The organism is Kluyvera sichuanensis, from assembly GCF_040930405.1.
Lineage (GTDB): Bacteria > Pseudomonadota > Gammaproteobacteria > Enterobacterales > Enterobacteriaceae > Kluyvera > Kluyvera sichuanensis.
On the sequence record NZ_CP162271.1, the window covers coordinates 3,538,190 to 3,768,875 of the forward strand.

Here is a 230,686-nt window from a genome sequence, read left to right on the forward strand (position 1 = left end):
TTGCCGCGAACCAGAGGCAGGTTTTCACCGCTCCAGCCTGCGATACCTTCTTTCAGTACGAAGACTTTTTCAAAGCCGGCTTTCAGCAGCGCGCTAGCAGATTCAGTCGCCTGCATACCGGAACCGTCGGTCACGATAACCGGCTTGTCTTTGTGTTTGTCCAGCTCGCCAACGTTGTTGGCTTTGATTTCAGCCGGCAGCAGGTTCACAGAACCGGCGATGTGGCCTTTACGGAAATCGTCACGCTGACGCAGATCAACAACCACCGCGTCTTCTTTGTTAATCAGACGGGTCGCTTCACCACGGTTGATGACCTTAACTTTAGACATCAGCCCTTTAAAGGTGGTGACCAGTACGGCCGCCAGCAGCGCGATCCACGCGATGCTCAGGACAGGGTGACGACCAACAAATTGCATAATCTCTTGCATGGGGGGTAACAGCTCCCGACGTGTAATGTTTAAAAACCAGGGATGGAGTATACCTGCGGCGGGGCGCAAAAACAGCCAGCGCGCGCGATGTAATGCGTTTTCTGCGGAGTGCTACGAAAAAAAGGGAAGAATTGTGCGTTTTTCAACGCGCATCTCCCCGCTTTCTTTGATCTCTCGTTGTTATTTTATCGATTCAGCTGTAGTAAAATTACGCAAATTTTCTGTCTTTAGAGCATGAGGTTGTCGCAATGTCGGTTACTAAAAAACCTATGGTACTGGTGATTCTGGATGGCTACGGCTACCGCGAAGAGCATCAGGATAACGCTATTTACAGCGCTAAAACTCCGGTTATGGACGCGCTGTGGGCAAAACGTCCGCATACCCTGATCCACGCTTCTGGCCTGGAAGTCGGTCTGCCAGACGGTCAGATGGGTAACTCTGAAGTCGGTCACGTGAACCTGGGCGCAGGCCGCATCGTGTATCAGGACCTGACCCGTCTTGACGTTGAAATCAAAGAGCGCACTTTCTTCGCTAACCCAGTGCTGTCAGGCGCGGTAGATAAAGCGGTTGCTGCGGGTAAAGCGGTACACATCATGGGCCTGCTGTCCGCCGGTGGCGTACACAGTCATGAAGACCACATCATGGCGATGGTCGAACTGGCCGCTGAACGTGGCGCAGAAAAAATCTACCTGCACGCCTTCCTCGACGGTCGCGACACCCCACCGCGCAGCGCAAACGGCTCCCTGCATAAGTTTGAAGAGAAATTTGCCGCGCTGGGCAAAGGCCGCGTGGCCTCCATCATCGGCCGTTACTATGCAATGGACCGTGACAACCGTTGGGATCGCGTTGAACAAGCTTACAACCTGCTGGTTGAAGCCAAAGGCGAATTCCAGGCTGACACCGCGGTTGCCGCGCTGGAAGCAGCCTACGCTCGCGATGAAAACGACGAATTCGTGAAAGCGACCGTTATCCGCGCAGCAGGCCAGGCCGATGCCGCAATGGAAGATGGCGATGCGCTGATCTTCATGAACTTCCGTGCTGACCGTGCGCGCGAAATCACCCGTGCATTCGTTAACGCCGATTTCGACGGCTTCACGCGCCACAAAGAAGTGAAGCTGGGCGACTTCATCATGCTGACCGAATACGCAGCAGATATCAAAGCGCCATGTGCTTACCCACCAGCCTCCCTGGAAAACACCTTCGGTGAGTGGATGGCGAAGCATGAGAAGACTCAGCTGCGTATCTCCGAAACTGAGAAATACGCTCACGTCACCTTCTTCTTCAACGGCGGCGTAGAAGACCCGTTCAAAGGCGAAGATCGCATCCTGATCAACTCCCCGAAAGTGGCGACCTACGACCTGCAGCCGGAAATGAGCTCCGCTGAACTGACCGAGAAGCTGGTTGCGGCTATCGAAAGCGGTAAGTACGACACCATCATCTGTAACTACCCGAACGGCGATATGGTTGGCCATACCGGCGTGATGGAAGCCGCGGTGAAAGCGGTTGAAGCGCTGGATCACTGCCTGGATGAAGTTACCCGCGCCGTCGAGAAAGTGGGTGGCCAACTGCTGGTTACCGCTGACCACGGCAACGCTGAGCAGATGCGTGACCCGGCTACCGGCCAGGCACACACCGCGCACACCAGCCTGCCGGTTCCGCTGATCTACGTGGGTGATAAATCCGTGAAAGCGGTGGAAGGCGGCAAGCTCTCCGATATCGCGCCAACCATGCTGACGCTGATGGGGATGGAAATCCCGCAACAGATGACTGGTAAGCCGCTGTTCATCGTGGAATAATCCTTCCCCATGAGGGGAAAGGCGATTTATTCCATTAAATGGGCCGAGGCGACGCTTCGGTCCACGTTCTACGCCAGCGCACTCAGCGCTGGCGTATTGCTGTGCGCCGCGCCCGCCCATGCGGACGACCGCTCACAGCTCCAGTCTATTCAGGCCGATATCGCCGCTAAAGAGCGCGCGGTTCGCCAACAGCAGCAACAGCGCTCTACGCTTCTCGCCCAACTGCAAGCGCAGGAACAGGCCATTGCCGCCGCCGCGCGTCAGCTGCGCGAAACGCAAAACTCGCTGGCTCAGCTCAACACGCAAATTGCCAATATGAATGCCTCCATCGCTAAGCTGGAAAAGCAGCGTGCTGCGCAGGAGCGTAATCTGGCCGCGCAGCTTGATGCGGCGTTCCGCCAGGGCGAGCACACGGGTATTCAGCTTATCCTCAGCGGTGAAGAGAGCCAGCGCGGGCAGCGCCTGCAGGCCTACTTTGGCTACCTGAACCAGGCGCGCCAGGAGACTATCGCCGAGCTTAAGCAGACGCGTGAAGAAGTCGCCGCGCAGAAAACCGAGCTGGAAGAGAAGCAGAGCGAACAGCAAACGCTGCTGTACGAGCAGAAGGCCCAGCAGGCCAAACTCGAAGCGGCGCGTAATGAGCGCCAGAAAACCCTGTCCGGGCTCGAATCCTCCATCCAGGCAGGTCAACAGCAGCTCGGTGAAATGCGCGCGAACGAATCCCGTCTGCGTAGCAGCATTGCCCGCGCGGAAGCCGCCGCCAAAGCCCGCGCCGAACGCGAAGCGCGCGAAGCCGAGGCCGTGCGCGACCGCCAGCAGGAAGCCACCCGTAAAGGCACCACCTATAAACCTTCCGAAAGCGAACGCTCGCTGATGGCCCGTACCGGCGGCCTGGGTGCGCCACGCGGTCAGGCCTACTGGCCGGTTCGTGGGACCACGCTGCATCGTTATGGCGAACAGCTGCAAGGTGAGCTACGTTGGAAGGGGATGGTTATCAGCGCATCGGAAGGCACCGAAGTGAAAGCCATCGCCGATGGGCGCGTCATTCTTGCCGACTGGCTCCAGGGCTACGGTCTTGTGGTCGTGGTCGAGCACGGTAAGGGTGATATGAGTCTGTACGGTTATAACCAAAGCGCGCTGGTCAGCGTAGGCACCCAGGTGCGCGCCGGTCAGCCTATCGCTCTGGTGGGCAACAGTGGTGGTCAAGGCAGACCGTCACTCTATTTCGAAATTCGCCGTCAGGGTCAGGCGGTCAATCCACTGCCGTGGTTGGGAAGATAAGTTTTGCTTCAATTTCGCAGGGTAGTTCTGCTCAGTGCGCTGGCATTAGCCGCACCGAGTTACGCTGGTAAATTATCAATCGTTATCGATGACTTTGGTTATCGTCCACAGACGGAAAATCAGGTACTGGCGATGCCATCCACCATTTCCGTCGCCGTGTTACCCAACGCTCCCCACGCGCGTGAAATGGCCACCAAAGCCCATAACAGCGGGCACGAGGTGCTGATTCACCTGCCGATGGCGCCGCTCAGCAAGCAGCCGCTGGAGAAAGACACGCTTCGCCCGGATATGAGCAGCGATGAGATCGAGCGTATTATTCGCGAAGCCGTAGATAAAGTACCGTACGCCGTCGGACTAAATAACCATATGGGCAGTGCGATGACCTCCAGCCTGTTCGGGATGCAGAAGGTGATGCAGGCGCTTAGCCGCTACAACCTCTATTTCCTTGATAGCATGACCATCGGCAACAGCCAGGCCATGCGCGCCGCCAACGGTACCGGCGTGAAGGTGATTAAGCGTCGGGTCTTCCTGGATGATACGCAGAACGAAGCGGATATCCGCGTACAGTTTAATCGGGCTATCGATTTAGCGCGCCGCAACGGTTCGGCTATCGCCATTGGCCACCCGCACCCGACCACCGTCCGCGTACTGCAGCAGATGGTCTACAACCTGCCAGCGGATATCACCCTGGTACGTCCGAGCAGCCTGCTCAACGAGCCGCAGGTGGATACGTCTAAGCCTAACAACAGCCTGCCGCCTCAAAGCCAACCCACCGCACCGCGCAATCCGTTCCGCGGCGTAACGCTCTGCAAGCCGAAGAAACCGCTGGAGCCTGTATACGCCAGCCGTTTCTTCAACGTATTGAGCGAGAGCATCACCCACAGCACGCTGGTGAAATATATGCAGCAGCAGTGGCAGGGGTGGCGGCAGAGCAGTTAGCCTTTCAGACCCAAGGTTAAATGGGCCAGACGACGAGGCGTGAGTGACTTATCGCGCCACTGACCAAAGCGGATGGCCCATAGCATCACCTGATATGCCAGCTTCACGCTGCAAATGTTGCTCACCATCCGTTTAAACATCCCCGAAACATCCACCTCGGCAATCATTCGCTCGCGAATTTTCTGGTCCGGCTCTTTGCGAATGCAGTGGCAGACACGCAGCGCTTCGTAGATAACCTGCTGTTTAAACTCCGGATATATTGGAATGCGCCCGGCATAATCGTGGTTCATCTTGTCGAGCAGGCGGGTAATTTTGATGTAATGACGCTGGTAGTCCAGGTTCTTCAGACCGGTACGCGGCAGACGACTGATGGAAGCGTCGTGGAGAAAATATTTGTACAGCGGCACTTCCGTGTAACGCGCGCGTTTGGCGTTAAACATGAATTCGGTCGTCCAGATTATATCCTGGTGGTGTAGACCCGGAATAAACGAGAGGCCTGCATCTCTGATGGTTTGGTGGCGGTAAACACCCATCCACACCACATGGCGCCAGCGACGGCTCGCGAGCCCTTTACGCAGCCAATCCGGCCCGGTCATAACCTCGGTCGAGCGAATGCGATCGGTAGGAATCGATGCCCAGGTTTTGCCCGTTTCGGCAATACACCAGTCAGCGTTGCACTGCGCCACGTCCAGATTGTCCTTGAGCGCCATATTCATCAGCGTTTCGTACATTTCCGGGTAGGCAATGTCATCACCGTCAACGTAGGCAATGTACTCACCCTTTGCGACTTTCATCCCGGTATTTCGCGCCGCAGAAACGCCACCATTACGCTGATGCAGCAGGTGAACGTACGGATAGCGATCCGCATAAGATTGGGCGAGTTCTGCCGAGTTATCCGTCGAACCATCGTTAACGATGATTATCTCGATATTCTTCCAGGTTTGCGCGATCAGCGAATCCATACAAGCGATAAACGGCTCGCCGGTATTGTACAGCGGCATTATGACGCTCAGGAGACCGGGGGTGTAGGTCATATAAAATCCTGCCAGACAGTGTAATTAACGGCAATATTTAACATATTAGACGGCAAAAAGTCAGAGAAAGTGTTGCACTCTATGCTGTGTCAGGGCAAAAAAAATCCCCGGGTATTCAACGCGAATCAATACCCGGGGACAACTTTCGTGAAAGCGATTAATCCCAGCTCAGAATCACTTTACCCGACTGGCCTGAACGCATAGCGTCGAAGCCTTTCTGGAAATCGTCAATGCCGAAACGGTGGGTAATGATCGGAGACAGGTCCAGACCAGACTGGAGCAACGCCGCCATTTTGTACCAGGTTTCAAACATTTCTCGACCGTAGATACCTTTAATAAACAGCCCTTTAAAGATAACCTTAGTCCAGTCGATAGACATATCTGACGGTGGAATACCCAGCATCGCGATACGCCCGCCGTGGTTCATGGTGTCGAGCATCGAACGGAACGCCGGTGGTGCCCCGGACATCTCCAGACCGACATCGAAGCCTTCTGTCATGCCCAGTTCAGCCATCACGTCGGTGAGGTTTTCTTTGGAGACGTTGACCGCACGGGTGACGCCCATTTTGCGCGCCAGATCCAGGCGGTATTCGTTAACGTCGGTGATCACCACGTTACGCGCGCCCACGTGCTTCGCCACTGCCGCCGCCATCACGCCAATTGGGCCCGCGCCAGAAACCAGCACATCTTCGCCCACCAGGTCGAATGAGAGCGCCGTGTGTACCGCGTTGCCGAACGGGTCGAAAATAGACGCCAGATCGTCAGAGATATTGTCCGGGATTTTGAAGGCGTTAAACGCCGGGATCACCAGATATTCTGCAAAACAGCCCGGGCGGTTCACGCCCACGCCAATGGTGTTGCGGCACAGGTGCGTACGACCGGCGCGGCAGTTACGGCAGTGACCGCAGGTGATATGGCCTTCACCAGAGACGCGGTCGCCGACCTTAAAGCCACGCACTTCCTGACCAATACCCACGACCTCACCAACATACTCGTGGCCCACCACCATCGGCACTGGAATTGTCTTCTGCGACCATTCATCCCAGTTGTAGATATGCACGTCGGTGCCACAAATGGCGGTTTTGCGAATCTTAATCAGCAGGTCGTTATGGCCGAGTTCCGGTTCAGGAACATCGGTCATCCAGATCCCTTCTTCCGCTTTCAGTTTGGATAACGCTTTCATCTCACACCCTTAGGCAATCACGCCCAGTTGTTTCCCGATGCGGGTAAAGGCTTCCACCGCACGTTCAATTTGTTCCGTCGTATGCGCCGCCGACATCTGGGTGCGAATACGCGCCTGGCCTTTCGGTACGACCGGGAAGAAGAAGCCGGTCACGTAGATCCCTTCTTTCTGCAGTTCGCGGGCAAAGTTCTGCGCAATCACGGCATCGCCCAGCATCACCGGGATAATCGCGTGATCGGCCCCTGCCAGCGTGAAACCTGCTGCGGACATTTTCTCGCGGAACAGACGCGCGTTTGCCCACAGGCGATCGCGCAGTTCAGCGCCAGACTCCACCATCTCCAGCACTTTGATAGAGGCGGCGACAATGGCTGGCGCCAGAGAGTTAGAGAACAGATACGGGCGGGAACGCTGACGCAACCACTCCACCACCTCTTTACGGGCAGCGGTATAGCCGCCGGACGCGCCGCCGAGCGCTTTACCCAGCGTACCGGTGATGATGTCTACACGGCCCATCACGTCGCAGTATTCGTGGGAGCCACGGCCGCCCTCGCCAACAAAACCGACGGCGTGGGAGTCATCGACCATCACCAGCGCATCGTATTTGTCTGCCAGATCGCACACCCCTTTCAGGTTGGCAATCACGCCGTCCATGGAGAATACGCCGTCGGTGGCAATCAGCACGTGCCGCGCACCGGCTTCACGGGCTTCTTTCAGACGTTCTTCCAGTTCCTGCATGTCGTTGTTGGCGTAGCGGAAACGTTTCGCTTTGCACAGACGCACGCCGTCGATGATAGAAGCATGGTTCAGCGCATCGGAGATAATGGCATCTTCAGCGCCCAGCAGCGTCTCAAACAGGCCACCATTAGCGTCGAAACAGGAGGAGTACAGAATCGCATCTTCCATACCGAGGAAGCTGGCCAGCTTCTGCTCGAGCACCTTGTGGCTGTCCTGGGTGCCGCAGATAAAACGAACGGAGGCCATACCAAAACCGTGGCTGTCCATACCCGCTTTCGCAGCATTGATCAGTTCAGGATGGTTCGCCAGGCCAAGGTAGTTGTTGGCGCAAAAGTTGATAACGTGGCTGCCGTCGCCCACGGTGATATCCGCCTGCTGGGCAGACGTAATAATGCGCTCTTCTTTAAACAACCCTTCCGCACGTGCGGTTGCCAGATCGTTCGTTAACTGCTTATAAAAATTCCCACGCATTGCAATTCTCCAGACTGGGCAAATTTCAGCACATATTACCCAATGCTATTGGTTTGTTCGAGATGACTCATCATGACTTGTCTAAAATGCAGCATAAATCACGCATACCCACAGAACCTTTAAGGAATGACAGGGCCGGCATCACCAACCGGCTTTACGTGGATGCGTCATCAATGACCTGAGACGTTGATGATGGTGCCAGGGTAAATCCCGCCATGGCAAAAGCCTCACTAACCTTAATGATATAGTTGTCTTCGTAGAATTCCTCAATCGCCTGTTGAATCTGCTCACCGGCAGGCAACGGTTTTCCATCAACGATTTCCTGCAGCAAGGCAACCAATTTTTCCGGCTTATCAGTAGGATATAAATTACCGTTTATCCCTTCGGTGATAATGTCCGCAGGCCCCGTTTCACAATTAGAACTAATGGCATAAACACCGTGAGCGCTGGCTTCAACCAGAACCATAACAAAACCTTCAAAATGAGAGGTTAGCAGCAGGCAGGTGATATTTTTCAGCGTGTTTTGAATATATTCCCACGGTGATTTCTGCCAACCATGCCAGTGAATATTTTCACTAATCCCCAGCGTTTCAGCTAACGCCTTTAAGGTATCAACATCCGGGCCGGTGCCGATAATATCTAAGGACCACGCCCCCTTAACCTCAGCCAGCCCGTTGAAAAGACCCCGTACGTTTTTCTGTCCGTCGGCAACAACCCTACCAACATACACAAACCGGGCAGGCTTCTCAGGGGTAGGGATGCAGATATCACATCGCGCAACGGGATTGTAAATCGTTGCTATAGTACTTTTATCTATTCCCATCTCAATGAGCTGCCGAGTTATCCCCGAGCTAATTGAAAGGTGATAGTCAGCTTTATTAATGTATTTTATTTTTTTCTTGTAGTTATTCTTATAGAAATCAAAAATTGAAAAATGGAACCAGGAAAATATTTTAACCTGCTTGTCCGTATACATTCTTGCAACGTGGCTGATGTAACATGAAAGTGTGTCCAGAGATATGATTACATCAGGCTTTTCCTGAAGGATGATTTTTCGCAAGCCATAAGCAAAACTCAATCTTCTTAGTTTTGTTATCTTTATGTTTGAAGAAAGACGGCAATAACGCTGCCCCACAAGCCAGTTATCGTTAACAGAATTGTTATTATTTTTCTTGAAGAAAACAAAAGAGACATCAATATCAGGATTTTGCATCCGCAGCAGCTTCACCAGATTAAGACATACCGTCTCCATACCGCCGAGACCACTGGTTTCATAACCTGTGATCATTATTTTCATCAGTTGCATATATGATTTTATTCCAAACGGCTATTGTCAGCCCCAACACAGTGCCCTTCCTTACTTATTCATTCGTTGGTGGCCCCGAAAAGGCCGGCACTGCGTCCCTGAACACTCATTGACGCCGTGAATCATACACTACTAGCCCTAAACCATTTCAACTAAGAATGAGTGAAACGATAGCCAGCACAAATGCCACTACACCACATGACGCGACGTACTGCTGAAGCCGACGCCATGTAGTGATATGATTAGAGACATTCGTGTCTGAGATTGTCTCTGACTCCATAATTCGAAGGTTACATTTATGATCATCGTTACCGGCGGCGCGGGCTTTATCGGCAGCAACATCGTTAAGTCACTAAATGAAAAAGGCATCACTGACATTCTGGTGGTGGATAACCTTAAAGATGGCACCAAGTTTGTGAACCTGGTCGACCTGGACATCGCCGACTACATGGATAAAGAAGACTTTCTGATCCAGGTGATGGCCGGTGAAGAGTTCGGTGAAATCGAAGCGGTCTTCCACGAAGGTGCCTGCTCCTCTACCACCGAGTGGGATGGTAAGTACGTGATGGATAACAACTATCAGTACTCCAAAGAGCTGCTGCACTACTGCCTGGAACGTGAAATTCCGTTCCTGTACGCTTCTTCTGCAGCCACCTACGGCGGCCGCACCAGCGACTTCATCGAATCCCGCGAGTTCGAAAAACCGTTGAACGTGTACGGCTACTCCAAATTCCTGTTCGACGAATACGTACGTCGCATCATGCCGGAAGTAGACTCGCCAATCGTCGGCTTCCGCTACTTCAACGTTTACGGCCCGCGTGAAGGTCACAAAGGCAGCATGGCAAGCGTCGCGTTCCACCTGAACACCCAGTTGAACAATGGCGAGAGCCCGAAACTGTTCGAAGGTAGTGACGGCTTCAAGCGTGACTTCGTCTACGTTGGCGACGTTGCGGCAGTAAACCTGTGGTTCTGGGAAAACGGTAAATCCGGCATCTTTAACCTCGGTACCGGTCGTGCAGAATCCTTCCAGGCCGTCGCAGATGCAACCCTGGCGTACCACAAGAAAGGCAGCATCGAATACATTCCGTTCCCGGACAAACTGAAAGGCCGCTACCAGGCGTTCACTCAGGCCGATCTGACCAACCTGCGCGCTGCAGGCTACGATAAGCCATTCAAGACCGTCGCCGAAGGCGTAGCGGAATATATGGCCTGGCTGAACCGCGACGCGTAAGAAGTAAGCATGAAAATACTGGTGGTCGGCCCGTCATGGGTGGGCGACATGATGATGTCGCAAAGTCTCTATCGCACGCTCAAGGCGCGCTATCCCCAGGCGATCATCGACGTGATGGCACCTGCGTGGTGCCGTCCGCTGTTATCGCGGATGCCGGAAGTCAATGACGCGATCGCCATGCCTTTAGGGCACGGCGCGCTGGAAATTGGCGAACGACGCAAGCTCGGTCATAGCCTGCGTGAAAAGCGCTACGATCGTGCGTACGTCCTGCCTAACTCGTTTAAATCGGCGCTGGTGCCGTTCTTTGCGGGTATCCCGCTGCGTACCGGCTGGCGCGGAGAAATGCGCTACGGCCTGTTAAACGACGCGCGGGTGCTGGATAAAGAAGCCTGGCCGCTGATGGTCGAGCGCTACGTCGCGCTGGCTTATGACAAAGGCGTGATGCGCTGCGCCAAAGATCTGCCGCAGCCGCTGCTGTGGCCGCAACTGCAGGTCAACGACGGTGAGAAATCCCTCGCCTGTAACGCGTTCTCACTGTCCAGCGAACGTCCGATGATTGGCTTTTGCCCTGGCGCTGAGTTTGGACCAGCCAAGCGCTGGCCACACTATCACTACGCGACGCTGGCAAAACAGCTCATTGATGAGGGTAACCAGATTGTCCTCTTCGGTTCGGCAAAAGATCACGAAGCCGGCAACGAGATCATCGCTTCACTGAGCGATGAACAAAAGGACTGGTGCCGCAATCTGGCCGGCGAAACCCAACTGGAGCAGGCGGTCATCCTGATTGCCGCCTGCAAGGCTATCGTCACCAATGACTCTGGCCTGATGCATGTTGCCGCCGCGCTTAACCGCCCGCTGGTCGCGCTCTACGGGCCAAGCAGTCCTGACTTTACGCCGCCGCTCTCTAATAAGGCGCGCGTGATTCGTCTTATCACCGGCTATCACAAGGTGCGTAAAGGTGATGCCGCTCAGGGTTATCATCAGAGCCTTATCGATATTACCCCGGCCCGCGTGCTGGAAGAGCTTAATGCACTGCTAGCAAGCGAGGAAGCCTGACGCATGCGGGTTCTGATTGTCAAAACATCCTCCATGGGCGACGTGCTGCACACGCTGCCCGCGTTAACCGATGCCATGCGCGCCCTTCCCGGCATTCGCTTTGATTGGGTGGTTGAAGAAGGCTTCGCGCAGATCCCGTCCTGGCACGAAGCCGTCGATCGCGTCATTCCAGTGGCGATTCGCCGCTGGCGTAAAGCGTGGTTCTCTGCGCCTATCAAAGCTGAGCGTAAAGCGTTTAAAGCAGCGGTTCAGGCCGTTACCTACGACGTGGTCATTGATGCTCAAGGCCTGGTAAAAAGCGCTGCGCTGGTCACTCGCCTCGCCCATGGCGTCAAAAATGGCATGGACTGGCGTACCGCGCGTGAACCGCTGGCAAGCTTGTTCTACAACCGCAAACACCACATCGCTAAAGCGCAACATGCGGTAGAACGGACGCGCGAACTGTTTGCCAAAAGCCTGGGATATGTCAAACCGGAAGCTCAGGGCGATTACGCCATTGCCCAGCATTTCCTGAATGAAGGCAATGCTGATGCTGGGCAGTATGCCGTCTTCCTGCACGCCACCACTCGTGATGACAAGCATTGGCCGGAAGCGAAGTGGCGGGAACTTATTGGGTTATTAGATCACGCAGGAATACGTATTAAGCTCCCCTGGGGGGCACCACATGAGGAGGCCCGCGCCAGACGACTAGCAGAGGGATTTGATTACGTTGACGTTTTACCGCGAATGAGTCTTGGAGATGTCGCCAGGATCTTAGCAGGCGCTAGGTTTGTTATATCCGTTGATACCGGATTAAGCCATTTGACCGCCGCACTGGATCGGCCGAATGTTACGCTATATGGCCCTACAGACCCGGGTTTGATTGGGGGTTACGGAAAGAATCAGGTCACATGTCGTGCCCCGGAAGGGAAGCTGGCTATGCTTGAACCCACTCAGGTTTATTCCCACATAGCATTGCTGTAATTTTTGGTACTCATCATCGCAGATATGTTAAACGTGCATTGATATCATCGCTTGCTGATTTAACCTATCTGCGGATTAATAAAACTATTTTACTGTAGCGTATTTCGCCCACGGTTAAGTGGGATTGCAGCCATTCACTTCCACCAACATAATCCGAGCAGAATTCGTCGGGAATGCCAGTATGAAGATGAAATCATAAGTCTAATAAACGATTTCTTCTTTTTCTTGCGATTTTTTATCTCTTGACGCTCTTTCTCTAACCAGCTCCCGGATAATTCCTCCGGATGATGGACAAAGTTTGCCATGTATATATCAGAAAAATAGCCCTGGCGCATCAGATATGCCCATTCATCTATGATGAAAAAGTTACTTTCAAAACGGGAGGTGAGTTTTTGAGCCATTTCAGCATTCATTAAATAACCACAGGCTCGCAAAACATACCCATGACCAAATATGACCTTACCGAAGGTCTGCCCACCAATTCGCTTAAGTTTAATTAGATTCAGGACAACTTTATTCTTATATCTTAAGCCATCCTGCCCGCCAAGTAGATATAACGCATCCTTATTGAGAACACGTTCATCGACAGTCGATATAAACTCCTTAAAGTCTTTATCGAGTATTGCGTCATCCTCAAGGATGCAGACCCAATCTTGCCCACTCTGCAAAAACTGCTTAAATGCCTTCATATGGCTTAATGAGCAACCAAGTTCGCCATCCGTCGGGTTATGATTTACTCTGTGCTGAAAGTCAGTTAGCGGTATCTTAGACTTTTCTTCGGCAGACAAAGTCTTGCCATAAAGAGCATCAACAAATGAATACTCAACATTTAATTCATTCATTATGTCTGATACGCGTTTCCGTCGGGTATCGTCAAAAGGAAGCGAAATGACCAGCACGTGCATGAGTTCAAACCCTCTAATATAAATTAAGCCAGCACCGTCACCATGAAAGATACATTGACAGTTACTGGCCAGCTGAATAAATTAAATTAACTATTCTATGTAGTTATATAAAATCTATTACTTCATATTTATAGTTTATTTTTTGATGTATGATTGATAATTTTATCAGTCTTTCTTGCATAGGTTGCAAAGAGGCCTGACTCATCACGGATAATTGTATTCATGTCTTTTTCGAAGTATATCTTCAAGAATCTGAAATAGTCTCTTTGCGTTAAACCAATGTTTAACGAGGAGAAGTACAAGCCAATCAGATCCTTATTTCGCCAACGGATAGGCACCGAATTCCTTATCTGAGCCCGGTGTAAATCAATAACCGAGAGTTTAAACGCATTGCCTTCAAAATTGGCCGGTTGATGCAATAAGAAGTGACAGAGATAGCAATCACGGTGATTAACACCTCCCTGATGCATTTTTCTGACCATAACGGCAAGACGTTCAATTAATGCCATTTTAATTTTTCGTGAAGGTGGATTCGCCAGCCAATCTGCGCAATAGTCTTCCAGGCTAACCGCCGGGCTCAGATCCTCAGTGATAATAAATGAGATACGATTAAGTGGATTTAGCCCTTGCTGCCCGAACCCCACACCGTGCATTGTGTCGACACCCAATTCCTGCAGACGGTGGATCGCATTCCATTCTCTATCAGCTCCTAATACAGGCAAGCGTAAAGAGAATAAGTTCTTGATCACTTCCTTCAGTTTAGTTCCCTGGTGCCATTTTAGAAAATAGCTTTTCCCTGCAATCTCAAACCTTATCGTTCTACGCGTTTCGAGTTGTCTAAATGTTTCTCCCTGTAACTTCTGCACTTCAGAAAAAACATTTTTCCCTTTCCACAAGGATAAAAATGGTTCTTTTAACTCAACCATGGGCACCGCCTATAATAATATCAGCTGCTTTCTCAGGTAGACTATAAAGGTCTTGAGTATCAGCAAAGTGTTGGGCATTTTCTTGCCATGCAACTCTTCGCCCTGAGTCAGTTAAAGAAAAACAAACAGCTTCATTCAATAATTTTTGTTCAAATGGTTCATCAATAACAATACCGCAATTAGCATCTTTAATATAATGGGCGTAACCACAAACGGCAGTTGTTATGACAGGCAAACCTGCGGCAATTGCTTCAACCAACACGATCCCTGCGGCTTCCTGGTATGCAGGATGAATCAATAGATCGGCTGCCGCCATTAACTCAGAGACATCATTACGGCCGGGGAAGAATTTGATATTGTCAGCAACGCCACATTCTGTTGCCAGCTTTATATAGCGCTCGGGCTTATCCTGACCAACAACAAACAGAATCGTTTGTTTGCGGACAAGTTCCGGCAAGGAAGCCAATGCCTTGATAGTTCTGTCGACACCCTTACGGGTAAAATCAGATCCGATTTGTATCATCAGATACTGGGAATCACTGATATCATTTTCTTTGCGGAAATTAGCTCTACAGTTTGGCGCCTGAGCGCTGTATTTTCTGTCCGGGTAAATTCCCGGAGGGAGAATATGGAAACGTGTTATCTCAGTATGATAATGTTTCTGAAAATCGGCAATTTGCTTATCCGTAAGCATCAACAGCTGTGTTGATGTCCCCGCAGTAAATGTTGCTTTCTCAAAGGCTGCATAATGCCGGTATCGTGGCGTCAGACGATAGAGAAAACCTTTTTCTTGCGCGACTTTTTCTGCGTAACAAACATCGGCAGCATAATACACATCTAACCCTGGCATTTTATTAAAGCCAACAACCCGTCCTGCTGGATTGCTCTGAAGATGTTTACTTACCCAGCGATGATACTCTGTATTTTTCCCGTTATTGGAGCATGATTTCACAGGAACAATTATTATCTCCAGACTATCTGGAATATCTCCTTGCCATGATTGCGTGTAAACCCGCACATGGTGTCCGCGCGCTGCAACCGTCGACGCAATGCGCAAAAAATCACGCTGCAACCCACCAAAAGGGAAATATTTATACAAACAGAAGGCAATATCCATTTTATATATCCGGATGCTTTATTAATCGATTTTAGGTAACCGTGACTGTATCGCTTTAATCACGTCTTCCGCAGGTATAGCAGATAAATATTTCTTACTTCGATCAAGGTTCTCACGTGCAGGCATGGGTTGGTAATCACCAGCCCAAAATTGCGTCACATCATCCGACCATGGCCGCCAGGCGATATGATCGGTCGCGCCGAATAGACAAATGATGGGAGTTTTAACCGCTGCAGAGATATGCATCGGGGCAGAGTCTACGCCAATGAAAAGTACAGCATGATTAATTAATGCAGCAAGCTCAGGGAATGTTGTTTTACCGGCGATTTCCGTTAAGGGCTTAGTTTCACACCCCCTGGCAATCTCGTCGACACAGGCAAGATCGCTTGCACCAGGCCCAGAAGTCAGTACGACCAGATACCCCAAACGATGTATCGCATCGATCACCTGGGAGAATCTCTCATTCTCCCACGATTTGAATTCTTGTCTCGCCGTTGGCTGTATAACAACATACTTTCTGGTATCAACCTGAGGGAGTTTTTTCCGAACGGATTGCCATACTGGCTCCCCATAAACCATTTTCAGTACCGGGACTGATTCCTTTAGGTTTAATGGCATCAGAACAGACAAATTACGTTCAACCCAATGTTCGCCACTTAGCGGAACGTGATGGGTAAAGCTATCACGCCAGAATTTCTTATTTCTATGAGAAAAATCATGAGTTAATTTTATTGGACAATCCAGGAAGCGACACAGTAAAGCGACTATCCACTGATCGGTAAGGTTAACCACTAAATCATAATGATTGCCGCGCAATACTCTGATCAGCATTAAGAAGTTTTTTGCTTTCTCAAAAGCAGAACTCTTCTTATTTTTTATCCCATACAATGCATGAATGTCAGGGTTTTCAGATAAAATTGGAATAGTATCTTCGTAGAGCAGAACATCAATATCTGCATCAGGATAATTTTTTTTAAGCGTACTGATGACCGGTGTGGTTAGTAACATATCACCGTGAAAGCGCATTTTTATTACCAGGATCTTTTTCACACTATACCCTTTCAGGTTATTGTTAATTTTAAATCACGCTACCGCCCCAGGCTCAACAGCTACCTGTGTACTGCAGATCACACCATCGCATTTTATCGGTTATATTATACCACTATTCACTTGACAATTCGATATCTATGAAAAGTTCTATGCGAAATAGAGAACAAATAAATGGCTTCAATATATAAAGCCATAGATTACATGATGAATATTGAGCCTATGTTCTTAAATATATTACATAGGCTCATTTGATATTAATTCGTTACTTTGACTGGCTCATTTTTGTCATACAGCATCACAATAGCTATACTATATAAAAAGAATACGTTTATGAACATTTGCTCAAATAAGCAATACACCAAAATGTAACCAACCAGAGAGCAAAGTAATGAAATACTGAAAATGTCTTTTTGGGTTCTAGCACGACCATATATATCTTTGAATGTATTGTAAAAGGCCGACACAAATAAAAGCAGCCCAATCACCCCTAAATTATAAAGAACTATTATAAAGAATGGCTCGTCTATATTATAGCCTTTATTTCGTTCAGAATATACGCCTGGATTTTTCGGTGCATTGTGGTCTTCTAAATATTGGTTATATGTTGCATTGCCATACCCAATACCAAAGACGACATTATTGATATTCTTCATTACCAGAGGAAAACGGTCAGTGATGAGTTCATCGCGACTGGAAGTAACGTTTTTCATCTGTAACGTTTGATCAACTTTCCGCTTTACCTGATCCACTGTATTGTAGGTACCGACCAGTAAAGCAGACATTATAATCAGCAGACTGCAGGTAGCTACCATAAATCTCTTAAGCGTTTTACTCACAAGGAATGAGATCATGAAAATCTCTACAACAATCGCTAAGATTCCACCCCGACTCCCGGTATATAACAAAAAGACAAATGCAAGCGCGGAAATGATATACAAGGCTACTTTAAGAAAAGTATTCTTTAATAAAACAGCCCCGGTCAACACAAAAGGAAATAGCATGACGACATAGAATGCGAAACCATAGCGAAGTTGTAGATACAATTCCTGCTGGTTATTTTTTATAATTCTTAAAATTGGTACCACTAAGACAATATAGGAAAGCGTTAGCATCGCCCCAATCACAAAAACCTGTCTCAGCGAGGCCTTATGTTTGCTGAATGCACCAAAAAACAACATCATCACCAACGGGTAACGCCAGTCTTTTATCAATATACCATAGGCATGGAGAAATTTATTTTCATAGGTGAAAAATGCAATACAGAAAACACACCATAACGTGAAGAGAAGCAATGTTTTTCTCTTCTGCATGAGGTCTAAAATATTTTCTTTAATTTCAACACCGCTGACTTTTATATAATAAAAAGATAAAAGCACAGCGATGACAGAGGTTATATTGAGCACCCCTTGATTATCAATTGTAAATAACCCAAAGATCATTAGCACCAAAACTATTTTGCTTAAAATCAAGACGTTATCATTTTGACCAAATCTTACTTGATTCATAAAATTGGAATCTCACCCATTAAAATTTCCTTGTTAATCAATAACAAGCGCTCAAACATACGGTTTATAAGACATATTTTATTATAAAAAAACGTAAAAATCCCCTATTAATTTTGTCTCTTCTTCTCACCGTGCGCCTTCGCTTTCCCCGTAAGAGAAACCAACATAACGCAATGATTAATATATGAAATTTATCATGTGACTATCTCTTTCCTTCCTTTGCAGATTGTTCTATCCTATGCCAACAGAAGAGCGACTTTATCTCACATAAACACCAGTGTGCTCTGAAAAATAAAAGGAATAAATGTGAAAGACAATATAATAAAATATATTAAGAATGCACATATTGAAAATGATGATACAACAAATCCATGTGTCAATATTACCTATGGTGCTGATAGACCTTTTCTCTATGGCACAGGTGTTTCGATTACATCTGTCCTTTTAAATAACCGCGATATTAATTTCCACTTTCATATTTTTACTAATTACCTTGATGAACATCAACTTCATCTTTTTTCCACCCTGACAAAACAATATAATACCCGCATCACATTTTATGTATTAGATGACAATGAACTAAAAAATCTGCCTACTGCATCTAAAGCATGGAACTACTCAATCTATTTTAGACTTATTGCGATCGATTACTTTGCAGATAAATTAACCAATATTATATATCTTGATTCTGATATTATATGTAAAGAGAGTCTTGCTCCCTTACTCAAAGAAGAATTCAATGACAATGTATTAATGGCTGTTCATGACAGGTTTGTCGATACCTCGGCTGTTGCCGGTATTAATCCGGGTCTATATTTCAACTCAGGATTCATGTACTTTAACCTTCCAGCATTAAAAGATATTAATTTGACTTTACAGGTCATTACAAAGGTCAATGAAAATCGTTTTTCACACCCCGATCAGGATGCACTGAATGTCCTCTTCAACGATCGCGTAAAAATTTTGGATCATAAGTTCAATTCATTCTTTAACATCGACACGTTAGCAAAAAAAGGTGGTGATGCCTTCAAAATCACACCACAAACAGTATTCATACACTATGTTGGCGTCACTAAACCCTGGCACGACTGGGCACAATTTTATGCTGAAGTAGAATACTTCAACGTCGCCAGAGAAAACTCACCGTGGAAAGATATTCCATTGTTAGCACCCACTACATATAAACAGCTATCGAGAAAAAGTACGCATTTAAAGCACAATGGTCACGTGCTCAGCGCCTTTATTTTTTATATAAAATATTTAGTGAGAAAGTACCAAGCGAAGAAAAGTCGCTAATAAACCGATGCTCTGCTTGCATAAATGGTGATATTTCCGCCATATTTGATAAGGCGATCGGTTTTTATGCCCATAACCATTCCTTTTTTAGCCTTTCGCTGCTGAGATGACAAAGTGGGGCAACACGACTCAGGCCCCCCTTCTCATGATCCGTACAGTTTCCTCAAAAAATCAGCAAAAATGATGGTAAAGCCATAGTTAAATACATAGAATCCCCAGCACATTCATAAGCCAGCTACTATATATGCTCGAATTGCTTTACACCGCCCTCCTCTACCTTATCCAGCCTCTCATCTGGGTACGGCTTTGGGTGCGCGGACGTAAGGCTCCAGCCTATCGCAAACGCTGGGGTGAACGTTATGGTTTCTATCGCCAGCCGCTTAAACCCGGCGGCATTATGCTGCACTCCGTTTCCGTTGGTGAAACCCTGGCAGCCATCCCACTGGTTCGCGCGCTGCGCCATCGTTATCCTGATTTGCCGATTACGGTGACCACCATGACCCCAACCGGGTCTGAACGCGTTCAGTCGGCCTTTGGCAAAGACGTTCAGCATGTCTATCTACCTTATGATTTACCGGATGCTCTGAACCGCTTCCTCGATAAGATTGACCCTAAGCTGGTGCTTATCATGGAAACCGAACTGTGGCCGAACCTGATTGCCGCACTGCATCGCCGTCATATTCCGCTGGTTATCGCCAACGCCCGCCTTTCCGAGCGTTCTGCCGCTGGTTACGCTAAGCTTGGGTCGTTCGTGCGCACGCTGCTGCAACGTATTACGCTAATTGCGGCGCAGAATGAAGAAGACGGTAAGCGCTTTGTCGCGCTCGGCGCCAAAAATAGTCAGGTGACTATCACTGGCAGCCTGAAGTTTGATATCTCGGTTACGCCTCAACTGGCGGCCAGAGCCATCACGCTGCGCCGCCAATGGGCCCCACATCGTCCGGTATGGATTGCTACCAGCACTCATGATGGCGAAGAGAGCATCATCATTGCCGCGCATAAAGCGCTGCTGCAGCACTACCCCGATCTTCTGTTAATTCTGGTGCCCCGCCATCCTGAGCGTTTCCCGGATGCCATCAACCTCACTCGTCAGGCAGGCCTGAGCTATACTACTCGCTCTTCCGGTGAAGTCCCTTCTGCCACCACCCAGGTAGTGATTGGTGACACGATGGGTGAACTGATGCTGCTGTACGGCATTGCCGATCTGGCGTTTGTCGGCGGTTCACTGGTTGAACGCGGCGGGCACAACCCGCTGGAAGCTGCTGCCCACGCCATTCCGGTGCTGATGGGGCCGCATACTTTCAACTTCAAAGATATCTGTGCTCGTCTGGAGCAGGCCAGCGGCCTTATCACGGTCACCGATGCCGCCAGCCTTGAGAAAGAAGTGGCTTCGCTGTTAGCCGATGAAGACTACCGTAGTTTCTATGGCCGTCATGCCGTTGAGGTTCTTTACCAGAATCAGGGCGCACTGCAGCGTCTGCTACAACTTCTGGAGCCTTACCTACCACCGAAAACGCATTGAGGATGGCTATGCAAAAACGGGCGATTTATCCAGGCACCTTCGATCCTATTACCAACGGTCACCTTGATATCGTGACTCGTGCAGCCTGCATGTTTGACCATGTCATCCTCGCTATTGCCGCCAGCCCCAGTAAAAAACCGATGTTCGAACTGAGCGAGCGCGTGACGCTGGCCCAGCAGGCAACGGCGCACCTTGATAACGTTGAGGTCATGGGTTTTAGCGACCTGATGGCTAACTTTGCGCGGACGCAGCAGGCCAATATTCTGATTCGCGGCCTGCGCGCCGTGGCTGACTTCGAGTATGAAATGCAGCTGGCGCATATGAATCGCCACCTGATGCCAGAGCTGGAAAGCGTCTTCCTGATGCCGTCCAAAGAGTGGTCGTTTATCTCATCTTCGCTGGTGAAAGAGGTGGCACGTCATAATGGCGATGTGACCCACTTCCTGCCGGTAAACGTGCATCAGGCGTTGATGGAGAAGCTGAAGTAGGCTTCGGTGTCGTTCCCGGCGGCGCTTCGCTTGGCCGGGCTACGTGTAGGTGTTATTTCTGGCACTGTTTGCAGTAAAACGTCGCCCGCTGCGCATGCTTGCTCGCCACAATCGGCGTCCCACATATCCGACACGCTTCCCCTTTACGTCCATATACCTGCAATTCCTGAGCAAAATAGCCCGGCTTACCGTCGCTTTGCAGGAAGTCTTTTAGCGTCGTCCCGCCTTGCTCAATCGATCGCGCCAGCACCGCTTTGATCGCGTCAACCAGCCGTTCACCCTCTTCTCTTGAGAGCGAGGACGCCAGCCGATCCGGGTGGATCCGCGCGGCGAATAGTGATTCGCTGGCGTAGATATTCCCCACACCCACGACCAGCTTGTTATCCATCAGCCAGGGTTTGATCGCCGTTTTCTTCTTCGCACACTTCGCCAGTAGATAATCGGCGTTAAATTCCGCGCTGAGCGGCTCTGGGCCAAGATGCGCGAGCACGCTGTGCCCTTCCAGCTCCGTGGTCCATAGCCAGGCGCCAAAGCGACGTGGGTCGGTATAGCGCAGCACTTTGCCGTTACTCATCACCAGGTCGACGTGGTCATGTTTTTCTGCGGGGAGTTCTTCAGACAGGATACGCAGGCTGCCAGACATCCCCAAATGAATGATTATCCAACCATCGGGCAGTTCAAGCAGAAGGTACTTTGCACGCCTCTGAACGCTCAGGACGGGCTTATCGCTCAGGCGGTAGATTTCATCAGAGACAGGCCAGCGCAGGCGACCGTTGCGAATCACAGCGTACTGGATGGTGGCACCGACCAGGTGAGGTTCAATACCCCGGCGGCTGGTTTCAACTTCAGGTAATTCAGGCATAGCGTCTCCGACTCAAATACAGATCTCTCTATTATGGGGACGCCCAGAAAACAAAAAACCCCGCCGAGGCGAGGTTTTTCGTGACATCGAAACTAAAATTATTTGATTTTAGCTTCTTTGTACAGAACGTGCTGACGGACAACTGGATCGAACTTTTTCAGTTCCAGTTTTTCCGGTTTAGTACGTTTGTTCTTCGTGGTGGTATAGAAGTGACCAGTACCAGCAGAAGAAACCAGCTTGATTTTCTCGCGAATACCTTTAGCCATGATTTATTTCCTCTTTAAGTACTTAGTACTTTTCGCCACGGGCACGCAGTTCGGACAGAACTGTATCGATGCCTTTCTTATCAATAACACGCATACCTTTAGCAGATACACGCAGGGTGACAAAACGCTTCTCGCTCTCAACCCAGAAACGGTGAGAGTGCAGGTTCGGCAGGAAACGGCGTTTAGTCGCGTTCAGTGCGTGGGAACGGTTGTTACCGGTCACCGGACGCTTGCCAGTAACTTGGCAGACTCGGGACATGTCTATTCTCCAAAAATCAAATTAGCTCGAGCTTCGTATGGGGTATCGGCGCCTCGTCAGGCTTTACAGCCCGGTCATCGCGTAGTTCTAAGTGAACTCTCGATTGCCAGGCCCAAATGCCAAACCCGAGATTCTCAAAGGTGGCGTAGTATACGCTGACACGAGGATATGCTCAAGTCCCGAACAGACAAAGATCCCGGTGGATCGCGTAATTATCCGCTAAATCCAGCCTCGTTCGGCAAAAGAAACATACTCACCGCGGCCAATAACCAAATGGTCTAGTACACGTACATCCATGAATTGGCAACACTTTACCACTCTTTCGGTGATAAGTCTGTCTGATTTACTCGGTTCGGCATTTCCTGATGGATGATTATGCGCGAGGATCACCGCCGCGGCATTCACTTTGATGGCTTCTCGTACAATTTCACGCGGGTGAACCTCCACATGATTCAACGTTCCGGAAAAAAGTCGACTATGTTTCAGTACCTTGTGCCGGTTATCGAGGAAGATGACCACAAAGATTTCCCTTTCTTCATCGGCCAACTGGCTTTGTAAAAATTCTCGCGCCAGCTCCGGGCTCAACAGGGAATCTTCTTCCAGCACCCGCACGCTGAAGTAGCGACGCGCCAGTTCAGCAATACCTTTGAGCTGAGCATATTTGGCAATTCCCATCCCATCAATCTGGGTCATCTCCTCCTCGCTGGCGGAGAGTAGCCGGTAGAGCGACCCAAAATGCCGAAGCAGGTCGTGAGAATAGCGCATCACGCTTTTTTCACGCGTCCCCGTGCGTAAAAACAGCGCCAGCAATTCGGTATCTGACAGCGTCTCAATGCCATACCGCTGCATCTTTTCCCGCGGCATCATCGCTTCTGCACTCTCCATAACGGCCTCCTTCCGATAGCTGCCGCCATGCTGTCACAACGCGTATCGCGCCGCACGACTGAGATATTGCGCTTGCGTAGCGCCTCGCAAAGTGTCGATGTCACAAGCGCACGACCCCGAAAGGATTGTGATAAAATACGCGGATTCTGGTGTACCCCTAACAGGAAAGAATCATGATGAGCCTGGCCGGTAAAAAAATTGTTCTTGGCGTCAGCGGCGGCATTGCTGCCTACAAAACGCCGGAACTCGTACGTCGCCTGCGCGACCGCGGCGCGGATGTGCGCGTTGCCATGACGGAAGCCGCAAAAGCTTTTATCACCCCGCTGAGTCTGCAAGCCGTTTCCGGCTATCCGGTCTCTGATAGCCTGCTTGATACCGCCGCTGAAGCCGCAATGGGGCACATCGAGCTGGGGAAATGGGCCGATCTTGTTATCCTCGCGCCCGCAACGGCAGACCTGATTGCCCGCGTGACCGCAGGGATGGCAAACGACCTGGTCTCGACTATCTGTCTCGCCACACCATCTCCCGTTGCCGTGGTGCCTGCCATGAACCAGCAGATGTACCGCGCTGCCGCCACTCAGCATAATCTTGAGGTATTAGCCTCGCGGAATATGCTCATCTGGGGCCCGGACAGCGGCAGTCAGGCCTGCGGTGATGTCGGCCCGGGGCGCATGCTTGACCCGCTAACCATCGTCGATATGGCGGCCGCCCACTTTTCGCCCGTCAAAGATTTGCAACATCTGAACATCATGATTACCGCTGGCCCCACTCGTGAGCCGCTGGATCCCGTACGCTACATCACCAACCATAGCTCCGGAAAAATGGGCTTTGCGATTGCCGAAGCGGCTGCACAGCGCGGCGCCAACGTTACGCTGGTCAGCGGCCCGGTATCGCTGCCAACGCCCGCCTTCGTGCAGCGCGTTGATGTGACGACCGCTGAGGAGATGAATGCGGCCGTTCAGGCTGGCGTCGCCGGGCAACATATTTTCATCGGCTGTGCCGCCGTCGCGGACTATCGCGCTGCCGTGATTGCCGACGAAAAAATTAAGAAGCAGGACACTCAGGGTGATGAATTTACAATAAAAATGGTAAAAAACCCTGATATCGTCGCCGGTGTTGCCGCACGAAAAACAGCGCGACCTTACGTCGTAGGATTTGCTGCCGAAACGAATAATGTGGAAGAATATGCGCGGCAAAAGCGTAGCCGCAAGAACCTTGATCTGATTTGTGCTAACGACGTTTCGCAATCAAATCAAGGCTTTAATAGCGACAACAATGCATTACATCTTTTCTGGCAGGACGGCGAGAAGCGCTTACCACTCGCCAGTAAGTCACTCCTGGGCCAACTATTATTGGACGAGATCGTTACCCGTTATGATGAAAAAAATCGACGTTAAGATTCTGGACTCGCGTATTGGTCAGCAGTTCCCGCTGCCGACCTATGCCACTGCTGGCTCAGCAGGCCTTGACCTGCGCGCCTGTCTTGATGACGCCGTAGAGCTGGCGCCGGGCGAGACCACTTTACTGCCAACCGGTCTGGCGATTCACATTGCCGACCCTTCTCTGGCCGCAGTGATGCTGCCGCGCTCTGGCCTGGGTCACAAGCACGGTATCGTGCTGGGCAACCTGGTTGGGCTGATTGACTCCGACTACCAGGGTCAGCTGATGGTTTCCATCTGGAACCGTGGGCAAACGACCTTCACCATTGAGCCGGGCGAACGCGTTGCGCAAATGGTGTTTGTTCCTGTCGTACAGGCCGAGTTTAATCTGGTCGAATCGTTTGAAGCCACCGATCGTGGCGAAGGTGGTTTTGGCCACTCCGGGCGTCAATAACACGCTCTAAGGCGCATCCGTCCAGCGCGGTGCGCCCGTTTTTACGTATCTCACGGTGTCATAATGCGAATACATCACTGCAAATTATGATTGCGGTCGCCGTGTGGATGCTCGCCTGACAATTGTTTTATTTTCAGGGGTATTTTAGAACATGGCAGAAAAGCAAACTGCGAAAAGGAATCGTCGCGAGGAAATACTTCAATCCCTGGCGTTGATGCTTGAATCCAGCGACGGTAGCCAACGTATCACCACGGCCAAACTGGCCGCCTCCGTTGGTGTTTCCGAAGCAGCGCTGTACCGGCATTTTCCTAGCAAGACCCGCATGTTCGATAGCCTCATCGAGTTTATCGAAGATAGCCTGATTACCCGTATCAACCTGATCCTCAAAGACGAGAAGGACACCACTGCGCGTTTACGCCTGATTGTGCTGCTTATTCTTGGTTTTGGCGAACGCAATCCAGGGCTGACCCGTATCCTGACCGGCCATGCGCTCATGTTTGAGCAGGATCGCCTACAGGGACGTATCAACCAGCTGTTTGAACGTATTGAAGCTCAGTTGCGCCAGGTGCTGCGCGAGCGGAAAATGCGGGAAGGTGAAGGCTACGAAACGGATGAAACGCTGCTGGCAAGTCAGCTGCTCGCCTTCTGTGAGGGCATGCTGTCGCGCTTTGTACGCAGCGAATTCAAATACCGACCAACGGACGATTTTGATGCCCGTTGGCCGCTGATCGTTGCGCAACTGCAGTAACACGTTCAAATAACCCGGCATCCGCCGGGCTATTTTTTTATACGCCGTATGCCTCGCGATAAGCGCGTACCGACGCCAGATGTTCAGCCATCTCTGGTTTTTCTTCCAGATAAGCAATCAAGTCTTTCAGCGTGATGATCGAGATAACCTCACAGCCATAGTCACGTTCAACTTCCTGGATCGCGGAAATTTCACCGCGTCCACGCTCCTGACGATCTAAAGAGATCAGCACGCCGGCAAGCTTCGCACCGTTGGCCTGGATAATCTCCATCGATTCACGGATCGCGGTACCCGCAGTGATCACATCGTCTACCAGCATCACGCGTCCGGTCAGCGCGCTCCCCACCAGATTGCCGCCTTCTCCGTGGTCTTTCGCTTCTTTGCGGTTAAAGCAGTACGGATAATCACGGTCGTGATGCTCCGCCAGCGCAACTGCCGTAGTTGTGGCAATCGGGATACCTTTGTAGGCAGGGCCAAACAACAGATCGAACTCAATACCGGAATCCACCAGCGCTTCGGCATAAAAACGGCCTAACAGTGCCAGATCGCGCCCGGTATTAAACAGCCCGGCGTTGAAGAAATAGGGGCTCTTGCGCCCGGATTTCAGCGTAAATTCGCCAAACTTAAGTACCTGCTTGTTAAGCGCAAACTCAATAAACTGGCGCTGATACGGTTTCATGGATTCGCTCCTCATCTCACTTTATTACGGACAAAAAAAAGGGCGACCACGTCGCCCTTAACATCAATTTTCTAACGCCGCTTTCTGCGTCGTGATAATAGATTCGATTCCCCCTCGGGCTAACGCCAGTAGGGTGAGTAATTCTTCGTGGCTGAACGGCTCGCCCTCGGCGGTCCCCTGAACTTCAATGATGCGTCCATCTTCGGTCATCACCACGTTCATATCGGTTTCTGCCGCTGAATCTTCAACGTATTCCAGGTCGCACAGCGCTTCGCCGTTCACGATACCTACGGAAACCGCCGCTACCATCCCTTTCATTGGGTTGGTTTTCAGCTTACCCGCGGCAACCAGTTTGCCCAGCGCATCAGCCAGCGCCACGCAGGCACCGGTAATGGACGCCGTTCGCGTGCCGCCATCGGCCTGGATAACGTCGCAGTCCAGCGTGATGGTGAATTCACCCAGCGCCTTCAGATCTACCGCCGCGCGCAGCGCACGAGCAATCAGACGCTGAATTTCCATGGTACGACCGCCCTGCTTGCCTTTAGCCGCTTCACGCGCATTACGCGTGTGGGTCGCACGTGGCAGCATGCCGTACTCAGCGGTGATCCAACCCTGGCCCTGACCTTTCAGGAAACGTGGTACGCCTTCATCGATAGAAGCAGTACACAGCACTTTGGTATCACCAAATTCGACCAGCACGGAGCCTTCAGCGTGTTTTGTATAATTACGGGTCAGGGTGACGGGACGCACCTGGTTAGCACTACGGCCTGCTGGACGCATGATAGATATCTCCGGCTTGAAACGAATGTGGCGCGCATTATACACAAAATCATTCAAGCTGTATCAAGGCGGCAAGGGCGCTCATCTCAGGAGCGTACTCAACAGAGACAGCCTGAAGGACAAAGCGTATACGGATTAACGGCGCTTATTTCTATCCTCATAAGCTACCGGAGGCTATAATCCCCCCATCTCTCCTTTAAAAACAGGAACGTCTATGATCCGCAGCATGACCGCCTATGCCCGCCGTGAAATCAAGGGCAGTTGGGGCAGCGCCGCTTGGGAACTGCGCTCTGTTAACCAGCGTTATCTCGAAACCTATTTCCGTCTGCCAGAGCAGTTCCGCAGTCTTGAACCCGTTGTCCGTGAACGTCTGCGTACCCGCTTAACGCGAGGTAAAGTTGAGTGCACCCTGCGTTTTGAGCCAGATGCCAGCGCGCAAGGCGAACTAATCCTCAATGAAAAACTGGCAAAACAACTGGTTAGCGCCGCAAACTGGGTAAAAATGCAGAGCGATGAAGGGGAAGTTAACCCTGTCGACATTCTGCGCTGGCCTGGCGTAATGGCCGCACAGGAGCAGGATCTGGACGCTATCGCCGCCGAGATCCTCAATGCGCTGGACGGTACGCTGGACGACTTCATCGTGGCTCGTGAAACCGAAGGTCAGGCGCTGAAAGCCCTGATTGAGCAGCGTCTGGAAGGCGTCAGCGGCGAAGTGACTAAAGTCCGCGCCCATATGCCGGAAATCCTGCAGTGGCAGCGCGACCGTCTGGTTGCCAAACTGGAAGACGCGGAAGTTCAGCTTGAAAATAACCGTCTGGAGCAGGAACTGGTGCTGATGGCCCAGCGTATCGACGTTGCCGAAGAGCTGGATCGCCTCGAAGCGCACGTGAAAGAGACCTATAACATCCTGAAGAAAAAAGAGGCGGTTGGCCGCCGTCTGGACTTCATGATGCAAGAGTTCAACCGCGAGTCGAACACCCTGGCGTCAAAGTCGATCAATGCGGACGTGACCAATTCAGCTATCGAATTGAAAGTGCTGATCGAACAAATGCGCGAGCAGATTCAAAACATCGAATAATTAGAATCAGTTACTTTAAATTGACGCCCGCCATTGTGCGGGCATTTTTAATTCAGGTAGTTTCTTTTTCCCCAAGTAAATTGCATTATTACTCACCCTTATATAAAGGGTGATTATGGAATGAGTCGATACACAGGACGTTTTTAACCAGATATTTTCCACCTTCATCTATATCCTTTCAGATGCCAGGGCTATCTGCTTATGCGTTCAGATATCGAACTAATTATATCTTAAGCATTGGTGGCTAGACTGGCCGCCTCCATCACAAATAAAGTTAAACCTATGCAATTCACGACTACTCAGAGTACACCAGCCTTTAGCTGGAAAGCCCTTGGCTGGGCCGTATTGTATTTTTGTTTCTTTTCAACGGCATTACAGCTTGTAATCTACGCCACAGGCTACAGTGGCTCTACCGGTTTAAGGGATTCCATCCTCTTTAGCTTATTATGGCTGGTGCCGGTATTCCTGTTCCCGAAGAAGACTCGCATCATTGGCGCCATTATTGGCGTTGTGCTCTGGGCGGCGTCGCTAGCTGCTATTAGCTATTACGTTATTTATGGTCAGGAGTTTTCGCAAAGCGTTTTATTTGTGATGTTTGAGACCAACACCAACGAAGCAGGTGAGTTCTTAAGCCAGTATTTTAGCCTTAAGATTGTCCTGATTGCGGTGGTCTACTCCATTGTTGCCGTGCTGCTCTGGACGCGCCTGCGTCCGGTGTATATCCCAAATCCCTGGCGCTGGCTCGTCTCCTTTGCCCTGCTCTATGGGCTGATTCTGAACCCGCTGGTGACCGGCGTGTTGATGAAAGGCAAGCCCGTTGCGGACGTGCTGGATGGCATATCGACCCGCCTTGCCCCTGCAGCTCCCTGGCAGTTTATTACTGGCTACTACCAGTATCACCATCAGTTAGACAGCCTGACCAGACTGCTCAATGATAACCACGCGCTGCCGCCGCTAGCCAACCTGAAAGACAGTTCAGGGAATGCTCCTCGTACGCTGGTGCTGGTCATTGGTGAATCCACACAGCGTGGGCGCATGAGCCTTTATGGCTACCCGCGCGAAACCACGCCTGAGCTGGATGCACTGCACAAGTCAGATCCTAACTTCACCGTTTTCAATGATGTAGTGACCTCGCGCCCTTACACCATTGAGATCCTGCAGCAGGCGCTAACCTTTGCCAACGAGCAGAACCCAGACCTGTATCTGACTAAACCATCGCTGATGAACCTGATGAAACAGGCGGGCTATAAAACCTTCTGGATCACCAACCAGCAGACGATGACCTCACGTAACACCATGCTGACCGTGTTCTCAAAACAGACCGACCAGCAGTTCTATATGAACCAGCAGCGCACTCAGAGCGCCCGTGAATACGATTCTAACGTTCTGGCACCGTTTAAACAGGTTCTGTCAGACCCGGCACCGAAGAAGTTTATTATCGTGCACCTGTTGGGTACGCATATTAACTACGATTACCGTTACCCGGAAAACTGGAATAAATTCTCGGGCAAAACCGACACGATGCCAGCTGGGTTAAGTAAGGATGAGCAAAGCACGTACAACAGCTACGATAATGCCAACCTTTACAACGACTACGTCGTTTCCACCCTGATTAAGGACTACAAAGCAACAGATCCGAATGGCTTCCTGCTGTACTTCTCTGACCACGGGGAAGAGGTTTATGACACGCCGCCGCACCAAACGCAGGGCCGCAATGAGCTTGCGCCAACGCGTCATATGTACACCATTCCATTCCTGCTGTGGACGTCAGAAAAATGGCATCAGGAACACCCTCGCGATTTCTCTCAGGATGTTAACCGTAAATACAGCAGCTCCGAGCTTATCCATACCTGGTCCGATCTGGCAGGATTAAGCTATGACGGTTTCGAGCCAACCCGCGCGTTGACCAGCCCGCAGTTTGTTGAAACCACACGCTGGATTGGCAACCCATACGATAAGAAGTCGTTGACCGATTACGACAAACTGCCGTACGGCGAGCAGAAAGGTAATCAGTAACGCTCCGTAAGCCGCTCCGTATGGAGCGGCTTTTAACGCTTTACCCCGCGCATCATTTTTTCACGCAATGACTTACATTTTCTAATCATAAAATCCATTAACCAATTCTATAAAACTCACCAACACAGCGTTCATACGTAATTTATGAATTAGTTTTTCTTATTCAAATGAGCTCACCTTAGAAAAACTCAATCGTGACATGGCGCACAAATCGCTACCCTCCTGTCATTCTTGTTGGGAGCGAACATGTTACTGCACATCCTTTACCTTATCGGCATCACCGCAGAGGCGATGACCGGAGCCCTGGCCGCCGGGCGCCGCCGCATGGATACCTTTGGGGTCATCATCATTGCCACCGCCACCGCACTGGGCGGGGGTTCCGTCCGTGACATGCTGCTTGGCCACTATCCCTTAGGCTGGGTGCAACACCCTGAATACATCATCACCGTCGCCATTGCCGCAGTACTGACCACCATTGTGGCTCCGGTCATGCCGCATTTGCGCCGCCTGTTTTTGGTTCTCGATGCCGTGGGTCTGATTGTCTTTTCAATCATTGGCGCGCAAATCGCGCTGGATATGGGAGAAGGACCCATTATCGCCGTCATCGCCGCCGTCATCACCGGCGTATTTGGCGGGGTACTACGCGATATGTTCTGTAAGCGCATTCCGCTCGTCTTCCAGAAAGAGCTTTATGCCGGTATCTCGTTTGCGGCCGCCGTGCTGTACGTGGCGCTTTCGCAGTACGTCAGCAATCATGACGTGGTGGTGATCTCCACGCTGCTCTTCGGCTTTACCGCAAGGATGCTGGCGCTCAGGCTCAAGCTTGGCCTTCCGGTATTCCACTACCGGCACGAAACGCACTAGTTAAACCCCGCAACCCCAAGCTTTCTCAGCTTTTCGACAAGCGAGCTCACCACGGGGTCATGAAGAAACGTTGCCAGGCTACGCGCTTTCTCCGGGCCGATGCCCGGCAACGTTTGCCAGCGTTGCTCATTGCGAGCAAGTAGCTGTCGCCAGGTACTATCGTCAAGCGCCTTTAAGGCCGCGTTCGGCAGCGGCACACCTATTGCTTTGATCCAGCGGCGAAAGGGCTGCCGACGCGTCATATCAAAACGGTGCCATACCTGCTGCGCTCGCTCTGCCGTCATGCCAGGTGTGGACTGAAGCTGAGTTAGCGTGAGCCCAAGCCAGGAGAAGATGTGCTCAAACGAATGCGCCGTCGCAAGCCGCTGCCACCCAACCTCTCCAACGCCTTCAATATCGAGCACCGCGGGCGATCCGAGCCAGGCAAGGCGCGCTAAGAACTGCTCCCGGCACGCAACCGTACGATAAAAACAGGTGAGTGAGTTAAAGTCAGCCGCAGGTGGCTCGGGTTTTGTTCGTTCGAGAGCACGCCAGACCACGCTTTCCAGTCGCGGAATGCCTTGCCCGGCAAGACTAATCAGCAGCTGATCGCCTGCGGTAATATCCAGGCTCTGCCAGCGCGCCACCGAACCTATATTGACCCGCTGTACCCGCTTATCGTCGAGCATGATGGGCTGCAATTCGGCCACCACTGCAATCTTTCCGGTACGGCCTATCGCAAAGTGAATACCGCTGACTTCTGCCACCTGCGACACCGGCTGATACTTCCAGGCGACAACCCAATCTCCCTGCGTTGGCAACCATCGGCTTCCTTCAGGTTCTTTTCCCATTCGAACCACCACACCATCCGTTGCAAAGGGTAGCGGCGCGTTAAACCATCGCGAGCGCCATTCTGCAACCTCCCGGGCACTCATTACTGAATGGCTATAGCGCGCGGCGAGTTCGAATCCGGACGCGGCAAGAAGGTTCAGCCGCTCACGCATTGAGGCCGGGCCATCGGGCCATGCCCAGATAAACAACGACAGCGCGGAAAGCGACTGGCTATTACTCTGACGCATCAGCATTCCCGCCACCTTTGAGCGCGCGTTCATTCCCCCCATTTTTTTCTGTACATGTCCTTCCGCACGTAAAAATATCTCGCCTTGCAGAACGCTGTTTGCCAGCGCTCCGCTGACATTTTTTGGGATAGCGGGAATGTGCCGGGCTTTTTCCGTCCAGTCTTCTCCACTTAGCCCATCCCCCCGGCTGATAGCTTGCTTTAGATGTCCATTCTGATAGACCAGGGTAACCGCAACGCCATCCACTTTCGGCTGCACCCACATCCCTTCCCGGCCCTTCATCCATTCATCCATCGACCTGGCATCCGCCAACTTACGCACGCCCGTATGTGCCACCGGATGCTTCACCGTCTTACCGAGCGGCGACAGGCTGGTTTGCGCCACGGTGGTCATGCCAAAGCAGCGCTGCCACTGGGTAAGACGCGCAGAGAGTTGGTCATATACGCCGTCGCTAACCTCACTCTCCCCCTGCTGCCAGTAAACTTTATTCCACCCACTAATCTGGGCTTCGAGCTGCGCTATCTCCTGCTCCGCTCTGGTGGGTGACCAGGCAGGACAGGCCGCCTCTACCTGCAACGTGAACAGCAAGCCCACGCCAATCATCCATGCTTTCATGTTCTTCCCCTCGCCAACGAATAGCCCCTTTGTAGCGCAGCGCTTTTCACCCTGCGATAAGGGATTCTGCATTTATCGAGCCGGATTCCGGGAAAACGTGTTTGTTGCAGCAACACAAGGAGAAATCAGGAAAACGGTACGCAAAATGAAAGAAACTGGCGCAAAAAGTGTGACAAAGGCTACGTCGCGTGGCAGCGCCGTGTATAATAGGCTCGTATGTAAGTTCTCTTTCGATAATCACATACAAAAGACACTCATGGCTCAAGGCACGCTCTATATTGTTTCCGCCCCTAGCGGCGCGGGTAAATCCAGCCTGATTCAGGCTTTATTGAAAACCCAACCGTTGTACGACTCCCAGGTATCTGTTTCACATACCACGCGCGCGCCGCGTCCGGGTGAAGTGCACGGCGAACACTATTTCTTTGTGAATCACGACGATTTCAGAACGATGATTGGCGAAGGGGCATTCCTGGAACACGCGGAAGTCTTTGGCAACTATTACGGCACCTCGCGTCAGGCAATTGAGCAGGTACTGGCGACTGGCGTTGATGTCTTCCTCGATATCGACTGGCAGGGCGCTCAGCAAATCCGTAAAAGCATGCCGGGTGCGCGCAGCATCTTTATTCTGCCGCCATCCAAAATTGAACTGGATCGCCGCCTGCGCGGCCGCGGACAGGACAGCGAAGAGGTGATCGCAAAACGTATGGCTCAGGCAGTTGCAGAAATGAGTCATTACGCGGAATATGATTACCTTATCGTCAATGATGATTTTGATACCGCGCTGGGTGATTTTAAAACCATCCTCCGGGCAGAACGTCTGCGTATGAGCCGCCAAAAGCAGCGACATGACGCTTTAATCAGCAAATTATTGGCAGACTGAACCCACTTTCAGTATCATGCCCAGTCCATCACTATCTGTGGAGCATTAAAGTATGGCACGCGTAACTGTTCAGGACGCTGTAGAGAAAATTGGTAACCGTTTTGACCTGGTACTGGTCGCCGCGCGTCGCGCTCGTCAGATGCAGGTAGGCGGAAAGGATCCGCTGGTTCCAGAAGAAAACGATAAAACCACCGTTATCGCACTGCGCGAAATCGAAGAAGGTCTGATCAACAACCAGATCCTCGACGTGCGCGAGCGCCAGGAACAGCAAGAGCAGGAAGCCGCTGAATTACAAGCTGTTACCGCTATTGCTGAAGGTCGTCGTTAATTACATAGCGGGTCGCCCTTGTATCTGTTTGAGAGCCTGAATCAGCTGATTCAAAATTACCTGCCGGAAGACCAGATTAAGCGTCTTCGGCAGGCCTATCTCGTTGCACGTGACGCTCACGAGGGGCAAACACGTTCAAGCGGTGAACCCTATATCACGCACCCGGTAGCGGTGGCCTGCATTCTGGCCGAGATGAAACTCGACTATGAAACGCTGATGGCTGCTCTGCTGCATGACGTGATTGAAGATACCCCTGCCACCTACCAGGACATGGAGCAACTCTTTGGTAAAAGCGTTGCTGAACTGGTAGAGGGGGTCTCTAAACTTGATAAGCTCAAGTTCCGCGATAAGAAAGAAGCGCAGGCTGAAAACTTTCGCAAAATGATTATGGCGATGGTGCAGGATATCCGCGTCATCCTCATCAAGCTTGCCGACCGCACCCACAACATGCGCACGCTGGGCTCATTACGCCCGGACAAACGTCGCCGCATCGCCCGTGAAACGCTCGAAATCTACAGCCCGCTGGCCCACCGTTTAGGTATCCACCACATCAAGACCGAGCTCGAAGAGCTGGGCTTTGAAGCGCTGTATCCAAACCGTTATCGCGTGATTAAAGAAGTGGTGAAAGCCGCGCGCGGTAACCGTAAAGAGATGATTCAGAAGATCCTTTCTGAAATCGAAGGGCGTTTGCAGGAAGCGGGAATTCCGTGTCGCGTTAGCGGTCGCGAGAAACATCTTTACTCTATCTACTGCAAAATGGTGCTGAAAGAGCAGCGTTTTCACTCGATCATGGACATCTACGCCTTCCGCGTTATCGTCCACGATCTGGATACCTGCTACCGCGTACTGGGCCAGATGCACAGCCTGTACAAACCGCGTCCGGGTCGCGTAAAAGATTACATCGCGATTCCAAAGGCCAACGGATATCAGTCCCTGCACACCTCAATGATTGGGCCACACGGTGTCCCGGTCGAAGTCCAGATCCGTACTGAAGACATGGATCAAATGGCAGAGATGGGTGTTGCCGCGCACTGGGCATACAAAGAGCACGGTGGCGAAAGCAGTACTACCGCACAAATCCGCGCCCAGCGCTGGATGCAAAGCCTGCTGGAACTGCAGCAGAGCGCCGGTAGCTCGTTTGAATTTATCGAGAGCGTTAAATCCGATCTCTTCCCGGATGAGATTTACGTTTTCACCCCGGAAGGCCGCATTGTCGAACTGCCCGCTGGCGCTACGCCGGTGGACTTCGCCTACGCCGTGCATACCGATATCGGTCATGCCTGCGTGGGCGCGCGCGTCGACCGCCAGCCTTACCCACTGTCGCAACCGCTCTCAAGCGGTCAGACGGTAGAGATTATTACCGCGCCGGGCGCACGCCCGAACGCCGCATGGCTCAATTTTGTCGTCAGCTCAAAAGCGCGCGCCAAAATCCGTCAGATGCTGAAAAACCTCAAGCGCGACGACTCCGTCAGCCTGGGCCGCCGTCTGCTGAACCACGCGCTGGGCGGCAGCCGCAAACTTGCGGAAATTCCTGCGGATCATGTTCAGCGCGAACTTGACCGTATGCGTCTTGCCACCCTTGACGACCTGCTGGCCGAAATCGGCCTGGGCAACGCCATGAGCGTGGTAGTGGCGAAAAACCTCCAGCAGGGTGAAGCAATCCCGTCTGCACCGGGTGCCTCCGGGCATACCCATCTGCCGATTAAAGGCGCCGACGGCGTGCTGATCACCTTCGCGAAATGCTGTCGACCGATCCCTGGCGACCCGATCATCGCCCACGTCAGCCCGGGTAAAGGGCTGGTTATTCACCATGAATCCTGCCGCAACATTCGCGGCTATCAGAAAGAACCTGAGAAATTCATGGCGGTTGAGTGGGACAAAGAGACGGCGCAGGAATTTATCACCGAGATTAAGGTCGATATGTTCAACCATCAGGGGGCACTGGCCAACCTGACGGCAGCCATCAATACCGCGGCGTCCAATATTCAAAGCCTGAATACGGAAGAAAAAGACGGCCGCGTTTATAGCGCCTTTATCCGCCTGACCGCTCGCGACCGTGTGCACCTGGCGAATATCATGCGCAAAATCCGCGTGATGCCGGACGTCATTAAAGTCACCCGTAACCGAAACTAGCGTTATGAATTCACAGCGTTATGCGCGTATTCGTGAGATGCTCGCCAGGCGTCAGCCTGACCTGACGGTCTGCATGGAAGAGGTCCACAAACCTCATAATGTCTCGGCGATCGTTCGCACCGCCGACGCGGTAGGCGTACACGAAGTTCATGCGGTCTGGCCCAGCACCCGAATGCGCCCTATGGCATCCGCGGCGGGCAGTAACAGCTGGGTTCAGGTAATAACCCATCCCACCATTGGCGATGCGGTCGGCCATTTAAAGGGCCAGGGCATGCAAATCCTGGCCACTAACCTGTCAGACACATCCGTCGATTTCCGTGAAATCGACTACACCCGCCCAACCTGTATTCTGATGGGGCAGGAAAAAACCGGCATCACCCAGGAAGCGTTAGCCCTCGCAGACCAGGACATCATCATCCCGATGATCGGCATGGTGCAGTCGCTCAACGTTTCCGTCGCCTCTGCGTTGATTCTCTACGAAGCCCAGCGTCAGCGTCAAAACGCCGGTATGTACCAACGCGAAAACAGCATGCTGCCGGTCGAAGAGCAACAGCGTCTGCTGTTTGAAGGCGGCTACCCGGTGCTGGCACACGTCGCCAAACGCAAAGGCCTTCCTTATCCCCACGTCAATGAGCAGGGCGAAATTGAAGCCGATGCCACGTGGTGGTCCACTATGCAGGCTACGGAGTAACCGCCATGCAAAGCCGTCTGCTGGATGCCGTTCCGCTCAACACATTGACCGGCGTAGGCGCCGCGCAGAGCAATCGGCTGGCGAAAATTGGTCTGCACACGGTGCAGGATTTACTCCTGCACCTGCCGTTACGCTACGAAGACCGCACCCAACTTTATCCTATCGGTGAACTGCTTCCCGGCATCTACGTGACCGTAGAAGGCGAAGTTCTGAACTGCAATATCACCTTCGGCGGCCGCCGGATGATGACCTGCCAGATTAGCGATGGCACTGGCATCCTGACCATGCGCTTTTTCAACTTCAACGCGGCGATGAAAAATAGCCTCGCCACCGGGCGACGCGTGTTGGCCTATGGTGAAGCAAAGCGCGGCAAGTACGGCGCGGAGATGATCCACCCGGAATACCGCGTGCAGGGCGACCTCAGTACGCCGGATTTGCAGGAGACCTTAACGCCGGTCTATCCCACTACCGAAGGCATCAAGCAGGCGACGCTGCGCAAACTCACCGACCAGGCGCTGGATCTACTCGACACCTGCGCCATCAGCGAGCTGCTGCCACCGGAACTGGCACAGGGGATGATGAGCCTGCCGGAAGCGCTGCGCACGCTGCATCGCCCACCGCCGACGCTACAGCTCGCCGATTTAGAGACCGGTAAACACCCCGCACAGCAGCGTTTAATTCTCGAAGAGCTGCTGGCGCATAACCTCAGCATGCTGGCGCTGCGTGCGGGCGCGCAGCGTTTTCACGCTCAGCCTCTCAGCGAGAACCGTGAGCTGAAAGATAAGTTTCTGGCCAATTTGCCGTTTAAGCCTACCGGCGCACAGGCGCGGGTGACGGCCGAAATCGAACATGATATGGCGTTGGATATACCGATGATGCGTCTGGTGCAGGGCGACGTTGGTTCCGGTAAAACGCTGGTTGCCGCGCTAGCAGCACTACGCGCTATCGCGCACGGTAAACAGGTGGCGCTAATGGCGCCGACCGAACTGCTCGCCGAACAGCACGCCAACAACTTCCGCAGCTGGTTTGAACCGCTCGGCATTGAAGTCGGCTGGTTAGCGGGTAAGCAAAAAGGCAAAGCCCGTCAGGCGCAGCAGGAGGCTATTGCCAGCGGTCAGGTGCAGATGATTGTCGGCACCCACGCCATCTTCCAGGAGCAGGTGCAGTTTAACGGGCTGGCGCTGGTTATCATCGACGAACAGCACCGTTTTGGCGTCCATCAACGCCTGGCGCTGTGGGAGAAAGGCCAGCAGCAGGGCTTCCACCCACATCAGTTGATCATGACCGCCACCCCGATTCCTCGCACCCTGGCGATGACCGCCTATGCCGATCTGGATACCTCGGTTATTGACGAACTGCCGCCGGGCCGCACCCCGGTGACCACGGTAGCGATACCTGATACCCGACGTCACGACATTATCGACCGCGTGCGCAACGCCTGCACCACCGAGGGCCGCCAGGCTTATTGGGTCTGTACGCTGATTGAAGAGTCTGACCTGCTGGAGGCTCAGGCGGCGGAAGCCACCTGCGAAGAGCTGAAGCTGGCGCTGCCGGAACTGAATATCGGCCTCGTCCACGGGCGCATGAAGCCCGCCGAGAAGCAGGCCGTTATGCAGGCGTTCAAACAGGGCGAGCTACATCTGCTGATTGCCACCACGGTCATTGAAGTGGGCGTCGACGTTCCAAACGCCAGCCTGATGATTATTGAAAACCCGGAGCGTCTGGGGCTGGCACAGCTGCACCAGCTAAGAGGCCGCGTGGGCCGTGGCGCGGTGGCATCGCACTGCGTGCTGCTCTACAAATCGCCGCTGTCGAAAACCGCACAAATGCGCCTGCAGGTGCTGCGCGACAGCAATGACGGCTTCGTGATTGCCCAGAAAGATCTCGAGATCCGTGGCCCCGGTGAACTGCTGGGTACCCGCCAGACCGGCAACGCCGAATTTAAAGTCGCCGACTTAATGCGCGATCAGGCAATGATCCCCGAAGTTCAGCGCCTGGCACGCCATATTCACGACCGTTACCCACAGCAGGCTAATGCCCTGATTGAACGCTGGATGCCGGAAACCGAACGTTATTCCAACGCGTAGCGATACCCGCAGCCCCGCAGGGGCTGTGCTAAACTTCGCACAATTTTACTTTCCTGGACGAGTTTGTAATGAGACGAGAACTGGCTATCGAATTTTCGCGCGTCACCGAAGCGGCGGCGCTGGCAGGCTACAAATGGCTGGGTCGTGGCGATAAGAACACCGCCGACGGCGCAGCAGTCAACGCCATGCGTATTATGCTCAACAAGGTCAACATTGACGGCACCATCGTCATTGGCGAAGGCGAAATCGATGAAGCGCCAATGCTCTACATTGGCGAGTCCGTTGGTACCGGGAATGGTGATGCGGTGGATATCGCCGTTGACCCCATCGAAGGCACCCGCATGACGGCGATGGGCCAGGCAAACGCACTGGCGGTGCTGGCGGTGGGCGATAAAGGCTGCTTCCTCAACGCGCCTGATATGTACATGGAAAAACTGATTGTCGGCCCAGGCGCAAAAGGCACTATCGATCTCAACAAACCGCTGGAAGAGAACCTGCGCAACGTCGCCCGCGCGCTGGATAAACCGCTCTCAGAACTTACCGTTACCATTCTTGCCAAGCCGCGCCACGACGACGTTATCGCTGAGTTGCAAAAACTGGGCGTACGCGTCTTTGCCATTCCTGATGGCGACGTCGCGGCGTCCATCCTGACCTGTATGCCGGATAGCGAAGTCGACGTCATGTACGGCATCGGCGGCGCACCGGAAGGCGTGGTCTCTGCCGCCGTCATTCGCGCACTGGATGGCGATATGCACGGCCGCCTGCTGGCGCGTCACCACGTCAAAGGCGACAGCGAAGAGAACCGCCGCATCGGTGAAAACGAGCTGGAGCGCTGTAAGGCGATGGGCATTGAAGCAGGCGTCGTACTGACGCTTGACGACATGGCGCGCAGCGACAACGTTATCTTCTCCGCCACCGGCATCACCAAAGGCGACCTGCTGGACGGCATTACTCGCAAAGGGAATATCGCCACCACCGAGACGCTGCTGATCCGCGGGAAATCACGGACTATTCGCCGCATTCAGTCGATTCACTACCTCGATCGCAAAGACACTGAAATTCAGCGTCACATTCTCTAAATCATTTGATCAATAGAGCTTTCCGGCCCTTTCGGGCTGGAAATCTGCTCTCGTCGCGGTGATGATAAAACTAACGATATTGAGGGGAGAAAAGCCATGGCTGACTGGGTTACAGGCAAAGTTGTTAACGTGCAAAACTGGACGGACGCACTGTTTAGCCTCACCGTCCACGCACCGGTTCAACCGTTCACCGCCGGGCAGTTTGCCAAGCTTGGGCTGGATATCGACGGCGAGCGTGTTCAGCGCGCCTACTCGTACGTTAACGCCCCGCACAACCCCGATCTCGAGTTCTATCTGGTGACCGTTCCTGACGGCAAACTAAGCCCCCGCTTAGCGGCGCTGAAGCCCGGCGATGAAGTGCTGGTCGTCAGCGAAGCGGCTGGCTTCTTTGTGCTCGACGAAATTCCCGACTGCGAAACCCTGTGGATGCTGGCAACCGGCACCGCCATTGGCCCGTACCTGTCGATTCTGGAAGAAGGCAAAGATCTGGATCGCTTTAAAAATATGGTGCTGGTGCACGCCGCGCGCTACGCCGCCGATTTAAGCTATCTGCCGCAAATGCGGGCGCTGGAAGCGCGTTACGCTGGTAAGCTGCGTATTCAGACGGTGGTCAGCCGGGAAACCGCACCGGGCATGCTAACAGGGCGCGTACCGGCGCTTATTGAAAGCGGCGCGCTGGAAGCGGCGGTCGGCCTGCCGATGAACGCCGAAACCAGCCACGTCATGTTATGCGGTAACCCGCAGATGGTGCGCGATACCCAACAGTTGCTGAAAGAGACCCGACAGATGACCAAACACCTGCGTCGTCGGCCGGGCCACATGACCGCTGAACACTACTGGTGATCGGCGCGGTACTTCACGTCCTGCGTCTCTTTGCCGTATTTATTTTCGCCCTGGGTGCCAACAAACGCGCCCAGGTCGATAAGCATCATCACAATGATCAGCGTCGGGATAAAGCGCCCTACGCCCCACTGCCACATGCCGGGCAGCATTGACCAGTTGCCTGCCAGCAGCATCCACGCCAGTATCATCAGCAGCGCCCAGATACCGGACTTGCCCCGGTCATGTAAGCGTTTAATCGTCACCGCCGCCGTTGGCCACAGCAGACAGACCAGCATAAATGCCGCCGTTTGCAGGTCAACCAGCCCGCCGCCCGCAAGGCTGAACAGCGCCACCATCGTCACCGCCCAGATGGCGATCCAGATCCAGAAGTCACGGCGGCCAATACGGCCTTTACCGGAAAATAACCATTGCTGTAGAGTCATGTACCCTTTCCTTTGTCGTTGTGCCGCGTAGTTTACCCTGAAGCGGCCACATTTTGACAAGCGAGGCGGTTCCCGTTTTAATCGTCATCTGAAAAGAGGAGGACGATAAGCATGAGAAAGTGGATAACGCTGTGTCTAATAGGGCTTGTGGCCCTGGGCGCCGGTCAGTCCGTGCTGTCGGCGCAATCGCCTGCGGCCGTTGCGCCGTATCTGCTGTCTGGCGCGCCGGTCTTTGACCTCTCCATCAGCCAGTTCCGGGAAAAATTCAATACCGACAATCCGACGCTGCCGCTCGATGAGTTCCGCGCCATCGCGTCCAGCCGCGATCAGCTCAATATTACCCGAGCCGCCAGCAAGATTAACGAAAACCTCTACGCCTCGACGGCGCTGGAGCGCGGTACGCTGAAAATTAAATCTATCCAGATAACCTGGCTGCCGATTCAGGGGCCAGAACAGAAGGCTGCGAAAAATAAAGCGCAGGAATATATGAGCGCCCTGATGCGCGCCGTGATCCCGACGCTCACCAAACCGCAAAGCCTGCAAAAGCTGCAAAAATTGTTGGCGCTGGGTAAAGGCAAACACTACTTCGCCAGCACCGAAGGCGCCGTGCGCTATGTTGTCGCAGATAACGGTGAAAAAGGGCTGACCTTCGCCGTTGAACCGATTAAGCTGGCGTTATCTGAGAATCTTGAAGGGGAGAATAAATGATAAAAAGCAAAGCCTTCATGACATTCAATCTCTATACTGTTTCACAGACCATGCTGCCCTGACGGGCGGCCATATTCCTTAATTCGCTGATAAGCGTGGAGAATCGAAATGCGACATCCTTTAGTGATGGGTAACTGGAAACTGAACGGCAGCCGCCACATGGTAAACGAGCTGATTGCTAATCTGCGTACCGAACTGGCTGGCGTTGCTGGTTGTGGCGTTGCTATCGCGCCACCAGAAATGTACATCGATCTGGCTAAACACGCCGCTGCGGGCAGCCACATCCACCTGGGCGCGCAGAACGTAGACCTGAACCTGTCCGGCGCATTCACCGGCGAAACTTCCGCTGAAATGCTGAAAGATGTTGGCGCAACCTACATCATCATCGGCCACTCCGAGCGTCGTACTTACCACAAAGAATCTGACGAGCTGATCGCTAAGAAATTCGCGATTCTGAAAGAACAGGGCCTGATCCCCGTTCTGTGCATCGGTGAAACCGAAGCAGAAAACGAAGCGGGCAAAACTGAAGAAGTTTGTGCACGTCAGATCGACGCCGTTCTGAAAACTCAGGGCGCAGCAGCCTTCGAAGGCGCGGTTATCGCTTACGAGCCAGTATGGGCGATCGGTACCGGCAAATCTGCAACCCCAGCGCAGGCTCAGGCTGTTCACAAATTCATCCGTGACCACATTGCTAAAGCTGACGCGAAAATCGCTGAACAGGTTATCATCCAGTACGGCGGTTCCGTAAACGCAGGCAACGCAGCAGAGCTGTTCACTCAGCCTGACATCGACGGCGCGCTGGTTGGCGGTGCATCCCTGAAAGCTGACGCTTTCGCGGTGATCGTTAAAGCGGCAGAAGCGGCGAAAAAAGCGTAAGGCATTTACGCGGAACGACCCCGTAGCCCGGCCAAGCGTAGCGCCGCCGGGAAGAACCGGCCATTTGGCCGGTTTTTTTATAATTTCCCCAGCACCTGATACCACGCATAATCCAGCGGCAACAGCAGCAAATAGCTCACCGCCGCCAGCGCCAGACACAGCAGCATCCCCGCCCGCGCAGGCACCTTCCCTAACGCCATCGCCACCACGATCGGCGAGGCCTGATACGGCAGCAGCGGCGTGGAGTAACCCAGCACCTGAATCATAATCACGCTGAGCAGCGGGAAACCGGTGGCATCGGAGAAGCTCTGAGCAAAAGTCGTATACAGCGCTGGCACACCGTTGGCGGTCATAATGAAGTTCAGCGCGCTGGTAATACCGGTTAGGGCCAGGAAGCTGGTAAACGGCGCGTCCTCACTGAGCGGCATAACATGCAGCAGCGCATTGCCCACCACCGCGCCAATCCCGGTTTGGGTCACGGTGATTGCCAGCCCCAGAATCCCCGCCACGTAAACGCAGGCGCGAATGTTCACCCCGCTGGCAAATTCATCACCGTTGATAAATCCCACGCGCGGCAGCAGCGTGATGACCGCAGCCACCAGCCCCGTCCAGGCAGGCCCAATGCCGTGCCAGCTCTCGCTTATCCATAGCGTTAAGACCACCGCTAATAGCCACGCCAGGCGCTTCTCATCCCCACTCATTGGCGGCAGCGGCTCCAGGTCGCGCGGCGGGTGCGGTTTTCCAGGAAACAGCCAGCAGATAAGTCCCACCAGCGCGGCCCCCTTGAGCCAGCCCAGCACCGGCGTGTGCAGCAGCAGATACGGCACGTAGTTGAGGTGGATACCGTAGGCACCTTCCGCCGCCCCGCTCATCACCAGATTGGGTACGTTGGCGGGCAAAATGGTCGCAGAAAGCTGGAAGGTACCAAAGCCCACGGCCAGCGCCAGCCCGTACCACGCGCGAGTGCCATCTTCGATCCCTGCACGCTTGGCCATTGCCGCCACAATCGGCATCAGCAGCGCAATACGCCCCATATTCGACGGCATCACAAACGCCAGCGCGTAGCTCAACAGCACCACGCTGCCGACCATCAGCAGCCAGGAGTCGGTGAGCCTTGAGGAGAGCGCCCGCGCGGCGCGATCCGCCAGCCCGGTTTTGCGAATGGCAATGCCGAGCACAAATCCGCTAAACACCAGCCAGAAGGCCGACGAGGCAAAGCCACCGAAGATAACGTCCGGCGGTGCGATTTTCGCGGTCATCGCCGCGGCGAAAAACAGCAGCGCAGTAATAAACTCCGGCAGCAGCGAGGTGGCCCACAGCAGGATAGTCACGCCAACGATGATAGAGGGAAGGAACAGAGGGTGGGACAACCAGAGCGACATACCTGTCTCCTGTCGTTTTTTTCAGCAAGCATACGACGACAGGGTAGACAGGTAAACGCCAGATTAGGTGGGGTTATTGCAGGATTGCGCAGCGATGATCCTGAATTTCCTCGGCAGAAGCGCGGTTCAGGGTCAGCAGATTACGCTCGGTCGCCAACAGCAACAGCGAGTCATCACTTTGCTTCACCAGCGCCAGCGCAAAGCGCCCCATATGATCGCGCGCTTCCGGGACCTCTTCCGCCAGCATCAGGAACGGACTGCGCTGCGCCAGCTCGTTTTCGGTGACGCGACGCGCCAGATATTCATGCCCCATCAGCCCGCCCGGCAGCGGTAGCCAGCGGCTGCTAATGGCGGCGATATCGCCGTCCAGTTGCTCGCGAACGTCTTTGCGCAGGCAGGAAATATGGATGTGGAAATGGTTTTGCGTCCGCCCGGTACGGGAGTTGATGGTCAAGGAGATCGCGCTATCCGGTACTTCCGAACCCCGTTTGTCGCTCATGATCATACGACGCTGCCACGCCTGCCAGAAGAAGTTTGGCGTTTGCGGGTTGAGCAGCAGTGGGCTTTCGGTGCCGTTAATCCGGTAGGTTGGCATCAGCAGATACTGCAGCGGGCCGTTGCGGTCTTTAAAGAGCACATAGCCGCCCTTCGGGTTCACATCGGCACAGGGTGCCGGGGTGCGATGATTGAGCTGATTAGGTACACACTGGTCTAGCACAATATGGCGCAGCGCGTCCGGGTTGCCGGAATGCAGCCAATACCAGCCGCCCGCCCCCGCAGCAATCACCAACACCAGCAGCGCTGCCAGCAGGTATTTTATCCGTGTCATTTTATCTCCCCAAATCAAACCAGAGGGGAAGAGTAACGTAGATTTATGACCAACAGAACATTTCTAACCAGGTAGCCCGGCCAAGCGAAGCGCCGCCGGGGATGCTCCGTGCAAAACCCGGCGTCGCATTCGCTCGGCCGGGCTACATGGGTTAACGCTTACTAATCTGGTCGAAAGTCCCGCCGTTAGAGAAGTGGTCTTTCTGCGCTTTGGTCCAGCCGCCGAACTCATCATCAATGGTGAAGAGCTTCAGTTTTGGGAACTCGCTTTCATACTTCTTCGCCACCGCCGGGTCACGTGGACGATAGTAGTTCTTCGCCGCGATCTCCTGGCCTTCCGGCGAGTAGAGGTACTTCAGGTAAGCTTCTGCCACCGCCGTCGTGCCTTTTTTCTCAGCGACTTTGTCGACCACGGAAACAGTCGGCTCGGCGAGGATAGATTCGCTTGGGGTAACGATTTCAAACTTGTCTTTGCCCAGTTCATTCGTCGCCAGCAGCGCTTCGTTTTCCCAGGCAATCAGCACGTCGCCGATGCCGCGTTCTACGAAGGTGTTAGTCGAACCGCGAGCGCCGGAGTCCAGCACTTCCACGTTCTTATACAGCGCCTTCACGAAGTCTTGCGCTTTGGCCTGATCGTTGTTGTTGTGATGCAGGGCGTAGCCCCAGGCTGCCAGGTAGTTCCAGCGAGCGCCGCCGGAGCTTTTTGGGTTCGGGGTGATAACGGAAACGCCCGGTTTAATCAGGTCGTTCCAGTCATGAATCTGTTTCGGGTTGCCTTTACGCACCAGGAACACGATGGTGGAGGTGTACGGCGCGGAGTTATCCGGCAGACGTTTGATCCAGTTTTTGTCGATGCGGCCACGTTCAGCAATGGCGTCAACGTCATAGGCCAGCGCCAGCGTTACCACATCGGCATCAATGCCGTTAATCACGGAAGTGGCCTGTTTGCCAGAACCGCCGTGCGACTGGCGAATCACCACGTTATCACCGGTCTCTTTTTTCCAGTGCGCGCTGAACGCCTTGTTATATTGTTCGTACAGTTCACGCGTCGGATCGTACGACACGTTGAGTAATTGGATGTCCTTAGCCAGTACGCTGGTAGTAGCCAGCAAAAGAGTTAACCCTACGCCCCACTTATTCATCGCCCGCTCTCTTATCTGTTGTGTTGTAATGAGGCTAGCCTGCCAGAAATCGAACCAATGATTAAAGAATAAAAAAAGATTGATTATGCAGTTTTGAAATATAAGCGGGTACACGAAATGCGCGTATGTTCGAAATCACTCAGCGGGGAAAATTCGCGGGGGTGAAGCATCCCCAGGCCGTTAAAAAACCGCCCGGGGAGGAGTGGAATTAGACTTCTTCCATGCGGCCGAGCAGCGCCTGCAGACGATCCTGCCAGCCGCTCTGCTGTTCTTTCAGCTGGTTGTTTTCACGCTCCAGCTCTTCACGGCTCTGGTGTGCAGACTGTACATCCTGCGCCAGGGTGTTGTTCTTTTCTTTCAGCTCTTCGATTTCCATCTGCAACAGCGTGATGGTATCAATCGCCTGCTGAACTTTCGCTTCCAGTTTCTCAAACACTTCTAATGACATCGTCATAACCTCTCCTGATCTTGCAAGGCGTTGATATCGTCCCGGAACCCCGGCGACGCCTTAACGTAAATAAGCGCACGGCTTGCAGTCGATTGTATGGAGCGCCGTCGCGACTGTCCAGCGCCAGAGCCTGTAGATTGCGGTTGTCCGCAATTTTCGGCCTGGTCCTGGAGCGTTAGCGCACTTTCCCATTAAATTGTTAAATGTTTAGCCACGAGAATGTTTCGCTCCTCACAGTTTTCGTTCCGATAATGTTCATTTATTGGCGCGAAAACGCTCATTTCTTGACGCGGCACACACATTTTGATTTCGATATTTCTCGTTTACGCTCGTTAACGATAAATTAACACTATGCCTACAAGGCAACATGAGTGTTATGACCGCTCATGAACACAATAATCATCAATTAGTCTTTAGGATTCCGATTATGAGCCAGACATCAACCTTAAAAGGCCAGTGCATTGCCGAGTTTCTTGGTACCGGGTTGTTGATTTTCTTCGGCGTGGGATGTGTCGCAGCGTTGAAAGTCGCCGGGGCGACCTTCGGCCAGTGGGAAATCAGTATCATCTGGGGTCTGGGCGTGGCGATGGCCATTTACCTGACTGCGGGGGTTTCCGGTGCGCATCTTAACCCAGCCGTGACCATTGCACTTTGGCTGTTCGCCTGCTTCGACGGGCGTAAAGTCGTGCCGTTCATCGTGGCTCAGTTTGCCGGTGCGTTCTGCGCCGCCGCGCTGGTCTACGGGCTTTATTACAACCTTTTCCTCGACTTCGAACACACGCACAATATGGTGCGCGGCAGCGTCGAAAGTCTTGAACTGGCCGGTATTTTCTCGACTTACCCGAACCCACATATCAATTTTGTGCAGGCTTTCGCGGTAGAAATGGTGATTACCGCTATCCTGATGGGCGTGATTCTGGCGCTTACCGACGACGGTAACGGCGTTCCACGTGGTCCGCTGGCACCGCTGCTGATTGGCCTGCTGATTGCGGTTATCGGTGCGTCCATGGGCCCACTGACCGGGTTTGCGATGAACCCTGCGCGTGACCTTGGGCCGAAAACGTTCGCCTGGCTGGCAGGCTGGGGCGACGTCGCCTTCACCGGCGGCAAAGATATTCCTTATTTCCTGGTGCCGCTGTGTGCGCCAATAGTAGGTGCTGCGCTGGGGGCGTTCAGCTATCGCAAGCTGATTGGCCGTCACCTGCCGTGCGACACCTGCGAGGTTGAAGAGCCGAAGGCGGCCTCCAGCCAGAACCAACAAAATGCTTCGCTGTAAACTGACTACGGAACGTTCATTATGACTGACAAAAAATATATCGTTGCGCTCGACCAGGGCACCACCAGCTCCCGCGCCGTCGTTATGGATCATGACGCCAACATCGTCAGCGTGTCACAGCGCGAATTCGAACAAATTTACCCTAAACCAGGCTGGGTTGAGCACGACCCAATGGAAATCTGGGCTACCCAAAGCTCTACCCTCGTCGAAGTGCTGGCAAAAGCCGACATCAGCTCCGACCAGATTGCCGCTATCGGTATCACCAACCAGCGTGAAACCACCGTGGTGTGGGAGCGCGAAACCGGTAAGCCAATTTACAACGCCATCGTCTGGCAGTGCCGCCGCACCGCGGATATCTGTGAGCAGCTCAAGCGCGACGGTATGGAAGAGTACGTACGTAAAGCCACCGGTCTGGTCGTTGACCCGTACTTCTCCGGCACCAAAGTGAAGTGGATCCTCGACCATGTTGAAGGCTCCCGCGAGCGTGCGAAACGCGGCGAACTGCTGTTTGGTACCGTTGATACCTGGCTTATCTGGAAAATGACCCAAGGGCGCGTACACGTCACCGACTACACCAACGCCTCGCGTACCATGCTGTTCAACATCAACACGCTGGAGTGGGATGACAAGATGCTGGACGCGCTGGATATCCCGCGCGCCATGCTGCCGGAAGTGCGCAAGTCTTCCGAAGTGTACGGTCAGACCAACATCGGCGGTAAAGGCGGCACGCGTATTCCTATCGCCGGGATTGCCGGTGACCAGCAGGCGGCGCTGTTCGGCCAGCTGTGCGTGAAAGAAGGGATGGCGAAAAACACCTACGGTACCGGCTGCTTTATGCTGATGAACACCGGTGAGAAAGCGGTGGCCTCCAGCCACGGCCTGCTGACCACCATCGCCTGCGGCCCACGCGGCGAAGTGAACTATGCGCTGGAAGGTGCGGTGTTTATGGCGGGCGCCTCCATTCAGTGGCTGCGCGACGAAATGAAGCTGATTAGCGACGCGTTCGACTCCGAATACTTCGCGACCAAAGTGAAGGACACCAACGGCGTGTACGTGGTGCCAGCCTTTACCGGCCTCGGCGCACCGTACTGGGATCCGTATGCGCGCGGTGCCATCTTCGGCCTGACTCGCGGCGTGAACTCGAACCATATTATTCGCGCCACGCTGGAATCCATCGCCTACCAGACCCGCGACGTGCTGGAAGCGATGCAGGCAGACTCCGGCATTCGTCTGCACGCCCTGCGCGTGGACGGCGGCGCGGTGGCCAACAACTTCCTGATGCAGTTCCAGTCCGACATTCTTGGCACCCGCGTGGAACGCCCGGAAGTGCGTGAAGTGACGGCGCTCGGCGCGGCCTACCTGGCTGGTCTGGCGGTCGGCTTCTGGCAGAACCTGGATGAGCTGCAGGAGAAAGCGGTGATTGAGCGCGAGTTCCGTCCGGGGATTGAAACCACCGAGCGTAACTTCCGCTACAGCGGCTGGCAGAAAGCAGTGAAACGCGCGTTAGCGTGGGAAGATCACGAAGGGTAAGCACCGTACGGTATGTCCCCTCTCCCTTTTTAAGGGAGAGGGGACCGAACGGCATTTTTATTTCAGCCAAACATCGGCAACATCAAATACAGCTTAATCACCAGCGCGTTGACGATATCAATAAAGAACGCCCCCACCATCGGCACCACCAGAAACGCCATATGTGACGGCCCGAAACGCTCGGTAATGGCCTGCATATTGGCAATCGCCGTCGGCGTGGCGCCAAGGCCAAAGCCACAGTGACCTGCCGCCAGCACCGCCGCGTCGTAGTTTTTTCCCATCAGACGGTAGGTGACGAAAATCGCATATAGCCCCATCGCCACGGTCTGCACCGCCAGAATCACAATCATCGGCAGCGCCAGATCCGCTAACTCCCACAGCTTGAGGCTCATCAGCGCCATTGCCAGGAACAGCGACAAGCTGACGTTACCCAGCACCGACACCGCCCGTTCGAACACGCGATAAAAGCCCATCAGCGCCAGGCCATTGCTGAGGATCACCCCAACAAACAGCACGCAGACGAACGTTGGCAACTCCAGCGCCGTACCGGCGAGCAGTTGCGCAATCACTTTACCCAGCGTCAAACAGATGGCGATAAGCGCGATGGTCTCAATCAGCACCAGCGAGGTAATGCTGCGCCCCACGTCCGGCTTTTCAAACGCCGTTGGCACTTCCAGATCGTCCGGCGTGCCGTTCGGTGACGACGAGTGTTTCACCAGATAGCGCGCCACCGGGCCACCAATCAGGCCGCCGAGCACCAGCCCAAAGGTGGCGCAGGCCATGGCTACTTCTGTTGCATTTTCAAAGCCATAACGTTCGATAAACAGCTTGCTCCACGCCGCCCCGGTACCGTGACCGCCGGAGAGCGTAATCGACCCCGCCAGCAACCCCATCAGCGGGTCGAGCCCTAAGAGCTTCGCCATCCCAATGCCTAGCGCGTTTTGCAGCAGCAGCAACCCTACCACCACAATCAGGAACGTCCCCACCACCTTGCCGCCCGCACGCAGGCTGGCGATATTGGCGTTAAGGCCGATTGTGGCGAAGAACGCCAGCATCAGCGGGTCCTTCAGGCTCATATCGAAGTCGATTTCCCAGCCCATGCTCTTTTTCAGCACCAGCAGCGCCAACGCCACCAGCAGGCCGCCCGCAACGGGCTCGGGGATAGTGTATTTCTTGAGGAAGGGAACGCTCTGAACCAGTTTTCGTCCTAGCAGCAACACCAGCGTTGCGGCAACGAGCGTCGATAAAGTATCGAGATGAAACATAATTACAGCTCCTGACTAAAACGTATGATTCATTCACACGCGACCAATTTCCCATGTCGTCCACGCCTCCTCATGAGGCGTTGGGCAAAAGTGTAAGCAAGAAAAAGGCGATCAGGGTAGAAAAACGTATTATTTGTCATCATTTTCGTTAACTTACCCCGCCAAATCCCTTTATTTTGCGCGGCTATTTTACGCAATAATTTGTCATCCGTGAAAGCAACCGATTGCTTTTACCAACCAGTCCGCTAAAATCGCCACTTTTCCACCACGGGATTACCTCTGAGATGTCTTCTAACACACTCGATCAAGCCAATGCGCAACCGATTGCGCATTCGCAGAACAGCGAATTAATCTATCGTCTGGAAGATCGCCCACCGCTGCCGCAGACCCTGTTCGCGGCGTTCCAGCACCTGCTGGCGATGTTTGTCGCGGTGATCACACCGGCGCTGCTCATCTGCCAGGCGCTTGGCCTGCCGGCGGAAGACACTCAGCACATTATCAGCATGTCGTTATTCGCCTCCGGCGTGGCATCCATCATCCAGATTAAAGCCTGGGGTCCGGTGGGTTCTGGCCTGCTGTCGATTCAGGGCACCAGCTTCAACTTCGTTGCGCCGTTGATCATGGGCGGCACGGCGCTGAAAACCGGTGGTGCAGACGTGCCAACGATGATGGCGGCGCTGTTCGGCACCCTGATGCTGGCAAGCTGCACCGAGATGGTTATCTCCCGCGTGCTGCACCTGGCGCGCCGCGTGATTACGCCGCTGGTTTCCGGCGTGGTGGTGATGATTATCGGCCTGTCGCTGATTCAGGTTGGCCTGACCTCCATCGGCGGCGGCTACGCGGCAATGGCTGACCACACCTTCGGCGCGCCGAAAAACCTGCTGCTGGCAGGGATCGTGCTGGCGATCATTATTCTGCTTAACCGCCAGCGTAACCCGTACCTGCGCATCGCCTCTCTGGTGATTGCCATGGCGGCAGGCTACCTGATGGCGTGGTTCCTCGGCATGCTGCCGGAAAACACCGCGCCAACGAACAGCAGCCTGATTACCATTCCAACCCCGCTGTACTACGGCCTGGGCATCGACTGGAGCCTGCTGCTGCCGCTGATGCTGGTGTTTATGATTACCTCGCTCGAGACCATCGGTGATATCACCGCCACCTCTGACGTGTCCGAACAGCCGGTTTCCGGCCCGGTCTATATGAAGCGCCTGAAAGGCGGCGTGCTGGCGAACGGCCTGAACTCTTGCGTATCAGCCATCTTCAACACCTTCCCGAACTCCTGCTTCGGGCAGAACAACGGTGTGATTCAGCTGACCGGCGTTGCCAGCCGTTACGTGGGCTTTGTGGTGGCGCTGATGCTGATCGTGCTTGGCCTGTTCCCGGCGGTAAGCGGCTTTGTGCAGCACATTCCTGAGCCCGTGCTCGGCGGCGCAACGCTGGTGATGTTCGGTACCATCGCCGCATCCGGCGTGCGCATCGTCTCCCGCGAACCGCTGAACCGCCGTGCGATTCTGATTATCGCGCTGTCGCTGGCCGTCGGCCTGGGCGTTTCCCAGCAGCCGCAAATCCTGCAGTTTGCGCCGGACTGGCTGAAAAACCTGCTCTCTTCCGGTATCGCTGCCGGGGGTATCACCGCGATTATCCTCAATCTGGTCTTCCCGCCGGAAAAAGCGTAATCCCTTTGCGGCAGTGGTTCCGCCACTGCCGCTGACATCGAATAATACGATTCCCAGCTTGAGCATTGCATATAAATCATGCATAACAGGTTTATGTGCCATTCACAGGATGGAAGATCATGAAATTTCTTGGAAAGCTCATTATCTGGCTGCTGATCGCCCTGTTCGTGGTGATATTGGCCTTCTATTTATTGCTGCAAACGCGCTGGGGCGCCCGCCACGTTAGCCAGTGGCTGAGCGATAACACCGCCTATCACATTACGTTTGACGCGATGGACCATCGCTTCTCTTCACCTTCACATATCCTGCTGAAAAACGTCACCTTTGGCCGCGACGGCAAACCTGCAACGCTGGTCGCCAAAGCGGTGGATATCGGCCTGAGTTCGCGCCAGATAACCGACCCGCTGCACGTCGACACCATTTTATTGCAGGATGGCACGCTGAATCTCTCCCCTTCCACCGCGCCGCTGCCGTTTGCCGCAGACCGCCTGCAACTGAGCAATATGGCGCTGAACAGCCCGGAAACCGGCTGGGAACTGAGCGCCCAGCGCGTCTCCGGCGGCGTGATGCCGTGGGCACCGGTGGCGGGCAACGTGCTCGGCACCAAAGCCCAGATTCAGATGAGCGCGGGTTCGCTGTCGCTTAACGGCGTACCGGCCACCAACGCATTGATTGAAGGATCGCTCAATAACGGCGAGGTCACCTTAACGACCGTTGGCGCGGATATGGCGCGCGGTTCGCTCACCGGCAATGCGCGGCGCAACAGCGACGGCAGCTGGGTGGTGGATAATCTGCGTCTTAACGATATTCGCATGCAAAGCGACAAGTCGCTGCTCGATTTTCTGGCCCCGCTGACTACCGTACCGTCGTTGCAGATTGGTCGGCTGGACATTACCGACGCGCACCTGCAGGGGCCGGACTGGGCGGTCACCGACCTCGACCTCAACTTGCGCAACCTGACCCTCAGCCAGGGCGGCTGGCAGAGCGACGATGGCAAAATCTCGATGAACGCCAGTGAGTTTATCTACGGCTCGCTGCATCTGCTCGACCCGATCCTCAACGCCGAGTTCTCACCGCAAGGTATTGCGCTGCGTCAGTTCACCTCACGCTGGGAAGGCGGCATGGTGCGCAGTTCCGGCAACTGGCTGCGTGCCGGGAATGCGCTGGTGCTGGACGATGCGGTCTTCGCCGGGCTGGAATATACGCTGCCGGAGAACTGGAAAACGCTGTGGATGGCGCAGTTGCCGCCGTGGCTGCAAAGCGTGACCCTGAAGAAATTTGGTGCCAGCCGTAACCTGGTGATTGATATCACCCCGGACTTCCCGTGGCAGGTCACCGCGCTGGACGGCTACGGGGCCAACCTGCAGCTGGCGAAAAATCGCCAGTGGGGCATCTGGGGCGGCAGCGCGACGCTGAACGGCGCGGCGGCAACCTTTAACCGCGTTGACGTACGTCGCCCATCCATGACGCTGAACGCTGATGCTTCGAACGTGAATATCACCGAACTGAGCGCCTTTACCGAAAAAGGCATTCTGGAAGCCACTGCCACCGTGGCCCAGCAGCCACAACGCCAGACCCGCGTAACGCTGAACGGCCGCGGCGTGCCGCTGAACGTGCTCCAGCAATGGGGCTGGCCCGCGCTGCCGATTTCCGGCGACGGGAATATTCAGCTGACGGCGAGCGGGAATGTACAGGCCGATGCGCCGCTGAAGCCGACGGTAAACGGGGAGCTGCATGCGGTAAATATGGATAAGCAGGAAGTCACCCAGCAGATGCAGGGTGGAATGATAAAGTAGCCCGGGCGAGGCGTTCACGCCGACCCCGGGATTGGCTCGGAGCCGCCCCGGCGGCGCTGCGCTTGGCCGGGCTACAAGAGAGATTGTGCGAGTGTTCCCCTCACCCCGGCCCTCTCCCCAAAGGGGCGAGGGAGAAAACCAACCATGCTAGCCGCACCATCGGTCCACGCTCCCCACAGGACGAGGATGAAAACCAAACATGCTAGCCGCACCATCGGTCCCCTCTCCCCGCGGAGAGAGGGTTAGGGTGAGGGGGCACCCTCAAGACTAAAGCGTAATCACCAGCTCATTACCCTGCGCCGTCACCACCACGCCGAGCTCGCTGCCCGCCTGAACGCCGCCCTGCACGCCAGCCACCTGCTGGATGTTGCGCAGACACAGCGTCCAGCCGCTCGCCTTGCCGTTGCCCGTCACGGTAATCACGTTACCCTGACGTTTCGCGGTCAGCGTGTAGATAACCGAACCGTCCTGCGCTGGCACTTCGCAGACCGCCTGGCGACCGTCTTCCAGGTGGAACAGCTGGAACGCGGTTCCTTCATGCCAGGCGTAGTTCGGCACCTGGTTATTGTTGCCCAGCGCCAGCAGGGTGTTGTCACGCACGTACACCGGCAGGCTCATAAAGTCATGCTGCTGTTTATGCCAGCGGCTGCCCTGCACCTCGTCGTTGTGCCACAGGTGCGTCCAGCGGCCTTCCGGCAGGTAGAACTGCACGTCGCCCGCTTCAGTGAACACTGGCGCAACCGCCAGAGAGTCGCCGAGCATGTACTGACGGTCGAGGTAGTCGCACGCCGGGTCGTCCGGGAATTCCAGCATCATGGCGCGCAGCATCGGCGTGCCCTGCTCGTTCGCCAGCGCCGCCTGACGATACAGATACGGCATCATGCGGCACTTCATTTCGGTGAAGTAGCGCACCACGTCGCAGGACTCTTCGTCGTACGCCCATGGCACACGGTAGGATTTGCTGCCGTGCAGGCGGCTGTGGCTGGAGAAGAGGCCAAAGGCGCACCAGCGCTTGTAGACATCCGCCGGGGCAGTATTTTCGAAGCCGCCGATATCGTGGCTCCAGAAGCCAAAGCCGGACAGGCCGATCGACAGGCCGCCGCGCAGGCTTTCCGCCATGGATTCGTAGTTGGCGTAGCAGTCGCCGCCCCAGTGCACCGGGAACTGTTGCGCGCCCACCGAGGCGGAACGGGCAAACAGCACCGCTTCTTTCTCGCCGAGGTTCTCTTTGAGGACGTTCCACACCAGCTCGTTGTAGATGTAGGCGTAGTGGTTGTGCATTTTCTGCGGGTCGGCGTCGTTGAACCAACGGACGTCGGTCGGGATGCGCTCGCCGAAGTCGGTTTTGAAGCAGTCGACGCCCATCTCCACCAGGCCTTTCAGCTTGTCTGCATACCACTGGCAGGCTTCCGGGTTGGTGAAGTCATAAATCGCCAGGCCCGGCTGCCATTTATCCCACTGCCAGACGGAGCCATCCGGGCGTTTGAGCAGGTAGCCCTTCTCTTTCAGCTCCTGGAAGATAGGGGATTTCTGGCCGATGTACGGGTTAATCCACACGCAGACCTTCAGCCCTTTGTCTTTCAGGCGCTGGATCATGCCTTTCGGGTCCGGGAAGGTCACCGGGTCCCATTCGAAGTCACACCACTGGAAGGCTTTCATCCAGAAGCAGTCGAAGTGGAAGACGTGCAGCGGCAGGTCGCGCTCCGCCATGCCGTCGATAAAGCTGTTGACCGTTGCTTCGTCGTAGTTGGTGGTGAACGAGGTGGTCAGCCACAGGCCGAAGGACCAGGCCGGTGGCAGCGCCGGGCGGCCGGTGAACTGGGTATAGCGGTTCAACACCTCTTTCGGGGTTGGGCCATCGATAACGAAGTATTCCAGATGCTCGCCTTCGACGCTGAACTGCACCTTGGAGACTTTCTCCGAGCCAATCTCGAAGGAGACGTTTTCCGGGTGATTCACCAGCACGCCGTAGCCGCGGTTGGTCAGGTAGAACGGAATATTTTTGTAGGACTGTTCGGTGCTGGTGCCGCCATCGCGGTTCCAGGTCTCAACGTTCTGACCGTTGCGCACCAGTGCGGTAAAGCGCTCGCCCAGGCCGTAAACGGTTTCACCTACGCCGAGGTCCAGACGCTCGAACATGTAGTTGCGATCGTCGTTGCTGTCCTGCACGTAGCCGTTGTTTTTCAGCTGGCTGCCGGTAATGCGCACGCCGTTGCGCAGGAAGTCCAGCGACCAGAATTCACCTTTGGTGACGCGTACACTCAGGTTGCCGCTTTTCAGCTCGGCAAACTCAGCGGTGTTCTGGATGTGTACCTTCACATCTTTCAGCACGTTCAGCGGGTAGTGCGGGCCTTTATCCAGCGCGCCCTGGAAGTGCTCAATGCGCACGCCAACCACCCCTTCCTGAGGAGAGAAAAAGCGAATGGTGAACATCGGCGTATCCAGCTGCCACGTACGTTCCCGCACATCGCGCGGCGCCACGTACACCACCATTTCATTGCCATGCTGTTCAACGTCAAACACCTGGACAGGATGAATTAAGTTGAGACCCGGTTGGGTCATCCAGTTTCCATCACTGATCTTCATAGTTCGTCCTCTTAATTCCCGAGAGATTGTTTCATAGATACGTTTTCAAAATCCTGCTGAGTGCGGTGCGCCCCGCTCGCCAGTTCGGCCATCATCTTGACCAGGAACGGTGTTTTCAGGGTGTAGAAGCGCTTCGCCACAACGGCGCTCAGCAGGTAGCAAATAGCCGGTACGATAGTGAACAGGGCAATAATGATGCTGATGGTGGTTGGGTTCTGCGCTTTGGCCGCAGCGTCATAACCGCCGCCGGCCAGCATCCAGCCAATCATCGCGCCGCCCAGCGCCAGGCCGAGCTTCAGCACGAACAGCGTGCCCGCGAAGCTAATGCCGGTGAGACGTTTACCGTTACGCCATTCGCCGTAGTCAACGGTGTCGGACATCATGACCCACTGAATCGGGGTCACGAGTTGGTGCAGAACGCCAATCACGAAGATAAAGGCAAACATGATGACGCTAGCGTTCATCGGTACAAAGAACATCGCCAGGCTCAGGACCGCCAGAATGGCGTTGGTCCACCAGAAGACGCTCACTTTGCATTTCCAGTCGGTCAACGGTTTGGCTAATGCCGAGCCAATCAGGTTGCCAACGCAATAGGTGGTGAGGAAGGCGGTAAACAGCGCCGGGGAGCCCATAATCCAGGTGACGTAATACATCATCGCGCCGCCGCGTACGCAGACCGCCATGATGTTGAGGATGGTGAGCAGGCCAACGATACGCCATTGGTCGTTGTGCCAGATGTCGCGCAGGTCTTCACGCATCGAGTTATTGGTTGGCGGCGCTTCCACGCGCTCTTTGGTGGTGAAGAAGCAGAAGGCCAGCATCAGGAACGCCGCTACGGAGAGCACCGCGATACCGCCCTGGAAGCCCAGCGCCTTATTGTCGCCACCGATCAGATTCACCAGCGGCATCATTAAGACGGTTGAGAGCATGCCGCCCGCCGTCGCCAGCACGAAGCGCCAGGACTGCAGCGAGATGCGCTGCGTCGGGTCATTGGTGATCACACCGCCCAGCGCGCAGTAAGGGATGTTGACCACGGTGTAGAACAGGGTCAGCAGCGTGTAGGTGATCGCCGCATAAATCAGTTTGCCGTTATGGCTGAAATCCGGGGTGCTGTAGGCCAGCACGCAGACCACGCCGAACGGCAGCGCGCCAAACAGCACCCATGGGCGGAACTTGCCCCAGCGGCTACGGGTACGGTCGGCCAGCAGCCCCATACACGGGTCGGAGATAGCATCCAGCGCGCGCGCCAGAAGGAACATGGTGCCAACAAAACCTGCGGGTATACCGAAGATATCGGTATAGAAGAACATCATGTACAACATGACGTTATCGAAAATGATATGGCTGGCGGCGTCGCCCATGCCGTAGCCGATCTTCTCTTTGACAGATAATACTTCACTCTTCATCTTTCAAACCCTTTTCGCACCGAAGCCACGTTGGTACCGGTTACATGTTTTTTAAACCATCCGCCGTATAAGGTGAATTGCGATATCTCGTTATCAAATTACGTTTCTTGATTTATGTGATCTGGGTTGGCGGGTAGAGTGTGTCGAAGTGTAACTTACGGATTTTGTAGGAATTTCTATCCATACCGTGCGGCAGATATAAAAAAGATGCCGAAAAATGTAAGTAAAGATGTGGTAACTGATTGAAAGTGGCTATAATGCGCCCCGCCTCCATGTAGCAATGCAGGCGCGGAAGATCGTCGTCTCCGGTGAGACGATTGGACATCTTTTCCAGTGGTAGCCGCCTGCGGCTCCCGGCAGGTTCGACTCCTGCGATCTCCGCCAAAATTCGCTCACTTTTCCGCCAAAGTATTTACACGTTTTATCTATACTCTCCCATAGCGCTATCGCTTTCCGTACTGATACTGTCCCGGCTCGTTTACGCCGTAACCCTGCGCGGCCAGCGGTTGATAAACGCGAGGCTAAATGGCCGTGAAATGGTCAAATATTCGGTGATGGCGCTGGTTTTTACGCCATTCATCGGGCAAGAAGTGCGGTAAATTGTGTACGGTGCTACAGGTTAAAAATGTAACCCTAAGAAAAGGCAGGGTTTTATCTGGAGAGTCCGAAAATGACCGGGCTACGGGGCGAAAAATGTGCCCTGGGGGGATGTGGTAAATGATTGAAAGTAGCTATAATGCGCCCCGCCTCCATGTAGCAATGTAGGCGCGGAAGATCGTCGTCTCCGGTGAGGCGGCTGGACTTCAAATCCAGTTGGGGCCGCCAGCGGTCCCGGGCAGGTTCGACTCCTGTGATCTTCCGCCAAAATTTATTTATTGATATCTATATAATTTTATTTTCCCTAAGTAACTTCATTTCAATATGTCATTGCTTTAATAGGATTAGAAATTATGGCATTTTCACAATTAACTATCAGACAAATTATTCAAAAAGTGAGTGAAGGTGAAATAAGAATCCCAGCCTTTCAGCGGGATTTTGTTTGGGAACCTGATCGTATACAGTTTCTAATGGATAGCATATATAAAGGTTACCCAATAGGTACGGTTTTATTTTGGAGAAGTAGGGAAAAACTTTCCTTTGACCGTGACCTGGGCCCATTTACTCTTCCAGAGCCAAAAAAAGAATACCCTATAGATTATGTTCTTGATGGACAACAAAGAATCACATCAATTTTCTCAACATTTCAAACTGAATTACCAAAAAATAAAAGCAAAGACTGGGTCCCTATTTACTTTGACTTAGACGCTGCAGAAAATGCTCAAGACTCACAATTCATTGCTACAGATGACGTTGATATTCCTGAAAACTACATACCGCTAAATATAATATTCAACGTTGTAGAATATGGTAAATACTCTAGAAAATTAACTAATGAAGAACATATTAGAAAACTAGATGAGCTACAAACAAAATTCAAAGAAGCTAGTATTCCTGTTGAAACAGTTGAAACAGAAGAACATTCAAAAATAGCTATTATCTTTGAAAGAATAAACCGCAATGGAGTTCCGCTAAATACTTACCAACTTCTTTCAGCTTGGACATGGAGTAGTGAGTTTGATCTCAGAGCTAAATTCGAGGAATTATCTACTAAACTCGATGATGCTGAATATGGAGATCTAGGCGATGAAGAAGATTTATTAATTAAATGTTGTGCCGCAGCATTAAAAGAAGATAGTTCATCTCATGCAATTGTCGAATTAAAAGGCGATGAGGTGAGAAATAATTTTCTTGCTTTCCAAAATGGTCTATTAGGGGCAATTGATTTCTTGAGACGTGACTGTGGGGCCGTATCATTAAAAGTATTACCCTACAAATCTATGCTTATCCCGTTAACTCGTTTCTTTATGACAGATAATCCTGCTGGATTTCATCCTGACGCGACGCAAAGGCATTTATTAAAAAAATGGTTTTGGCATACGTGTTTTTCTCGCAGATATTCAAATAGTGTCGATTCTGCTGTTGCAAATGATATATCTGCAATGGTTGAGTTGCGTAAGGATAAGTATGAGAAAATTGAACGTAAGAATTTCGAAGTATCTAATGAATTCTTTACTGATAATGCTTTTTCCGTAGCATCCGTAAATACTAAAACATTTATATTACTGCTTGCTAAAAAAAGACCTAAATCGTTTTTGTCTGGAGCAGACGTAGATCTTGATGATGTACTAACCTCATGCAATAAAACAGAATTCCATCATATATTTCCAGATAACTTCCTTAAGACAAAATGCGGAATTGATGAGAGAATAAAAAGATTTTGTCTTGCCAATTTTGCATTCCTCTCGCAAAAGGATAATCGCTCTATCAAAGACAAATCCCCAATCGACTACCAGCAACAAATTCATACACACTTAAAAGATAGTATACTTCAACATTCATTGATTCCTAAAAATGGATTAGAGTTGAACTATGCAGATTTTCTGAAATTACGAGTCGAGCTATTAAAAGAAGCTGCTAATAGCTTAATTTCTGGTAGTTTTGCAGCGTGATTAATTAGCGGCCACAACACAGCAATTTTGTGGCCCTATTTAATTATTTTGAGCTTTTCCCTACACGCCTCTTTCACCCACTTACTAAAATTCCCTTTCCCCGCAGCCTTCTCAATCTGCTCTAAAAGCTCATCCTCGAACCGGATGTTCTTCATCGTGCTCTTTGTGCGGTCAAAATTTGGCTTCTTTTTCTCTTGCATGGTAGGTACCAATTAGGTTAATTTATCATCATGTGGTACCTACCACACGGATAATGAAATCTGACAACGCCCAAGGTGCTCGAACACCAAAGGGCGTCTAACCTCACCAACTATCAAGGAGTTGATTATGGCTGACTCGCATTCTACCCCAGACTTACCCGCAGCAAAAACTGAGCGCACAATAATTGTGGGATATCGCCCGCAGGGTGCAAACAAAAACACGCCAAGTGTCACCCTTTCCGGGAAGTGGCTGCGCGAGGCCGGGTTCGAAACCGGACAACAGGTTAGCGTAAAAGTGATGGAAGGCTGCATCGTCCTGATGGCCTATGGCGAACAGGAGCAGAAGCTGCTGGCGGAATTGAAGGAGACACAATTGAAGCTGAAAGGGATTGAAGCGGTAGTGTCATCGGTGCATTAAGCATCGTGTTAATGTTCAACTATCCGGAAACGCCGGATAGTTGGCCGGCATGTAAAACGACCGACAAAATTCACGGCCGGGCACGGATACCATTATCGTGTTCGTGGCGGGCACCGCCCGATGGCCCTGCGCTTATCGGGCCTACGGGTGCGGTGCAATGGTAGGCCGGATAAGCATCGCGCCACCCGGCAAAAAAGCGACACCCGAGCCCTACTATTTTTAGGGAAAGATCCTAAAACGTAGCGCCGAAATTATGCCATCCATTTAATTAATGCTACATATCACTTTATAGAAATTAAAATAATCGCCTGTTTTTATCCCACACACCATGGTCATTATTTTATTTCAAATAATCACTTAGCCTATAAATATATCATATATTTTATATCTCTCGTTTATCCTCTAATAAGGTGACGGGCGATCTATTTTTAATAAAAAAGCCTTAAGGCAAATTGGCAGAATAATGCTATCTACTCTATGTTTATATAAGGAATTAATGTTTCATACGTCATTGTTTTACTAAGGAAAAAGAATACCTATGTAGAGGTCAATACTATGAACACGTCTTTTAAGTTCATGCATCTCGTTCCGATGTCCATATTTTTTATGCCATCGGCCTATGCCGTACTGGATACCCCTATCACCAGTACCTTTCAAGTTCAGATCACGATAACCAAAACGTGCACCATGACCTCAGGTTCGCCGGTTTCCTTTGGCTCTGTCATCGCTAACGTCGTCCCTGCAAAAGCCACCGCTAACCTGAGCGTAAACTGTTCTAAAGACACGCCCTTTACTATTGGTCTGCAGCCTTCTAATGGCAACAAGTCTGGTGCAGGCAGCATGTCCGGCACAGGCACCAACCCGGACAAAGTGGCTTACCAGCTCTACACCGACGCCAGCGGCTCAACGGTTTGGGGAAGCAATACGACCACGGGCCCTAACCTTTTAGCGGGCTCCGGGCAGGGGGCTCCTCAGGCCGTGCCCGTGTACGCCGGTATTACCAATACTAACGTTACGCCAGATAACTATTCCGACACCGTGACAGTGACCTTTACCTATTAATTCAAGGAAGGCCTATGCTCCGACACTCGTCAGCGCTTGCCTGCCTGACCGCGCTCGCGCTTTTTAGCGGCGAAAGCGCCGCCAGCGGTCTGCAGGTCTCGCCTATCAGCTTAACGCTGCAGCAAAACCAACGCGCCGAGGGCCTTTGGTTGAGCAACTCAGGTGACAGCCCGGTTAACGCCCAGGTCCGCGTTTTCCACTGGAGCCAGAGTGGTTACAGCGACCAGCTTTCATCTTCGCAAGGGCTGGTCATCAGCCCGCCGATGCTGAACATCCCACCCGGTGGGAAGCAGTTGATCCGCGTGATTCGCACCGGCCCACCGACGAAGGTGGAAGATGCCTATCGACTGTCGATTAACGAACTGCCGCCTTCGACAACGAATACAACGAAAAAAAACAGCCTGCAGTTTGTTATGCACTATTCCATTCCGGTGTTTATCCAGCCGCCGGGGGCAACAGAAACGTTCGCCAAACTGCAATGGCAAGTGGCGCACAGCGACGGCCGGGTCTGGCTACAAGTCAATAATCAGGGCGAAGGGCATGCCCAGCTTGCAGAAGTCACGTTAATTACGGCATCAGGCAGCCGAAAAAATATTACGCCTGGACTTTTGGGCTATGTACTGCCCGGTTCGACGATGCGCTGGCCTCTTCCTGCCAGCGCCGGTCAGGGAGAAAAGCTTGAAGTAACGGTTAATGGTCAAAAAACGGTACAAACGCTATAACGGGCTAAACCGTCTATTAATTATTTTATTAATCAACGTGTTATTCATAGCAAGGAGCACCTCTGCGGAAATGAAAAGCATGGATGGGGTCATTGCCGATAGCACACCGCTGGCCGGGACGGAGCTCTATCTCGACGTCACCCTGAATCAGAATCCTATTGGCCTGGCGCGATTTGGTTACGATCGCGACAAGCTTTATGCCAGCGCCGATAGCCTGCGTAAAATCGGCCTGCGGATACCCGCAGACATGCCCGATCCGGTCTGTCTGAACGACATCCCTCAGCTGCGCGTGCAGTATGATGCAAATCAGCAAACGCTGGCGCTAATGGCGCCGCTACAACAGCTGGATATGGCCACCACTCAGGTGAACCCGGACGACACGCCGAATCCCGATGCCGCCGCCTCACGCGGGCTGCTACTCAACTACGATCTCTATGCCTCTCAAGGACAAGAAGGGCAGAGCAACGCCAGCGCCTTTAGTGAACTTCGCGCCTTCAGTAACGTGGGCGTGCTGAGCTCCACGCAGATATCACGCTACACCGGCAATAGCGATAACGTTAGCCAGAACAATGGTATGGTCCGTCTGGACACCAGCTGGCGCACCTCGTTTCCCAGGCAGGCCATCGCACTCAACCTGGGGGATATGCTCACCAGCGCCGTCAACTGGTCGCGCCCCACGCGCATCGCCGGGATACAGATAGGCACCGACTACAGCCTTCAACCCTATACCCCTACTACGCCACTGCCCTCGTTTTTCGGTTCTGCCACGCTGCCTTCCAGCGTCGAGCTGTATATGAACGGCGTGAAGTACTACAACGGCGAAGTCCCGGCGGGTAATTTCGAACTGAATACGCTGCCCAATATCAACGGCGCAGGCGAGGCGCAGGTCACCATGACCGATGCGCTGGGTAAAACCACGGTGCAGAGCTTCTCGTTTTATAACGACCAGTCGCTGCTGCGTCAGGGGTTGTCAGAATGGTCAGCGGAAGCCGGCGTGGTGCGCAATAACTACGGTTATGAATCCTTTGATTACGCCAGTACGCCCGCCTTTAGCGGCACCTGGCGACACGGCATCAGCAACAGCCTCACCGCAGGCGGGCACGCCGAGGCAACCCAGAGTCTGATTAACGCCGGGTTCAGCAGCGACTGGATCCCCGGCAGCAACAGCGGAACCATTTCTACCGCGCTGGCAGCCAGCGCCGACGCGGGTAAAAACGGTTTCCTCTACAGCGTCGGCTATCGCTGGAACAACAGTCGCTTTAACTTCAGCACCACGACGATTGCCACGGCCGGGGACTACCATGACGTTGCCACCCGCTACGGAAGCCCACCGCCATCGCTTAATCAGAGCACCGTGGTCGGCTATAGCACCGAGTCCTTCGGTAGCTTCAGCGTAGGCTATTTACAGTACCGCTCTCCCGGCCAGCCCACCCAGCGCTACACCAACGCCAACTGGTACCAGTCGGTGTCCAACCGCGTGTACCTCACCGCCGGGCTAAATCAGAACGTTGATCGCAGCCGCGACCGCAGCATATTTCTGGTCGTCAACGTCTCGTTTGATAACAACATCAATACCAGCACCACCGTACAGCGTAGCAATAATGATCAGATGAGCTACTCGTTCAACGCCAGCAAAACCCAGCCGTCTGATGGCGGCCTGGGCTGGAACATGGTGCTCAACCAGCAGGACGCTCAGCAAAGCGGTCAGGGCGAGCTGGGCTATCTCGGGCGTTACGGCAAAGTTTACGGTGGCTACAGCAATATGTCGGGCAATCAGTCCGGCTACACCGGGGCCAACGGCGCGCTCGTGCTGATGGGCGGCGGCCTGTTTGCGTCGCAGACCATCAACAACGGCTTTGCGGTGGTCTCTACCGGCGGTATGCCTAACGTACCGGTGCTGCTGCAAAATAATCCGATTGGCACCAGCAACGACAGCGGCCTGCTGCTGGTCACGCCGCTCAACAGCTATCAGAAAAATGAGATCAGCATTAACCCGATGGATCTCCCGGCCAATATGCGGATCGATCCGGTGAACACCGTGGCGATCCCTGCCGATCGCTCAGGAACAATGGTCAACTTTACGGTAAAAACCGTACGTTCTGCGCTGATCGTGCTGAAAAATGCGCAGGGAGAGGTGATACCGGAAGGGTCATCCGCCACGCTGAACGGCGTGCAGAGTCAGAACGCCGTGGTCGGCTTTGACGGCATGGTCTATTTCGACACCCTGGACGCGCATAACACCCTCAACGTGGTCACCAGCGCGGGTCGCTGTACGGCACAGTTCGATTACCCAGAAAAAGCGCAAGATATCCCACAAATTGGGCCATTAACGTGCCAATAAGGAGCAGCAATCATGTGGTTAAGAGTGATGATTTTACTGGTAGGGCTGTGCTTTTTCCCGCTCAAAAGCTTTGCGGTGAGTTGTTCCGTTTCCACCACCCCCAATGTCACCTTCACCAGCGCCGTGTCCCCATTCGACAACACAAATGACACGCTTGCCAGTGTAAACGTTAACTACACCTGCACGGGGGCTGTGCTCTCGCTACTGGGCGCCACCATCTGTTTCAACTTTGGCCCATCGGCAAACGGGGCATATCTTCCCCGGCAGATGACCTCAGGCACGGCAAAACTTAGCTATCAACTCTATCAGGACAGCGGGCATACCATCGTATTAGGCAATGTGGACAGCAACGCAAGCTTTAGTCCCAAGAGGGTTGCCTGGCGTATGCTTACTACCAATGATTTAACCGGCTCCTTTACCGTCTATGCCGTCATACCTAAAGGGCAAAGTACGGCAGTCCCAGGAAACTATACGGACAACTTTCCTACCATGAACGCCTCGATTACCTCAATCATTAATCCGCTCAATCTGGGCTCAGCTTGTGGCAGCACTATCGTCGGTTACTTTGCTTTTGGCGTCACCGCTACCGTCAGCAAACAGTGCAGGATCTCCAACCCCACCCTCCTTTCTCTGGGTCCCGTTGACTCTACTCAAACCAATATTACCGGCAAGAGCAACTTCACCATGACTTGTACCAACGGTACGCTCTACACCATCGGGCTCGCGCCTTCAAACGGCAGCACCACGGGCAATGGCGTGATGAAAAGCACCGGAACCGGAACCACCAATACCGATCTCGTTCCCTATCAGTTGAAATCAGGGCCAGGCCTCTCCGGCGCAACATGGGGCAATAGCGCCCCCAATCTAGTAGCCAGTACCGGGAGCGGGGCGGATGTGGTCTGGACAGCCTATGCTGTGGTGCCCAGCGCTAACTACAAACCAGACACCTACGCCGATACCGTCACCATCAACGTGACCTACTAAAGAAAATCTTCCTCGTTCGCGTATACTGAAGCCATCATCCCCCAAGAGGAATCCGTATGCGCTCACTAAACCGCCTCAAATGGCTGCACGCCTTTGAAGCCACCGCTCGCCACGGCAGTTTTACCGGCGCGGCGCAGGAGCTGGGCGTGACGCCCGCCGCCGTGGGGCAACTGGTCAGGGCGCTGGAAGATTGGGTCGGGCACCCGCTGCTGCACCGCGCTCGCACCGGTAAAGAGCGGTTGACGCTAGTGAGTGAAGCGCAGGAAGCCTTGCAGGACATCACCCAAGGGCTGGATAAGCTCGAGTCCGGGCTGAACAAGCTGCGCGGCCGCCGGGCGCGTTCGGTGGTGGTAGTAACCGCCTCGCAGGTGCTGATGATGAACTGGCTGATGGAGCGCCTGAACCGCTTCTCTGAAGCGCATGATGCGATCGACCTACGCCTGAACGTTACTGAAAAGCTGATGGATGTCTCCCACGGCGAGGCCGACGTCGGCATCCGCTGTGGGCAGGGCGATTGGCCGGGTGTGGATAAAACCTGGCTGATGGATGAAGAAGCGGTACTGGTCTGTAGCCCGCGTCTGGTGCCGCCGGAGAAAACCGCCTGCGCGGACTGGCTCTCGCAGCAAAAGCTGATTCACGACGATACCCCTCACCCCGGCGCTAATTTTCCCGACTGGGACGAGGTGCTCAGCGCACTGAACGCGCCAGCGGCCAAAGAGAGTGGGCTGCATATCAACTCCACCTCGGCGGTGATCCTCGCGGCTTTAAGCGGGCGCGGTGTGGCGATTGTGCGCCATGCACTGGTGAAAGCATTGATCGGCAGCGGGCAGCTCACACAACTGCATCCGGATCAGCGCTGGCCGCTGACCTGGTCCTATTACATAGTGACCCCGCAGCATGCAGTAATGTGCCCGGAAGTGAAAATCTTCCACGACTGGTTGATTACCGACATTGCTGCCGAAAATGGTGCCGCGTAGAAAAACTATCCTACCCCACAAGAAGATCTGATTTGTGGCAGCGGCCATGACTTCTGATAATTCAGGCAACCCAACTGCCACTATGAATACAGGAGAACATCATGGCCTGGTTGCAAATCACCCTCGATATCAGCCCCGAAAACCGTCCCGCCGCTGCGGGCGTTTATCAGCAGTACAAAGCGCCATTCCTCAATACCATCGCCGGAGCAACGGCCAAAGAGCTGCTGATCCGCGAAGAAGACGTGCAGGTATTGCACGGTTTTAACACCCGCGAGCAGGCGCAGGCCTACCTCAGCAGCGACCTGTTCACTCAGGACGTGGTCGACGCGCTGAAGCCGTATCTGAACGGTGCGCCGGATGTGCGTATCTACGATGTAGCTTAAGGGAATTTCCCCTCACCCCGGCCCTCTCCCCAAAGGGGCGAGGGAGAAAACCGTCGGTCCCCTCTCCCCCGTGGGGAGAGGGTTAGGGTGAGGGGTCAGCACCCATCACTCCGCCGTCGGATAATCCAGATACCCTGCCTTCCCACCACCGAAGAACTGCTCCTTCACCGGCGCATTCAGCGGTAAATCATGCTCCAGACGATGCGGCAGATCCGGGTTAGCGATAAACGGACGACCAAAGCCAATCAGATCCGCCCAGCCTTTTGCCAGCGCCTCTTCGGCACGGGCTTTGGTGTATTTACCGGAGTAAATCAGCGTGCCGTGGAAGATAATCCGCAGCGCTTCTTTAAATGCGGCGGGCATCACCGGCGCATCGTCCCAGTCGGCTTCGGCGATATGAATATAGGCAATGCCCATCTCACTTAGCACGCTGGCTGCCGCCAGATAGGTCGCTTCCGGCGTATCATCGCGCGAGCCCATCAGCGTGGTCAGCGGCGCGAGACGAATGCCCACGCGCTCTTTGCCAATCGCTTCAGAGACTGCGGCCACCACCTCTTTCATAAAGCGCAGACGGTTTTGCAGCGAGCCGCCGTATTCGTCGTCGCGCAAGTTGGCCTGCGAATCAATAAACTGGTTAATCAGGTAGCCGTTCGCCCCGTGCAGTTCAATGCCGTCAAAACCAGCGGCAATGGCGTTACGCGCCGCCTGAGCATAGTCGTTGACGATAGCCGGGATCTCATCGGTACGCAGTGCGCGCGGCATATCATGCTGCACCATCGCGCCGACGCCGCTTTCCGGGCCACGGCCTTCCACATCGACAAACACCTTCACGCCTTCGGCCTGAATCGCAGAAGAGGAGACCGGCTGCGCGCCGTTCGGCTGCAGAACATTGTGGGAAACGCGGCCGACGTGCCACAGCTGGGCAAAGATTTTGCCGCCCGCCTGATGCACGGCGGTGGTCACTTTTTTCCAGCCTGCAATCTGTGCTTCAGAGTACATACCCGGCGTCCAGGCATAGCCCTGACCCTGCTGGCTGATTTGCGTGCCTTCGCTGATGATAAGCCCGGCGCTGGCGCGCTGCGCGTAGTAGTCGGCCATCATATCGGTCGCCACGTCACCGGCACCAGCGCGAGAGCGGGTCATCGGCGGCATCACGATACGGTTAGCCAGCGGTAGGTCGTTCAGATAATATTGATTGAATAACATGCTGTTTTCCTCCGCTTATTTGTACAGTTCAGCGCTCATGGTCACGGTGTTGCCCATGCGTGCGCTGGTGATTTTGTAGTCGGAGGCGTTCATCTCTTTCGCTTTCTGCGCGATAGCCGCTTCAGCGGAGTCCAGCGTAGAGGCGGTCGCCGTGACGCTTTGCGCAGAGGCGCTAAAGGCAGCAACACAGAGAAGGGAAGCAGCAAAAATCGTGGTAAGGGTTTTCATGGTCGTATCCTGTTCGGTAAGGGACGTTACGCTCGGTAACGTGATGCGAAGAAGGATACGACCGTGGACTGATTACATAAATGGTATAAATCGCAATAGACTATTATCAATATCGCAATAGTTGAAAGGCTACAGACCCGCCCACCACAGGCGCATTTTCATGCCCCAGTAGCTCGTCCAGCCGGTCGTGACGCTGACCGGCTGACCTTTGTCGATAACCACCAGCGTCGGCGTCACCTCGACCTGCCAGCGCTGGGCCAGCTCACCGCGCGCGTCGTTCACCACTGGCATGGTCAGCTGTTTTTTCTGCATCCACGTCGCCAGCCGCGCATCGTCGCCGGAACGCAGGGCAATGCTCACCACGTTGCCGCCCTGCTCCTTCAGTTTCTCAACCGACGGCGAGGTAAAGCGGCAGATGCTGCACCAGGTCGCCCAGACATAAACCAGCAGCGGGCGGGCCTCGCTCATCGCGGCGAAATCCAGCTGCTGGCCGTCTATTGTCTGCATGGTCGTGCCGGAGAAGGTGTCGGGCAACGTCGGGCTGCGGAAGCGGTCAACGCCCCACATCAGCACCGCCGCCAACAGTAATAGCACTATCATTTCGCGTAGCCAGCGGTATACGCGGCGACGCTGGAAAAATTTGCTCATCATGACCTCGTCATAGTACGAGGCGTATCTTAGCGAGCTGGCTCAAACGGTGCTGTAAAGAAGTGTCTTGCGCCTGCGTCTATGCCGGAAGCAAGGCGCGAAAACAGTGATCAAACGCGCGGAAAACGAAGCGGCAACCAGCGAAGATGGCTCCCCCGGTCTATTTGCCAACGATGGCGATAACGTCATTTGCTGCCCCAGCGCCGCTTTTTTTCAGGAGATTCAATGACCACTTACGCGTTTCCGAACCACTTCTTCTGGGGCGCTGCTGCCTCTGGCCCACAAACCGAAGGCGCCGAGGGCAAGCCCCATCGCTCCATCTGGGACAGCTGGCACGCCGCGCAGCCGGAACGCTTTTTCCAGGGAATAGGGCCCGAGACGGTCTGTAACACGCTGCATCGCTACAAAGAGGACGTGGCGCTGATGAAGCACATCGGCTTCAACTCATTCCGCACCTCAATTCAGTGGTCACGACTGATCGACGATCTGGAAACCGGTGAACCGAACGCCGACGCCGTCCGTTTCTACAACGACTATTTCGACGAAATGATCGCCAACGGCATCGAACCGATGGTCAACCTCTACCATTTTGATATGCCGGAAGCGCTGCAAAACCGCTACGGCGGCTTCGAGTCAAAGCACGTCACCGACCTGTTCGCCCGCTTTGCCGCCACCGCATTCCGCCTGTTTGGCCATAAAATCAAATACTGGATTACCTTCAACGAACCGATTGTGCCGGTTGAAGGCGGTTACCTGTACGATTTCCACTACCCGTGCAAAAAAGACGGCAAACTGGCCGCGCAGGTGGCGTTTAATATCATGCTGGCCCACGCCAAAGCGGTCGAGTGCTACCGCCAACAGCAGCTGCCGGGCGAGATTGGCGTGGTGTTAAACCTGACGCCGTCCTATACCCGCAACGACTCGCCGGAAGATAAAAAAGCAGCGTGGTATGCCGACCTGTTATTTAACCGCAGCTTCCTCGACCCGCTGGTGAAGCACCAGTTCCCGAAAGAGCTGTGCGAGCTGCTGGCGCTGCATAACTGCCTGCCGGAAACCACCAAGCAGGAAGTGTCGCTGATAACCGATTCAAGAATCGATTTTCTTGGCGTGAACTACTACGTGCCGCGTCGCGTGCAGGCGCGTGAGACCCCGTACACCCTCGATTATTTCTCACCAGAGTACTACTTCGAAAACTACGTCGACCCGAACGGTCGCTTTAACCCATACCGCGATAACAACGAAATTCATCCGCAGGCTATTTACGATATTGCCGCCAATATTCGCGACAATTACGGCAATATTAAGTGGTATCTCGCCGAAATTGGCATCGCCATGGATTTGCAATCCGAAGGCCCGGTACAGGCAGATGGGGTGATTGAAGATGGTTTCCGCATTGGCCTGATGGAAGAACATCTGGTGCAGCTACACCGCGCCATCGCCGACGGTGCGAACTGCTTCGGCGTGCATCAGTGGACGTTTATCGACAACTGGTCGTGGCTCAACTCGTTCAAGCGCCGCTACGGTTTTTATCGTCTCGATCTCGAGACCGGCGAGCGGCAGATTAAGCGCAACGGACTGTGGTTTAAGGCGTTAGCGGAGAGTAACCAGTTTAGCGTGGAGTAACCTTCCCCCGGCGTCGCGTTGCTCGGCCGGGCTACGCGACGTCGGGCCTACGCCGGGCCAATCCCCTGTTGGATCACCGCCAATACGTTATTGGTGATGATCTCCGGCGTCAGCATCGCCAGCCGCTCGTCGTTACGCATGCGGGAAAACGGCACCAGTACCAGGCTTAACAGCGTGGTAAACAGCAGCTCGGCGCTCAGGTGCGGGTTGATTTTCCCCTTGGCCTGCCAGCGTTTCACCATTGCCAGGGTAGCGTGATATTTATCGTCGCCAAAGCGGGCGTGCAGATGCTGACGCAGCACCGGCATTTCGCCAATCACCTCCTGCATCCACAGCGGCGCAAACCACTCGTGCTCGGCGGCAATCGTCGACAGGGTTTTCACCATCGCCGTCAGCGCGTTTACCGGCTCATCAGGATAGTCACCAAACACGCCGCTTATCTGCGCGCGCAGCGGCAGAAAACGCTCTTCAATCATCACATCGAGCAACTGCTCGCGCGAGTTGAAGTAGTAGTGCAGCATCGCTGGCGTCACCCCCGCTTCACGGGCGATGGCGTTCAACGATGTGCGTGCAATCCCCTGCTGGGAGAAGAGCCGCAGGGCGATGTCGATCAGCTGTTCACGCTTAGCCGCATCGGGCTTGCTGCCGCGCGGGCGACCAGGCTTACGCGGTTTGAGATGGTCTTTTTGTGCTGGCATAGAAACGGGATCTCTTGACCTCTGAATGATCTTCAATAAATATTAATTATGCATTTAATTAATTTCAAGTGAGAACATGATGGCATCCGAAACGACGACGAACGCCCAGCCGCCCCAACAGGCGGGTGTCACCTCAGTCCGTCTGCTGTTCAGCGCACTCCTGCTGGTGATGCTGCTCTCCGCGCTCGACCAGACAATAGTCTCCACCGCGCTGCCGACCATTGTCGGCGAGCTGGGCGGCCTCGACAAGCTTTCCTGGGTGGTGACGGCCTATATCCTCACCTCCACCATCGTGGTGCCGCTGTACGGTAAGTTCGGCGATCTGTTTGGCCGCAAGCGGGTGCTGCAAATCTCGATTCTGCTGTTCCTCGCCGGGTCGGCGCTGTGCGGGCTGGCGCAGAACATGACGCAGCTGGTGCTGATGCGCGCCCTTCAGGGGCTCGGCGGCGGCGGTTTGATGGTCATCAGCATGGCGGCGGTAGCCGACGTGATCCCGCCTGCCGAACGCGGGCGCTATCAGGGGCTGTTCGGCGGCGTGTTTGGCCTGGCGACGGTGATCGGCCCGCTGATCGGCGGCTTTATTGTGCAGCACGCCTCCTGGCGCTGGATTTTCTACATCAACCTGCCGCTGGGGCTGTTCGCGCTGTTTGTGATCGGCGCGGTATTCCACTCCAGCAACACACGCCGCCAGCACCAGATTGACTGGCTGGGGGCGATTTACCTGACCATGGCGCTGGTGTGCATCATCCTGTTCACCACCGAAGGCGGCACGGTGCGCGAGTGGAGCGACCCGCAGCTGTGGTGCATTCTGGCCTTTGGCCTGATTGGTATCGCCGGGTTTATCTACGAAGAGCGGCTGGCGTTTGAGCCGATTATTCCGCTCTCGCTGTTCCGCAACCGCAGCTTCCTGTTGTGCAGCCTGATTGGTTTTATCATCGGCATGTCGCTGTTCGGCTCGGTGACCTTCCTGCCGCTGTATCTACAGGTGGTGAAAAACGCCACACCGACGGAAGCCGGGCTGCAGTTGATTCCGCTGATGGGCGGGCTGTTGCTGACCTCGATTATCAGCGGGCGCGCCATTAGCCGTACCGGGAAATACCGGATTTACCCCATCGTCGGGACGCTGATGGGCTTTGTCGGGATGGTGCTGCTGACGCGCATTACCATTACCTCGCCAACCTGGCAGCTGTATCTGTTTACCGGCGTGCTGGGGATGGGGCTAGGGATGGTGATGCAGGTGCTGGTGCTGGCGGTGCAAAACACCGTGGCGGCGAACCTTTACGGCGTGGCGACCTCCGGGGTGACGCTGTTCCGCTCCATTGGCGGTTCCATCGGCGTGGCGCTGTTTGGCGCGGTGTTTACCTCAGTGCTGCAATCACGACTCACCAGCCTGTTACCGGAAGGGGCGGCGATGCCAAAAGGGATGAACCCGGTGGCGATTCACCAGCTTCCTGAGGCGATTCGCAGCGACTATCTCAGCGCCTTTGGTTCGGCGATTCACGCGGCGTTTATTATGGCGGCCTGCATTATGGTGGTGGCGTTCCTGCTGTCGTGGTGGTTGAAAGAAGCGCCGCTGAAAACCCGGCACGCGTAAGCCGTGCCGGATGGCGGCTACGCACCGTTTCGCACACCCACAGGTAGTCGATACTGAGCCAGTCGCCCTTGCGTTGACCAATCAGTAATTCGTCTTTATCTTCCTGCGTAATAATTTCTTTAATAACAAAAGGCATATTTTCTCCATTATTTTTATTGGCCGTCCTCAGTAATTTCACAAAAAATTCTTTCTTTCTCCATTATTTTCTGCACAAAGAAAAAAATAAAAAATCAGTATCAGAAAATGCTTTTCATCACGCTTTCGCTACGTATAATGAACACGAAATGAGAACGATCGTTCTCATCGTTTCAAAACGGTGGAGACTCGCAATGAGCAGCAAACTGGAGGCCCGGCAAAAAGCCCGGCAGGACGACATCATTACCGCCGCGCGGCGCTGTTTCCGCCAGAGCGGTTTTCATGCCGCCAGCATGTCCCAGATTGCCGCCGAGGCGAAGCTCAGCGTCGGGCAAATCTACCGTTATTTCAGCAACAAAGACGCCATTATCGAAGAGATGATCCGCCGGATTATCGACCATCGCATCGCCGAGATGGAGGGCAAAACCCAAACCCATCTGATGCCGCACATGCTGGCGTGGCGCGAAACGCTGAGCGAAGACGACGATGCGCTGATGCTGGAGATGTCCGCCGAAGCCACCCGCAATCCACAGGTCGCCGCCTGGCTGAAAGCCGCCGATGAACGCATGTTTAACAACGCCTGCGAGCACCTGCGTCAAACGTATCCTGAGCTGAGTGAAACGCGCATTCGCTGCTGCGTAGAAGTGATGGCCGTGATGGTTGAAGGCACCATTTATCGTCGTCAGGTTCCCCAACAGGTGGCCTCTGACGAGATGGAAAAAATCTATCAGGAAATTATTAATATGCTCGTATCCGCAAAATAATTAATTCCATTTAGATACCAGGGGATATTTTTATCCCCCTTTTGTCGTTTCCAGCCCACCGGAGACGCAGGCTTTTTCGCACCCAAAATCCTCCCCCCTATTCGGCGAGGAGGGTGTCGTTCACCCTGAGAAAAATATGAAATACATAACAACCACCATCGCTGCATTATTTCTCCTGAGCGGATGCGATAATGCCCCCACCGCCTCACCGGAGCGTCCCGCTCAGGAAGTCGGTATTGTCACATTAAAAAGCCAACCCGTTTCCGTGGTCAGCGACCTGACCGGGCGCACCACCGCCGCACTGAGCGCCGAGGTACGTCCACAGGTCTCCGGCATCATCCAGAAACGGCTTTTTAATGAAGGCGATAACGTCAAAGCGGGCCAACCGCTGTACCAGATTGACCCGGCCAGTTTCCGCGCCACCTATAACGAAGCCGCCGCCGCGCTGAAGCAGGCGCAGGCGCTGGTCGTCGCCGATTGCCAAAAGGCGCAGCGTTACGCGCTGTTAGTGAAAGATAACGGCGTTTCGCGTCAGGATGCCGACGATGCGCAGTCCACCTGTGCACAGGACAAAGCCAGCGTCGAGTCGAAAAAAGCCGCGTTAGACAGCGCGCGTATTAACCTCGACTGGACCACCGTCACCGCGCCCATCGCCGGGCGCATCGGCATCTCTTCCGTCACGCCGGGGGCGCTGGTCACCGCCGAGCAGACCACTACGCTTGCCACCATTCGCGGCCTCGACACCATCTACGTTGACCTCACCCGCTCCAGCGTCGACCTGCTGCGTCTGCGCAAGCAATCCCTGGCGACCAACAGCGATACCCTTAGCGTCACGCTAACCCTGGAAGACGGCAGCACCTACAGCGAAAAAGGCCGCCTGGCGCTCACCGAAGTGGCGGTGGACGAGTCCACCGGCTCGGTCACCCTGCGTGCCGTATTCCCCAACCCGCACCAGCAGTTGCTTCCCGGCATGTTCGTCCGCGCCCGCATTGATGAAGGGGTGATGAGCGAGGCGATTCTTGCCCCGCAGCAGGGCATTACCCGCGACGTGAAGGGCAACGCCACCGCGTTAGTGGTTGATGCCAATAACAAGGTTGAGCAGCGCACGCTGGAAACCGACGGCACCTACGGCGATAAATGGTTAGTACAAAGCGGCCTGAAAAACGGCGACCAGCTGATTGTGGAAGGCACCGATAAAGTGACGGTCGGGCAGACGGTCAAACCCGTCGCCGTGCAGCGTAACGGAGGCAAAGCCTGATGTTCTCTCGCTTCTTCGTGCGTCGCCCGGTCTTTGCCTGGGTTATCGCTATTCTGATCATGCTCGCCGGGATGCTGGCAATCCAGACGCTGCCGGTGGCGCAGTACCCGGACGTGGCGCCGCCAACCATCCAGATTTCCGCCTCCTACACCGGGGCCTCCGCCGACACGCTGGAAAACAGCGTCACCCAGGTGATTGAGCAGCAGCTTACCGGCCTCGATAACCTGCTCTACTTCTCCTCCACCAGCAGCTCCGACGGCACGGTGAGTATCAACGTGACCTTCGAGCAAGGTACCGACCCGGATACCGCGCAGGTTCAGGTGCAGAACAAAGTGCAGCAGGCGGAATCCCGTCTGCCGAGCGAGGTTCAGCAGGCGGGCGTCACGGTGGTGAAATCCCAGAGCAGCTTCCTGCTGATCATGGCGGTTTACGACACCACCGACAAAGCCACCAGCTCGGACATTGCCGACTGGTTGGTCAGCAACATGCAGGACCCGATGGCGCGTATTGAAGGCGTCGGCAGCCTGCAGGTGTTCGGCGCGGAATACGCCATGCGCATCTGGATGGACCCGGCAAAACTGGCCTCCTATTCGCTGATGCCGTCCGACGTGGAAACGGCAATTGAAGCGCAGAACGTGCAGGTTTCTGCCGGTAAAATCGGCGCGCTGCCGTCACCAGCTACCCAGCAGCTTACCGCCACCGTGCGCGCGCAGTCGCGCCTGCAAACGGTCGAGCAGTTCAAAGATATTATTGTTAAAAGCCAATCCAACGGTTCGGTGGTGCGCATTGGCGACGTGGCACGCGTCGAGATGGGCAGCGAAGACTACACCGCTACCGCCAAACTCAACGGCCACCCGGCCGCCGGGGTGGCGGTGATGCTGGCGCCGGGTGCCAACGCGCTCGATACCGCTACCCGCGTGAAGGACAAAATCGCCGAGTTCCAGCGCAATATGCCGCAGGGTTACGACGTTGCCTTCCCGAAAGACAGCACCGAATTCATCAAGATCTCCGTCGAAGACGTGGTGAAAACGCTGTTTGAGGCCATCGCTCTGGTGGTCTGCGTGATGTACCTGTTCCTGCAAAACATCCGCGCGACGCTGATCCCGGCGCTGGCGGTGCCGGTAGTGCTGCTCGGCACCTTCGGCGTGCTGGCGCTGTTTGGCTACTCCATCAACACCCTGACGCTGTTTGCGATGGTGCTGGCGATAGGCCTGTTGGTGGATGATGCCATCGTGGTGGTGGAAAACGTCGAGCGTATTATGCGCGACGAAGGGCTGCCCGCCCGCGAAGCCACCGAAAAATCGATGGGCGAGATCTCCGGCGCGCTGATTGCCATCGCGCTGGTACTGTCGGCGGTATTCCTGCCAATGGCCTTCTTCGGCGGCTCCACCGGGGTGATATACCGTCAGTTCTCGGTCACCATTATCTCCGCCATGATGCTGTCGGTGGTGGTCGCCTTGACCCTGACACCGGCGCTGTGCGGCTCTATTCTTCGCCACACGCCACCGCATAAAAAGGGCTTCTTCGGCAAATTTAACCGCTTCTACAGCGCCACCGAACACGGCTACAAACATCGCGTCATGAACGTCCTGCGCCGCTCCGGCACGGTGATGGTGGTGTATCTCGCCATCTGCGGCGGCATGGCGCTGGCGATGTGGAAACTGCCGGGCAGCTTCCTGCCGGTAGAAGATCAGGGCGATGTGATGGTGCAGTACACCCTGCCCGCAGGCGCCACGGCTTCCCGTACCGCCGAAGTGCGCCAGCAGGTGATCGACTGGTTCCTGACCAAAGAGAAAGCCAACACCAACGTCATTTTCACCGTCGATGGCTTCAGCTTTAGCGGCAGCGGGCAGAACGCCGGGATGGCCTTCGTGGCGCTGAAAAACTGGTCGCTGCGTCCGGGCGAAGAGAACAGCGCGCAGGCCATTGCGCTACGCGCCACCAAAGAGCTCAGCAGCATTCGCGACGCCACGCTGTTCGCCATGACCCCGCCTGCCGTTGACGGCCTGGGGCAGAGCAACGGTTTCACCTTTGAGCTGATGGCCAACGGCGCGACCGACCGCAATACGCTGCTAAAAATGCGTAATCAGCTGATTCAGGCCGCCAACCAGGACCCATCGCTGCACGCCGTACGCGCCAACGATTTGCCGCAGATGCCGCAGCTTCAGGTGGATATCGACAACAACAAAGCCGTCTCGCTGGGCCTGTCGCTGAGCGACGTGACCTCGACGCTTTCCAGCGCCTGGGGTGGCACCTACGTAAACGACTTTATCGACCGTGGGCGCGTGAAAAAGGTCTATATCCAGGGCGATAGCGACGCCCGCGGCGTGCCATCGGATCTCGGCAAATGGTTCGTGCGCGGCAGCGATGACAGCATGACCCCATTCTCCGCCTTCGCCACCACCCGCTGGGAGTACGGCCCGGAAAGTCTGGTGCGCTACAACGGCTCCGCAGCCTATGAAATTCAGGGCGAGAACGCCGACGGCTTTAGCTCCGGCGTGGCGATGGCGAAGATGGAAGCGCTGGCCAACAGCCTGCCCGCTGGTACTACCTGGGCATGGAGCGGCCTGTCGCTGCAGGAAAAACTGGCGAGCGGTCAGGCGATGAGCCTGTACGCCATCTCGATTCTGGTGGTGTTCCTCTGTCTGGCTGCACTCTATGAGAGCTGGTCGGTGCCGTTCTCGGTCATCATGGTTATCCCGTTGGGCCTGCTTGGCGCGGCGCTGGCGGCGTGGATGCGCGGGCTCAGCAACGACGTTTACTTCCAGGTGGCGCTGCTGACCACCATTGGGCTGTCGTCGAAAAACGCCATTCTGATCGTCGAATTCGCCGAGGCCTCCGTGGCCCAGGGCTACTCGCTGACCCGCGCGGCCATGCGGGCGGCACAAACCCGTCTGCGCCCAATCATCATGACCTCGCTGGCGTTTATCGCCGGGGTGATGCCGCTGGCGGTCGCCACCGGGGCAGGCGCTAACAGCCGTGTCGCCATCGGTACCGGGATTATCGGCGGTACGCTGACGGCTACCCTGCTGGCGATTTTCTTTGTTCCTCTGTTCTTTGTGCTGGTGAAACGTCTGTTTGCCGGCAAACGCGGTCGTCAGGAGTAAGCTATGTTTCGTTTGTCTTTGTTATTTATTGCGTTCCTGAGCGTCGGCTGCGTGTCGATGGACCCTAACTACCAGCGCCCGGACGCCCCCATCCCGGCAAGCCTGCCGGGCAACCACGGCGAAGCCACCGCGGTTGTCGGTAACTGGCAGCAGGTGGTGAACGATGTGCGTCTGCAAAAGCTGGTGAGCCAGGCACTCAGCAGCAACCGCGATGTGCAAAAAGCCATTGCCGATATTGACGCCGCTCGCGCGCAATACGGCGAAACCCGTGCGTCGCTGATGCCGACCGTCAACGCTGAACTCAGCAACACCCGCAGCCGCACGCTGGCGAGCGGGGTGAGCACCACCGCGCAGGCCGACGGCGCAGTCTCCAGCTTCGAGCTGGATCTGTTTGGCCGTAACCAGAGCCTGTCCCGCGCGGCGCGCGAAACCTGGCTTGCCAGCGAGTACACCGCGCAGAACACCCGACTGACGATGATTGCCGAACTGACCAGCGCGTGGGTAACGCTGGCAGCGGACAACAGCAATCTGGCGTTGGCGCAGCAAACCATGGCAAGCGCCGCGGATTCGCTGAAAATCGTCCAGCGCCAGCAGCAGGTTGGCACCGCAGCGGCCACCGACGTCAGCGAAGCAATGAGCGTCTATCAGCAGGCACGCGCCAGCGTCGCCAGCTATCAGACGCTGGTGATGCAGGATAAAAACGCCATTAACCTGCTGGCAGGCACCACCGTGCCGGACGCCCTGCTCCCCGGTACGCTGGAGAGCCTGGCCGCCAACACCATCTCGCTGGTCCCGGCGGGCGTCTCGTCGTCGGTGCTGCTAACGCGCCCGGATATTCAGGAAGCGGAGCACAATCTGAAGAGCGCCAACGCCAATATCGGCGCGGCGCGCGCCAACTTCTTCCCGACCATTTCACTCACCGCCAGCGCCGGGGTGGGCAGCGATGCGCTATCTTCACTGTTTAGCCACGGTATGAGCGTCTGGTCGTTTGCGCCGTCCATTTCACTACCGCTGTTTACCGGCGGCAGCAATCTGGCGCAACTGCGCTACGCCGAGGCGGAGAAGAAGGGGCTGATTGCCACCTACGAAAAGACGATTCAGAGCGCGTTTAAAGACGTGGCAGATGCGCTGGCGCGGCGCCAGACGCTGAGCGAGCAGTTGGACGCTCAGCGCCAGTACGTGGCGGCGGAACAGCAGACGCTGGACGTGGCGATGAAGCGCTATCAGGCGGGGGTTGGGGATTACCTGACCGCGCTGACCGCGCAGCGTACGTTATGGTCGGCGCAACAGACGCTGATTGCGTTGCAGGAGACGGATCTGGCAAACCGGATCACGCTGTGGCAGTCGCTGGGGGGCGGAGCGAGTTGATGTGCTGGTGCGGGGGTTTCCCCCTCACCCTAACCCTCTCCCCGAAGGGGCGAGGGGATCTTTTTCTCCCTCTCCCTTCCAGGGAGAGGGCCGGGGTGAGGGTGCAACGAGCACCATCCCCTCCATTGATTATGAAGAATAAAAAGGAGCTTTCATGCCGCGTATTTCCCTTTCCTGGGTCGTGGTGCTGGGCCTGCTTTGCGCCATCGGCCCACTGTGTACCGACTTTTACCTGCCGGCATTGCCGGAAATCACCGACCAGCTGAGCGCCACCGGCACCCAGACCCAACTGTCCCTCACCGCCGCACTCATCGGCCTCGGTCTCGGGCAGCTGTTTTTCGGCCCGCTCAGCGACCGCATCGGCCGCCGCAAGCCGCTGGCTATCTCCCTGCTGCTGTTTATCTTCTCATCAGCGATGTGCGCCATCACCCACGATATCCATATGCTAATCGTCTGGCGCTTCGTGCAGGGCTTTGCGGGCGCAGGCGGCTCCGTGCTGTCACGATCTATCGCCCGTGACCGTTACCAGGGCACGCAACTGACGCAGTTTTTCGCCCTGCTGATGACCGTCAACGGCATCGCCCCAGTACTTTCACCGGTGCTGGGCGGCTATATCATCACCGCCTTCGACTGGCGCATTCTGTTCTGGACGATGGCGGGGATCGGCGCGGTGCTGCTGGCTTTAAGCCTCGTCGTGCTGCACGAAACGCTACCAGCCAAAAGCGCCAGCACCGCGCAGCAGAGGGAAGGCACACCGGTGCTGAAAAACCGCCGCTTTATGCGCTACTGCCTGATTCAGGCCTTTATGATGGCCGGGCTGTTCTCTTACATCGGTTCGTCGTCGTTTGTCATCCAAAGCGAATACGGCATGAGCGCCATGCAGTTCAGCCTGCTGTTTGGCCTGAACGGTATCGGGCTGATTATCGCCGCGCTGATTTTCTCCCGCCTGGCCCGCCGCATCCCTGCAGAAACCCTGCTGCGCCGCGGCCTGCTGCTGGCGGTATTCTGCGCGCTGGTGACTCTGCTGCTCGCCTGGCAGCAGCACGCCGTGCTGGCGTTGGTCGGCTTGTTCTTCACCGTGTCGTTTATGAGCGGCATCAGCACCGTCTCCGGGGCCGAAGCCATGAATGCGGTGGATAGCGCGCAGTCGGGCACCGCCTCCGCGCTGATGGGTACGCTGATGTTCGTCTGCGGCGGCATCGCCGCACCGCTTGCGGGCCTTGGCGGCGAAACGATGCTTAAGATGAGTCTCGCCATGGCCATTTCCTACGGTCTGGCGCTGTTCTTCGGCCTGCTGAAGCCTCGCGTAGCGCAATAATCCCTTTCGCGGTAATAAAATATTCCAATACTATTACCGCGAATTTCCTGACCTCATCGAAATCACCGCGTATCCCCAACGTGCCAATCGTGATACCCTTCACATGATTGGAATAATTAATTCCTTATACTGACTGCCACTGAGAATGATGAGGTTTCCTGATGAGTATCGACCTGAGCAAACTGCTGACCGAACGCCGCAACACCAACAGCGCTAACATTGACACCCTCTCCACCGAAGCGATGTTGACGGTGATTAACAACGAAGATCAGCTGGTTGCCCATGCGATCACCCCCTACATTCCGCAAATTGCTCAACTTGTTGATAGCGTAGCCGACGCGTTCCGCCACGGCGGCCGCCTGATTTATATCGGCGCAGGCACCTCCGGGCGTTTAGGCATTCTCGACGCCAGCGAATGTCCGCCCACCTTCGGCACTCGTCCAGAGCAGGTCGTCGGCCTGATTGCCGGTGGCCATACCGCTATCCTGAAAGCCGTCGAAAACGTGGAAGATAACGCGGCGCGCGGCGCAGAAGATTTACAGGCGCTGGGCTTTAACGAACGCGATGTGCTGGTCGGCATTGCCGCCAGCGGCCGCACCCCGTACGTGCTCGGCGCAATGGAATATGCCCACCAGCAGAACGCACTGGTCGCCATCGTCAGCTGCAACCCGCACGGCGAAATGGCGCAGCGCGCTGACATCGCCATCACCCCGGTCGTTGGCCCGGAAGTGGTGACCGGGTCTACTCGTCTGAAGGCCGGGACCGCGCAAAAGCTGGTGCTGAATATGATTACCACCGGTGCGATGATCCGCAGCGGCAAGGTCTACAGCAACCTGATGGTGGATGTGGAAGCGACAAACGCCAAGCTTATCGAGCGTCAGATTTCCATCGTGATGGAGGCCACCGAATGCGACCGCGCCACCGCGCAGGCAGCGCTGGACGCCTGCGGCCGCCACTGTAAAACCGCCATCGTCATGGTGCTGGCAAACCTGAGCGCCGACGAGGCAAAACAGCTGCTGGCGGACAACAACGGCTTTATCCGTAAAGCGTTAAAAAACTAATTCGACTGACTGGGATACCGTGGAATGGCCAAAATAAATAAAGCGATGATAGCTCGCCTCCTCGACCTGGTTGGCGGCGCACCGAACGTCGTGCAGGCCGGGAACTGCATGACCCGCCTGCGCTTAACCCTGCGCAGCGACGTGCACGCCGACGTAGCGGCCATCCGCCAGGTGGAAGGCGTGCTGGGCGTGGTGGTCAGCGAGGAGCAGTTCCAGATAATCCTCGGCCCGGGCAAAGCGCAGACTGCCGCGGAGCTGATGAACGAACTGCTGGAAAATGAACCCGTTACCCACGGAGATCCTGCCAGCGGTGGGTCACTGGCCGATATCGCCAGCGCCAAAAAGCAGGAGCTGAAGGGTAAACAGACCGGCGGCGTGCAGAAGTTTCTGGCGAAGTTTGCCACCATTTTTACCCCGCTGATTCCGGGCTTTATCGCCGTCGGGCTGCTGCTGGGTTTTGCCACGCTCGCCGAGCAACTCTTTGTGCTGGAGAACGCGCACCCCAACGCCACGCTGGTTGGCATCATCAGCTACATGAAAATCTTCAGCAAAGGGATGTTTACCTTCCTGAGTATTTTGATTGGCTATAACGCGCAGAAAGCCTTTGGCGGCTCTGGCGTCAACGGTGCCATCATCGCCGCGCTGTTTATCCTCGGCTATGACCCGAAAGCCACCGTCGGCTTCTACTCCGGCATCACCGACTTCTTCGGCCACGGTATCGACCCGCGCGGTAATATTATCGGCGTGCTGATCGCCTCGATTATTGGCGCCTGGGTGGAAAAACAGGTGCGCCGCATCATGCCGGCTAACCTGGATATGATCCTCACCTCGGCGGTGACGCTGCTGATTATGGGCGCGGTCACCTTCGTGGTGATTATGCCTATCGGCGGCTACCTGTTTACCGGGATGTCCTGGCTGTTCCTGCACCTCAACGGTAACCCGTTCGGTTCTGCGGTGCTGGCCGGTCTGTTCCTGCTGGCGGTGATGTTCGGCGTGCATCAGGGCTTTGTGCCGGTCTATTTTGCGCTGATGGAAGCGCAGGGCTTTAACTCGCTGTTCACCATTCTGGCGATGGCCGGTGCAGGCCAGGTCGGCGCGGCACTGGCGCTCTACGTCCGTGCAAAGCAGGACTCATTGCTGCGTACGCAGATTAAAGGGGCGATCATTCCCGGCCTGCTCGGCGTAGGCGAGCCGCTGATTTACGGCGTTACGCTGCCGCGTATGAAGCCGTTTGTCACCGCCTGTCTCGGCGGTGCCTGCGGGGGCTTCTTTATCGGCCTGGTGGCTTGGTTGGGGCTTCCAGTCGGCCTCAACACCGTCTTTGGCCCGTCCGGCCTGGTGGCGCTGCCGCTGATGACTTCCCATAGCGGCATCTACGCCGGGATGGCGGTCTACGCCGCGGGCCTGCTCGTAGCCTACTTCTTCGGCTTCCTGCTCACCTGGCTGTTTGGCAGTAAAAACGTCGATCTCAGCTAACCCTTTTGCCCCCGGCGCACCGCTGGGGGCAAGCCTCTGCCCATGCTATGATGCCCGCCAGAATAAAATCATATGACAGGGTTGAGGAAAAATGGGTGCCACCAGAAAAGGGATGCTGAACGTCTTAGTTGCAGCGATATTGTGGGGAAGTTCAGGCGTTTGTGCGCAGTACATCATGGAACATAGCCAGATGCCGTCGCCGTTTCTGACGATGATTCGCCTGCTCTCCGGTGGCTTTATCCTGCTGACGTTCTCTTTCCTGCACGGCGATGGCATTTTCCGCATCCTGAAAGAGCGTAAAGACATTCTCAGCCTGCTGCTGTTCTCTCTTGTCGGCGCAATGACCGTTCAGCTCACCTTCCTGCTGGCGATTGAAAAATCCAACGCCGCCACCGCAACGATTCTCCAGTTCCTGTCGCCGACCATTATCGTCGCCTGGTTCGCCATCGTGCGCAAAGCGCGCCCAGGGCGCTTCGTCTTTGCCGCCATTGCGACCTCGCTTATCGGCACCTTCTTGCTGGTCACCCACGGCGACCCAACGTCGCTGTCGATTTCCGGCGCGGCGCTGTTCTGGGGGATCGCCTCGGCCTTCGCCGCCGCGTTCTACACCACCTATCCTTCCACGCTGATCGCCCGCTACGGCACGCTGCCGATCGTCGGCTGGAGCATGCTGCTCGGCGGCGCGATGCTGCTGCCGTTCTACGCGGGAGATGGCGCAAACGTGGTGATTACCGGCAACCTGCTGCTGGCTTTCTTCTACCTGGTGGTGATTGGCACCTCCCTCACCTTCAGCCTGTACCTTAAAGGCGCGCAGATGATCGGCGGCCCGAAAGCCAGCATCCTCAGCTGCGCCGAGCCGCTCAGCAGCGCGTTACTGTCGCTGCTGCTGTTAGGTATCAGTTTCACCCTGCCAGACTGGCTGGGCACGCTGCTGATCCTCTCCTCGGTGGTGCTGATTTCCCTGGACTCACGCCGCAGAACGAAAACGGCGTAGCAGTGTGCTGCCCGATAGCGCGAGCTATCGGGTCAGATTTTAGTGGCACAGCGATGCAATTTCGTCAGCCGAAAGCCCTGTTATCATTTCAACCAGAGCGCGATCTATTCCGTTTTCATGAAAGCGCACCGCATCTCCCGACCGCAGTAAATAATTAAACAGCGCTTCCATCTGGCTGTCATTAGCACACCCCGTAACCAGCAACAGGGCCAGCCCCAGAAGGTCGCGCTGGCGGATATGCGTCTATAGTTAACTAAGCGCATGAACATAAGGATATTCGCAATGAAAAAAGTCAGTATTGTTGTTTCGCTCGCCGCCTCCCTGCTGCTGCCCGCCGTGGCACTGGCCTCACCGCTGGAAGGGCTAAAGTTTGAGCAGCAAAAACAGCAGGTGGTGAAGGACGTGAAACAGAACTGCCCTGCCAGCAGTGGGCTGAGCGATACGCAGTTTGCCAACCGCGTGCTGGAGTCAAAAGACAACAAAACGGCGGTGCAGAGCGCCACGCGGGCATTGGATAAGAACGATCGTCCTGCCTATGAGAAGGCGATTAACAGCATTCAGTGCCCGACCCAATAGCATTAAGTCAGCGTCGGCCGGATAAGGCGAAGCCGCTATCCGGCAACGTGCCTCACCACGCCTGATGGCGCTACGCTTATCAGGCCTACCTCCCGCCCCTCTGACATGACTTGTCCAATTGATGCGCATTTCTCTCACCCCCAAACGACAATTTTCTGTGAGCCAGGACGAAATAATTAGTCTCATAAGCATGAGAAATTGATGGATGTCACACTTCTTGATTTTATGAATAGAAACCGGTTTCAGTTTCATATCAAATCACAATCGCAATAACTTTTTACATTTAGAGGATAGGCATCAATGCACAAAATTATGCTCTGCCGCTGATTTATTCAGCGCGCGAAAAAGATGTTTAAATGAACTCTCGTTATCACTCGTGGTTTCGCGAACCATTATTTATGGACGCTAAACACGGTGGTCATGCGCGTTATTTATATGCTGACCTCTGCGGCCATGTATTGACTATTGCTGTACCCCGAAAGTCGTTCATTAATGAAAAACAAAGTGCAGGCGTTAAAATCAACTGCGCCATAACCTGGAACCGTTAGTTAAGTCAGATAAATTTAACAGTAAGCATTGATATATTATTTCCGACCTCTTTTTATCATAACTTTAAATAGTTAGAGGATATTATTATGGTTAGGTTAGAGGACGCGGTAATGGAAATAATCATTAACGCGGGCCAGTCCAGATCGCTGTGCTTTGAGGCGCTACACGCCGCACGACAGGGTGAAATGGAGGAAGCCAGAAATCTCCTGCGGGAAGCCGATGGCTATGCCCGTCAGGCGCACCATATGCAAACCCGGCTTATTGAGCAGGATGCAGGTGACGCGCGTCAGCCCATGACCCTAATTATGGTACACGCGCAGGATCATTTGATGAATTCGTTACTTGCTCGTGAACTTTCGGAAGAAATCATTCATCTTTACCAACGTTAATATTAAATTTCATTTAACTTCGGAGACATTAATTACGCTAACGATTTAACGGTACCCTACGAGAAAATAAATAAAATCAGCTTGTTTTGGTGGCGATGATAGTTATCCACCCGAACGGGATGGTTATTGTCTGAAAATATAATTAATTAATTTGAGATAACCATGAAAACTGTAAAAAAACTTCCATTAGCTATGGCGGTTATTGCCGCCCTTTGCCCGCTTTCCTCTGCAATGGCACAAGAGTTTACTCAGGAACAAATTGACGCCATTGTGGCCAAGGCCGTCGATAAAGCGCTGGCAGACCGCCAGGCTAAGATGGATGCCGCCCAGGCCAAAAAAGTGGATCTGGAAACCAACCCGCAAAGCGCCGCACAAACGCCAGATATGGCCGTACCGTTCGGCCTGAAGTTCAGCGGCTATGCGCGCTACGGCGCACACTTCCAGGCTGGCGACCAGAAATACGTCGGCGTGGACGGTTCCTATAACGGTGCCTCGGCAATCGGCCGTCTGGGTAACGAAGGAAACGGCGGTGAATTCCAGTTAACCAAAGCCTTTAAGAGCAGCAAAGGCGCTATCTGGGATATCAACGTCATGTTCGACCACTGGAGTGACGAAGTTAACCTGAAAAAAGCCTACGTTGGCGTCACCAACGTGCTGGAATCTAACCCTAACGCCTATATCTGGGCGGGCCGCGACTTCCACCAGCGTCCACAACAGGGTATCAACGACTACTTCTGGATGAACCACGACGGCCAGGGTGCCGGGGTGAAAAACTTTGACGTTGGCGGCGTACAGTTCGACGTCGCTACCGTGTCGCAGGTGAAATCCTGTAGCCCGGAAGTGATGGCCGATGAGTCTAACCCATCGCGCATCACCTGTACCGGTAGCTCAGATACCGGTGACGACGGCCACTACGCGCTGACCACCAAAACCCACAACATCAAAGCGGGCCCGATTGACGTTGAGGTTTACGCTAACTACGGCTTCGACTCTAAAGCGGTGGATAACGACAAGCAGCTTGATGCCTGGCAAGGTGGCCTGCTGTTAAGCCACACCAACAGCGACGACAGCGGCGTGAACAAGGTTATCCTGCGCTACTCCGATAACTCGGATAACAGCGTATTCAACAAAACCGACGGGCTGACCGCGATTTACGCCAGCTTCGAAGGTAACTATAAGTTCACCCAGCAGGCGCAGGTGGAATACCTGTTGGCCTTCCACGACTACGACAACAGCAAAGACAACACCGACAACCGTAAAAACTACGGCGCGATCGTTCGTCCAATGTACTTCTGGAACGACGTGCACTCCACCTGGCTGGAAGCGGGTTACCAGCGCGTAGATTACGATCAGGGCGGTGATAACCACGGCTGGAAGCTGACCCTGTCGCAGAACATCGCGATTGGTATGGGCCCGGAATTCCGTCCAATGCTGCGCTTCTACGTGACCGGCGGTCAGGTGGATAACAAGCGTACGGCGAAGGTGAACGGAACGCAGGACGAGCAGCTGGATTCGCTGAACTTCGGCGGGATGTTTGAAGCCTGGTTCTAAGTTCGTGTGATAAACCCTCTCTCCCCTTTTACGGGGAGGGTTGGGGTGAGGGTTTGACTTTCGAGCCAACATACGCCCCTCACCCCCGCCTTCTCACTAAAGGGGGAGAGGGGATCTTCCTGTGCAATGTGCCCTCTTTTTCCCCTCACCCTAACCCTCTCCCCAAAGGGGCGAGGGGACCGTTGAGTGCGGTGCTTTATTTCACAGTACTTCAGCGGCACCGATGTGCTCCCTCTCCCTTTTTAAGGGAGAGGTTTTTTATTTCTGCCCTAACCGTTTCGCTATACGCTCCAGCTTCATCATCAGCAACAGCGTCATCGCCACCAGCACAATAGTCAGCGCTGCGCCGTCGGCAATATTGCCGCGATCGGTCAGGCTAAAGATGGCCACCGGCAGCGTCGTCCAGCCCGGCGGGTAGATCATCATCGTCGCCCCCAGTTCCCCCATCGATAGCGAAAGGCTCAACGCCAGCGCCGACACCATCCACGGTATCAGCAGCGGCAGCGTGACGTGACGCAGGCGATACCACGGCGAGGCGCCGAGGCTTGAAGCGACATTTTCAATATCGGCAGACACCCGCGCTAGCCCGGTGGAAACGTTGCTGAAGGTGAACGCGGAGATCAAGACAAAGTGCGCCACCAGCACAATCCACAGCGTGCCGTTCATCTGCAGCGGCCCCTGGCTGAAGGCCACCAGAATGCCAAGCCCGACGGAAACCGAAGGAATCGCACTCGGCAAATAGAACAACATGCTCAGCCCCTTTTGCACCTTGCCGCTGTACTGACGCAGCGCCAGCGCCGCCCAAACACCGCACAGCAGCGCAAACAGGCTGGCGCAAAAACCAATCATCAGGCTGGCAAGCAGCGCATCCCACGCCGCCCCGCGAAAGGCATTCACAAAGTGGTTCAATGTGAAGCCGCTGGGCAGGATGCCGTTCCACTGCTGGCTCAGGCTGGACATTAAAATTACCGCCAGCGGTAGGAAAAAGAAGACGCTGGCAAGCGCGGTAGCAACCACGCCCGCCGCAATGCGCCCTTTGCGCGACCAAATCAACATGGCTAGCCCCTTATGCCCGTTCGCGCGGCCGCCAGGCGGTAGAGCGAGAACAGCCCCAGCGACAGCACAATGTTAATCAACGCAATCATGCAGGCGACGCTATAGTCGGACTCCAGGATTGCTTTGCTGTAGACCATCATCGGCAGCGTATTGACCCCTTTCGCGCCGATAAACAGCACGATGCCGAATTCGTTGGTGGTCAGCAGCAGACACAGGCTGCCGCCCGCCATCAGCGCCGGTAGCGCCGCCGGGAAGATCACCTGCGCAATCACCCGCAGAGGATGCGCGCCGAGAATACTGGCGGCCTCAAGCTGGCTTTTATCAATCTGGCGCAGCGCCGCCATCAACGGGCGCATCACCAGCGGGGTGAAGACGGTGATCTCCGCCAGAATCACCCCCTGCATCGAATAGAGGAAATCCACCGGCGGTAGCTCGAAGGCGAACAGATGCATCAACGTGCCGTTGAGCAGCCCTGCCGAGCCATAAATAAAAGTGAAAGCCAGGGTTATCAGGAAAGTAGGCAGCGCGATAAAGGTATCCACCACCCGGCCAATCAGTTCGCTGCCGGGAAACGGAATAAACACCAGAATCAACGACAGCACGCTGCCCAGCAGCAGGCAGCCTGCGGTGGCGGTCAGCGCAATTTGCAGGGTATTCATCAGCGCGCTGACAAAGCGCCGGGATTCAATCACCTGCCAGAAGGTGTCCAGCCCGACGTTGCCGTTGGCGTCGCGCAGCGCCTGCTCGACGATCAGCGAAAGCGGCCAGAAGAACAGCGTAGTCAGCACCAGCAGCGGCAACAGCAGCCACAGCAGCGGGCGCAAGTTGGGCAGCGGTTTGGTCTGGGTCAGAGAGAGCGACATCGTTATACCTCAATCAAAACCGCATCATCGGGTTCGAACCACAGCGCCAGCTTGTCGCCGGGTTTCGGCAGCGGGTCAACGTGCGTCAGGACAATACGCACCGCTTCACCAGCCACATCGCACAGCAGATGGGTGAGATCCCCCTGCCAGTGCACCGATTGCAGCGTGGCGTTAAAGCGGTTGCTGGCGGCAGAGCGCGGCGCCAGGCTCAGATGCTGTGGGCGAATGCACAGCAGCTTGTTGTAACCGTGATGGCTGCCCTGGCTGAAGGCGCGAATCACCGTGCCGCCGCAGCTCACGTCCACCAATCCCGGGGCATCCGTGATGCCCAGCGCGGTGGCGGAAAGAATATTGGCGCGCCCTAAAAACTCGGCAGCAAAACGGTTCGGTGGATGACGGTACAGCGTACGGGTTTCGCCGTGGGCGATCATCGAGCCGTCCTTCATGATGCCGATTTTATCCGCCAGGGTAAGCGCTTCGGTCTGGTCGTGGGTAACGTAGAGAATGGTGAGTTCCGGCAGTTCGAGGTGCAGGCGGGCGATTTCTTCCACCATGTTGTGGCGAATCTGCGCGTCCAGCGCCGAGAGCGGTTCATCCAGCAGCAGCACCCGTGGGCGCACGGCAATGGCGCGGGCAATCGCCACGCGCTGTTGCTGGCCGCCGGACAGCTGGTGCGGATAACGGGTGGCATAGTCGCTCATGCCGACCGTTTTCAGCGCCTGGGTCACGCGTTCCTTAATCAGCGCCTTTGGCTGCTTTTGCGCGCGCAGGCCAAAGGCGACGTTATCTTCCACCTTCATATGCGGGAACAGCGCGTAGTTCTGCACCACCATCGCCAGCCCGCGCTGGTAAGGCGGCAGCTGAGTGACGTCCGTATCGCCGATAAGAATACGACCGCCCGCAGGCTGGACAAAGCCCGCCACCGCGCGCAGCACCGTGGTTTTTCCGGAACCGGAAGGGCCAATCAGCGCCAGCACTTCGCCGGGTTCAATCGTCAAAGAGAGCGGTTTAAGCACCACGTTGCCGTGGTACGCCACGCGCAGCGAGTCGAGGACAATCCCCGAGGTCCCCTGCATTGCAGGGGCAGGAACGGCGGTCGTTTTCATCAGCATCAGGCTTACTCGCTATCGGTCACTTTATGCCAGCGGGAGATGTCTGCTGACAGCGAGACGGCGACGTCATCCCAGTTTGGCTGCCAGCTCTGCACGCCCGCCATCGCGGCGGTTGCCGCTTTATAGTGATCGTCACTCGGGGTCACGTCGCTACGCACCGGCATCCCCCAGGAGAGCGCGCTGACGCTGGTTTGCGCCTCTTTGCTCAGCAGGAAGTTAATCAGTTTCTTGCCGTTTTCACTCTCCGGAGCACCCTGGACTAAGCCAATCACGTACGGGATAGCCAGCGCGCTACGCTCGCCTTTGTCGTTAGCAGGCCAGAAGATTTTCACGTTCGGGTTACGTTCCATCTGCGCGAGGTTCATCTGCAGGTCGCCGTTCGCCACATACAGTTCGCCTTTATTGACCAGCGCGGTCAGCTTGCCGGTAGAAGCGGATGGCCCGACGTTGTTGGCCTGCAGTTTGCCGAGATAATCAAACCCAGCGTCTTTGCTGCCGAAGCTGTGGAAGGCCTGCAGCATTACTGCCGTGCCGTCAGCGGCCTGGCCTGGGGTGGAGTACTGGAGTTTGTTTTTGAACTGGCCGTCGAGGAGGCTCTGCCAGGTGGCCGGGGCGGTTTTCAGCACTTTGCCGTTGTAGATAAAGCTCAGGTAGTTCTTCACCAGCGGCGAGTAGAGGTCGTTGGCATCCGGAATCGCACTGGCGGCGTCGGTTTTAAAGCTTGCCAGCAGTTTTTCAGAAGCGGCACGCTGAATGAACGGCGGTGCGGTCACCAGCACGTCGGCCTACGGGTTAGTGCGCTCTTTCGCCAGGCGCTCCACCACCACGCCGCCGCCGCCTTCAACGTAGCGTACGGTAATGCCGGTCGCTTTGGTGAACGCGTCGAACTGCGCCTGATACCAGCTATTGTCGCCATCGTGCAGCCCATCGATGGAGTAAACCGTGACCACCGATTCCGCCCATGACGGGGCGCTGGCAAGGGCAAAAACAGACAGCAGAGCAAGTCGGGAAAGTTTCATCGTAATAGCCTCATAGCGTGCGTTTTGTGTTTCTGGCCTATACCAGATTTGCTTTTTACGCTAAACGGCTTTTGTGACAATACGATGAAGGATTTATTGATGCGCGAATCTGCAGGATCGTTTGTAGGCCGGATAAGGCGCGCAGCTACGCCATCCGGCAAGCAGCGGTTAGTGGGTATCCACCTCAATACGCAGGCTATCGTGACGCCAGTATTCAATATCCAGATCGAGCACGCGCCCGTGCTGATCGTAGTTAAGACGGCGCAGCAGCAGCGCCGGGCGCCCTTCCATCACGCCCAACGCCTGCGCGGCCTGCGCTGGCATGGCGGTCGGGTAAAACGACAGATGCATACTGGTATAGACAAGGTTGTAGTGCGACTCGTACACCTCGGTCAGGCTGCCGTTGAGATCGTACTGCAACAGCTCAGGCACGCGGGCGGGCAGACAGTGGTTTTCGCTGTAGCAGACAGCGCGGCCGTCGGCGTAGCGCAGACGGGTCAGCAGGTAGATCTGGTCAAACGGCTGAAGCTGTAACGGCTCCATCGCCTCCACCGGCACGGTGGTCAACACGCCGCTCAGCAGCGCGGTTTTCGGCTCACGGCCCTGCTCGCGGCACAGCTTGTGGAAGTTGGTGTTCTGGGTCGGGTCGAGCCACAGGCGTTCCGGCGTGACAAACCAGCCGCGACGGTCGGCGCGCCAGATAAGCCCGCTGGCTTCCAGCTGCGCCAGGCTTTCGCGAATGGTGATACGCGTGGTGTTGAAGATCGCGCACAGTTCACGTTCAGACGGCAGCTTATCGCCGCTTTTCAGCGCGCCGCTCTGGATACGCGCCTGCAGCTGCGCCTTGATCAACAGGTACTGTGGGACATCGCCCGGAATCGCTTTCATAGTCACTCGCTGTCACTTTTCTCTGCCGCCATTATACAGACGCAGATGAATTTTTTGTTGCAGAGCCATTTTCCCTTTGACCCTTTGCCGAAAAGATCGTCATGATAAATGCAAATCTGGTATAGACCAAAGGTAAATAACATGACTTCGCGTAACTATCTGCTGCTGACCCCCGGCCCACTGACCACCTCACGCACCGTGAAAGAAGCGATGCTGTTCGATAGCTGCACCTGGGACGATGATTACAATATCGGCGTGGTGGAATCTATCCGCCAGCAGTTGACTGAACTGGCAACCGCCGCTGACGGCTACACCTCCGTGCTTCTGCAGGGCAGCGGCAGCTACGCCGTGGAAGCGGTGCTGGGCAGCGCGCTCGGCAAGCAGGATAAGGTGCTGATTGTCAGCAACGGCGCCTACGGTGCCCGTATGGTCGAGATGGCGGGGATGATGGATATCGCCCATCACGCCTATGACTGCGGCGAAGTGTCCCGCCCGGACGTGCAGGCGATCGAGCAGATCCTCAAAACTGACCCGGCGATCACCCATATCGCCATGGTACACAGCGAAACCACTACCGGGATGCTCAACCCAATTGACGAGGTCGGTGTGCTGGCCCGTCAGTATGGCAAAACCTACATCGTGGACGCGATGAGCAGCTTCGGCGGCATTCCGATGGATATTGCCGAGCTGAATATCGATTTCCTGATTAGCTCCGCCAACAAATGTATTCAGGGCGTGCCGGGCTTTGCCTTCGTGATTGCCCGCGCGGATAAACTTGCCGCGTGCAAAGGCCGCTCCCGCTCGCTGTCGCTGGATCTCTACGCCCAGTGGCGCTGCATGGAAGATAACCACGGCAAATGGCGTTTCACCTCGCCAACCCATACCGTGCTGGCGTTTGCTCAGGCGCTGAAAGAGCTGGCGGAAGAAGGCGGCGTGGCGGCGCGTTATCAGCGCTATCAGCAAAACCAGCGCAGCCTGGTTGCCGGTATGCGGGAACTGGGCTTTACCACCCTGCTGGACGACGCACTGCATTCACCGATCATCACCGCGTTCTATTCTCCAGAAGACCCGCAGTACCGCTTTAAAGCGTTTTATAGCCGCCTGAAAGATCAGGGTTTTGTTATCTATCCGGGCAAGGTATCACAGAGCGACTGTTTCCGTATCGGCAACATCGGTGAGGTGTATGACACCGATATCGCTGCCCTGCTGACCGCCGTTCGCCATGCGATGTACTGGACAAAATAAGGAGCCATCATGAACCGTATTAACGCCGTTATTCTCGATTGGGCGGGCACCACCGTCGATTTTGGCTCCTTTGCGCCGACGCAGATTTTTGTCGAGGCTTTCCGCCGGGCGTTTGGCGTGGAGATAACGCTTGCCGAAGCGCGCGTGCCGATGGGGCTGGGCAAGTGGCAGCATATTGAAGCGCTGGGCAAACTGCCGTCCGTCGATGCCCGCTGGCAGGCGAAGTTTGGCCGTGCGATGAATGCGGCAGATATCGATGAGATTTATGCCACCTTTATGCCGCTGCAAATTGCCAAAGTTGTCGATTTTTCCGCGCCGATAGCCGGGGTTATCGACACGATTGCAGCACTACGCAGCGCCGGAATTAAGATTGGCTCCTGCTCCGGCTACCCGCGTGCGGTAATGGAACGCCTGGTCCCTGCCGCCGCCGAGCACGGCTACGCGCCGGATTGCTGGGTCGCTACTGACGATCTTGCGGCGGGCGGGCGTCCTGGGCCGTGGATGGCACTGCAAAACGTGATTACGCTGGGTATCGATGCGGTGAACCGCTGCGTGAAGGTGGACGATGCCGCGCCGGGCATTACCGAGGGGCTAAATGCCGGGATGTGGACCGTAGGGCTTGCGGTGTCGGGCAATGAGTTCGGCGCGACGTGGGAGGAGTATCAGGCGATGCCCGTTGCAGAGATTGCCACCCGCCGCGAGCACGCCGCCAGCAAGCTGTATGCCGCCGGGGCGCATTACGTGGTGGATTCGCTGGCGGATTTACCGGGCGTGATTGCCGAGATTAATGCGCGTCTGGCGAAGGGCGAACGCCCGTAACAGGTAGCCCGGGCGAGGCATTTATGCCGACCCCGGGGCCATTCCCGGCGGCGCTTCGCTTGGCCGGGCTACACGATTATTCAACCGCGCGGTTATTTAATCCGTACCTTCGCCGTCACCAGTAGCGCGGTCAGCAGCATCAGCGCCCCGGAGAGCATCAGCGGTGACGTCAGCCCCAGACGGTCCAGCGCTAAACCGCCAATCGCCGCCCCACAGGTATTCGCCAGTTGGATAACCGCCACCTGAATCGACCCGGCTTTCTCCGCCTGATCGGCCAGCGAGCGGGTGATCCACGTTGACCAGCCCACCGGCACCAGCGCGAACGCCAGCCCCCAGATAATGGCAATACTTGCCGCTACGGTCTTTTCGCTTCCCCACAGCGTCAGCACCAGCGCGCTTATCGCCAGAATTAGCGGCGCACCGGCCAGCGCCAGTTTGACCGAACGCTTCAGAATAACCGCCGAGAATGAGGTGCCGATAAAGCTGGCAATACCGAAGCTCAACAGCACTAAGGTCAGGCCGTCGACGTCAAAGCCCGCCAGGTTCATATAGATTGGGCGAATATAGGTGAAGAAGGCAAACTGCCCGGCAAAGGACATAAAGATGGCAATCATCCCCGCCATCACGCCGGGACGCTGCAGCAGGCTAAACATATTCTGCTTGTGGTGCGCCGGTTCGCCCGGCAGCGACGGCAGCGCTTTCACCACCCAAAAGATGCACACCACGCCCATCACCGCTGCCGCGTTAAACACGTTGCGCCAGCCAATAATGCCGCCCAGGAAGCTGCCGAGCGGCGCGGCAATCACCAGCGCGATAGAGACCGCGCCAAAGATAACCGACAGCGCTTTCGGCACCGTACGCGCCGGTACCAGGCGCATCGTCAGCGAGGCCGACATCGCCCAGAAGCCGCCCAGTGCCAGCCCGAGACAGGCGCGTCCCATCAACAGCAGGGTAAACGAGTTGGCAAACGACACCAGCAGGCAGGAGAGCGTCAACAGAACGGAAAATAGAATCACCACGTAGCGACGGTCGAGGCTACCAATAATCTGTGTGACAAACAGGCTGGAGAACATGGCGACGAACGCCGTTACGGTGACCGACTGACCGGCTACGCCTTCAGAAATCCCCAGATCTTCCGCCATCGGCGTCAGCAGGCTGACGGGTAAAAATTCCACGGTAATCAGGCAGGCCACACAAAACGCCACGGCAAAAACCGCCGACCAGTTCGGCCGCAGAACGCCCTCTGTACGGGGCTTTGCTTCACTATGCTCACTCATTTTTTTGTTACCTGCGCGGTGTTTTTGCGGAAAGGATGCGCAGTGTAACATCTTAAGTGTGATGGATTTAACGTTTTGGCAACGATTAAAGATGGAACGCTATCTTCTTTCCCGTTGGCAGCGTGACATCAATGCTGATCTCTCCGCCGAGCGCTGCGACGTAACGCCTCAGCGTCGACAAGCGTGGATCGTTCTCTGCCTGCTCCATCTTCGCTACAGTAGGTTGTTTTACGCCCATTGCGGCAGCTAACTCCGCCTGAGACAGGTTGAGCTCTTCACGTAACATACTTAACGTGACGGTCTGGCGTAGCGCTTCGGCTTTCTCAGCGATTCGCGCCTGACTTTCCGGGCTCTGTTTATCCATTAGCGCTTTAAGGGTCGCCATCATCATTCCTTACTTGTTCAGGTGCTTACGGTACTCAGCATCAGCAAGCTTGAGCATTTCTTTCATCTACACTCCATTATAGCTTATTGGCTATATAAGCAAAATTTTCCCTTCCCAGCGACAACATCGTTGCATGACATTTTGCGAAGCGACTCGAGCATTGAGAAATATCGCTTTGTTCCCGCGTGCAAAAATAACGATTCACACATAGCATTGCACTAAGTGCTATACTTTTAATGACAGGACGTCAAACCGATGCGAATCTTCAAAACCAAGTGGTTCAACAGGGAAGCGAAATCCCACGCGATAAAAGACGATGAGTTAAGCGAAGCGATTCAAGCCGTGCTCCAGGGAAAAGCGGATAATCTCGGCGGCGGAGTTTATAAAAAACGTCTCAATCAGAACCGGGATCGTGCAATCGTTCTGGCGAAAGGCGGAGAACACTGGTTTTACACATTCCTGTACGCCAAGCAAGATATGGAAAATATCAGCTATCGAGAATTGGCGGGGTTTCGTGAGCTGGCAAAACACTACGCTTGCCTCACCGCTCCTCAAATCACCGCATTAATTAACAGCAAAGAACTGGTCGAGGTACTCCATGACAGCAAAAACTAAATTCAAAAGCCCTGCCTTCGAAGCCATTCATAGCGCGGCTTCTGGGTTATTTAGCGTGGATGCCATCCCTCAAGAAACCATGCGCAGCTTTGATGCGGCCTGCTTAAGCAGCGTCAAAGATCTGCAGCCGCTTGAAATCAAAGCATTGCGGGAAGAACTTAACGTCAGCCAACCCGTCTTTGCCCGTTACCTGAATACCAGCGTGTCCACCGTGCAAAAGTGGGAAACCGGCGCCAAGCGCCCAAGTGGGATGTCACTGAAGTTGCTGAGCGTTGTGCAAAAACACGGTTTGAAAGTATTGATGTAATGAGTGGGCCGGATAAGCGTAGCGCCATCCGGCACCCGCAAACTCACTCCCCGCGCGCCGATTTCACCAGCCCGGTAATCCACTCCTGATGGCCGTTAATCATTGGATTCGGCACGGTGCGCGCCAGCTCCTGCGCCGGGACGCCAATCTGCGATTCCTGAGTCAGAATGCGTACACGGTTACCGGGCAGGTCTTCGAACAGCCAGGCGTGGATCACGTCCAGACGGGTGGTGGCATCGCCTTCCGCCCAGCCGTGCCAGGCCACACGCGCGGCTTCGCCGTCGACCGGTGGGACGTATTCGGTGATTTGCGCTTCAATCGGGAAGCCGAAGGTAGAGAAGCGGAAGCGGGCGTTAGCGCTGAGCATCGGGCCGCTGCCATCGTGGAAATGAATATCCGCTACGTTGCTGTAGTAGGTTGGCCACAGCGTGGTGTCGTCAAGCTGTGCCCAAATCTGTTTGGCGGTCAGGCCGCTGACGATGATTTCGTTAGAGGCAAAGTTGTCGGTGGTGCCCGGCAGGTAGCCTTCCGGCCAGACGATAGCGCTTTGCTGCATTGACTGTTTCATGATGAACCTCGTGAGTAATGATGTTGACGAGGTCAATCATGCGCTCAGGAGTGATATAAATATAATCATCAATGTTGATAAGCAACATCACACAACGTGATATCAATGCAGCCAGTGCACACCGTTTTCATCATGGAACAGTGCGTTATAGCGGTACTGGAAAGCGTTCAGCTCACTGATTTCAGGTTCCAGCTCGCGCAGGAAGCTCAACGCCAGACGAATCTGGGCGTCGGTAATCGGCGCCGCCAGACGGGCTTTTTGCAGCCGTCGGTGCCAGCTCAGCATATTCACTTCACTGCCGTCGACAATGCACACCTGCCAGATCAGCAGCATCTGCGCCGCATTCTGCAAATGCGCTTCGTTCGGCCGCTCCAGATAATGTAAATACGCTTCGCCCTGCGCTTTCCCTAGCTGGTCGACCATCGACTCTACCGGCTCTGGCGTAATACCGAGCCGTTCACTAAGACGGCGAATCGCCCGTCGGGAACTTGAGGTCAGGATCCGAAATCCTACAACAAACACCACCACCAGAGTGGCCAGAATCAACCAGATCATGCACGCTCTCACCTTAGCTAAACCCCGACATGATAATGGGATTTTGCGCCCTGTCGATAATCGAACATGCCATAATGTGCGTTACCTCCCTGAAGGAAGCCGCCGATGAAACCGGATCTCAGAACCCTCGACCTCAACCTGCTGAAAACGCTGGATGCGCTGCTCGATGAACGCAGCGTGACGAGAGCGGCCGCGCGGCTGTCGCTGACCCAGCCCGCCGTCAGCGGAATGTTGACCCGGCTACGGGATAATTTTGGCGATCCGCTGTTTATCCGCGCCCCGCACGGCATGGTACCGACGCTGCGCGCCCAACAGCTGGCGCCGGTAGTCAAACAGATCCTGAACGATATCAACACCCTGCTACAGCCCGCGCAGTTCGACCCGCTCACCGCCGACTTCACCTTCACCCTCGCCGCCACCGACTATGCGCTCAAAGCCGTGGTGGTGCCGTTTATCGCCGCCCTGAAAGTGCGCGCGCCGATGATTCGCGTCCGGGTGATCCCCGTCGAACCAGAGCGGCTGACCGCGCAGTTTGAGCAGGGGAAAATCGACCTCGCGCTGCTGACCCCCAGCACCACGCCGGGCGATCTGCACAGCCGCACGCTGTATGAGGAGCGCTACGTCTGCATGCTGCGCGCCGACCACCCCGATGCCCAAGTGCCGCTGAGCCTCGACCGCTTCTGCGCGCTGGAGCATATTCTGGTCTCTTACGAGGGCGAAAGTTTCTGGGGCGTGACCGATGACGCGCTGGCAAAAGTGGGCCGCAAACGCCGGGTCGGGCTGTCGGTGAGCAGCTTCCTGGTGCTGCCGGAAGTGCTGGTCGTCAGCGACATGATTGCCGTGGTGCCGAGCCGCCTTGCCCGCGCACGCGCGTCAATCTGCGTGCAGGAGCCGCCGGTGGCGGTTCACGGTTTTACCAAAAGCATGGCCTGGCATGAGCGTAATCATCGCGACCCGGCGCAGCAGTGGCTGCGCGAACTGCTGCATGAGACCAGCCAGCAGGCATAAAAAAGCCCGGTGCAGAACCGGGCAAAGAAGTTACCAAACACACTTACGCCATTTTTAACTGCTGAATCTTTTTCTCACGGCGAATTTTACGTTCTTCAAACACGGCCACGATGGCCATCAGGCAGATACAGCCGATCGCGGCGGTATCCAGCGCGGCGAAGGTGCCAGCCCAGCCGGTGAGGCCAAAGACCGGCGTGCCGTCGGCAATCATCCCCAGACCCAGCTTGGCGAAGCTGTCGCCAATCAGGTAGGCGAAGGTGCCTTTGATACCATCGGCGGCGCCGATCGCTTTTTTCGGTACGAAGCCCACCGCGGCCACGCCAATCAACAGCTGCGGGCCAAAGACCAGGAAGCCGAGGGCAAACAGCGAGGCCAGATAGACGTACTGGTTGCTGGCATGCTGATAAACGCCCAGCGTCGCGATGATTAAGGCCAGCGCCACGCACGCCACCAGCGCACGACGGCCGTTGGCGAGGTCAGAGAGCCAGCCCCACAGCAGGGTGCCCACCAGCGCGCCGACTTCAAACAGGGTAAAGCCCTGAATCGCCACTTCTTTAGAGAGCTTCAGCTCCTGGAAGGCGTAGACCGTAGACCACTGGTCGATACCGATACGCACCACGTACAGGAAGATGTTGGAGAAGCACAGCAGCCAGATCACTTTGTTTTTCAGCACGTACTCCACAAAGATCTGCCACTTGGTCATGTCGTTATCTTCGGTCTCTTTGTCCTCTTCGCTGATCTCTTCGCCGAACAGCTCTTCCGCTTTGCCGAGACCGTAAGATTCCGGGGAGTCGCTACCAAAACGCAGGCCGATAAAGCCCACAATCAGCGCGATGATCGACGGGAAGATAAACATGCCGATGACGTGACCGTCGAACAGGACGTTAGCCCCAAACAGCGCTACGCCTGCCGCACCCGCACCACCGAGGTTGTGGGAGATATTCCACATGCCGAGGTAGGAACCGCGCTTGCGGCGAGGCGTCCACTTGGTGATGGTCGAATAGCTGCACGAGCCGCCGGTACTCTGGAAGAAGCCGCTCAGGCCGTAGAACGCGATCATCAGGAACAGGCTGGTTGAGCCCGGCCCCATGCTGGCGCTGAAGCCGAGCATACAGATGGCGGAGAGGATCAGCATCAGCGGCAGGAACTGCTTGGTGTTCTTGCCGTCGGCGTAGTAGGAGACCAGCGTTTTACCCACGCCGTAGGTGATCGAGAAGCCGAGGCCAATCATCCCGAGCTGGGTCATGCTCAGCCCGTAGGTGGAGATCATGTCGTTCTGGGCGATGTTAAAGTTCTTACGAATCAGATACATCGTCAGGTAGCCGATAAAGACCACCAGGTAGGACTGCATGAACGGTTTGAACCACATTTTGCGCCGCACGTCGAGCGGCAGATCCAGGGTCGGCTTGCGCACCTGGTTTAGAAAGGCCAGCATAGGACACTCCCGAGCTAATTTTTGGTACCTGCGAATGGCAGACATTGTAAAAATCAGCCGGGAAGCACGCCTGAGACAGCGTCCAGGTGAAACCGGGAAAATTTCTTAGTTTTAGGTCATTCGTCTTAGAAAGGTGAAGCGGGTCACGCTTCTCGCGGCGCCTGGGCGTTTAAGAACGGCAGCAGCAGCAGCGCGGAGATGCCCGCCGCGATGGCAATCACCACGAAGAACCCCGTCCAGTGCCACACTTCCATCACCTTCGCCAGCGGCCAGCCGGAGAGCGACGCGCCGAGGTAGGCAAACAGCCCGACAAAGCCGGTGGCCGCGCCCGCTGCCTCTTTGTGCGAGCACTCCGCCGCCGCCATGCCGATGAGCATCTGCGGGCCGAAGACGAAGAACCCGGTGGTGAAGAAGCACGCTGCCTGCATCACGTAGCTGGCGAACGGCATCAGCCACAGCGAGCCCACCGAGAGTAAAATTCCGGCGGCAAAAATCAGGTTCATCGGCCCACGGTTGCCGTTAAACAGTTTGTCCGAGCCCCAGCCCGCCACCAGCGCGCCGATAAACCCGCCCAGTTCAAACATGGTGACCGCCGTATTCGCCGTCACCAGATCGACGCCCAGCGTTTCGGACATATACAGATTGCCCCAGTCGTTGATCGCCGCGCGCACCACATACACCAGCACATAGCACAACGACAGCAGCCAGATGTAGGGGTTGAGCAGCACGTAGCGGGTGAAGATCTCTTTGCGCGTCAGCCCCGCCCCTTCCTGCTGCTGAGCAATCTCCAGCTCGTCGTGCCGCCAGTCGCCAATCGGCGGCAGGCCAATCGCCTGCGGTCTATCACGCAGCCGCCAGCAGAGAAACAGACCGACCACAATCGCCATGGTTCCCGCGATGGTCATCCCCGCACGCCAGCCGTAGTGCAGCGCCGCCGCCCCCATAACGATAGGGATCAGCGCGCCACCGACGTTATGCGCGGTATTCCAGATAGCCCACCAGCCGCCGCGCTCGTTGCGCGAGTACCAGGCGGTGAGCAAGCGGGCGCAGACCGGCGCGCCCCAGCCCTGGAAGAAGGCGTTCAGCGCCCACAGCAGAGCAAAGGCCCACAGCGAAGTGGAGAAACCGAACAGAATGTTGACCACTCCGGTGGCAATCAGCCCGATGCCCATAAAATAGCGGGCGTTGGAGCGGTCGCTGACGATACCGGAGATAAACTTCGATAGCCCGTAGGTGATGTAAAACAGCGTCGCCAGCAGGCCAATATCGCTACGGGTCAGTACGCCGGTGGTGAGAATCTCCGGCACCGCGGCGTTGAAGCTTTTGCGGGTGAAGTAAAACAGCGCGTAGCCAAGCCAGATGGTCAGCAGAATATGCCGCCGCCAGTAGCGATATTGCGCATCCACTTCCTGCTTATCGGTGATGCGCGGTGCGTTAGCCGGAGCCTTGAGAAATTGAAACATCGCCGTTCCTTACACGTAGCGCAGAGGCAAAGAGACGCTGACCCGCGTGCCGTGCATGCAGGAGATAGTGAGCGAGCCGCCGAGCGCCGTCACGCGTTCGCGCATGCCGGTGAGGCCAAAGCCCTGTTGATTCGAACCCGGCGGCAGGCCGCTGCCATCGTCTTCTATCACCAGCATCAGCCGCTCATCTTGCTGCCAGCCCTGTAGTGTGACTGCGCTAGCGTTGGCGTGCTTCACAATGTTGTTGAGCCCTTCCTGGCAGACGCGGAACAGCGTCACCCGCTGGCTTTCACTCAGCGTTGATTCATCAATTCGCCAGTCGAGGTGGCTGACGATACCGCGGCTTTCCAGCTCCATTTCGCGCATCAGCGAGCGGATGGCCTGTTCCAGCGTGAGGTCGTCGAGCTGACGTGGGCGCAGCCGCCCCAGCAGGCGGCGTACGGCATCGTAAACGCCCAGTGAAAGCTGTTCGATATGCGCCCCGCTCTGCTTCACGCCCGCGTTCTCCGGAGCCAGACGCTGCACAATGCCCGCCTGAGTACGAATGGCGGTGATGGTCTGGCCAATATCGTCATGCAGCTCACGCGCCACGTCGCGGCGCACGCTCTCTTCGGTTTCCAGCAGGCGTTCCGCCAGCCGGTGGTTGCGCGCCAGTTCGTTTTGCAGCGACTGGTTCAGCTCACGTAACCGTTGAATGCCCGCGCCGAGCAGCAGCCCGGTCAGGCTTTGCGCCAGCAGCGAGAGCAGTAAATCAACGGGGTGATCGTGCCAGGTCTGGCTGGCAATCAGGGCGATGGCGTTCATCAGGGTCGCAATCAATGCGCCCTGCCAGCCGTAGTGCCAGGCCAGCGCGATGATCGGTAACGCGAGGCAGAATGGGGTAAAGCGCGAGAGTTCTGCGGGTAAACCGAGCTGCAGCCACAGGCTGACGGTAAACAGCAGCAGATACCAGACCAAATGCCGCCCGCGCCAGTTCACCGGCTGCGACACCAGCGCCGGGCCGAGCGGCAGCCAGGTGGTGCTGGTAAGGTAGTGCCAGAATACGAGGCAGATAGGGGCCAGCGTCAGCCCGCCGGTTAAGGTCAGCAGTAAAGCGTTCAGCGCCGCTTCCCCTTGCCACAGCCAGGGCAAAGATTGCAGCAGTGCCGCCGCCGTCAGCGCCGCGCCCTGAAGCAGCAGCGTACGCCAGTCGCGCTGATGGCGATAGCGGGAGATCAGCGCCACCGGCAGCAGCGTCAACGCGCTTCCGGTCATCAATAATAACGCGTGATCCAGCGCCACTTCCTGCGCCAGCCAGTAAATCAGCAGCCACTCTGCGCCCACCAGCACCGGCCAGTAGCCGCGCGGGCATTGCAGCATTAGCCCCAGGCGCAGACCGAACGGGAACAGCAGCACCGCCAGCGCCGGGCGCTCCACAAGGTGCAGGCTGATGCTCCACAGGCAAAACCACGCGGCGGAGAAGATAAAGAAACAGGCGACAACGGTAATGCACCGCGAAAAGAGGGTATTCATCACCAGCCGTCAAACATGCGACGCGCCAGCTCGACGTCGTTGCTGACGCCCAGCTTTTCCATCAGGTTAGCGCGATGAACGTGCACCGTTTTCGGCGACAGCCCCAGCTCGGCGGCAATCTCTTTTACCGCCATTCCCTGCGCCAATTTTTCCGCCACCTGACGTTCGCGCTTGGTCAGCGGATCCTGACGGCCTGCCGCCAGCTTGACGGCGATATCCGGCGTTAAGTAGCAGCCACCGGTCGCCACGGTGTGCACCGCGGCAATCAGTTCGTCTGGGCTACAGCGTTTGGAGAGAAACCCGCGCGCGCCCGCGTTCAGCGCCTGTTCGACCAGCGCCGGGCTGTCGTGAACGGAGAGCATGATAATGGCCATGCCTTTTGGCAGCTGGCTGAGCAGCTCAAGGCCGGAGATATCCGGCATCGAGATATCGCAGATACAGACCTGCACGCCGCGCCCCGGTAGCCCCACCAGCGCCTCGCGCCCGGAACCAAACTCGCCGACCACCTGCAAATCAGGCTCAAGACCGAGCAATTGGGCAAAGCCGGAGCGGACGATAGTGTGGTCGTCGATAAGGGCAACGGTGATCATAGATTCCATCCTGGCGGGTAAAAAAAACGCGCCTACCTTAACGATAAGCGCGCGGCTGTTCAAGTCTTGAGCGGATTACTCGAAGAAGACGGTTATCTTGTTGAACATCGATGGGTCAGACTGGTTGCGGGTCACTTTCACCACGTCTTCCAGCTTGTCTATCTGGCTAATCATCTGCTCGAGTCGCTGATCGTCGTTGACCAATAGCCAGATGCGGCTCTTATCGCTGTCATGGATAGGTAGACAGAGAATGCCTTCCACGTTGAAGGCGCGGCGGGCAAAGAGCCCGCAGACGTGAGTCATTACGCCCGGATGGTTGCGCACGGTGAGTTCCAGAATAACGTTGTCATGAGTCTGTTGTTGCATGGCTTATTCCCCCACCATTTCGGTATTTGCCGCACCCGGCGGCACCATCGGATACACTTTTTCTTCGGCGTCGATGCGCACGTGAATCAGCGCTGGGCCCGGACGATTGATAATCGCCTGCAGCGCCGCCTGCGGGTCAGCTTCATTGTTCAAGTCGCAGGTTTCCAGACCGAAACCGGCGGCAATCTGCATGAAGTTAATCATGCCTGGGTAGGTGGCGGCAAATACACCCTGTTTGTAGAACAGGCTTTGCTGCTGATGCACCAGCCCCAGCGCTTCGTTGTTCATCAGGATGATTTTCACATCCAGCTGATTTTCCGCCACGGTGGCCATCTCCTGAATATTCATCATCAGGCTGCCGTCGCCGGAGAAGCACAGCACTTTTTTGTCCGGGTTCGCCAGCGCCGCACCGATAGCGGCAGGCAGGCCAAAGCCCATGGTACCGAGGCCGCCGGAGGTCAGCCACTGGCGAGGGCGGTTCAGCGGATAAGCCTGCGCCGTCCACATCTGGTGTTGGCCAACGTCGGTGGTGATAATCGCGCTGTCGTCCACGCAGGCGGCAACGGCGTTGATCAGGCCGTAATGGCTGAGCGGGTCGCCCGCTTCAGGAATGGCGCCCGGGAACTCTTGTTGCAGTTCGGCCACTTTACCGCGCCACGCATCGCGCGGCTGCGCGTCAATTTGCGGCAGCAGCTGGGCCAGCACGTCGTCCACATCCGCCTGAATCGCCACGTGAGCCTGTTTGATTTTACCCAGCTCGGCGCGGTCGATATCGACGTGGATAATCTTCGCGTTCGGGCAGAACTCCGCCACTTTACCGGTCGCCCGGTCATCAAAACGCGCACCTAAAACTACCAGTAAATCAGACTGTTGCAGAATGAAGTTGGTGCTGCGCGCGCCGTGCATACCCAGCATACCTAACGACAGCGGGTGCGCTTTTGGCAGCATGCCCAGCGCCATCAGGGTCATGGTAGTCGGCAGGTTGGCTTTTTCCGCCAGCTCGCGCACGCGCTCCGGGGCGTTAATAACGCCGCCGCCCAGATAGAGCACCGGGCGCTGCGCCGCATTGATCATCGCCGCCGCTTCGCTCACGCTCTCAGCGCTGAATTCTGGCGTTGCCGCGCGGTCGCCGGGTTCCGGCAGCTCACTGATGTCGATTTCCGCAGTCTGAACGTCCTTAGGAATGTCTATCCACACCGGGCCTGGGCGGCCAGACTGGGCAATCCGGAAAGCATCAGCAATAACCTGCGGTAATTCATTGATGTTACGGACTAAATAGTTGTGCTTAGTGATGGGGATAGAGATACCGTAGGTGTCGACTTCCTGGAACGCGTCGGTGCCGATTAACGAGGAGGCCACCTGGCCGGTGATACACACCAGCGGAATAGAGTCGAGGCGCGCATCGGCAATGGCGGTCACCAGGTTGGTCGCGCCCGGCCCGCTACAGGCCATGCACACCGCCGGTTTGCCGTGAGTACGCGCCATGCCCTGGGCGATAAAGCCCGCGCCCTGCTCGTGTCGCGCCAGAATATGGCGGATCTGCGTGCTCTGGCTTAAGGCGTCGTACAGCGGAAGCACCGTGCCGCCGGGGATGCCGGTCACCATGGTGATACCCTGACGTTCCAGTAAATGAACGATTAATTGCGCGCCGGTAAAACGCGTGGTCTGTGATGTTGTGCCCGAAATTGCCATGCTCCAGTCCTTTCAACTAGGCCGACTATCCGGAGGGGGCTAGAAACTAAAAACCCCGCCCGGTTTGCGCCGGCGGGGTTTGGAATCGTGTGTGTTCCTGACCCTACGGCGCATTGCCGACGACCACCACCACACGCACGACGACCACCGCGGCTGGTAGCGCGGTTTTTAGTAGGGTCGAAGTCAGCATTGATGGGGTCATTAAGGGTCTTCTCTCAATTCGTTTAGTGAATTTATACAAACACAGCTTTTTTCTGCTGACAATGGAAATATTTTCATCTGCGCAAAAATACAGCAAAGATCACATTATTGCGGTCAGGGAAATTATCCAGGCTGTCCCATCTTTCCCCTATTTCTGGCCTTGGTCACCGCCCGTCGGCTGTGTTAAATTTTGGTGAAATCTCCCTGAGCAACGCATTATCATGACGCTTTCTGTTTTCTGTATTTTGCTGTTTGCCGCACTTTTACACGCCAGTTGGAACGCCATCGTTAAGGCGGGAAACGACAAACTCTATTCGGCTATCGGCGTCACCGGCTCCGCCGCGCTCATCGCACTACTGCTTTTGCCCTTTGCCCCGGCCCCCTCGGCGGCCAGCGTGCCATTTATGGTCGCCTCCACCGTCTTGCAGGTGATTTACACCGTACTGGTGGCGAAGACCTATCAGATTTCCGATATGAGCCAGACCTACCCGCTGATGCGCGGTACCGCGCCGCTGCTGGTCGCCATCATCAGCGTGCTGTTTCTGGGCGATCATCTTTCAACGCTGGCCTGGGGTGGCATTGCGGTCATCTGTACGGCGATCCTGGCGATGGCATTTAACAGCCGTTCCAGCTCGCAGCGTGGCGTGGTGCTGGCGCTGATGAACGCCGTGGTGATTGCCGGTTACACCCTGATCGACGGTACCGGCGTGCGCCTGTCGGAAACGGCGCTGGGCTATACGCTGTGGTCGTTTTTCCTTAACGGCTCCAGCCTGCTGTGCTGGGCGATGATCGCCCGCCGCCGCGAAGCGTCGCGCTATCTGATTCAGCATTGGAAAAAAGGCGTGCTCGGCGGCATGGGGACGATGGGGTCCTACGGTCTGGCGCTATGGGCGATGACCCAGGCACCGCTGGCGGTAGTGGCCGCGCTGCGTGAAAGCTCGATTCTGTTCGGCGCGCTGATTGCCTGGCTGCTGCTCAAAGAGCGGGTAGCCGGACTGCGGCTGGTGGCCGCTGGCGGCATCGCTGCGGGTGCCATACTGCTGCGCCTCTCCTGACTAAACTGGCAACTATTGTTGCCGTTTACGTGTATAAATCCTGCCTGCATCACACATTTCATTTACATGGCATGTGATTAAATCGTCACCTCATTGTGGTAGATTCCTCTCGCTTTTAGCGCAATTCCTGGACATTTATTCTTATAAACTCAATTTTTATAAAGTTATCAGCGAAATGAAAAGAGATAGAAACGTCAATATCCTGGTGATGCTGGTGTTGCTCGTCGCCGTCGGTCAGATGGCGCAAACCATTTATATTCCTGCAATTGCGCAGATGGCGAACGACCTCAACGTCCGCGAAGGGGCGGTGCAGAGCGTCATGGCGGCCTATCTGCTGACCTATGGCGTTTCGCAGCTGTTCTACGGCCCGCTCTCAGACCGCGTAGGGCGCCGTCCGGTGATCCTGGTCGGGATGTCGATTTTTATGCTGGCGACGCTGGTTGCCATCACCACTCACAGCCTGACGGTGCTGATTGTTGCTAGCGCCATGCAGGGGATGGGCACCGGCGTGGGCGGCGTGATGGCGCGTACGCTACCGCGTGACCTGTATGAGGGCAGCCAGCTTCGTCATGCCAACAGTCTGTTAAACATGGGGATTCTGGTCAGCCCGCTGCTGGCGCCGCTGATTGGCGGCGTGCTGGAGACGCTGATCAACTGGCGCGCCTGCTACGGTTTCCTGCTGGTACTCTGCGCCGGCGTCACCTTCAGCATGGCACGCTGGATGCCGGAAACGCGCCCAACCGGCGCACCGAAAACCCGGCTTATCAGCAACTACAAAACGCTGTTCGGTAACAGCGGCTTTAACTGCTATCTGCTGATGCTGATTGGCGGCCTGGCGGGTATCGCGGTATTTGAAGCCAGCTCCGGCGTGCTGATGGGCGGCGTGCTGGGCTTAAGCAGCCTGATGGTCAGTATCCTGTTTATTCTGCCAATTCCGGCGGCGTTCTTTGGCGCCTGGTTTGCCGGGCGGCCGAAAAAACGCTTCCCGACGCTGATGTGGCAGTCGGTGGTGTGCTGTCTGGCAGCGGGCGTGATGATGTGGATCCCCGGCCTGTTCGGCGTCATGAATATCTGGACGCTGCTGGTGCCTGCGGCGCTGTTCTTCTTCGGCGCGGGGATGCTGTTCCCACTGGCGACCAGCGGTGCGATGGAGCCCTTCCCGTTTCTTGCCGGTACCGCCGGGGCGCTGGTTGGCGGCCTGCAGAACATTGGTTCAGGCGTACTTGCCTGGCTGTCGGCAATGATGCCGCAAACCGGACAGGGCAGCATCGGGCTACTGATGACGCTGATGGGGCTGCTGATTTTCCTCTGCTGGCTGCCGCTCGCGTCACGCTTTGCCCGCCATCAGCAAACGATGGTGTAACGCATCCGAGTAACGCCCGTTAAGAACCCTAACGGGCGTTAATAATTCAGAGTAATAATATTTTGGCAAAACACCAAAACTAATAAATAAAAATAATACAATCACCCCACCCATTGAATTCACGCAGTTAATTAAAATACACGCGAAATAAATTTGACGTATATTTATTTTCTATACCAAAAGACAAATCATACACAAACCATCATATCAGCCGTATTTCAATAGCATTCACCTATCAATTTTGTCATTAAAAAAATTAAAAACAGCTATACAATAACCACTCAGGTATTTAATCTTATTTCCGAATCAAAAATAACTAGACCGTTTTACAAAATGGTATCTATAAGCACGACGTATATTTTGCTTAATCTTTTTCTTAATACCACTACGTACAATGAGTTAAATACCCAACAAACGAATGATAAAACGTTTGAATAATAGGGTTTCTTTACGGCTTTATTGAAATAAGCATTCGTTTCTATGATGCCTAACTAAATAATATTACTCTGGTGATTTTTATGGAAAAACCAGAGGAGTATATGCAGGGAAGTAACTTGGTTACTTCAACAAAATGAAGAAACAATTTTATCTAAAAGGATTAGATATGAAAAAACTCACTCTGGTTAGCTGCGTTGCTGCGGCATTATTCTGCTCAAGCGCCATGGCCGCTGATGATGTTACTGCGTCCTCAACAGCGACCTGGGATGCGTCAGCAACTAAAGACACCACCAGCGCGCTGGTTGTTACCCCGCTGAAATCTCTGAGCTTCCAGTATGCTGAAGGTATCAAAGCGTTCAACTCACAGAATGGCGCTTTCGACATCACGATTAAAGGGCAGTCAGGGGCAACGGATTTCAAACTGACTTCTCAGATTGTCACCAATACCCTCTCCCGCGCCACTGACACCTCCACTCTGGCGGTTGGCGTTCAGTGGAATGGCCAGGCGCTGAGCAACGCGACGCCGGTGACCCTGGTTGACACCGCAAACAATGTCTCTTCAGGCCTGGATGCATTGTCCGTCAGTTCAGCCTATGCGGGTTCAGACCGTACCTCCACCCAGGGGACCTTTACCTTCACGATTGACTCTGCAACCAGCGATGGTTCCACCGATGCTCAGTTTGAAGATCTGGCAGACGGCTACTGGAGCGGTGATGTAAAAGTCCAGTTCAACGCTACGTGGGTAACGGCATAATCCCCCTGCTTACGATGAACCGGTAACGAAAGGCAAGGAGGTCGCATGGATGACCTCCTTATTTAAGTAAGGATACTTTAATGAAAACAAAACGTTTGTTTGCCTTCTTATTTCCACTACTCACATCGTTCCCTGCGGTGGCGATTGGCGTCGGTGATGTCACATCAATTATGTCGCCAGACGAAACGCATCTGGCAAAAGAAATATTTAATAACACCGATAGCGCGCGCTTTGTGAACGTGCGTATTGAACGTCTATCGTCGCCAATGGAGGGCGGAGTTATTATTCCAATGGAAAGCAAATCAGAACTGCTTTCAACGCCTGCAAATTTAATCCTGCCGGGGCAATCAAAAGAGTACTTCCGTTTTATCTACGATGGCCCGTCTGACGATAAAGAGCGCTACTACCGTCTTTCATGGTCCGATGAACCGATTGCAGAATATGAATCAACCAAAAAAAGCAAACTCGGTCAGGCCACAACCTCGGCAATTATAGGTACTATTCTGGTCGTAGCTCCACGTGAAGAGCATTTTGATTTTAAACGCGAGGGCGACACGGTCACCAATACCGGCAATGCCTCGTTCCGCGTCATCTCCTATGGCCCGTGCCGTGATAAATCACAGGATCAGGGAAAAGGTTGTCGTGAACGCTATTATTTGATGCCGAACGTCAGCGTAAAAATTAAGCATACCGATCTTAGTAGTAAAAGGACCCACGTAGGAATATGGCATGGTGAAAAGCTTATTACCGCAAACGCAGGGTAAATATAAGCCATGGGCCAATCAATATATCTAAGAGGGCTAATATTAATTGAGTTACTTTACTCTGTTAATAGCTATGCCGAATCTCTTCAAGTGAACAACTACGTTGTCCCAGCCGCATTTGCTAATGCATTGCAGCAGGGGATGACTGTCCCGGTATTTATTCGTTACGACGGAGATAATAGTTTGTCTCGTAGTCGACAGAAAATCGCCGACGCGGTGATTGTGGCGCAAAAAGGCAGCCTTCTCGTTAATCAAATTGAACTTAACGAGATGCCGAATAAAACGGAACTCTCACCACAGATAAAAGAATTACTCGGCAAGGTCCATTCAGCCCCGCTTAGCGAGAATAATAAAATCGTTCTCAATGAAAACGCATCGTTATCCCTGGATACACGATCGTTTTACCTTGAGTTGATGGTAAATAAGCAGGCGCTATCGGCGGCGATTATACCACGCACCAATACCTTAAGCGCTTCGACGGTAGAGCATCTGTCAAATATTCTGAATTATACGATGGGGACCTATTACAACAAATATGGGAACGGGGATAATACCAGTAACTATTTCACCCTTGATAATACCACGTCGATACGCGAGCACCACTTTAACCTGAATGGGACGGTTTACGGGCTTGGTACCGTCAACAGCGACAGTCAGCTGTACCGTGCCATGTATGAACGCGATTACCAGGGCCACCGCGTCGCCGTGGGGATGGTTGACACCTGGAATTTACAATCAATCGCCAGCATGAGCGCCCTTAACTCCAGCCGCATTTACGGCGCCAGCGTGGGTAACAAAAGTAGCACCCAGATTGAAAATACCTCGCTCACCCTGGTTCCGATTACCGTATTTCTGCCCGCTGCAGGGGAAGTTCACGTGCTTCGCAACGGAAAACTCCTGAGCATTCAAAACTTCTCGATGGGGAGTTATGAGATTGATACCTCCACGCTGCCGTTTGGCATCTATACCGTCGATTTGCAGATTGTCGTTAATGGTAAAGTGGTCAATAGCCGTACCGCCCAGATAAATAAGACCTTCTCCCGTAAATCCAGCGCAACCGGCAATCTCGCCTGGCAAATCTTTAGCGGCATGCTGGAATACAATCGAATGGACTACCGTAATCATCAAAATATTGATTATGGGAAGAAGAATACCTGGATCGCGGGTGTAGCCGCAGAAACGTCACTGCCGCTGCTATCCGGCGTTACGTTCAAATCCACCCTGTATGGCTTTGATAACAACGGCGTGGCCGAAGTTGAAGCCGACGTTGTTCTGAATAACAACCTCACGCTGAATCAACAGACGCTGGTGGCGACCGACCGCAGCAGACAAAGCACCACATCATTGAATTTATCAATCCCCGGCGGGTTCGGGAATATCTGGCTTGCGCGTCAGGCGAGCCATATTGGCGACAGACTGCCAATGCAAAGCAGCCATTATATCTCGTTAGGGGCATCGGCTAACCTGAGTCATTTTTCACCCTGGTTAGGCAACATTTCCGTCAGCCGGACGCATGACAAATACGAAGGAAATAAATACACCAACGTTGATTATAGCCAGACGCTGTTTACCAATCGCTGGGTAACCGTTGCGTTACGTGCAGGGGTTCAGCGCTATTACTACGACGACCGAAATAGTGTCAATGATAAATACATCAACCTTGATTTCTCATTGCCATTATCCTCCTGGTTGAGCGCGGGCGTGTCCAGCGAAAGCGGTAATTTACTCGCCAATGCCACGGTACGTAAAAGCTTCGACGACAGCGCGATTACCCAGGTTGGTGCGTCGATATCTAAACGGCTTAAATCCAGCGAAGGCGGTTATGACAGTTACCAATCAGATGATCTATCGGGTAACGGTTATGTCTCCTATGACACGAAATACAATGCCGGAACCCTGTCCGTTTCAAGCGCATCAGGCGGCAGCACCAACTATAACCTGAGCTCCCACGGCAGCATCGCGTGGACGAAAGATAGCTTTAATCTGGGCAAAGAAATTCAAAGCTCAGGCGTGGTGATTAATACCAACTTTAGCGAAAGCGGGAAAATGCTCGCCCAGATCAACGGCCGTAATTATCCGCTGACCGGGAAGAGTAACTTTATCGGCCTGGCGCCGTATGCGGAATATCAGGTGGAGTTAATGAACGATAAAGCCGCTGAAGATAGCGTTGATATCGTCAGCGGTCGCCGTAACAAACTTGTGCTTTATCCCGGTAACGTCGGCGTGCTGAATCCAGAGGTGAAGCAACTCGTCACCGTATTTGGCCGCATGCGTAAGCCAGATGGCACGGCGTATGCCAACACCGATGTGCACAACCATATTGGTAAAACGCGCACCGACAAACAGGGCGAATTCGCCATGGATGTCGATAAACGCTACCCCATTATTACGCTGATTGACGCCCGTGGCGGCGTTTGTGAAGCGGATTTGGATCTGCAAAAAGCGCGCGGTGCCGTCTGGGTGGGCGATATTCAATGCGCAACGCAAGCACTCACGGCTTCACGTACAGGAGAACAAGACGATGTCTACTAATTACTGGAAATATGCCGTGGCGATGGCGTTCGGCCTGGTGTTCACCTCTTCTGCACAGGCTGCCACAAAAGGAAACAGCGGTTCCGGGTCAAACTCCTTTTTATTTATCGAAAACAACGTCGATAACGAATATTTCGTCACGCCGAACGCGCTGGACCCACGTTTTAGCGGCGCGAATATGTGGACTCGTTATTCCACCGCTCAGGTGAGTCTGGGGTATATGGGTTACATAGGCTGGGTCTCACCCAATACATATACTGATATGTGGATTGAAAATTCGTCGATTTCCCGTCCTTTTCAGGGCCTTCGCTGTATGACCAGTGGGAATACCTGTCCATCTTCAGGGTATATCGCGGGTGAAATCATTGACGATAACGGTTTTTATCATACCAAGGCAGGCAACTCTATTTACAACGGTGACTATGGTTTGGGTTCACTTAGCCCGGAAGCCTACGAATATTTCCGTAAACTTTCGGTTGGCTCCAGCGAAACCTTTAAACTTAACTGGTGCCACACCACCACGAACTACGATTACAGCGATGGCACCCGCTGTAAGGACGTGACGACCGGCGCGGTCGCCTGGTACGAATATAATTTCACGCTGAATAAGATAGCCCACCTTACCCTCAACAGCACTAACTCTATAGCTGAAATATGGATTGCCAGCGACGGCACCCCAAGCATTGCGCCAGGGTCAAATCTCTGCCAAATCACCAAAGTGAATAACGTCGACGGCGTGACCTGTAAAATGGTCTCTTATACCTACCAGCAAAGCGCGGCAGTCACTAACTATCTGGATATGGCGATGGTGCTTGACACTAACATGTTAGGCTTCACGCCAACGGCTGACTCAGATATCCGTTTCAGCGGCGACGGTAGTACCTGGTATAATTACACTACGCAGAACACCAACTTTAATAAAATTATCACCACCGGCGGTGATTCCATCTATCTCTTTCTTACCACCAGCTTTTTTAAGCAAGCGCTGGCAAAAGGCAACGATCTGACAAATAGAGATTCGCTATTTACGTTTAATTTCGAAAACGACCTGGTCGGCGAATCAGGTTATTACCAGTTTACGCCGTCAAACCGCATTACCATTGTGCCTAAAGAATATGGGATCAGCATCGTCTCGGCAGATGGTAGCTCACACCCTACGCGTGAGGGAAAGATTGATAGCGATCAGCCAATTGAATTCGAATACACCATCACAACGTCGGCCTCACGCCAGGCGGACAGCATTAACGTGCAGGTAAAAGGTGATAGCGTACGTATCAGAGATGTCCCCTATTGCCTGTTTACCTCAGCGGATGAAAGCCTCAGCGTACCGATTCCCGCCTACTTGAGCTACACATCGTCGTCAGGCGCCACCGTAACCGCCCGTAATAGCTGTACAGAAAACCCCATTGATATCACCAACGCCAAATGGGTACAAACCGCCTGGAATGCGAATCTCGACGACAGCTACTTTTTTACCACCAACGTAAAACTGCTGTTTCCGATGAACGACTCACGGTCCCAGTTTACCGTTTCGGGGGAAGACTGGATGGGCACCGTCAGCGCGAGCGGGGAAATTGTGGCCACGGCAACCTGGATTGGCGTGAATTAACCGCGCTGACGATATGTTAAGGAGAGCAGCCATGGCTAAGCGTTTTCTCATTTTGGTACTGATGGCGATTATCTGTACCCAACCGGCCCATGCGGTATGGTTTGACTCACTGGTGAATGACATACCGTCTGATAAAGAATTCGTCTCACGGCCCATCTATAACGATACCAACAGAACGAATCTCTACACCGTTTCGGCCTTTAAAATCGATAAGCCAGGTAAAGACGGAGAGCACCGCGTAAACGCTAACGAGCTTGAGCTCCTCTGGGCACCGCTGAAATTTTCGATTAGCTCGCACGGCACGGAATACTTCAAACTTTACTATCGTGGGCCAAAAGACGATGTCGAGCGTTACTACCGGGTCATTTTCAAAGAATCGCCGGTTCGAATGTTTCCGAAAAACGATACCGGCCATCACCTGCAGGTCTTACCCGTAACGTCGATGAGTACCTTTTTGATCGTTCGCCCTCGCAACATGCGCCTGAAGTACAGCGTTGATGAAAATCAGGGGGTTATTGAAAACAGCGGCAATACTTTTTTCAGGGTCATCATCCAGAAAGGGTGCGACGGCGACGATGAACACTCCAGGCAATTCTATATGCTGCCCGGTGAAAAATTTAAGGACGGTTCGGTGAATGCGAAGAATCGAAAGTTTATTGTCGCTAACAAGAAATATATCCCGTTGGGAAACGCCTGCTTCAAACCATAATCACCGCGTGGCTAGCGCTCAGGCAACATGACTATCACGCCACATAACCCGCCGTTGTGGCGTCTCAGGTCAAAGCGTATTGCCGCGCATCACACTCCGCTCTCCTGCCACCACGATGGTTAAACGCCCCCGATATACTCCGGCTTATCTCGTATCCCTACGATAAACCGGAGAACACAATGCAACAGGCTGAAAAATCGGTCGGCCGCGGTGGTTTTACCCTACTCATCTGGGTACTGCTTCTGCTCCTCGGCTGCGTGCTGTTTTTCTTTTCGCTCGACCGGCAAATTGTTTCCATCCTCAAAACCACGCTGATGCAGGAATTGGGGCTGGATAACAGCGACTATTCGGTGCTGATCAGCGCCTTTATGATCCCCTACACCTTCATGTATTTCTTCGTCGGCGGCATCGTCGACCGCTTCGGCAGCCGCTACGTGCTGTGCGCCCTGATGGTATTGATGTCGATTGCCACGCTGATTACCGGCCTGTCGCACTCGATGACCGGGCTTATCGTCGGGCGCGTCATGCTGGGGCTGGCGGAGTCCGGGATTGTGCCGGCGCTGACGCTGGCGGTCTTTACCTGGTTTCGCGCCGAGCAGCGCGCCTTTGCCTTCCAGCTCACCAATATTATCCAGTCTCTGGGGCTGATCCTGGCACCGCCGTTTGTGGCCTGGGTGACCATTTCTACCGGCTGGCGCTGGGCATTCTTTATCCCGGCAGTAGCGGGCGTGGTGGTTGGGGTGATGTGGTATCTCTCCAGCCGTAAAACGCCGCCTGCCGCCGAGGACACGGTGCAGGTGAGCGCCGTCAGCGTGCCGCTGGTTGAACGCTACAAGATGGTGCTGACCTCAAAACCTATCTGGGCGCTGCTGATTGCTCGCCTGCTCACCGACCCGTTCTGGTTTTTCTATCAGTACTGGCAGGTCGGCTTTATGCAGGAAAAAATCGGCCTGACGCTGGCTGAAGTCGGCAAGCTGATGTGGCTGCCGCCGCTGGTTGCCGTCTTTGGCGTGCTGGCAGTCTGCTGGGCCTCAGACCGTCTGGTAGCGCGCGGCATGGACGCCACCCGCGCTCGCTTAACCATTATCTGGTCCGTCACCTGTCTGGCACCGCTGGTGTTCCTGCTGCCATCCATCAGCAACGCCTACGCGGCGGTGGCTATCATGACGGTGATTAACTTTATGTGCACCGCCTGGCTCAGCATGGCCACCATCATGATGGGCGGGCTGGCGCCGCGCGTGGCCATCGCTACCGCTATCGGCGTGATGAGCGCGCTGGGCGGCGTGACCTCCATTATCTTTAACGGCTTTGTCGGCACCATCATCGACCACTTCGGTTACTCGATGCCGATATACGCTGGCGCGACGCTGCATCCGATCGGTGCGCTGGTGCTGGCCGCCTTCTTCCTGCGTCGTAAAAAATCTTTTGTTGCCCGTCCGGAGACCGTCTGATGACCGATATCGTTGTTGCGCCCGTGGCCCACGCCTGCGCAGATTTCACCGTGCTTTACTGTCTGATTAATCACGACAACCACCAGTTCGCCGCCTGGTATGATGCAGAACACCGCATCACCGTGGGCCAGCGCGAGCTGCCCGACGGCCCGTGGCAGACGTTTCAGCCGCAGGGACTCTGGCTGCCGGAGCGCGAACGCTACTCGCATATCACCGAGTTTGATTCGCACAACTATCTGACGATGGCGGTAGATAGTGCCGGGTACCTGCATCTTTCCGGCAATATGCACGTTGATCCGCTCATTTACTTCCGCAGCCGCACGCCGCTCGACGTCACCACTCTGGAGTGCGTTCCCGCGATGACCGGCGAACGTGAAGCGCGAGCCACCTACCCGGTGTTCTTTAAGGACGTGCAGGGCCGCCTGCTGTTCCGCTATCGCGACGGCTGCAGCGGCAACGGCGATGACCTGTACAACATTTTCGATGCCGAGCGTCAGCAGTGGTCACGCCTGCTGGAGACGCCGCTGCTCAACGGCGAAGGGGCGCGCAACGGCTACGCCCGCCAGCCGCTGCTGGGGCCGGACGGCTACTGGCACATGGTGTGGATGTGGCGCGAAACGCCGCACTGCGAGACCAACAATAACCTCTCGTACGCGCGCAGCCGCGACCTTCAGCGCTGGGAAAAATCAGACGGCACGCCGCTCACGCTGCCCATTGCCCGCCATCAGGGCGAGATTGTCGACGACGCGGGCATCGGCGGCGGGCTGATTAATATGGTGCAGGAGGTGGGCTTTGATAATCAGGCGCGCCCGGTGCTGATTTACCATCGTTATGATGACCGAGGGCTGTCGCAGACCTGGCTGGCTCGCCCGGATGGCACCGGGATTTGGCAGAAAACGCAGATTAGCCAATGGGATTTTCGCTGGGACTTTAACGGCGGCGGGTCGATCCCCCCGGACGTGACGCTCAGCGCACCGCGCGCGATTGGCAACGGTCAACTCGAGGTGGAATGGACCTCAGTCTGGGCCGGAAGCGGGGTGTGGATTATTGATGACCGGAAACTAAGGGTGGTAGATTCTCGACCGCTGGTTTCGCCGCTTCCAGAGGCGCTGCGTCAGCCACGGCAGGGCATTGCGCCACTGGCACAAGTGCAGTTAATCCCCGCGCAAAACAGCGATTACCGCCCGCAAAACCGCTACTGGCTACGCTGGGAGGCGCTGCCGATTTTCCGCGATGTGCCGCACGGTGAGAAAACGGCGGCAACGCTGCTGGAAGTGGTCGATATCGGAGCATAACGCCGACGGCGCTACGCCTGGCCGGGCTACTTGTAGATGAGTAGCCCGGCCAAGCAACGTAACGCCGGGAAATCGGGCCACATATCGCTTGTCATTCCTCACCGGTTTTCTGTTCAATAGAACCAACAGAACAACACGAGACCGGCTAATGCAACCTGCAACGTTAATCGCACAATTCCCGCTGCTGGCGGATCTTATCGCGCTGAAAGAGACCACCTGGTTTAACCCTGCCACCACTTCGCTTGCCGAGGGGCTTCCCTATGTTGGGCTAACAGCGCAAGACGTTGCCGATGCACACGATCGCCTTGCCCGCTTTGCGCCTTATCTGGCGCAGGCTTTCCCGGAAACCGCCGCGCAGGGTGGCATTATCGAATCCGAGGTGGTGGCTATTCCGGCGATGCAGCGGCGGCTGACGCAGGAGTATCAACAGCCCATATTCGGCGAACTGCTGCTGAAAAAAGATAGCCATCTGCCTATTTCTGGCTCCATCAAAGCCCGTGGCGGTATTTATGAAGTGCTGGCCCATGCGGAAAAGCTGGCGCTTGCTGCCGGTCTTATCGCCATCACCGACGACTACAGTCGCCTGCTCACCCCGGAATGCCACCAGTTCTTCAGCCAGTACAGCATTGCCGTCGGTTCAACCGGAAACCTCGGGCTTTCGATCGGCATCATCAGCGCCCGTCTCGGTTTCAGGGTCACGGTGCATATGTCCGCCGATGCCCGCGCCTGGAAAAAAGCGAAGCTACGCCGCCACGGCGTCACCGTGGTGGAGTACGCGGAGGATTACGGCGTCGCGGTGGAACAGGGGCGTAAAGCCGCCGAGGCAGACGCGAACTGCTTTTTCATCGACGACGAAAACTCCCGCACCCTGTTTCTCGGCTATGCGGTGGCCGGTGAGCGTCTGAAGGAACAGTTTGCCATGCAAGGGCGCGTGGTGGACGCCAATCACCCGCTGTTTGTCTATCTTCCCTGCGGCGTGGGCGGCGGTCCCGGTGGCGTGGCGTTCGGGCTAAAGTTGGCCTTTGGCGATCACGTTCACTGCCTGTTTGCCGAACCGACCCACTCACCGTGCATGCTACTTGGCGTCTATACCGGGCTGCACGACGGCATTGCGGTGCAGGAACTGGGTATCGATAACGTCACCGCCGCCGACGGCCTGGCGGTCGGGCGCGCGTCTGGGTTTGTTGGCCGCGCAATGCAGCGCCTGCTCGACGGCGTGTACACCGTTGACGATCAGCGTTTGTACAATATGCTTGGCTGGCTGGTGCAGGAAGAAGCGATTAAGCTGGAACCCTCGGCGCTCGCCGGAATGGCGGGGCCGCAGCGGGTTTGTGCATCGGCGGACTACCGCAAGCTGCAAGGATTAAGCGAAGTACAGCTCAATCACGCCACCCACCTGGTATGGGCCACCGGCGGTGGCATGGTGCCGGATGAGGAGATGGCACAGTATCTGGCGAAAGGCTGCTAGCGGCATTGATTCGGTGATACACCAAACTGGCGACGAAAAGCACGAGAAAAGTAGCTAACGTCGCCAAATCCGCAACGAACTGCGATATCATTCACCGAATCACTGGTGAAGCGTAGCTGATAGTGGGACTGCAATAGCCGCACGCGCGCCAGATACTGCTGAGGAGACACGCCGGTGTAGTCGCTAAACCCGCGCTGTAGCGTGCGCCGGGAAAGGCCAAACTCGTGGCACAGCGCGTCAAGGTCGAGCGGTTGCTGCCACTGGCCGTTGAGGCGAATCAGCACCTGGCTGATGCGGTCTTCGCTGGAGTGAAAATCCTGGGTTTTGTAGCGCCACAGATTCAGGGTGTGCAACACTTCGAGAAAAATCATCTCTTTATGGCTTTCCGCCAGCAGCTTATCGCTGAACTCCGCTTCATTGTGGCTGGCGAGGCGCTCAAACACCCGCTGCATAATGCCCACATCCACCTGCCAGACGTTGCTCTCGCCCTCCTGTGGCAGGAGGTAATCGATCTGTTTGATAAAGTTAAAGTTATCGCGCCCCAGATACAGCAGGTTCACCTGCTGTAAATCTTTCATCTCTTCAAACAGATGGTAATCCTGGCGGTTCAGGTAGCAGAGCGTTCCGCTGCTCAGCAGCCAGGGCTTTTCATTAATGACGTGGATGCCGCTGCCGTGACCGACCAGGAACAGCTCGCAGTATTCGTGGGTATGTTCATGGCTGATATTTTTTTCCGGGTGCCAGAAGTGAAACACCACGCTTTCCAGCGGATGGTGAAAGTGGGTTTCCCGGGGCAGCACGAGCGGCATAGACACTCCAGATGCGTCATCACAGTGAAGAGATAGTGATACCAGAATACGCAGCGGAGACCTTGACCTGTTTGCCATCTGGCAGACCCGTCTGGCAAACAGAGAAAGCTTATTCAGCCTGACTTAACATCACCATCAATTCCATCGGCGAGCGTCGCTGTTTAAGGAGATCGCGCATCGCTTTCATGTGTGGTTCGCTGTAGGTGAAGAAGCGACGATAACCCTCGCAGAGCGCGTTCTTACCCTCAGAAAATGGAGGCTCAGGGCAGGTACCGTGACAGAAGCGCAACACAGAACACTCACCGCATGGGTTATCCGCATTGCTGGCTATCTGAGGGGAATAACCGCGCCAGATAGCGAGCGTGGATTCAAAAAGCTGAATCTGGATTGTGCTGATATCTTCCCGCACCCAGAGATCAAAAACGGCGCAGAGGAACGCGCCCCACTCTTCCGGCTGCACCGATCCCTCGCTGAGTTTGCCTGACGCATCCCTTTCTATCTGCGGAATTAATTGCACTGAAGTCGTTCCCGTTTGCCGAAGCTCGCGATACCAGTGCTGCGGCTGCAGGCAGTTTTGGCGGCTCACCATGCTACGCAGTGTCCCCTCTGACATCATCGTGCCATTGGGACTACAGCACGCGATGGCGGCTTCAATGTGACGTCCTGTCATGCAAAATCCTTTATGAAAATAACAAGCTGACGAATATGGGTAACAGCAAACAACAATGCGAGTGACAACACAGCGAGGGAGATCAAAAATTTATCACGTACCGCACGCGGTTGAGTAAAATCGCTCTGGGTGACGTCCATGACGTTCCGATTACGGGTGTACTGCCAGAGGATGATAGCGACGATAACCAGTACGCCAATTGACACCCAGAACAACCCACCGGCCTGATGCCAATTATGCTTTAGCGCCAGCGCCATCAGCGCGCCATAGCCAAGCAGTGTGCGAAACCAGGCAAGCGAAGTACGTTCCGGCTGCAGACCTGGGTCGGCCTCGCGGCGGGCCTTGCGGTTATCCACCATAGAACACCAGAATCATCACCACCGCCGCGACCAGCGCCAGAATCAGGCTAATAACCAGCAGACTACGGGTGTAGGGTAGATCCTCTTTCAGGCGCATCGCTTTTTCATTACGCAGCCAGCGCAGATAGCCATAAATCGCCAGCCCTCCCGCAAACAGGCACAGCATCAGCGCCAGCGTTTCACGAATCACCGGCGTGGCAAAATCCGGGGCCAGCTGATCGAGCCCAACGCCTGCCGCCAGGAAGCCCAGCGAGGTACGGATCCATGCCAGGAACGTACGTTCGTTGGCCAGAGAGAAGCGATAGTCTGGCGCTTCTCCCACGCGGGAAATTTTCATGACGGCTCCTTGTGCCAGCTAATGTGAGTAAGTTACCTCAATAGCTTACGTGCTCTCGCTGCTTTTTACATCAGTGTGCGCGGTCTCACATCCCAACACCTGAAAACAAAAATGCCCACAGAACAACGTTCTGTGGGCATGACGCGCTAAATCAGTACTTAGTTTAACGGTGGCCAGTAGTCTTTATTGGCCTCAATCAAATCATCCAGAATCGCTTTTGCCACGGAAGCGCTCGGTACCGTTTTCGACAACGTAATCGCCTGCCACAGTTTGTGGTATGAACGATGTTCCCAGGCATCGACGACCAGCTTTTCAACCGCAACCTGCTGGCTCATCATCCCTTTCTGGAAGTTTGGAATATCACCCACCGTCAGCGGTTCCGGGCCGTTATGGCCAACAAGGCATGGAATTTCAACCATCGCGTCGGCATCAAAATTATGGATGGCACCATTGTTCGGCACAATGAGCAGCATTCTCTCCTGAGTGTTAAAGGCAATGGCGGTAGCAAGGTCGACGATATAAGAAGCATGTTCGTCAATTTCCAGGTCGCCAGCCGAGGATTTACCCGCGGCAATAATCGCCCGGCATGCGCTGAACACATTCTTTTCACGATGATCCATCACTTCGTTGGCGCGTGTACGTTCCGGATTTGAGTGCGCTACAACATAGTCAGGGAACAGATAATATTTAAGATAAGTGTTCGGCATGGTGTCCGGATCCAGCGCCTGTACATCTTTCGCTTTGGCGAAAGTGTCGTTCCAACTGGCTTCCGTATGTGGGTCGTTTGATGGTGGCACATAACCATATTTCGCCACATATTCGCGTAATTTAGGCATCAAATCGTTCCCCTGAAGGTCTTCGATAGATGTCCACCAGCCAAAGTGGTTCAGCCCATAGTAGCGAACGCGCATCTGTTTACGATCTTTCAAACCGACAATCTGCGCCATCCGTCCTTCAATGCCGATGGGCATATCGCAGATATTGAGGATTTTGGCCTCCGGACGCAGGCGACGGGTCGCTTCCGCCACAATCGCTGCCGGATTGGAGTAGTTGAGCATCCAGGCATTTGGCGAGTATTTTTGCATGTAATCCACCAGCTCCAGCACGCCGCCAATGGAGCGCATGCCGTACGCAATGCCGCCAGGCCCACAGGTTTCCTGACCCAGTACACCGTGGCGCAGCGGGATCTTCTCATCCTTTTCGCGCATCGGGTATTTCCCTACGCGAATATGCGCCATTACGAAATCGACGTCGGTAAAAGCGGCCTGCGGATCGGTGGTGTAGCTAAATTCAATCTCCGGCGCCTGCTCTTTAAGAATCACCTTACAGGCTTCTGCAATCGTCTCCTGACGCGCACCGTCGTTGTCGTAAAATTTCAGCGCTCGCAGTGGAAAACGATCCTGATTTGCCAGCAGCATCAAGACGATACCTGGGGTAAAAGTACTGCCGCCGCCTGCGATAACAACTGAGAATTTTTTCATGATACTGCCTCCGTCATGGTGGTTTGTTCGGTCTGTAGAGAATCTTTCATCAGGGTTTCAAGCTGGTCACGGACCTGTGGTACATGTAGGCCAACGATGACCTGAATGCCATTTCCGCGGCGCACCACACCGTGCGCACCCAGCGCTTTGAATACGTCATCACTTTGCGTTTTAGCCATATCGGTTAGCGCAATACGTAATCGGGTCGCACAATTGTTGATGCTTTCAATATTGGCGGCTCCGCCCAGTGCCTGGAGGATGCCTGCCGCTTGGCCTAATTTCGTGTCACTCGCGCCAGCCACTGAGGTTTTGCCACGTGCGGCCTGGTAGTCTGCTTTGCTATAGAGTTTTATTTCACTGTCTTCACGGCCCGGCGTTTTCAGATTGAAGCGCAGAATTAAAGCCCGGAAGACGACGAAGTAGAGGGCGGTAAAGCACACGCCGATGCCTATCTGGGTAAACATCACCGACGCATGGTTATGGAACATCGGGATCCAGTTCTGCGGGATAAACTGGTCAAGAAGGCCACCGCCAAAGTTCCCCACCACGCCGCACATATACATCACCGTTGACATGGTGGCCGCCAGCACGGCATGAATGGCAAACAGCAGCGGAGAGATAAACAGGAAGGTGAACTCCAGCGGTTCAGTGATCCCCACCAGCATGGCAGTCAGCGTGGCAGGAATCAGCAGTCCCGCGACTTTTATGCGGTTTTCAGGCGCTGCGGTGTAGTAAAGCGCCAGCGCAATCCCAACAGAGCCAAACACTTTTGAGTTACCGTGCAGCGCGAAGCCGCCTTCCGGGAACAGCGCTTTGAGCGACTCGGTGCTTTGGCTGAATGCCTGGAGATGCTGAGCCCAATAAACCTGAATGCCACCTTCAACCGCCGCCGGGCCAAAAATGAAGGGGCCATAGACGAAGTGATGCAGACCGGTAGGAATAAGAATGCGCTCAAGGAAGGTATAAACCCAGACACCCAAGGCCCCGGCGCTGCGTAAAAATGCCTGCAGCGATTCAATACCCATTTGAACTTTCGGCCAGCCTAAAAGCGTTAACCACGCGCAGGGGATCATGGCGAGGAAAGCCACAATCACAACAAACGATGAGCCCTGGAAAATACCGAGGAACACCGGCAGTGGTTTATCAAAATAACGGTTGTGCAGCGCGGTCACGACGCCCGAAATGACAATCGCGCCGATGATGCTGGTATCCAGCGTCTTAATGCCGGCAATCATCGTCAGGCCACTTCCCGCGACGGGGTCAGCGGAGAAGTCGACGCCAAAAAAGTGGCCCCAGGTCATGCCCATGGCATTAATGAAGTAGTTCCAGGTCAGGAAACTCACCAGTACGGCCAGACAGGCTCGCCCTTGCGCCTGTTTAGCAAGGCCAATGGGTAAACCAACGGCAAAAATGAGCGGCATATTTCGGAATACCGTCCAGCCACCCTCTTCAATGATGTGAACAATCTGAGCAAATAAGCTATCAGGTGCGGTGAGTGCTTCACCCACAAACAGCGGATTACGCAACATAATGGCGATACCCACCACAATCCCCGCGAAGGGAAATAATAAAACCGGGGTAAACATGGCGCCGCCAAAGCGTTGTATTTGACTGAGCATTTAGCAATCCTCATTTAACAACTCGTAGGGTAAGTGGCCTTATTAAGGTTGATTTCCGGCCTGCTACGAGAATAGGAATTACCCCGTCAGACAACATGCGGTGAGCGTGCGATTCGTGATCGCTTTCATGGTTTTAATTCACGCTATGTTGTCTAATTTTTAAGATAAAAATAGACATGTCATATGGCCTAATTCTATGCCGTTATGAACAATCTGATTATTTGTCTGTAATTGATTACTTTTTAATAAGAAACAGCGGTTCAATAACCCTGCGGGGATGGGGAATAGAGGTCTATAAGTGATCTATAAATCTATTGCTGAAAGGCTGCGATTGCGGCTGAATTCATCCGATTTCAACATTGGTAGCCCAATTCCAGGCGAGAAAGCGTTAGCGCAGGAATTTGGCGTTGCGCGGATGACCATTCGAAAAGCGGTCGATCTGCTGGTCGAGTGGGGTCTGGTGGTTCGCCGCCAGGGCAGCGGTACTTATGTTGCTCATAAAGACATCCACCATGAAACCTCTAACCTGACCGGGTTGGCCGAGATATTGCGCAAGCAGGGTAAAGAGGTGATAAGCCACGTCCTGGTTTTCGAGGTGATGCCCGCCCCGCCCGCCATTGCCAGCCAGCTTCGCATTCAAATCAATGAGCGGATCTACTTTTCCCGAAGGGTACGCTACGTTGATGGGAAGCCCCTGATGCTTGAAGACAGCTATATGCCGGTTAAGCTTTTTCGTAACCTGTCGCTGGTGCATCTGGAGGGGTCAAAGTTTGATTACATCGAGAAAGAGTGCGGCATAACGATAAGCGGCAACTATGAAAGCCTGGCACCGGTGCTAGCTGATAAGCAGTTGGCCCAGTCAATGAACGTACCCGAACAAACACCGCTGCTGCGTATTACCTCCCTTTCCTACAGCGACAGCGGTGAGTTTCTTAATTATTCAGTGATGTTTCGTAACGCCAGCGAATACCAGGTGGATTACCACCTCAGGCGCATCCAAAACCCTAGCTCATCCCCCAGAACAGCACCGCCAGAAGCTGAGGTGTGATGATCCGCAGGAACATCACCAGCGGGTAGACGGTCGCGTAGGAGAGCGCCGCCGCGCCGCTGGTTGCATGCAGGTTATTGGCAAATGCCAGTGCCGGAGGGTCGGTCATTGAACCGGCCAGCATGCCGCACAGGGTCAGGTAGTTCATTTTCGCCAGCACGCGAGCCAGTATCCCCACGGTGAGCAGCGGAATACCGGTAATCAGGATGCCGTAGCCAATCCAGCTGAGCCCTTCACCGTGCACCAGCGTATCTACAAAGCCTCCGCCGGATTTAAGTCCCACCACAGAAAGGAACAGCACAATCCCCAGTTCGCGCAGCGCCAGGTTCGCGCTCGGCGGCATAAACCAGTAGAGCTTACCGATGCTGCCGATACGGCCAAGGATCAGCGCCATAATCAGCGGCCCGCCCGCCAGGCCAAGCTTTAACGCCACCGGGAAGCCAGGGATAAACAGCGGGATAGAGCCGAGCAACACGCCGAGGCCAATGCCGATAAACACCGGTAGCATCTGCACCTGCTGCAATTTTTGCTGGGCATTGCCGAGATCGGAGGCCACGGCATCAATGGCCGCCGGACGCCCCACGAGGTTGAGGATATCGCCAAACTGCAGGCTGGCATTGCTGCTGGCGACCAGTTCAACCCCCGCACGGTTTAAGCGCGAAATCACTACGTCATAGCGCTGTTTATAGTGCAGATCGCGGATTTTCTTGCCGAGTACCTTCTCGTTGGTGACCACCACCCTTTCTACTTTCAGGTCCGTACCACGGGTGGAAAGCGATGTTTCAACCTCTTTACCAATCACCAGCTGCGCGCTGCGCAGATCTGCTGGTTCACCGACCAGATGCAGCAGGTCACCGCTCTCAATAATGGTCGTTGGTGACGGCACCATCAATGTTTCACCCCGTTTAAGGCGCGAGCAGATAATTTTATCGCTGTTGATCACCGGCACATCCTGAATCGCCATATGGTTCAGGTTAGGGTTCTCAACGCGAATATTGATGGTCTGAAGATGAGAATGGCTGGAACCCGTCTGCTCATCGAAGCGCTGCGCCTCTTTGTCGACGTTAATGCGGAAGAACAGGCGTACCAGCCACATGGTAAGCAAAATGCCGCAGATACCAAACGGATAGGCCATCGCGTAGCTCATACCCATCTGGTCCACGACGCTAAACGGTTCACCAAGATCGCGCAATATTTGCTGCCCGGCACCCAGCGCGGGCGTATTTGTCACCGCGCCGGAAAAAATGCCCAGCACGACAGGGAGCGGAATCGCAAAGATTTTATGCAGCAGCGTGGTAACCAGGCCGCCAAGAACCACAATCAGAATGGCAAACAGATTCAGCCGCAGGCCCGAGACGCGCAGTGAGGCGAAGAACCCCGGCCCCACCTGAATTCCGATGGTATAGACGAATAGAATCAGGCCGAATTCCTGGATAAAGTGCAGCATCGGACTGCTTAGCGTGATGCCCGCCTGATCGACAAAATGGCCGACGATAATCCCACCGAACAGCACGCCGCCAATGCCAAAGCCGATCCCCCGGATTTTGACGTTGCCAATCCACAGCCCGACCACCGCCACCAGTGCCAGGACGCTTACCGTCAATGCTATATCACTCATCGTATTTTCCCTGTGAATAACATTATTAACATCAGGGATTATGTCTGAGTAGGAGGGAGCTTGTATGTAGTACGGCGCACATTAATCGACTGAGAAAGCATCACGAGTCAGGCGTGTCTTTGCCCTTCGCGGCAATTTCCAACTGTTGAATACTTTTATCAGGGGAAGGGAGTGATTCTGGCATCGTACCGCCAAGGTCCTTGATAGTCTGACGCACCTTTTGACCCACTTCGTAGTGCGTCTGATTGGCTCGTTGCTTTGTGCTGACTTCATCACGGCGCAGCTTTTCTTCGGTTTGCGTGGCGCGAAATAAATTGGCCGCAAGTTCGGTTGAGCCCATATGATCGAGGATTTTCTGGCTTTTCTTTAGCCCCTTTCGTTCGTGAATCGCCTTCTGATCGAGGCCGCCATACAGGCCTTTGTAGCCATGATTCTGGAAGACTGCAAAATCGAGAGCAGTCTCAACGCCCGACTGCTGGGCCGTCTCAACCAGATGTTTATTATGCTCTTTAAGCTCATTGCGTAGAAAAAGGCGTTTCTCATCTTCCCGTAGGGATTTAAAGGCTTTGTCGTCTTCCAGCTCCTGGCGGCGGGTTTGTAATGCAAAATAGGTCTGCCCTGCTGCAATCACGGGTTTAGAGGGATCGCCGTTTTGTACAACCAGATAGCAGGCGTAGCGGGATAACTTCACGTCACTCAGTTCTCGCTGGGCCCCGGAACCTATTTTGACCATTGCGAGGATCTCCTCGAAATGGTCCTGGGCCGACTGGCCGCTATTGGTGCACGCCTCCCTGGCTCGAGCCAGGACCGGCGTAAAGTGTCGATATTCAGAATATTCAAGTAGCTTAGATAACGCTCGGGAAGACCAGAATTCCATGCCGCTATCCCCGATTTGTTTTATTGCTTCAAAGGGTTGGTGATCGTTCATAACATGTCCTTTTGTTTTGACTGTGTGTGATCATTTTTTAAACTGAAACACCCGTTGCAGCAAGAGGGCAAAACATGCCCTTACTCGCAAAAAAAAGCCCCGATCTCTCGGGGCTAATTGGGCAATTCTGTTAACTATTCAGCGCTGGACGCTCGCTAATGGCGATACGCTGCGGCGCGATGGCTTCCGGCTCGTTGCGAGTAAGGTCGATATGCAGCAGGCCGTTGGTAAAGGTCGCACCGGCGACTTCCATATTTTCTGCCAGGGTGAAGCTCAGGCTAAAGGCCTGGGTAACCAGCCCCTGGTGCAGCCATTTGGTCTCTTTTTCCTGCGGCTCTGGCGTGCCTTTTACGGTCAGGCGCGTGCCCTCGAGTTGAATATCCAGATCTTCCTGACGGAACCCGGCTAGCGCGAGGGTAATGCGGTAGTGGTTATCGTCACTTTTTTCGATGTTGTACGGTGGGAAGGTCTGGCCTTCACTGGTGCTTTGCAGCGCGTTCGCCAGTTTGTCAAAACCGATCCATTGACGCAGCAGTGGGGATAAATCGTAGTTACGCATACTAGTGTTCTCCTTCTAAGAAGCGAGTAAGTACTTTCCGGCTCCCTGACGGCAAGCCGATTGATGGTTTAGCTAACGGGGCCGCACGGGCGGCCCGGCAGAATTAATTAATTTCGATGCGGCGCGGTTTGTCCGCGTCTGGAATAACACGTTCCAGTTCGATATACAGCAGGCCGTTCACCAGGTTTGCGCCACGCACGTGGATGTGCTCCGCAAGCTGGAATTTGCGCTCAAAGTTACGCTCGGCGATGCCTTGATAGAGATAGGTGCGTTCTTTTTGCTCCGCGGCATGCGCGCCTTTTACCACCAGCATGTTGTCCTGCGCGGTGATTTCCAGCTCGCTTTCCGCAAAACCGGCCACGGCAATCGCGATGCGATAGTGGTTTTCGTCAACCAGTTCAACGTTGTACGGAGGGTAGCCGCCGTTGCTTTGCGTTTGATTGTTTTCTAACAGGTTGAACAGACGATCAAAACCAATGGCAGAACGGTATAACGGGGATAGATCAAAGTTACGCATAGTTAAATAGCTCCTGAAAATCAGCGAGAAATTAATCACCTTCCATCATGGACAGGTTGTTGAAGCCTAAACACCCCGAAGGCGTGTTCCTCTTGGCTACACCTATAAAATGTGGCGAAAAGAACCATTTTCAAGTCCTCATGTCTTACTTTTTTTGCACTTTCCTCCAGAGCGCTTAGACTGGGGTATGGCACAAAAGGCCAAAGTGCGACAACCGCCACAGAGCGGCAAGCTGGTACTTCCTATTTTGGCAATGGGTGGATATAACCCGAAGAAGGGCTGTTTTATGCCCGTGACTAGAAGAACTCACTATGAAAAATGTTCTGATTAAAGCCACGCTGGTTGGGGGGATCTTCTTATCAGGAGGGTGTTCCAGCGTGATGTCGCATACCGGCGGCAAAGAGGGGACCTATCCTGGCACCCGAGCGAGCGCCACGATGCTGGGCGATGATGACAGCGGCTGGGTCGCCAAATCGCTGGTCGCTATAGATATGCCGTTTACGGCGGTCATGGATACGGTGCTGCTGCCGTGGGACTTCTTCCGTAAGGACAACTCCGTACGCTCTCGCGTGGAGAAGAGCGAACAGGAGACGCTGGCGACCAATTCGGTTATTCCGCCAGCCCCGATGCCCGCGCCTTGATTCAGCGGTGGGTTTCGGTCATCCATAGCTGGCGGAAGCCAGCCACCTCTTCCATCCAGGCAATATGCTGACCATCAGGCGAGAAAACTACCGCATCCGCCGACGGTGGATTTGCGTGATCTGCCGTTAAAAAGGTCACCACACCAGACGCGGCATCGCACATTGCAATACGCCCCTCCAGCACAAACCCCAGCCCGTTTCCTGACGGATGCCAGTTGAACGCCGATTGGATATCCGACGTATTGCGCGTCAACTGACGCGGTTCGCCGCCTTCTGGCGCAATAAGCCACAGCTGCACCACGCCGCTATCATCGCGCATCAGAAACGCAATCTGCGTCCCCTGCGGGTTACTCCGCACCCAGTGGCGCGGCACGTTCACCAGCCCAGGAAAAGCGCGTTGATGGGTAAAGGTCAGCCGTTGCTGACGAACGCCTGCAGGCGGCGCAGGCAGCGTAGTTGCCGTTCCGGATAGCGGCGCACTCCCCGCCCGTTTCCAACCTGCCTCGTCGCGCGGCAGCGCGACCAGAAACAGCTCCGGCACTTTCTCACCGGTAAGTGAAACGGTATCGCCGATAAAGGCCAGCGCGGAAGAGCCAACCCAGCCTTCTTCGTAGGCCCGGTTGATCTCATCGCTGCCGGGTTGCGGTTGCGCCGTCGTCTGGCTCACCAGCACGCACCAGTGGCTGCCGGCATATTCACGTGGATGCTGGCCGCTCGGCGTGACCGGGCCATAGGGTGCCGCCACGCCCACGTTGCGCTGATCCAGCGCCGGGTTGTATTCGTGCATCACGTGATCGTTGTAGGTAAAGCTGACGAACTGCCCGCATGGGCTGTAGACGTGAACGTGGCTGCCGCCGCGCAGCGCGCCGGGGGTATAGGGAGAGGTGATATCCATCGCATCCAGGTTTTGAGTTTTCCCCAGCGAGGTGACCACGCCGCGACGATGGTGAAAATCGTACTGCCACTGGGCGTCCGGGTTTTCCGGGCCGTGGATAAACACGTATCGTTCTTCAGACGGGTGCACCGTGACCACGCCGACGTGCGCGCCTTCATTCGCACGATAAACCACCTCAACATCACCGCTATGTACGTTCACGCGTTCAATGGTTTCACCGGTAAACGAGGCGCCAGACGGGCGGACATCGAAGACCAGCCACTGACTGTCCGGCGTCCAGGTTCGGGTATTAGTAAGCTGATGCTGGCGCGGCGCAAAGGTGATTTGTTTCATGACGGAGTCCCGGTAGAAAGATACCGCCTCTTTTTACCACGCGGGGGCGCGAACCCATAAGCCTTTAGCGGCGGAGTTGAGCATCCGCCTGCTGCGCGCTGGCCGCCAGAGCAGAAAAATCCTCCGCGGTGTAGTAACGCGCCGGTGGCGGAAGTTGCTTCATAGACGCGCCCGGCCATAGCTGCAGTTGCCCAAGGTCGGCAAGGTTGATGCCCTGCCAGCGATGCGGCAGCGTCAGGCGCTGCGGCACGCTCTGCTCGCCCGGTACACGCGTTGGCAGACGATTGTCGCCCATCTGGAAGTTACGATGCAGCACCAGGTATTTCTCCGGGACACGACGCTGGCTGTTCCACCAGCGGCCGTCAAGCATATCGAAATGGAAGCGGGTCATCGATGGGGGCTGAGCGCCCAGATGCATGAGCGCCTGGCTGAGCGCCGTGCCCATCGCCGCATTGTAGACGCCCTGGGAAACGGTCTGTCCGTCGAGGATCAGCGAGACGGCTAAGCGCGCGCCTAGCAGGTTTGAGTAGAGATCTTCCGGCGAAAAGGCGGAAACCCCCTCCGAAAAACCGGGAACGGATTCAAAACCGTACCATTGGGCAATTTCGTGCCACTCCGCAACCTGATACGCCAGATGCGCCGCAAGCCAGGCGGCGAGCGTGTAACGTTCAGCGGGATCGGTGGGGGGAGTAAACGCCGTAAAGGCCAGACGACGCTGTGCCAGCTCGCTCTCCAGATCGAGCGAAAACGCCTGCCCGAGCCGCGGCAGCAGCTGGCTAAAGATATAAACCGTCATATCCGCCGTATCGCGGACGTGGGCGGTATCAATGAAACCACCGCGAGCGGTGTAGAGGATGCCGTTATTCTCACCGCTCAAGCCGGTCAGATTCTCCAGACCAGCCAGCATCTTATCGTTGTACTGATGTTGCCCCAGATGGCTGGCATAGGCCACGTTATCCAGCTGGTAGAACGGTACCGGCATGCCCAGCAGCTCTGCGTGCAGGTTGTAGCCAAAGGCGCAGCACGGACGGAGCCCTTTTGGCAGCGGCTGCGGCGGCATGGCGGGCCAGGCGCTGCTGGCCTTTGAAGTAGCCTGAGTAGCTAAATCCAGCGCTACCGGCAGCGCGGCGTAGACCTGCGTCACGGCGCACAGCGCCAGCAGCGATATTGTTTTCACCCACGCCTTCAAAATGCTTCTCCTACCTGAAAGTAAAAACCGCTGCTGCCTTTGCCAATACCGTAATCCAGCCGGACGTTCACGCGCGGCTTGAACTCAAAACGATAGCCAACGCCCGCCGAGGGCAGCCAGCGTCCATCGTCCAGCGCGTGGAACGAGGGCCCCATGGTGCCCGCCCCCAGCCAACCGACGATGCCGTGCCGCCAGTCGAGCTTACGGCGGTACTCCAGTTGACCGCTGACGACGTTTTTATCCCGGTAGCGGCCTTCGTAGTAGCCGCGCATCCGCTGATTGCTGCCGAGCAGCGGCATCATTGTCCAGGGAACATCTCCCTGGGTAAACGCGCCATCCATCTCCCACGCCAGCACGTTGTTGTCGTCCAGCGAGTGATAGCGGCTGTAGTGAAGCTGGTATTCATCAAAGCGGGTATCGCTGCCGACATCTGGGGTAAAGCGGGTGTAGCGGAGATCGGCGTACTGCCCTTTGCGCGGATTAGGGACGAAATCGCGGTCGTCCCAGCTGAGATCAACGCTGCTACCGGAGCTCAACACCGACGCGCCCTGGGCGGTATCGTTGATTTTTGGCGGATCGTTATCGTCTATTTGCGTCGCATGCTGGGCATTCAGCGACCAGCCAATACCCAGATAAACGTTCGGTGCCAGCTGTCGGTACAGCGTCGGGCGCAGGTCGAGATCCTGGGCGGTATACTGCGCTTTCTTACTGTCTTTATCTCCCGCGCTGAAGCCCTGTCCCCAGTAGTAGGTCGGGGTGTCAGTCAGGGAGCCATCAAGGAAGAAACGCCAGCGATCGTCGGCGAAAAAAGCGTAATTCTGCATCGTAACGCCAAATGCACCGGTCGAACTGAAGTAGCCGCTTAGCGTCAGCGTTGAGTTCTGGCTGACCGTATCATGAGGGTCGGGGCGGTACATACCCACCACCGCCGTGCCCACGCCGAGCCCTAGTTCCGGGGTGTAAAATGGCCCCGGCATCACGCCCCAATCAATGCCTTTGCTGGCATCAAAGTTATCGCTAGCCCCCAGCGTTTTCAGCCAGCCGTCAACTTCGTCGCGAGTCGGCAGCGCCGCCTGCGCGACGCCGGTGAGCAAGCTAAGCAGAAGAAAGAGGGCGAGGCGGATCAAAAGCGGTACTCTCCGGCCACAAAGAAGCTATTGCGGTCAGCAAAGCCGATTTCGGTAGTGACGTTGAAGTTGCGGGTTAACTCATACTGCGCACCCACCAGCACGTTCCAGGGGGACTGCAGATGCTGTTTGACATCGAATCGGCCATTGCCTTTATCAGCTTTATCAACCATCCATTGAAGCGCTGGAGAAGGCATCGTCAGATCGCTCAGATTCCCTTTAAACTCCTGCTGCACGTCCTGATACATGGTGCCCACCCACAGGTTTAACTTACCGGAAGGCAGATGCAGGGTATCGATGCCCGGCGTGTTAAAACGGTAGCCAATACGCGGAGAAATAGTGAACGCGTCGATGCTGCCATCCAGAATATCGAACTGCGTCTGGGTGTAGTTGGCGTCGAAGGCGGTAAACCAGTTGCCGACGCCGCCAACCAGCGTGGTGCCGATGCCGTAGGTGGTGCCTTTAAAGTCGAGCTGGAAGGCCAGGTTCTGCAGTTGGTTTTTATACTTTGGCAGCAGTGGAATGGAGTGCCCATTTGGCCCAAGCACATCAACACCAATCTGCGAAACGGAATGCCCGTCGGTATACCCCACCAGGCCATATACGTTCATAAACGGCAGCAGCCAGGCATCCAGCTTTACCGTTTCGGTTTTGCTTCTTTCGCGGGTATTGCCCACGTTGATTTTAAAGGCGTTATCTAGCGACTGGCCCTTCAGAGACAGTCCATTAAAATTGATACTATCTACATCAATATTCTGCCGGATATTCATGTAGTTAATATTCACGCCGAACGGTAATGGCAGCGCATAACCACGCTTACGCGCTTCGTCGCCTAAGAAGGGCAAAACGGAGTGGCTTTCTTCTGGCGCAGCGGCCACAGGTTTCGCAGGCAAAGGGGTGACCTGACTATCATCCTGATAGCCATAAAGCGGTGTCAGCGTCGAGTCAGAATCCGTCGCAGCCCAGGTCTGAAAAACCGTACAGGATGACATCATCAGCACCAGACGGATGCGTTTGTTGATCATAAAAGAAACGTATTTACAGGCAGATCTGCCCGGAGATAAAAGAGGGGGGAGAGTAAAGAAATTACGGACTAATTTGGGGGACTTCCGTGCGGTTTCACACCTGATAATACAATAACAAGTTTGCAAACAATCTTAAGGTTAGTGCCCGGACGATGCCGGGCAACGGGAAAATCAGGACAGGACGTACTTTTCAATCGCCCAGGCAACGCCGTCTTCCAGGTTTGATTTAGTGACGAAGTTCGCCGCTTCTTTCACCGCCGGAATCGCGTTATCCATCGCCACGCCAACGCCCGCGTATTCAATCATCGCGATGTCGTTTTCCTGGTCACCGATGGCCATCACCTCTTCCGCCTTGATGCCCAGCACATCGGCCAGCGACTTCACGCCGGTACCTTTGTTCACGCGCTTATCGAGGATCTCGAGGAAGTACGGCGAGCTTTTCAGCACGGTGTATTTCTCTTTGACTTCCGGCGGGATACGGGCAATCGCTTTATCCAGAATGGCCGGCTCATCGATCATCATCACCTTGAGGAATTCGGTTGCCGGGTCCATTTTTTCGGCTTCGCAGAAGACCAGCGGGATGGTGGCGATAAAGGATTCGTGCACGGTGTAGTAGCTGATATCACGGTTCGCGGTGTACAGCGTATTGCGGTCCAGCGCGTGGAAGTGGGAACCCACTTTGCGCGACAGTTCTTCCAGGAAGCGGTAGTCATCGTAGTTCAGCGCGGTCTGCGCCACGGTGCTGCCGTCGCCGGCTTTCTGCACCAGCGCGCCGTTATAGGTAATGCAGTAATCTCCCGGCTCATTCATCCCCAGCTCTTTCAGGTAGCTGTGCACACCGGCGTACGGACGCCCGGTGGTCAGGACCACGTTAACCCCTTTTGCACGTGCTGCAGCCAGCGCATTTTTTACCGCAGGAGAAATAGTGTGGTCCGGTAACAGCAATGTTCCGTCCATGTCGATTGCAATAAGTTTAATAGCCATGAGATCCCCAGGTTAGATGAGTCTGTTCTCATGCTAACTCGGTTTAGCTCAAAAAACAGTAGCCAACCGCGCTTAAAACGGGGATACAACGCAAGAAGCGTGCTCCCCTTTTGCCGCATCGTTAACCGAAGAGCTTGCCGCCTTTCAGCAGATCCATGCCCGCTGACAGCAAATCGTTATGCGCCTGCGGGTCCACTTCGCCTTTTGGCGACAGCGCATCGACGATTTTCGGCAGATATTCCGCCAGCATCGTTGAGGCAGAACTGGCATCGGTGCCCAGCTTTTCCCCCAGATCCGACACGGCGGGCGCGCCAAGCGCCGAGACGACCTGGTCACTGCTAATCGATTGATTACTCTGTTGATTGCTTATCCAGGATGAAACAATGTCACCAAGCCCGCCGCTTTGCAGCTTCTCCAGCAGCGCCTGAATCCCGCCCTGCTCGTTTACCCAGCTCAGGATAGCCTGATATTTACCCGCATCGCCGCTGAGCAGCGAGCCTACGACATCATCAAAAAGCCCCATATTTCCACCTCAGAATGACGGTTAAGAGAAGACGTAGAGAAGTATAGTTCGTGGGGGACAGGCATAAAAAAACGCCTGAAAAAATTCAGGCGTTTTTGGCGTTGGTTTTCCGGCATTGGCCGGTCGACCACACGGATTAGATATCGATGTTCGCCGCTTTCAGGGCGTTTTCTTCGATAAAGGCACGACGCGGCTCAACGGCATCACCCATCAGGGTGGTGAACAGCTGGTCAGCGGCAATCGCATCTTTCACGGTTACGCGCAGCATGCGGCGGCTGTCTGGATCCATGGTGGTTTCCCACAGCTGATCCGGGTTCATTTCGCCCAGACCTTTATAACGCTGGATAGCCAGACCACGACGGGACTCTTTCACCAGCCAATCCAGCGCCTGCTCGAAGCTGGAAACCGGCTGACGGCGTTCGCCACGTTCGATGAACGCATCTTCTTCCACCAGGCCACGCAGTTTCTCGCCCAGCGTGAAGATACGACGGTATTCGCCACCGTTAACGAACTCGCTGTCCAGCACGTAGTCGGTATCTACGCCGTGGGTACGGACGCGAATAATCGGCTCGAAGTGCTGCTGTTCAACGTTGTGCTGAATATCAAACTTCCACTGGCTGCCGTGCTGTTCTTTTTCGTTCAGCTCGGTCACCAGCGCGTTCACCCAACGCGTCACTTTCTGTTCGTCGGACAGGTCAGCTTCCACCAGCGTTGGCTGATAGATAAGCTCTTTCAGCAGCGCTTTAGGGAAGCGACGTTCCATACGGTTGATCATTTTCTGGGCCGCGTTGAACTCGGCAACCAGTTTTTCCAGCGGCTCACCCGCTAACGCTGGTGCGCTGGCGTTGGTGTGCAGGGTTGCGCCATCAAGCGCGATGGAGATCTGGTACTGGTCCATCGCTTCATCATCTTTGATGTACTGTTCCTGCTTGCCTTTTTTCACTTTGTACAGCGGCGGCTGTGCAATGTAGACGTGGCCACGTTCAACGATTTCCGGCATCTGACGATAGAAGAAGGTCAACAGCAGCGTACGAATGTGCGAGCCGTCGACGTCCGCATCGGTCATGATAATGATGCTGTGATAACGCAGTTTGTCCGGGTTGTACTCGTCGCGACCGATGCCGCAGCCCAGCGCGGTAATCAGCGTGGCGACTTCCTGAGAGGAGAGCATCTTGTCGAAGCGCGCTTTCTCCACGTTGAGGATTTTACCCTTCAGCGGCAGAATCGCCTGGTTCTTACGGTTACGCCCCTGCTTCGCAGAGCCGCCCGCTGAGTCCCCTTCCACGAGGTACAGTTCAGACAGCGCCGGGTCGCGTTCCTGACAGTCTGCCAGTTTGCCCGGCAGGCCAGCGAGGTCCAGCGCGCCTTTACGGCGGGTCATTTCACGGGCTTTACGCGCCGCTTCACGCGCACGTGCCGCGTCGATAATTTTGCCGACCACGATTTTCGCGTCCGACGGATTTTCCAGCAGGTATTCGCTCAGCAGTTCGTTCATCTGCTGTTCTACCGCCGTTTTCACCTCGGAGGAGACCAGTTTATCTTTGGTCTGAGAGGAGAATTTCGGATCCGGTACCTTCACAGAAACCACCGCAATCAGGCCTTCACGGGCATCATCACCGGTGGCGCTGACTTTCGCTTTTTTGCTGTAGCCTTCTTTGTCCATGTAGGCGTTCAGGGTACGAGTCATCGCCGCACGGAAGCCTGCAAGGTGAGTACCGCCATCACGCTGTGGAATGTTGTTGGTGAAGCAGTAGATGTTTTCCTGGAAGCCATCGTTCCACTGCAGCGCAACTTCGACGCCGATACCGTCTTTTTCGGTGGAGAAATAGAAGATATTCGGGTGGATTGGCGTTTTGTTCTTGTTGAGGTACTCAACGAACGCCTTGATGCCGCCTTCGTAGTGGAAATGGTCTTCTTTACCGTCACGCTTATCGCGCAGACGAATAGAGACGCCGGAGTTCAGGAACGACAGCTCGCGCAGGCGTTTTGCCAGGATCTCGTATTCGAACTCGGTGACGTTGGTGAAGGTTTCGTAGCTCGGCCAGAAACGCACCATAGTACCGGTTTTTTCGGTATCGCCGGTCACGGCCAGCGGTGCCTGCGGCACGCCGTGCGCGTAAATCTGACGGTGAATTTTGTTATCGCGCTGGATAACCAGTTCCAGCTTCTGGGACAGGGCGTTAACTACGGAAACACCCACGCCGTGCAGACCGCCGGAGACTTTATAGGAGTTATCGTCGAACTTACCGCCTGCGTGCAGAACGGTCATGATGACTTCCGCAGCAGAAACGCCCTCTTCCGGGTGAATACCGGTTGGGATACCACGGCCGTCATCCTGTACGGAAACGGAGTTATCGCTGTGAATAGTCACAACGATATCTTTGCAGTAACCAGCGAGCGCTTCGTCGATAGCGTTATCCACAACCTCAAATACCATGTGGTGCAGACCGGTGCCGTCATCCGTGTCGCCGATATACATACCCGGGCGCTTACGCACCGCATCCAGCCCTTTCAGGACTTTGATACTGGAGGAGTCATAAGAATTCGACATCAACGTTTCTCGCTCATTTAAACTTGGGTTAATCCGTTATTTTACCCTTTTCCACGTTAAACATCTTCGAATTTTCGTCCGACATGTCCAGAACGTGTTCAGCGCTGATCGCGCTGACGAAAACCTGAGACTGTGTAGCTTTTAAACGGCTGGCCAGCAGGCCACGCCGCGCGTCATCAAGTTCCGAGGCAAAATCATCTATCAGGTACAGGCAGCGTCTCCCGCTTTCGCGAGTTAAAAACTCGCCCTGTGCCAGGCGTAGCGCGCACATCAGCAGCTTAAGCTGCCCGCGCGATAAGGTGTCTTCCACCGGCGCGCCGTCGGCGCGAATGCGGAAGTCCGCCTTGTGTGGGCCGTGTGCCGTGTAGGTCAGCATACGGTCGCGTTCGAAGTTTCTCTCCAGCACTTCGGCATAGTCAGTTTCTTTTTCCCAGCCGCGCTGGAAGGAGAAGGTCAGAGAGAACTCCGGGAGAAATTGTTTGCAGGTATCCGCCATATCTTCGGCGATACCGGCGCTGTATTCCGCGCGCCAGCGGCTGATTTGCTCGGCCAGTGGGATAAGTTCCATATCCCACGGACGAAGCTGCGCGTAGCGGCTCACCTGGCGCAGCGCGGCGTTGCGCTGCTTGAGCAACCGCTTCAGGTTGCTCCAGGCGTTGAAGAATCCGGCTTCGTTGTGGAAGCATCCCCAATCAAGGAACGCTCGTCTATATTTGGGGCCGCCGTTGAGTAAAGTAAACCCCTCAGGCGTAATCAGCTGCATCGGCATCAGCAGCGCCAGTTCGGCCACTTTATGGCCGTCGGTACCGTCGATGCGCACCTTGCTGTCGCCCTGCTTGTCTTTGGTCAGACCGATAGAGGTTTCACGCTCCGCGCCCTGTAGGCGACCGTGCAGGACAAATGATTCCTGCTCGTGGCGGATAACGCGGCCAATCTGCAAACTGCGAAACGCCCGGCCATGGCCGAGCGTATAGATGGCTTCCAGCACGCTGGTTTTGCCGCTGCCGTTAGCGCCAACCAGGAAGTTAAAGCCAGGAGATAACGCGAGATCCGCGTTTTCGATATTGCGAAAATCGCGGATCAACAGGCGGGAGAGCGACATTACAGTCTCATTGGCATAACAACATAGGCAGCCGACTGTGATGCGGCATCTTCAATCTGTACGCTCGATACGGAATCGGTCAGCAGAATGCGCACGTTCTCGCACTTCAGCGCATTCAGAACGTCCAGCACGTAGCTGACGTTAAAGCCGATTTCCAGCTCGGTGCCCGGGTAGGAAACATCCAGAATTTCTTCTGCTTCTTCCTGCTCTGGGTTGTTAGCGGTAATTTTCAGCTGGTTTTCGCTGACAAACAGGCGCACGCCGCGGAATTTCTCGTTAGAGAGAATCGCCGCGCGGGCAAAGGCCTGCTTGAGAATATCGCAGCCGGCTTCCAGATGTTTGTCCGGATTCTTCGGCAATACGCGGCGATAATCCGGGAAACGGCCATCAACCAGCTTGGAAGTGAAGATAAAGTCACCGACGTGCGCGCGGATGTTGTTGCTGCCGATCTGCACGCGCAGCGGCGTATCGCCACCGTCGAGCATACGCATCAGCTCAATCACCCCTTTACGCGGCACGATCACCGAATGGCTCGGCAGCGATTGCCCGATAGGCATGGAGCAGACCGCCAGACGGTGGCCGTCGGTGGCTACGGTACGCAGTTCTTCACCTTCGGTTTCGAACAACATGCCGTTTAAGTAATAACGAACGTCCTGATGCGCCATCGAGAACTGAGTGGCTTCAATCAGGCGCTTCATGGTCGCCTGCGGCAAGGTGAACTCAACCTCGCTTTGCCAGTCGTCCAGGTTCGGGAAGTCGGCAGCAGGCAGCGTAGAGAGCGAGAAGCGGCTACGGCCAGAACGCACCAGCATACGGTCGCCTTCCAGCTGTACAGCAATCTCAGCACCTTCCGGCAGGCCACGGCAAATATCAAAGAATTTACGCGCCGGAACGGTAGTCGCGCCCGGTTCATGTGCCTGCAGCAGCGCCACGCGCGCTACCATTTCCATTTCCAAATCGGTACCGGTCAGCGACAGCGTGCCGTCCGCGACCTGCAGCAGCAGGTTACCCAGAATCGGCAATGTCGGACGCCCGCCTAACGGGCCACTCACCTGTTGTAACGGTTTTAATAAATGTTCACGTTCTACGGTAAATTTCATAGGATCACGACGACAATGTTCTGATTAAATTGGAAAAGTCTTCTTTGATATCGTGGCTTTCTTCACGCAGCTGTTCAATCTTACGGCAGGCGTGCAGCACGGTGGTATGGTCACGGCCACCAAACGCATCGCCAATCTCCGGCAGACTGTGGTTGGTGAGTTCTTTCGCCAACGCCATCGCCATCTGGCGCGGACGCGCTACCGAACGAGAACGTCGTTTGGAGAGCAGATCCGCGACTTTAATTTTGTAGTACTCCGCCACCGTCTTCTGAATATTGTCGATGGTGACCAGCTTTTCCTGCAGCGCTAACAGGTCGCGCAGCGCTTCGCGCACGAAATCGATGGTGATCGCCCGGCCGGTAAAATTGGCGTTGGCGATAACGCGGTTCAGCGCCCCTTCAAGCTCACGCACGTTAGAGCGTAGACGCTTGGCAATGAAGAACGCCACCTCGCCAGGCAGACGAATATCGTTTTCGTCGGCTTTTTTCATCAGGATAGCGACGCGGGTCTCAAGCTCAGGTGGCTCAATGGCCACCGTCAGGCCCCAGCCAAAGCGGGACTTCAGACGATCTTCTACACCGTTGATCTCTTTCGGATAGCGATCCGACGTGAGGATGATCTGCTGATTACCTTCCAGCAGGGCGTTAAAGGTGTGGAAGAACTCTTCCTGAGAGCGCTCTTTGTTGGCGAAGAATTGAATATCATCGATCAGCAGGGCATCCACTGAACGATAGTAGCGTTTAAACTCTTCGATCGCGTTGTTTTGCAGGGCTTTTACCATGTCCTGGACAAAGCGCTCGGAGTGCATATACACCACTTTCGCGTTCGGTTTGCGGGCGATAATGCCGTTGCCCACCGCGTGCAGCAGGTGCGTTTTACCGAGACCGGTGCCGCCGTAGAGGAACAGAGGGTTATAGGCGCCGCCAGGGTTGTCTGCCACCTGACGCGCCGCCGCGCGGGCCAGCTGGTTCGACTTACCTTCAACGAAGTTATCAAAGGTGTGCTTAACGTTGACGTTAGAGCGATAGGAAGGCTCGGCAGGCGCCGGGACGTTATCCCATCCTGCACGCGGTGCCGGGGCAACGCGCGGGGTATGAACCTGGGCCATCTGGGCCGGGGCGCTGACGTTCGCCGTCTCTCTTAAGGTCTGGGTGACGGGCTTAGTGCCAACCTCAAAGCGCAGCTGCGGGGCATCAGAACCGCAGAAATCATTCAGCAGGCCGTTGATGTTATTGAGGTATTTATCTCTAACCCAATCAAGTACGAAACGATTTGGCGCATACAGTGCCAGCGTGTTATCGCTTAGTTCCGCCTGCAATGGGCGGATCCACATGCTGAATTCTGTGGCTGGTAACTCATCCTGCAATCGGGCAAGACATTGCTGCCAAAGCGAAAGTGACACGGCGGACTCCACTCGAAAAAAGTCGATACACATCATCCTCCAGGCAAACCTGCAGGCTACCTCTGACGATCCTGCCGCCAGTGAAACTGAATACTGTCGGGGACTCATTCAGTTGCTGCATAGATGCAGCCCGAACAATGCTGTGTATAAGATTAAAAATTCGTGATTTTTGGCACACGTCGAAAAGACCCGATGCAAGCGGGTGACGTGCGAACCGCTATCTGCGGTTTTCAACGGCGCCCTTCAGACGCGGTGCTGAAATGACGCGGTTACTTTCCCCTTTTACGATCCACCGATCGCGATCGGGCCGAGGATCATAGCGTAAACTGCGCCAGAGATCTTCTGTTTCTCACAGATTCTTCCCGATTTATCCACAGGTGGATCCGGCAAGCGCTAAGTGTAAACGATCCCGATAAAGAGAAGGCACGATTTCCTTCGCATATTGGAAAAATTAATGACTAGCGACAAATTTCTGCTTAAATGATCTAACAAAGATCCAGGATGATCCTTGCGCTTTAATGGGCAGGCCGTATAATCCCCCACCCGGCATGTTCTGCGCGAATTTTGGTGAAGGACGCTGCTCATTTACCGGGCGAAAAACTGCGGTGATACGTGGTTTTTTACGCGGTAAATAAGGAAAGAGAATTGACTCCGGAGTGTACAATTATTACAATCCGGCCTCTTTAATCACCCATGGCTTCGGTGTCCATCGTTCGATTTTCGTTCGGATATCCAATAAAGCCATTGAATTTATTCAAGTTTAGGTAGAAATCGCCATGAAACGCACTTTTCAACCGTCTGTACTGAAGCGCAACCGTTCTCACGGCTTCCGTGCTCGTATGGCTACTAAAAATGGTCGTCAGGTTCTGGCACGTCGTCGTGCTAAAGGCCGTTCTCGTCTGACCGTTTCTAAGTAATAAAGCTAACCCCTCGAGTGGTTAAGCTAGCATTTCCCAGGGAGTTACGTTTGTTAACTCCCACTCATTTCACATTCGTCTTCCAGCAGCCACAACGGGCTGGCACGCCGCAAATCACCATTCTCGGCCGCCTGAATTCGCTGGGGCATCCCCGTATCGGTCTCACCGTCGCCAAGAAAAACGTCAAACGCGCACATGAACGCAATCGGATTAAACGTCTGACGCGTGAAAGTTTCCGTTTGCGTCAGCATGAACTCCCGCCAATGGATTTCGTGGTGGTGGCAAAGAGAGGGGTTGCCGACCTCGATAACCGTGCTCTCTCGGAAGCGTTGGAAAAATTATGGCGCCGCCATTGTCGCCTGGCTCGCGGGTCCTGATAGGCCTTATCCGGGTCTATCAGCGCCTGATTAGTCCGCTACTCGGGCCGCATTGTCGTTTCACGCCAACCTGTTCTCAATACGGAATTGAGGCATTGCGCAGGTTTGGAGTGATAAAAGGCAGTTGGTTGACAGTGAAACGCGTATTAAAATGCCACCCTTTACACCCTGGTGGTGACGACCCCGTCCCGCCTGGACCATTTGATACCAGAGAACACTAACGATGGATTCGCAACGCAATCTCCTTATCATCGCTTTGTTGTTCGTGTCTTTCATGATCTGGCAAGCCTGGGAGCAGGATAACAATCCTCAAGCCCAGCAGCAGACCACGCAGACTACGACCACAGCAGCGGGTAGCGCCGCAGACCAGGGCGTACCGGCCAGTGGCCAAGGGAAACTGATTACGGTTAAAACTGATGTGCTTGAGCTGACTATCAACACTCGCGGTGGTGATATTGAGCAAGCGCTGCTTCCGGCTTACCCGAAAGCGCTGAAATCTGACGAACCGTTCCAGTTACTGGAAACCACCCCACAGTTTGTCTATCAGGCACAGAGCGGCTTAACCGGTCGTGATGGCCCGGATAACCCGGCTAACGGCCCGCGTCCGCTGTATAACGTCGATAAAGATGCGTTTGTGATGGCCGATGGCCAGAACGAAATCGTCATTCCGCTGACCTATACCGATAAAGCAGGCAACGTCTTCACCAAAACCTTCACCCTGAAACGCGGTGATTATGCGGTGAACGTCAGCTATGACGTGAAGAACGCCAGCGAGAAACCGCTGGAAGTCTCTACCTTCGGTCAGCTGAAGCAGACGGCAGCACTGCCAACCAGTCGCGATACACAGTCTGGTGGCCTGTCTACAATGCACACCTTCCGTGGCGCAGCGTACTCAACGTCTGATTCGAAATACGAAAAATATAAATTCGATACCATCGTTGATAACGAGAACCTGAACACCAACACCAAAAACGGTTGGGTTGCCATGCTGCAGCAGTACTTCACTACTGCATGGGTTCCACAGAACAACGGTACCAATAACTTCTACACCGCTAACCTCGGTAACGGCGTAGTGGCTATCGGCTACAAATCTCAGCCGGTTCTGGTACAGCCAGGTCAGGCAGATAAACTGCAGAGCACCCTGTGGGTCGGCCCAGCAATTCAGGATAAAATGGCTGCCGTTGCGCCGCACCTGGACCTGACCGTTGACTACGGCTGGCTGTGGTTCATCTCTCAGCCGCTGTTCAAACTGCTGAAGTGGATCCATAGCTTCCTGGGTAACTGGGGCTTCTCCATCATCGTTATCACCTTTATCGTTCGTGGCATCATGTACCCGCTGACCAAAGCGCAGTACACCTCCATGGCGAAGATGCGTATGCTGCAGCCTAAGATTCAGGCAATGCGTGAGCGTCTGGGCGACGACAAACAGCGTCAAAGCCAGGAAATGATGGCCCTGTATAAAGCGGAAAAAGTTAACCCACTGGGTGGCTGCTTCCCGCTGATTATCCAGATGCCAATCTTCCTTGCGCTGTACTACATGCTGAGCGCCTCGGTTGAACTGCGTCATGCGCCGTTTATCCTGTGGATCCACGACCTGTCTGCACAAGACCCGTACTACATCCTGCCGATCATCATGGGCGCGACGATGTTCTTCATTCAGAAGATGTCTCCGACGACCGTGACCGACCCGATGCAGCAGAAGATCATGACCTTTATGCCGGTCATCTTCACGGTGTTCTTCCTGTGGTTCCCATCTGGTCTGGTGGTGTACTACATCGTCAGCAACCTGGTCACCATCATTCAGCAGCAGCTGATTTACCGTGGTCTGGAAAAACGTGGCCTGCATAGCCGCGAGAAGAAAAAATCCTGATTCGGTTGAGCACGAGCTAAAATGGAAGGCGGTCGAATGACCGCCTTTTTTTATTGCGACACAGTAGAGACAAACCATGAGCCAAAACGACACTATCGTCGCCCAGGCCACCCCACCGGGACGCGGTGGTGTGGGCATTCTGCGCATCTCCGGCCTGAAGGCGAGAGATGTCGCGCAGGCGGTGCTGGGCAAACTGCCTAAACCGCGCTACGCCGATTACCTGCCGTTCAAAGACAGCGACGGCAGCGCGCTGGATCAGGGCATTGCGCTATGGTTCCCAGGCCCAAACTCGTTCACCGGTGAAGACGTGCTGGAGCTTCAGGGCCACGGTGGCCCGGTGATCCTCGACCTGCTGCTAAAACGTATTCTGACGCTGCCGGGCGTGCGCATTGCCAACCCCGGTGAGTTTTCCGAACGCGCATTTTTAAATGATAAGCTCGACCTGGCTCAGGCAGAAGCCATTGCCGACCTGATCGATGCCAGCTCTGAACAGGCAGCACGCTCCGCGCTGAACTCGCTTCAGGGTGCCTTCTCGGCACGCGTTAACCACCTTGTGGAAGCCCTCACTCACCTGCGCATCTACGTTGAAGCGGCGATCGACTTCCCGGACGAGGAGATCGATTTCCTCTCCGACGGTAAAATCGAAGCGCAGTTGAATGCGGTGATGGGCGATCTCGACGCCGTGCGCGCCGAAGCGCGTCAGGGCAGCCTGCTGCGCGAAGGGATGAAGGTGGTGATTGCTGGCCGCCCGAACGCCGGGAAATCGAGCCTGTTGAACGCCCTGGCGGGCCGTGAAGCGGCTATCGTCACCGACATCGCAGGTACCACCCGCGACGTGCTGCGCGAACATATCCACATTGACGGCATGCCGCTGCATATTATCGATACCGCCGGTCTGCGCGATGCCAACGATGAAGTTGAGCGTATCGGCATCGAGCGTGCCTGGCAGGAAATTGAGCAGGCCGACCGCGTGCTGTTTATGGTCGACGGCACCACCACCGACGCCACCGACCCTGCTGACATCTGGCCGGACTTTATCGCCCGTCTGCCGGCAAACCTGCCGATCACCGTCGTGCGTAACAAGGCCGATATCACCGGCGAAACGCTGGGGCTCAGTGAAGTAAATGGCCACTCACTTGTGCGTCTCTCCGCGCGTACCGGCGAAGGCGTCGACGTGCTGCGTAACCATCTCAAACAGAGCATGGGCTTCGAAAACAACATGGAAGGCGGCTTCCTGGCACGTCGTCGCCACCTGCAGGCGCTTTCCGATGCCGCCGAGCACCTGGAGCAGGGTAAAGCCCAGCTGCTTGGCGCCTGGGCCGGAGAGTTGCTGGCAGAAGAGCTGCGCCTGGCGCAGCAGAGCCTGAGTGAGATCACCGGGGAATTTACCTCCGACGATCTGCTCGGTAGGATTTTCTCCAGCTTCTGTATTGGTAAGTAAGCCATCAAACCCGAATTAACCTGCTGTTAATTCGGGTTTTCTTTTTCACCACCCGCTTGATGTTGCAAGAGGGGAAGGTGTAAAGCGCAAGATAATTATGTAGATAATAGTTTGTAAAAACCTAAATAAGCCTTACTTAATGAAAAAAAACAGAAATGCAAATGCTGTCATGATTCCTGTACCCCATTTCCACTCCCTGGATTTTTCAAAATAAAAAAAAGCGCCTTGAGCTATAACGATAAGTGATAGTATTAACCCACTAAAAACCCTCCCATTATCACTACTATTATTGAGTGAACCTTGAGGAAGTGCCGATTCCATATCGTATACAACATCATATTTATCCACCATAGATAAATAAATCAGCACAATACAAATAAGATAAAAAACAACAAACACTATTCTAATTAAATTATTCATGCAATAATAACCCTTTACCAGATAAGCTTGTTAAAATATTGCCAGTTTTTGACAATAAAATCGCCATAGCGCATATCTTTCTTTATACTTTCCAGACTTGGGTTTGTGCCCCGATTATATCTAGTGCCAATAACTTTAATATCATTAATATTTAGTCTGGATGGTAACTTGTCATAATCGGCAAGCTGGCGTAAATGCATAGCTGCGAGGGTAATATTATAGGTGTCTTTTTCAAGGCACTGCGACAGTGAACGAAGTTCTGATGTGCTCATCTTATCGGCATTAAGCCCCATCGTTTTAGCAGCCGTACGCAATTGCATACTGACAAACCCAAACGACGTTTTAGCTGGCGAAGAGGTTACTGTGAAATTACGATCGATATAGACCGGTCCACTCCAATCTATGGAACGAACCTCAAAAGCAAAGCGATCTACAATATTTGGATCGCCGCCCACCTCAATCCAACAGACACCAGCAAGAAGTTCTGGTGGGAGTTGATAGCGGAGGGCAACAGCCCTGATAAGCGAGCTATGTTTTTTGACCCAAGAGTCTTTAAAACCTCTGGCGTAGGATCTGCCACCGCCGAATCTGTCAGGAATAACTTTCCAGCGGAATACATCCAGAAAAGTCCATGAAGGTGATTTAGTCATCACCTTGCATTGTCCAAAGTTACGCATATCCATATAAAAAACCTCCGTTGTTTTTACTTCAACACCCCATAAAACCGATAATTAACTTTAAAAATTCGACTTTGATAATATTATAGCAACGCTAAAATTTTCTCACCAACATACATTCTCATATCTAATATAAAACCTGCAGTTATATTTTATACAATATAAAACATCCACATATAATCGCAAAATAACATGTGGAAATAAAACTAAATAGGTAGGTAAATAACATTTTTTACGTGTGTCTGGATTATATTTCGGCTGACAAACATATATTCTGGGGCTTACCTGTCGCTGAAACGGGCAAGAGCCTGGAAGTAAATTTCCTCACAGGAAATTACTGTTGTCCAAATGGCAACTCGTGTCATCGCACGCGCCCCAGTATGCTGAGCGCCACATTCCTCGTGAGGTCGCCATGACACGCTTTCTCGTCTGCTGTTTTGCCCTGGTTTTACTCTATCCCGCCGGTATTGATATGTACCTGGTGGGATTACCGCGTATCGCCGCTGATTTACAGGCCAGCGAAGCGCAGTTGCACATTGCGTTTTCGGTCTATCTGGCCGGGATGGCAACCGCGATGCTGTTCGCCGGGAAGGTGGCGGACCAATCTGGCCGCAAGCCGGTAGCGATTGTCGGGGCGCTGATCTACATCGCCGCTTCCGCGATCTGTTCGCTGGCGGAGAGCGGCACGCCCTTCCTGGTGGGGCGTTTTATTCAGGGGATCGGGGCTGGCTGTTGCTACGTCGTGGCGTTCGCTATCCTGCGCGATACGCTCGACGATCGCTTGCGGGCCAAGGTGCTGTCGCTGCTTAATGGCATCACCTGCATCGTGCCGGTACTCGCACCGGTGCTGGGGCACCTGATTATGCTCAAATACCCGTGGCAGAGTCTGTTCTACACGATGATTGGCATGGGGGTGGTGGTCTGCCTGCTGTCGGTGTTTGTGCTGCGAGAATCGCGCCCGGCGACGCTACCTGCTTCGGCAGGCCATACGCCGGGAGCCGAGTCGTTGATAAATCGCTTTTTCCTCAGCCGTCTGGCGATCACCACGCTGAGCGTGTCGGTGATCCTCACCTTTGTGAACACCTCGCCGGTGCTGCTGATGGAGGTCATGGGCTTTGACCGTGGCGAATATGCCACGACCATGGCGATGACCGCAGGCGTCAGCATGGCGGTGTCATTCTCAACGCCGTTCGCTCTGAGCCTATTTAAACCCCGCACTCTCATGCTGGCATCGCAGGTGCTTTTTCTGGCGGCGGGGATTGTGCTCACGCTTGCCGGTACGCACGCCGTTACGCTCTTCGGGCTGACCTTAATTTGCGCAGGGTTCTCGGTAGGCTTTGGCGTCGCCATGAGTCAGGCGCTGGGGCCATTCTCGCTGCGGGCAGGGGTTGCCAGTTCGGCGCTGGGTATTGCTCAGGTCTGCGGTTCGTCGCTGTGGATATGGCTGTCGGCCATTCTGGGTCTTGATGCGCTGAATATGCTGATCGGGATTCTGATTGGCTGTAGCATAGTGTGCATACTGCTGATTATCTCAGTGGCTCCTAACCGGTCTGCGCCAACACATGAAGAAGCCCCTCTCCAGTCTCGATCTTAATTTACTGCTATGCCTGCAGCTTCTGATGCAGGAGCGCAGCGTTACCAAAACCGCCAAACGGATGAACGTCACGCCGTCGGCGGTCAGTAAGTCGCTGTCGAAGCTGCGAGCCTGGTTTGACGATCCGCTGTTTGTGAACACCCCGCTTGGGCTGACGCCGACACCGCTGATGGTCAGCATGGAGCAAAGCCTGGCCGAGTGGATGCAGATGGGCAATCAGCTGCTGGATAAACCGCATCACGAAACGCCACGCGGGCTGAAGTTCGACCTGGTCGCCGAAACACCGCTGGTGATGATCATGTTCAACCAACTCTCCAGCCAGATTTATCAGCGCTACCCGCAGGCGACCATCAAAGTGCGTAACTGGGACTATGATTCGCTGGACGCGATTATTCGCGGTGAAGTCGACATCGGCTTCACCGGGCGTGAAAGTCATCCCCGCTCACGCGAGCTGCTGAGCCTGCTGCCGCTGTCGATAGACTACGAGGTGCTGTTTACCGATCTGCCCTGGGTCTGGCTGCGTGAGGACCATCCAGCGCTTCAGGAAGAGTGGAATCTGGAAACATTCCTGCGCTACCCGCACATCAGCATCTGCTGGGAGCAGAGCGATACCTGGGCGCTGGACGACGTATTGCAGGAGATGGGACGCGAGCGTCATATCGCGCTCAGCCTGCCGGGCTTTGAACAATCGCTGTTTATGGCCGCCCAACCGGATCACCAGATGATCGCCACCGCGCCGCGCTACTGCCAGCATTATAACCAACTGCACAACCTACCTTTAGTGCCTCGCCCGCTCCCGTTTGATACCGTGCAGCGGGAAAAACTGCAGGTGCCGTTTACCCTACTCTGGCATAAACGAAATAGTCACAACCCGAAAATTATTTGGCTCCGTGATACCCTCAAAGCCTTATATCTCGCTGTTTCCTGACTCATTATTCGTAAAAATAATACGTTTCAGTTAGGGCGAAGTGTAAAAGTCGCGTAATACCCCTTTTCAATCGCACTTTTAGGCAGTAAAACCTGATCATAACAGGCGTAAATGTTACTCTCGTCATATCCACAGTCCATTAATCACGGAGCGAAAAATGGCGACGCACTTTGCAAGAGGGATCCTTAAGGACGGACATCTACTATCGGTCAGGCTCTCATCCACCAGCCATAATATTGCGCGCCAGCTGCCGGCCCATCGCCGGACCCGCTACCTGGCTTCCCGCGCGTTGCTGGCGGAATTGCTGTTTATGCTGTATGGCATTAGCGAACTGCCTGAAATCGAGACTCAGGAAGAAGGTAAACCGTACTTTAAGGACAGCCATCTGCCTGATTTTTCTATCGCTTATGCTGGTAATATCGTCGGCGTAGCCCTCACCACTGAAGGCCAGTGCGGCCTCGATATGGAACTGCTGCGCACGCTGCGCAATACCCCGCAGGCCACGATGGTGGAAAGCTACCGCTTTACCAGCAATGAGAATCTGTGGATCAACAACCAGAACGATCCACATGAAGCGCGCGCACAGCTCATCACGCTGCGTCAGAGCGTCCTCAAGCTGTCAGGTGACGTTCACCACGACTCCCCTCAGACGCTCCAGCTACTGCCCGGCTCAGGCCGCCTGCGTTCGGCATTAACCGACCAGCTTGAAGTCATCTGCGATGCCGAAGACGTGCTGGTCTGGTCGCTGGCCGCTTCACCGTCTATCGACAAACTCAAGGTTTGGGAGTTTGATGGTAAGCACGGCTGGCGTAGCCTGCCTGATGCCCAGACCCGGGCCAACGAACCTTCGGCACGCCTGATGAGATTCACCAGCCTACCGGCGGAGAAAGCGCTTATACTCAATTGATTCGGCTGGATTTCAGCCGCCATGATGGAAAAGGAGTAGTCATGTCTGAAACATTGAACGTTGTGACGTTACTGGGAAGCCTGCGCAAAGGCTCATTCAACGGTATGGTGGCGCGCACCCTGCCTAAAATCGCCCCGGCGGGCATGACCGTTTCCGCACTGCCGTCAATTGGCGATATCCCACTGTACGACGCGGACCTCCAGCAGGAAGACGGTTTCCCGCAAAGCGTGGAAGCGCTGGCAGAACAGATTCGCCAGGCCGACGGCGTGGTTATCGTCACGCCAGAGTACAACTATTCCGTGCCGGGTGGCCTGAAGAACGCCATCGACTGGCTCTCTCGTCTGCCGGATCAGCCGCTTTCAGGTAAACCGGTTCTGATTCAGACCAGCTCAATGGGCGCTATCGGCGGCGCGCGCTGCCAGTATCATCTGCGCCAGATTCTGGTGTTCCTGGATGCAATGGTCATGAACAAGCCGGAGTTTATGGGCGGCGTGATTCAGAATAAGGTCGACCCACAGCTGGGTGAAGTGATTGAACAAGGGACGTTGGATCATTTGACCGGTCAGTTGACCGCATTTGGCGAGTACATTCAGCGCGTTAAAGCATAAGTGCGGGCTGATGCCCTCACCCTGGCCCTCTCCCACAGGGAGAGGGTACAAACACTAAAGCCCTTTTCGATGAAAAGGGCTTACTGTTTATTTTGCGTCAATAAACACAATCTTCAGAATAAACAGCAGTGCGACAACAATCACGCACGGGCTGAGGTCGCGGAAACGACCGGTACCGATTTTCATCACGCAGTAAGAGATGAAGCCCAGCGCAATACCTTCGGTGATTGAGAAACTGAACGGCATCATCACCGCGGTAATAAACGCAGGAACCGCTTCGGTCAGGTCATCCCACTTCACGCGAGACAGGCTGGATGTCATCAGGACACCCACGTAAATCAGCGCGCCTGCAGCCGCATAGCCCGGCACCATACCCGCCAGCGGCGACAGGAAGATAACCAGCAGGAACAGCAGACCAACCACTACCGCCGTCAGACCGGTACGACCGCCCACGGACACGCCGGAAGAAGATTCGATATACGCGGTGACAGAAGAGGTGCCGATAAAAGAGCCAGCAACCGAGGAGACGCTATCGACAAACAGCGCCTGCTTCATGCGCGGGAACTTGCCTTTCGCGTCGGCCAGACCGGCTTTGTCAGTCACGCCAATCAATGTACCGGAGGAGTCAAACAGGTTTACCAGCATAAAGGAGAAGATAACGCCCGCCAGACCCAGGTTGAAGGAGCCCGCCAGGTCAACATGACCGACCACGGTGGTAATGCTCGGCGGCGCAGAAACGATGCCGCTGTAGTGCACATCACCCAGCATCCAGCCCAGCAGCGTAGTTACCACGATAGAAACCAGCACCGCTGCGTGAATATTGCGGGAAGCCAGAATCGCAATGATAAAGAAGCCCAGCACGCCCAGCAGTACGCTGTGAGAAGTCAGGTTACCGATAGAGACCAGCGTGTCCTGGTTCGCCACAATAACGCCGGCGTTTTTCAGGCCCATCATACCGATGAACAGACCGATACCGCTGGTGATACCTACGCGCAGGCTCACCGGGATATTGGCAATCATCCAGTAACGCACACGGAAAATCGTCAACAGCAGCAGACCGATTGCGCCCCAGAAGATAGCGCCCATACCGACCTGCCACGGCAGGCCCATCGCCTGCACCACCACGAACGCGAAGAACGCATTCAGGCCCATTGCCGGTGCCAGTGCGACCGGCAGGTTGGCAAAGATGCCCATCAGAATACTGCCCAGCGCCGCGATCAGGCAGGTAGTAACAAACACAGCGCTGGTGTCCATGCCAGCTACGCCAAGAATTTGCGGGTTAACGAAAACGATGTAGACCATCGTCAGGAAGGTCGTGAAACCGGCGATCACTTCGGTACGTGCCGTCGTGCCGTGCTCGCGCAGTTTAAACACGCGCTCCAGAATCCCCTGACCGGAAGCCGGGGTGGTGTGTTGTTGACTCATTATTAATTTCCGCAGACATGGAAGGAAAATTCGTCGCTATCCTATACCAAAATGCGACAATAGGCGCGGTTGCGAGATACTTTTTTTCATTGATTTTGCTTATACGGCAACGATTGCGTCTCTCAATTCGGCATTACGTAAACGTTAAACTTGTTAAAAAGGAAATGACATGTCCGGAGTTGAAGCGGTTTTTTTCGACTGTGACGGTACGCTGGTAGACAGCGAAGTGATCTGTTCACGGGCCTACGTCCATATGTTTAAAACATTTGGCATCACGCTCGATCTGGAAGAGATTTTTAAACGTTTCAAGGGCGTAAAGCTCTACGAGATTATTGACATCATCAACGATGAGCACGGCACTCAGTTGGAAAAAGCTGAGTTAGAACCGGTTTACCGCGCCGAGGTCGCACGCCTGTTCGACACCGAACTGGAGGTGATTGCCGGGGCGAATGCGTTGCTCGACGCGGTTAGCGTACCGATGTGCGTCGTGTCGAACGGCCCGGTCAGCAAAATGCAGCATTCACTCGGCAAGCTGCACATGCTGCACCATTTCCCGGATAAGCTGTTCAGCGGCTACGATATCCAACGCTGGAAGCCAGACCCGGCGCTGATGCACCATGCGGCGAAGGCAATGAACGTGGACGTGGAGAAGTGCATTCTGGTGGATGACTCTTCCGCTGGCGCGCAGTCGGGGATTGATGCGGGCATGGAGGTGTTCTACTTCTGCGCCGACCCGCATAACAAACCGATCGTTCACCCGAAGGTGACGACGTTTACCGATCTGGCGGAACTGCCTGCGCTGTGGAAAGCGCGCGGGTGGGACATTACGCGATAGCGGTAGGTGTGCGGTTTAGGCCGGATGGCGGCGCCTCACGCCTTATCCGGCCTCTTCACAAGATCAGGCAAGCGCCGACGCCGCGGCTTTATCCGCAATCACCGTTAATGATGGATGAAGCTGCAGCACCGAAGCCGGAATCGCTTCGCTTACCGGGCCTTCCAGTACCTGTTTAAGCGCCTGCGCTTTTCCCTCACCGTTGACGATCAGGATCAGGTTTCTCGCCGCCATAATGCTTTTGGGCCCCATGGTCACGTAGCTGTCCGGTGCCAGCGAATAATCGCCCCCCAGCTCACCATGCACCACCAGATCGACCATTTTGCCAACAATCGGGACTTCAGTCGTCAGATCGTGGAAATGCGTCGTACCGGGAAGGTTGCCGCAAAAATGACCGTCAGCCCCCAGCCCCATCAGGACCAGATCCAGACCGCCGTCGCGGGCAATTTTACCGTCATGATCCCGGTAGTTATCGAGCGTCAGTTGCTGGATATTGTCTTCGTTAATACCTGCCGGGGTAAAAAATAGCTTCCGCAGGTTGGTGATGGTCACGCCATCCCCCGGTTTTCCACGAAACGGAATTTCATCAAAATTATAAAAATAGCAGTGTGAATACCACGGTTTGCCTTGTACCGCCTCGGTGACGTACTGATACATCTGCTTTGGCGTATTGCCTGCGGTGATAGCCAAATTCATCCGCCGCGATTGCGACATGTAGCCCAGCAGGTGTTGGGCGGCAACCCGACTCATCTCGGCATAGTCTTCCGTAATGATTAACGTCATCTCTCTTACTCCTTGAGGTGTGATACCCGGCGCTAGCGTTCTGGCTCCGGGCGCGACAATTACTGCTTAAAGATCTTCTGTACAAATTCGGCGTAGGCCGGCCGCCAGACATCCATTTCATGATTGAGGCCGGGATACTCATGATAGTCAAAGTTGATTTTTTGTGTCTCAAGCTCCGCCTTCAACCCGGCAATGTCTTTACCGGTCACTTTGTCTTTATCGCCAACAACCACCGTGAAGTTTCGCAGTTGCTGATTGATAGACTGCGGGTCCTTCAACCGCGCGCTAACCCCTTCATCGGGCACCGTCGTGGTCGTAACGCCGCTAAATGTCGCCAGCCAGCCGAAGCTATCCAGATGATTCATTCCGGAGACCAGCGCCTGGTAGCCACCCTGCGAGAGTCCAGCCAGTGCGCGACCATCAGCATCTTTTCGCACATTAAAACGTGTGCTAATCAGCGGAATAATATCGTGCATCAGTTCGTTATCCGCCGCTTTCGCGTTGAGGGGATAAAACGCTTTACGCCGATCCTGCGGAACAAAATCTTCAGGAACAATGCCTTTTGCGTCGGTTTCGGTATCAGGCACGACCACCAGCATCGGTACTATTTTTCCGTCCGCTAACAGGTTATCCATCATCTGAGGGATACGTCCCTGGTCGATTGCCGACCGTCCGGTATCGCCAAAGCCATGGTAAAAATAGAGTACAGGCAGAGGCTTACCCTGACCGTTATAGCCAGGCGGCGTCCAGACATACAGCTGACGCTCAGATTTCAGCGCGTTGGAGCGGTAGGTGACGGCAATCAGATCGCCATGAGGGACGGACTTCACGTCCAGAATGCTGCCGGGAACCAGAATCATGCTGCTGTTCACCTGACGCTGTGGCTTAGGCATCGCGGTGCCGGTATCGATACTGCGTATACCATCTACGTCGAAAAAGTATTCATAGAGGTTGGATTTCATAACCGGCCCGCGCCAACTCCAGACCCCGGCGCTATCTTTCGTCATTGGGTGAATCGTTTCCGGCGAGGGAACCCCAACCACGACTGAGACGCTTTTCGCAGTAGGTGCGAATAAACGCCAGGTGACGCTATTATCTTCGTTAACTTGCGTAACATACTGTTTTACAGGGATAGAGGCATCCGGACTTACAGGCAGGCCCGTCGCAAAACCAGGGGCGCCCAGAATCATGCCGGCAACAATAATTGATAAATAAGTTTTTTTAAATTTCATCACAATATTCCTTTCATTATTCTCGCCTTACCACCAGATTTCTGCCTGAGCGCCGACAGCAAACTGATCCGGTTTGTCATCTTCAAAGGTAAAACCGTCCAGGTCAGTATCCTCCGCTTTAATATAAGTGGCGTAAAAACGAATTTCCGGGCGAGAGGTCAACATACTGGTGTTCACTTTAAAAGTATGGAACAGCGTTGTTTTGTAACCCGACTCGTCATATTTTTTACCCTTCACATCTTTGTTCTGCTGCGTGAAATAACCCAACTCAACCCCAGTTTGGTTATACTGGTCCCAAATATAGGCGGGGCGAATAACGGCACGGATAGAATCAAAGTCTGTGTGCGCCCCTGTTTCATAGCTATAAACATCGCTACCAAAGGAATAGACCAGCGCATTGGCGATAATGAAACGATCGCCAATATAAGTTTCCCCCTGAGACGTTAAGCGTACCGCCGTACCGTTGGTATGATCGCCATAATATTTACCGTTAAAGGTGGTATATGGGCTGGATCCCGCGTAGCGCGAAAAACTGCTGGCAATGGAGTTATTCGCCATCAGCATGGAGAATTCGTTAAAGCCACCGTTGTCGAATTTCTGCGTCAGCGTGGTGCCAAACATCCAGGTATCTTTCCACTTATAGAAATCGTTGTTGTCCTCATTATATTTTTCCGATGAGCTCTGGTTAGCCGCCACGTACCGTCCGGATAGCATCAGAGTGGCTTTATCCCACAGCGGCAGATCCTTATAACGAATATCCAGGGTATTGGTGTTGATCTGCTGTTTATTTTCCAACGCGCGGTCGTAGTCGTCGACATCCTCGCGCACCAGCGCGATATCGAATTTCCCCGGCCCAACCTGCCAGTTTTCAAGACCTACGCCCGCCGCCGCGTCGGTGCGCTGTGTTTTCCAGTCGAGCATCTGTATTTCAATCTTCGGCGCGCCATGTTTACCGACCCAGAAATCCGCCTCCGGCGCGAACGGCAAGAAGCCCTGAGTGGTGACGTACAGATCGGAGAACTGCATGTAGTTTTCACCCCCGGCGTTATCGCCAAACCAGCCGGTGGAATACTGCTGGCCGACGTTGCCGTCCATCATCACAATCGCATCCACGCGTTTATTGCCTTCGTGATACACGCGCTGCTTCAACTGCAGATCGAACCAGCCGCTGTATTCGTTGCCCAAACGGCCTAGTGAGCCAATTGCCCAGGATTTCGGCGAACCGTGGGAGGCGGAACCCCAGCCAGAACGGTAGTAGCCGTTGTAGCTAAAACCAATTTCATCCTTCACGAAACGGCTAAAGTCTTTCATCGTCATCGAGGAATACACCGCCTCACTACCGTCACCGTTCGGCGCGACACTTTTTACCAGCACCGCGTCAGGTTTAGCCGTGGTTTTCACTGCCGGGGCCGTTACGGCTGGCGCGGCAGCGATGGAAATAGTGCGTTGGCGTTCTTCTTCCTGATATTTTTTTAGCTCCTTTTGCGTTTCTTTTAACGCCAACTCAAGTTGCTCAAGGCGCTGCTCGACGGTTAATGACTGGGCATAAGCCTGAAATGAAAATGACAATGGCACTATCAATAAAATGGCAGAAGTAATCAGGTCCTTTTTAAACATAACGTCCCTTTATATAATTAATAATTGAACTAGAATTAACGGCCCGTAAAATTTAGATAATAGGTATCTACTGAAGCGAATTACCCCTCAGTGACGGTACATTATTTAGCTACTGGATAACGGAGAGCAGCGACTCCTGAATATTCACATTTCCCATATTGAGTGGCAGCACATCGGTATAATCATTGCTATTACTGATTAGTATTGGCGTAGTTAAATCAAACCCGGCAGCGGCAATCGCCTCGACATCAAACGTCAGCAAAAGATCGCCAGTTTCAACGTCATCACCCATTTGCACATGCGCGGTAAAATATTGTCCATGGAGTTTTACCGTATCGATACCCACGTGAATCAGCACCTCAACCCCATCGCAGGACTCAATACCAATGGCGTGCAGCGTTGCAAACAGCGAGGCCACCCGTCCTTTCACCGGTGAACGCACCTCGCCAAGCGTCGGGATAATCGCCACACCATTACCCAGCAGTCCGCTGGCGAAGGTAGCGTCGGTGACCTCTGATAACGAAACCACCTGCCCGGCCAGCGGCGCAGCGATGGTTTGCGGGTTGGCCTGGCGGGTGACAGGATGCGCTGGCACGATCGCCACGGCGACCGGAATATTTTTCCGGCTCAGCGCCAGGCTAAAGAGTACGGTGCCCACAAATGCGCCGACGATAGCGATAACCGCGCCAATCACGCTCGCCCAGACGGTAAAATCGACGCCTCCCGGCGGGACGGTTTGCATAAAGGTAAAAATACTGGGAATACCGAAGGAGTAGACTTTAGTCTGTGCGAAGCCAATCACCCCAGCGCCGATGGCGCCGCTGACACAGGCGATAATAAACGGGTATTTTCGCGGCAAATTGACGCCATACACCGCGGGCTCGGTGATGCCAAACAGTCCGGTCAGCGCCGCAGATCCCGCCACCACTTTTTTCTGCCCATCGCGTTCACACAAAAAGATAGCCAGCGCCGCCCCCACCTGCGCCATGATCGCAGGCATCATCAGCGGCAGCATGGAGTCGTAACCCAGTACGGTAAAATTGTTGATGCACAGCGGCACCAGTCCCCAGTGCAGGCCAAACATCACAAAGATCTGCCACAGCCCGCCCATGACCGCACCGGCAAACCACGGCGCGGCATGGTAGAGGTAGAGATAACCTGTCGCAATCAGTCCGCTCACCCAGGTTGACAGTGGGCCAACCACCAGGAATGTCACCGGGATAATCACCACCATGCACAGCAGCGGGGTGAAGAAGTTCTTAATTGCCGAAGGGAGCCAGGCATTCAGCTTTTTCTCCATCAGACTGCAGAGCCAGGCAGAGAAAATAATCGGGATCACCGATGAGGTATAGTTGATAAAGGTGATGGGCAGACCAAGAAAGTGCAGCGCCGTCGCATCCGGCATCTGCGCACTTTCGAAGGCGCGTAAAATCAGCGGGTGTACCAGCGCGCCGCCGATAACCATCGTCAGGAACGGGTTGCCGCCAAAGCGCTTGCCAGCGGTATAGCCGAGGATTATTGGGAAAAAGTAAAATAGCGAATCGCTGGCGCTAAACAACAGCAGATAAGTGCCGCTTTGATCGGTTGTCCATTGGCAAACCAGCGCTACGGCCAGTAGCCCTTTCAGGATACCCGTTGCTGCCAGCAGGCCGATAAGCGGCGTAAAGATCCCTGAAATAATATAGACAAAACGACTCAGCAGGCTGTCTTTGGCATCGTCTTCCGACGCCGCTGACGCATCGGTATTCAAACCAATCAGCGCGCTCACCGCGTCAAAAACATCTGCGACATGGTTACCAATAACGACCTGAAATTGCCCTCCGCTCTCCACCACCATAATAATGCCCGGGGTATTTTTCAGCACCTCGGCCTGCGCCTTATCGTGGTTCTTTAGCTTAAAGCGCAGGCGCGTGGCGCAATGCATCAGGCTGATGATATTGTCCCGTCCACCAACTCCAGCCACAATTTTTTGGGCTAATTCCGTCATGTGTGATCCTCAACCGCGAAGCGGCAATCAAAAAAAACCTGAAGAAAATCACCCCCGCGATGGAGATAATCTTCTTCAGGTTTTGCCCGCCGAGGCGGTAACAATGCTGAAGTCAAACCAGCAATATTCAATTAATGGTTTTTACGAACCCGCTCAATATTGATCGCCAGAAACATAATCTCTTCCGACGAGGTTTCCCGCTGGTGCTGCTGGCGGATAAAAGCAGCAATTCGTTCCGCACACTCCCAGGCGTCAAAATAGTTCTGCTTAACCGCCTGCTGTAATTCCGGGTTTTCATCGCCAACGGAGGCATGCTCAATAATGCGGTAGGCAAAGAATTTCAAATGTGTCACCAACCGCTGATAGCTCAAACTCTCTTCCTGATAGTTAATGGCAAACTGAAACTTAATCAGCTGCAGCATTTCCCGCATCAATTGGGTGATCTCTTTAACATCTTCCATGCAACCTCGCATCTGCGCACTCACCAGGTGCATGGCGATAAATCCCACTTCATCCTTCGCAAGTTGTACGCCCAGACGTTGGCGAATCACCACCAGCGCTTCTTCGCCCAGTTGAAACTCCTTGGGGTACAGGCGCTGGATATCCCACAAAAGCGCATTGGGCAACACGATACCCTGACGGACACGCTCCAGCGCAAACTGGCAGTGGTCGGTAAGCGAAATGTAGATACTATCGTGCAAGTGGCCCAACCGCTCGCGGGAGCGGGAAATGATAATGTCGCAGGTGGTCATCACCTCCAGTGGAATACGACTCAGCAACTCGCTTAAGTGCCGGGTTAATTCATGGCTGCTTAAGGCATACTCTTTTTCAATACCGTGAGTATTAATGTACTCACCAACGCGCTTTTGAAAACCAATGCCTCGGCCCATGACTACTTTTTCACAGCGATCTTCGTTGGTCACCACCAATACATTATTATTTAAAACTCTGGTGATCTGCATAATCATCTGTATGACCTTTTTTTAAAGACAAAAAAACCCGACATTATCAGCGTAAGCTGACGCAATCAGGTTTTGCCTGCGAATGCAGTAACAATCCAGTCATTAAAACGATGTGAACTTCGATTCTTATATATATTAATTGAGGTTGATTTTTGTATTTCAGAGAATTAAATGCAATGGCAGGTATAAGAAATTGTGACTAACATCCCTGATATTATATTTTTATCATTTTAGGATTTTATAAATATAACCGTTGGGAATATATATTTGCAGATTGATTAATATTGCCCTCTCCCCGGGGAGAAGAGAGGGCGAAGGGTTTACTCTTTCGGGTCTTTCCCCGCCAGCAGCTTATCCAGCTCATCGCCGCCCACGTGACGGAAGTCTTGCCCCTTCACGAAGTAGAAGATGTATTCGCAGATATTCTGGCAGCGGTCACCGATACGCTCGATAGAGCGCGCACAGAACAGCGCGGTCAGCACGCTTGGAATGGTGCGCGAGTCTTCCATCATATAGGTCATCAGCTGGCGCACGATGCCTTCATATTCCTGGTCAACCTTCTTATCTTCACGATAGATACGTACCGCTTCGTCGAGATCCATACGCGCGAACGCGTCCAGCACGTCATGCAGCATCTGCACGGTGTGGCGGCCCAGCGACTCCAGGCTGACCAGCAGCGGCTGGTGCTGCTGGGAGAATTTCTCCAGCGCGGTGCGGCAGATTTTATCCGCCACGTCACCAATACGTTCCAGCTCGGCGATGGTTTTAATAATCGCCATCACCAGACGCAGATCGCTCGCGGTTGGCTGGCGCTTGGCGATGATGCGCACGCAGGCTTCATCAATCGCCACTTCCATCATATTGACGTGCTTATCGCCGTCGATGACGCGCTTTGCCAGTTCACTATCCTGGTTGTGCATGGCGGTAATCGCATCAGACAACTGCTGCTCTACCATGCCGCCCATGGTCATCACCTGGGTGCGGATGCTTTCCAGTTCTGCGTTGAACTGGCCGGAAATATGTTTATTAAGGTTTAAATTATCCATCATTTCTCCAAATGCCCAAAAGATTTCGAGCGAGAACAAGGCGGCAACTGCGCGAATCCCCGGGAGCGTAGTCTACTACGTGACCGGGGTGAGCAAAGGCAGCCAACGCGGTTATCGCTTGAAAGCTGAAGGGCATCAACCGTAGCGGCCAGTAATGTAATCTTCAGTTTGTTTCTTCGCAGGCTTGGTGAACAGATCGTCCGTGTTACTGAACTCAATCAACTCGCCCAGGTACATAAATGCCGTGTGGTCGGAGCAACGTGCAGCCTGCTGCATGTTGTGAGTCACGATCACCACGGTGTAGTCCTCTTTCAGCTCGGTAATCAGCTCTTCGATACGCCCGGTGGAGATCGGGTCAAGGGCTGAGCACGGCTCATCCAGCAGCAGAACTTCTGGGCGAATCGCGATACCACGCGCGATGCACAGACGCTGCTGCTGACCACCGGAGAGAGAGTACCCGCTCTGGTGCAGTTTATCCTTGGTTTCGTTCCATAATGCGGCCTTGGTCAAAGCCCACTGCACGCGTTCGTCCATATCGGTGCGGGAGAGCTTTTCAAACAGGCGCACGCCGAAGGCGATGTTGTCGTAAATCGACATCGGGAACGGCGTTGGCTTCTGGAACACCATACCCACTTTGGCACGCAGCAGGGCGATATCCTGGGTATTGGTGAGAATATTATCGCCATCCAGCAGAATTTCGCCTTCTGCGCGCTGCTCCGGGTACAGTTCAAACATCTTGTTGAAGGTACGCAGCAGCGTCGATTTACCGCAGCCTGACGGGCCGATAAACGCCGTTACCTGGTTTTTGGCGATATCCAGGTTGATGTTCTTCAGGGCATGGAATTTGCCGTAGTAGAAGTTCAGGTCACGTACTGAAATTTTACCCGGAGTTGTGTTCACCATACTCATCTCAATCTCTTCCTCATCCAGCGCCGCCGTCGTTGGCCGCGCCGTAAAAAATTAACCGTGTTTCTTCTTCGCGAAAATAACGCGCGCCAGAATGTTCAGCAGCAGTACGCACAGAGTGATAATCAGCACCCCGGCCCAGGCCAGTTGCTGCCACTCAGCAAACGGGCTCATCGCAAATTTAAAGATGGTCACCGGCAGGTTGGCGATGGGCTGCATCATGTCGGTGCTCCAGAACTGGTTGGAGAGCGCGGTAAACAGCAGCGGAGCCGTTTCACCGGCGATACGCGCAATAGCCAGCAGGATACCGGTCATAATCCCGGAGATAGACGCTTTCAGCGTAATAGCAGAGATCATCTTCCACTTCGGCGTGCCCAGCGCGTAGGCCGCTTCACGCAGGCTATCCGGCACCAGTTTCAGCATGTTCTCGGTGGTACGAATAACGATAGGTACCTGCAGCAGCGCCAGCGCAATCACGCCCGCCCAGCCGGAGAAGTGCTGCATCTGCGCCACCACGATGGTGTAGACGAACAGACCGACCACGATGGAGGGTGCGGAGAGCAGAATATCGTTAATGAAGCGAATCACTTCAGCAAGCCAGGATTTACGCCCGTACTCCGCCAGATAGATACCCGCCATAATGCCCAGTGGGGTACCGATAACGGTCGACCACAGGATCAGCAGGCCGCTGCCCGCCAGGGCGTTAGCCAGGCCACCGCCCGCCGTGTTTGGCGGCGGCGTCATTTCGGTAAACAGCGCCAGCGACATACCGTCGATGCCGCGGGTCACGGTGGACATCAGGATCCACACCAGCCAGAACAGGCCGAAGATCATGGTGGCCATCGACAGCGTCAGCGCAATGCGGTTCTTCATGCGGCGACGCGCCTGCATCTTGCGGCGAGACTCCGCCAGCGCGGCGGTGCTTTGCATTTCCAGCGTCGTCATTAGCGTGCCCCCTCGTTTTTCGCCAGGCGCATAATCATGAACTTCGATGCCGCCAGCACGATAAAGGTAATCGCAAACAGGATCAGACCCAGTTCCATCAACGCGGAGACGTGCAGGCCAGATTCCGCTTCGGCGAATTCGTTCGCCAGTGCGGAGGTAATGCTGTTGCCCGGCATATACAGCGATGCGCTGTCGAGCTGGTAGGTGTTACCAATGATAAAGGTCACCGCCATCGTTTCACCCAGCGCACGGCCCAGGCCGAGCATCACGCCGCCTATGACCCCGTTTTTGGTGAACGGCAGAACGATACACCAGATAACTTCCCAGGTGGTGCAGCCGATACCGTAGGCCGACTCTTTCATCATCACCGGGGTTTGTTCGAACACATCGCGCATAACGGCGGAGATATACGGGATGATCATGATGGCGAGGATAACCCCAGCCGCCAGGATACCGATACCAAACGCCGGGCCGGAGAACAGTGCACCGACAAACGGGATGTTAGAAAGGATATTGCCGACGGGCTCCTGGAAGTAGGTCGCGAACAGCGGAGCAAAGATAAATAGCCCCCACATGCCGTAAACGATGCTGGGAATGGCCGCCAGCAGTTCAATCGCGATACCTAACGGGCGTTTCAGCCAGTTGGGTGCCAGTTCAGTCAGGAAGAGTGCGATACCGAAGCTCACCGGAACGGCGATCAGCAGCGCGATAAAGGAGGTCACGAGCGTACCGTAAATCGGTACCAGCGCACCGTAGATGTCGTTAGGCGCATCCCACTCTTTGGTCCACAAGAAGGCGAAGCCGAACTTCTCCATACTTGGCCAAGAAGAGATAATCAGAGAGACGATAATCCCGCCCAACATCAATAGCACAATCAGCGCAGCCAGTCTTACCAGCGCGCTGAATATCATGTCACCCTTTTTACCCGGTGGGTTAAAAGCAGGCTTAGTTGCAGCCATAAATCACTCTTTCCAGTTTAAAATCCGCCACGACGCTTACACGTTGCCCGGCGTTTCCGCCGGGCTACCGTAATCAGTACAGCGCTTTACCGCTGCTGTCTTTCACGTTGGTCTTCCATGCAGCACGAACCTGCTCAACCACGCTCTGAGGCAGAGTGGCGTAATCAAGCTCGTTCGCCTGTTTGCCGCCGTTTTTATACGCCCAGTCAAAGAACTTCAGCACTTCAGCACCTTGCTCAGGTTTCTGCTGCTGTTTATGAACCAGGATGAAGGTGGTGGAGGTAATCGGCCACGCGTTGTCACCTTTCTGGTTAGTCAGGTCCTGCGCGAAGGATTTGCTCCAGTCAACGCCCTTAGCGGCGTTAGCAAAGTTGTCTTCAGTCGGGCTAACCGGCTTGCCATCGGCAGAAACCAGTTTGGTGTAAGCCAGGTTGTTCTGCTTAGCGTAAGCATATTCAACGTAACCGATGGAGCCTGGCAGACGCTGTACGAATGCCGCGATACCGTCGTTACCTTTACCGCCCAGACCGGTCGGCCAGTTTACGGTAGAGCCCGCGCCAATTTTGGATTTCCACTCTTCGTTCACTTTAGACAGGTAGCTGGTGAACACGAAGGAGGTACCGGAACCATCAGCACGACGCACAACGGCGATGTTCTGAGAAGGCAGCTTAACGCCTGGGTTCAGCTTGGTGATGGCAGCGTCATCCCACTTCTTGATTTTACCCAGGTAGATGTCGCCCAGGGTTTTACCGTCAAGCACCAGCTCGCCGGATTTCAGGCCAGGGATGTTAACAGCCAGAACCACACCGCCGATAACGGTCGGGAACTGGAACAGGCCTTCCTGAGCCAGTTTGTCGTCAGACAGCGGAGCATCAGATGCGCCGAAATCAACGGTGTTAGCGGTAATTTGTTTTACGCCACCGGAGGAGCCGATACCCTGATAGTTTACTTTGCTACCGGTCTCTTTCTGATAGGTATCTGCCCATTTGGCATACACTGGCGCCGGGAAGGTTGCACCAGCACCCGTCAGGCTTGCTGCTGCAAAAGCAGAGAAAGCGCTCATCGATAAGGTCGCGGCGACAACAGTTGCGACAGTGGTACGCATAACTTTCATAATGTCTCCTGCAAGAATCCGTAAATGATTGTTTAGTGGCTACGAGGAGCAAAATAGGACAATCAGGTGACAGTTATATGTAAGGTTTGTGACGGTTTAATGACAATGGAAATAAAACAGCTGGCCCAATGAGACATCAGACCAGCTTGCGGAAAAGGTGGGATAATAACTATGCCGTTTGAGCAACCACAGACGGTCTCAGTAGAGCATACATCAGGCCGCAGGCAATAGTGCCCAGGGCAATAGAGAGCAGATATTGCATCACATGTTCAACCGCATGTGGGATCGCCAGGACAAAGAGGCCGCCGTGCGGCGCCATCAATGTGCAACCGAAATACATGGATAGTCCCCCGGCGATTGCGCCACCGACCATCGTGGAAGGGATCACACGCATAGGATCACGCGCAGCGAAGGGAATCGCCCCTTCAGAGATAAAGCACAGCCCCAGGATAAAGGATGCGTTACCCGCTTCATGCTCAGAGGTATTGAATTTCGCTCTGGCCGCCCAGGTCGCGACGCCCATCCCTAATGCCGGTACCATCCCTGCCGCCATAATGGCCGCCATCGGCATATACGAATGAGAAGCCAGCAAACCGACACCGAAGGTATACGCAGCTTTATTCACCGGCCCGCCAAGGTCAAAACCTTGCATTGCACCCAGCAACATTCCCAGCAAGATAGCATTCGTAGAGGTCATATTCCCCAGGAACGTCGTCAGCCCTTCCATCACCGCAGACACCGGGCCACCCACCACGTAAATCATGATTAGGCCGGTAATCAGCGTAGACAGTAACGGCAGAACCAGTACCGGCTTAAGCGCTTCCATTGACGCTGGCAGCTTAATATTCTGCGCCAGAAATCGTGCGCTGTAACCTGCCAGGAAACCGGCCACGATCCCACCCAGGAAACCGGCACCGCACAGACTGGCCAGCATCCCACCGATAAGCCCCGGGGCCAGACCCGGACGATCGGCAATTGAGAAGGCAATAAATCCAGCCAGTACTGGCACCATCAGGGCAAAGGCCGCCTTACCACCAATTTGAAATAGCGCAGCCGCCAGCGTGCCCGGCTCGTTGAAGGCCTGGATACCGAAGACAAAAGAGAGTGCGATACACAACCCTCCCGCAACCACCAAGGGAAGCATATGGGATACGCCGGTCATTAAGTGCTTATAAACGCCGGGTAGCTCTGTTTTACCAGATGAAGAAGAACGCCCGGCACTCCCCAGATAGACCTCGGCGCTATTGAAAGCATTCTCCATTTCCTGCGCACTCTTTTTTAGCGCCGCGCCGGTACTGGTGCGATAGAGTTTTTTGCCAACAAAGCCTGACAGATCCAGCTCAATATCTGCCGCGATAATCACCACGTCCGCTTGCGCTATCTCTTCCGCGGTCAGTGTATTTTTCGCCCCGACGGAACCGCGGGTTTCAACCTTAATCCAATCGCCACGCTTGCGGGCTTCAATTTCCAGCGCTTCGGCAGCCATAAAGGTATGGGCGACGCCCGTTGGGCAGGCCGTCACAGCAACAATTTTTTTAGTCATAGTAGGGTACCCTGTTCTTTTAATTTAAAGAAAATGCAGGAAAAAATGTTACAGACGTGACCAAGCCGCTGCTTTCTGGAACAGCGCGTCATCCGGGCGAATCCCGGTATAAAGGACAAATTGCTCCACGGCCTGAATAGCAAACACTTCGGAACCGGTAATCACAGTTTTACCGCGTTCACGGGCGTAGCGGATTAGCGGCGTGACGGGCGGTAGCGCCACCACATCAAAGATAACGCTCGCCTTATCAACTTCCTGTTCGGAATAAGAGAGTTTGTCGGCATCATTACCGCCAGTCATTCCGATAGGCGTGGCGTTAATTAACAAATCGGCTTCAATACCGTCGGTATCCGGGCGCCATTCATAGCCATAGAGTTCGGCCAGTTGTTTACCTGACGCTTCATCAATCGCGACAATATAGCCACGCGTAAACCCCGCGTCTTTCAGCGCGCAGGCTACCGCCTTTGCCATACCACCGCTGCCACGCAAAGCAAACACCAAGTCGGGAGAGACCTTGTAATTCGCCAGCAAGCGAGCTATTGCAATGTAATCCGTGTTGTACGCCTTCAGATGGCCATTGGTATTCACAATGGTATTAACTGAGTGAATGGCCTGAGCAGAAGCATCCAGTTCATCCACCAGCGGAATGCAGGCTTCCTTAAATGGCATAGAGATCGCGCACCCGCGGATCCCCAGACCGCGCACGCCGCTAATGGCCTGCGTAAGATCGGTCGGCGAAAAGGCTTTGTAGAGATAATTGAGATCCAGCGCTTCGTACAGATAGTTGTGAAAGCGTGTACCGAAATTACTCGGGCGTGCCGCCAGGGACATGCAGACCTGAGTATCTTTATTAATGCGCTTTGTCATGATGAATCCTCATAGAAGTTGCGATAGAGAAAATCATCGGCTAAAAAGGGGATATTAAAAATTGCTCATTCCCGTTCGGGAAATTTCACCTTTTATGGCAACCCAGCACACTGAACAAAAATACTTAAAGCTACTCCAGCACTATGGCGACAAGCCCGTTAGCGTGACGCTACAGGAGCTGGCGGATGTGTTGTTCTGCACCCGGCGGCATATGCGTAATCTGTTGCTTCAGATGCAGGAGGCAAAGTGGCTCATCTGGCAATCACAGGCCGGACGTGGGCATCGCGCCCAGCTTCACCTGCGCTATAAACCAGAACAGCTGTTAAGCGAAAAGGCGGAGCAGTTGCTGGAGTCTGGCCATGTTGATCAGGCCATTCAACTGCTGGGTAAAAATAAACACCAGGTGGCGCAACTGCTACGTTCAAAGCTGGGTTATAGCGTGCGGGCTGACTATCAGCGGCTGTGCATCCCCTATTACCGGACAATGCCCTCCCTGTGCCCCGGCACGCCGCTGCGCCGCTCCGAGCAGCATCTGGTCAGGCAGATTTTTAGCGGCCTGACGCGCATAAATGAGGAAAAAGGTGAAGTCGAAGCCGATCTCGCCCACCACTGGCGGCAGATTGATCCACTGCGCTGGCGTTTTTATCTGCGCCCCGCCGTCCTCTGGCATGATGGCCAGGAGCTGACAATCGACGATGTTACCGCTTCACTGGCCCGCAGCGCCAGGCTGCCCTTATTCTCGCACTTGCAGACAATTCAGGTCACTGGGCCGCTGAGCCTTGAAATTACGCTGGCGCATCCTGATAACCGACTGCCGCTGCTGCTCAGTCATATTGATGCCATGATCCTACCGGCTGACCATACACAACGCGCCGATTTCCCGGCACACCCGGTAGGAACCGGCCCTTATGAGGTGGTTGAAAACAATGGTTTTCATCTACAAATTAAGGCTTTTGACCACTACTTTGGTTTGCGCGGGCTGTTGGATGAAGTGGAGGTTTTTATCTGGCCGAATTTAACGCAGACAAACAACCTGGCGGAGTCGCTGTCGGATAACGACACGGCAGCATGGCTCAGCTCCAGCCTGAGCGATAAGGATTATGTTTCCGGACGGCTTAGCCAGGTAGCGGGCAAACCTTCTGGCAACCCGCGCGAGATGTTTCTTGAGCGTGGCGGTTATTTTATATTATGCGATAGCGGCTCCTCACATTGGCATTCCGCCGAACATCGCCGCTGGCTGCGGGAAACGCTGAGCCCCTACACCTTACTCCAGTATCTGAGCGAGGCAATTAGACCCTTCTGGGTACCGGGAGGTAGCCTGTTGCCCTCCTGGTTTCATACTATTGAGGCGGGCCAGAGCACTTCCCCTTTTAGGCCGCCATCGCCCTGCGCGAAACTACGTCTGGCCTATCACGATCAGCACCCTGAATTTCCGATGCTCCTGGGTATCATGCAAGAGATCATGCGCCAACAGGGCATTTTACTTGAGGGTGTAGAGTTGAATTACGATGACTGGGCGAACGGTAAAGCCAATGTGGATCTCTGGCTGGGGACGGTCAATTTCCCCATTCCCGAAGAATGGAACGTCGGCACATGGTTGCTGGGTTCCCCTCTGCTGCGCCACGCCATCAGCGGCGGTGATGACACGCTGCTGGCCCGCTGGGAGACCCAGTGGCATGCCGAAACGCTCAGCGCAGAACAACTGGTCAGGGAAACCACCTGCTCAGGTTGGCTACAACCGCTATTTCACCACTGGATGCAGCTCAAAGGCCCCGACCGGGCCAGGGGGATTCATCTGAACAATCTGGGGTGGTTTGATTTCCGTTCCACCTGGATTGAACCAGGGCCTTAAAGAAGAGAATGTGACCGGGTGCCCGTAGTGCTGACAGGCGTAGCACCTCTTAGTCGCTCTTCAGCCACCATAGAGAAAGAACAGCGCCTGTCACAGCGCACAAAAAAAGGCCGTCTATTGACGGCCTTCTGCCTGGTACTACATTTGACTTACTCTACGGTAACCGACTTCGCCAGGTTACGCGGCTGGTCCACATCGGTGCCTTTGATCAGCGCCACGTGGTAAGCCAGCAGTTGCAGCGGCACGGTGTAGAAAATAGGTGCAATCACCTCTTCCACGTGCGGCATCTCGATGATGTGCATATTGTCGCTGTTGCTGAACGCCGCATCTTTGTCAGCAAACACGTACAGCTCACCGCCGCGCGCGCGCACCTCTTCGATGTTGGATTTCAGTTTTTCCAGCAGTTCGTTATTCGGTGCGACGACGATAACCGGCATGTCCGCGTCGATAAGCGCCAGCGGGCCGTGTTTCAGCTCGCCTGCGGCATACGCTTCCGCGTGAATGTAGGAGATCTCTTTGAGCTTCAGCGCACCTTCAAGGGCAATCGGGTACTGATCGCCACGGCCCAGGAACAGCGCGTGATGCTTGTCGGAGAAATCTTCTGCAAGCGCTTCAATACGTTTGTCCTGAGACAGCATCTGCTCGATGCGGCTTGGCAGCGCCTGCAGCGCATGAACAATCTCATGCTCCACGGACGCATCCGCCCCTTTCAGGCGCGCCATCTTCGCCACCAGCATCAGCAGAACCGTCAGCTGGGTGGTGAATGCTTTGGTGGATGCCACGCCAATTTCAGCCCCGGCGTTGGTCATAATCGCCAGATCGGACTCACGCACCAGCGATGAACCCGCGACGTTACAAACCGCCAGCGAGCCCAGGTAACCCAGCTCTTTGGTCAAACGCAGGCCAGCCAGCGTATCGGCGGTTTCGCCAGACTGCGACAGGGTAATCACCAGGCTGTTCGGGCGAACGGCCGATTTGCGATAGCGGAATTCCGAGGCAATTTCGACGTCACACGGCATGCCGGCCAGTGATTCAAACCAGTAGCGCGCGACCATCCCGGAGTTATAGGAGGTGCCGCAGGCGATAATCTGGATATGCTCAACGCGAGAAAGCAGCACATCGGCCTGTGGGCCCAGCTCGCTGAGATCCACTTCGCCGTGGCTGATACGCCCGGTTAAGGTGTTTTTGATGGCGTTCGGCTGTTCGTAGATCTCTTTCTGCATATAGTGGCGATAGATACCTTTATCGCCGGCATCATATTGCAGGTTAGATTCGATCTCCTGACGCTTCACGCTGGCACCGGACTTATCGAATACCGCAACCGAACGGCGCGTTACTTCGGCAATATCGCCCTCTTCGAGGAAGATAAAGCGACGGGTCACCGGCAACAGCGCCAGTTGGTCAGAAGCGATAAAGTTCTCACCCATGCCGAGGCCGATAACCAGCGGGCTACCGGAACGCGCGGCCAGCAGCGTGCTTGGGTCACGGGAATCCATGATCACCGTGCCGTAAGCACCACGCAGCTGCGGAATAGCGCGCAGCACGGCTTCACGCAGAGTACCGCCCTGTTCCATCTCCCAGTGCACCAGGTGAGCAATCACCTCGGTGTCGGTCGCTGAAACAAAAACATAGCCACGCGCCTGCAGCATTTCGCGCAGCGGTTCATGGTTTTCGATGATGCCGTTATGCACCACCGCAATGTGGTCAGAAACATGCGGATGCGCGTTGCCTTCCGACGGTTCGCCGTGGGTTGCCCAGCGGGTGTGAGCAATACCGGTACCGCCCACCAGCGGATGTTCTTCCGCGGCTTGTGACAGCATCTGGACTTTCCCCAGACGTCGCAGACGGGTCATATGACCTTCAGCGTCTACTACGGCCAGACCAGCAGAGTCATAGCCACGGTATTCCAGGCGACGGAGACCTTCGAGAAGGATTTCAGCTACATCACGTTGCGCGACTGCGCCAACAATTCCACACATAGTTTTATATTCCGATTTTGGCATTATGCCATGCGTTGTCGGTCAACCTGTTGCCCGTATTCCGGGCGCCCCGAGCCTTGTAGAGAGTGGGGTTATTTTTATAGGTACTGCTTTTTGGGCGGGAGATTATGTTATCTCCTCACCCATGTAGGCCTGTATCAGGTCTACAGAAATTACTTTTTCTTCACCGGACGCTGCCAGCCTTGCTTGTGTACCTGCGGTACGCGGCTCAGCACCAGTTCGTTATCAGCAACGTCGCGGGTCACGGTGGTACCGGCCGCGATGGTCACACCTTTGCCAATCGTTACCGGCGCCACCAGCTGGCTGTCGGAACCGACAAAGACGTCGTCGCCAATAATCGTTTTAAACTTGTTGGCGCCATCGTAGTTGCAGGTAATGGTACCCGCGCCAATGTTAACGTTGTCGCCAATTTCCGCATCGCCGAGGTAGGTCAGATGACCGGCTTTTGAGCCTTTACCCAGACGCGCTTTTTTCATTTCGACGAAGTTACCCACGTGCGCGCCTTCCAGCAGCTCAGCGCCAGGACGCAGACGGGCGAACGGGCCGATGGTGCAGGCCGCTTCCAGATGGGCATCTTCCACCACGCTGTACGGGCTGATTTCGCAGTCGTCACCGATAGTGGCGTTTTTAATCACGCAGCCCGCGCCGATTTTAACGCGATGGCCCAGTACCACGTTGCCTTCAAGGATAACGTTAGTATCAATTTCAACATCGCGCCCATGAGACAAGGTGCCGCGCAGGTCAAAACGCGCCGGGTCACGCAGCATTACGCCTGCCAGCAGCAGTTTTTCTGCCTGCTCGGACTGGTAAATGCGCTCAAGGCGGGAAAGCTGCAGGCGGTTATTCACGCCGTCAGTTTCACTGATACGCGCCGGGTGAACCGCGGCAATCTCACGGCCTTCGCGGTATGCCATGGCGATGATATCGGTGATATAGAACTCACCCTGCGCATTGTTATTGTCGAGCTTCGCCAGCCAGCGCTTCAGGTCCGCGCCGTTAGCAATCAGGATACCGGTATTGATTTCCTGAATCTTACGCTGTGCTTCGGTGGCATCTTTGTGCTCAACGATGCCGGTCACTTTGCCGTTCTCACGGGTAATACGGCCATAACCGCTTGGATCGTCCAGCACCACCGTCAGCAGGCCAATTCCGCCCTGCGGCTTGGCTTCACGCAGGCGCTGCAGCGTTTCAACGGAGATCAGCGGCACGTCGCCGTAGAGCATCAGAATATCTTCGTCATCCGCGAAGAACGGCGCAGCCTGCTGCATCGCATGACCGGTGCCCAGCTGTTCAGCCTGCAGCACCCAGTTCAGGTTGTCATCGGATAAGGCTTGCTTCAGTAAATCACCGCCGTGACCGTACACCAGGTGGACCTGGTTCGCGCCAACATGATTCGCGGCATCAATGACATGCTGCACCATCGGCTTGCCGGCCAGGGTATGCAACACTTTTGGAAGATCGGAATACATACGCGTGCCTTTGCCAGCGGCAAGGATCACAACGCTCATGGTACGGTTAGACATAGGTATCCTGTCTGTAGATTAAGTATGAAGTAAAGCGGGTTAACGTTGAAAATTCTACATATTTTTCGCCATGAAATGGCCTGCTGATAAAACGCTCAACATTACCTTTCGCCCTGTTTTTCTTCCCTTATTTTCGTCCATATCAAACGCATTTGTCTCGTAAGAAATCAGCCCAATCGCGGGTTAGCGCGCTATCTCTCTGCTTATATTGTTTTTTTGACACCTGAATAAAGGCCACATCATATTTAAAACACTGTTTTATTTACTCGATATTGTGACGAGCGAAAAAGAAACAGCGTTTTGATTTGTTGATAATTACGGCGCTCAACCATTCAGGAAGATGATATGAAAAAGAAAATACCTCTGGCTCTGACTCTTTGTAGCGCAGCACTCTCCCTCTCGGCACAGGCCCAGGCCCAGGCGCCCCAGCAATGGAAGGCGATCGCTTTTGGGCAATCCACTGACGTTAACTTCTCCTCTAACGTGTTGCCGGAGAAGGTTGGCGTTAACAACGTGACGATTGATGGTAAGACGCTGACCCCGCAGCAAATTGCCTCACTCAGTAAACCTATCACCATTGAAAGCCGCGGCGGTAAGATTGCCAACTCGCACGACGGCCTGACTTTTTTCTACACCACGCTGCCGAGCGATGAGAATTTTGTTCTCTCTGCTACGGTTACCGTCGATCAGTTTGGCCCGGAAAATGGCGCCAAACCGGCCGCTCAGGAAGGGGCTGGACTGCTGGTACGCGATATTATCGGCACGCCTCGTCAGGAGCCGTTGAAAGAGGGCTATGAAGAGTTTCCTGCGGCTTCAAATATGGTGATGAACGCCATCATGACCCAGGATAAAAAAGACGATTATCGCGTTAAGCTACAGGCTATCTCACGCAACGGCATCACCCAACCTTGGGGTAATGCGGGCTCTGAGATTAAAAAGGTGAGCTATAAGGAAGGCGTTGACCTGCGAGAGTCGCCGGCTTTCCGCCTTAAGCTCGAGCGAACGAATGAAGGCTTTATCACCGCCTGGGCGCCGGTCGGCAGCGAAGAGTGGGTCATCCAGCAGGTGCCGAATGCCGATCTGATTTCGGTGCAGGATAAAAAGCAGTACTACGTGGGCTTCTTTGCTTCCCGTAATGCGAAAATCACCGTCAGCGACGCCTCTCTGACGACGTCGGCTGCGCAGACCGTGGCCTCGAAGCCGTTTGTGGCAAAATCCTGGCCGGTGGTGATGCAGGTGGCATCAGGCAGCCAGAGTGCAGGCCAGAACTATACCTTACAGGCGCGGGCCAACTACGATGGTCAGTTCTCGGTGCGCCAGAACGAAGTGGTGATCGGGGAGAATAAACCGGTGAAAGCCGGTGAGATGTTTACCCTGCCAACGAAGCTCGCCGAGAGCAACAACTTCCAGATTACCTTTACCCCCACCAGCGGTCGCGATCGTTCGCCGGTTGAACAGCAGCTTTCCGTTAGCCAGCACAAAGCCACGGTAAGCAGTACGCTGTACGCCGCCGCCGACGGTAAAGCCGATGCCAAAGGCACGGCAGAAGCGCCAATGGATCTGGCCACCGCCATCGCGCTTGTACCACCTGGCGGTAAAGTGGTACTGGCGGCAGGTGACTACGCGAAGACCGATATCCCACTCTCCGCAAGCGGCCTTGAAAAGGGTCGTAAAACGCTGGAAGCGGCGGGTAAAGCGGTTATCCGCGGGATGCTGCTGGACGGCCACTACTGGACGGTTCGCGGCGTGGATATTACCGACAAAAGCCTGCGTATTCAGGGAAGCCACAACCTTATCGAGAACGTCACCGCCTATCACAATGACGACACCGGCATTCAGATCTCTTCCGTCGATAAGATCGGTCGCCCATTGTGGGCAAGCCATAACCGTGTGGTGAACTCTGAATCTTACAGCAATGAAGATCCGGGTAAGATCAACGCTGACGGTTTTGCGGTGAAGATGCGCGTGGGTGAAGGTAACCGCCTGGAAGGGTGCTACTCCCATGACAACATCGACGACGGTTTCGATCTGTTCAACAAGATTGAGGATGGTGCGAACGGCGTGGTGGTGATTGAGAACTCCATTGCCCGCAACAATACCAGCAACGGCTTTAAACTCGGCGGTGAAGGCCAGCCTGTGGCCCACGAAATTCGCAACAGTATCGCCATGGGCAACCATCTCGATGGTTTCACCGACAACTTCAACCCGGGCAAGCTGGTGGTGGTGAACAACGTTGCCGTTGATAACCAGCGCTTTAACTTTATCTTCCGCCCAAGCCCATACGGTGACGCCGCTACTCAAGGCGTGTTCAGCGACAATATTTCGCTGCGCAGTCAGCCGGGGAAATATGACGATGCAGTGGTCGGGAACGTTGATGCCACCAACTACTTCATCGAGAAGGGAAAAAGCGTTAATACCGAAGGAAAGGAACTGCGCGCAGAAGATTTCCAGTCGCTGTCGTTACCGCAGCCGCTGACCCGTAATGCGGACGGGAGCTTTAATACCGGGAATTTCCTGACTAAGGATTAAGAAACTGCTTCCCCGGCGGCGCTTCTGTACGACCGGATACATAGGTAACACTTCAGACCGGGAACATAGGTAACACTTTCCTAGTCTATCCGGATAATACTACGGCTTTTCCGGTCATAGTAAGCAAGCGTTATTCCGTTAAAGATGATGGCCTCAACGCCATCATCTTTTTCTTCCAGCATGATGTATTCCCCCAGCAGCGCTTCGCTCAGGAACACCTCCTTACCGATGTGTATCACCCCCTTCGACATCACTCTGTACAGCCGCGCTCCTTCAGGCCATTCATACTCAGGTACTTTACCGTCCCAGCTGCGCGATGATGGCCGCCATACCTCACCCGGCGTGGTTCCTCCCAGCGCTTCATGTGGACGCTCCTGGTTGAACTCTTCTCTGTAATGACTGAACCAGGCCTGTTGCTCTTCCAGCGTTCTGAAGATATTCCCGTGTTTCAGTGCGCTTTTCAGCGAACGGTGCATCCGCTCATGGCGACCATTTTCCTCCGGATGCCCCTTTCTGATTCGCTCGGGCCTGATGCCCAGTTTGATAAGCCAGACCGACAGACGGCTGAGACCCGCCACCCCAACGCCAGCAAAGGGCTGCCCGTTGTCGGTTCGCAGCACATCCGGCAGACCGTACTCAAGGAAGGAGTCGGTGAGGCACTGTCGGGCAAAGGCGGTGTTCTCGTGATGATTACCCCGGCAGCTCAGAAGGTAGCGGCTGTGGTTATCCGTCAGCGTAAACGGGTGGCAGTACTCCCGGCTCAGCAGTCTGAACTTCCCTTTAAAATCAGCGCTCCAGACCTGATTAATATCCTGGATAGTGGTCAGCGGCTGACGATTCCCGGGCGTTCTGTGTCTACGCTTTCTGTCCGGAACCATCCCCTGACGCTTGAGGATATCGCCGATAGTGCTGGCAGCCGGGACCGGGAAGTCGGCCTGATGATTAAGGAGCCACATCCGCAGTTTTTTAGGTCCCCAGTCAGGATGTTTTTGCCGTAATGCCATCAGATGGGCAGCAATATCTGGCGGGACGGTGCGGGAATGTGAGAGTGGCGCCCGTGAGCGGTCGAAAAGCGTCGCAGGCTCTGAAGGGTCGAAACGCCCGAGCCATTTATAGCCCGTTTTACGACTGATGCCGAAGAGACGGCAGAGTGCGGAGAAAGACATCGTGCCAGCGTGGCTGGCACGGATAAAATCAAGACGTTGCATAGGTCGGGTCTCAGTCCAGGGCATAGCGAGTCTCCTCTTCTATGCCTGTTATAACTGTTACCCATGTATCCGGTCTAAAGTGTTACCTATGTTCCCGGTTTGTACCTTCGCCTGGCCGGGCTACATGCTTGGGTAGCCCGGACGAGGTGCAACAGCACCGACTCCGGGAAATGCTCCGGCCTACAAAATACAAAGGTCGCCGTGAGGCGACCTTCTTCGTTTTTGGTTCTGTTTACACCGCGTGTGTTGTGGTTTTCGTTAGCGGTACAGCGCTTAACAGAACGGCATCTGACCTACAGGTGAGGCGGCCAGTGCGGTCATCAACCTTACAGGTTGAAAGTACCGAAAGAGATGTTCATAGCGCTGAAAAGGGCGATGATTTTATTGATCAGTTTCATGATTTTTATCCTGCGATAGTAGTGATATTTTCTGTGACTCATGTCACAAAAAGAAGTCTACTCCTCGGACATTTATCGATCAACAGTTTTGTGACTCAAATCACAAAATATTTAAAATACCTTTTCAGTTTCATTTAAATTAAAACAAACCAAAAAAAAGCCAGCCTGGAAACCAGACTGGCTTTTTGACTTTCAAGCCGGTGTTACATCGCTTTTTTGGTCAACTCGATAACGCGCAGTTTAGCGATCGCTTTGGCCAGTTCCGCAGACGCCTGAGCGTAATCCACGTCACCATGAGAGCTCTTAATGTGCTCTTCAGCCTTACGTTTCGCTTCCAGAGCTCGCGCTTCGTCGAGGTCCTGGCCGCGAATAGCGGTATCAGCCAGAACGGTCACGCTACCAGGCTGCACTTCAAGAATGCCGCCGGACAGATAGATAAACTCTTCATGACCGAACTGTTTAACGATGCGAATCATACCAGGCTTAATGGCGGTGAGCAGCGGTGCGTGACCCGGGAAAATACCCAGTTCACCTTCGCTACCCGTTACCTGGATTTTCTCGACCAGACCAGAGAACATTTGTTGCTCTGCGCTGACGACGTCCAGGTGGTAAGTCATTGCCATATCACCCTCCGATTAAGGCGTTAAAGTTTTTTGGCTTTTTCCACTGCTTCGTCAATGGAACCGACCATGTAGAACGCCTGCTCCGGCAGGTGATCGTATTCGCCGTCCATGATGCCTTTAAAGCCACGGATGGTGTCTTTCAGCGAAACGTATTTACCTGGAGAACCGGTGAATACTTCTGCTACGAAGAATGGCTGGGACAGGAAGCGCTGAATTTTACGTGCGCGTGCTACCACCAGTTTGTCTTCTTCAGACAGCTCATCCATACCCAGGATGGCGATGATGTCTTTCAGTTCCTGATAACGCTGCAGGATGGACTGAACGCCACGAGCGGTGTCGTAGTGTTCCTGACCAACAACCAGCGGATCCAGCTGACGGCTGGTGGAGTCCAGCGGGTCAACCGCAGGGTAGATACCCAGGGAAGCGATCTGACGGCTCAGTACTACGGTTGCATCTAAGTGAGCAAAGGTAGTTGCTGGGGATGGGTCAGTTAAGTCATCCGCAGGTACGTATACCGCCTGTACGGAGGTGATAGAACCGGTCTTGGTGGAGGTGATACGTTCCTGCAGAACGCCCATCTCTTCCGCCAGAGTCGGCTGGTAACCTACCGCTGAAGGCATACGACCCAGCAGTGCAGATACTTCTGTACCGGCCAGGGTGTAACGATAGATGTTATCGACGAACAGCAGTACGTCACGACCTTCGTCACGGAATTTCTCAGCCATGGTCAGACCGGTCAGAGCAACGCGCAGACGGTTTCCCGGTGGCTCGTTCATCTGGCCATATACCAGGGATACTTTATCGATAACGTTGGAGTCGGTCATTTCGTGGTAGAAGTCGTTACCCTCACGAGTACGTTCACCTACGCCCGCAAACACGGAGTAACCGGAGTGCTCGATCGCGATGTTACGGATCAGCTCCATCATGTTTACGGTTTTACCAACACCCGCACCACCGAACAGACCGACTTTACCGCCCTTCGCGAACGGACACATCAGGTCGATAACTTTGATACCGGTTTCCAGCAGTTCCTGAGAGCTAGACAGCTCTTCGTAGGAAGGTGCAGCGCGGTGGATAGCCCAACGCTCTTCTTCACCGATGTCGCCTTTCATGTCTACTGGCTGACCCAGTACGTTCATGATACGACCCAGCGTAGCTTTACCTACCGGAACTTCGATTGGGTGCTCGAGGTCTTTAACATCCAGACCGCGACGCAGACCGTCGGAAGAACCCATAGCGATGGTACGTACGATACCGCCGCCGAGCTGCTGCTGAACTTCCAGCACCAGAACTTCATTACCATTCTGCACCTCAAGAGCTTCGTACACGCGCGGTACGGCATCCTGAGGGAATTCGACGTCAACTACGGCGCCGATTACCTGGACAATTTTTCCAGTAGCCATCTTGAATCCTCTACGAATTAACCTGGTTATACCGCGGATGCACCACCGACGATCTCGGTGAGTTCCTGAGTAATGCTGGCCTGTCGAGCTTTGTTGTATACCAACTGCAGCTCTTTAATCAGGCTGCCGCCATTGTCGGTCGCGGCTTTCATCGCCACCATACGTGCGGCCTGCTCGCTGGCCAGGTTTTCTACCACGCCCTGATAGACCTGAGATTCGACATAGCGGCGCAGGAGGGTATCCAGCAGCGCTTTCGGATCGGGTTCGTACAGGTAATCCCAGGTTTTACGTTTCAGATCATCATCTTCTGAAGCCGGTAACGGCAGCAGTTGGACGATCGTCGGCACCTGAGACATGGTGTTAATAAATTTGTTGCTGACAATATAAAGCTTGTCCAGACGACCTTCGTCGTAGGCTTGCAACATCACTTTTACCGGACCGATAAGTTCGGACAGGGCAGGTTTATCGCCCATACCGGTTACCTGAGCGACAATGTTGCCACCTACGGAATTAAAGAAGGACACACCTTTAGAGCCGATCATTGCGAGGTCGCACTGAACGCCTTTTTCGGTCCATGCCTTCATATCCGCCAGCAGTTTCTTGAACAGGTTAATGTTCAAGCCACCGCACAGACCACGGTCGGTAGACACCACCAGGTAGCCCACGCGCTTAACGTCGCGTTCTTCCAGGTACGGGTGCTTATATTCCAAATTACCGTTCGCAAGGTGACCAATCACTTTGCGCATGGTATCTGCATAAGGACGGCTGGCCGCCATGCGATCCTGCGATTTACGCATTTTGGAAGCGGCGACCATCTCCATCGCTTTAGTGATCTTTTGCGTGTTCTGGACGCTTGCGATCTTACTACGTATCTCTTTTGCGCCGGCCATGAGCTTCTCCTCAATGCCTACGGCCTGCCCTAAGACAGGCCGTCAGACTTTACCAGGATTGGGTTGCTTTGAAGGAATCGAGGATGCCTTTCAGCTTGCCTTCGATTTCGTCGTTATAGCCACCGGACTGGTTGATCTCTTGCATCAACGGAGCGTGATCACGGTCAACGTAAGCCAGCAGAGCGGCTTCGAAGCTACCGATTTTCGCCAGCTCTACATCCGCCAGATAACCACGTTCTGCCGCGAACAGAACCAGAGACTGCTGCGCGACTGACATCGGCGCATACTGTTTCTGTTTCAGCAGTTCAGTCACTTTCTGACCATGGTCCAGCTGCTTACGGGTTGCATCGTCAAGGTCAGATGCGAACTGGGAGAACGCTGCCAGTTCACGATACTGTGCCAGAGCGGTACGGATACCACCGGACAGTTTCTTCATGATCTTGGTCTGAGCTGCACCACCAACACGGGATACGGAGATACCCGGGTTAACCGCAGGACGAATACCGGCGTTGAACAGGTTGGTTTCCAGGAAGATCTGACCATCGGTAATGGAAATTACGTTGGTCGGAACGAATGCGGAAACGTCACCAGCCTGCGTTTCGATAATCGGCAGAGCGGTCAGAGAACCCGTTTTCCCTTTCACTTCACCTTTGGTGAAGGTCTCAACGTATTCAGCGTTAACACGCGCAGCACGCTCCAGCAGACGGGAGTGCAGATAGAATACGTCGCCTGGGAATGCTTCACGTCCTGGTGGACGACGGAGCAGCAGGGAGATCTGACGGTAAGCGACAGCCTGTTTAGACAGGTCATCATAAATGATCAGCGCATCTTCGCCGCGGTCGCGGAAGTATTCGCCCATTGCGCAACCGGCATATGGTGCCAGGTACTGCAGTGCAGCGGATTCAGACGCGGTTGCTACAACAACGATGGTGTTAGCCAGCGCGCCGTGTTCTTCCAGTTTACGTACCACGTTAGAAATGGTGGACGCTTTCTGGCCGATAGCAACGTATACGCACTTGATGCCGGAATCACGTTGGTTGATGATGGCGTCGATTGCCAGCGCGGTTTTACCGGTCTGACGGTCGCCGATGATCAGTTCACGCTGACCACGACCGATTGGGATCATGGCATCAACGGATTTATAACCAGTCTGAACTGGCTGATCAACGGACTGACGTTCGATTACGCCTGGTGCGATAGCTTCAACGGCGGAGAAGCCGTCGTTGTCCAGCGCGCCTTTACCATCGATTGGTGCACCCAGGGTGTTAACCACACGGCCCAGCAGGCCACGGCCAACCGGAACTTCCAGGATACGACCAGTACACTTGACTGTCATGCCTTCGGCAAGGTCAGCGTACGGACCCATTACTACAGCACCTACGGAGTCGCGCTCCAGGTTCAGTGCGATAGCGTAACGGTTACCCGGCAGGGAGATCATTTCACCCTGCATACAATCGGCCAGGCCGTGGATGCGGATAACACCGTCACTTACAGAAACAATTGTACCTTCGTTGTGAGCTTCACTCACAACACTGAACTGAGCAATGCGCTGCTTGATCAGTTCGCTGATTTCGGTGGAATTCAGTTGCATGCTCCAGTCCCCTTAAGACTGCAAGACGTCTGCAAGGCGCTCAAGACGGCCGCGTACGCTGCCATCAATGACCATATCACCCGCACGGATGATAACGCCCGCCATTACAGACTTATCGATTTTGCAATTCAGCTTAACTTTGCGTGACAGACGCTTTTCCATCGCGGCGCTGATTTTCGCAAGCTGTTCTTCATTGAGCGCATTAGCGGAGATGACTTCTACCTCAGAGGTAGCTTCACTCGCGGCGCGCAGATGAATGAACTGCTCGAGAACATCCGGGAGCACTTTAAGACGACCATTTTCAGCCATCACCTTAATCAGGTTCTGGCCATTTTCGTCCAGTTGCTCACCGCATACTGCGATAAACGACTTAGAGAGCGTTTCCGGTGCCAGCGCACCAGACAGAAGCTCTGCCATTTGTTCGTTCTTCGTCACTTCGGCGGCAAACGCCAGCATGTCCTGCCAACGATCTACGCTTTTGTGTTCGACGGCAAAGTCAAAAGCTGCTTTGGCGTAGGGGCGAGCTACCGTAACAAATTCAGACATCAGCCCCTCCCTCCTTACAGTTCAGCGACAAGTTTGTCCACGATGTCGCTGTTAGCAGCTTCATCCACGGAACGTTCGATGATCTTCTCGGCGCCAGCAACAGCCAGGATAGCGACTTGCTTACGCAGCTCTTCGCGGGCACGTTTACGCTCAGCATCAATTTCTGCCTGAGCCTGTGCCACGATTTTGTTACGTTCCTGCTCTGCTTCAGTTTTGGCTTCGTCCAGGATCTGAGAGCGACGTTTGTTCGCCTGCTCGATGATTACCTGGGCTTCCGCTTTCGCTTTTTTCAGCTGGTCGGTCGCATTGGCCTGTGCAAGGTCCAGATCCTTTTTAGCTCGTTCTGCAGAAGAAAGGCCGTCAGCAATTTCTTTTTGACGCTTTTCGATGGCTGCCATTAAAGGCGGCCATACGTACTTCATGCAGAACAGAACGAAGAGGACAAACGCGATGGCCTGGCCGAGGATTGTTGCGTTAAGATTCACAGCACAATGCCTCTTTATCTAGTTAACGTTCTGATATTGCTCTTACTTAATTCAAAGCAACGCTTACTACGCGACAGCGAACATCACGTACAGACCCAGACCTACAGCGATCATTGGGATAGCATCCACCAGACCCATAACGATAAAGAACTGAGTACGCAGCAGAGGAATCAGATCCGGTTGACGCGCTGCGCCTTCCAGGAATTTGCCCCCGAGGATGCCGATACCGATCGCAGCACCGATTGCCGCCAGACCCATCATCACAGCGGCAGCCATGTACAGCAGATCCATATTCAGGTTTTCCATGACAGTCTCCAGTTTGTTTCAGTTAAAACGTAGTAGTGTTGGTAAATTAATGCTCTTCAGACGCCATCGACAGATAGACAATCGTCAGAACCATGAAGATGAAGGCTTGCAGCGTAATGATCAGGATGTGGAAAATGGCCCACGGCACATTCAGAATCCACTGTGACCACCACGGCAACAGACCAGCAATCAGAATGAAAATCAGCTCACCGGCATACATGTTGCCGAACAGTCGCAGACCCAGAGATACCGGTTTGGACAGCAGGCTTACCCCTTCAAGGATTAAGTTGACAGGAATAAATGCCCAGTGATTGAACGGCTGCAGTGTCAGCTCTTTCGTGAAGCCACCGATGCCTTTCATTTTGATGCTGTAGAACAGAATCAGGATAAACACGCCCAGTGCCATAGACAGGGTAATGTTTACGTCCGCAGACGGAACCACGCGCAGCGCCGGCAGGCCCAGTATGTGCTCAGCAACATACGGCAGCAGGTCGATAGGCAGTAAGTCCATCAGGTTCATCAGGAAGACCCAGACGAAGATCGTCAGGGCTAGCGGTGCGATAACCTTGCTTTTGCCATGGTACATGTCTTTGACACTGCCATGAACAAAGCCGATTACCAGCTCAATCGCGGTCTGAAATTTACCTGGTACGCCGCTGGTTGCTTTTTTGGCAACGCTACGGAACGTAAGCAGGAACAACAGACCCAGCACCACCGAGAAGAACATGGAGTCAATATTGAGCGTCCAGAAGGTGGCTGGGGGGTTATGCGGATCTACCAGCGAGAAAGTACGCAGGTCCAGCTGAAGGTTATTCAGATGGTGTCCTATGTATTCCTGCGGCGTCATATTTTCAGAAGCCATGATGCCTTTTACCCTTTGTTGTTAATTACAGCGGGCGCCAGTATCTGAACCACTAGCACCAAAATCCATGTCACGATCAGCGGCAAGAACACCGCCTTTAAAACCGCCAGCGCCACGACCAGTAACACCAGCATCGCAAGCACTTTGAACGCTTCCCCGAAGGCGAACGTCCAGGCCACTCGGCCTTTAGCGGGTGTATGTACCTGGTGACGCCAGGCAAAAATCATAAACAACATATTAGGCAGTAACACTGCCAGGCCTCCGCACGCGGCGGAGATGCCCCAGAAGGGGTCTTTTAGGCTGAACAGCAATCCACTTGCTATCACTGCCAGAAGCTGAATGAACAGAAGCTTTCGTGCAACGTTTCGACTCACGAGCGACATAGACATCACGTTTGTACTCCTGCTCCCTTTGAGGTATGCCGCGTGTCGTATAAAACGTTCTTTAATGCTCTGAGTCAAGCATCAAAAAGCGGTCAAATTATACGGTGACACCCCGTGATTTCAAACAATAAGTAGCCAAAACGTGAATAAATATTTAATTATTTTTCATTCGCGCTGTTTTTCTACTTTTCGCCAAAGTGTGAACGATCGTACAAAACTGCAAATACACCGAAAATAGTGATTACAAAGCGTGCACGAGATCACATATTAAACATTTTCGAGCGAACAGCATAAATCATTGTAGCAAAACGGAAGTTCTCATCATTCTGATATCTAAGACTTAATCCGCCCACTCTTTTAAAAACACCGCGATACAGAACAAAAACCATTCATTGACATTTATAATAATTTATTAACATGACAAAATGACGAATGGGCTGACTTTTAGCAGACTGATATTTTCCATGTTGACTATTTTAAGTCTTAACAAAAAAAGCCGCGTTACTATGAAGATAAACTTAAGTTAATCACTGGTTAAATATAGCAGGTCGCTGACGCTAATTGTCGTGCATTTGTTAACACCAGAGCCCCCGCTTTTTCTCTACTTTTTTTGATAAAAATTAAATTTTATTTGCTTTAATAATAACCAAATGACGCTCCCCTTCCAGCTGAGGAACGTTCAACGGCACCACGCTCTCGACGCTAAACGGCGCAGGAAGCTGAGCGATTTCCTCTTCCGGAAGCTGTCCCTTCAATGCGTAAAAGCGCCCAGCGTCACCTGGAAGGTGATGGCACCAGGTCACCATGTCAGTCAGCGAAGCAAATGCACGGCTAATCACGCCGTCAAACGGCGGTTCAGCCGGAAAGTCTTCAACGCGGCTCTGCACCGGCGTGATGTTAGTCAGCGCTAACTCGTGCTGTACCTGGCGCAGGAAGCGGACACGTTTGCCCAGGCTATCCAGTAGCGTGAAGTGAGCATCTGGACGCACGATGGACAGCGGAATACCCGGCAGGCCAGGACCGGTACCGACGTCGATAAAGCGTTCACCTTTGAGCGACGGCGCTACCACGATGCTGTCGAGAATATGGCGGACCAGCATCTCGTTAGGATCGCGAACCGAAGTCAGGTTGTAGGCTTTGTTCCACTTGTGCAGCATATCCACGTATGCCACAAGCTGGTTTTTCTGGTGATCGGAGAGGGAAATTCCTGCTTCATTCAGCAGTCGGGAGAGTTTGTTGAGCACGGAGAATACCTGTTAGCGATAATCTGCCGGAAGACGGCTTAGCCCTATCCGGCCTAGGTTATAGGCCCGGCAAGCGTAGCGCTACCGGGCATGTTCGGTGCATTAAGCGCTGCGGCGCAGCAGCCCCTGTTTTTTCAGCCATACCAGCAGAATAGAGATTGCCGCTGGCGTGATCCCGGAGATACGGGACGCCTGGCCTATCGAAACCGGTTTGTGATCGTTGAGTTTAGCGATCACTTCGTTGGACAGGCCGTTAACCTGGCGGTAGTCCAGCGTTGCAGGCAGCAGGGTGTTTTCGTTGCGCTGCTGTTTCTCGATTTCATCCTGCTGACGGGCGATATAGCCTTCGTATTTAACCTGAATTTCTACCTGCTCTGCTGCCTGTTCATCTTCCAGCATAGGAACAAATGGCGTCAACGCGGTCAGCTGTTCGTAGGTCATTTCCGGGCGACGCAGCAGATCTTCACCGCTGGCTTCGCGCGTGAGTGGCGCACTCAGGTGAGCATTCACTTCGGCCGCAGACTCCGATGATGGTGTAATCCAGGTAGACTTCAGACGCTGGCGTTCGCGTTCGATGTTCTCCAGCTTCTCGTTGAAGCGCGCCCAACGAACGTCGTTCACCATTCCCAGTTCACGACCGATTTCGGTCAGACGCAGGTCGGCGTTGTCTTCACGCAGCATCAGGCGGTATTCCGCGCGAGAGGTGAACATGCGGTACGGTTCTTTGGTACCGAGCGTGCAAAGGTCGTCCACCAGCACCCCGAGGTAAGCCTGATCGCGACGTGGCGCCCAGCCCTCTTTGTCGGCAGACAAACGGGCTGCGTTAAGCCCGGCCAGCATGCCCTGGGCGGCAGCTTCTTCATAGCCGGTAGTGCCGTTGATTTGGCCTGCAAAGAACAGACCGTGGATAAATTTGCTTTCCAGCGTGAGTTTCAGGTCGCGTGGATCGAAGAAATCGTACTCAATGGCGTAGCCAGGACGAACGATTCGCGCGTTTTCCATCCCCTGCATGGAACGGACAATTTGCATCTGCACATCAAACGGCAGGCTGGTGGAGATACCGTTTGGATAAATTTCGTTGGAGGTGAGTCCTTCCGGCTCCAGGAATACCTGATGCTGGTTACGATCGGCAAAGCGCATCACTTTATCTTCGATCGATGGGCAATAGCGCGGGCCGATCCCTTCGATCACGCCAGCGTACATTGGGCTGCGATCGAGGTTATTGCGGATCACCTCATGCGTTTTTTCGTTGGTATGCGTGACGTAGCACGGCATCTGGCGAGGATGCTGAGCGGCGTTCCCCAGGAAGGAGAAGACCGGCAGCGGATTATCGCTGTTTTGCTGGCCCAGGACGCTAAAGTCGATGGTACGCGCATCGATACGCGGTGGCGTACCGGTCTTGAGGCGACTGACGCGCAGCGGCAGTTCGCGCAGACGGCGAGACAGCGGGATAGACGGCGGATCGCCTGCGCGGCCACCGCTGTAGTTATCCAGGCCAATGTGAATCTTGCCGTCGAGGAAGGTACCCACGGTCAGTACCACGGCTTTGGCGCGGAATTTGAGACCCATCTGGGTTACGGCACCAACGACGCGATCGTTTTCAACAATCAGATCTTCAACCGCCTGCTGGAAGATCATCAGGTTCGGCTGGTTCTCCAGCGCAGTGCGTACCGCCTGACGATAGAGCACGCGATCCGCCTGTGCACGGGTGGCGCGAACGGCCGGGCCTTTGCTGGCGTTTAGTATCCTAAACTGAATGCCTGCCTGGTCGATCGCCGTTGCCATCAGGCCGCCAAGGGCATCCACTTCTTTTACCAGGTGTCCTTTCCCAATGCCGCCAATCGCCGGGTTGCAGCTCATCTGCCCCAACGTGTCGATATTGTGTGTCAAAAGCAGAGTCTGTTGACCCATACGCGCTGCGGCCATCGCGGCCTCAGTGCCTGCATGACCCCCGCCAATGATGATGACGTCAAAAGGATCCTGATAAAACATGGTGGTTTGCCTCGCGTAAAGCGGTGTGAAAATGGATTGAAGCCCGGGCCGTGGATTCTACTCAACTTTAGTCGATGGAGAAAGGGTTCGGATCTTGGGTATTAAAAAGAAGATCTTTTTATTTAGAGATCTGTTCTATTGTGATCTCTTATTAGGATCGCCAACCTTTGTGGATAAGTCCGATCCGTATTTTAAGATCAACCGTTTAAGAAGGATCGTTAGCTGTGAATGATCGGTGATCCTGTTCAGTATAAGCTGGGATCAAAACGCAGGGTTATGCACAGGTCAAAAACCAGACAAGAGTTATTCTTTGGATAACTACCGGTTGATCCAAGCTTTTAACCAGAGTTATCCACACAATAAATTCCGATCTTTACAAATCTCTGAGCAAAAGATGCCACGATCCCAACCAGATTTCGGCCGGATCTTCAGGAATCTCATGTTCGAGCACGTTGATCTTCAGCGTTTCACCAATCTGTTTGGCCCCGCAGGCCTTCAGTTCGGCATCCAGCTTGTCGATCGCGCCGCAAAACGTGTCATATTCGCGGCTACCAATCCCGATTGCGCCGAAGCGAACCTGGGAGAGATCCGGTTTTTGCTCACGTAACGCTTCATATAAAGGCAGCAGGTTGTCAGGAATGTCTCCTGCACCGTGCGTGGAGCTGATAACCAGCCATATCCCTTCCATCGGCACATCATCCAGCATCGGCCCGTGCAGCATTTCGCTGGTAAAACCGGCATCTTCCAGTTTTTCAGCCAAATGCTCTGCTACATATTCCGCACTGCCGAGAGTACTGCCGCTGATAAGAGTGATATCTGCCATGATCGCCCACCTATATATAGAGGAGGGCATTGTACGCTGTGTGTGAGCTGGGATCTACCTGTGGAAAAATGTGGGATTAAAAAAGCCGATCATGGCTTGATGGTACGCATGATCGGGTTCTGCAGGACGATCAGGGTTTCGGTGGACTGAATTTCATCAATTGTTTGGATCTTGTTGATAAGTACCTGCTGCAGGGCATCGATGGATTTGCACATCACCTTAATAAAGATGCTGTAGTGCCCGGTGGTGTAGTACGCCTCGGTGACCTCGTCCAGGCTTTCCAGCCTTGCCAGCGCCGAAGGATAGTCCTTGGCGCTCTTCAGGATGATGCCGATAAAGCAGCCTACGTCATAACCCAGCTGCTTAGGGCTCACGTCGACGTGCGCGCCGGTAATGATGCCCGCCTGCTTCATCTTCTCTACGCGAACGTGAATCGTGCCCGGGCTCACGGCGAACTGTTTGGCCAGTTCGGCATAGGCGGTACGGGCATTGGCCATTAACGCCTCAAGAATGCCGCGATCCAGATTGTCGATTTGATAATTTTCCATAGCTTTTTCTTATGAAGATTGATGATTCACTCTATTTTAGCCTGTTATTTTATTGAATCAAAAGTGAGTAAGGCTTTTTATTGTTTGATTATTGAATTGGTGTCCTGTTTTGTTGCTTAATCAATACCAACAGGACGCAGGAGTAAAAATAATGAAAACCGCATACATCGCAAAACAACGCCAGATTAGTTTCGTTAAATCCTATTTTTCCCGTCAGCTGGAAGAGAAGCTAGGGCTCGTAGAAGTCCAGGCGCCGATCTTAAGCCGCGTGGGAGATGGGACACAGGACAACCTGTCTGGTTGCGAGAAGGCGGTTCAGGTGAAAGTGAAAACACTGCCAGATGCCCAGTTCGAAGTGGTTCACTCCCTTGCGAAGTGGAAACGTCAAACCCTGGGACAACACGACTTCAGCGCGGGCGAAGGGCTGTACACGCACATGAAGGCCCTTCGCCCCGATGAAGACCGACTCACCGCGATTCACTCCGTTTACGTTGACCAGTGGGACTGGGAGCGCGTAATGGGTGATGAAGAGCGCCATATCGGCACGCTGGAAAGCACCGTTAAGGCAATCTGGGCGGGCATTAAAGAAACCGAAGCAGCCGTGAGCAAAGAATTTGGTCTGACACCGTTCCTGCCAGAACAGATCCACTTCGTTCATAGCGAAACGCTGCTGAGCCGCTACCCTGGCCTTGATGCGAAAGGGCGTGAGCGTGCGATTGCCAAAGACCTGGGCGCGGTCTTCCTGATCGGGATCGGCGGTAAACTGTCTGACGGCCAGCGTCACGATGTCCGTGCGCCGGACTATGACGACTGGAGTACCCAGAGCGCTTCCGGCCTCTCTGGCCTGAACGGTGATATTCTGGTGTGGAACCCGGTGCTGGAAGACGCCTTCGAGCTTTCCTCTATGGGGATCCGCGTTGACGCTAAAGCACTGAAGCACCAGTTGGCGTTAACCGGCGATGAAGATCGCCTGCAGCTTGAATGGCACCAGGCGCTGCTGCGCGGTGAAATGCCGCAGACGATTGGCGGTGGGATTGGTCAGTCTCGTTTGACGATGCTGCTGCTGCAACTCTCCCATATCGGGCAGGTGCAGTGCGGCGTATGGCCAGCGCAGGTTCGTGAGAGCGTCTCCGCCCTGCTGTAATGCTTACATCAACGCTGCCAGCGTCTTAGCAGGCGGCTTCTCAACCCGGTATCAAAGCGCCAGATATGATCGAAGATGCGCATGATCCCGGGTTTTCCATGTGCAGACATCGCCACCGCATGAAATCGATGCTGATATTTATGCTGCAAATCCCCTACCTTCTTCACCACCTCATCCGGCAGTCGCTGGGCGATAAAATCGGAAATGACCACCGCGTCGGCATCCTGCCACTGCGGGTTTTGCAACTGCTCGATCACCGCGCGCAGACAGCTTGCCATATCGGTACCGCCGCGAAAACGCTGGCTTAAAAAGCGTATTGCCTGCTCCAGCCCTTGGAGATCGGTAAGCTCATAGCGCACCACTTCCGTGGAGAACAGCATAATGTAGCAGCGACGGTTATCCGCCAGCGCTACGCGCATCAGCGCAAGGCAGAAGGCTTTGGCGCACTGCTCGTTGAAGCCGCCCATCGAGCCGGAAGTATCCACGCAGACCACAAACGGGCCGCGCGGCTGTTCATCTTCATCCTGACGAACCACCGGGCGCTCGGTGACCTTCTCGCGCCAGGCATCGCCGTGCAGGCGGTAGGTCAGCAGCTGTTTCTCCACCAGCCGGCGGTAGAATTCATACTCCAGCTCGGTCATCCCCAGCGTTGCCAGCTCCGGCGGCAGAAGACGCAGGATATCGTCGCTTTGCTGAATGCCATCGACCTGCTCTGGCACGGTGGAGGGTTCGCGCACCATGGTGCGGAAGGTCTCCATCGGCGCATCTTTCTTCGGTACGGATTTCGCTTCTCGGGAGCGCCCGAGTTGTTCAGCCAGGCGCATCAGCTCCGGCTGCTGGCTGAGAAACTCGCCGTATTTGACGATCAGCTGATAGTCACCGCGCTTGAGCTGCCCGGCGCTCATATCCCACAGCCGCCCACCGGCACTGTCGTTCTCCACCAGCACCGGCTCCAGCTGGCCGCTTAAGGTCATACGCTCCTGCACTTCGCTCAAAAGCTGTTCGCGCTCTTCTTCCAGCATCTGCTGGTTAAGCGACGTTACCTGAACGACCAGGCTCAGCCGCCAGCGCTGCAGGAACAGGGTGTGTAGCGCGGGGGTGAAGGTCGCATTGTTGGCGACAAGCTGCTGCGCCTGTGTTGCAAACGGCGAATGTAGCCGCGTTAGTAGCGCCAGAATCTGCGGCAGTTGAACGATAAACTGCGCGGTGGAAAGCAGCTGACTCTGCTGGTAGCAAATGACCTCTTCTTCCAGCTCCGGCGGAACCGGCGCCCCTTTCAGGCGGCCCTTAAAGGTGTCTCGCCAGCGGGGGAGATCGTCGGTAATCGCAGTTTTTAAACGAGGAAACTTTTCAAAAAAGATAGCCAACTGCGGCGAGGCCAGCAGGGCGATGATCATCTCTTCGATCATCCCCTCTTCGCTGACCGCCAGCATGACGTTGAGCGTATCGATAGTCAGCATTAAAGCTGCGCCTGCTTAATTTGCGCAGCCACATCCTGCAGGCTGGCTTCAATTCGGCCGAGCCACTCTTCATTAATAAAGAGGCATTTTTGCTGTTCGCTAAAGCGGTTGTGCTGCTGGTGCCACTCTTCATCCAGCGCGAGCAGCTGCTGGCGGATTTCCGCCGGCATATTCTCCGTCGTCCCCGTTCCGGGTAATGACAGGCGCGTTCCCTGAAGACTGACATCCCGCACTACCAGGTGCTGGCTGGCGTCGACTTCCATATTCAGCGCCAGCGCAAAGCCGATGCCGTTGAGCTTGCCGCGGATTTCGCCGCTCTTCTCCAGCCAGTTTGCCAGTGCCTGACGGTCAAAAGCGATGTGAATAACGTCGATATCGTGCAGTTTGAGCGGTTTTTGCAGCAGCAGCGTCACCGTTGGCGACTGCACCTCTGATGGCAGCTCATAGTGGGGCTTGCGGCTGAACATGCCGCCGAGTCGGGTGACCTTCAGCGCCGTTTTGTCGCTTTGCTGCTGCTGAATTTGCAGACGCTGCTGGGTAATAGCGCCCAGCTTATTGAGCATCGCCTGCTGCTGCCACGCATGCCCGGTCATCAAAATATCTATTTGTTGTTGAAGCAGATTTCGACTTTCTGCGTCATGCCATAGGCACTCTTTTAAGAGGATCAGATCGATAGGCGCGATCGTGTCGCGGCCGCTGAAAAAGGCGCAGGCCTGAAGCAGACGGATCGCTTTTTTCCAGCGACGGTCAGAGACGTAAGGCGCATTCGGCAGATTATCGAGCTGCTGACGCAGGGTGAAGATCAATTCAAACACCGCATCCGGCAGCTTCACGTTACCGATATCCTTCTGCCACTGGAAGTACTCTTCATCGGTGACCTGAAGGTTGGCCGGAATCGGGTTGTCGTTCTCGTCCTGCTGGCTAATCAGCATCGAGCGGAAATTGCCTTTGTCCTGTACTTTGTCGAGCCACAGGCGAATCAGCATACGGTCATACAGCGCTTCGAGGCTGCTTTCCGCTTCCGGCAGTTCGTTGGAGGCCGTCACCAGCAGGCGCATCGGGATTTTTTCGACGCTGGCGCCGTTACGGAAGTGACGCTCGTTAATGGCGGTCAGCAAGGTGTTCAGAATCGCCGGGCCGGCTTTCCAGATCTCATCAAGGAAGACGATTTCCGCTTCTGGCAAGTAGCCAGCGGTCAGACGCTCATAGCGCCCTTCATCTTTTAAGGCCTGAATAGAGAGCGGGCCGAATACCTCTTCGGGCGTAGAGAAACGTGTCATCAGGTATTCAAAGGCGCGGGCGTGCTGGAAGGCAAACTTCAGGCGGCGGGCGATCAGGCTTTTGGCGATGCCGGGAGGGCCGAGTAAAAACACGCTCTCACCGCTGAGGGCCGCCAACAGACAGAGCCGCATGGCGTGGCTACGCTCAAAAAGGCCCTTCTCCAGCGCGCTGCTCAGGCGCGAAATTCTTTCTGCTAATAAATGTGGTTGCGCCATAATTAAGTTGCGTCCTTTCACCGTTTATTCTGCTAACTGGCTGAGTATAGACGTATAACTCTTTAGGTGAATAGCCTGAATAGTACCTCGCTATTTATTGAGGCAGGTTAAGATGACGCAATTAAGGGGTACGATTTTGATGTTAATCGTGCATACTGTGCGCTTTTGGTGGGCCAAGGGACTAGGCACACATTTGTTTCGTAAACGAAAGACTAGTCTATGAGCACTGATAAGAAACAATCTTTATCAGCGATTACACTCGCTGCAATTGGCGTGGTATACGGCGATATCGGTACCAGCCCTCTTTATACGCTTCGTGAATGTTTGTCTGGGCAGTTTGGTTTTGGCGTTGAACGTGACGCGGTTTTTGGCTTCCTGTCATTAATTTTCTGGCTGCTGATTTTTACAGTATCACTTAAATACATTACCTTCGTGATGCGGGCGGATAACGCCGGTGAAGGCGGGATCCTTACGCTGATGTCACTTGCTGGGCGTAATACCTCCGCAAAGATGACATCAATACTGGTGATCCTTGGGCTTATTGGGGGAAGCTTCTTCTATGGTGAAGTGGTCATTACCCCGGCTATCTCGGTGATGTCGGCGATCGAAGGTCTGGAGATCATCGCGCCTACGCTTGATACCTGGATTGTCCCCATTTCAATCATCGTCCTGACGCTGCTTTTTGCTATCCAGAAGCACGGTACCAGCATGGTCGGCAAACTGTTCGCGCCGATTATGCTTATCTGGTTCCTGCTGCTGGCGGTACTGGGCGCGCGGAGTATTATTGCTAACCCGGAAGTCCTGCATGCCCTGAACCCTTACTGGGCGGTGAACTTCTTCCTGCAATATAAAACCGTCTCTTTCGTTGCATTGGGCGCGGTGGTGCTGTCGATTACCGGCGTGGAAGCGCTGTATGCCGATATGGGGCACTTCGGGAAATTACCGATTCGTCTGGCCTGGTTCTCGGTGGTTCTGCCATCACTGGTGCTGAACTACTTTGGTCAGGGCGCACTGTTGTTAAAGCACCCGGAAGCTATTAAGAACCCGTTCTTCCTGTTGGCCCCTGATTGGGCGCTGATTCCGATGCTGGTGATTGCGGCATTGGCGACGGTTATCGCCTCTCAGGCGGTTATCTCCGGGGTCTTCTCGTTGACTCGCCAGGCGGTGCGCCTGGGGTATCTGTCACCGATGCGCATTATTCATACCTCGGAAATGGAGTCCGGCCAGATCTATATCCCGTTTATCAACTGGCTGCTTTATATCTCGGTGGTGGTGGTTATCGTCAGCTTTGAGCACTCCTCAAACCTGGCGGCGGCGTACGGTATTGCCGTGACCGGGACCATGGTGCTGACGACGATTCTGTTCACTACGGTGGCACGCAAGAACTGGCGCTGGAACAAGTTCTTTGTGGCGCTGCTGTTCGTGGCGTTTATGTGCATCGACATTCCGCTGTTCTCGGCGAACCTCGATAAAATCGTCTCCGGCGGTTGGCTGCCGCTGACGCTGGCGCTGATTATGTTCACCATCATGACTACCTGGAAAAGCGAGCGTTTCCGCCTGCTGCGTCGTATGCATGAACACGGTAATTCCCTGGAAGCGATGATTGCTTCACTGGAGAAATCGCCGCCGGTACGTGTACCGGGCACCGCGGTGTATATGTCTCGTGCGCTGAACGTGATTCCGTTTGCCATGCTGCATAACCTCAAGCACAACAAGGTGCTGCACGAGCGGGTTATCCTGCTGACGCTGCGTACCGAAGATGCGCCGTACGTACATAACGTTCGCCGCGTGCAGATTGAGCAGCTCTCGCCTACCTTCTGGCGCGTCGTGGCCAGCTACGGCTGGCGTGAAACGCCAAACGTGGAAGAGGTGTTCCACCGCTGCGGTCTGGAAGGCTTAAGCTGCCGAATGATGGAAACGTCGTTCTTTATGTCGCATGAGTCGCTGATTGTCGGCAAGCGTCCGTGGTACCTGCGCCTGCGCGGCAAGCTTTACCTGCTGCTGCAGCGCAACGCGCTTCGCGCGCCGGATCAGTTCGAGATCCCGCCAAACCGCGTTATCGAACTGGGTACCCAGGTCGAAATCTAATGTTATCAACGCCCTCCCTCATTTTGACGGAGGGCGTTTTTTTATCCCCTCTCCTTTGTTCGCGAAACGTTTCGATGGCGATCACATTTCTATAACCTGATGGTGGTTTTCTGTTCGCTCTTCAGACTAAACTGATGCTAGCGAAACGTTTCGCTAGTGGAGCAAGAAAACAAAATGAAGAAAGGCACGGTACTCAACTCTGAAATCTCGTCGGTTATCTCCCGTTTGGGGCATACCGATACGCTGGTGGTGTGCGATGCGGGTTTACCTATTCCCCGCAGCACGGCGCGCATTGATATGGCGCTGACCCAGGGCGTTCCCACCTTTATGCAGGTGCTGGGCGTGGTGACGCAGGAGATGCAGGTCGAGGCCGCCATTCTCGCCGCGGAAATTCAGCAACATAATCCGCAGCTCCACGAAGCGTTGCTCAAACATATTGAGCAGCTGCAGCAACACCAGGGAAACACCATTGATGTTCGTTACGTCTCACATGAACAGTTCAAACAACAAACCGCAGACAGTCAGGCGGTGATTCGCAGCGGGGAGTGTTCCCCGTATGCGAATATCATTCTCTGTGCTGGCGTCACCTTCTGAGGCCATCATGGACGCACTCTTACAACTGAAAGGGATCGATAAATCGTTCCCGGGCGTAAAGGCACTCTCCGGCGCCGCGCTTAACGTCTACTCTGGTCGCGTGATGGCGCTGGTGGGTGAAAACGGCGCGGGCAAATCCACCATGATGAAAGTGCTGACCGGGATCTACACCCGCGATGCCGGTTCATTATTATGGCTGGGTAAAGAGACCACCTTTAATGGTCCTAAATCTTCCCAGGAAGCCGGTATCGGCATCATCCACCAGGAGCTGAACCTGATCCCGCAACTGACGATTGCCGAGAACATTTTCCTCGGCCGTGAGTTCGTGAATCGCTTTGGCAAAATCGACTGGAAAAAGATGTACGCCGAGGCCGATATCCTGCTGGCAAAACTCAATCTGCGCTTTAAGAGCGACCGCCTGGTGGGCGACCTCTCTATCGGCGATCAGCAGATGGTGGAAATTGCCAAGGTGCTGAGCTTTGAGTCGAAGGTCATCGTAATGGATGAACCGACTGATGCACTGACCGATACCGAAACCGAGTCCCTGTTCCGCGTTATCCGCGAGCTGAAATCGCAGGGGCGCGGCATTGTTTATATCTCCCACCGTATGAAAGAGATTTTCGAGATCTGCGACGACGTCACCGTCTTCCGCGACGGGCAGTTTATTGCCGAGCGTGAAGTGGCGAGCCTCGATGAAGACCGCCTGATTGAAATGATGGTCGGACGTAAGCTCGAAGATCAGTACCCGCATCTCGATAAAGCGCCGGGTGAAATCCGCCTGAAGGTGGACGCACTGTGTGGGCCAGGCGTGGAAAACGTCTCCTTCACGTTGCGTAAAGGCGAAATCCTGGGCGTTGCCGGGTTGATGGGCGCAGGTCGTACCGAACTAATGAAGGTGCTATACGGCGCGCTGCCGCGCACCAGCGGCTATGTAACCCTCGACGGGCATGAAGTGGTGACCCGTTCACCGCAGGATGGCCTGGCAAACGGCATCGTGTATATCTCCGAAGACCGTAAGCGCGATGGCCTGGTGCTGGGCATGTCGGTGAAAGAGAACATGTCGCTGACCGCGCTGCGTTATTTCAGCCGTGCCGGCGGTGGCCTGAAGCATAAAGACGAACAGCAGGCGGTTGGCGACTTTATCCGTCTGTTTAACGTCAAAACCCCTTCCATGGAACAGGCTATCGGCCTGCTCTCCGGTGGTAACCAGCAGAAAGTGGCGATTGCCCGCGGCCTGATGACCCGCCCGAAGGTGCTGATCCTCGATGAACCGACGCGCGGCGTCGACGTCGGGGCGAAGAAAGAGATTTACCAGCTTATCAACCAGTTCAAGGCCGACGGCCTGAGCATCATTCTGGTCTCTTCCGAGATGCCAGAAGTCCTGGGGATGAGCGATCGCATTATTGTGATGCATGAAGGGCATCTCGGCGGTGAGTTTTCACGCGAGCAGGCCACCCAGGAAGTATTAATGGCTGCCGCAGTGGGCAAGCTTAACCGCGTGAACCAGGAGTAAAAAAGATGACAACCCAGTCTGTGGCGGGTCGCCGCTATTTCACTAAAGCATGGCTGCTGGAGCAAAAATCGCTGATAGCCCTGCTGGTGCTGATAGCGATTGTATCGACCATGAGCCCGAACTTTTTTACCGTCAATAACCTGTTCAACATCCTGCAGCAAACCTCCGTGAATGCGATCATGGCGGTCGGGATGACGCTGGTCATTTTAACGTCGGGGATCGACCTGTCCGTCGGTTCTCTGCTGGCGTTGACCGGCGCGGTCGCCGCGTCGATTGTGGGCATCGAAGTTAATGCGCTGGTGGCGGTTGCTGCCGCACTCGCATTAGGTGCCGCAATCGGGGCCGTTACCGGTGTAATCGTCGCCAAAGGACGCGTTCAGGCGTTTATCGCCACGCTGGTGATGATGCTGTTGCTGCGCGGTGTGACCATGGTGTACACCAACGGCAGTCCGGTGAATACCGGGTTTACCGATAACGCCGATGTCTTCGGCTGGTTCGGGATTGGTCGTCCGCTGGGCATCCCTACTCCGGTATGGATCATGGGGATTGTCTTCCTGGCCGCGTGGTACATGCTGCACCATACCCGTCTGGGTCGTTATATCTATGCGCTGGGCGGTAACGAAGCGGCAACGCGTCTTTCCGGTATCAGCGTTAATAAAGTCAAAATTATCGTCTACTCTCTGTGCGGGCTGCTGTCGGCGCTGGCGGGGATTATCGAAGTGGCGCGTCTCTCCTCTGCGCAACCGACGGCGGGTACCGGCTATGAGCTGGATGCTATCGCGGCGGTAGTGCTGGGCGGAACCAGCCTGGCAGGCGGTAAAGGTCGTATCGTCGGCACGCTTATCGGTGCGCTGATTCTTGGGTTCTTGAACAACGGTTTGAACTTGTTAGGCGTTTCTTCTTATTACCAGATGATCGTTAAAGCAGTCGTCATTTTGCTGGCGGTGCTGGTGGACAACAAAAAGCAGTAATTCACGACACTACAGGACATCTTAGATATGAACATGAAAAAACTGGCTACCCTGGTTTCTGCGGTTGCGCTGAGCGCCACCGTGAGTGCGAACGCGATGGCGAAAGACACCATTGCGCTGGTTATCTCTACCCTGAATAACCCGTTCTTCGTCTCCCTGAAGGATGGCGCGCAGAAAGAAGCCGATAAACTGGGTTACAACCTGGTGGTTCTGGACTCACAGAATAACCCGGCGAAAGAGCTGGCTAACGTTCAGGATTTAACGGTTCGTGGCACCAAAATTCTGCTGATCAACCCAACTGACTCCGATGCTGTCGGTAACGCCATCAAGATGGCTAACCAGGCGAAAATTCCGGTTATCACCCTGGACCGCGTCGCCTCTAAAGGCGAGGTCGTGAGCCACATTGCTTCCGATAACGTGCTGGGCGGTAAAATCGCGGGTGATTACATCGCGAAGAAAGCCGGTGAAGGTGCGAAGGTTATCGAACTGCAGGGGATTGCCGGGACTTCCGCAGCGCGCGAGCGTGGCGAAGGCTTCCAGCAGGCCGTTGCCGCTCACAAATTTAACGTTCTGGCGAGCCAGCCTGCCGATTTTGACCGTACTAAAGGTCTGAACGTGATGCAGAACCTGCTGACTGCGCATCCGGACGTGAAAGCCGTCTTCGCACAGAACGACGAAATGGCGCTGGGCGCCCTGCGTGCGCTGCAAACTGCCGGTAAATCCGATGTGATGGTGGTTGGGTTTGACGGTACGCCAGATGGCGAGAAAGCGGTAAAAGATGGCAAACTGGCGGCGACTATCGCGCAGTTACCTGACCAGATCGGTGCGACCGGCGTGGAAACTGCTGACAAAGTGCTGAAAGGCGAAAAGGTCCAGGCTAAATATCCTGTTGACCTGAAGCTGGTAATTAAGCAGTAATAACGCGAGTGCGATTCAGGCTCTTACAGCCTGAGGGACAACATCAAAAATAAAAGCAGGGCACGCGCCACCGGTAAGTCAGCCGGTGGCGCATCTTACCGGACACTCTGAAAATGAAAACCGCAGGCAAACTTGTCGTCCTTGGCAGCATCAATGCCGATCACATTCTCAATCTTGAATCTTTCCCGACGCCTGGCGAAACCGTCACCGGTAGCCATTATCAGGTCGCTTTCGGCGGCAAAGGCGCAAACCAGGCGGTTGCCGCCGGGCGCAGCGGTGCGGATATTGCGTTTATTGCCTGCACGGGCGACGACGATATTGGTGAGCGCATCCGTAAACAGTTACAGGTTGACCGCATTGACGTTGCGCCGGTAAGCGCCGTGGCGGGCGAGTCGACCGGCGTGGCACTCATTTTTGTGAACGGTGAAGGCGAAAACGTTATTGGTATTCATGCCGGAGCCAACGCCGCATTATCAACTTCATTAGTCGACGCTCAGCGTGAACGCATTGCTCAGGCCGATGCGCTGCTGATGCAGCTTGAATCCCCGCTGGACAGCGTACTGTTGGCCGCGCAGATTGCCCACCAGAACCAGACTACCGTGGTATTAAACCCGGCCCCGGCGCGCGAACTGCCGGATGAACTCCTGTCGCTGGTGGATATCATTACCCCGAACGAAACCGAAGCTGAGAAGCTGACCGGAGTGCGAGTAGAAAACGATGAAGACGCCGCGAAAGCCGCGCAGGTCCTGCATGCCAAAGGTATCGATACGGTGATCATCACCCTCGGTAGCCGTGGCGTATGGGCCAGCGTGAAGGGCGAAGGACGTCGCGTGCCGGGCTTTAAAGTCCAGGCCATCGATACCATTGCTGCAGGCGACACCTTTAACGGTGCACTGATGACCGCGCTGCTGGAAAACACGCCGCTGGCGGAGGCGCTGCGCTTTGCTCATGCAGCTGCGGCGATCGCCGTAACGCGTAAAGGCGCTCAGCCATCGGTTCCATGGCGTGAAGAGATCGACGAATTCTTACGTCAACAGGGGTAATGCTTGGCCACGATGAAGGATGTTGCTCGCCTGGCGGGCGTTTCCACCTCAACCGTATCGCACGTCATCAATAAAGACCGTTTCGTCAGCGAAGCGATTACCGAGAAAGTTGATGCGGCCATCAAAACGCTGAACTACGCGCCGTCGGCGCTGGCGCGTAGCCTCAAGCTGAATCAGACCCATACGATTGGCATGCTGATCACCGCCAGTACCAACCCGTTCTACTCTGAACTGGTACGCGGCGTCGAGCGCAGCTGCTTTGAGCGTGGCTACAGCCTGGTGCTGTGCAACACCGAAGGCGATGAACAGCGAATGAACCGCAATCTTGAGACGCTGATGCAAAAACGCGTCGATGGGCTGCTGCTGCTGTGCACCGAAACGCACCAGCCGTCGCTGGAGATCATGCAGCGCTACCCTTCTATTCCTTCCGTGATGATGGACTGGGCACCGTTTGACGGCGACAGCGACCTGATTCAGGATAATTCGCTGTTTGGCGGCGATATGGCGACCCGTTACCTGATTGAACGCGGCCATACGCGTATTGCCTGTATTGCTGGCCCGCTGGATAAAACCCCGGCGCGTTTGCGTCTGGAGGGATACCGGGAAGCGATGCATAACGCGAAGCTGCCCATCCTGGACGGTTATGAGATTACCAGCGACTTCGAATTCGGCGGTGGTCTGGAGGCGATGCAGCAGTTGCTGAAGCATCCCGAGCGTCCGGATGCGGTCTTTGTCGGCAATGATGCCATGGCGGTCGGCGCCTATCAGGCGCTGTATCAGGCGGGTTTGCGTATTCCGCAGGACATGGCGGTGATTGGCTATGATGACATCGAGCTGGCGCGCTATATGACACCGCCGCTGACCACCATTCACCAACCGAAAGATGAACTTGGCGAGTTGGCGATTGATGTGCTGATTCATCGTATCGCCCAGCCCGGGCAGAAACAGCAGCGTATGCAGCTGACGCCCGAGCTGGTGGTTCGCGGCTCGGTGTGAGCCTAGTGCTTTTCTTTGATTAGGTTGCGGCCATCTTTCGGCCGCAGCAGCAGGAACATCAGCGCGGATATCGCCGTAATCACACCCATGGTAATAAAGGTATAGTGGAACTGATCGATGGTTGAGCCCACGATACTCTGGTAGGAACGTAGCACCGCGGCACTGATGGCGACCCCCAGACTAATCGACAACTGTTGGGTCACCGCCAGCAGGCTATTGCCGCCGCTGGCGTTATCGTCCGTCAGGTCGGCAAGCGTAATGGTGTTCATCGAGGTGAACTGCGTCGACATCGCCATCCCTAGCACCAGCAGCGGCAGAATCAGCATCCATATCGGCATCGACGGCGATTGCAGTGAGAACTGCGCGATCATCAGGCCAATGAACAGCGTGACTCCCACCAGTGTTTTCCGATAGCCCAAACGGCGCAGTACGGCAGTGACGGTCGATTTCGCAATAATCGAACCGATAGCCGTCGGCGCCATCATGCAGCCCGCGATCAGTGCCGGATAACCGAAGCCCACCTGGAGCATCAAGGGCATCAGGAACGGTACGCAGCCGGTGCCCAGGCGTGTTGCCAGGTTTCCGGCGATACCGACGGAAAAGGTACGGGTCTTGAACAGCGACAGTGAAATCAGCGGCGTAGGGTGCTTACGCGCGTGGCGGATATAGGCGAGCAGCAGAAGGATGCTGAGCAGGACTATCATTAATGCCACCCAGCCCGACACGATCTGCTCCCCGAGCAACTCCATACCGATGGAGAACAGTACCAGGCTCAGCCCGAAGAGCAGGAAACCGGAGAAGTCGAAACGTCGCCGCGGCGTGGTGAAGTTCGGCATATATTTCCGGGCGTACAGCATCCCGACAACGCCAATCGGTATGTTAATGAGGAAAATCCAGTGCCAGGTTGCCCAGGTAACGAATACGCCGCCGAGCACCGGGCCAAGAATCGGCCCAATCAGGCCCGGCATGGTGACAAAGTTAAGAACCGGCAGCAGCTCGCTACGCGGATAGGCGCGCAGTAACGCCAGGCGCGCGACGGGCATCATCATGGCGCCGCCAATCCCTTGAATCACCCGGAAGATAACCAGCTCGGTTAATGAAGAAGAGAGCGCGCAGGCCAGAGAGCCCAGAGTGAACAGGCTCACCGCTAACATAAAGACGCGGCGGGTACCAAAACGGTCTGCCAGCCAACCGCTCACCGGGATCAGCATCGCGACGGTCAGCGTATAGCTGATAATCGCCGACTGCATGGCCAGCGGCGAACGGTTCAGGCTGTGGGCAATGGCCGGAAGGGCGGTATTCAGGATGGTGGCGTCTAGCGCCTGCATAAAGAAGGCCATTGCCGCTATCCACGGTAGGCCAGCCATACTCCGCGCTTTCTTTTCTGTCATGCGATGTCCTCTAGACGGCTTCCCGGATATGTGGCGCGTTTAATAACGCCTGACATGCCAGAAACGCCTGCTGACCGTCGCCATCCTGGATAGCATCAACAATGGCCTGGTGACTATCCAGCTCGATCACTTCATCTTCAGTAATAGAGGTGAAATAGATGTGGTACACCGAATGGAAGAGCTTGGCGAAGGAGGTCAGGAACGGGTTCGCGCTCATTTCATAGATGTGCTCGTGCCAGGAGGTGTCGATATCAATCCAGCGAGTACGGTCGAACGCTTTCTCTAGCGTCGCCATCTCTTCCATTAATGTGTTGAGATGTGCCTTCTGTTCAGCCGTGCCTAACGTCGCGGCCAGCATGCAGGCCTGAGGCTCGAGGCTGCGGCGCAGCACCAGGAAGTGTTTCATCACCGACTGGAAGTTATCTGCGGTCAGCCACCAGGAGATAAGCTCGGTGTCGAGGAAGTTCCAGTGTGCCTGGGGCATGACGCGCGTACCAATACGCGGGCGCGGGAGCAGCATGCCTTTTGCTGAAAGGGTTTTTACCGCTTCACGAACGGCGGTTCGGCTGACGCCGAAAATCTCGCCCAGCTCCATCTCGCCGGGGAGGATGCTTTCCGGCGGGTATTCGCCGGTTAATATCTTCTGGGCTATTTTCTCAGCCAGGACCCAGGAGATGTTCTTTTGAGCTGCCAGTTGCTGTGCGCTTAGAGACATAAATGCCATTCCTATTATTTATCTTTCTTTAGTATGCCATTTGATGTGCTGAATCGGTGTTAAAAACAGCAGTTCGGGCCTTTAACGGTGCATTGCTGCACGATTTGTTGAAAAAGAGAGCGAGCGATAAATTATTTTAAATTTATGCTTGCGGGATCTCAATTACTCCCTATAATGCGGCCCCACTGAGACGGAACAACGGCAAACAAGCCGCCGGGTCAGCGAGGTTCTCCTGAGAATCTCGACAGAGAAAAGCGAAATTAAACGCTTGACTCTGAAAGAGGAAAGCGTAATATACGCCACCTCGCAACAGTGAGCGAAAGCCGTGTTGCACTGCTCTTTAACAATTTATCAGACAATCTGTGTGGGCACTCGAAGATACGGATTCTTAACGTCGCAAGACGATAAATGAATACCAAGTCTCTGAGTGAACACGTAATTCATTACGAAGTTTAATTCACGAGCATCAAACTTAAATTGAAGAGTTTGATCATGGCTCAGATTGAACGCTGGCGGCAGGCCTAACACATGCAAGTCGAACGGTAGCACAGAGAGCTTGCTCTTGGGTGACGAGTGGCGGACGGGTGAGTAATGTCTGGGAAACTGCCCGATGGAGGGGGATAACTACTGGAAACGGTAGCTAATACCGCATAACGTCGCAAGACCAAAGTGGGGGACCTTCGGGCCTCACACCATCGGATGTGCCCAGATGGGATTAGCTAGTTGGTGAGGTAATGGCTCACCAAGGCGACGATCCCTAGCTGGTCTGAGAGGATGACCAGCCACACTGGAACTGAGACACGGTCCAGACTCCTACGGGAGGCAGCAGTGGGGAATATTGCACAATGGGCGCAAGCCTGATGCAGCCATGCCGCGTGTATGAAGAAGGCCTTCGGGTTGTAAAGTACTTTCAGCGAGGAGGAAGGCATTAAGGTTAATAACCTTAGTGATTGACGTTACTCGCAGAAGAAGCACCGGCTAACTCCGTGCCAGCAGCCGCGGTAATACGGAGGGTGCAAGCGTTAATCGGAATTACTGGGCGTAAAGCGCACGCAGGCGGTCTGTCAAGTCGGATGTGAAATCCCCGGGCTCAACCTGGGAACTGCATTCGAAACTGGCAGGCTAGAGTCTTGTAGAGGGGGGTAGAATTCCAGGTGTAGCGGTGAAATGCGTAGAGATCTGGAGGAATACCGGTGGCGAAGGCGGCCCCCTGGACAAAGACTGACGCTCAGGTGCGAAAGCGTGGGGAGCAAACAGGATTAGATACCCTGGTAGTCCACGCCGTAAACGATGTCTATTTGAAGGTTGTTCCCTTGAGGAGTGGCTTTCGGAGCTAACGCGTTAAATAGACCGCCTGGGGAGTACGGCCGCAAGGTTAAAACTCAAATGAATTGACGGGGGCCCGCACAAGCGGTGGAGCATGTGGTTTAATTCGATGCAACGCGAAGAACCTTACCTACTCTTGACATCCAGAGAACTTAGCAGAGATGCTTTGGTGCCTTCGGGAACTCTGAGACAGGTGCTGCATGGCTGTCGTCAGCTCGTGTTGTGAAATGTTGGGTTAAGTCCCGCAACGAGCGCAACCCTTATCCTTTGTTGCCAGCGGTTCGGCCGGGAACTCAAAGGAGACTGCCAGTGATAAACTGGAGGAAGGTGGGGATGACGTCAAGTCATCATGGCCCTTACGAGTAGGGCTACACACGTGCTACAATGGCATATACAAAGAGAAGCGACCTCGCGAGAGCAAGCGGACCTCATAAAGTATGTCGTAGTCCGGATTGGAGTCTGCAACTCGACTCCATGAAGTCGGAATCGCTAGTAATCGTAGATCAGAATGCTACGGTGAATACGTTCCCGGGCCTTGTACACACCGCCCGTCACACCATGGGAGTGGGTTGCAAAAGAAGTAGGTAGCTTAACCTTCGGGAGGGCGCTTACCACTTTGTGATTCATGACTGGGGTGAAGTCGTAACAAGGTAACCGTAGGGGAACCTGCGGTTGGATCACCTCCTTACCTTAAAGAAACGTTCTTTGAAGTGCTCACACAAATTGTCTGGTAAATGATGAACTTCTGAATGTACTTTCGAGTTCATTAAGAAGTTTTGCTCTTTAAAAATCTGGATCAAGCTGAAAATTGAAACAGCACACTGAACTCTGTTCTCCGTAATAAGAACAGGCTGAGGTGTGTTTGAGTCTCTCAAATTTTTGCAGCGCGATGATGAATCGAAAGAAACATCTTCGGGTTGTGAGGTTAAGCGACTAAGCGTACACGGTGGATGCCCTGGCAGTCAGAGGCGATGAAGGACGTGCTAATCTGCGATAAGCGTCGGTAAGGTGATATGAACCGTTATAACCGACGATTTCCGAATGGGGAAACCCAGTGTGATTCGTCACACTATCATTACGTGAATACATAGCGTAATGAAGCGAACCGGGGGAACTGAAACATCTAAGTACCCCGAGGAAAAGAAATCAACCGAGATTCCCCCAGTAGCGGCGAGCGAACGGGGAGCAGCCCAGAGCCTGAATCAGCATGTGTGATAGTGGAACGGTATGGAAAGGCCGGCGATACAGGGTGATAGCCCCGTACACAAAATTGCATGTGTTGTGAGCTCGATGAGTAGGGCGGGACACGTGGTATCCTGTCTGAATATGGGGGGACCATCCTCCAAGGCTAAATACTCCTGACTGACCGATAGTGAACCAGTACCGTGAGGGAAAGGCGAAAAGAACCCCGGCGAGGGGAGTGAAAAAGAACCTGAAACCGTGTACGTACAAGCAGTGGGAGCATCCTTCGGGGTGTGACTGCGTACCTTTTGTATAATGGGTCAGCGACTTATATTCTGTAGCAAGGTTAACCGTATAGGGGAGCCGCAGGGAAACCGAGTCTTAACTGGGCGTTAAGTTGCAGGGTATAGACCCGAAACCCGGTGATCTAGCCATGGGCAGGTTGAAGGTTGGGTAACACTAACTGGAGGACCGAACCGACTAATGTTGAAAAATTAGCGGATGACTTGTGGCTGGGGGTGAAAGGCCAATCAAACCGGGAGATAGCTGGTTCTCCCCGAAAGCTATTTAGGTAGCGCCTCGTGAATTCATCTTCGGGGGTAGAGCACTGTTTCGGCTAGGGGGTCATCCCGACTTACCAACCCGATGCAAACTACGAATACCGAAGAATGTTATCACGGGAGACACACGGCGGGTGCTAACGTCCGTCGTGAAGAGGGAAACAACCCAGACCGCCAGCTAAGGTCCCAAAGTCACAGTTAAGTGGGAAACGATGTGGGAAGGCTCAGACAGCCAGGATGTTGGCTTAGAAGCAGCCATCATTTAAAGAAAGCGTAATAGCTCACTGGTCGAGTCGGCCTGCGCGGAAGATGTAACGGGGCTAAACTGTGCACCGAAGCTGCGGCAGCGACACTATGTGTTGTTGGGTAGGGGAGCGTTCTGTAAGCCTGCGAAGGTGTCTCGTGAGGGATGCTGGAGGTATCAGAAGTGCGAATGCTGACATAAGTAACGATAATGCGGGTGAAAAACCCGCACGCCGGAAGACCAAGGGTTCCTGTCCAACGTTAATCGGGGCAGGGTGAGTCGACCCCTAAGGCGAGGCCGAAAGGCGTAGTCGATGGGAAACAGGTTAATATTCCTGTACTTGGTGTTACTGCGAAGGGGGGACGGAGAAGGCTATGTTAGCCGGGCGACGGTTGTCCCGGTTTAAGCATGTAGGCGGAGCGTTTAGGTAAATCCGGACGCTTATTAACGCTGAGGTGTGATGACGAGGCACTACGGTGCTGAAGTAACAAATGCCCTGCTTCCAGGAAAAGCCTCTAAGCATCAGGTAACATCAAATCGTACCCCAAACCGACACAGGTGGTCAGGTAGAGAATACCAAGGCGCTTGAGAGAACTCGGGTGAAGGAACTAGGCAAAATGGTGCCGTAACTTCGGGAGAAGGCACGCTGATATGTAGGTGAAGTGATTTACTCATGGAGCTGAAATCAGTCGAAGATACCAGCTGGCTGCAACTGTTTATTAAAAACACAGCACTGTGCAAACACGAAAGTGGACGTATACGGTGTGACGCCTGCCCGGTGCCGGAAGGTTAATTGATGGGGTTAGCGGCAACGCGAAGCTCTTGATCGAAGCCCCGGTAAACGGCGGCCGTAACTATAACGGTCCTAAGGTAGCGAAATTCCTTGTCGGGTAAGTTCCGACCTGCACGAATGGCGTAATGATGGCCAGGCTGTCTCCACCCGAGACTCAGTGAAATTGAACTCGCTGTGAAGATGCAGTGTACCCGCGGCAAGACGGAAAGACCCCGTGAACCTTTACTATAGCTTGACACTGAACACTGGTCCTTGATGTGTAGGATAGGTGGGAGGCTTTGAAGCGCGGACGCCAGTTCGTGTGGAGCCAACCTTGAAATACCACCCTTTAATGGCTGGTGTTCTAACGTAGACCCGTAATCCGGGTTGCGGACAGTGTCTGGTGGGTAGTTTGACTGGGGCGGTCTCCTCCTAAAGAGTAACGGAGGAGCACGAAGGTTAGCTAATCCTGGTCGGACATCAGGAGGTTAGTGCAAAGGCATAAGCTAGCTTGACTGCGAGAGTGACGGCTCGAGCAGGTGCGAAAGCAGGTCTTAGTGATCCGGTGGTTCTGTATGGAAGGGCCATCGCTCAACGGATAAAAGGTACTCCGGGGATAACAGGCTGATACCGCCCAAGAGTTCATATCGACGGCGGTGTTTGGCACCTCGATGTCGGCTCATCACATCCTGGGGCTGAAGTAGGTCCCAAGGGTATGGCTGTTCGCCATTTAAAGTGGTACGCGAGCTGGGTTTAGAACGTCGTGAGACAGTTCGGTCCCTATCTGCCGTGGGCGCTGGAGAATTGAGGGGGGCTGCTCCTAGTACGAGAGGACCGGAGTGGACGCATCACTGGTGTTCGGGTTGTCATGCCAATGGCATTGCCCGGTAGCTAAATGCGGAAAAGATAAGTGCTGAAAGCATCTAAGCACGAAACTTGCCCCAAGATGAGTTCTCCCTGACTCTTTGAGAGTCCTGAAGGAACGTTGAAGACGACGACGTTGATAGGCTGGGTGTGTAAGCGTAGCGATACGTTGAGCTAACCAGTACTAATGAACCGTGAGGCTTAACCTTACAACGCCGAAGATGTTTTGGCGAAAGAGACATCGATATTCAGCTTGATTACAGATTACATCAGAACGCGAAAAGCGGTCTGATAAACAGAATTTGCCTGGCGGCTGTAGCGCGGTGGTCCCACCTGACCCCATGCCGAACTCAGAAGTGAAACGCCGTAGCGCCGATGGTAGTGTGGGGTCTCCCCATGCGAGAGTAGGGAACTGCCAGGCATCAATTAAGTGAAGAAGCTCATCCTGACGGATGGGCTTTTTTGCGTCTGCGGAAAATAAAAGTGTGGTGAATATCCCGGGGTCACTGCGTTCGCCCGGGCTACAACTACTCTTCTGTTTCTAACCATGCCACAATAAACGCCACTATCTCCGGCAAATTATTCAAATCCAGCACCGGCACATCGACATTCAGCGTAATATCGCTGGCCACTGCAATCGTATGTTCATCGATAATCAACTCGTTCACCGGGTGCCCGGCATCCTGACGAAATAGCAGGATCTTAGCGACGGCTTCATGCTTAAACCCTTCAACCAGCACCAGATCCAACTTTGAAGCATCCATCCTACTGACCAGAAACGCTAGATCTAACTCCTCTTCTTCCGGCGTTTCCGTCATCAGCGCCCAGCGTTGCCGGCTGGCAACCAGCGTCTGTGCCGCCCCCGCCTTGCGAAGTTCGTAGCTATCCTTTCCTGGCTTATCTACATCCATATTGTGATGCGTATGTTTGATAAGCCCTGGACGAATACCTTTTGCACAAAGTTCGGGGATGAGTTTTTTCAGCAGCGTCGTTTTTCCCGTACCGCTCCAGGCGGCAATCGCTAACAATGGGATCATATTCTTTCCTGATTGAGCGTGAGATCTTCCGGGGTGTTCATGTTGCGAAATGCTTCTTTCGTGTCGCTAAAATCGACGGAATGGCCGCCAACCTGACGCATAAACACCATTACGCGACGTTCACCACTGGCAAGGTAATCGATAATCTTTGGGGCCAGACTGCGGTGAGCAAGGGTGACCGCAGGGTGGTCGCGATCGCCATCATGGACCCACACCACTGGAGCATTTTGGCGCTGTTCTACCAGGCGTTCGACAAGATTGTCGGGGATAAACGGCGTATCGCAGGGGCAAAACAGAAACCACTCGCCGGATGTCTGCTGCATAACTGATAACAGTCCGGCAAGCGGCCCAGGGAATCCCGAGAGCGTATCGGCAATTACCGGAAAGCCGCTCTGTCGGTAGATATCCAGATTACGATTCGCGCTAATGACGACCTCGTGTACCTGCGGAAGAAGGCAGTCCGCTACGTGCTGCCACAGCGGTTTACCGTTAAGCAGCATTAATCCTTTGTCCTGCCCACCCATTCTTGAGGCTTTGCCGCCTGCTAACACTACACCGGTTATCTGGCACTCTGCTTTCACCGCTATCGCCTCTTTTATTGTGGGGTTTACCCTGCTAACGTGTCTCTATCAAGCGTAAGGAGCACGACCATGAAATGTAAACGTCTGAATGAAGTTATTGAACTCCTCCAGCCAGCCTGGCAGAAAGAGCCGGAGCTGAATTTACTGCAATTTTTGCAGAAACTGGCGAAGGAGTCAGGCTATGACGGCGAATTGGCCGATTTAACGGATGATATTCTGATCTACCATCTGAAAATGCGCGACTCCGCCAAAGACGCGGTTATTCCTGGCATTCAGAAAGATTATGAAGAAGACTTCAAAACCGCGCTGCTGCGCGCTCGCGGCGTAATAAAAGAGTAAAAGGTTGTAAGCAGAGCCACTCAAGGCAGCGCGAAATGATATCCTGAATCATTCGTATCGTTATCGGATGTCAGGATGAACGACAAGGCTTTCACTTTCCAGACTCTCCACCCGGATACCATCATCGATGCCCTATTCGATCAGGGTATCCGGGTTGATTCTGGACTCACCCCTCTTAACAGCTACGAGAATCGGGTCTATCAGTTTCAGGATGAAGATCGTCGCCGCATGGTGGTGAAATTCTATCGTCCGGAACGCTGGTCGGCTGCGCAGATTCTTGAAGAGCACCAGTTTGCACTGGAGCTAGTCGAGGATGAGGTTCCGGTTGCTGCACCTATCCTTTTTAATGGCCAGACACTGCTCACGCATGAGGGGTTCTATTTTGCCGTCTTCCCGAGCATGGGTGGCCGCCAATTTGAATCAGATAACCTGGATCAGATGGAGTGGGTTGGGCGCTATCTGGGGCGCATGCACCAGACTGGCCGCAAATCGCGCTTTGCTGCGCGTCCTTCTATCGGCGTAAAAGAGTATCTGATTGAGCCGCGTGCCCTTTTTGAGCATTCGGCGCTGATTCCCGCCGGTTTAAAAGACCGTTTCCTGAAAGTGACCGATGACCTGATTGATGCGGTCATGGGGCTATGGCATGGGCGTTTCGATGCTTTACGCTTACACGGCGACTGTCATGCAGGGAATATCCTCTGGCGTGATGGCCCGCTATTTGTCGATCTTGACGATGCGCGCAATGGCCCCGCGGTTCAGGATCTCTGGATGTTGCTTAACGGCTCTCCTGCTGAGAGACGTATGCAGCTTGAAACTATCGTTGAGGCTTACGAAGAATTCAGCAGCTTTAATTCAGACGAATTGGCGCTGATTGAGCCTTTACGTGCAATGCGGTTGGTTTATTATCTTGCCTGGATTATCAGGCGTTGGGATGACCCTGCATTTCCGAAAAATTTTCCCTGGTTAACCGGGGAAGATTTCTGGCATCAGCAGATCGCGACTTTTATTGAGCAGGTGAAGGTTCTGCAAGAACCCCCTCTTCAGTTAACGCCAATGTATTAATTCGACACAGTCAGGAGAGAGTGAGTTATGAAAAAGGTTTGGCTTGCGCTGGCAGGTATGATTCTGGCATTCAGCGCATCCGCTGCTCAGATTACCGACGGCAAACAATACGTTACGATCGATAAGCCGGTTGCAGGTGAGCCGCAGGTGCTGGAGTTCTTCTCCTTCTACTGCCCGCATTGCTATCAGTTTGAGGAAGTTCTGCACGTTTCCGACAACGTGAAGAAAAAGCTGCCGGAAGGCACCAAAATGACCAAGTACCACGTTGAGTTCCTGGGCCCGTTGGGCAAAGACCTGACTCAGGCGTGGGCGGTAGCGATGGCGCTGGGCGTAGAAGATCAGATCACTGCACCGATGTTTGAAGCGGTACAGAAAACCCAGACCGTGCAGACCGTTGCGGATATCCGCAAAGTCTTCACCGACGCTGGCGTGAAGGGCGAAGATTATGATGCCGCCTGGAACAGCTTCGTGGTGAAATCTCTGGTCGCGCAGCAGGAAAAAGCGGCAGCCGATCTGCAGCTGCAGGGCGTTCCTGCGATGTTTGTTAACGGTAAATACCAGCTGAACCCGCAGGGCATGGACACCAGCAACATGGACGTCTTTGTCGCTCAGTATGCTGATACCGTAAAACAGCTTGTTGAGAAGAAATAATAAAGAAAACGCCGGTCAATGACCGGCGTTTTTGTATTCTGTTTTGATGTCTGTAATCTGATGGTCTTTCTCTTCCCACAGCGCATTCAGCCATAGCTGGAAGCGTCGCTTAAAGTTCTTATCCCCCACGTAATCACCGTGCATCTCCGGGTCAATGGGACGCAGATTCACGCGGACAACAATGCGCGTCAGCTTACCGCTGAGCATATCGTAGAACGGCGTCTTATCGTTTTCCGGGTAGCAGAGCGTCACGTCAAGCAGCTTATCAAACTGGGCACCTAACACGTTCAGCGCCATGGCAATACCGGCGGCTTTTGGCGGCAGCAAGTTTTGATAAGGCGAACGGGTTTGCAGGCGCTTTTCAGGCGTAAAGCGCGAGCCTTCGACAAAGTTGACGATGGTAGTGGGATGCACGCGGAATTTCTCGCACGAGCGGCGCGTCGTTTCCACATCTTTACCGCGACGTTCCGGGTGACGAATCAAATAGCTGCGGGAATAGCGACGCATAAATGGCATATCCAGCGCCCAGCATGCCAGCCCCATGAACGGAACCCAGGCCAGCTGCTGCTTCAGGAAATACTTATTCATCGGGATATGCTTGCGGAAAATCACGCACAGCACCACGATGTCTGCCCAGCTGTGGTGGTTACAAATGAGCAGATACCAGTTCTTCTTATTGAGTGTTTCTAGCCCTTCGATATCCCACTTGAGCCAGGGATTGAGATGCAGCAGCGCCGCCAGCCCTTCACACCAGCAGTACATCATAAAGTTGCAGAATACCGAGACGGAGCGCCAGATTGCCGGTACCGGCAAAATCAGTTTAATCATGCCGGCGAGAATAATCGGTATGGAGCACAATATGGTCAATAATATGGTGAGTGCGATACTGATGGGCAGCGTTATCGCAGCGAGTAATCTCGACATAGTTTGTTTATTCAGATAGTTAGTTATTTAACGTGCCCATACAAAAAGGCACAAGGCGCTGATTTTACCAGAAAACGTGTTAAATGACGGTTCTTACCTGAAGAGAAAAATTGTCGCTATGTCTATCCACACTGTGTGAATTACCACCAGGTCGCTGTCATTAGCTACGATCTATATATAACACATTGAAATTATTTAATTATTTTGTTGTTAACCATCGATTACATATCATTTGTTATTAGTAAAATAAAACTATTCACAAACTTATCCACAATTTGTTTTGCGTGCGATCGCGAGGATCTGCAAATCTTTTCTCGTTATTTTGGCGAAAAACTCATGTTTTCATGCCGTCTGTGGCATCCTTTACCCATAATCTGATAAACAGGCACGGAAATTATGGTTCAGATCCCTGAAAACCCTCTCATCCTCGTTGATGGATCTTCTTATCTCTATCGGGCATATCACGCATTCCCACCGCTGACGAACCGTGCGGGAGAGCCGACGGGCGCGATGTACGGCGTGCTGAACATGCTGCGCAGCCTGATCCTCCAGTATCAGCCAACCCATGCTGCCGTGGTGTTTGATGCGAAGGGAAAAACCTTCCGTGACGAATTGTTTGAAGACTACAAGTCACATCGCCCGCCCATGCCGGACGATCTGCGTGCGCAGATAGAACCGCTGCATATCATGGTGAAAGCGATGGGCCTGCCGCTGTTAGCCGTCTCCGGCGTGGAAGCGGATGACGTGATCGGTACGCTGGCGCGTGAAGCGGAAAAAGCGGGCCGCCCGGTGCTTATCAGCACCGGGGATAAAGATATGGCGCAGCTTGTCACCCCGGGCATTACGCTTATCAATACCATGACCAATACCATTCTCGGCCCGGACGAAGTGGTGACCAAATACGGCGTGCCGCCGGAGCTGATTATTGACTTCCTCGCGCTGATGGGCGACTCCTCGGATAACATTCCGGGCGTGCCGGGCGTGGGTGAAAAGACCGCGCAGGCGCTGCTGCAAGGGCTAGGTGGCCTCGATACGCTCTACGGTGAACCGGAAAAAATCGCCGGGCTGACCTTCCGTGGCGCCAAGACCATGGCGGCGAAGCTTGAGCAGAACAAAGATCTGGCCTACCTCTCCTATAAGCTGGCGACCATTAAAACGGACGTAGAGCTGGAGCTGGGCTGCGAGCAGCTCATTGTTGCGGAGCCTGCGGCCGATGAGCTGCTAACGCTGTTCAAGAAATACGAATTTAAACGCTGGATAACTGACGTTGAGTCCGGCACCTGGATGCAGGCTAAAGGGACGAAACCTGCCGCTAAACCGGCCAGCAAAGCCGCTGACGTAGACGTTGAGGCTGAAGTCGAAGAGACCGCAGCCACGCTGTCGTCCGAAAACTATGTCACCATCCTCGATGAAGCTACGCTGGTCAGCTGGATTGAGAAGCTGAAGAAAGCGCCTCTGTTTGCTTTCGATACTGAAACCGACAGCCTTGATAACATCTCTGCCAATATGGTGGGCCTGTCGTTTGCGACCGAGCCGGGTATTGCTGCCTATGTTCCTGTCGCTCATGACTATCTCGATGCCCCTGACCAGATCTCCCGCGAGCGCGCTTTAGAACTCCTCAAGCCGCTGCTTGAGGATGAAACGCTGCTGAAGGTGGGTCAGAACCTGAAATATGACCGCGGTATTCTTGCCAACTACGGTATTGAACTGCGCGGTATCGCCTATGACACCATGCTGGAGTCCTACACGCTGGATAGCGTTGCCGGTCGCCATGATATGGACAGCCTCTCCGACCGCTGGTTAAAACACAAAACCATCACGTTCGAAGAGATTGCCGGTAAAGGTAAAAATCAGCTGACCTTCAACCAGATTGCGCTGGAAGAAGCCGGTCGCTATGCGGCGGAAGATGCCGACGTGACGCTCCAGCTGCACCTGAAGATGTGGCCGAAGCTGCAGAAGCATGAAGGGCCGCTGCGCATCTTTAACGAGATTGAAATGCCGCTGGTGCCGGTGCTGTCACGTGTTGAACGCAATGGCGTGAAGATTGATCCTGCCGTGCTGCACGCGCATTCGCAGGAGATTGCCAAGCGCCTGATCGAGCTGGAGCAGAAAGCCTACGAGATTGCCGGGGAAGAATTTAACCTCTCCTCGCCGAAGCAGCTGCAGACCATCCTGTTTGAAAAACAGGGCATCAAGCCGCTGAAGAAAACGCCGGGCGGTGCGCCGTCTACGTCGGAAGAGGTGCTGGAAGAGCTGGCGCTCGACTACCCGCTGCCGAAGGTGATTCTGGAGTACCGTGGTCTGGCGAAGCTGAAATCGACCTACACCGATAAGCTGCCGTTGATGATCAACCCGAAAACCGGCCGCGTTCATACCTCCTATCACCAGGCGGTAACCGCAACCGGGCGACTCTCTTCGACCGATCCGAACTTGCAGAACATTCCAGTGCGTAACGAGGAAGGGCGTCGTATTCGTCAGGCGTTTATTGCGCCGGAAGATTACCTCATCGTCTCTGCCGACTACTCGCAAATTGAGCTGCGCATTATGGCGCACCTGTCCCGCGACGAAGGCCTGCTGAACGCGTTTGCCGAAGGTAAGGATATCCACCGTGCCACCGCAGCTGAGGTATTCGGTCTGCCGCTGGAGAGCGTGAGTAGTGAACAGCGTCGCAGCGCTAAGGCGATTAACTTCGGCCTGATTTACGGTATGAGCGCCTTTGGCCTGGCTCGCCAGCTTAATATTCCGCGCAAAGAAGCCCAGAAATATATGGATCTCTACTTCGAGCGTTACCCTGGCGTGCTGGACTATATGGAACGCACCCGTCAGCAGGCTAAAGAGCAGGGCTATGTTGCCACGCTCGACGGTCGTCGCCTCTATCTGCCGGACATCAAATCCAGCAACGGCGCTCGCCGTGCGGGTGCTGAGCGTGCGGCGATTAACGCCCCGATGCAGGGAACCGCTGCCGATATCATCAAACGCGCAATGATTGCGGTGGATGAGTGGTTAGAAAGCGAGAAGCCACGCGTTCGCATGATCATGCAGGTACACGATGAACTGGTCTTTGAGGTGCATAAAGATGACCTCGAGGCGGTATCGAAGAAAGTGCATGAGTTAATGGAAAACAGCACGACGCTGGATGTGCCGTTGTTGGTGGAAGTGGGCAGTGGTGAAAACTGGGATCAAGCTCATTAAGTATCCGATGAATAACGCTCTTTTTTGTAAGTAAGCAACATAACTTATCTAGTTTTGTGATGAACATTAGAATTCGTTATGTAACAAATGAAAAAAAACTACAAAAAATGCTTTCTGAACGGGGTAAAAAAGAGTAGAGTTAATCTCGTAGGGTACAGAGGTAAGATGTTCTATCTTTCAGACCTTTTACTTCACGTAATCGGATTTGGCTGAATATTTTAGCCGCCCCAGTCAGTAATGACTGGGGCGTTTTTTATTGGGCGAAAGAAAAGTTTTCGGCGCGATAAAATTGAAAGGTATTGCGTTAAATCAGTGGGATAGAGCGAGCCCGGAACAGGGCGCAGTGCGCCACTATCCGGGATAAAAGCAGGGGGATTACTCTTCTGCCGCCTCAACTTCTTCCTGCGGCGGAATATCGTTAAACCAGCTATCCAGCTTCTGACGCAGCTTATCGACACCCTGCTTTTTCAGCGAAGAAAAAGCTTCAACCTGCACGTCGCCGTTAAAGGCCAACGCAGCTTCACGAACCTGGTTCAGCTGCGCCTTACGCGCGCCGCTCGCCAGCTTGTCCGCTTTCGTCAGCAGTACCAGTACCGGGATTTCGCTGGCGACGGCCCACTCGATCATCTGCTGGTCGAGGTCCTTCAGCGGATGGCGAATATCCATCAGCACCACTAATCCTTTCAAACACAGACGTTTCTCCAGGTATTCACCCAGCGCACGCTGCCATTTGATCTTCATCTCTTCCGGAACCTGCGCATAGCCATAACCCGGCAGGTCGACCAGGCGTTTGCCATCGGCGACTTCAAACAGGTTAATCAGCTGAGTACGGCCCGGCGTTTTTGAAGTACGCGCCAGACTTTTCTGGTTGGTGAGCGTATTCAGGGCGCTGGATTTCCCCGCGTTGGAGCGGCCAGCAAAGGCCACTTCGATTCCGGTATCGGAAGGTAAGTGGCGGATGTCAGGCGCACTGGTCACAAAATGCGTCTGTTGATAGTTCCAGTTAGTCAAAACGGTCTTCTCCGTTAAATCAGGCAATGCGGGCGATTATACCCGATCGGCAAAAAAAGACTGGTTTTCCTCTTCGCGCATTGACTGTAAGACGATGCCCTTTCGTTTGTAAGACATTTGCCATTGTCTCTATGCGAAATTTAGGAAAAAACGGGGGCGACATAATATTCAAATCATTTGAAATCATATAGTTAATATTGGGCAATATTCTGATTTGTCCATTTTTCACCGTTTCGTTGCTTGTTAGTTTAGCCCAACGCTGTAAAGTAGCACCCATCGGCAAGGGCGCCGGAAGGAATATAGACTCAGGATGAGCGGTCAGGAGCGCCAGGAGGCGAAGACCGAAGGAATCAGCCAGGAAGGCGAACGTCTGGAGACGTTAAACACGGATAGGGACCATAACAGGGACTGTTATAGAGCTAACGGATAGACAGGGCGCGTTGAAAGCCAACATGGAATGTAGAACCCGTAAAGGGTTGTGAGTCAGGAAAAAAGGCGACAGATTACTCTGTCGCCTTTTTTCTTTGTTTGCTTTCTGCTAGATTCCGGCTCAATTCTATACTGAATAAAACGGCTTAAAGACAGACATCATGAAAAAACCAACCTCTGCACCGCGCGGTAAAACTCCAGGTAAACAGCGCCGTAAAACGCGTGAAGAACTGAACCTGGAAGCTCGCGAACGTAAAAACGATAAAAAACACCGTGGTAACGCGGCGGGAAGCCGTGCGACTGGCTCTGACGGTGCATCCGGCTCCAATAAACAAAAGCAGCAAAAAGATCCTCGTATTGGCAGTAAAAAACCCATCGCGCTGGGCGTTACTGACGCACCGGTCGTGAAACAGCCCAAACCGAAGAGCGAGAAACCTATGCTTTCACCGCAGGCCGAGCTGGATATGCTGGAGAGAGATGAGCGCCTGGACGCGCTGCTGGAACGACTGGAAAATGACGAAACCCTGACTGCTGAAGAGCAGAAATGGGTAGACGCTAAACTGGATCGCATCGATGAACTGATGCAGCAACTCGGCCTCTCTTACGATGATGACGAAGAAGAAGAGGAAGAAGAGGGCAAGGAAGACATGATGCGTCTGCTGAGAGGCGGAAACTAACGTTTGCACCCGATTGGCTTGCCAGTCCTGCTTATAACCCTTTTGGTTGTATGTTATCTGGTGTGGTTATTCGTTAAACTACGACGGTTGTCGCGGCGTCAAAAGTGGCTGCGCAACCGGCTGTTGCTTCGTAACGGAGCAGCACCGGCACGCCGTCGTCGTTCGCGATACCATCGGAAGGAGTGAGCATGTCTGAGCAGTTAATCGACTGGGATCTGGCCCTGATCCAGAAATATAACTATTCCGGGCCGCGCTATACCTCGTATCCCACCGCACTGGAATTCTCTGACGCCTTTGGCGAACCTGAGTTTCATAACGCCGTTGCGCGTTACCCCGAACGTCCGCTGTCGCTGTACGTGCATATTCCGTTCTGCCACAAGCTCTGCTATTTCTGCGGCTGCAATAAAATTGTTACCCGCCAGCAGCATAAAGCTGACCAGTATCTCGACGTGCTGGAGCAGGAAATCCGCCAGCGCGCGCCGCTGTTTACCGGCCGTCACGTCAGCCAACTTCACTGGGGCGGCGGTACGCCAACCTATCTGAACAAGGCGCAAATCAGCCGCTTGATGACGCTGCTGCGCGAGCATTTTCACTTTGATGCCGACGCGGAAATTTCCATTGAAGTCGACCCGCGCGAAATTGAGCTGGACGTTATCGACCACCTGCGCGCCGAGGGCTTTAACCGCCTGAGCATGGGCGTACAGGACTTCAACAAAGAAGTGCAGCGGCTGGTGAATCGCGAGCAGGACGAAGACTTTATCTTTGCGCTGCTCAACCACGCGCGCGAAATTGGTTTCACCTCGACCAATATCGACCTTATCTACGGCCTGCCGAAGCAAACGCCAGAGAGCTTTGCCTTTACCCTGCAGCGCGTTGCCGAGCTGAACCCTGACCGTCTGAGCGTGTTTAACTACGCGCACTTGCCGACGTTGTTTGCCGCTCAGCGCAAGATTAAAGACGCGGACCTGCCGTCGGCGCAGCAGAAGCTGGATATCTTGCAGGAAACCATCGGCTCGCTGACTCAGGCAGGCTACCAGTTTATCGGTATGGATCACTTTGCCCGCCCGGATAACGAACTGGCCGTAGCCCAGCGCGAAGGTGTGCTGCATCGCAACTTCCAGGGCTACACCACCCAGGGCGATACCGACCTGCTGGGTATGGGCGTATCCGCGATCAGCATGATTGGTGACTGCTACGCGCAGAACCAAAAAGAGCTGAAGCTCTATTACCAGCAGGTTGCCGAGCAGGGTAATGCGCTGTGGCGCGGCATTGCGTTGACTCGTGATGACTGTATCCGTCGCGATGTTATCAAAGCGCTTATCTGTAACTTCAGCCTCGATTTCGCGGCAATAGAGCAACAGTGGGTGCTGAAGTTTAGCGACTATTTTGCCGAAGACCTGAAGCTGCTGGCACCGTTGGCGCAGGATGGGCTGGTGGATGTGAATGAGAAGGGGATTAAGGTGACGGCGAAAGGTCGTCTGTTAATTCGTAATATCTGCATGTGCTTTGATGCCTATCTGCGACAGAAGGCGCGGATGCAGCAGTTCTCGCGGGTGATTTAGCGATGATATTGCCCGGCGGCGCTACGCTTACCGGGCTAAGAGGCCGGATAAGCGCAAGCGCCATCCGGCTTAGCTAAACAGCCCGACCAGCGCGGCACACAGCACGGCAGCAACGGCCGTCTGTGGTGAATGACCGGCGGCGCCGCTTGAAGCCAAATTAATCAATGATTCAAACATTATCGTCCCCTCGAATTTGCGGGCTGAATAATACTGAACTCATCGAAACAGTAAAGTATAAAATTGCAGCAACTTGCGCGAATCGAGCAATATTTACACTTCACTCTGGCCTTACTCCATTCCCAATTCTTTCAGCTTACGCGTCAGGGTATTGCGACCCCAGCCAAGCAGGCGAGCCGCTTCCTGTTTGTGCCCCTGCGTGTAGCGCAGCGCGGTGGTCAGCAGCGTACGCTCCATCTCCGGCTGGGCCTCAGAAAGCAGGTTTTGATGACCGGAACGCAGCGCTCTGTCAGCCCACTGCGCCAGCAGCGTTGCCCAGCTATCCGGCAGCGACGTTGCCGTGGTGCTGTCCGGCATACTGGCTTCAAACAGCTCGCTCGGCAGATCCTGAATCAGCACCTCTTGTCCTGCGGCCATCACCGTGAGCCAACGGCAGGTGTTTTCCAGCTGACGCACGTTACCTGGCCAGGCCAGGCGCGTTAACGCCGCTTCGGTTTCCGGGTGCAGCAGCTTGGCTTCCACGCCCAGCTCGCGTGCGGCAACCTGCAAGAAGTGGTGCGCCAGGCGCGGAATATCTTCCCGGCGCTCGCGCAGCGGCGGCAGGTGGACGCGGATTACGTTCAGGCGGTGGAATAAGTCCTCGCGGAATTTGCCTTCCTGAACGCGCTGTTCGAGGTTCTGGTGGGTTGCCGCGATGATGCGTACGTCAACCTTCACCGGGGCATAGCCGCCGACGCGGTAAAACTGACCGTCGGCCAATACGCGCAGCAAGCGGGTCTGGACGTCCATCGGCATATCGCCAATTTCATCGAGGAACAGCGTGCCGCCGTCGGCCTGCTCAAATCGACCCTGGCGAACGGTATTCGCGCCGGTAAATGCCCCTTTCTCATGGCCAAACAGCTCAGACTCAATCAGGTCTTTTGGAATGGCCGCCATGTTGAGCGCGATAAACGGTGCTTTAACGCGAGGGCTATGGCGATGCAGCGCATGGGCAACCAGCTCTTTACCGGTACCGGACTCGCCGTTAATCAGCACGCTGATAGACGAGCGTGAGAGGCGACCGATAATGCGAAACACGTCCTGCATAGCGGGTGCTTCACCGATGATATCGGTGGTTGGGTCATTGACCTGTACGTTGCGCGGCTGCTGCTGCTCCTGGTAGTGACTAATCGCTCGCTCGACCAGCGCGACCGCTTCATCGATATCAAACGGTTTTGGCAGGTAGTCAAACGCCCCTTGCTGGTAGGCGCTAACGGCGGCATCCAGATCGGAGTGCGCAGTCATTATGATGACCGGAAGCATCGGATGGCGCTGCTTAATTTGCGTTAACAGCGCCAGTCCGTCCATTCCGGGCATGCGGATATCGGACATCAGCACGTCAGGCGTTTTGGTGGCCAGCGCATCCAGCACCTCTTTTCCGCCTTCAAACGTGGTGCAGGTTAACCCCGCGCCGGTGAGCGCGCGTTCAAGCACCCAACGGATGGAGCTATCGTCATCAACGACCCAGACTATCCCTCGTTGCATAAACACACCTTATTTCTTGATTGGCAGGAAAACCGAGAACTCGGTATGGCCTGGCCAACTGGTAAATTCAATTTTGCCGGAGTGCTGATCGATAAGGCTGCGCGCTATCGACAGACCCAGCCCGGTGCCGCCTTCGCGGCCGCTGACCATCGGGTAAAACAGCGTATCCTGCAAATGCGATGGAATACCGGGGCCGTTATCTTCAACATCAATTCGAGCGGCCAGTCGGTAGCGTACGCCGTGCAGCGTTAACTGAAATGCGGTGCGGGTGCGCAGGACAATTTCGCCCCCTTCCGGGCCAAGCGCCTGCAGCGCGTTGCGCACAATATTCAGCAGAACTTGTTCAATCTGGTCTGGATCGTGCGGAAGTTCCGGCAAACTTGGATCGTAATCGCGCACCAGAGTGACGTTCTCCGGCAGCTCCATCGACACCAGTTTGACGACGCGTTCCGCCACTTTATGAATGCTCTCGGTGATGTGCGTACCGGGATGCTGTGGGCCAAGCAGACGGTCGACCAGATTCCGCAGGCGGTCGGCCTGCTCAATGATGACGTTGGTGTACTCGGTCAGCGCCGGGTCAGGCAGCGCCTTACTGAGTAGCTGCGCAGCGCCGCGTAAGCCACCCAGCGGGTTTTTAATCTCGTGGGCGAGCCCACGTACCAGATCGCGCGCTGCGATTTGCTGAGCGTGCTGGAGCTGCTCCTGGCTGAGGCGGCGTTGATTATCCATCGGCGCCATTTCCAGCAGGATGAAACCGTCTGGCAAACGCTGCGCGGTCAGCGAAAGAATATGCGAGCGCCCGTCAATCACCAGCGTCACTTCGTTATCGGTAAACCCCTGGCCCGTTTGCAGGCTCTCCTGCATCAAGCCAATGTTCAGCGAGAAATAGCTCAGAAGCTCGGGTAAGGGCGTACCAAAGAGTTTGCGCGCGCTCTGTGCCAGCAGTTGCTGTGCGGCAGGGTTCGCATAGTGAACGGCCAGGTCATCATCGACCAGTAAAATGCTGTTGATTAACGAGTTAAGGATCTGCCCAGCATCGGGCAGTGCGCCTGTTGCCATTTAGCAGTCTCCTGAAAAGGCTTGCACTGTTTTAGTGCAGTATAGCTTTTTACGGGTAAAAAGCGCGAGATATCAGGTTGTTGGTGGAGAAAAAAGCCCATCCTGAGATGGGCTGAAAGTTTCCACGGCAACTTAATTCCAGGGAGTGCGCCAGAACCTAAGGGCAATGGCGCGGCTTCAGCTGGAAAGTACAACTCAAAATACGATTAGACGCTGTAGTACAGCTCGAACTCAACCGGGTGCGGAGTCATACGTACGCGGTCGTTTTCTTCGGTGCGCAGCGTGATGTAAGCGTCGATAGCTTCATCAGTGAACACGCCACCTGCGGTCAGGAACTCGCGGTCTGCATCGAGAGCCTGCAGCGCTTCTTCCAGAGAGCCAGCAACCTGTGGGATCTCTTTCGCTTCTTCTGGCGGCAGGTCGTACAGGTTTTTGTCCATGGCTTCGCCAGGGTGGATTTTGTTTTTGATGCCGTCCAGGCCAGCCATCAGCAGTGCCGCGAAGCACAGGTATGGGTTAGCCGCTGGATCCGGGAAGCGCACTTCGATACGACGCGCTTTCGGAGAAGCAACAACCGGGATACGGATGGATGCAGAACGGTTACGGGCAGAGTAAGCCAGCATTACCGGTGCTTCATAACCCGGGACCAGACGCTTGTAGGAGTTGGTGGTCGGGTTAGCCAGGGCGTTGATAGCTTTAGCGTGTTTGATAACACCGCCGATGTAGTGCAGCGCTTGCTCGGACAGGCCAGCATATTTGTCGCCGGAGAACAGGTTTACGCCGTTCTTGGACAGGGACATGTGGCAGTGCATGCCGGAACCGTTATCGCCAAACATTGGTTTTGGCATAAAGGTCGCGGTTTTACCGAAGCGGTGAGCGACGTTGTGCACAACATATTTGTAGATCTGAATTTCGTCCGCTTTCTTGGTCATGGTGTTGAAGCGGGTGGCGATTTCGTTCTGGCCAGCAGTCGCAACTTCGTGGTGATGCGCTTCAACAACCAGGCCCATCTCTTCCATGATCAGACACATGGTAGAACGGATGTCCTGTGAGGAATCAACCGGAGGAACCGGGAAGTAACCGCCTTTAACGCCTGGACGGTGACCTTTGTTACCACCTTCGTATTTGGTGGAGGAGTTCCATGCGCCTTCGATGTCATCGATAGCAACGTGAGAACCGGAGATGGATGCGCCGAAGCGGATGTCATCAAACAGGAAGAATTCTGGCTCTGGCCCGAACAGAACGGTGTCCGCGATGCCGGTAGCGCGCAGGTACTCTTCAGCGCGTTTAGCGATGGAGCGCGGGTCACGGTCGTAGCCCTGCAGTGTACCTGGTTCCAGGATGTCACAACGAATGATCAGGGTAGACTCTTCAAAGAACGGGTCGATGAGAGCGGTAGATGCATCTGGCATCAGAACCATGTCGGATTCGTTAATGCCTTTCCAGCCACCGATAGAGGAGCCGTCAAACATTTTGCCTTCTTCGAAGAATTCGGCATTTACCTGATGCGCAGGAATAGTGACGTGCTGTTCTTTACCTTTGGTATCGGTGAAGCGCAGATCGACAAACTTCACTTCGTGCTCATTCAGCATCGTCAAAACGTGTTCAGCGGACATACTTAACATCTCCCGGATTTATCATTGTCGTCGTGGTAACGAGGTCTTCAATCACTGCTTAAAGTGGCGTTGTTGCCCTGAAATATACAAAGCGAAATCTGTGCCAACTTTTAAATCACCCCCAAAAGGCGTTATCATGCGCACCATAGTGCAAAAGGGCTGCACCACGATAGCGTCTTTGCACCATTATAGTGCTTATCCTGAAGCGATGAGCACCATATTGGTGCAAATTGTGATTAGGTGCCCTTTTTATGCTCCGTGAAAGCGATCACAAAGGAACTCTGCAATACTTGTTTGCGGAGGATCTCTGTGATCCTGTTTTGTAGTGCGATTAATCCGTGTACAATAACGCGCTATTTCTAATGCCCGAGGCAAAGTTGTGATCGAAAATTTGCGTAACATCGCCATCATCGCGCACGTTGACCATGGTAAAACTACCCTGGTCGATAAGCTGCTGCAGCAATCCGGTACGTTTGATGCACGTGCTGAAACTCAAGAACGTGTGATGGACTCCAACGATTTGGAGAAAGAGCGTGGGATTACCATCCTCGCGAAAAACACCGCAATCAAATGGAATGATTACCGTATCAACATCGTTGATACCCCAGGGCACGCCGACTTCGGTGGTGAAGTTGAGCGCGTCATGTCCATGGTTGACTCTGTGCTGCTGGTAGTTGATGCAATGGATGGCCCGATGCCGCAGACGCGCTTCGTGACCAAAAAAGCATTTGCTCATGGTTTGAAGCCAATTGTTGTTATCAACAAAGTTGACCGTCCAGGCGCGCGTCCTGATTGGGTTGTTGACCAGGTATTCGACCTGTTCGTTAACCTCGACGCGACCGACGAACAGCTGGACTTCCCTATCGTTTACGCTTCCGCGCTGAACGGTATCGCAGGTCTGGATCACGAAAATATGGCGGAAGACATGACCCCGCTGTATCAGACCATCGTTGATCGTGTACCGGCTCCAGACGTAGACCTGGATGGTCCGCTGCAGATGCAAATCTCCCAGCTGGACTACAACAACTACGTTGGTGTTATCGGTATCGGCCGTATCAAACGCGGTAAAGTGAAGCCAAACCAGCAGATCACTATCATCGATAGCGAAGGCAAAACCCGTAACGGTAAAGTTGGTAAAGTACTGACTCACCTGGGTCTGGAGCGTATCGATAGCGACCTGGCTGAAGCTGGCGACATCATCGCGATCACCGGTCTGGGCGAGCTGAACATCTCCGACACCATCTGCGACCCGCAGAACGTCGAAGCGCTGCCAGCACTGTCCGTTGATGAACCGACGGTAACCATGTTCTTCAACGTCAACACCTCTCCATTCTGTGGTAAAGAAGGTAAGTACGTTACCTCTCGCCAGATTCTGGACCGTCTGAAGAAAGAACTGGTACACAACGTGGCACTGCGCGTTGAAGAAACTCCGGATGCAGACGCATTCCGCGTTTCTGGCCGTGGTGAACTGCACCTGTCCGTTCTGATTGAAAACATGCGTCGTGAAGGTTTCGAAATGGCGGTTTCCCGTCCGAAAGTAATCTTCCGCGAAATCGATGGCCGTAAACAAGAGCCATTCGAAAACGTAACGCTGGACGTCGAAGAGCAGCACCAGGGTTCTGTCATGCAGGCACTGGGTGAGCGTAAAGGCGACCTGAAAAACATGAATCCAGACGGAAAAGGCCGCGTACGTCTCGACTACGTGATCCCAAGCCGTGGTCTGATCGGCTTCCGTTCAGAATTCATGACCATGACCTCCGGTACCGGTCTGCTGTACTCCACCTTCAGCCACTACGACGACGTTCGTCCGGGTGAAGTGGGCCAGCGTCAGAACGGCGTACTGATCTCCAACGGTCAGGGTAAAGCGGTTGCGTTCGCACTGTTCAGCCTGCAGGACCGCGGTAAGCTGTTCCTGGGCCACGGCGCAGAAGTTTACGAAGGCCAGATCATCGGTATTCACAGCCGTTCTAACGACCTGACTGTAAACTGCCTGACCGGTAAAAAACTGACCAACATGCGTGCTTCTGGTACTGATGAAGCCACCACGCTGGTCCCAGCTCAGAAAATGACTCTGGAACAAGCTCTGGAGTTCATCGATGACGACGAACTGGTAGAAGTTACCCCAACGTCTATCCGTATCCGTAAACGTCACCTGACTGAAAACGACCGTAAACGCGCGATGCGCGGTCCAAAAGAAGATTAATTTCTCTCTTTTGTCGTGACCTAAAACCCCGCCTATATGGCGGGGTTTTTCTTTTTGAAATAGAGCGCGTTTGTTCATGGTCAAAGTTCTCCTTTCCCGCTAGAGTGAAATTTCCACGGCGTGAACGGAGGCAAAAATGCTCTATATCTTTGATTTAGGTAATGTGATTGTCGACATTGATTTCAACCGTGTTCTGGGTACGTGGAGCGATCTCGCCCGCGTTCCGCTGGCTCGGCTAAAGCAGAGTTTCACTATGGGAGAGGTATTTCATCAGCATGAGCGCGGTGAAATATCGGATGAAGCGTTTGCAAAAGCCATGTGCCACGATATGGAGCTACCGCTCAGCTACGAGCAGTTTGCCCACGGCTGGCAGGCGGTTTTTGTGTCGCTGCGCCCTGAAGTTATCGACATAATGAAAACGCTGCGCGAGCAGGGGCATCGTGTCGTCGTCCTGTCTAATACCAACGCACTGCACACCACCTTCTGGCCGGATGAATACCCGGAAATCTATGCTGCTGCCGACCACGTTTATCTCTCCCAGGAGATGGGAATGCGTAAACCAGAAGCACGGATTTACCAGCGCGTACTCGAGTCGGAAGGTTTTTCTGCCGCCGATGCGGTCTTTTTTGACGATAACGCCGATAATATAGAGGGCGCTAACCAGTTGGGGATCACCAGCGTGCTGGTGACCGGGAGAGAAACCCTACCCAACTATTTTATGAAGTCGTTATGCTAAAAACCGTTCATCAAAAACTGATTCATCATACCCGGCCGCTGGTGGCGTGGAGTAAATTCCTCTGGCGGCGCATCGAAGAAGATAATATGACGACGCTGGCGGGCAACCTGGCCTACGTGTCGTTGCTTTCCATTGTGCCGCTGGTGGCGGTGATTTTTGCCCTGTTCGCGGCGTTCCCCATGTTTTCGGAAGTTAGCCTGCAGATTCGCCATTTTGTGTTCGCTAACTTCCTGCCCGCAACCGGCGACGTTATTCAACGCTATATCGAGCAGTTTGTCGCCAACTCCAACAGGATGACTGCGTTTGGGGCCTGCGGCCTGATTATTACCGCGCTGCTGTTGATGTACTCCATTGATAGCGCTTTGAACACCATCTGGCGGAGCAAGCGCACGCGCCCAAAGGTTTACTCGTTTGCCGTCTATTGGATGATCCTGACCCTGGGGCCGTTGTTGGCCGGGGTGAGCCTGGCAATCAGCTCCTATTTGTTGTCGCTACGCTGGGCCAGTGAACTGAACGGCGTGATTGATAACCTGCTGCGGGTTTTCCCGTTGCTGCTTTCCTGGCTGTCGTTCTGGCTGCTCTATAGTGTGGTGCCGACTACCCAGGTGCCGAATCGTGATGCGATTATTGGGGCGCTGATAGCGGCGTTACTGCACGAATTGGGTAAGAAGGTGTTCTCGCTCTATATCACCGCGTTTCCATCCTATCAGCTGATTTACGGCGTGTTGGCGGTGATCCCCATTTTGTTTGTTTGGGTCTACTGGACCTGGTGTATCGTCTTGCTAGGTGCCGAAATAACTGTCACTCTCGGTGAATACCGAAAATTGAAAACAGAACAACAAGAAGCCGAAGAATCATGATTGCATTAATTCAGCGAGTCACCCGTGCTAGCGTCAGCGTGGCGGACGAAGTGACGGGAGAGATTGGCCTGGGGCTGTTGGTGCTGCTGGGCGTAGAGAAGGACGATGACGAGCAGAAGGCAAACCGCCTGTGCGAGCGCGTGCTGGGCTACCGTATCTTCAGCGATGCGGACGGTAAGATGAACCTTAACGTGCAGCAGGCCGGCGGTAGCGTGCTGGTGGTGTCGCAGTTTACGCTGGCGGCTGATACCGAACGCGGTATGCGCCCGGGCTTCTCAAAAGGCGCCGCGCCGGATCGTGCCGAAGCACTCTATGACTATTTTGTACAACGCTGTCGCCAACAGGACATGAACACGCAAACAGGACGATTCGCAGCGGATATGCAGGTGTCGCTGGTCAATGACGGCCCCGTGACGTTCTGGTTACAAGTATGACCACGCTTCCCGTTAGGACGTGGGCGACAAAAGAGAGTGCCATTATGTACCATCTCCGAGTACCGCAGACTGAAGAAGAGTTAGAGCAGTATTACCAGTTCCGCTGGGAAATGCTGCGTAAACCCCTGCATCAGCCCAAAGGTTCCGAACGTGATGCCTGGGATGCCATGGCGCACCATCAGATGGTGGTTGATGAGCTGGGAAA

At 54.4% G+C, this 230,686-nt stretch carries 206 protein-coding genes, 2 tRNA genes, 3 rRNA genes, 2 pseudogenes and 1 other annotated feature (2 of these 214 cut by a window edge); of the genes and pseudogenes, 102 read left to right on the plus strand and 111 right to left on the minus strand.

Annotated features, from left to right (window positions below):
* Positions 1–428: the 5' portion of a rhodanese-like domain-containing protein gene (locus tag AB2B48_RS17040; RefSeq protein ID WP_220440697.1), read on the minus strand. The gene continues 4 nt to the left of window position 1, outside the view; only the first 428 of its 432 coding nucleotides appear in the window; it begins with the start codon at positions 426–428; its stop codon lies off the left edge, out of view.
* Between the two features lie 248 nt (positions 429–676).
* Here AB2B48_RS17040 and gpmM point away from each other — a divergent pair, with 248 nt between their 5' ends.
* From gpmM to AB2B48_RS17055, 3 genes are read left to right on the plus strand one after another with little or no spacing between them, the layout of a single operon-like run.
* The gene (gpmM, locus tag AB2B48_RS17045; RefSeq protein ID WP_368299680.1) at positions 677–2,224 is read left to right on the plus strand and encodes a 2,3-bisphosphoglycerate-independent phosphoglycerate mutase; all 1,548 of its coding nucleotides are present in this window, start codon (positions 677–679) and stop codon (positions 2,222–2,224) included.
* A 9-nt stretch (positions 2,225–2,233) separates the two neighbouring features.
* Positions 2,234–3,505 carry a murein hydrolase activator EnvC gene (envC, locus tag AB2B48_RS17050; protein WP_333495455.1) on the plus strand — a complete coding sequence of 424 codons (1,272 nt, stop codon included), beginning with the start codon at positions 2,234–2,236 and terminating at the stop codon, positions 3,503–3,505.
* Between the two features lie 3 nt (positions 3,506–3,508).
* Entirely contained in the window at positions 3,509–4,444 is a 936-nt protein-coding gene (locus tag AB2B48_RS17055) for a divergent polysaccharide deacetylase family protein (RefSeq protein WP_220440700.1), read from the plus strand.
* Here AB2B48_RS17055 and AB2B48_RS17060 read toward each other — a convergent pair.
* From AB2B48_RS17060 to AB2B48_RS17075, 4 genes are all read right to left on the minus strand, one after another.
* Positions 4,441–5,478, minus strand: a complete 1,038-nt coding sequence (locus AB2B48_RS17060) for a glycosyltransferase (RefSeq protein WP_368299681.1) — start codon at positions 5,476–5,478, stop codon at positions 4,441–4,443. The two genes, AB2B48_RS17055 and AB2B48_RS17060, sit on opposite strands and share 4 nt — an antisense overlap.
* 157 nt (positions 5,479–5,635) lie before the next feature.
* Positions 5,636–6,661 carry an L-threonine 3-dehydrogenase gene (gene tdh, locus AB2B48_RS17065; RefSeq protein ID WP_185667475.1) on the minus strand — a complete coding sequence of 342 codons (1,026 nt, stop codon included), beginning with the start codon at positions 6,659–6,661 and terminating at the stop codon, positions 5,636–5,638.
* Between the two features lie 9 nt (positions 6,662–6,670).
* Entirely contained in the window at positions 6,671–7,867 is a 1,197-nt protein-coding gene (kbl, locus tag AB2B48_RS17070; RefSeq protein ID WP_220440702.1) for a glycine C-acetyltransferase, read from the minus strand.
* Between the two features lie 154 nt (positions 7,868–8,021).
* On the minus strand, positions 8,022–9,173 hold the full coding sequence (locus AB2B48_RS17075; protein WP_368299682.1) for a glycosyltransferase: 1,152 nt from the start codon (positions 9,171–9,173) through the stop codon (positions 8,022–8,024).
* Positions 9,174–9,471: 298 nt separating this feature from the next.
* Here AB2B48_RS17075 and rfaD point away from each other — a divergent pair, with 298 nt between their 5' ends.
* The 3 genes from rfaD to rfaC are packed head-to-tail and all read left to right on the plus strand — an operon-like array spanning position 9,472 to position 12,423.
* The gene (rfaD, locus tag AB2B48_RS17080) at positions 9,472–10,404 is read left to right on the plus strand and encodes an ADP-glyceromanno-heptose 6-epimerase (protein ID WP_220440704.1); all 933 of its coding nucleotides are present in this window, start codon (positions 9,472–9,474) and stop codon (positions 10,402–10,404) included.
* Positions 10,405–10,413: 9 nt separating this feature from the next.
* Positions 10,414–11,460 (plus strand): ADP-heptose--LPS heptosyltransferase RfaF, encoded by a 1,047-nt coding sequence (rfaF, locus tag AB2B48_RS17085; protein ID WP_368299683.1) that lies wholly within the window; start codon positions 10,414–10,416, stop codon positions 11,458–11,460.
* A gap of 3 nt (positions 11,461–11,463) precedes the next feature.
* Positions 11,464–12,423: a lipopolysaccharide heptosyltransferase RfaC gene (gene rfaC, locus AB2B48_RS17090; RefSeq protein WP_368299684.1), complete on the plus strand. Its 960-nt coding sequence runs from the start codon at positions 11,464–11,466 to the stop codon at positions 12,421–12,423.
* Between the two features lie 134 nt (positions 12,424–12,557).
* Here the strand turns inward: rfaC and AB2B48_RS17095 are convergent, their stop codons facing one another.
* From AB2B48_RS17095 to AB2B48_RS17115, 5 genes are all read right to left on the minus strand, one after another.
* Entirely contained in the window at positions 12,558–13,328 is a 771-nt protein-coding gene (locus AB2B48_RS17095) for a glycosyltransferase family 25 protein (protein ID WP_368299685.1), read from the minus strand.
* Positions 13,329–13,456: 128 nt separating this feature from the next.
* Positions 13,457–14,254, minus strand: a complete 798-nt coding sequence (gene rfaP / locus AB2B48_RS17100) for a lipopolysaccharide core heptose(I) kinase RfaP (protein ID WP_185667481.1) — start codon at positions 14,252–14,254, stop codon at positions 13,457–13,459.
* On the minus strand, positions 14,247–15,371 hold the full coding sequence (locus AB2B48_RS17105) for a glycosyltransferase family 4 protein (RefSeq protein ID WP_368299686.1): 1,125 nt from the start codon (positions 15,369–15,371) through the stop codon (positions 14,247–14,249). The genes rfaP and AB2B48_RS17105 overlap by 8 nt, the downstream gene beginning before the upstream one ends.
* 21 nt (positions 15,372–15,392) lie before the next feature.
* Positions 15,393–16,397 (minus strand): lipopolysaccharide core heptosyltransferase RfaQ, encoded by a 1,005-nt coding sequence (gene rfaQ / locus AB2B48_RS17110; RefSeq protein WP_368301974.1) that lies wholly within the window; start codon positions 16,395–16,397, stop codon positions 15,393–15,395.
* Positions 16,398–16,675: 278 nt separating this feature from the next.
* On the minus strand, positions 16,676–17,926 hold the full coding sequence (locus AB2B48_RS17115; protein WP_368299687.1) for an O-antigen ligase family protein: 1,251 nt from the start codon (positions 17,924–17,926) through the stop codon (positions 16,676–16,678).
* A gap of 306 nt (positions 17,927–18,232) precedes the next feature.
* Between AB2B48_RS17115 and AB2B48_RS17120 the strand changes: the two genes are divergently transcribed.
* From AB2B48_RS17120 to coaD, 3 genes are all read left to right on the plus strand, one after another.
* Complete coding sequence (locus AB2B48_RS17120) at positions 18,233–19,222, plus strand: glycosyltransferase (protein ID WP_368299688.1); 990 nt, start codon at positions 18,233–18,235, stop codon at positions 19,220–19,222.
* A 244-nt stretch (positions 19,223–19,466) separates the two neighbouring features.
* Positions 19,467–20,744, plus strand: coding sequence for a lipid IV(A) 3-deoxy-D-manno-octulosonic acid transferase (waaA, locus tag AB2B48_RS17125; protein WP_185667486.1), 1,278 nt, complete (start codon positions 19,467–19,469; stop codon positions 20,742–20,744).
* Positions 20,745–20,752: 8 nt separating this feature from the next.
* Positions 20,753–21,232, plus strand: coding sequence for a pantetheine-phosphate adenylyltransferase (gene coaD / locus AB2B48_RS17130; RefSeq protein WP_368299689.1), 480 nt, complete (start codon positions 20,753–20,755; stop codon positions 21,230–21,232).
* Positions 21,233–21,284: 52 nt separating this feature from the next.
* Here coaD and mutM read toward each other — a convergent pair whose 3' ends face one another.
* The 4 genes from mutM to radC all read right to left on the minus strand — a co-directional run bounded on the left by mutM (position 21,285) and on the right by radC (position 23,504).
* Positions 21,285–22,094, minus strand: a complete 810-nt coding sequence (gene mutM / locus AB2B48_RS17135) for a bifunctional DNA-formamidopyrimidine glycosylase/DNA-(apurinic or apyrimidinic site) lyase (protein WP_368299690.1) — start codon at positions 22,092–22,094, stop codon at positions 21,285–21,287.
* Positions 22,095–22,192: 98 nt separating this feature from the next.
* Entirely contained in the window at positions 22,193–22,360 is a 168-nt protein-coding gene (rpmG, locus tag AB2B48_RS17140; protein WP_003024094.1) for a 50S ribosomal protein L33, read from the minus strand.
* A 22-nt stretch (positions 22,361–22,382) separates the two neighbouring features.
* Positions 22,383–22,619, minus strand: a complete 237-nt coding sequence (gene rpmB / locus AB2B48_RS17145) for a 50S ribosomal protein L28 (RefSeq protein ID WP_002436699.1) — start codon at positions 22,617–22,619, stop codon at positions 22,383–22,385.
* Positions 22,620–22,838: 219 nt separating this feature from the next.
* Positions 22,839–23,504 carry a RadC family protein gene (gene radC, locus AB2B48_RS17150; RefSeq protein WP_185667489.1) on the minus strand — a complete coding sequence of 222 codons (666 nt, stop codon included), beginning with the start codon at positions 23,502–23,504 and terminating at the stop codon, positions 22,839–22,841.
* 176 nt (positions 23,505–23,680) lie between these two features.
* On the opposite strand from radC, the gene coaBC reads away from it, so the two are divergent.
* The 3 genes from coaBC (at position 23,681) to slmA (ending at position 26,085) form a co-directional block, all read left to right on the plus strand.
* Complete coding sequence (gene coaBC, locus AB2B48_RS17155) at positions 23,681–24,901, plus strand: bifunctional phosphopantothenoylcysteine decarboxylase/phosphopantothenate--cysteine ligase CoaBC (protein WP_368301975.1); 1,221 nt, start codon at positions 23,681–23,683, stop codon at positions 24,899–24,901.
* On the plus strand, positions 24,879–25,337 hold the full coding sequence (dut, locus tag AB2B48_RS17160; protein WP_035895829.1) for a dUTP diphosphatase: 459 nt from the start codon (positions 24,879–24,881) through the stop codon (positions 25,335–25,337). Before coaBC ends, dut begins: the two co-directional genes overlap by 23 nt.
* Positions 25,338–25,488: 151 nt before the next feature.
* Positions 25,489–26,085 (plus strand): nucleoid occlusion factor SlmA, encoded by a 597-nt coding sequence (slmA, locus tag AB2B48_RS17165; protein ID WP_064540962.1) that lies wholly within the window; start codon positions 25,489–25,491, stop codon positions 26,083–26,085.
* 37 nt (positions 26,086–26,122) lie between these two features.
* On the opposite strand, the gene pyrE is transcribed toward slmA, so the two are convergent.
* Both pyrE and rph read right to left on the minus strand, forming a co-directional pair.
* Complete coding sequence (pyrE, locus tag AB2B48_RS17170; protein ID WP_185667491.1) at positions 26,123–26,764, minus strand: orotate phosphoribosyltransferase; 642 nt, start codon at positions 26,762–26,764, stop codon at positions 26,123–26,125.
* Between the two features lie 63 nt (positions 26,765–26,827).
* Entirely contained in the window at positions 26,828–27,544 is a 717-nt protein-coding gene (gene rph, locus AB2B48_RS17175) for a ribonuclease PH (protein ID WP_123651034.1), read from the minus strand.
* A 214-nt stretch (positions 27,545–27,758) separates the two neighbouring features.
* Here rph and AB2B48_RS17180 point away from each other — a divergent pair, with 214 nt between their 5' ends.
* The 3 genes from AB2B48_RS17180 (at position 27,759) to AB2B48_RS17190 (ending at position 31,502) form a co-directional block, all read left to right on the plus strand.
* Entirely contained in the window at positions 27,759–28,622 is an 864-nt protein-coding gene (locus tag AB2B48_RS17180) for a YicC/YloC family endoribonuclease (RefSeq protein WP_185667492.1), read from the plus strand.
* Between the two features lie 282 nt (positions 28,623–28,904).
* Positions 28,905–30,638, plus strand: a complete 1,734-nt coding sequence (locus tag AB2B48_RS17185) for a phosphoethanolamine transferase CptA (protein WP_220440712.1) — start codon at positions 28,905–28,907, stop codon at positions 30,636–30,638.
* A 246-nt stretch (positions 30,639–30,884) separates the two neighbouring features.
* Entirely contained in the window at positions 30,885–31,502 is a 618-nt protein-coding gene (locus AB2B48_RS17190; protein WP_185667494.1) for a trimeric intracellular cation channel family protein, read from the plus strand.
* On the opposite strand, the gene ligB is transcribed toward AB2B48_RS17190, so the two are convergent.
* The gene (ligB, locus tag AB2B48_RS17195; protein ID WP_368299691.1) at positions 31,499–33,175 is read right to left on the minus strand and encodes an NAD-dependent DNA ligase LigB; all 1,677 of its coding nucleotides are present in this window, start codon (positions 33,173–33,175) and stop codon (positions 31,499–31,501) included. The two genes, AB2B48_RS17190 and ligB, sit on opposite strands and share 4 nt — an antisense overlap.
* A gap of 256 nt (positions 33,176–33,431) precedes the next feature.
* Here ligB and gmk point away from each other — a divergent pair, with 256 nt between their 5' ends.
* The 7 genes from gmk to fpr all read left to right on the plus strand — a co-directional run bounded on the left by gmk (position 33,432) and on the right by fpr (position 41,216).
* Positions 33,432–34,055 carry a guanylate kinase gene (gmk, locus tag AB2B48_RS17200; RefSeq protein ID WP_035895845.1) on the plus strand — a complete coding sequence of 208 codons (624 nt, stop codon included), beginning with the start codon at positions 33,432–33,434 and terminating at the stop codon, positions 34,053–34,055.
* Positions 34,056–34,107: 52 nt separating this feature from the next.
* A complete protein-coding gene (gene rpoZ, locus AB2B48_RS17205; protein WP_000135058.1) occupies positions 34,108–34,383 on the plus strand; it encodes a DNA-directed RNA polymerase subunit omega in 276 nt (91 codons plus the stop codon).
* Between the two features lie 18 nt (positions 34,384–34,401).
* Positions 34,402–36,516, plus strand: coding sequence for a bifunctional GTP diphosphokinase/guanosine-3',5'-bis pyrophosphate 3'-pyrophosphohydrolase (gene spoT, locus AB2B48_RS17210; protein WP_185667495.1), 2,115 nt, complete (start codon positions 34,402–34,404; stop codon positions 36,514–36,516).
* A 4-nt stretch (positions 36,517–36,520) separates the two neighbouring features.
* A complete protein-coding gene (gene trmH, locus AB2B48_RS17215; protein WP_220440713.1) occupies positions 36,521–37,207 on the plus strand; it encodes a tRNA (guanosine(18)-2'-O)-methyltransferase TrmH in 687 nt (228 codons plus the stop codon).
* Between the two features lie 5 nt (positions 37,208–37,212).
* Positions 37,213–39,294: an ATP-dependent DNA helicase RecG gene (recG, locus tag AB2B48_RS17220; protein ID WP_368299692.1), complete on the plus strand. Its 2,082-nt coding sequence runs from the start codon at positions 37,213–37,215 to the stop codon at positions 39,292–39,294.
* 68 nt (positions 39,295–39,362) lie between these two features.
* The gene (gene glpX, locus AB2B48_RS17225; RefSeq protein WP_333011058.1) at positions 39,363–40,373 is read left to right on the plus strand and encodes a class II fructose-bisphosphatase; all 1,011 of its coding nucleotides are present in this window, start codon (positions 39,363–39,365) and stop codon (positions 40,371–40,373) included.
* A gap of 96 nt (positions 40,374–40,469) precedes the next feature.
* Positions 40,470–41,216: a ferredoxin--NADP(+) reductase gene (gene fpr / locus AB2B48_RS17230; RefSeq protein ID WP_368299693.1), complete on the plus strand. Its 747-nt coding sequence runs from the start codon at positions 40,470–40,472 to the stop codon at positions 41,214–41,216.
* On the opposite strand, the gene AB2B48_RS17235 is transcribed toward fpr, so the two are convergent.
* The gene (locus AB2B48_RS17235; protein ID WP_185667500.1) at positions 41,207–41,638 is read right to left on the minus strand and encodes a DUF805 domain-containing protein; all 432 of its coding nucleotides are present in this window, start codon (positions 41,636–41,638) and stop codon (positions 41,207–41,209) included. The two genes, fpr and AB2B48_RS17235, sit on opposite strands and share 10 nt — an antisense overlap.
* A gap of 111 nt (positions 41,639–41,749) precedes the next feature.
* Here AB2B48_RS17235 and AB2B48_RS17240 point away from each other — a divergent pair, with 111 nt between their 5' ends.
* Positions 41,750–42,346: a DUF1454 family protein gene (locus AB2B48_RS17240; protein ID WP_333011059.1), complete on the plus strand. Its 597-nt coding sequence runs from the start codon at positions 41,750–41,752 to the stop codon at positions 42,344–42,346.
* Between the two features lie 108 nt (positions 42,347–42,454).
* Complete coding sequence (gene tpiA, locus AB2B48_RS17245; RefSeq protein ID WP_035895862.1) at positions 42,455–43,222, plus strand: triose-phosphate isomerase; 768 nt, start codon at positions 42,455–42,457, stop codon at positions 43,220–43,222.
* Positions 43,223–43,299: 77 nt separating this feature from the next.
* Here the strand turns inward: tpiA and AB2B48_RS17250 are convergent, their stop codons facing one another.
* From AB2B48_RS17250 to zapB, 4 genes are all read right to left on the minus strand, one after another.
* Positions 43,300–44,604 carry an SLC13 family permease gene (locus AB2B48_RS17250; RefSeq protein ID WP_220440719.1) on the minus strand — a complete coding sequence of 435 codons (1,305 nt, stop codon included), beginning with the start codon at positions 44,602–44,604 and terminating at the stop codon, positions 43,300–43,302.
* A 73-nt stretch (positions 44,605–44,677) separates the two neighbouring features.
* Complete coding sequence (locus tag AB2B48_RS17255; protein ID WP_185667503.1) at positions 44,678–45,433, minus strand: CDP-diacylglycerol diphosphatase; 756 nt, start codon at positions 45,431–45,433, stop codon at positions 44,678–44,680.
* A 151-nt stretch (positions 45,434–45,584) separates the two neighbouring features.
* Positions 45,585–46,574, minus strand: coding sequence for a sulfate/thiosulfate ABC transporter substrate-binding protein Sbp (gene sbp / locus AB2B48_RS17260; RefSeq protein ID WP_220440720.1), 990 nt, complete (start codon positions 46,572–46,574; stop codon positions 45,585–45,587).
* Between the two features lie 208 nt (positions 46,575–46,782).
* Positions 46,783–47,028: a septal ring assembly protein ZapB gene (zapB, locus tag AB2B48_RS17265; protein WP_115073675.1), complete on the minus strand. Its 246-nt coding sequence runs from the start codon at positions 47,026–47,028 to the stop codon at positions 46,783–46,785.
* A 421-nt stretch (positions 47,029–47,449) separates the two neighbouring features.
* On the opposite strand from zapB, the gene AB2B48_RS17270 reads away from it, so the two are divergent.
* A complete protein-coding gene (locus AB2B48_RS17270; RefSeq protein WP_220440721.1) occupies positions 47,450–48,298 on the plus strand; it encodes an MIP/aquaporin family protein in 849 nt (282 codons plus the stop codon).
* A 21-nt stretch (positions 48,299–48,319) separates the two neighbouring features.
* Positions 48,320–49,828 carry a glycerol kinase GlpK gene (glpK, locus tag AB2B48_RS17275; RefSeq protein WP_185667506.1) on the plus strand — a complete coding sequence of 503 codons (1,509 nt, stop codon included), beginning with the start codon at positions 48,320–48,322 and terminating at the stop codon, positions 49,826–49,828.
* A gap of 62 nt (positions 49,829–49,890) precedes the next feature.
* Here the strand turns inward: glpK and gltS are convergent, their stop codons facing one another.
* On the minus strand, positions 49,891–51,093 hold the full coding sequence (gene gltS / locus AB2B48_RS17280) for a sodium/glutamate symporter (protein WP_185667507.1): 1,203 nt from the start codon (positions 51,091–51,093) through the stop codon (positions 49,891–49,893).
* Between the two features lie 284 nt (positions 51,094–51,377).
* On the opposite strand from gltS, the gene AB2B48_RS17285 reads away from it, so the two are divergent.
* Positions 51,378–52,769 (plus strand): nucleobase:cation symporter-2 family protein, encoded by a 1,392-nt coding sequence (locus AB2B48_RS17285; protein ID WP_185667508.1) that lies wholly within the window; start codon positions 51,378–51,380, stop codon positions 52,767–52,769.
* Positions 52,770–52,888: 119 nt separating this feature from the next.
* Positions 52,889–54,565, plus strand: a complete 1,677-nt coding sequence (locus AB2B48_RS17290) for an AsmA family protein (RefSeq protein WP_220440722.1) — start codon at positions 52,889–52,891, stop codon at positions 54,563–54,565.
* A 267-nt stretch (positions 54,566–54,832) separates the two neighbouring features.
* On the opposite strand, the gene yicI is transcribed toward AB2B48_RS17290, so the two are convergent.
* Both yicI and AB2B48_RS17300 read right to left on the minus strand, forming a co-directional pair.
* Positions 54,833–57,151, minus strand: coding sequence for an alpha-xylosidase (yicI, locus tag AB2B48_RS17295; protein ID WP_368299694.1), 2,319 nt, complete (start codon positions 57,149–57,151; stop codon positions 54,833–54,835).
* An 11-nt stretch (positions 57,152–57,162) separates the two neighbouring features.
* The gene (locus AB2B48_RS17300; RefSeq protein ID WP_368299695.1) at positions 57,163–58,557 is read right to left on the minus strand and encodes a glycoside-pentoside-hexuronide family transporter; all 1,395 of its coding nucleotides are present in this window, start codon (positions 58,555–58,557) and stop codon (positions 57,163–57,165) included.
* Between the two features lie 290 nt (positions 58,558–58,847).
* Between AB2B48_RS17300 and AB2B48_RS17305 the strand changes: the two genes are divergently transcribed.
* From AB2B48_RS17305 to AB2B48_RS17315, 3 genes are all read left to right on the plus strand, one after another.
* A tRNA-OTHER gene (locus AB2B48_RS17305) sits at positions 58,848–58,941 on the plus strand.
* Positions 58,942–59,326: 385 nt separating this feature from the next.
* Positions 59,327–59,421 (plus strand) — tRNA-Sec (locus tag AB2B48_RS17310).
* Between the two features lie 86 nt (positions 59,422–59,507).
* Positions 59,508–61,106 (plus strand): GmrSD restriction endonuclease domain-containing protein, encoded by a 1,599-nt coding sequence (locus tag AB2B48_RS17315; RefSeq protein ID WP_368299696.1) that lies wholly within the window; start codon positions 59,508–59,510, stop codon positions 61,104–61,106.
* Between the two features lie 35 nt (positions 61,107–61,141).
* Here AB2B48_RS17315 and AB2B48_RS17320 read toward each other — a convergent pair whose 3' ends face one another.
* Positions 61,142–61,306 (minus strand): YlcI/YnfO family protein, encoded by a 165-nt coding sequence (locus AB2B48_RS17320; RefSeq protein WP_368299697.1) that lies wholly within the window; start codon positions 61,304–61,306, stop codon positions 61,142–61,144.
* Between the two features lie 127 nt (positions 61,307–61,433).
* Between AB2B48_RS17320 and AB2B48_RS17325 the strand changes: the two genes are divergently transcribed.
* From AB2B48_RS17325 to AB2B48_RS17355, 7 genes are all read left to right on the plus strand, one after another.
* The gene (locus tag AB2B48_RS17325) at positions 61,434–61,724 is read left to right on the plus strand and encodes a SymE family type I addiction module toxin (RefSeq protein WP_368299698.1); all 291 of its coding nucleotides are present in this window, start codon (positions 61,434–61,436) and stop codon (positions 61,722–61,724) included.
* Between the two features lie 555 nt (positions 61,725–62,279).
* Positions 62,280–62,786: a spore coat U domain-containing protein gene (locus tag AB2B48_RS17330; RefSeq protein WP_368299699.1), complete on the plus strand. Its 507-nt coding sequence runs from the start codon at positions 62,280–62,282 to the stop codon at positions 62,784–62,786.
* Positions 62,787–62,800: 14 nt separating this feature from the next.
* Positions 62,801–63,508, plus strand: coding sequence for a molecular chaperone (locus tag AB2B48_RS17335; RefSeq protein WP_368299700.1), 708 nt, complete (start codon positions 62,801–62,803; stop codon positions 63,506–63,508).
* A gap of 70 nt (positions 63,509–63,578) precedes the next feature.
* Entirely contained in the window at positions 63,579–65,849 is a 2,271-nt protein-coding gene (locus AB2B48_RS17340; RefSeq protein WP_368299701.1) for a fimbria/pilus outer membrane usher protein, read from the plus strand.
* Between the two features lie 12 nt (positions 65,850–65,861).
* Positions 65,862–66,833 (plus strand): spore coat U domain-containing protein, encoded by a 972-nt coding sequence (locus AB2B48_RS17345; RefSeq protein WP_368299702.1) that lies wholly within the window; start codon positions 65,862–65,864, stop codon positions 66,831–66,833.
* 56 nt (positions 66,834–66,889) lie between these two features.
* Entirely contained in the window at positions 66,890–67,810 is a 921-nt protein-coding gene (locus tag AB2B48_RS17350) for a LysR substrate-binding domain-containing protein (RefSeq protein WP_368299703.1), read from the plus strand.
* Between the two features lie 101 nt (positions 67,811–67,911).
* Positions 67,912–68,193, plus strand: coding sequence for a hypothetical protein (locus AB2B48_RS17355; RefSeq protein WP_368299704.1), 282 nt, complete (start codon positions 67,912–67,914; stop codon positions 68,191–68,193).
* Positions 68,194–68,298: 105 nt separating this feature from the next.
* On the opposite strand, the gene AB2B48_RS17360 is transcribed toward AB2B48_RS17355, so the two are convergent.
* From AB2B48_RS17360 to AB2B48_RS17370, 3 genes are all read right to left on the minus strand, one after another.
* Positions 68,299–69,399 (minus strand): alkene reductase, encoded by a 1,101-nt coding sequence (locus tag AB2B48_RS17360; RefSeq protein ID WP_368299705.1) that lies wholly within the window; start codon positions 69,397–69,399, stop codon positions 68,299–68,301.
* Between the two features lie 15 nt (positions 69,400–69,414).
* On the minus strand, positions 69,415–69,627 hold the full coding sequence (locus AB2B48_RS17365; RefSeq protein ID WP_185667522.1) for a DUF1471 domain-containing protein: 213 nt from the start codon (positions 69,625–69,627) through the stop codon (positions 69,415–69,417).
* A 129-nt stretch (positions 69,628–69,756) separates the two neighbouring features.
* Positions 69,757–70,278, minus strand: a complete 522-nt coding sequence (locus tag AB2B48_RS17370) for a protein disulfide oxidoreductase (protein ID WP_368299706.1) — start codon at positions 70,276–70,278, stop codon at positions 69,757–69,759.
* A 222-nt stretch (positions 70,279–70,500) separates the two neighbouring features.
* Between AB2B48_RS17370 and AB2B48_RS17375 the strand changes: the two genes are divergently transcribed.
* On the plus strand, positions 70,501–71,898 hold the full coding sequence (locus AB2B48_RS17375; RefSeq protein WP_368299707.1) for a glycoside hydrolase family 1 protein: 1,398 nt from the start codon (positions 70,501–70,503) through the stop codon (positions 71,896–71,898).
* A gap of 47 nt (positions 71,899–71,945) precedes the next feature.
* Here AB2B48_RS17375 and AB2B48_RS17380 read toward each other — a convergent pair whose 3' ends face one another.
* A complete protein-coding gene (locus AB2B48_RS17380) occupies positions 71,946–72,596 on the minus strand; it encodes a TetR/AcrR family transcriptional regulator (RefSeq protein WP_368299708.1) in 651 nt (216 codons plus the stop codon).
* A 79-nt stretch (positions 72,597–72,675) separates the two neighbouring features.
* Between AB2B48_RS17380 and AB2B48_RS17385 the strand changes: the two genes are divergently transcribed.
* A complete protein-coding gene (locus tag AB2B48_RS17385) occupies positions 72,676–74,190 on the plus strand; it encodes an MDR family MFS transporter (RefSeq protein ID WP_368301976.1) in 1,515 nt (504 codons plus the stop codon).
* Here the strand turns inward: AB2B48_RS17385 and AB2B48_RS17390 are convergent.
* On the minus strand, positions 74,123–74,326 hold the full coding sequence (locus AB2B48_RS17390) for a hypothetical protein (protein ID WP_368299709.1): 204 nt from the start codon (positions 74,324–74,326) through the stop codon (positions 74,123–74,125). The genes AB2B48_RS17385 and AB2B48_RS17390 overlap by 68 nt on opposite strands.
* A 193-nt stretch (positions 74,327–74,519) precedes the next feature.
* On the opposite strand from AB2B48_RS17390, the gene AB2B48_RS17395 reads away from it, so the two are divergent.
* The 8 genes from AB2B48_RS17395 to AB2B48_RS17430 all read left to right on the plus strand — a co-directional run bounded on the left by AB2B48_RS17395 (position 74,520) and on the right by AB2B48_RS17430 (position 85,671).
* Positions 74,520–75,089 (plus strand): TetR/AcrR family transcriptional regulator, encoded by a 570-nt coding sequence (locus tag AB2B48_RS17395; RefSeq protein WP_185668098.1) that lies wholly within the window; start codon positions 74,520–74,522, stop codon positions 75,087–75,089.
* A 136-nt stretch (positions 75,090–75,225) separates the two neighbouring features.
* Positions 75,226–76,347, plus strand: coding sequence for an efflux RND transporter periplasmic adaptor subunit (locus AB2B48_RS17400; protein ID WP_333011094.1), 1,122 nt, complete (start codon positions 75,226–75,228; stop codon positions 76,345–76,347).
* Complete coding sequence (locus tag AB2B48_RS17405) at positions 76,347–79,454, plus strand: efflux RND transporter permease subunit (RefSeq protein WP_368299710.1); 3,108 nt, start codon at positions 76,347–76,349, stop codon at positions 79,452–79,454. Before AB2B48_RS17400 ends, AB2B48_RS17405 begins: the two co-directional genes overlap by 1 nt.
* A gap of 3 nt (positions 79,455–79,457) precedes the next feature.
* A complete protein-coding gene (locus AB2B48_RS17410; RefSeq protein WP_368299711.1) occupies positions 79,458–80,822 on the plus strand; it encodes an efflux transporter outer membrane subunit in 1,365 nt (454 codons plus the stop codon).
* A 154-nt stretch (positions 80,823–80,976) separates the two neighbouring features.
* Complete coding sequence (locus tag AB2B48_RS17415; RefSeq protein ID WP_368299712.1) at positions 80,977–82,140, plus strand: multidrug effflux MFS transporter; 1,164 nt, start codon at positions 80,977–80,979, stop codon at positions 82,138–82,140.
* Between the two features lie 161 nt (positions 82,141–82,301).
* Positions 82,302–83,201, plus strand: coding sequence for an N-acetylmuramic acid 6-phosphate etherase (gene murQ, locus AB2B48_RS17420; protein WP_368299713.1), 900 nt, complete (start codon positions 82,302–82,304; stop codon positions 83,199–83,201).
* A gap of 24 nt (positions 83,202–83,225) precedes the next feature.
* On the plus strand, positions 83,226–84,677 hold the full coding sequence (murP, locus tag AB2B48_RS17425; RefSeq protein WP_368299714.1) for a PTS N-acetylmuramic acid transporter subunit IIBC: 1,452 nt from the start codon (positions 83,226–83,228) through the stop codon (positions 84,675–84,677).
* A gap of 91 nt (positions 84,678–84,768) precedes the next feature.
* Positions 84,769–85,671 carry an EamA family transporter gene (locus AB2B48_RS17430; RefSeq protein ID WP_185668105.1) on the plus strand — a complete coding sequence of 301 codons (903 nt, stop codon included), beginning with the start codon at positions 84,769–84,771 and terminating at the stop codon, positions 85,669–85,671.
* Between the two features lie 39 nt (positions 85,672–85,710).
* On the opposite strand, the pseudogene AB2B48_RS17435 reads toward AB2B48_RS17430, so the two are convergent.
* Positions 85,711–85,911: pseudogene (locus AB2B48_RS17435) on the minus strand (hypothetical protein); the annotation flags it as partial.
* A gap of 42 nt (positions 85,912–85,953) precedes the next feature.
* Here AB2B48_RS17435 and AB2B48_RS17440 point away from each other — a divergent pair.
* The 3 genes from AB2B48_RS17440 (at position 85,954) to AB2B48_RS17450 (ending at position 88,736) form a co-directional block, all read left to right on the plus strand.
* A complete protein-coding gene (locus AB2B48_RS17440) occupies positions 85,954–86,247 on the plus strand; it encodes a YicS family protein (protein WP_368299715.1) in 294 nt (97 codons plus the stop codon).
* A gap of 635 nt (positions 86,248–86,882) precedes the next feature.
* The gene (locus AB2B48_RS17445) at positions 86,883–87,185 is read left to right on the plus strand and encodes a PTS lactose/cellobiose transporter subunit IIA (RefSeq protein WP_185668108.1); all 303 of its coding nucleotides are present in this window, start codon (positions 86,883–86,885) and stop codon (positions 87,183–87,185) included.
* Positions 87,186–87,347: 162 nt separating this feature from the next.
* Positions 87,348–88,736: a carbohydrate porin gene (locus tag AB2B48_RS17450; RefSeq protein ID WP_368299716.1), complete on the plus strand. Its 1,389-nt coding sequence runs from the start codon at positions 87,348–87,350 to the stop codon at positions 88,734–88,736.
* A gap of 258 nt (positions 88,737–88,994) precedes the next feature.
* Here AB2B48_RS17450 and phnV read toward each other — a convergent pair whose 3' ends face one another.
* From phnV to phnR, 5 genes and pseudogenes are all read right to left on the minus strand, one after another.
* The gene (gene phnV, locus AB2B48_RS17455) at positions 88,995–89,792 is read right to left on the minus strand and encodes a 2-aminoethylphosphonate ABC transport system, membrane component PhnV (RefSeq protein WP_368299717.1); all 798 of its coding nucleotides are present in this window, start codon (positions 89,790–89,792) and stop codon (positions 88,995–88,997) included.
* 2 nt (positions 89,793–89,794) lie between these two features.
* Positions 89,795–90,655 (minus strand): 2-aminoethylphosphonate ABC transporter permease subunit, encoded by an 861-nt coding sequence (phnU, locus tag AB2B48_RS17460; protein ID WP_368299718.1) that lies wholly within the window; start codon positions 90,653–90,655, stop codon positions 89,795–89,797.
* A gap of 2 nt (positions 90,656–90,657) precedes the next feature.
* Entirely contained in the window at positions 90,658–91,767 is a 1,110-nt protein-coding gene (phnT, locus tag AB2B48_RS17465; RefSeq protein ID WP_368299719.1) for a 2-aminoethylphosphonate ABC transport system ATP-binding subunit PhnT, read from the minus strand.
* Positions 91,768–91,772: 5 nt separating this feature from the next.
* A pseudogene (gene phnS / locus AB2B48_RS17470) lies at positions 91,773–92,786 on the minus strand (2-aminoethylphosphonate ABC transporter substrate-binding protein).
* A gap of 168 nt (positions 92,787–92,954) precedes the next feature.
* The gene (gene phnR / locus AB2B48_RS17475) at positions 92,955–93,674 is read right to left on the minus strand and encodes a phosphonate utilization transcriptional regulator PhnR (RefSeq protein WP_035895042.1); all 720 of its coding nucleotides are present in this window, start codon (positions 93,672–93,674) and stop codon (positions 92,955–92,957) included.
* Between the two features lie 141 nt (positions 93,675–93,815).
* Between phnR and phnW the strand changes: the two genes are divergently transcribed.
* Both phnW and phnX read left to right on the plus strand, forming a co-directional pair.
* Positions 93,816–94,919, plus strand: a complete 1,104-nt coding sequence (gene phnW / locus AB2B48_RS17480; RefSeq protein ID WP_368299720.1) for a 2-aminoethylphosphonate--pyruvate transaminase — start codon at positions 93,816–93,818, stop codon at positions 94,917–94,919.
* 9 nt (positions 94,920–94,928) lie between these two features.
* On the plus strand, positions 94,929–95,738 hold the full coding sequence (gene phnX, locus AB2B48_RS17485; RefSeq protein ID WP_368299721.1) for a phosphonoacetaldehyde hydrolase: 810 nt from the start codon (positions 94,929–94,931) through the stop codon (positions 95,736–95,738).
* A gap of 92 nt (positions 95,739–95,830) precedes the next feature.
* Here the strand turns inward: phnX and nepI are convergent, their stop codons facing one another.
* Positions 95,831–97,015: a purine ribonucleoside efflux pump NepI gene (gene nepI, locus AB2B48_RS17490; RefSeq protein ID WP_368299722.1), complete on the minus strand. Its 1,185-nt coding sequence runs from the start codon at positions 97,013–97,015 to the stop codon at positions 95,831–95,833.
* A gap of 85 nt (positions 97,016–97,100) precedes the next feature.
* Positions 97,101–97,400 (minus strand): helix-turn-helix domain-containing protein, encoded by a 300-nt coding sequence (locus tag AB2B48_RS17495; RefSeq protein ID WP_368301977.1) that lies wholly within the window; start codon positions 97,398–97,400, stop codon positions 97,101–97,103.
* Positions 97,401–97,655: 255 nt separating this feature from the next.
* Here AB2B48_RS17495 and AB2B48_RS17500 point away from each other — a divergent pair, with 255 nt between their 5' ends.
* Together AB2B48_RS17500 and AB2B48_RS17505 are read left to right on the plus strand one after the other, a co-directional pair.
* A complete protein-coding gene (locus tag AB2B48_RS17500; protein ID WP_368299723.1) occupies positions 97,656–98,015 on the plus strand; it encodes a type II toxin-antitoxin system RelE/ParE family toxin in 360 nt (119 codons plus the stop codon).
* A complete protein-coding gene (locus AB2B48_RS17505) occupies positions 97,999–98,322 on the plus strand; it encodes a helix-turn-helix domain-containing protein (protein WP_368299724.1) in 324 nt (107 codons plus the stop codon). The genes AB2B48_RS17500 and AB2B48_RS17505 overlap by 17 nt, the downstream gene beginning before the upstream one ends.
* Before the next feature lie 43 nt (positions 98,323–98,365).
* On the opposite strand, the gene AB2B48_RS17510 is transcribed toward AB2B48_RS17505, so the two are convergent.
* Together AB2B48_RS17510 and AB2B48_RS17515 are read right to left on the minus strand one after the other, a co-directional pair.
* Positions 98,366–98,878 (minus strand): SRPBCC domain-containing protein, encoded by a 513-nt coding sequence (locus tag AB2B48_RS17510; RefSeq protein ID WP_220440798.1) that lies wholly within the window; start codon positions 98,876–98,878, stop codon positions 98,366–98,368.
* Positions 98,879–98,992: 114 nt separating this feature from the next.
* Positions 98,993–99,445: a DUF1198 family protein gene (locus AB2B48_RS17515; protein ID WP_368299725.1), complete on the minus strand. Its 453-nt coding sequence runs from the start codon at positions 99,443–99,445 to the stop codon at positions 98,993–98,995.
* Positions 99,446–99,550: 105 nt separating this feature from the next.
* Here AB2B48_RS17515 and AB2B48_RS17520 point away from each other — a divergent pair, with 105 nt between their 5' ends.
* Complete coding sequence (locus AB2B48_RS17520; RefSeq protein ID WP_368299726.1) at positions 99,551–100,453, plus strand: LysR family transcriptional regulator; 903 nt, start codon at positions 99,551–99,553, stop codon at positions 100,451–100,453.
* Positions 100,454–100,496: 43 nt separating this feature from the next.
* Here AB2B48_RS17520 and uhpT read toward each other — a convergent pair whose 3' ends face one another.
* From uhpT to ivbL, 7 genes are all read right to left on the minus strand, one after another.
* Positions 100,497–101,888 carry a hexose-6-phosphate:phosphate antiporter gene (gene uhpT, locus AB2B48_RS17525; RefSeq protein WP_185668121.1) on the minus strand — a complete coding sequence of 464 codons (1,392 nt, stop codon included), beginning with the start codon at positions 101,886–101,888 and terminating at the stop codon, positions 100,497–100,499.
* A gap of 143 nt (positions 101,889–102,031) precedes the next feature.
* The gene (locus AB2B48_RS17530) at positions 102,032–103,351 is read right to left on the minus strand and encodes an MFS transporter (protein WP_106924829.1); all 1,320 of its coding nucleotides are present in this window, start codon (positions 103,349–103,351) and stop codon (positions 102,032–102,034) included.
* A gap of 9 nt (positions 103,352–103,360) precedes the next feature.
* Entirely contained in the window at positions 103,361–104,863 is a 1,503-nt protein-coding gene (gene uhpB / locus AB2B48_RS17535) for a signal transduction histidine-protein kinase/phosphatase UhpB (protein WP_368299727.1), read from the minus strand.
* Positions 104,863–105,453, minus strand: a complete 591-nt coding sequence (gene uhpA, locus AB2B48_RS17540; protein ID WP_368299728.1) for a transcriptional regulator UhpA — start codon at positions 105,451–105,453, stop codon at positions 104,863–104,865. The genes uhpB and uhpA overlap by 1 nt, the downstream gene beginning before the upstream one ends.
* A 75-nt stretch (positions 105,454–105,528) precedes the next feature.
* Entirely contained in the window at positions 105,529–105,819 is a 291-nt protein-coding gene (ilvN, locus tag AB2B48_RS17545) for an acetolactate synthase small subunit (RefSeq protein ID WP_035895026.1), read from the minus strand.
* A gap of 3 nt (positions 105,820–105,822) precedes the next feature.
* Positions 105,823–107,511, minus strand: a complete 1,689-nt coding sequence (gene ilvB, locus AB2B48_RS17550; protein WP_368299729.1) for an acetolactate synthase large subunit — start codon at positions 107,509–107,511, stop codon at positions 105,823–105,825.
* A 103-nt stretch (positions 107,512–107,614) separates the two neighbouring features.
* Positions 107,615–107,713 carry an ilvB operon leader peptide IvbL gene (ivbL, locus tag AB2B48_RS17555; protein ID WP_072011409.1) on the minus strand — a complete coding sequence of 33 codons (99 nt, stop codon included), beginning with the start codon at positions 107,711–107,713 and terminating at the stop codon, positions 107,615–107,617.
* A 220-nt stretch (positions 107,714–107,933) separates the two neighbouring features.
* Here ivbL and AB2B48_RS17560 point away from each other — a divergent pair, with 220 nt between their 5' ends.
* The 10 genes from AB2B48_RS17560 to dsdA all read left to right on the plus strand — a co-directional run bounded on the left by AB2B48_RS17560 (position 107,934) and on the right by dsdA (position 121,150).
* Positions 107,934–108,767: a DMT family transporter gene (locus AB2B48_RS17560; RefSeq protein WP_185668127.1), complete on the plus strand. Its 834-nt coding sequence runs from the start codon at positions 107,934–107,936 to the stop codon at positions 108,765–108,767.
* A gap of 175 nt (positions 108,768–108,942) precedes the next feature.
* Positions 108,943–110,130, plus strand: coding sequence for a multidrug efflux MFS transporter EmrD (emrD, locus tag AB2B48_RS17565; RefSeq protein WP_185668128.1), 1,188 nt, complete (start codon positions 108,943–108,945; stop codon positions 110,128–110,130).
* 604 nt (positions 110,131–110,734) lie between these two features.
* The gene (locus AB2B48_RS17570; protein WP_185668129.1) at positions 110,735–111,322 is read left to right on the plus strand and encodes a common pilus major fimbrillin subunit EcpA; all 588 of its coding nucleotides are present in this window, start codon (positions 110,735–110,737) and stop codon (positions 111,320–111,322) included.
* Positions 111,323–111,402: 80 nt separating this feature from the next.
* On the plus strand, positions 111,403–112,086 hold the full coding sequence (locus tag AB2B48_RS17575) for a hypothetical protein (RefSeq protein ID WP_368299730.1): 684 nt from the start codon (positions 111,403–111,405) through the stop codon (positions 112,084–112,086).
* A gap of 9 nt (positions 112,087–112,095) precedes the next feature.
* A complete protein-coding gene (locus tag AB2B48_RS17580; RefSeq protein ID WP_185668131.1) occupies positions 112,096–114,618 on the plus strand; it encodes a CS1-pili formation C-terminal domain-containing protein in 2,523 nt (840 codons plus the stop codon).
* Positions 114,608–116,227, plus strand: a complete 1,620-nt coding sequence (locus AB2B48_RS17585) for a fimbrial protein (RefSeq protein ID WP_368299731.1) — start codon at positions 114,608–114,610, stop codon at positions 116,225–116,227. The genes AB2B48_RS17580 and AB2B48_RS17585 overlap by 11 nt, the downstream gene beginning before the upstream one ends.
* Positions 116,228–116,258: 31 nt before the next feature.
* Complete coding sequence (locus AB2B48_RS17590; RefSeq protein ID WP_368299732.1) at positions 116,259–116,936, plus strand: molecular chaperone; 678 nt, start codon at positions 116,259–116,261, stop codon at positions 116,934–116,936.
* A 179-nt stretch (positions 116,937–117,115) separates the two neighbouring features.
* A complete protein-coding gene (locus AB2B48_RS17595; RefSeq protein ID WP_368299733.1) occupies positions 117,116–118,387 on the plus strand; it encodes an MFS transporter in 1,272 nt (423 codons plus the stop codon).
* Complete coding sequence (locus AB2B48_RS17600) at positions 118,387–119,682, plus strand: BNR repeat-containing protein (protein WP_368299734.1); 1,296 nt, start codon at positions 118,387–118,389, stop codon at positions 119,680–119,682. Before AB2B48_RS17595 ends, AB2B48_RS17600 begins: the two co-directional genes overlap by 1 nt.
* A 148-nt stretch (positions 119,683–119,830) precedes the next feature.
* Positions 119,831–121,150, plus strand: a complete 1,320-nt coding sequence (gene dsdA / locus AB2B48_RS17605; protein WP_368299735.1) for a D-serine ammonia-lyase — start codon at positions 119,831–119,833, stop codon at positions 121,148–121,150.
* On the opposite strand, the gene AB2B48_RS17610 is transcribed toward dsdA, so the two are convergent.
* The 6 genes from AB2B48_RS17610 to AB2B48_RS17635 form a co-directional block, all read right to left on the minus strand.
* Complete coding sequence (locus tag AB2B48_RS17610) at positions 121,147–121,959, minus strand: helix-turn-helix domain-containing protein (protein ID WP_368299736.1); 813 nt, start codon at positions 121,957–121,959, stop codon at positions 121,147–121,149. The genes dsdA and AB2B48_RS17610 overlap by 4 nt on opposite strands.
* Positions 121,960–122,068: 109 nt before the next feature.
* A complete protein-coding gene (locus AB2B48_RS17615; protein ID WP_368299737.1) occupies positions 122,069–122,629 on the minus strand; it encodes a radical SAM protein in 561 nt (186 codons plus the stop codon).
* The gene (locus AB2B48_RS17620; protein WP_185668137.1) at positions 122,626–122,988 is read right to left on the minus strand and encodes a DUF202 domain-containing protein; all 363 of its coding nucleotides are present in this window, start codon (positions 122,986–122,988) and stop codon (positions 122,626–122,628) included. Before AB2B48_RS17620 ends, AB2B48_RS17615 begins: the two co-directional genes overlap by 4 nt.
* Positions 122,978–123,325: a YidH family protein gene (locus tag AB2B48_RS17625; RefSeq protein WP_185668138.1), complete on the minus strand. Its 348-nt coding sequence runs from the start codon at positions 123,323–123,325 to the stop codon at positions 122,978–122,980. The genes AB2B48_RS17620 and AB2B48_RS17625 overlap by 11 nt, the downstream gene beginning before the upstream one ends.
* A gap of 158 nt (positions 123,326–123,483) precedes the next feature.
* Positions 123,484–124,806 carry a 6-phospho-alpha-glucosidase gene (locus AB2B48_RS17630; protein ID WP_185668139.1) on the minus strand — a complete coding sequence of 441 codons (1,323 nt, stop codon included), beginning with the start codon at positions 124,804–124,806 and terminating at the stop codon, positions 123,484–123,486.
* Positions 124,803–126,425 (minus strand): alpha-glucoside-specific PTS transporter subunit IIBC, encoded by a 1,623-nt coding sequence (locus tag AB2B48_RS17635; protein ID WP_368299738.1) that lies wholly within the window; start codon positions 126,423–126,425, stop codon positions 124,803–124,805. The genes AB2B48_RS17630 and AB2B48_RS17635 overlap by 4 nt, the downstream gene beginning before the upstream one ends.
* 298 nt (positions 126,426–126,723) lie before the next feature.
* Between AB2B48_RS17635 and AB2B48_RS17640 the strand changes: the two genes are divergently transcribed.
* Positions 126,724–127,473: a GntR family transcriptional regulator gene (locus tag AB2B48_RS17640; RefSeq protein ID WP_368299739.1), complete on the plus strand. Its 750-nt coding sequence runs from the start codon at positions 126,724–126,726 to the stop codon at positions 127,471–127,473.
* On the opposite strand, the gene AB2B48_RS17645 is transcribed toward AB2B48_RS17640, so the two are convergent.
* The 4 genes from AB2B48_RS17645 to ibpA form a co-directional block, all read right to left on the minus strand.
* A complete protein-coding gene (locus AB2B48_RS17645; RefSeq protein ID WP_185668142.1) occupies positions 127,430–129,091 on the minus strand; it encodes a putative transporter in 1,662 nt (553 codons plus the stop codon). The two genes, AB2B48_RS17640 and AB2B48_RS17645, sit on opposite strands and share 44 nt — an antisense overlap.
* Positions 129,092–129,191: 100 nt before the next feature.
* A complete protein-coding gene (gene dinD, locus AB2B48_RS17650) occupies positions 129,192–130,019 on the minus strand; it encodes a DNA damage-inducible protein D (protein ID WP_368299740.1) in 828 nt (275 codons plus the stop codon).
* Between the two features lie 130 nt (positions 130,020–130,149).
* On the minus strand, positions 130,150–130,578 hold the full coding sequence (ibpB, locus tag AB2B48_RS17655) for a small heat shock chaperone IbpB (RefSeq protein ID WP_185668145.1): 429 nt from the start codon (positions 130,576–130,578) through the stop codon (positions 130,150–130,152).
* A gap of 103 nt (positions 130,579–130,681) precedes the next feature.
* Positions 130,682–131,095 (minus strand): small heat shock chaperone IbpA, encoded by a 414-nt coding sequence (ibpA, locus tag AB2B48_RS17660; RefSeq protein WP_035896433.1) that lies wholly within the window; start codon positions 131,093–131,095, stop codon positions 130,682–130,684.
* Positions 131,089–131,165 (minus strand) — a sequence feature (ROSE (Repression Of Heat Shock gene Expression) occurs in the 5'-region of heat shock genes and acts as an RNA thermometer to modulate expression.). Its footprint overlaps the gene before it by 7 nt.
* Before the next feature lie 241 nt (positions 131,166–131,406).
* On the opposite strand from ibpA, the gene AB2B48_RS17665 reads away from it, so the two are divergent.
* A complete protein-coding gene (locus AB2B48_RS17665) occupies positions 131,407–131,736 on the plus strand; it encodes a YceK/YidQ family lipoprotein (RefSeq protein ID WP_368299741.1) in 330 nt (109 codons plus the stop codon).
* Between the two features lies 1 nt (position 131,737).
* On the opposite strand, the gene AB2B48_RS17670 is transcribed toward AB2B48_RS17665, so the two are convergent.
* The 10 genes from AB2B48_RS17670 to dnaA form a co-directional block, all read right to left on the minus strand.
* The gene (locus AB2B48_RS17670) at positions 131,738–132,964 is read right to left on the minus strand and encodes a DUF3748 domain-containing protein (RefSeq protein ID WP_368299742.1); all 1,227 of its coding nucleotides are present in this window, start codon (positions 132,962–132,964) and stop codon (positions 131,738–131,740) included.
* Between the two features lie 64 nt (positions 132,965–133,028).
* Entirely contained in the window at positions 133,029–134,141 is a 1,113-nt protein-coding gene (locus AB2B48_RS17675; protein ID WP_368299743.1) for a DUF4056 domain-containing protein, read from the minus strand.
* A gap of 8 nt (positions 134,142–134,149) precedes the next feature.
* Positions 134,150–135,256 (minus strand): BamA/TamA family outer membrane protein, encoded by a 1,107-nt coding sequence (locus AB2B48_RS17680; protein ID WP_368301978.1) that lies wholly within the window; start codon positions 135,254–135,256, stop codon positions 134,150–134,152.
* A 20-nt stretch (positions 135,257–135,276) separates the two neighbouring features.
* Positions 135,277–136,275 (minus strand): hypothetical protein, encoded by a 999-nt coding sequence (locus tag AB2B48_RS17685; protein WP_368301979.1) that lies wholly within the window; start codon positions 136,273–136,275, stop codon positions 135,277–135,279.
* Between the two features lie 201 nt (positions 136,276–136,476).
* Positions 136,477–137,289, minus strand: coding sequence for a sugar-phosphatase (yidA, locus tag AB2B48_RS17690; protein ID WP_185668149.1), 813 nt, complete (start codon positions 137,287–137,289; stop codon positions 136,477–136,479).
* Between the two features lie 121 nt (positions 137,290–137,410).
* Positions 137,411–137,812 carry a YidB family protein gene (locus AB2B48_RS17695; RefSeq protein ID WP_123650970.1) on the minus strand — a complete coding sequence of 134 codons (402 nt, stop codon included), beginning with the start codon at positions 137,810–137,812 and terminating at the stop codon, positions 137,411–137,413.
* A 136-nt stretch (positions 137,813–137,948) separates the two neighbouring features.
* Positions 137,949–140,363, minus strand: coding sequence for a DNA topoisomerase (ATP-hydrolyzing) subunit B (gyrB, locus tag AB2B48_RS17700; RefSeq protein WP_368299744.1), 2,415 nt, complete (start codon positions 140,361–140,363; stop codon positions 137,949–137,951).
* A gap of 28 nt (positions 140,364–140,391) precedes the next feature.
* Positions 140,392–141,465, minus strand: coding sequence for a DNA replication/repair protein RecF (recF, locus tag AB2B48_RS17705; protein WP_220440788.1), 1,074 nt, complete (start codon positions 141,463–141,465; stop codon positions 140,392–140,394).
* Positions 141,465–142,565 (minus strand): DNA polymerase III subunit beta, encoded by a 1,101-nt coding sequence (gene dnaN, locus AB2B48_RS17710; protein WP_035896448.1) that lies wholly within the window; start codon positions 142,563–142,565, stop codon positions 141,465–141,467. The genes recF and dnaN overlap by 1 nt, the downstream gene beginning before the upstream one ends.
* 4 nt (positions 142,566–142,569) lie before the next feature.
* Positions 142,570–143,967, minus strand: coding sequence for a chromosomal replication initiator protein DnaA (dnaA, locus tag AB2B48_RS17715; RefSeq protein ID WP_185668152.1), 1,398 nt, complete (start codon positions 143,965–143,967; stop codon positions 142,570–142,572).
* 776 nt (positions 143,968–144,743) lie between these two features.
* Here dnaA and rpmH point away from each other — a divergent pair.
* The 5 genes from rpmH (at position 144,744) to mnmE (ending at position 148,572) form a co-directional block, all read left to right on the plus strand.
* Positions 144,744–144,884 carry a 50S ribosomal protein L34 gene (gene rpmH, locus AB2B48_RS17720; protein WP_003849659.1) on the plus strand — a complete coding sequence of 47 codons (141 nt, stop codon included), beginning with the start codon at positions 144,744–144,746 and terminating at the stop codon, positions 144,882–144,884.
* A gap of 17 nt (positions 144,885–144,901) precedes the next feature.
* Positions 144,902–145,261: a ribonuclease P protein component gene (gene rnpA / locus AB2B48_RS17725; RefSeq protein ID WP_034881900.1), complete on the plus strand. Its 360-nt coding sequence runs from the start codon at positions 144,902–144,904 to the stop codon at positions 145,259–145,261.
* Complete coding sequence (yidD, locus tag AB2B48_RS17730; protein ID WP_015703903.1) at positions 145,225–145,482, plus strand: membrane protein insertion efficiency factor YidD; 258 nt, start codon at positions 145,225–145,227, stop codon at positions 145,480–145,482. The genes rnpA and yidD overlap by 37 nt, the downstream gene beginning before the upstream one ends.
* A gap of 2 nt (positions 145,483–145,484) precedes the next feature.
* Positions 145,485–147,131 (plus strand): membrane protein insertase YidC, encoded by a 1,647-nt coding sequence (gene yidC / locus AB2B48_RS17735; protein ID WP_185668153.1) that lies wholly within the window; start codon positions 145,485–145,487, stop codon positions 147,129–147,131.
* A 76-nt stretch (positions 147,132–147,207) separates the two neighbouring features.
* Entirely contained in the window at positions 147,208–148,572 is a 1,365-nt protein-coding gene (gene mnmE / locus AB2B48_RS17740) for a tRNA uridine-5-carboxymethylaminomethyl(34) synthesis GTPase MnmE (protein ID WP_333497948.1), read from the plus strand.
* Between the two features lie 132 nt (positions 148,573–148,704).
* On the opposite strand, the gene AB2B48_RS17745 is transcribed toward mnmE, so the two are convergent.
* Both AB2B48_RS17745 and AB2B48_RS17750 read right to left on the minus strand, forming a co-directional pair.
* Positions 148,705–148,992, minus strand: a complete 288-nt coding sequence (locus tag AB2B48_RS17745) for a hypothetical protein (protein WP_368299745.1) — start codon at positions 148,990–148,992, stop codon at positions 148,705–148,707.
* 14 nt (positions 148,993–149,006) lie between these two features.
* Complete coding sequence (locus AB2B48_RS17750) at positions 149,007–149,675, minus strand: hypothetical protein (protein WP_368299746.1); 669 nt, start codon at positions 149,673–149,675, stop codon at positions 149,007–149,009.
* 406 nt (positions 149,676–150,081) lie between these two features.
* On the opposite strand from AB2B48_RS17750, the gene AB2B48_RS17755 reads away from it, so the two are divergent.
* From AB2B48_RS17755 to AB2B48_RS17770, 4 genes are all read left to right on the plus strand, one after another.
* Entirely contained in the window at positions 150,082–151,263 is a 1,182-nt protein-coding gene (locus AB2B48_RS17755) for an MFS transporter (RefSeq protein ID WP_368299747.1), read from the plus strand.
* Entirely contained in the window at positions 151,232–152,191 is a 960-nt protein-coding gene (gene yidZ / locus AB2B48_RS17760; RefSeq protein WP_368299748.1) for an HTH-type transcriptional regulator YidZ, read from the plus strand. The genes AB2B48_RS17755 and yidZ overlap by 32 nt, the downstream gene beginning before the upstream one ends.
* Before the next feature lie 157 nt (positions 152,192–152,348).
* The gene (locus tag AB2B48_RS17765) at positions 152,349–153,098 is read left to right on the plus strand and encodes a 4'-phosphopantetheinyl transferase family protein (RefSeq protein ID WP_368299749.1); all 750 of its coding nucleotides are present in this window, start codon (positions 152,349–152,351) and stop codon (positions 153,096–153,098) included.
* A 41-nt stretch (positions 153,099–153,139) separates the two neighbouring features.
* Positions 153,140–153,706 carry an NADPH-dependent FMN reductase gene (locus AB2B48_RS17770; protein ID WP_333011165.1) on the plus strand — a complete coding sequence of 189 codons (567 nt, stop codon included), beginning with the start codon at positions 153,140–153,142 and terminating at the stop codon, positions 153,704–153,706.
* An 87-nt stretch (positions 153,707–153,793) separates the two neighbouring features.
* On the opposite strand, the gene adeP is transcribed toward AB2B48_RS17770, so the two are convergent.
* Positions 153,794–155,131 carry an adenine permease AdeP gene (gene adeP, locus AB2B48_RS17775; protein ID WP_185668158.1) on the minus strand — a complete coding sequence of 446 codons (1,338 nt, stop codon included), beginning with the start codon at positions 155,129–155,131 and terminating at the stop codon, positions 153,794–153,796.
* A gap of 169 nt (positions 155,132–155,300) precedes the next feature.
* On the opposite strand from adeP, the gene yieH reads away from it, so the two are divergent.
* Complete coding sequence (gene yieH / locus AB2B48_RS17780; protein WP_220440791.1) at positions 155,301–155,966, plus strand: 6-phosphogluconate phosphatase; 666 nt, start codon at positions 155,301–155,303, stop codon at positions 155,964–155,966.
* 63 nt (positions 155,967–156,029) lie between these two features.
* Here yieH and AB2B48_RS17785 read toward each other — a convergent pair whose 3' ends face one another.
* The 12 genes from AB2B48_RS17785 to AB2B48_RS17840 all read right to left on the minus strand — a co-directional run bounded on the left by AB2B48_RS17785 (position 156,030) and on the right by AB2B48_RS17840 (position 169,924).
* The gene (locus AB2B48_RS17785; RefSeq protein WP_368299750.1) at positions 156,030–156,746 is read right to left on the minus strand and encodes a glucosamine-6-phosphate deaminase; all 717 of its coding nucleotides are present in this window, start codon (positions 156,744–156,746) and stop codon (positions 156,030–156,032) included.
* A gap of 59 nt (positions 156,747–156,805) precedes the next feature.
* On the minus strand, positions 156,806–157,936 hold the full coding sequence (locus AB2B48_RS17790; RefSeq protein WP_368301980.1) for an alpha/beta hydrolase-fold protein: 1,131 nt from the start codon (positions 157,934–157,936) through the stop codon (positions 156,806–156,808).
* A gap of 69 nt (positions 157,937–158,005) precedes the next feature.
* Positions 158,006–159,595, minus strand: coding sequence for a carbohydrate porin (locus tag AB2B48_RS17795; protein WP_368299751.1), 1,590 nt, complete (start codon positions 159,593–159,595; stop codon positions 158,006–158,008).
* 109 nt (positions 159,596–159,704) lie between these two features.
* Entirely contained in the window at positions 159,705–161,582 is a 1,878-nt protein-coding gene (gene bglF / locus AB2B48_RS17800; protein ID WP_368299752.1) for a PTS beta-glucoside transporter subunit IIABC, read from the minus strand.
* A 131-nt stretch (positions 161,583–161,713) separates the two neighbouring features.
* On the minus strand, positions 161,714–162,550 hold the full coding sequence (bglG, locus tag AB2B48_RS17805) for a transcriptional antiterminator BglG (protein WP_368299753.1): 837 nt from the start codon (positions 162,548–162,550) through the stop codon (positions 161,714–161,716).
* 314 nt (positions 162,551–162,864) lie between these two features.
* A complete protein-coding gene (gene phoU / locus AB2B48_RS17810) occupies positions 162,865–163,590 on the minus strand; it encodes a phosphate signaling complex protein PhoU (RefSeq protein WP_012907987.1) in 726 nt (241 codons plus the stop codon).
* A gap of 135 nt (positions 163,591–163,725) precedes the next feature.
* Positions 163,726–164,499: a phosphate ABC transporter ATP-binding protein PstB gene (gene pstB, locus AB2B48_RS17815; RefSeq protein ID WP_035893601.1), complete on the minus strand. Its 774-nt coding sequence runs from the start codon at positions 164,497–164,499 to the stop codon at positions 163,726–163,728.
* A gap of 51 nt (positions 164,500–164,550) precedes the next feature.
* On the minus strand, positions 164,551–165,441 hold the full coding sequence (gene pstA / locus AB2B48_RS17820; protein WP_333011178.1) for a phosphate ABC transporter permease PstA: 891 nt from the start codon (positions 165,439–165,441) through the stop codon (positions 164,551–164,553).
* Positions 165,441–166,400 carry a phosphate ABC transporter permease PstC gene (gene pstC / locus AB2B48_RS17825; RefSeq protein ID WP_368299754.1) on the minus strand — a complete coding sequence of 320 codons (960 nt, stop codon included), beginning with the start codon at positions 166,398–166,400 and terminating at the stop codon, positions 165,441–165,443. Before pstC ends, pstA begins: the two co-directional genes overlap by 1 nt.
* Positions 166,401–166,473: 73 nt before the next feature.
* On the minus strand, positions 166,474–167,514 hold the full coding sequence (gene pstS, locus AB2B48_RS17830) for a phosphate ABC transporter substrate-binding protein PstS (RefSeq protein WP_220440792.1): 1,041 nt from the start codon (positions 167,512–167,514) through the stop codon (positions 166,474–166,476).
* A gap of 169 nt (positions 167,515–167,683) precedes the next feature.
* On the minus strand, positions 167,684–169,057 hold the full coding sequence (locus AB2B48_RS17835; RefSeq protein WP_368299755.1) for a fructose-specific PTS transporter subunit EIIC: 1,374 nt from the start codon (positions 169,055–169,057) through the stop codon (positions 167,684–167,686).
* Positions 169,058–169,105: 48 nt separating this feature from the next.
* The gene (locus tag AB2B48_RS17840) at positions 169,106–169,924 is read right to left on the minus strand and encodes a shikimate 5-dehydrogenase (protein WP_368299756.1); all 819 of its coding nucleotides are present in this window, start codon (positions 169,922–169,924) and stop codon (positions 169,106–169,108) included.
* A 94-nt stretch (positions 169,925–170,018) separates the two neighbouring features.
* Between AB2B48_RS17840 and sgrR the strand changes: the two genes are divergently transcribed.
* Positions 170,019–171,776 (plus strand): HTH-type transcriptional regulator SgrR, encoded by a 1,758-nt coding sequence (gene sgrR / locus AB2B48_RS17845; protein WP_368299757.1) that lies wholly within the window; start codon positions 170,019–170,021, stop codon positions 171,774–171,776.
* 149 nt (positions 171,777–171,925) lie between these two features.
* Here sgrR and glmS read toward each other — a convergent pair whose 3' ends face one another.
* Complete coding sequence (gene glmS, locus AB2B48_RS17850; protein WP_368299758.1) at positions 171,926–173,755, minus strand: glutamine--fructose-6-phosphate transaminase (isomerizing); 1,830 nt, start codon at positions 173,753–173,755, stop codon at positions 171,926–171,928.
* Positions 173,756–173,928: 173 nt separating this feature from the next.
* Positions 173,929–175,299: a bifunctional UDP-N-acetylglucosamine diphosphorylase/glucosamine-1-phosphate N-acetyltransferase GlmU gene (gene glmU, locus AB2B48_RS17855; RefSeq protein ID WP_220440793.1), complete on the minus strand. Its 1,371-nt coding sequence runs from the start codon at positions 175,297–175,299 to the stop codon at positions 173,929–173,931.
* 345 nt (positions 175,300–175,644) lie between these two features.
* Here glmU and AB2B48_RS17860 point away from each other — a divergent pair, with 345 nt between their 5' ends.
* Positions 175,645–177,828 (plus strand): right-handed parallel beta-helix repeat-containing protein, encoded by a 2,184-nt coding sequence (locus AB2B48_RS17860; RefSeq protein WP_368299759.1) that lies wholly within the window; start codon positions 175,645–175,647, stop codon positions 177,826–177,828.
* An 80-nt stretch (positions 177,829–177,908) separates the two neighbouring features.
* On the opposite strand, the gene AB2B48_RS17865 is transcribed toward AB2B48_RS17860, so the two are convergent.
* From AB2B48_RS17865 to asnC, 14 genes are all read right to left on the minus strand, one after another.
* A complete protein-coding gene (locus AB2B48_RS17865; protein ID WP_368299760.1) occupies positions 177,909–179,036 on the minus strand; it encodes an integrase core domain-containing protein in 1,128 nt (375 codons plus the stop codon).
* Between the two features lie 601 nt (positions 179,037–179,637).
* Positions 179,638–180,057, minus strand: a complete 420-nt coding sequence (locus AB2B48_RS17870) for a F0F1 ATP synthase subunit epsilon (protein WP_003023809.1) — start codon at positions 180,055–180,057, stop codon at positions 179,638–179,640.
* 20 nt (positions 180,058–180,077) lie between these two features.
* Positions 180,078–181,460, minus strand: a complete 1,383-nt coding sequence (gene atpD, locus AB2B48_RS17875; protein ID WP_035893613.1) for a F0F1 ATP synthase subunit beta — start codon at positions 181,458–181,460, stop codon at positions 180,078–180,080.
* A 26-nt stretch (positions 181,461–181,486) separates the two neighbouring features.
* Positions 181,487–182,350, minus strand: a complete 864-nt coding sequence (atpG, locus tag AB2B48_RS17880; protein ID WP_185668166.1) for a F0F1 ATP synthase subunit gamma — start codon at positions 182,348–182,350, stop codon at positions 181,487–181,489.
* A 49-nt stretch (positions 182,351–182,399) separates the two neighbouring features.
* Positions 182,400–183,941, minus strand: coding sequence for a F0F1 ATP synthase subunit alpha (gene atpA, locus AB2B48_RS17885; RefSeq protein WP_166515109.1), 1,542 nt, complete (start codon positions 183,939–183,941; stop codon positions 182,400–182,402).
* Positions 183,942–183,953: 12 nt separating this feature from the next.
* The gene (gene atpH / locus AB2B48_RS17890; RefSeq protein WP_035893618.1) at positions 183,954–184,487 is read right to left on the minus strand and encodes a F0F1 ATP synthase subunit delta; all 534 of its coding nucleotides are present in this window, start codon (positions 184,485–184,487) and stop codon (positions 183,954–183,956) included.
* 14 nt (positions 184,488–184,501) lie between these two features.
* A complete protein-coding gene (gene atpF, locus AB2B48_RS17895) occupies positions 184,502–184,972 on the minus strand; it encodes a F0F1 ATP synthase subunit B (protein ID WP_035893620.1) in 471 nt (156 codons plus the stop codon).
* A gap of 66 nt (positions 184,973–185,038) precedes the next feature.
* Positions 185,039–185,278, minus strand: coding sequence for a F0F1 ATP synthase subunit C (gene atpE / locus AB2B48_RS17900; protein WP_000429386.1), 240 nt, complete (start codon positions 185,276–185,278; stop codon positions 185,039–185,041).
* Positions 185,279–185,324: 46 nt separating this feature from the next.
* The gene (atpB, locus tag AB2B48_RS17905) at positions 185,325–186,140 is read right to left on the minus strand and encodes a F0F1 ATP synthase subunit A (RefSeq protein WP_166515107.1); all 816 of its coding nucleotides are present in this window, start codon (positions 186,138–186,140) and stop codon (positions 185,325–185,327) included.
* Between the two features lie 8 nt (positions 186,141–186,148).
* A complete protein-coding gene (gene atpI, locus AB2B48_RS17910) occupies positions 186,149–186,529 on the minus strand; it encodes a F0F1 ATP synthase subunit I (protein WP_185668168.1) in 381 nt (126 codons plus the stop codon).
* A gap of 614 nt (positions 186,530–187,143) precedes the next feature.
* Positions 187,144–187,767, minus strand: coding sequence for a 16S rRNA (guanine(527)-N(7))-methyltransferase RsmG (gene rsmG, locus AB2B48_RS17915; RefSeq protein WP_185668169.1), 624 nt, complete (start codon positions 187,765–187,767; stop codon positions 187,144–187,146).
* Between the two features lie 102 nt (positions 187,768–187,869).
* Positions 187,870–189,759, minus strand: coding sequence for a tRNA uridine-5-carboxymethylaminomethyl(34) synthesis enzyme MnmG (mnmG, locus tag AB2B48_RS17920; RefSeq protein ID WP_368299761.1), 1,890 nt, complete (start codon positions 189,757–189,759; stop codon positions 187,870–187,872).
* 373 nt (positions 189,760–190,132) lie between these two features.
* Complete coding sequence (mioC, locus tag AB2B48_RS17925; protein ID WP_185668171.1) at positions 190,133–190,582, minus strand: FMN-binding protein MioC; 450 nt, start codon at positions 190,580–190,582, stop codon at positions 190,133–190,135.
* Positions 190,583–190,671: 89 nt separating this feature from the next.
* Positions 190,672–191,130 carry a transcriptional regulator AsnC gene (gene asnC, locus AB2B48_RS17930; protein ID WP_035893632.1) on the minus strand — a complete coding sequence of 153 codons (459 nt, stop codon included), beginning with the start codon at positions 191,128–191,130 and terminating at the stop codon, positions 190,672–190,674.
* Between the two features lie 151 nt (positions 191,131–191,281).
* On the opposite strand from asnC, the gene asnA reads away from it, so the two are divergent.
* Positions 191,282–192,274, plus strand: coding sequence for an aspartate--ammonia ligase (asnA, locus tag AB2B48_RS17935; RefSeq protein WP_368299762.1), 993 nt, complete (start codon positions 191,282–191,284; stop codon positions 192,272–192,274).
* An 8-nt stretch (positions 192,275–192,282) separates the two neighbouring features.
* Here the strand turns inward: asnA and viaA are convergent, their stop codons facing one another.
* Together viaA and ravA are read right to left on the minus strand one after the other, a co-directional pair.
* A complete protein-coding gene (gene viaA, locus AB2B48_RS17940; protein ID WP_368299763.1) occupies positions 192,283–193,734 on the minus strand; it encodes an ATPase RavA stimulator ViaA in 1,452 nt (483 codons plus the stop codon).
* Entirely contained in the window at positions 193,734–195,230 is a 1,497-nt protein-coding gene (ravA, locus tag AB2B48_RS17945; RefSeq protein ID WP_185668174.1) for an ATPase RavA, read from the minus strand. Before ravA ends, viaA begins: the two co-directional genes overlap by 1 nt.
* A gap of 219 nt (positions 195,231–195,449) precedes the next feature.
* Here ravA and kup point away from each other — a divergent pair, with 219 nt between their 5' ends.
* From kup to rbsR, 7 genes are all read left to right on the plus strand, one after another.
* Positions 195,450–197,318 carry a low affinity potassium transporter Kup gene (kup, locus tag AB2B48_RS17950; RefSeq protein ID WP_368299764.1) on the plus strand — a complete coding sequence of 623 codons (1,869 nt, stop codon included), beginning with the start codon at positions 195,450–195,452 and terminating at the stop codon, positions 197,316–197,318.
* Positions 197,319–197,492: 174 nt separating this feature from the next.
* On the plus strand, positions 197,493–197,912 hold the full coding sequence (rbsD, locus tag AB2B48_RS17955) for a D-ribose pyranase (RefSeq protein ID WP_123650958.1): 420 nt from the start codon (positions 197,493–197,495) through the stop codon (positions 197,910–197,912).
* 7 nt (positions 197,913–197,919) lie between these two features.
* Positions 197,920–199,425, plus strand: coding sequence for a ribose ABC transporter ATP-binding protein RbsA (gene rbsA, locus AB2B48_RS17960; protein WP_220440796.1), 1,506 nt, complete (start codon positions 197,920–197,922; stop codon positions 199,423–199,425).
* Between the two features lie 5 nt (positions 199,426–199,430).
* Positions 199,431–200,396, plus strand: a complete 966-nt coding sequence (gene rbsC / locus AB2B48_RS17965; RefSeq protein ID WP_035893646.1) for a ribose ABC transporter permease — start codon at positions 199,431–199,433, stop codon at positions 200,394–200,396.
* 27 nt (positions 200,397–200,423) lie between these two features.
* Positions 200,424–201,314, plus strand: coding sequence for a ribose ABC transporter substrate-binding protein RbsB (gene rbsB, locus AB2B48_RS17970; protein WP_035893648.1), 891 nt, complete (start codon positions 200,424–200,426; stop codon positions 201,312–201,314).
* 113 nt (positions 201,315–201,427) lie between these two features.
* Complete coding sequence (gene rbsK, locus AB2B48_RS17975) at positions 201,428–202,357, plus strand: ribokinase (protein WP_368299765.1); 930 nt, start codon at positions 201,428–201,430, stop codon at positions 202,355–202,357.
* A gap of 3 nt (positions 202,358–202,360) precedes the next feature.
* Positions 202,361–203,353, plus strand: coding sequence for a ribose operon transcriptional repressor RbsR (gene rbsR / locus AB2B48_RS17980; protein ID WP_185668179.1), 993 nt, complete (start codon positions 202,361–202,363; stop codon positions 203,351–203,353).
* Between the two features lie 2 nt (positions 203,354–203,355).
* Here rbsR and mdtD read toward each other — a convergent pair whose 3' ends face one another.
* Both mdtD and AB2B48_RS17990 read right to left on the minus strand, forming a co-directional pair.
* The gene (mdtD, locus tag AB2B48_RS17985) at positions 203,356–204,744 is read right to left on the minus strand and encodes a multidrug transporter subunit MdtD (RefSeq protein WP_185668180.1); all 1,389 of its coding nucleotides are present in this window, start codon (positions 204,742–204,744) and stop codon (positions 203,356–203,358) included.
* Between the two features lie 10 nt (positions 204,745–204,754).
* Positions 204,755–205,459 carry a FadR/GntR family transcriptional regulator gene (locus tag AB2B48_RS17990; RefSeq protein ID WP_185668181.1) on the minus strand — a complete coding sequence of 235 codons (705 nt, stop codon included), beginning with the start codon at positions 205,457–205,459 and terminating at the stop codon, positions 204,755–204,757.
* Positions 205,460–205,933: 474 nt separating this feature from the next.
* On the opposite strand from AB2B48_RS17990, the gene AB2B48_RS17995 reads away from it, so the two are divergent.
* From AB2B48_RS17995 to rrf, 3 genes are all read left to right on the plus strand, one after another.
* A 16S ribosomal RNA gene (locus AB2B48_RS17995) occupies positions 205,934–207,473 on the plus strand.
* Positions 207,474–207,708: 235 nt separating this feature from the next.
* A 23S ribosomal RNA gene (locus AB2B48_RS18000) occupies positions 207,709–210,616 on the plus strand.
* A gap of 96 nt (positions 210,617–210,712) precedes the next feature.
* Positions 210,713–210,828 (plus strand): 5S ribosomal RNA (gene rrf / locus AB2B48_RS18005).
* The 16S, 23S and 5S rRNA genes sit together here, the layout of an rRNA operon.
* Before the next feature lie 106 nt (positions 210,829–210,934).
* Here the strand turns inward: rrf and mobB are convergent.
* Both mobB and mobA read right to left on the minus strand, forming a co-directional pair.
* Positions 210,935–211,444 (minus strand): molybdopterin-guanine dinucleotide biosynthesis protein MobB, encoded by a 510-nt coding sequence (gene mobB / locus AB2B48_RS18010; RefSeq protein ID WP_368299766.1) that lies wholly within the window; start codon positions 211,442–211,444, stop codon positions 210,935–210,937.
* Entirely contained in the window at positions 211,441–211,968 is a 528-nt protein-coding gene (gene mobA / locus AB2B48_RS18015) for a molybdenum cofactor guanylyltransferase MobA (RefSeq protein ID WP_368301981.1), read from the minus strand. The genes mobB and mobA overlap by 4 nt, the downstream gene beginning before the upstream one ends.
* Positions 211,969–212,094: 126 nt before the next feature.
* Between mobA and AB2B48_RS18020 the strand changes: the two genes are divergently transcribed.
* From AB2B48_RS18020 to dsbA, 3 genes are all read left to right on the plus strand, one after another.
* Positions 212,095–212,364 (plus strand): YihD family protein, encoded by a 270-nt coding sequence (locus AB2B48_RS18020; RefSeq protein ID WP_035892297.1) that lies wholly within the window; start codon positions 212,095–212,097, stop codon positions 212,362–212,364.
* A gap of 75 nt (positions 212,365–212,439) precedes the next feature.
* Positions 212,440–213,426 (plus strand): serine/threonine protein kinase, encoded by a 987-nt coding sequence (locus AB2B48_RS18025; RefSeq protein ID WP_368299767.1) that lies wholly within the window; start codon positions 212,440–212,442, stop codon positions 213,424–213,426.
* 27 nt (positions 213,427–213,453) lie between these two features.
* Positions 213,454–214,077 (plus strand): thiol:disulfide interchange protein DsbA, encoded by a 624-nt coding sequence (dsbA, locus tag AB2B48_RS18030; protein WP_035892299.1) that lies wholly within the window; start codon positions 213,454–213,456, stop codon positions 214,075–214,077.
* 15 nt (positions 214,078–214,092) lie between these two features.
* Here the strand turns inward: dsbA and AB2B48_RS18035 are convergent, their stop codons facing one another.
* Positions 214,093–215,001: an acyltransferase gene (locus tag AB2B48_RS18035; RefSeq protein ID WP_368299768.1), complete on the minus strand. Its 909-nt coding sequence runs from the start codon at positions 214,999–215,001 to the stop codon at positions 214,093–214,095.
* A gap of 396 nt (positions 215,002–215,397) precedes the next feature.
* Here AB2B48_RS18035 and polA point away from each other — a divergent pair, with 396 nt between their 5' ends.
* Positions 215,398–218,193: a DNA polymerase I gene (polA, locus tag AB2B48_RS18040; RefSeq protein ID WP_368299769.1), complete on the plus strand. Its 2,796-nt coding sequence runs from the start codon at positions 215,398–215,400 to the stop codon at positions 218,191–218,193.
* A gap of 375 nt (positions 218,194–218,568) precedes the next feature.
* Here the strand turns inward: polA and yihA are convergent, their stop codons facing one another.
* A complete protein-coding gene (yihA, locus tag AB2B48_RS18045) occupies positions 218,569–219,204 on the minus strand; it encodes a ribosome biogenesis GTP-binding protein YihA/YsxC (protein ID WP_035892382.1) in 636 nt (211 codons plus the stop codon).
* A gap of 590 nt (positions 219,205–219,794) precedes the next feature.
* On the opposite strand from yihA, the gene yihI reads away from it, so the two are divergent.
* Together yihI and hemN are read left to right on the plus strand one after the other, a co-directional pair.
* Positions 219,795–220,310, plus strand: a complete 516-nt coding sequence (gene yihI / locus AB2B48_RS18050; protein WP_185668856.1) for a Der GTPase-activating protein YihI — start codon at positions 219,795–219,797, stop codon at positions 220,308–220,310.
* Positions 220,311–220,498: 188 nt separating this feature from the next.
* Positions 220,499–221,872, plus strand: a complete 1,374-nt coding sequence (gene hemN, locus AB2B48_RS18055; protein ID WP_368299770.1) for an oxygen-independent coproporphyrinogen III oxidase — start codon at positions 220,499–220,501, stop codon at positions 221,870–221,872.
* A gap of 69 nt (positions 221,873–221,941) precedes the next feature.
* Here the strand turns inward: hemN and AB2B48_RS18060 are convergent, their stop codons facing one another.
* The 4 genes from AB2B48_RS18060 to glnA form a co-directional block, all read right to left on the minus strand.
* Positions 221,942–222,049: a YshB family small membrane protein gene (locus AB2B48_RS18060; RefSeq protein WP_147281518.1), complete on the minus strand. Its 108-nt coding sequence runs from the start codon at positions 222,047–222,049 to the stop codon at positions 221,942–221,944.
* 111 nt (positions 222,050–222,160) lie between these two features.
* Entirely contained in the window at positions 222,161–223,573 is a 1,413-nt protein-coding gene (gene glnG / locus AB2B48_RS18065; protein WP_035892305.1) for a nitrogen regulation protein NR(I), read from the minus strand.
* Between the two features lie 9 nt (positions 223,574–223,582).
* Positions 223,583–224,632 carry a nitrogen regulation protein NR(II) gene (glnL, locus tag AB2B48_RS18070; protein ID WP_035892306.1) on the minus strand — a complete coding sequence of 350 codons (1,050 nt, stop codon included), beginning with the start codon at positions 224,630–224,632 and terminating at the stop codon, positions 223,583–223,585.
* Positions 224,633–224,838: 206 nt separating this feature from the next.
* The gene (gene glnA / locus AB2B48_RS18075) at positions 224,839–226,248 is read right to left on the minus strand and encodes a glutamate--ammonia ligase (RefSeq protein WP_035892307.1); all 1,410 of its coding nucleotides are present in this window, start codon (positions 226,246–226,248) and stop codon (positions 224,839–224,841) included.
* 379 nt (positions 226,249–226,627) lie between these two features.
* Between glnA and typA the strand changes: the two genes are divergently transcribed.
* The 5 genes from typA to fabY all read left to right on the plus strand — a co-directional run.
* On the plus strand, positions 226,628–228,451 hold the full coding sequence (gene typA / locus AB2B48_RS18080; RefSeq protein WP_035892308.1) for a ribosome-dependent GTPase TypA: 1,824 nt from the start codon (positions 226,628–226,630) through the stop codon (positions 228,449–228,451).
* 136 nt (positions 228,452–228,587) lie between these two features.
* Complete coding sequence (gene yihX, locus AB2B48_RS18085; RefSeq protein ID WP_368299771.1) at positions 228,588–229,187, plus strand: glucose-1-phosphatase; 600 nt, start codon at positions 228,588–228,590, stop codon at positions 229,185–229,187.
* Positions 229,181–230,047, plus strand: coding sequence for a virulence factor BrkB family protein (locus AB2B48_RS18090; protein WP_185668852.1), 867 nt, complete (start codon positions 229,181–229,183; stop codon positions 230,045–230,047). The genes yihX and AB2B48_RS18090 overlap by 7 nt, the downstream gene beginning before the upstream one ends.
* A complete protein-coding gene (gene dtd, locus AB2B48_RS18095) occupies positions 230,044–230,481 on the plus strand; it encodes a D-aminoacyl-tRNA deacylase (protein ID WP_185668851.1) in 438 nt (145 codons plus the stop codon). The genes AB2B48_RS18090 and dtd overlap by 4 nt, the downstream gene beginning before the upstream one ends.
* 44 nt (positions 230,482–230,525) lie before the next feature.
* On the plus strand, positions 230,526–230,686 hold the start of the coding sequence (fabY, locus tag AB2B48_RS18100; RefSeq protein WP_185668850.1) for a fatty acid biosynthesis protein FabY. The gene runs 781 nt beyond the window's last position; only the first 161 of its 942 coding nucleotides appear in the window; its start codon is at positions 230,526–230,528; its stop codon lies off the right edge, out of view.

What these genes read in the sequence shown, in the direction of transcription:
- AB2B48_RS18020 (WP_035892297.1), top strand. Translation starts at nt 212,095, where the DNA reads ATGAAATGTAAACGTCTGAATGAAGTTATTGAACTCCTCCAGCCAGCC.
- rfaC (WP_368299684.1), top strand. Translation starts at nt 11,464, where the DNA reads ATGCGGGTTCTGATTGTCAAAACATCCTCCATGGGCGACGTGCTGCAC.
- rpmG (WP_003024094.1), bottom strand. Translation starts at nt 22,360, where the DNA reads ATGGCTAAAGGTATTCGCGAGAAAATCAAGCTGGTTTCTTCTGCTGGT.
- AB2B48_RS17500 (WP_368299723.1), top strand. Translation starts at nt 97,656, where the DNA reads ATGCGAATCTTCAAAACCAAGTGGTTCAACAGGGAAGCGAAATCCCAC.
- hemN (WP_368299770.1), top strand. Translation starts at nt 220,499, where the DNA reads ATGTCTGAGCAGTTAATCGACTGGGATCTGGCCCTGATCCAGAAATAT.
- atpI (WP_185668168.1), bottom strand. Translation starts at nt 186,529, where the DNA reads ATGTCTATGTCGCTCGTGAGTCGAAACGTTGCACGAAAGCTTCTGTTC.
- AB2B48_RS17240 (WP_333011059.1), top strand. Translation starts at nt 41,750, where the DNA reads ATGAGAAAGTGGATAACGCTGTGTCTAATAGGGCTTGTGGCCCTGGGC.
- tpiA (WP_035895862.1), top strand. Translation starts at nt 42,455, where the DNA reads ATGCGACATCCTTTAGTGATGGGTAACTGGAAACTGAACGGCAGCCGC.
- phnV (WP_368299717.1), bottom strand. Translation starts at nt 89,792, where the DNA reads ATGTTGATTTGGTCGCGCAAAGGGCGCATTGCGGCGGGCGTGGTTGCT.
- tdh (WP_185667475.1), bottom strand. Translation starts at nt 6,661, where the DNA reads ATGAAAGCGTTATCCAAACTGAAAGCGGAAGAAGGGATCTGGATGACC.
- AB2B48_RS17185 (WP_220440712.1), top strand. Translation starts at nt 28,905, where the DNA reads ATGCAATTCACGACTACTCAGAGTACACCAGCCTTTAGCTGGAAAGCC.
- yieH (WP_220440791.1), top strand. Translation starts at nt 155,301, where the DNA reads ATGTCCGGAGTTGAAGCGGTTTTTTTCGACTGTGACGGTACGCTGGTA.
- trmH (WP_220440713.1), top strand. Translation starts at nt 36,521, where the DNA reads ATGAATTCACAGCGTTATGCGCGTATTCGTGAGATGCTCGCCAGGCGT.
- rpmB (WP_002436699.1), bottom strand. Translation starts at nt 22,619, where the DNA reads ATGTCCCGAGTCTGCCAAGTTACTGGCAAGCGTCCGGTGACCGGTAAC.
- AB2B48_RS17335 (WP_368299700.1), top strand. Translation starts at nt 62,801, where the DNA reads ATGCTCCGACACTCGTCAGCGCTTGCCTGCCTGACCGCGCTCGCGCTT.
- AB2B48_RS17235 (WP_185667500.1), bottom strand. Translation starts at nt 41,638, where the DNA reads ATGACTCTACAGCAATGGTTATTTTCCGGTAAAGGCCGTATTGGCCGC.
- mioC (WP_185668171.1), bottom strand. Translation starts at nt 190,582, where the DNA reads ATGGCAGATATCACTCTTATCAGCGGCAGTACTCTCGGCAGTGCGGAA.
- AB2B48_RS17380 (WP_368299708.1), bottom strand. Translation starts at nt 72,596, where the DNA reads ATGCCAGCACAAAAAGACCATCTCAAACCGCGTAAGCCTGGTCGCCCG.
- uhpB (WP_368299727.1), bottom strand. Translation starts at nt 104,863, where the DNA reads ATGAATACCCTCTTTTCGCGGTGCATTACCGTTGTCGCCTGTTTCTTT.
- AB2B48_RS17340 (WP_368299701.1), top strand. Translation starts at nt 63,579, where the DNA reads ATGAAAAGCATGGATGGGGTCATTGCCGATAGCACACCGCTGGCCGGG.
- dut (WP_035895829.1), top strand. Translation starts at nt 24,879, where the DNA reads ATGATGAAAAAAATCGACGTTAAGATTCTGGACTCGCGTATTGGTCAG.
- pstA (WP_333011178.1), bottom strand. Translation starts at nt 165,441, where the DNA reads ATGACGACGCTGGAAATGCAAAGCACCGCCGCGCTGGCGGAGTCTCGC.
- AB2B48_RS17745 (WP_368299745.1), bottom strand. Translation starts at nt 148,992, where the DNA reads ATGAATAATTTAATTAGAATAGTGTTTGTTGTTTTTTATCTTATTTGT.
- gyrB (WP_368299744.1), bottom strand. Translation starts at nt 140,363, where the DNA reads ATGTCGAATTCTTATGACTCCTCCAGTATCAAAGTCCTGAAAGGGCTG.
- AB2B48_RS17365 (WP_185667522.1), bottom strand. Translation starts at nt 69,627, where the DNA reads ATGAAAACCCTTACCACGATTTTTGCTGCTTCCCTTCTCTGTGTTGCT.
- AB2B48_RS17860 (WP_368299759.1), top strand. Translation starts at nt 175,645, where the DNA reads ATGAAAAAGAAAATACCTCTGGCTCTGACTCTTTGTAGCGCAGCACTC.
- AB2B48_RS17440 (WP_368299715.1), top strand. Translation starts at nt 85,954, where the DNA reads ATGAAAAAAGTCAGTATTGTTGTTTCGCTCGCCGCCTCCCTGCTGCTG.
- rfaQ (WP_368301974.1), bottom strand. Translation starts at nt 16,397, where the DNA reads ATGCGCTTTCACGGTGATATGTTACTAACCACACCGGTCATCAGTACG.
- AB2B48_RS17385 (WP_368301976.1), top strand. Translation starts at nt 72,676, where the DNA reads ATGGCATCCGAAACGACGACGAACGCCCAGCCGCCCCAACAGGCGGGT.
- AB2B48_RS17355 (WP_368299704.1), top strand. Translation starts at nt 67,912, where the DNA reads ATGGCCTGGTTGCAAATCACCCTCGATATCAGCCCCGAAAACCGTCCC.
- dinD (WP_368299740.1), bottom strand. Translation starts at nt 130,019, where the DNA reads ATGAACGATCACCAACCCTTTGAAGCAATAAAACAAATCGGGGATAGC.
- rfaP (WP_185667481.1), bottom strand. Translation starts at nt 14,254, where the DNA reads ATGGTTGAGTTAAAAGAACCATTTTTATCCTTGTGGAAAGGGAAAAAT.
- AB2B48_RS17620 (WP_185668137.1), bottom strand. Translation starts at nt 122,988, where the DNA reads ATGGTGGATAACCGCAAGGCCCGCCGCGAGGCCGACCCAGGTCTGCAG.
- AB2B48_RS17520 (WP_368299726.1), top strand. Translation starts at nt 99,551, where the DNA reads ATGAAACCGGATCTCAGAACCCTCGACCTCAACCTGCTGAAAACGCTG.
- AB2B48_RS17665 (WP_368299741.1), top strand. Translation starts at nt 131,407, where the DNA reads ATGAAAAATGTTCTGATTAAAGCCACGCTGGTTGGGGGGATCTTCTTA.
- rbsD (WP_123650958.1), top strand. Translation starts at nt 197,493, where the DNA reads ATGAAGAAAGGCACGGTACTCAACTCTGAAATCTCGTCGGTTATCTCC.
- sgrR (WP_368299757.1), top strand. Translation starts at nt 170,019, where the DNA reads ATGGCAACCCAGCACACTGAACAAAAATACTTAAAGCTACTCCAGCAC.
- AB2B48_RS17595 (WP_368299733.1), top strand. Translation starts at nt 117,116, where the DNA reads ATGCAACAGGCTGAAAAATCGGTCGGCCGCGGTGGTTTTACCCTACTC.
- zapB (WP_115073675.1), bottom strand. Translation starts at nt 47,028, where the DNA reads ATGACGATGTCATTAGAAGTGTTTGAGAAACTGGAAGCGAAAGTTCAG.
- glnG (WP_035892305.1), bottom strand. Translation starts at nt 223,573, where the DNA reads ATGCAACGAGGGATAGTCTGGGTCGTTGATGACGATAGCTCCATCCGT.
- AB2B48_RS17405 (WP_368299710.1), top strand. Translation starts at nt 76,347, where the DNA reads ATGTTCTCTCGCTTCTTCGTGCGTCGCCCGGTCTTTGCCTGGGTTATC.
- AB2B48_RS17630 (WP_185668139.1), bottom strand. Translation starts at nt 124,806, where the DNA reads ATGAAAAAATTCTCAGTTGTTATCGCAGGCGGCGGCAGTACTTTTACC.
- emrD (WP_185668128.1), top strand. Translation starts at nt 108,943, where the DNA reads ATGAAAAGAGATAGAAACGTCAATATCCTGGTGATGCTGGTGTTGCTC.
- waaA (WP_185667486.1), top strand. Translation starts at nt 19,467, where the DNA reads ATGCTCGAATTGCTTTACACCGCCCTCCTCTACCTTATCCAGCCTCTC.
- kup (WP_368299764.1), top strand. Translation starts at nt 195,450, where the DNA reads ATGAGCACTGATAAGAAACAATCTTTATCAGCGATTACACTCGCTGCA.
- nepI (WP_368299722.1), bottom strand. Translation starts at nt 97,015, where the DNA reads ATGAGTGAGCATAGTGAAGCAAAGCCCCGTACAGAGGGCGTTCTGCGG.
- rbsB (WP_035893648.1), top strand. Translation starts at nt 200,424, where the DNA reads ATGAACATGAAAAAACTGGCTACCCTGGTTTCTGCGGTTGCGCTGAGC.
- yidD (WP_015703903.1), top strand. Translation starts at nt 145,225, where the DNA reads ATGGCGCCGCCATTGTCGCCTGGCTCGCGGGTCCTGATAGGCCTTATC.
- AB2B48_RS17585 (WP_368299731.1), top strand. Translation starts at nt 114,608, where the DNA reads ATGTCTACTAATTACTGGAAATATGCCGTGGCGATGGCGTTCGGCCTG.
- glpK (WP_185667506.1), top strand. Translation starts at nt 48,320, where the DNA reads ATGACTGACAAAAAATATATCGTTGCGCTCGACCAGGGCACCACCAGC.
- AB2B48_RS17795 (WP_368299751.1), bottom strand. Translation starts at nt 159,595, where the DNA reads ATGTTTAAAAAGGACCTGATTACTTCTGCCATTTTATTGATAGTGCCA.
- ligB (WP_368299691.1), bottom strand. Translation starts at nt 33,175, where the DNA reads ATGAAAGCATGGATGATTGGCGTGGGCTTGCTGTTCACGTTGCAGGTA.
- AB2B48_RS17450 (WP_368299716.1), top strand. Translation starts at nt 87,348, where the DNA reads ATGAAAACTGTAAAAAAACTTCCATTAGCTATGGCGGTTATTGCCGCC.
- AB2B48_RS18060 (WP_147281518.1), bottom strand. Translation starts at nt 222,049, where the DNA reads ATGTTTGAATCATTGATTAATTTGGCTTCAAGCGGCGCCGCCGGTCAT.
- AB2B48_RS17190 (WP_185667494.1), top strand. Translation starts at nt 30,885, where the DNA reads ATGTTACTGCACATCCTTTACCTTATCGGCATCACCGCAGAGGCGATG.
- murQ (WP_368299713.1), top strand. Translation starts at nt 82,302, where the DNA reads ATGAGTATCGACCTGAGCAAACTGCTGACCGAACGCCGCAACACCAAC.
- AB2B48_RS17530 (WP_106924829.1), bottom strand. Translation starts at nt 103,351, where the DNA reads ATGTTTCAATTTCTCAAGGCTCCGGCTAACGCACCGCGCATCACCGAT.
- AB2B48_RS17430 (WP_185668105.1), top strand. Translation starts at nt 84,769, where the DNA reads ATGGGTGCCACCAGAAAAGGGATGCTGAACGTCTTAGTTGCAGCGATA.
- AB2B48_RS17255 (WP_185667503.1), bottom strand. Translation starts at nt 45,433, where the DNA reads ATGACACGGATAAAATACCTGCTGGCAGCGCTGCTGGTGTTGGTGATT.
- AB2B48_RS17765 (WP_368299749.1), top strand. Translation starts at nt 152,349, where the DNA reads ATGGCGACGCACTTTGCAAGAGGGATCCTTAAGGACGGACATCTACTA.
- pstC (WP_368299754.1), bottom strand. Translation starts at nt 166,400, where the DNA reads ATGGCTGCAACTAAGCCTGCTTTTAACCCACCGGGTAAAAAGGGTGAC.
- AB2B48_RS17600 (WP_368299734.1), top strand. Translation starts at nt 118,387, where the DNA reads ATGACCGATATCGTTGTTGCGCCCGTGGCCCACGCCTGCGCAGATTTC.
- AB2B48_RS17270 (WP_220440721.1), top strand. Translation starts at nt 47,450, where the DNA reads ATGAGCCAGACATCAACCTTAAAAGGCCAGTGCATTGCCGAGTTTCTT.
- AB2B48_RS17390 (WP_368299709.1), bottom strand. Translation starts at nt 74,326, where the DNA reads ATGCCTTTTGTTATTAAAGAAATTATTACGCAGGAAGATAAAGACGAA.
- AB2B48_RS17105 (WP_368299686.1), bottom strand. Translation starts at nt 15,371, where the DNA reads ATGGATATTGCCTTCTGTTTGTATAAATATTTCCCTTTTGGTGGGTTG.
- ilvB (WP_368299729.1), bottom strand. Translation starts at nt 107,511, where the DNA reads ATGGCAATTTCGGGCACAACATCACAGACCACGCGTTTTACCGGCGCG.
- gmk (WP_035895845.1), top strand. Translation starts at nt 33,432, where the DNA reads ATGGCTCAAGGCACGCTCTATATTGTTTCCGCCCCTAGCGGCGCGGGT.
- atpE (WP_000429386.1), bottom strand. Translation starts at nt 185,278, where the DNA reads ATGGAAAACCTGAATATGGATCTGCTGTACATGGCTGCCGCTGTGATG.
- AB2B48_RS17685 (WP_368301979.1), bottom strand. Translation starts at nt 136,275, where the DNA reads ATGATGTCATCCTGTACGGTTTTTCAGACCTGGGCTGCGACGGATTCT.
- AB2B48_RS18090 (WP_185668852.1), top strand. Translation starts at nt 229,181, where the DNA reads ATGCTAAAAACCGTTCATCAAAAACTGATTCATCATACCCGGCCGCTG.
- AB2B48_RS17610 (WP_368299736.1), bottom strand. Translation starts at nt 121,959, where the DNA reads ATGCCGCTCGTGCTGCCCCGGGAAACCCACTTTCACCATCCGCTGGAA.
- AB2B48_RS18035 (WP_368299768.1), bottom strand. Translation starts at nt 215,001, where the DNA reads ATGTCGAGATTACTCGCTGCGATAACGCTGCCCATCAGTATCGCACTC.
- rbsC (WP_035893646.1), top strand. Translation starts at nt 199,431, where the DNA reads ATGACAACCCAGTCTGTGGCGGGTCGCCGCTATTTCACTAAAGCATGG.
- AB2B48_RS17835 (WP_368299755.1), bottom strand. Translation starts at nt 169,057, where the DNA reads ATGACTAAAAAAATTGTTGCTGTGACGGCCTGCCCAACGGGCGTCGCC.
- gltS (WP_185667507.1), bottom strand. Translation starts at nt 51,093, where the DNA reads ATGTTTCATCTCGATACTTTATCGACGCTCGTTGCCGCAACGCTGGTG.
- ibpA (WP_035896433.1), bottom strand. Translation starts at nt 131,095, where the DNA reads ATGCGTAACTTTGATCTATCCCCGTTATACCGTTCTGCCATTGGTTTT.
- glmS (WP_368299758.1), bottom strand. Translation starts at nt 173,755, where the DNA reads ATGTGTGGAATTGTTGGCGCAGTCGCGCAACGTGATGTAGCTGAAATC.
- AB2B48_RS17445 (WP_185668108.1), top strand. Translation starts at nt 86,883, where the DNA reads ATGGTTAGGTTAGAGGACGCGGTAATGGAAATAATCATTAACGCGGGC.
- yidA (WP_185668149.1), bottom strand. Translation starts at nt 137,289, where the DNA reads ATGGCTATTAAACTTATTGCAATCGACATGGACGGAACATTGCTGTTA.
- coaD (WP_368299689.1), top strand. Translation starts at nt 20,753, where the DNA reads ATGCAAAAACGGGCGATTTATCCAGGCACCTTCGATCCTATTACCAAC.
- mutM (WP_368299690.1), bottom strand. Translation starts at nt 22,094, where the DNA reads ATGCCTGAATTACCTGAAGTTGAAACCAGCCGCCGGGGTATTGAACCT.
- AB2B48_RS18025 (WP_368299767.1), top strand. Translation starts at nt 212,440, where the DNA reads ATGAACGACAAGGCTTTCACTTTCCAGACTCTCCACCCGGATACCATC.
- asnA (WP_368299762.1), top strand. Translation starts at nt 191,282, where the DNA reads ATGAAAACCGCATACATCGCAAAACAACGCCAGATTAGTTTCGTTAAA.
- dtd (WP_185668851.1), top strand. Translation starts at nt 230,044, where the DNA reads ATGATTGCATTAATTCAGCGAGTCACCCGTGCTAGCGTCAGCGTGGCG.
- uhpT (WP_185668121.1), bottom strand. Translation starts at nt 101,888, where the DNA reads ATGCTGGCCTTTCTAAACCAGGTGCGCAAGCCGACCCTGGATCTGCCG.
- AB2B48_RS17840 (WP_368299756.1), bottom strand. Translation starts at nt 169,924, where the DNA reads ATGACAAAGCGCATTAATAAAGATACTCAGGTCTGCATGTCCCTGGCG.
- polA (WP_368299769.1), top strand. Translation starts at nt 215,398, where the DNA reads ATGGTTCAGATCCCTGAAAACCCTCTCATCCTCGTTGATGGATCTTCT.
- radC (WP_185667489.1), bottom strand. Translation starts at nt 23,504, where the DNA reads ATGGAGAGTGCAGAAGCGATGATGCCGCGGGAAAAGATGCAGCGGTAT.
- AB2B48_RS17575 (WP_368299730.1), top strand. Translation starts at nt 111,403, where the DNA reads ATGAAAACAAAACGTTTGTTTGCCTTCTTATTTCCACTACTCACATCG.
- AB2B48_RS17060 (WP_368299681.1), bottom strand. Translation starts at nt 5,478, where the DNA reads ATGACCTACACCCCCGGTCTCCTGAGCGTCATAATGCCGCTGTACAAT.
- ivbL (WP_072011409.1), bottom strand. Translation starts at nt 107,713, where the DNA reads ATGACCCCATCAATGCTGACTTCGACCCTACTAAAAACCGCGCTACCA.
- pyrE (WP_185667491.1), bottom strand. Translation starts at nt 26,764, where the DNA reads ATGAAACCGTATCAGCGCCAGTTTATTGAGTTTGCGCTTAACAAGCAG.
- bglF (WP_368299752.1), bottom strand. Translation starts at nt 161,582, where the DNA reads ATGACGGAATTAGCCCAAAAAATTGTGGCTGGAGTTGGTGGACGGGAC.
- AB2B48_RS17360 (WP_368299705.1), bottom strand. Translation starts at nt 69,399, where the DNA reads ATGTTATTCAATCAATATTATCTGAACGACCTACCGCTGGCTAACCGT.
- rpmH (WP_003849659.1), top strand. Translation starts at nt 144,744, where the DNA reads ATGAAACGCACTTTTCAACCGTCTGTACTGAAGCGCAACCGTTCTCAC.
- AB2B48_RS17320 (WP_368299697.1), bottom strand. Translation starts at nt 61,306, where the DNA reads ATGCAAGAGAAAAAGAAGCCAAATTTTGACCGCACAAAGAGCACGATG.
- phnU (WP_368299718.1), bottom strand. Translation starts at nt 90,655, where the DNA reads ATGTCGCTCTCTCTGACCCAGACCAAACCGCTGCCCAACTTGCGCCCG.
- bglG (WP_368299753.1), bottom strand. Translation starts at nt 162,550, where the DNA reads ATGATTATGCAGATCACCAGAGTTTTAAATAATAATGTATTGGTGGTG.
- viaA (WP_368299763.1), bottom strand. Translation starts at nt 193,734, where the DNA reads ATGCTGACTATCGATACGCTCAACGTCATGCTGGCGGTCAGCGAAGAG.
- gpmM (WP_368299680.1), top strand. Translation starts at nt 677, where the DNA reads ATGTCGGTTACTAAAAAACCTATGGTACTGGTGATTCTGGATGGCTAC.
- murP (WP_368299714.1), top strand. Translation starts at nt 83,226, where the DNA reads ATGGCCAAAATAAATAAAGCGATGATAGCTCGCCTCCTCGACCTGGTT.
- AB2B48_RS17180 (WP_185667492.1), top strand. Translation starts at nt 27,759, where the DNA reads ATGATCCGCAGCATGACCGCCTATGCCCGCCGTGAAATCAAGGGCAGT.
- dsbA (WP_035892299.1), top strand. Translation starts at nt 213,454, where the DNA reads ATGAAAAAGGTTTGGCTTGCGCTGGCAGGTATGATTCTGGCATTCAGC.
- rph (WP_123651034.1), bottom strand. Translation starts at nt 27,544, where the DNA reads ATGCGTCCAGCAGGCCGTAGTGCTAACCAGGTGCGTCCCGTCACCCTG.
- rbsA (WP_220440796.1), top strand. Translation starts at nt 197,920, where the DNA reads ATGGACGCACTCTTACAACTGAAAGGGATCGATAAATCGTTCCCGGGC.
- AB2B48_RS17410 (WP_368299711.1), top strand. Translation starts at nt 79,458, where the DNA reads ATGTTTCGTTTGTCTTTGTTATTTATTGCGTTCCTGAGCGTCGGCTGC.
- AB2B48_RS17770 (WP_333011165.1), top strand. Translation starts at nt 153,140, where the DNA reads ATGTCTGAAACATTGAACGTTGTGACGTTACTGGGAAGCCTGCGCAAA.
- yidC (WP_185668153.1), top strand. Translation starts at nt 145,485, where the DNA reads ATGGATTCGCAACGCAATCTCCTTATCATCGCTTTGTTGTTCGTGTCT.
- atpA (WP_166515109.1), bottom strand. Translation starts at nt 183,941, where the DNA reads ATGCAACTGAATTCCACCGAAATCAGCGAACTGATCAAGCAGCGCATT.
- glpX (WP_333011058.1), top strand. Translation starts at nt 39,363, where the DNA reads ATGAGACGAGAACTGGCTATCGAATTTTCGCGCGTCACCGAAGCGGCG.
- AB2B48_RS17505 (WP_368299724.1), top strand. Translation starts at nt 97,999, where the DNA reads ATGACAGCAAAAACTAAATTCAAAAGCCCTGCCTTCGAAGCCATTCAT.
- mobA (WP_368301981.1), bottom strand. Translation starts at nt 211,968, where the DNA reads ATGGGTGGGCAGGACAAAGGATTAATGCTGCTTAACGGTAAACCGCTG.
- AB2B48_RS17515 (WP_368299725.1), bottom strand. Translation starts at nt 99,445, where the DNA reads ATGATCTGGTTGATTCTGGCCACTCTGGTGGTGGTGTTTGTTGTAGGA.
- pstB (WP_035893601.1), bottom strand. Translation starts at nt 164,499, where the DNA reads ATGAGTATGGTGAACACAACTCCGGGTAAAATTTCAGTACGTGACCTG.
- pstS (WP_220440792.1), bottom strand. Translation starts at nt 167,514, where the DNA reads ATGAAAGTTATGCGTACCACTGTCGCAACTGTTGTCGCCGCGACCTTA.
- mdtD (WP_185668180.1), bottom strand. Translation starts at nt 204,744, where the DNA reads ATGACAGAAAAGAAAGCGCGGAGTATGGCTGGCCTACCGTGGATAGCG.
- AB2B48_RS17350 (WP_368299703.1), top strand. Translation starts at nt 66,890, where the DNA reads ATGCGCTCACTAAACCGCCTCAAATGGCTGCACGCCTTTGAAGCCACC.
- AB2B48_RS17510 (WP_220440798.1), bottom strand. Translation starts at nt 98,878, where the DNA reads ATGCAGCAAAGCGCTATCGTCTGGCCGGAAGGCTACCTGCCGGGCACC.
- phnX (WP_368299721.1), top strand. Translation starts at nt 94,929, where the DNA reads ATGAACCGTATTAACGCCGTTATTCTCGATTGGGCGGGCACCACCGTC.
- envC (WP_333495455.1), top strand. Translation starts at nt 2,234, where the DNA reads ATGAGGGGAAAGGCGATTTATTCCATTAAATGGGCCGAGGCGACGCTT.
- AB2B48_RS17395 (WP_185668098.1), top strand. Translation starts at nt 74,520, where the DNA reads ATGAGCAGCAAACTGGAGGCCCGGCAAAAAGCCCGGCAGGACGACATC.
- ravA (WP_185668174.1), bottom strand. Translation starts at nt 195,230, where the DNA reads ATGGCGCAACCACATTTATTAGCAGAAAGAATTTCGCGCCTGAGCAGC.
- glnA (WP_035892307.1), bottom strand. Translation starts at nt 226,248, where the DNA reads ATGTCCGCTGAACACGTTTTGACGATGCTGAATGAGCACGAAGTGAAG.
- adeP (WP_185668158.1), bottom strand. Translation starts at nt 155,131, where the DNA reads ATGAGTCAACAACACACCACCCCGGCTTCCGGTCAGGGGATTCTGGAG.
- AB2B48_RS17325 (WP_368299698.1), top strand. Translation starts at nt 61,434, where the DNA reads ATGGCTGACTCGCATTCTACCCCAGACTTACCCGCAGCAAAAACTGAG.
- rfaD (WP_220440704.1), top strand. Translation starts at nt 9,472, where the DNA reads ATGATCATCGTTACCGGCGGCGCGGGCTTTATCGGCAGCAACATCGTT.
- AB2B48_RS17315 (WP_368299696.1), top strand. Translation starts at nt 59,508, where the DNA reads ATGGCATTTTCACAATTAACTATCAGACAAATTATTCAAAAAGTGAGT.
- AB2B48_RS17750 (WP_368299746.1), bottom strand. Translation starts at nt 149,675, where the DNA reads ATGGATATGCGTAACTTTGGACAATGCAAGGTGATGACTAAATCACCT.
- yihI (WP_185668856.1), top strand. Translation starts at nt 219,795, where the DNA reads ATGAAAAAACCAACCTCTGCACCGCGCGGTAAAACTCCAGGTAAACAG.
- AB2B48_RS17590 (WP_368299732.1), top strand. Translation starts at nt 116,259, where the DNA reads ATGGCTAAGCGTTTTCTCATTTTGGTACTGATGGCGATTATCTGTACC.
- glmU (WP_220440793.1), bottom strand. Translation starts at nt 175,299, where the DNA reads ATGTCTAACCGTACCATGAGCGTTGTGATCCTTGCCGCTGGCAAAGGC.
- mnmG (WP_368299761.1), bottom strand. Translation starts at nt 189,759, where the DNA reads ATGTTTTATCAGGATCCTTTTGACGTCATCATCATTGGCGGGGGTCAT.
- fpr (WP_368299693.1), top strand. Translation starts at nt 40,470, where the DNA reads ATGGCTGACTGGGTTACAGGCAAAGTTGTTAACGTGCAAAACTGGACG.
- AB2B48_RS17580 (WP_185668131.1), top strand. Translation starts at nt 112,096, where the DNA reads ATGGGCCAATCAATATATCTAAGAGGGCTAATATTAATTGAGTTACTT.
- AB2B48_RS17250 (WP_220440719.1), bottom strand. Translation starts at nt 44,604, where the DNA reads ATGTCGCTCTGGTTGTCCCACCCTCTGTTCCTTCCCTCTATCATCGTT.
- AB2B48_RS17285 (WP_185667508.1), top strand. Translation starts at nt 51,378, where the DNA reads ATGTCTTCTAACACACTCGATCAAGCCAATGCGCAACCGATTGCGCAT.
- atpB (WP_166515107.1), bottom strand. Translation starts at nt 186,140, where the DNA reads ATGGCTTCTGAAAATATGACGCCGCAGGAATACATAGGACACCATCTG.
- rbsK (WP_368299765.1), top strand. Translation starts at nt 201,428, where the DNA reads ATGAAAACCGCAGGCAAACTTGTCGTCCTTGGCAGCATCAATGCCGAT.
- yihX (WP_368299771.1), top strand. Translation starts at nt 228,588, where the DNA reads ATGCTCTATATCTTTGATTTAGGTAATGTGATTGTCGACATTGATTTC.
- dsdA (WP_368299735.1), top strand. Translation starts at nt 119,831, where the DNA reads ATGCAACCTGCAACGTTAATCGCACAATTCCCGCTGCTGGCGGATCTT.
- AB2B48_RS17345 (WP_368299702.1), top strand. Translation starts at nt 65,862, where the DNA reads ATGTGGTTAAGAGTGATGATTTTACTGGTAGGGCTGTGCTTTTTCCCG.
- AB2B48_RS17495 (WP_368301977.1), bottom strand. Translation starts at nt 97,400, where the DNA reads ATGGCGACCCTTAAAGCGCTAATGGATAAACAGAGCCCGGAAAGTCAG.
- AB2B48_RS17115 (WP_368299687.1), bottom strand. Translation starts at nt 17,926, where the DNA reads ATGAATCAAGTAAGATTTGGTCAAAATGATAACGTCTTGATTTTAAGC.
- ibpB (WP_185668145.1), bottom strand. Translation starts at nt 130,578, where the DNA reads ATGCGTAACTACGATTTATCCCCACTGCTGCGTCAATGGATCGGTTTT.
- AB2B48_RS17615 (WP_368299737.1), bottom strand. Translation starts at nt 122,629, where the DNA reads ATGACAGGACGTCACATTGAAGCCGCCATCGCGTGCTGTAGTCCCAAT.
- phnT (WP_368299719.1), bottom strand. Translation starts at nt 91,767, where the DNA reads ATGCTGATGAAAACGACCGCCGTTCCTGCCCCTGCAATGCAGGGGACC.
- atpD (WP_035893613.1), bottom strand. Translation starts at nt 181,460, where the DNA reads ATGGCTACTGGAAAAATTGTCCAGGTAATCGGCGCCGTAGTTGACGTC.
- recF (WP_220440788.1), bottom strand. Translation starts at nt 141,465, where the DNA reads ATGTCGCTCTCCCGCCTGTTGATCCGCGATTTTCGCAATATCGAAAAC.
- AB2B48_RS17400 (WP_333011094.1), top strand. Translation starts at nt 75,226, where the DNA reads ATGAAATACATAACAACCACCATCGCTGCATTATTTCTCCTGAGCGGA.
- AB2B48_RS17645 (WP_185668142.1), bottom strand. Translation starts at nt 129,091, where the DNA reads ATGAGTGATATAGCATTGACGGTAAGCGTCCTGGCACTGGTGGCGGTG.
- uhpA (WP_368299728.1), bottom strand. Translation starts at nt 105,453, where the DNA reads ATGATCACCGTTGCCCTTATCGACGACCACACTATCGTCCGCTCCGGC.
- dnaN (WP_035896448.1), bottom strand. Translation starts at nt 142,565, where the DNA reads ATGAAATTTACCGTAGAACGTGAACATTTATTAAAACCGTTACAACAG.
- AB2B48_RS17870 (WP_003023809.1), bottom strand. Translation starts at nt 180,057, where the DNA reads ATGGCAATGACTTACCACCTGGACGTCGTCAGCGCAGAGCAACAAATG.
- AB2B48_RS17570 (WP_185668129.1), top strand. Translation starts at nt 110,735, where the DNA reads ATGAAAAAACTCACTCTGGTTAGCTGCGTTGCTGCGGCATTATTCTGC.
- phoU (WP_012907987.1), bottom strand. Translation starts at nt 163,590, where the DNA reads ATGGATAATTTAAACCTTAATAAACATATTTCCGGCCAGTTCAACGCA.
- yidZ (WP_368299748.1), top strand. Translation starts at nt 151,232, where the DNA reads ATGAAGAAGCCCCTCTCCAGTCTCGATCTTAATTTACTGCTATGCCTG.
- AB2B48_RS17755 (WP_368299747.1), top strand. Translation starts at nt 150,082, where the DNA reads ATGACACGCTTTCTCGTCTGCTGTTTTGCCCTGGTTTTACTCTATCCC.
- AB2B48_RS17415 (WP_368299712.1), top strand. Translation starts at nt 80,977, where the DNA reads ATGCCGCGTATTTCCCTTTCCTGGGTCGTGGTGCTGGGCCTGCTTTGC.
- AB2B48_RS17075 (WP_368299682.1), bottom strand. Translation starts at nt 9,173, where the DNA reads ATGCAACTGATGAAAATAATGATCACAGGTTATGAAACCAGTGGTCTC.
- AB2B48_RS17790 (WP_368301980.1), bottom strand. Translation starts at nt 157,936, where the DNA reads ATGATTCTGGGCGCCCCTGGTTTTGCGACGGGCCTGCCTGTAAGTCCG.
- AB2B48_RS17670 (WP_368299742.1), bottom strand. Translation starts at nt 132,964, where the DNA reads ATGAAACAAATCACCTTTGCGCCGCGCCAGCATCAGCTTACTAATACC.
- AB2B48_RS17785 (WP_368299750.1), bottom strand. Translation starts at nt 156,746, where the DNA reads ATGACGTTAATCATTACGGAAGACTATGCCGAGATGAGTCGGGTTGCC.
- phnW (WP_368299720.1), top strand. Translation starts at nt 93,816, where the DNA reads ATGACTTCGCGTAACTATCTGCTGCTGACCCCCGGCCCACTGACCACC.
- yicI (WP_368299694.1), bottom strand. Translation starts at nt 57,151, where the DNA reads ATGAAGATCAGTGATGGAAACTGGATGACCCAACCGGGTCTCAACTTA.
- recG (WP_368299692.1), top strand. Translation starts at nt 37,213, where the DNA reads ATGCAAAGCCGTCTGCTGGATGCCGTTCCGCTCAACACATTGACCGGC.
- AB2B48_RS17990 (WP_185668181.1), bottom strand. Translation starts at nt 205,459, where the DNA reads ATGTCTCTAAGCGCACAGCAACTGGCAGCTCAAAAGAACATCTCCTGG.
- AB2B48_RS17560 (WP_185668127.1), top strand. Translation starts at nt 107,934, where the DNA reads ATGACGCTTTCTGTTTTCTGTATTTTGCTGTTTGCCGCACTTTTACAC.
- rfaF (WP_368299683.1), top strand. Translation starts at nt 10,414, where the DNA reads ATGAAAATACTGGTGGTCGGCCCGTCATGGGTGGGCGACATGATGATG.
- AB2B48_RS17625 (WP_185668138.1), bottom strand. Translation starts at nt 123,325, where the DNA reads ATGAAAATTTCCCGCGTGGGAGAAGCGCCAGACTATCGCTTCTCTCTG.
- AB2B48_RS17290 (WP_220440722.1), top strand. Translation starts at nt 52,889, where the DNA reads ATGAAATTTCTTGGAAAGCTCATTATCTGGCTGCTGATCGCCCTGTTC.
- asnC (WP_035893632.1), bottom strand. Translation starts at nt 191,130, where the DNA reads ATGGAAAATTATCAAATCGACAATCTGGATCGCGGCATTCTTGAGGCG.
- atpH (WP_035893618.1), bottom strand. Translation starts at nt 184,487, where the DNA reads ATGTCTGAATTTGTTACGGTAGCTCGCCCCTACGCCAAAGCAGCTTTT.
- coaBC (WP_368301975.1), top strand. Translation starts at nt 23,681, where the DNA reads ATGAGCCTGGCCGGTAAAAAAATTGTTCTTGGCGTCAGCGGCGGCATT.
- AB2B48_RS17300 (WP_368299695.1), bottom strand. Translation starts at nt 58,557, where the DNA reads ATGAAGAGTGAAGTATTATCTGTCAAAGAGAAGATCGGCTACGGCATG.
- AB2B48_RS17695 (WP_123650970.1), bottom strand. Translation starts at nt 137,812, where the DNA reads ATGGGGCTTTTTGATGATGTCGTAGGCTCGCTGCTCAGCGGCGATGCG.
- slmA (WP_064540962.1), top strand. Translation starts at nt 25,489, where the DNA reads ATGGCAGAAAAGCAAACTGCGAAAAGGAATCGTCGCGAGGAAATACTT.
- AB2B48_RS17375 (WP_368299707.1), top strand. Translation starts at nt 70,501, where the DNA reads ATGACCACTTACGCGTTTCCGAACCACTTCTTCTGGGGCGCTGCTGCC.
- phnR (WP_035895042.1), bottom strand. Translation starts at nt 93,674, where the DNA reads ATGAAAGCGATTCCGGGCGATGTCCCACAGTACCTGTTGATCAAGGCG.
- AB2B48_RS17865 (WP_368299760.1), bottom strand. Translation starts at nt 179,036, where the DNA reads ATGCAACGTCTTGATTTTATCCGTGCCAGCCACGCTGGCACGATGTCT.
- AB2B48_RS17330 (WP_368299699.1), top strand. Translation starts at nt 62,280, where the DNA reads ATGAACACGTCTTTTAAGTTCATGCATCTCGTTCCGATGTCCATATTT.
- AB2B48_RS17635 (WP_368299738.1), bottom strand. Translation starts at nt 126,425, where the DNA reads ATGCTCAGTCAAATACAACGCTTTGGCGGCGCCATGTTTACCCCGGTT.
- ilvN (WP_035895026.1), bottom strand. Translation starts at nt 105,819, where the DNA reads ATGCAACAACAGACTCATGACAACGTTATTCTGGAACTCACCGTGCGC.
- mnmE (WP_333497948.1), top strand. Translation starts at nt 147,208, where the DNA reads ATGAGCCAAAACGACACTATCGTCGCCCAGGCCACCCCACCGGGACGC.
- glnL (WP_035892306.1), bottom strand. Translation starts at nt 224,632, where the DNA reads ATGGCAACAGGCGCACTGCCCGATGCTGGGCAGATCCTTAACTCGTTA.
- atpG (WP_185668166.1), bottom strand. Translation starts at nt 182,350, where the DNA reads ATGGCCGGCGCAAAAGAGATACGTAGTAAGATCGCAAGCGTCCAGAAC.
- rpoZ (WP_000135058.1), top strand. Translation starts at nt 34,108, where the DNA reads ATGGCACGCGTAACTGTTCAGGACGCTGTAGAGAAAATTGGTAACCGT.
- AB2B48_RS17095 (WP_368299685.1), bottom strand. Translation starts at nt 13,328, where the DNA reads ATGCACGTGCTGGTCATTTCGCTTCCTTTTGACGATACCCGACGGAAA.
- kbl (WP_220440702.1), bottom strand. Translation starts at nt 7,867, where the DNA reads ATGCGTGGGAATTTTTATAAGCAGTTAACGAACGATCTGGCAACCGCA.
- AB2B48_RS17370 (WP_368299706.1), bottom strand. Translation starts at nt 70,278, where the DNA reads ATGATGAGCAAATTTTTCCAGCGTCGCCGCGTATACCGCTGGCTACGC.
- sbp (WP_220440720.1), bottom strand. Translation starts at nt 46,574, where the DNA reads ATGAATAAGTGGGGCGTAGGGTTAACTCTTTTGCTGGCTACTACCAGC.
- mobB (WP_368299766.1), bottom strand. Translation starts at nt 211,444, where the DNA reads ATGATCCCATTGTTAGCGATTGCCGCCTGGAGCGGTACGGGAAAAACG.